This is a genomic window from Streptomyces sp. NPDC041124 (genome assembly GCF_055592385.1).
This window is the reverse complement of record NZ_JBVIYR010000004.1, coordinates 339,409-570,094: the sequence shown is the minus strand read 5'-3', so window position 1 is coordinate 570,094 and position 230,686 is coordinate 339,409. Positions and strand designations below refer to the sequence as shown.

The window sequence follows — 230,686 nt, the reverse complement described above, 5'->3', positions numbered from 1 at the left end:
CACGCGATCCTCTTCGAGGGCGACACCACGGAGAGCGGAAGCAACCGCGCCGGGTAATGAGCCGGTGTGCCGGTGCCGGGCTCTCACTCATCGCGACCTGCCCATACGGGCCATGGACGCGGTGGTCCTGGAGGCCGAGGAGGTGCCTCGCGGCTGCTCCGGTCCGACCGCCGAGGAGATCCAGGGCCATCCACTCCAAGACGTCGACGAAGATCCCCGTCGGGACCGAGCGGGTAGCGGGCTGCTCTGATGAGCCGAAGACCAATCGGTGCAGGATTTCGCCGATCGCGGCCGAGGCTCCAGAGACGCCGAGAGTGCCGGTCGGCCCCTCGGAACACCTTCCTCGAGGATGAGCGCCTTGACCGGGCGAGTCGCTGCGAAGGCCTGGGCGTCGGGGCCAGGGTGACGATCGCACGGGCCGGTCTCCCGCACATCACCGTTCGCCGGTAGCTCGGCACCGGTGATCTTGACGAGTCCACGGACAAGCTCGCCGGCTCGTTCGACCCGTTTTTCGTCTGTTCACTCGTACTTGATGGGGAGCGGGTGTTACGAAACCAGCGATGGACGCTGCGCGACAGGCGAGACCGGCTGGTCTTCGACGGTCCGCTCCGCCCGGTTGATCTCGGCCCAGACGGCGTCGAGAGACAGGCCGAGGGTGTCGGCGATCGCCGCGATGGTCGGGAAGGCGGGGGTGGCCACACGGCCGGATTCGATCTTCCGCAAGGTTTCCGGCGAGATGCGCGAAGCGAGCGCCACGTCCAGCATCGAGCGGCAGCCCCGGGCTCGGCGGAGCAGGGCGCCGAGGCGCTGTCCGCGTTCTACCTCGGCGGGAGTGAGTGGCAACCTGACCATGAACCCATTCTAATACCGGTACAGTTAGGTCGGGATAATTATTGGACGCAAAGGGGAGGCCCCCATGATCGAGATCCTGAACTCCGCGCGGCTTGAGCGGGCGAGAGACACCGGCGCTCTCGTCGGAGGCATCCTGCACACACTGAAGACGCGCACCACGGTCGGGACGAACCTGCTGGACATCGACCAGTGGGCCAAAGAGATGATCACCGAGGCGGGAGCGCAGTCCTGCTACGTCGATTACGCACCTTCCTTCGGGCGCGGCCCGTTCGGGCACTACATCTGCACGGCCGTCAACGACGCAGTGCTCCACGGGTTGCCCCACCACTACACGCTGGCAGACGGGGATCTGCTGACTCTCGACCTCGCTGTGGCCAGGGGCGGGGTGGCCGCGGACGCCGCGATCAGCTTTCTGGTGGGCGCAGCCAGGCCGGCGGAGAGCGTCGCGATGATCGAGACGACCGAACGCGCACTCGCCGCCGGCATCGCCGCCGCCAAGCCCGGGGCGCGCATCGGTGATCTCTCACACGCCATCGGCACGGTCCTCAGTGAGGCGGGCTACCCGGTCAACACCGAGTTCGGAGGCCACGGCATCGGCTCGACCATGCACCAGGACCCCCACATCGCGAACACCGGACGGCCGGGCCGCGGATACAAGCTGCGCCCCGGACTGCTGCTCGCCCTGGAGCCCTGGGTCATGGCCGACACCGCCGCACTCGTCACCGATGCCGACGGTTGGACGCTGCGCAGTGCGACAGGCTGCCGGACCGCACACAGCGAGCACACCATCGCCATCACCGACGACGGAGCCGAAATCCTCACCCTGCCCACGCAGGCACGTCCCTGAGGGGGCGCTGCAACGAGTGGCCCGGCGGGCAGGGTGCGCCGCCGTCGATCCTCGTCGTCCTCGACAACCTCCGGGGTCCCGGTAGGAGCGCAGGCCCCGACCGGGTCCGACCGGCCTTGATGTCGAACAGGCAGCGGCGGGCCCCGACCGGGTCCGCCGGCCTTGATATCGAACAGGCAGCGGCCCACGCGCCGGGGCGCCGCGCCCCGGGCCTGGTTCTCGCGCGGACCGCGCGGCGATGCCTTTTCGCCGTGAGCGACGTCCGGACAGCAACAAGCGCGGGCAGTACCTCTTGCAGGGCGCTACGCTCGCTTTCCCCGGTGGCGGCGCCCGAGGGCACCGCTACACCGGCGGAAGGCTCAGGTAGCCCCTGGCAGTCCGCCGCCCTCGACGCCGTCGTCCACAGGGCTGACGAGAGCAGGAAGAGCGCTTTCCCCTCCCCGTGGCGGTCCCGGGCCGTCCGGTAGAGCGCGTCGCCCGCTCGCCGGCCAAGGAGAGCGGCCTCAAGGTCGTCTCCGTCGGCTGTCGCCCGGCACCCGAGGCGGCCTTCCCGGCCGGCCTCGACGACTGCTGAGTGATCGTGCGCTGGGCCGCCCAGGACGGCAACGGGCTGGACTGGGACGGCACGATCCTGGCCGTCGCCGGCGATTGCTCCGGCGGCACCTTCGCCGCGGCCGTCACCGCCCGGGCCCACGACGACGGCTTCGACCGGATCACCCACCAGATCCTCTCCTACCCCTCGCTCGACCTGGACTTCGACGTCGAGCGCTACGCCTCCCTCCGGGAGAACGCCGTGGGCTACGGCCTGGAGACCGCGGGCCTGGAGCCGTTCAACGCGTTCTGCCTCGACAGCGGTGCCGATCCCGCCGACCCGCTCGTGTCGCCGGTCAAGCGGGCCGACCTCACCGGCCTGCCGCCGGCCCTGGTCGTCACCGCCGAGCACGACCTGATGCGCGACGAGGGCGAACTCTACGGCGAGCGGCTGCGCGACGCCGGTGTGCCGACGACGGTCAGCCGGTACGAGGGCGCGGGCCACGGCTTCGTCCAGCACTTCTCCAGGCGCCGCAGGGTGACGGTGGTCCCAGCGGCGGTCACTCCGGCAGCGCCGCGAGCCGGCCGACGACGGTGTACCGGGAGGGCGTCGACGGTGCGGATGACGCTCGGATGACCGGCGGATCATGGTTGCCTGCTGCGATGGCCGCCGCGATGGTGGTCATGCTGTCTCAGGCCGGTGCGCTGCGGCTGTCGCGCACGCGTACCGGCTGCGGAGAGCGACGCGGCATATCGGGGCCGGACGGGTGGCGTGACGCATGGTCGAGGACATGGGTGAATCGGGTGGCTGGTCAGCGGGTCGATTAGTCTGGTGCAGGGTTGTGTGGCCGCTGTCCGTCTGCCGGGACAAGGGCCTATGACTGTCTTCCGAAGGCGTCTGGAGGAGCTGTGACCGCCGAACTGCCCGACTGGATGATTCCGCCCAGGCCGAGCGGCTGGGAGGCCGACGACCTCGACCACCTTCCCCAGGCTCCCCGTCACACCGAACTCATCGACGGGGCATTGATCTTCATGATGTCGCCGCAGCGCTCCTGGCACGCCAGGCTCGTGGAGAACCTGACGTTCGCGCTGAGGCATGGAGCACCTGCCGGGTTGGAGACGGAGCGGGAGATGACCGTCCGTCTCGACCGCAAGAGCCGACCCGAACCCGACATCCTGGTCTCCACCGCCGTCTATGACCCCGACCGCACCTGGTACGCGCCTGAAGACGTCACGCTGGTTGTCGAGGTCGTCTCGGAGGAGTCCGCGGACCGCGACCGGTCGCTCAAGCCCTTCAAGTACGCGCAGGCCGGGATCGCGCACTTCTGGCGTGTCGAGGACGAAGCCGGGGCTCCCGCCGTCCATACGTATGAACTGGACGGTATGACTCGCACGTACGTTCCGACTGGCATTCACCGTGGTCGGTTGAAGGTATCGGTCCCCTTCCTGCTGGACATCGATCTCGACACGCTCGTGCCCTGACCGGCATCCGAACGCGGATCGGACCGCGTAAGGACCTGGGAGAGGCGACCGATCGAAGGAGAGCGGCAGCCGGACCGGCCGGCTGTTCACCGCTCTCCTCCATTCCCGCAGGGGCGGCGTCGGTGGTTCTCTCCAGACCGTGACAAGGCTCTCGCGCCCTCATCCCGCGGTCTGTGGCCGCAGACGCGAGTGCTTGTTGCGCCTGGTCGGCTCACCTCCCATCCGCGCGCTCCACCTTGGTGACAGGGTTGGTCCTCCTGTTTGTGTTGTGGGGGCGTCCAGGGGCGCCGGGAGTGTTTGTCAGGCCGCTGCGAGCGCGGCGCGGGCGTCGACGCGCTGGTGACAGCGACGCATGACCTGCCGGGCGACCGGCTGGGCGAGCAGCGCCTCGACGAGGAAGGCGATGGTGCAGTTCCGCGGCCACAGGTGTGCGAACTGCTCGAGGGGCTCGGTGGAGACCTGCCGTGTGCCGATCCAGGTGCCGACCACCGTCATCACGAGGGAGATCAGCAGGACGCTGCACAGGGCGTTCAGGACCATGTGGGCGCGGAAGCTGTCGCCCGGGCGCACGAGTCGTGAGGTGAGCAGTTGGGCGGGCTTCATCGTCAGCAGGACGACGGCCACGACCGCGACCAGGAGGGCCGGCATCACCCGCAGCAGGCCGGTCCACATGGCCAGGGTGAAGCCGGAGGTCAGGCCGCCGATCACCACCGGGATGGTGTTCACCGAGATGACGGCGATGACCAGCATGAAGATGACGGCTTCCTTCGGGTTGCGCGGCAGGTGGGTGTGAAAGGGGTTGTTGCTCACTGTGTGGTTCCTCGTTGCTCGTTACGGGGACCGGCAATAAAAAACAGCGCCCGTCTCCCGAGTCAGCTCGGGAGACGGGCGCTGTTTCGAAGTGCTTGTACGCGCCGGATCTCGCAGCAAAGAATACAGGCCCGCAGCGTTTGTCGCTGACGTGGACGGTGACGTGCGGCCTCTCCTCACCTCGAACGCTGATTGCGTAGGCGGCCCTGGTGGCGGGGCCGTGCCGTGATCGACCTCCGGCTGGGTGCCTTCGACTACCGGGCCGCACGCGACTTCTGGCGGATCGACGATCCGCTGACCGCCCTGCAGGTCCACGCCGTCCTGGGCGGAGCCCCCGGCTACCGGCCGGTGGCCGCCCGCCCCCACCCGAAGGACGGCTTCGCCGCCTGGTTGACCCGCACGCTCCTGGACCCCGGCCGGGCCGTCTACTCGCGCACAGAGACCGAGTACCTGCTGCGGGAGGACCCACGCATCACCCAGCACACCCTGTACTACGACATCCTCACCGCGATCGCCCAGGGTGCCTCGACCCCGACGAAGATCGGGGCAGCCCTGGAGCGTCAACGCCAAGCCGTCACGCACCCGTTGGACGTTCTGGAGTCCACCGGTTACATCCAGCGCGAGCACGACATTCTGCGCCCGCGCCACCCGGTCATCACGCTCGCCGACCCCGTCATCCGCTTCAACCAACTGATCACGCTGCCGCAGGCCGCCGCCGTCGAGCAGGGCTTCGCGGAACAGGCGTGGCAGGCCGCTACGACGACCTTCAACTCCAAGATCCTGGGACCGCACTTCGAGGATCTCGCCCGTAGCTTCACCCGTCGCTACGCCCATACCCTCCTTCCCGGCGGCCTGCCGGGCCCCGTCGGCACCACCGAGGTCGCCGACCCGGCGGCCCGCACGAAGCACGAGGTCGACGTGCTCGCCCTCGCCCTGGGTGAGCGTCCGCAGGCGCCGCGCGCCCGGATCGCCCTGATCGGTGAGGCCAAGGCCACCGCCGCCCGCCGCGGTACCGGCGACCTGCAACGCCTCGAGCACATCCGGGGCTTGCTCACCGGCCAGGGCTACGACACCACAGGCGCCACGCTGGCCCTGTTCTCCCTGCACGGTTTCAACCCGGACCTGGTCGAATCGGCGGCCAGACGTGATGATCTCCTCCTGGTCGACCTGCCGGGCCTCTACGGGGGCGGTTGACCTCAGCGGGGATTTTGCCCGTCAAGTCGATGAACGGCGTAGAGAGGAAGAGATCAGACCCTGACACTGTCTCCGACCGAACCCGTGACGGGAGCACGGGACCGCGCATGAGGGGGACCATGAGCCGGGTTGTCGTGGTGCACGGGGTGGGGCGTCAACTTGATACCGCTGAGACCATGTCGGCGGAAGTCGCGCCGGCGTTGCGCAGCGGAGTCGGACTCGCCTTACGCCGCGACCCCACGCTCGGGCGGCTGTCGGACGACGACATTGCTTGCGCCGGATATGGGGACCCCTACAGGCAGACCGGCACGCGCGGCGAGCCCTACTACCGGGCGCAGGATGTGGAGCCCGGGTTCGAGGCCGAGTTGCTGGAGACCTGGTGGCGGGAGGCCGCTCGGCTGGATCCCGGTATCCCCGGCCCGGACACTGGGGGGCCGGACGGTACGGGCGCTGGCCCCGCTGCCCGTGGTGCCCTCGGCCATCTTGCCAGTCGCCCCCTTTCTGTGGACCGGGTTCGCCGCGCCCTGCACGCCCTCACCCGCACTCGATTCTTTGGTGCTGTCTCCGACCGGCTACTCATCTCGAACCTCAAGCAGGTACGTCGCTACTTCACAGAGCCCGAGCTGCGTGACGCCGTACGGGCTCGGACTGCGGAGCTGATCACGTCGGACACCCGGGTGGTTGTGGGGGACTCGCTGGGCTCGGTGGTTGCCTACGAAATACGATGTGCCGTGTACATAGCAGGCGGCGAGGGCCGCCTGGTCAACCCCGTTGTAGGTCCCGTGCGTCACGTTCGGAGCGGTTCCAGCTGAAGACGACTGTCCGCTGGGGACGCCCTGTTTGAGGCCGGCCGCATCGTCGGCCGCTCGCAGCGTTGTCGGTCCCGGCTTGGCCACGGCAAGCTGCGGGAAGGTGGTGCTGTCGGTCAGCTTCATGTCGAAGCAGTAGGTACCGCACCCGGTTGGTGATCTGCGGAATCGGTGAGGTTCTGAGGGCCCATTACTTCCAGGCCGATGTCATGAGCCGAGAGCACGGTCCCCGGCGACGCGCTCATCCTGGCCTCAGGTTGATCGGGGACAATGAGCGGCAAGAGCATCGACTGGAAGGGGGCGGCCGGGTGCGGATCATGATCGCGGATGACGAAGCGGCCATCCGTGAGTCTCTGGAGCGCGTGCTCCAGGTCGAGGGTTACGACACCAGCACCGTCGCCAACGGTCTCGCCGTGCTCGACGGCGTCGCTGGGGCCGGCGGTGACACGCTGGATCTGCTGATCCTCGACGTGATGATGCCCCGCCTCGGCGGGTTGGAGACCTGCCGGCGGTTGCGGGCCGCGGGCCGGGATCTGCCGGTGCTGATGCTGACCGCCCGTGACCAGGTCTCCGACCGGGTCACGGGGCTGGACGCGGGCGCCGACGACTACCTGCCCAAGCCGTTCGCCACCGAGGAGTTGCTGGCCCGGGTGCGGGCCCTGCTGCGCCGGCGCACACCGGCCGACGGGGAGTCGCAGATCCTGTCGTTCGCCGACGTCCGGCTCGATCCCGACAGGTTCGAGGCACGGCGGGGCGAGCGGCCGCTGCGCCTGACCCGGACGGAGTTCTCCCTCCTGCAGGTCCTCATGCGCAACGCGACCCGGGTCTTGACCCGCGAGGCGCTGTTCGAGGCGATCTGGGGCTTCGACATGAGCGCCACCGCCAACAACCTCCAGGTGTACGTGAGCTACCTGCGCCGCAAGATGGAGGCCGAGGGCGAGCCGCGATTGATCTACACACTGCGCGGCCTGGGATACACGCTGCGGGAGACCCCTCCGTGAGCAGGCCCGCCGGCCGGCGACCACGCCGGCTGACCCGATGGTGGCGCCGGCGGTCCCTGCGGACCAGGCTGACGGTGATCGCGGCGACGGCCATCGCGGTGAGCGTGTTCATGGCCTTCCAGGTGGCCAGCGAGCTCCTGGACTGGGAGCTGCGGGACACCGCCGAGGAGCAGCTGCGCGCCGACTCCCGCGTCCTGGCGACAACCGCGCAGCGCGCCGGTCTGGCGCAGGTCCGGCTACCGCCGTATCCCGGATCCGGTCGGCTGGTGCGGGTCATCCTGCCCGACGGCTCGACCCGGACGCCGGCCGGCCAACCCGCGCTGCCCCCGGTCAGCGAGCACGCCGGGCGCGTGGCGCAGGGCGCGTCGGCCGACCTGATGGAGTCGGGCGACAGCGACGACGACGGCTATCTCATCTACACGCTGCGGGCGGGCGACGGCGCGGTCCAGGTGGCACGCGTCGCCGACGACAGCCCGATCAACCAATTCGGGTTCGGCATGCTGCTGATCGGGCTGCTCTGCGTGGTCGGCGGCGCCCTTGTCGGGCGGACCGTGGCGCGGACCGGGCTGGCACCGATCGACCGGCTGACCGCCGCCGCGGTACGTGTCGCGCACACCCGGGAGCTCGACGCCGACATCCCGGACGAGGGCGGTGGGGAGATCCGGCGGCTGATCCAGTCGATCAACGACATGCTCGCCGCGCTCCGGGACTCGCGGCTGGCCCAGCGGCTGCTCGCCGAGGACGCCGCCCACGAGCTCAAGACACCGCTCACCAGCCTGCGCCTCAACGTCGAGCTGCTGATCCGGCTCGATCGGCGCGGCACCCTGGACAGCGCACTGCCGGCGGAGAGCCGGACCCGGCTGCTCAACGATCTCGGCGCCCAGGTGGCCGAGTTGAGCACCCTTGCCGCCGAGCTGACCGACCTGGCGCGCGGTGACGTCAGCGACGAGAACACCGAGCTGCTCGACCTCGCCGACGTGGTGGGGGCCGCCGCGACCCGGGCCCGTTCCCGCGTGCCCGACGTCGAGGTCGCGCTCGACGTGACCTCCGTGTGGGTGAGCGGGCGTCCCGCTGCGCTCCAGCGGGCGGTGCTCAACCTCGTCGACAACGCCGGCAAGTGGTCCCCCGCGGACCAGCCGGTCCAGGTCCGGCTCCGTGCCGAGGGCGCGTCGGCGGTGCTGGAGGTCGACGATGCCGGGCCGGGCATCGACGCCGCGGACGTACCGCGGGTGTTCGACCGGTTCTACCGCGCCGACAGCGCCCGGGCGTTGCCGGGATCCGGTCTGGGGCTGTCGATCGTCCAGCGGGTCGTCGACGCCCACGGCGGCCGGGTCGCCGTCGCCCGCTCCGCACGCGGTGGCGCGCTGCTCCGGGTCGACCTTCCGGCCGCGGCCCCGCCCGCCCCGGTATCGCGGCTCACCGACGGGGAGGACACCGCGGTGCGCTGACCCGCCGGCGCCGCGCACGACAAGGGACGGCGGCCCTCGGGCACGGCCCCGCGCGGCTCACCGTCGGGCAGGACACCGCGGTGCGCCGACCCCGGCCCCGGCGCGCGGCGCAGGACCGAGGGGCGGCGCGTGTCGGGCCCATGAAAAGATCCGGGACGGGTTCGGTTCCCCGTCCCGGATCTCGTCCGTTCCGTCGCGTTCACGGTCGCAGCGCGGGCTCCTCACCGTCGGCGAGCGGCTGTGGACCGTCCGGCAGCTCCGCCGCCGGACGGGACAGCCGGCTCGGCCACCAGAACCGCCGGTCGATCAGCAGGGTGAGGGCGGGCACCAGGACCGACCGCACCAGCAGGGCGTCGAGCAGCACGCCGAAGGCGACCAGGAACCCGACCTCGATCAGCATCACCAGCGGAAGTGTGACGAGGACCGCGAACGTGGCCGCCAGGACCAGGCCGGCCGAGGTGATGACGCCACCGGTGGCCGAGAGGGCTCTGAGCATGCCCCCTCCGGTACCGAGACGCACGGTCTCCTCCCGGGCCCGGCTGGACAGGAAGATGTTGTAGTCGATGCCGAGCGCCACCAGGAACAGGAAGGCCAGCAGCGGCACCGAATGGTCGATGCCCTTGAAGCCGAGGATCGTGTCGAAGACGAACACGCTGCCGCCGAAGGCCGCGGCGAACGAGACGATCACGGTGGCCATCAGCACCAGCGGGGCCACGATCGCTCGGAGCAGCAGCCCGAGGACGATCAGGACGACGACGAGCATCAGCGGGATCACCAGCTTCTCGTCGCGGCCGGTGGTCACCTCGGTGTCGAGGTTCTCCGCACTCGGCCCGCCGACGATCGCCTCCGCCCCGCTCACCGCGTGCACGGCGGTGCGCACCCGCTTGATCGTGTCGTACTCCGCGACGGTGTCCGGCGCGTCCTTCGGGAACACGGAGATGTCGGCCCAGTCACCGCTGGTCTGCTCCGGGACGGCAAGGGCCACACCGGGAGTGTCCTTGACGACGTCGAGCACCCGCTCCTGGTGCGCCGGCCGCGTGAAGACTGTCATCGGCTGGCCGCCGAGTTCCGGGAAGTGCTGGCGGAGAACGGTGAAGCCGGTGACCGACTCCGGCGCGGACAGGAACTGGTCCTGCTCCCGCAGGGCGCCGGTGTTGCCCGCCAGCCCGAGGGCGAGCACGCCGAGGACTCCCAGCGAGCCGAGCGTCGCCACCCACCGGCGGCGGCTGATGGCGGTGCCGAGCCGTCCCCACAACCCTGGCTTCTCCTCCACGGCCATGCTGAACCGCGGGATGGCCGGCCAGAAGATCCGCCTGCCGAGCACCACGAGCACCGCCGGGAACAGCGTCAGCATGGCCACCAGCGCGCACAGGATGCCGGCCGCACCGATCGGGCCCAACCCGCTGGTGCTGTTCAGGTCCGCGACGAGCAGGCAGAGCAGGCCGGCGACCACGGTGGCCGCGGACGCGACGATGGCCGGCGCCGCGCCCCGTAGCGCGTGGACCATCGCGACCCGGACGTCCTCATGGTGGTGCAGCGCCTCCCGGTACCGAGCGATGAGCAACAGCGCGTAGTCCGTGCCGACGCCGAACACCAGAATCGTCAGCAGCGCCGAGTTCTGGTCGTTGACCACGATGCCGAAGCCCTTGACGAGCAGGTAGACGGTCCCCATCGAGGTCAGTGCGGCCGCGCCGACGGCCACCAGCGGGATGATCCACAACACCGGGCTGCGGTAGGTGAGGATGAGCAGGAGCGTGACGACGGCGATGGTGGTGAGGAGGACCTGCTCGTCGATGCCGTCGAAGACGGCATCCATGTCGCCGTCGATCGCGCCCGGGCCGGTCACGTGGAGTTCCAGGCCGGAGGGGCGGTCCTTCGCGGCGTCACGCAACGGGCCGACGATTTCCTCCGGTGGGCCGTGGGCCGTGCTCACCTCGAGGGTGAACACCATCGCCTCGCGGTCGGTGGAGAGGCTCGTCGGTGAGCCCTCGTCGTCCTCGCCGGCCGCCGTCGCCTTCGGCGGGTACCGCTGGGCAAGGGTGTCGTAGTGGCGCTCGACCGTCGCGCGGTCGGTGTCGGTCATGCCGCCGGCGCGGTGGTACACGAAGACGAACGTGTTGTCGTCACCGTCGGGGAGACTGTCCTCCAGTACCGCGACCTTGGTGGACTCGGCACTGGCCGGCAGGGTGTCCACGGCGCTGTCGGTGGTGACCGAGCTCAACTTCCCGCTCAGCGGCACCATGCCCGCCGCCAGCACCAGCCACAAGCCGATCACCAGCCACGGCACCCACCGGCCTGCCAACCGGCCGGCCGGCGCTCTCCCGGACGGTGCTGCGTCGACTGCCATCACTAGCCTCCTGCATACGGGTCGTATCGCTTGTCTGATGCCTACTTCCTAACGAGGGAGCCTTAGACGACCGTTAGAGCGGTGAAGCAACCGACGTCCGCCGCAGACGGTGGTGTTGACCATCGATGCCTTGTGGGTGGGTGCGCCATCCGCGGCCGGCCGCGGCGACATCCTCCTGGCCGACCCGACCGGCCTCCAAGGGATCGGTTGACCCCGACAGGATCCTGTCTGCCGAGCCAGATGAAAGGCGCGACAGGGCGCTGGGCGTCGAGTCCGTCGATGACGCGGGGATCCCAGTACGCCGTCGTCCGGGCCGAGTCGCCTGTAGAGGAAGGTCACTCCAGGCACGGACACGGAGCGGTTCCTGGTTCGACGTGTTCCATGGCCTGGAGGGTTTCTTCGAACGGGAGGACGCGGTCGACCACGGGGCGGATCTCCCCGGTGTCGATGAGGGGGGTGAGCGCGCGCAGTTGGTCGCCGCCGGCCTTCATGAGGGCGGTCATGGCCAGGCGGAGGATCGGGTTCGCGCCCGGTTCGCGGGCGAGGGCCGGGTAGGGCGGGCCCGCGACGCTGATGCGGTGCTGGGGACGCGCGCACGCAGCCGGGAGGCCCGACACCCTGGAACCTGGGTACGTCCGATGCGCGGTGCTCCCGTCGACGACGGCCCCGGAACGTTGTGCTCCCGCTGGATCAATATCTGTGCCCGCGGGCTGAGATTTCAACGGAACTTGCGGACAGATTCTCTGCCGCAATAAGCGAACTCGAATTCTTCACCGCACGCAGGACGCCGCGGCGTGCTACTGTCGATCCCAGTTGCAGTTGTGGTTCCCGAAAACTTCAAGTGCCTCCGGCCCGGCTCCTGTGCCGCTGGAAGCGCTTTTTTGTATCCGGTCTTCTTCCGGGCGGGGTGATCATCGCGGCGACACGGGGTCCGCGCAGTGTGGGCCCCGAGGCACTGCCCCAAGGGAGAAATGACATGGCTGCTGGTACCGTGAAGTGGTTCAACGCGGAAAAGGGTTTCGGCTTCATCGAGCAGGACGGTGGCGGCGCTGACGTGTTCGCCCACTACTCGAACATCGCCGCCCAGGGCTTCCGTGAGCTGCTCGAGGGCCAGAAGGTGACCTTCGACATCGCGCAGGGTCAGAAGGGCCCGACGGCCGAGAACATCGTTCTCGCCTGACACTGACGCGCATTTCGTAGCTGGGACCCGCATCCTTTGGGGTGCGGGTCCCAGCTGCTTGCGTTTTCCGCAGCCGTTTTTCCTGTGGACGGCAACCAGGGAACTCGTGTGCTCACCGCATACGAAGCATCCTCAGGGATGCGCGCACCCCGTCACGGCTTCACCGCGGTGGACGTCCGAACATTTCGAACGTCTCGTCCACTTCGCGTCACTCATTTCAGCGCCTGTGCGCGTACGGATTTCCGTCGGCCAGACGCGCTGTCGTATTCCACCGGCCCGTTCTTGCAATTCTCCGTGCTGCTCATCGCTGCGGGAATTCCTTGATATGTGCCGCATCGAGGAAGGTTCCGCATGAACCGCACACGTACGAACGACCGCTCCGCCCGTACCCGTAAGGGCAGTGCCGGCTCCGGAAGGGGCGGCAGCCGTTTCGGCTCGTCGGCCCCGAACCGGTCGGGCGGCCCGAAGCGTTCCGGCGGTTACGGCCGTCGGCCCGCCGCGGTCCAGGGAGAGTTCGCCCTCCCCGAGACGGTCACTCCCGCGCTTCCCGCCGTGGAGGGCTTCGCCGATCTCGACATGCCCAGGGAGTTGTTGGCCGCGCTGGGTTCGCAAGGCGTGACCGTGCCGTTCCCGATCCAGGCCGCGACCCTGCCGAACTCCCTCGCCGGCCGGGACGTCCTCGGCCGTGGCCGCACCGGCTCCGGCAAGACCCTCGCCTTCGGGCTGGCGCTGCTGGCTCGTACGGCCGGGCAGCGCGCCGAGGCCGGGCAGCCGCTGGGACTGATCCTCGTCCCCACGCGTGAGCTGGCGCAACAGGTCACCGACGCGCTCACCCCGTACGCCCGCTCCGTGAAGCTGCGGCTGGCCACCGTGGTGGGCGGCATGCCGATCGGCAGGCAGGCGAGCGCGCTGCGCGGTGGCGCCGAGATCGTCGTCGCCACACCGGGACGCCTCAAGGACCTCATCGAACGCGGCGACTGCCGGCTGGACCAGGTGTGCGCCACCGTCCTCGACGAGGCCGACCAGATGGCCGACATGGGCTTCATGCCGCAGGTCACCGCCCTTCTCGACCAGGTCCGCCCCGAGGGCCAGCGCATGCTGTTCTCCGCCACCCTCGACCGCAACGTCGACCTGCTCGTGCGCCGCTACCTCAGCGACCCGGTCGTGCACTCCGTCGACCCCTCGGCCGGCGCCGTCACGACGATGGAGCACCACGTGCTGCACGTCCACGGCGCCGACAAGCACACGGCCACCACCGAGATCGCCGCGCGCGACGGCCGCGTGATCATGTTCCTCGACACCAAGCACGCCGTCGACCGCCTCACCGAGCACCTCCTGAACAGCGGGGTGAGGGCCGCCGCCCTGCACGGCGGGAAGTCGCAGCCGCAGCGCACCCGCACGCTGACGCACTTCAAGACCGGGCACGTCAACGTACTGGTGGCGACCAACGTCGCGGCGCGCGGCATCCACGTCGACAGCCTCGACCTCGTCGTCAACGTCGATCCGCCCACCGACCACAAGGACTACCTCCACCGTGGCGGCCGCACGGCCCGCGCCGGCGAGTCCGGCAGCGTCGTCACCCTCGTCACTCCGAGCCAGCGCCGCGCCATGACCCGCCTCATGGCAGCGGCCGGCATCGTCCCGCAGACCACCCAGGTCCGCGTCGGCGGGGGAGCCCTGCACCGCATCACCGGCGCCCAGGCACCCTCCGGCGTCCCGGTCGTCATCACCGCGCCGGTGGCCGAACGCCCCAAGAAGCGCGGCGCGACCTCACGCGGCCGACGCCGCCCCGCTTCGGCGGCCCGCCGCGCGCCCGTACGGCAGTCGACCGTCGGTGCGGCGGCATAGAACCTCCTTGACAGCAAGCCCGGCCCATCTCCGCAGGAGGCACCCTTTGACGCTGGTCCAGACGCAGTTCCGCCCGCAGAGTGCCCACCGCGTGCACGGCACGGTGGCCGACACCATGGAAGCGGCCGGACCGCAGGTCTGGGGGGACATGACCGTGGAGGTGGCACTGTCCGTGATGGCCGCCGCCCGCACGGGTCATCTGATCGTCTGCGACGACGACGGCCTGTGTACGGGTCTGGTCACCCGGGCCCGGCTCATGGCCGTCCGTGACGACTCCGGGTACACGGACCGGATCTGTCTGCGTGACATCGCCGACGTCGTCGCTCCCTTCGTCTCACCACTGACCACGAGGGCCGAAGCCGAGCGTGCGATGCGGCACCGCCGGCTCCTGGCCCTGCCCGTGGTCGACGAACGGGGCAACGCTCTGGGCGTCCTCGCCCTCTCCCGCTGAACCGCTTCACGGCGGTCGGCCCCGTCTCTCCTTCTCCCCGTGAGGCATCATGCGCTGTGTCATCGCCCGCTTCCCGTTCGAACTGACCAAGGGCGGCGTACTGGAATCGATGAAGGGCATCACGCCCGAACCGGTCACCGGCGAGTCCGTGATCATCGGACGACGCCACTACCCCGCCAAGCAGGTCGGCGAGGTCGTCACCCGCCAGGACCGCCGCGATTTCAGCGCCGGCGAGGTCATGCGGGCCATGGTCCGGCTCGGCTTCACCTGCCGCGCCGCCCTTCCCGGGGCAGCCGCGCCCGCGCGTGTGGACAGTCCGGTGCAGCGGGCTTCCGCACTGCTCGGCACCCCCTTGCCCGGCTGACCGACGGGACGAACAGGAACCGAACACCGCAGTGAGGGCCCTGCCGGCACACGCCGGCAGGGCCCTCACTGCGTGACGCGCCGCTCGCGGAGCGGTGGTGCGTCAGTGGTCGGAGTAGCTGAAGTCGCCCACGGTCCAGGCGCTGACGTCCTCGATCGCTATGCGGTACATCCCGCCCGTCTCCGGGATCCCCACCGTGCCCTGCAGGATCCGCGCGACGTGGAAGTGCAGATGCGTGGGCGGCCCGTCCCTCTTCGCCGGGCTGTCGAAGACGGCGGAGAAACCGCCCAGGTGCGCGGAGTCCGTCAGCACCTCCGACACCCTCTGCCGCCACACGGCTTCGGGCGCCAGGCGGCCGGTGATGACAGCGCCACCGGTGACCACGGTCAGGGACATCTGGTTGCTCCGCCCGGACTCCACGAGGGCAGCGATGGCAACGATCAGATCGTCAGACTTCGGCATGAGAGCCAAGTCTATGCGTCGGCCCGTCCGGGCGGGTCGGGCGGTGGCACCACCGGCCGAGACAGGCGCACACGGCTCGCCCAGGGCTTTGTGGGCGGCTGCCGTTCGCTGCCCCAGCCGCACGGATCGGCTCACCAGGAGACCTCACTGTCCGGTTGCAGCAAATCTGTAGTTGCGGCGATAGACATTCGGCTTCCTCGTGGTTATGGTTTCTCTCGTAGTCGAGATCCAGCAGGACCCCGGCAGGCACGAACTGCCGGGACAGCCCCCGTAAGACGGTGCGGTGGTGGAGCTCCGAAGCCAGGTTGTCGTACGACGGTGACGGGACTGACGACCGGACCGGGTGGCCCGAAGTGATGAGGGGCCGCCGCGAGCAGGACCGCGGTTGACGCGGTTGCGGTACCAGCAGTGTTGTATCGAGTGGTGCCCCGGTGAAGGCGTCGGACTGCGGACGCGCGCGCCGGGGAGCCCGGCGGCGGGGTTCCGAGCCGGAGCAGACGCAGGACGGGCGACGGGGCCGACTGCCGGAGGGTGGCTGCGTACGAGGTCACCAGCAGATCGGGTGACTGGGCGGAAACAGTGGGCCGGCGCGGTACCAGGGCCGGCAGATGGTGTTGCAGTTCCTCCGGGGCCTTGGTGCCGTACGGCACCAAGGCCCCTCCACGCGTTCCGCAGAGAGTGAGGTGACCCCGGACGAGTCGCTGAGCCGTCTCGACGGCGACGGCTGCCCCGCCGACCGGGGGTGCCCGCGCAGCGCGAAACCGGCCGTCCGGACGTGAAGCGTGTCGCGGGCACCGCCGTCCTCGCGGCGGCCCACTCGATGGCCGCGCAGCCATCGGAGTGGGTCGATCGGGTCGACGGCTCGGGGCGGTCACCCGGAAGGTGCGGACGAATCCGGACATGCCCGGACCACCGGGAAGAAGAGATCGCACAGGCGATGGATCATGCCGTCCCACTCTCCGGGTACCGTGAAGGCATGAGCCATCCGCACCCCGATCTGAAAGCCGCACCGCCTCTCCCCGAGGGAGGGCTGCGGGTCGTCGCCCTGGGCGGCCTGGGTGAGATCGGCCGCAACATGACCGTCTTCGAGCACGCCGGCAAGCTGCTCATCGTCGACTGCGGCGTGCTGTTCCCCGAGGAGACCCAGCCCGGCGTGGACGTGATCCTGCCGGACTTCACCTCGATCCGGGACCGGCTGGACGACATCGTGGCCGTGGTACTGACCCACGGGCACGAGGACCACATCGGCGGTGTGCCCTATCTGCTGCGCGAGCGGAGGGACATCCCGGTCGTCGGCTCGAAGCTGACGTTGGCGTTCCTGGAGGCCAAGCTCAAGGAACACGGCATCCGTCCGCGCACGGTGCGGGTGCGGGAGGGCGACCGGCGCGGCTTCGGCCCGTTCGACTGCGAGTTCGTGGCGGTCAACCACTCCATCCCGGACAGCCTCGCGGTCGCGATCCGCACCGGCGCCGGGATGGTGCTGCACACCGGCGACTTCAAGATGGACCAGTTCCCCCTCGACGACCGCATCACCGACCTGCGCGCTTTCGCCCGCCTCGGCGAGGAGGGCGTGGACCTGTTCCTCACCGACTCCACCAACGCCGAGGTGCCCGGCTTCACCACCTCCGAGCGTGAGCTGAACCCGGCGATCGAGCAGGTGATGCGCACCGCGCCGCGGCGGGTCATTGTCTCCAGCTTCGCCAGCCATGTGCACCGCATCCAGCAGGTCCTGGACGCCGCCCACCAGCACGGCCGCAAGGTCGCCTTCGTCGGCCGGTCCATGGTCCGCAACATGGGCATCGCCCGTGACCTGGGCTATCTGAAGGTCCCGTCCGGTCTGGTCGTGAGCACGAAGGAGCTGGAGAAGCTCCCCGACCACAAGATCACTCTGGTGTGCACCGGCTCCCAGGGCGAACCGATGGCCGCGCTGTCACGGATGGCCAACCGCGACCACCAGATCCGCATCGGCAAGGGCGACACCGTCCTGCTCGCCAGCTCCCTCATCCCCGGCAATGAGAACGCCATCTACCGGGTGATCAACGGACTCACCCGGTGGGGCGCGCACGTGGTCCACAAGGGCAACGCCAAGGTGCACGTCTCCGGGCACGCCAGCGCCGGCGAACTCGTCTACTGCTACAACATCGTCAAACCCCGCAACGTCATGCCGGTGCACGGCGAGTGGCGCCACCTGCGGGCCAACGGCGACCTCGCCATCCGTACCGGCGTCGACCCCGAGCGGGTCGTCATCGCCGAGGACGGCGTCGTCGTCGACCTCGTCGACGGGCGCGCGTCCATCACCGGCAAGGTTCCCGCCGGCAACGTCTACGTGGACGGCATGGAAGTCGGCGGCGCCACCGAAGCGTCCCTCAAGGACCGCCTCACCCTCGCAGAGGAGGGCGTGGTCACGGTCGTGGCGATCGTCGACGCGGACACCGGCGCTCTCGCCGAGGCTCCCGACTTCCTGGCCCGCGGGTTCGTCCACGACGAAGCCACCTTCGAGCCGGTCGTCCCCGTCATCGAGAAGACCCTGGCCACCGCGGCCGAGGAAGGCGTCGGGGACGCGCGCCAGCTGGAACAGCTCATCGCCCGCGCCGTGGCGAACTGGGCGTTCCGCACCTACCGCCGCAAGCCCCTCATCATCCCCGTCATCATCGACGCCTGAGTCACAGCCCGGCAGGCGTCCGAGGCCACCGGCCTGCCGGGTCGCACCGTACGCACCACCGCGCGCACTGCCGCACACCGGCCGCGTCCTGCACGTCGGCCACGCCGGCCCAGTTCTGGGGCACCCTGGGTGCCCCACCGCGCAGGCTTGTCGACCTCGCCGGACTCCGGCCCTTGGACGACCAGGCTCCGCAGAAGCCACACCGCTGAAACCGGCGGCGGTGTGGCGAAGGTCCTCGGTCGTTCGAAAGTTTCGCACTGTCCGCACATCTTTTCGCAGCCTCCCTTTCTTGTCTCCTTCCACCCCTCGCAACGGTTCGCGGGAGGGGTGGTTTGAGCAGCCAAGATTCACTCGCCAAGACCTCCTCTGGTGGAAGGGGTGTTTCCGAAAGGCTGTCGAAAGTGTTGACAGGGTCATGGCGCCGTACGAAAACTGTGGCCACCGAACGACAGGAGACCGTCGTTCCCCCGCGTCATGTGAGCGGGAGGGCGGTCGGTCTTCGCGGCACGACGGCGGGCAACCCCGCCGTGGTCCACGCAAGGCCGCGGGCAGCCGAGGCCGCCCGCCCCCCACCAGCCTTCATCGGGAGGACGCATGCGCCAGAACCGGATCCAGCAGAACCCCCCTGCCTTCAGCGGCTTGAGCCGACGAGGCTTCCTCGGCGGCGCCGGCACCGTCGCGCTCGCCACCGCGTCCGGACTGCTGCTGCCCGGCACCGCCCACGCCGCCACCACCATCACCACCAACCAGACCGGCTACGACGGCATGTACTACTCGTTCTGGACCGACGGCGGCGGCTCCGTATCCATGACGCTCAACGGCGGCGGCAGCTACAGCACCCGGTGGACCAACTGCGGCAACTTCGTCGCCGGCAAGGGCTGGAACACCGGCGGGCGCAGGACGGTCCGCTACACCGGCTACTTCAACCCGTCGGGCAACGGCTACGGCTGCCTCTACGGCTGGACATCGAACCCGCTGGTGGAGTACTACATCGTCGACAACTGGGGCAGCTACCGGCCCACCGGCGAGTACAGGGGCACCGTCCACAGCGACGGCGGCACGTACGACATCTACAAGACGACGCGGTACAACGCCCCCTCCGTCGAGGGCACCCGCACCTTCGACCAGTACTGGAGCGTCCGGCAGTCGAAGGTGACCAGCGGCTCCGGCACCATCACCACCGGCAACCACTTCGACGCCTGGTCGCGCGCGGGCATGAACATGGGCCAGTTCAGGTACTACATGATCATGGCCACCGAGGGTTACCAGAGCAGCGGAAGCTCGAACATCACGGTCAGCGGCTGACCTCCGTCCGGCGCACAACCGGCTGCGGGTTCCGTCCTCGTGGCGGGTCCCGCAGCCGTGGGACACCCCCGTCCGCCGATCGACGCGCTGCCCGCGCTCGCCGCCCGGCACGCGCCACTGCCCGACCGCACTGCGCGATCCGCGGAAGCGGACAGCGCACCCCCGCACGGCGCCCGCCGTCGGCGGGGTCGAGGGCGAGACCCCCGAGCCCCACGTGCGGGTGATGATGCGCGCGATGGGTGATCACTCCGGTAGCCGCGCGAGTAGGGTGGAGTGGCCTTTTCGGATGTGTTTGGGGGATGTCGATGTCGTTCGAGCTGGAATGGGGCGAAGTGCGCGCGGTGGCGGCCGAGCGGGCTGCCCTGCAGATCAACGGCATTCCGGTAGATGACGGCAGAGGTGGCGGTGGCGGTGGCGGGAAAGACCTGGTGGTCAGCCGGGACGACCTCGGCGCCATCGGCAATGACGCGTTCGACCTGCTGGGCCGGCTGGCGAAGGAGGGCGACATCGCCCGCCCCGCCACGTTCGACGCGGCGACGGCGCTGACCAACGGCAACTTCGTCAGCGGTGCGGCCGTGCTGAAGGTGCACGACTTCTGGCAGACCCACCTGAGGACGCTGCTGGACGCCTGCGCGCAGATCTCGAACCACCTCGACTACAGCAAGGCCCAACACGACAAGAACGAGGCGAAGATCGAGGGAGAGCTGACGCGCATTTCCCGGCTCACGGAATACATGGACTAGGGCTCGGGGGAGCGCTCGGCATGCTGACGTACCAAGACGTGATCGACGCCCCGGTGGCGAAGCTGAAGACCGCCGTCGACGACTGGTCGGAGATGGCGGGGAAGCTGGACAGACTCGCCACCGAGGCCGCCGACGGGATGAAGACCAAGGCGGACCGCGCGGACTGGGAAGGCGTCAACGCGGGGGTCACCAAGGCGTTCATCGGCAAGACGGCCAAGGAGTTCACGGACGCCGCGGCCGAGGCCAAGGGCGTGGAACGGATCCTGGAAGAGGGCTACGCGGCCATCAAGAAGGCCAGGGACGACCTGGTCGACATCCGGGACCACGAGGGGCCCGCGGCCGGCATCCGCGTCGACGGCAACGGCAAGGTCACCGCGCGGGACCCGTTGTCCGAGAACGAGGCGGCGTTGCTCGACCCCGACTACAACGAGATGCTGCGCAAGGAGAAGCGGACCATCGAGTCGTGGCAGAAGAGGATCGACATCATCGTCGACAACTGCAACGACACCGATCTCGCCCTCAAGAACGTCCTCGAGGTCAACGTCACCGACCGCAAGGACTTCAGCGCCCCGACGTACACCGGGCTGGACCAGGAGGAGGCCGCCCGCGCCGCCGCCCTCGCGGCCAAGGGTCGGGACCTCACGCACGCCGAGCTTCAGCAGCTCAACGACCTGCTGAAGGACAACAGCGCGTCGGTGGAGTTCTCCAAGGGCTTCTACGAGAAGCTCGGCCCCGAGAAAGCACTGGCGTTCTTCGGCCAGCTCTCCACGGACACGCACGAGTTCGGCAAGGTCGACCCGGAGCGGCTCAAGGACGTCCAGGAACTCCAGAGGAACCTGGGCCTCACCCTGGCCCGCGCCTCCCACGACGAGAAGTTCACGGACACCTGGGGTCCGGAGCTCCGCAAGCTGGGTACGGAGCACATTCCGCTGGCCCGGCACGAACACGGCGGGCCCTTCGGATACCAACTGCTCGGCGGGATCATGCGGTACGGGAACTACGACGCGGAGTTCCTCAACCCGATCGCCGAACACGTGGCGCAACTGCACCAGAAGGACCCGGACATGTTCGCCGGCAACAGGGTGGGGAAAAACCCGTTCAACCCCTCCGGCGTGAACGGGGCCGGCTACGACCCGGCCACCGCCATGCTGGAAGCGCTCGGCAACAGCCCGGAAGCGGCGAAGAAGTTCTTCGCCGACCCCCCGACCGCGTACCACGAGGACGGCACCGTCGACCACGGCGCCACGGCCGACCTCGGCAAGAACAAGTACGGCGAGACGATCGACAACTACCTCGACTTCTTCGGCAACGAGAAGTGGGAGTCCTTCTCCGACATCAACTCGCTCGACCAGAAGGAGATCGAGGCGTCCCACGGCTACATGCCCGACGCCCTCGGTCACGCCCTGGAGGCGGCGACCCTCGGTTACCCGGCCGGGCATCCGGACGCCGCCGTCGTGCGGGACGCCGACAACGCCGCGGTCATGCAGAAGGTCATGGAGAAGTACGGCGCGGACCCGGAACTGCTCAAGAAGCACGAGGTGATGGCCGACAGTCTGGGCGTCATGGGCGCCGGCTACATCGACGACATCAACTGGGCCTTGGCGAAGAACGAACCGGGAAGCGTGTTCGCCCCGGGCGACAACCCGGACGGGCACGTCGACTTCGCACACACCGCGGACGGGAACGGCCGCAGTGTCGTCCGGGGCTTCCTCAGTACCCTGGGCCAGCACTCGGAGGCCTACGCGACGGTGTCGGCCGCGGAGCAGGTCTACACCCGCAGCGTTCTGGAAGGGACAGTGGGCCCGGACGGGAAGATCAGCGAGGGCGCTGCCAGGGCGACCGTGCGGGTGGGCGCCGAGGTGCAGGGGATGCTCGACCAGTCCCGGGCCGACCAGGTGGAAGCGACGAACCTCAAGACCCACGCGGAGTACGAGGCCGCGGTCGCGGCGCGGGCGGGCTGGGTCGAGTTCGGGGCCACGGCGGGCATCGCGGCGGGTGTCGCCTTCCTGCCCGCCACCGCGGCCGTGGGCACGGCCGCGGTGCTCGTCCCCCTGGCGACCGACACCGTCAGCGGCGCCGCCGAACAGGTCGTGGGCCAGATGATCGGAGACATCTCCGGCAACTCGGTGGATGAGCACAAGGAGAAGATGGAGGATCTGAGCGATGAGGAGAGACAGATGATCTTCACCGCCGGTGAAGGCCTTGTCGAGGCTCCCATGGAGGATTTCCTGGAGCATCAAGGTCTGGACTCTGACAGAGACGTGTTCGGGCAGGTCCTGCGCGAATCGATGCTGATCGGTTACGGGGTCGGCAACGACAGGCAGAGGCAGCAGGGCAACGCTCCGCAGACCGGCTGACACCGGTCGGCGGCCGAGGACACCTGAGGATGCGGACAGTGATCAGGCGTAAGTTGATAGGAATAGGACTCCTCGCCGCGGCCCTGGCCGGCTCGTTGCTTCTCGGAGCCACGGGCTGTCGCGGGGACGGAGAGGTGGATGGAACCCCGAAGACTCCGAAGGACTACAAGGTCGTCGCGGGGACGCAACTGTGCGGTGGCAGGGCGGTGTCCGCCGACGCTTCCGAGGCACTGAAGGCGATTACGGGGACATCGCGGTTCGAGGCGTCGGCAGATAGGTACACCGTCGTGCAGGCTGGGGTGGACCTCGTTGAGGCGTTCCCGGTTCCCACCGTTGGTAGAGAGGACCTCTGCCGTATCTATACGCCTATTGGTACGCCGGATTTCGACCTCAGAATTACCTGGAGGCTGCTAGACGGCGCTCCGCCGGATAAGCCGGCGGCCCCGAAGTTCACCGTGCTGAAGATGGGAGAGGAGACCCTCGCCGCGGCGGACATGGCGTACGTCCAGTTCGCGTGCCGGAGCGAGAGGTTGCTCAACTCGTCAAGGGTGGGCCACATTCGAATCGGCGTGGAACATTGGGCCATGCCAAGGGAACCCGAAGGTGACGTGGAGGCGTTGAAGGACGCGTACGCGACCGTGGCCCACTCCGTCTCGCTGGCCATGGCCAAGGAGCTGCGCTGCGAGAAGAACGGCGGGCTCCCCGCAGAGCCGGTGCTGGATCCCGTGTAGCCGCCGGTGTCCGAGGGAACTGACTGCGAGCGGTGCGCTGTCCCCGCCTCCATGGGGCGCGGTGGGGTGGCAACCACCCCCGTCAGGTATCGGGGAGCGTGAAGCGGAGCGAGCGGCCGGACCATGTGGCGCAGAAGCGGCCGGCCCCGGGCACGGGTACGGCTAAGGGCACTCCGAGCGGGTCATGGGCGAAGGGCGGGGCCGCCAGGGTGGGGGCGGTCGGCGTGTCGGAGACCGGCGCCGGCCAGGTCCAGTTGCTGTGCGTGCTCGCCCGCTCCGGGCAGGGAGAGCACGGTCTCGAACTCCCGCCGGGCCTCGGTGCGACGGCCCAGCGCGGTGTAGGTGGCGCCGAGAGCGATGCGCACGTGCATCTCCAGCCACGTACTGGTGTACCGGGTGAGTGTGTCCAGGGCCTCGTGCTGGGCGTCGACGGCGGCATGCAGGTGGCCCCGTGCGTGCTCCGCCTCGCCCAGACGCGACAGGGCCACCGTACGCAGGTGCAGGTCTCCCGCCTCGCGGGCCAGTTCGGCGGCCCGGCGCAGCAGGTCGACGGCCTTGTCGTAACGGCCGAGGGACAGGTGGGCGTCGGCGGCGAAGCGCAGCGCGGTGCTGATCGTCCGGGGCCGGCCGCTCTTCTCGGCCATGGTGACGGCGGTGGCGTAGTGGTCGAGCGCCTGCTCGGGCCGCCCCTGCCGGGAGCGGACGGCGCCCAGGTTGTAGGCCGCCGTTCCGGTCAGCCAGTCGTCGCCGAGCCGGGCCGCCTGCTCCACCGCCTCACCGAGGTGGGCGACCGCCGTCTCGGTGTCGCCCAGCCATCCCGCCGCCGTCCCCAGTCCTGCGGTCGCGCGGGCCCGGTTCTGCGCGTCGCCGTGATCGCGGGCGTGGCGCAGCGCCTCGGTGTACCAGGCGTGTGCCCCCTGGAACCGTCCCTGGCAGATGTCGATCATGCCCAGGAAGTTGCGCAGCGCGGATGCCATCCGCCCGTCGGAGGCCACGTCGGCGCAGGGCAGCGCGAGTTCGAGAGCGGTCCGGCATTCGTCGTAGTGCCCCTGGTGGAGCAGGGGGTCGACCAGGGCTTCGGCGATCCAGCAGGCGTGGTCGAACTGGCCGGCGGCGGCCGCGTAGGCCACCACGTCGACCAGTTCTCCGCCCGCCGCCCTCAGCCAGGCCGAGGCTTCCCGCCAGTCGGGGAACGGGGAACCGCTGACATCGGGGCCGGTGGGGAACGCCTCGGGACCCCAGTCGCTCGCGACGCGGCCGGCGGCCGTGTAGAGGTGGAGCACGGCGGCGCGGTCCGCGGCCGCCTCCTCCGGAGCGTCGGACGCCCGGAGGCGTGCGTGCGCCCGCACCAGATCGTGCATCCGGTAGCGCCCGGGATGCGGCTGCTCCAGCAGACTCGCGTCGACCAGTTCTTCCAGCAAGTCCTCGGCGTTCTCCCGGTGTCCACCCAGCATGGCGGCCAGGGTGAGCCCGTCGAAGCGGGCGGTCGGGGACTGGCCCGAGGCGCGGAAGGCGCGGCGCAGCCCGGGGGCGAGCTGCTCGTACGACATCCGGAAGGCGGCCTCCACACTGCGGTCCCCGGCCCGCAGTTCACCGAGGCCGCGCACGTCGTCGGACATCCGGCCGGTCAGGAAGGACAGGCTCCAGGAGGGACGGTGCTGCAGCCGGGCGCTCGCGATGCGCAGCGCCAGCGGCAGACCGCCGCAGCGGCGGGCGAGTTCGAGCGCCGCCCCGGGTTCATCGTCAGCGCGGGACTCCCCGAGGAGCTCACGGAGCAGGGTGACGGCGTCGCCCGTGCCCAGTGGCTCCACGGTGATCCGCAGATCGGCGTCCAGACCGGACAGACGGTGCCGGCCGGTCACCAGGACCCTGCTGCCCGGCCCGGCGGGCAGCAGGGGACGCACCTGGTCGGCGCCGAGGGCGTCGTCGACGACCAGGAGGAGCCTGAGGCCGCTCGTGGCCGCGCGCCATGCCGCGACCAGATCCGTCAGGTCGTCCGTGCCGTCCGTGCCGTTTGTTCCGTTCGTGCTGCCCGTGCTGTCCGTGCTGTCCGGATCGTGCCTGTGGTCGGAGTAGCGCGTGCCGTCCAGGCCGTCCGGGAAGTCGTCGTTGCCGCGGACCGCGCGCAGCAGCCGGCGAAGGGCCCGCTGCGGGGTGACGCTCTCGTGGATGGCGCCGTGCGTGTGCAGGTCGACGAACAGACAACCCTCGGGGTGGGAGGCGCGCAGAGCCCAGGCGGCCCGCACGACCAGAGTGGTCTTGCCGACACCGGCCGTCCCGTCGACGGTGACGACGGACACGGCCTTCGTGGACATGGGCGCCGTGAGCAGGGCGAGTTCACGCTCACGGCCGACCAGGCAGGCGGTGTCGCCGGGGAGGTCGTTGCGGCCGGGGCGGGGGAGGGGACGGCCGGATCCGCCGGGCGTACGGTGCTCGGGCGAGGGGTTTCGGGGCGGGGCAGCCTGGGAGCGAGGCGCGGGCCGATCGGCGTCGGGGGCGGCAACTCCGCTACCGGCGGTGCCGGATGCGGTGGCGCCGGCCCCGTACCGGTCCCTCGCCGGGCCGGGCAGCAGCCGGTCGTCCCGGCGCAGGACCGCCTGGTGCACGCGGCGCAGTTCCTCGCCGGGCTCCACACCCAGGTCGTCGCGCAGGAGACGCCGTGTCCCCTGGTAGACGGCCAGCGCATCGGCCTGTCGGCCGCTGCCGTACAGGGCCCGCATCCGCAGCGCGGCAATCGACTCGTCGTGCGGATCGGCCAGGGGCACCGCCATGAGCCCGTCCAGGGCGTCGGACCAGCGTCCGAGCAGCACCAGACACTCCACCCGCTGCTGGTGCAGCGCGCGCCGCTGCCCGAGGAGGCGGCGCCGTTCGGTGTCGGCGAGCGGTCCGGGCAGGCCCGGCAGGGGTTCGCCGCGGAACAACTCCAGTGCGCGACCGACGTGGTGGAGCGAGGCGTCCGGATCGCCGTCGGCCCTCGCCCGCTGTGCGCGGGCGGTCTCCGCGGCGAGCTCGACAAGGTCGGTCGTCGTTCCGTCGGACACGAGACCGTAGCTCCCCTGTCCGCCGCGGATCACCGACCGGTCCGGTCCCGCGTCCGCCGGGTCGAGCGTCTTGCGCAGGGCGTACACGTAACTCGGCAGCACCTGCCCGCCCGTCGCCGGGGGATCGGCGCCCCACACATCGTCGAGGAGCTGCCGACGGGTCACGAAGGCCGGTGCGCGCAGGACCAGGGCGGCGAGTACCGCCTGGCGCCGTACCGGGCCGAGCGTGAGGGGCGCGTCGCCGCGACGGGCCCGGACCGGCCCGAGCAGGTCCACGCGCAGTGTCCCGCCCGTGTCATCCCGGCGCACACCCTCATCCCCTGGAACTGCGCCCACCGTCACCTCCCGGTGTTTCCCGTGCGTGCAGCGGCTTCTCGACCCCTCGGACGCCATGTCATCAGAATTTCATGGGCATTGCAGCGGGTCGGGAGAGAGTCGGGCGGTGGCACCGAGGTCCTCGACAGCCGGAGGGCGGTCCTCGGGGCGAGCCGACTCACCGCTGAGAGAGGGATTGGTGCAATGCCGCAGACCCACGGAGCCCCCAGCAGGGGGTACACCCGGATCGGTGCGCGATGGGAACGCTACCGGGTCACCCACCCGTTCTCCGCCCAGGACCAGGCGGGCCTGTGGGGATCCATCGTGGGCGTGGTGGCACTCGCCGCGCTCCTCGGCTGGGCCCTCGAGATGAAGGGCGGTGTGGTGGTCGTCGCGGCCCTCCCCGTCATCATCGGGTGGTTCGAGCGCCGCCGTACGGCCTTCCAGTTCGACGCGGTCGGGGCACGGTTCGGTGAGGTGCTGCTGCCGTGGTCCGACGTCACCCAGTTCGTCGTCGCCACACCGCCGGACAGCCCGCACGCGCTGATCGGTGCCCGACTGCGGCCCGGCGCGCGGCTGCCGGCGGGCGTGAGTACCCCGCCGCACCACCCGGCCATGCCCGCTCCCGTCCATGTTGCCGTCGAGCGGGGCAAGTTCGACCTGGCGAAGATGGTGCGCAAGGCACGCGCGTACGCGCCGCCGCACCTTCAGATCGTGGTCGCCGAACCGTCCGGCGAACGGGTCGCGACCTGACGCGGCCCGCTCCGGCAGGGGCAACCGCTCGCGCGGAGCTGCGTCGACACCAGGGGAGTGGCGCCGACACGGGGGAGCGGCGCCGGTCCGACGGGGGGAACGGCCCCGCGCCCGGCGGGCGCGGGGCCGCGGTCGCCGATGGTCCCGCACGCAACGGGGCGGCTCCGGTCCGGGACCGGAGCCGCCCCGTCCGTCACGGGCGGGTCAGTTGGCGTCCACCATGTGGTGCGGGGGGACCGTCACCGTACGCGCGCCCTTCTCACCGCCCAGGACGACCTTCCGCAGCGCGCTGTTGTTGCTGTGGTCGGTCTCCTTGAGCCGGTTCTCCGGGTTGGCGAGGACCTGGATGTAGTACGTGCCGTTCGGCAGGTCCGTGATGTCGAAGGACTGGCCGGGCAGGTCCTGGGTGTAGGTGTCACCGGATCCGACGTCGAGCACCTCGCGCACGGAGATGGAGTTCTCGTAGCCGCACGCGGTGGACAGGTCCGTGTTGCCCGGGTGCCAAGAGGCGTTCTTCACGGTGTAGTCGACGGCGTCGGTGTTGGCCAGGCAGAACGCCTCCTTGCCGCTGCGTACCGTCTCCTTCTGGTCGGCCGTCAGCAGCCGGTAACTGGCGAAGTCCAGGAAGTGCCAGTGCTCGTGGCCGGGACGCGGGTCCCACTCCATGCCGCCGGTCGGGGTGTATCCGACCTGCTTGCCGTCGGCGTCGTAGAAGTACTGGTAGGCGTCCATCACCTCCTTGCCCGGGGAACGGAAGCCGTCCACGACCAGTTTGGCCGGGCCCGCGTTCCACACGTTGGCGCTGAAGGCGAGGTAGTCCTTGCCGGGTACCTCCTCGTAGCCGTCGCTGACGGTGATGCCGAACGCGGGCAGCGAACGCAGGTCGGGCTTCGGGACGTCGGGCACGGCCGCCTTGCCGGTGGGCCGCTTCGCGTTGGGCTGGGCGCCCGGTGCCTGGCGCGAACCGTCGGTCTGCCCGGGACCGTCACCGGCCTCGGCGGCGGCGACGGCCTGACGCCCCAGGGACTTCCTCTTCATCGCCCATGGCAGGGCGGGCGGAGCCGACGGGTAGGGGCCGTGGCCGGCGTTGTACGAGGGCCCGGCGCCGCTCGTCACGGCTCCGGGGGCCGGGGTGTCCGCCGTGGCCCCGTGCCCTGCGTGTGCCCCGTGCCCCGCATGCGCGCCGTGCTCCGTGTGCGCGCCGTGACCGGAGGCGGCCGTCTTCGCCGCGCTGCGGGAGGCGACCCCCGCGGAGTCCTCCCAGCTGCGCTCGCGTACGACCACCTTGACGGTCTGCGGCTTGTCGGCGATGCCGAAGAGATCGCGGTACTTCTCGGTCACGTTGATCTCGGCGGTGTAGGTGCCGGGCTCCAGCTGGACCGGCGCGCCGTAGAACGCGGAGTAGGTGTTGGACGCCCAGCCGTTCTCGACCCCCCACACCGAACCGAGGGTGAACGGGTTCGTCGGGCAGCTCTCCGGATACTTCGAGTTGGCGGGAGCGTCCGGCCGGACCCGCCCGGAGGCGTTGTTGGGGCAGAACGCCTCGGTCCTCTCCAGCACCGTCGAACCGGCCGCGTCGGTGAGGGTGATCTGCGTGAAGTCCGGCAGCCCGGAGAAGTCGTTCACGAGCCCGGCGGGGAGCGCCTTGGTCCGGGTCTTCTTCCCGTTTCGGAGGACCTGTTGGGTGACGACGGGGTCCTTGTAGGACTTGCGGGTCACCTTGAGTTCGAAGGCGCCGTTCTCGGAGGTGAGGTACGTGCCGAGGTCGAGATAGACGCCGGGATCCTCCGTCCACGAGTCGAGCGTGACCGAGGTGGATGCGGCGATCAGGCTGAGTTTCGGTGTCGGCTCCGCGGTCTTCGCGTCGGGTGCGGCAGCGACGACGCCCGCCGCCACGGCGATGGCCGCGGCGATGGCGAGGGAGGGGCGGGCCAGGCGGTTGGGGCGGCCCTGCTGGAGTCTGGTCATCGGTCCTCGTGCTTCCGGCTGTGGAGTGCGTCATGGAGTCTGGATGAGCAGTGCGGCCCCAATTGACTTCTGGGGCTGCTGTGTTCGGACCGTGAGAGGGAACCGGGCACCCTCCGGGTTGGCTCCGCTTCCGCTGCCGCGCCGAGTTGTCCGAAAAGCGTTTACCGGTAGCCGGACCTGTCTCATGTCCGTGCGGCAGCCGCCGGGCACGTCACGCTCGGGCGGAGTGGGCGGGGCCTTTCGCCGCGCACGTTCCCGCGAGTGCATCTAGTTGCACTTTTGGAAACTAGGTGCATGTTCTGGCGACGCAACGCAATGGATGGAGGTCGACCATGGGACAGGAACCGGATTCCGCAGAGCAGTTGCGGGTCATCGACGAGGCTCCGGCACTGACGAAGGCCGCAGCGCCGGGCGAGCGGGCGCTCGGGGTGCTGTCGGCGGTCGCACTCTTCTCGGTGCTCGCGGGGCGGGCGCGAACAGTGTTCCCGTACTGCTCGGCTGCGTCGTCCTCGTGGGGGCGCTCGCACTCGTGCTGCGCTGGCGGTGGTTGCATCTCCGGGCGCCCGGCCGGAGGCCGCACACGAAGGCCGAGGAGGCCGTGTTCCTGTTCGCTCCGGTGACGCTGGCGATTCCCGGGCTCAAGGTGCTGTGGGACAACCCCGCGGATCCGGCCGCCGCGTGCGTGTCGGCGGCGGTGCCGGCGGTCTACCTCGTCCTGCGCTGGAGGCGCTAGTGCCGTATCAGGCAATGTTCGCCCTGTTCACGACCTTGCGGAGGCGTTCGTCGGTTGCGTGCTTGTTCCGCCAGATGATGTAGCGGCGAATCATGCTGCCCTGCTCCTTGTGGCTGGCATGATCGGTGGCGTCCAGCGTGAAGTAGCGCAGGGCGGTGAACTGTGCCTCGATGCGGTTCAGCCAGGAGCTGTTGGTCGGTGTGTAGGCGAGCTCGACGTTGTTGGCTGCGGCCCAGTCGCCGACCCGAGTGTCATTCTTCGTGGTGAGGTGCGGGGAGAAGTTGTCGAGCACGATCGCGATGCGGAGCTTGGGCGGGTAGAGGCTGCGCAGGTAACGGCAGAACTCCAGGAACCTCGTGCGGTTCTTCCTCGGCTTGATGTGGCCGTAGAGCTTGTCCCGGGCAAGGTCGTAGGCGGCGAACAGGTGCCGGACCCCATGAGGCCGGGTGTAGGTCGAGCGGCGGCGGGGCCTGGGCTCGCGGGCTGGGTCCTTGTGCTTCCCGCCGCGCTCGGCCCATTGCCGCCCCGGGTGGGGCTGGAGATTCAGCGGCCCGAACTCGTCCAGGCACAAAACAACTTCCGGCTCGTCGTCCTCGGGTATCACCTCCCCGTCGGCGATCGCATAGAGATGCTCGACCCGCGCCTTTCTGGCCGCGTAGTCCGGATCTCGGGAGGTCTTCCAGGTCTTTACACGTTGAAACGAGATGCCCTCCTCGCGGAGCAGGACCCGAAGGCCCTCGTGGCTGATGTCGTCGACCACCCCCTCGGCGACCAGGAAGTCGGCCAGCTTGGCAAGGCTCCAGGTCGAAAACGGCAGGCCGTGCTCGGCTGGCTTGGACTTGGCGATCTTCTTGATCTCCCGGCGTTCCGGGAGGGTGAAGGTTCTGGGCCGGCCACCCTTGTATTTCGGGTATAGCGAGTCGAAGCCGTCCGCGTTGAAGTTGTGAATCACATCCCGGACCCGGTCCGCGCTCGTGAACGTCACCTCGGCGATCTTCGCCACGGGCATGCCCTCGCGGACAGCAGCACCATCTGGGCCCGCCGCCAGGTCACCACTGACCCCGTGCCTCTGCGGATGATCCGCAGCAACCGCCTGCCCTCGTCGTCATCAATCTCCCGGACCTGCACGCGTTCAGCCACCCGCACAGCTTGACGCAGATCGCTGTCCGGCACGTGCACGCCTCGCGCCCCCGGCACGGCGACGAACTGATCGTCTACTGGCCGGTGATGGTCTTTTCAAGGAGGCATGTGAGGATCGACTCGGCATGAGTCCACAGCAGGGCACCGCCGATCCCCGGCACGACGTGATGACGAGCACCGGGCACACGGGCAGCAAGCAGTGCTCCGTTATCGGGCGAGTGGCTGCTGTCCTGCTCGCCGTACCAGATATCGACGGGGACAGCGATCTCATCGAGGGCGAACGGCCACCGCCCCATCGCCAGGACCGTGTCACGGGCGTAGCCAGCGGCACCTTGAGCAAATCCCTCGTCCAAGGCCCTGCGGTAACCAGCCGCGAAATCAGGATCCTGGTACACGGCAAGGTCACACCCTGGGCTCCCGGTCATGACCATGTCCCACATCGCATCCGCAGTGAAGCCAGCGAAAAACTCCTCGGCGCCAGCCGGATCGCACTCAGTCCGCTCGACGAGACCACGCAGGTCCGCGTTCAGAACTGCAGCGAACTCCGGCCTGGCGACCTCGTCCGCACCGGAGACGACAGCCAGTGCCGAGGCGACCCCCTCCGCAGCGCAGGCAAGAGCGAATGGTGCACCTTGCGAATTCCCGACCACAACAGGTTGCCCCAGCCCCCGCCGCAGACAGAGTTGGCGCATATCTCCAGCGAAGTCAGAGAAGGTCCGCCCAGGGGCGGGCGTCGAGACACCAAGACCCGGACGATCCACGGAGACAAGACGCACTCCGAGCGCCTCAACAACGCCTGCGCCGAATCCGAGCCACCGGCTCGTAGCCGCACCAGGACACAACAGAACAGGCGCCCCGTCCAAGGGCCCCCACTCTGCCCAGCCAAGCACCCGCCCATCAGACAGAGCACTCTCACCCAGCCGGGCAGGAACATCGGTGTATCGAGTCATGATCAACATCATGGCCATAGATTTGACGTCCTGCACGCGACTTTCACCATGGCCTCGAACAGGGCAAACGTTGTCTGATGCGGCACTAGCGTGACGCCGCAACCGCGTACCCGCCTGTCGACGGTGATGCATTCACCGAACAGGCTCGCCATCCTCGGCGCGCTCCGCCATGTGCAGCAGGTCAACTTCTCCGCATTGCAGGAGGCGTTGGAGCTGACGACCTCGGAGCTCTCCCGCCAGCTGGGGATTCTGGAGAAGGAGGGGCTCGTGGAGATCGCCAAGTTCCGGGAGCGCCGGCACGCCGTCACAAGGGTCCGGCTCTCGTCCTCGGGGCGCGAGCGGTTCCAGGAGTACCTCGAAGAACTGCGCAAGGTCGTGCAGTCGGACCTCGGCCAGTAATCCCGCTTGCGTGGGGCGGGGAACCGGCAGCGCGCACGGACGGGTGGACCGAAGTCCGCTTCGGTCCACCCGTTCACCGTCTCGGAGCAGGCCCTGCCGGTGACGGTTCAGCGCGGTCGGCCCGAAGGGCTCACGCCCAGGGCGTGGCGCACCAGATGCCGCTGGCCGCAAGCGTGGCGGCCAGGCCGACGACCCCGCCCTTCACGGCTGTCTTGACGCCGCGCTTGGCGGCCTCCTTGGTGATCAGACGTGCCGCGTCCGACCACTTCTTCTCGGACAGCTTGTTCATGATGGCCGAGGCGACCCCGCCGAGGCCGCAGAGGCGGTCGGCACCGACGGCCTTGAGCAGGCACTTGCCGTAGCTGTCCTTGCTCTTGGCGGCTGTCACGGTCACGGAGGAAGCCGAGGAAGCGGGCCTCGGGCCCGTACGACTGGTGTCCGCCCCGGGTGAGCGGCCCTTCCGCGGGCTCGCCGAGGGGTCGCTGGCGCGAGCCGTCGCGGAAGGGCCCGGGGTCTCCTCGTCGTCGAGCAGTTGGGGGAGTACTTCACGCTCTGCTCCGATGAGGGCCACCGCGATCGGTTCGAAGCCGAGCCCGTATCTGCCCAGGTGAGGTGTGCGGGAGACCTGCCGCCCGGGGGCGGGTCTCTCGCTTCACGCGTGGCCGTCAGGCCTCCCTGACGAACCCCGCCCACGCTTCACGTGACACGCGGAGGACGGGGCCGGCCACGGCCTTGGAGTCCCGGATGTGTACAACTTTCTCACCGGCCGCGACCTCGATGCACTGGCCGCCCTCGGTGTCGCTGTAGCTGCTCTTGAACCAGGTGAGTTCGGACTCGGCGGTGTTCATAGCTCTCCCAGCAACATCTCGATGAACTGCGAGGACTCCCGCGGACTGAGAGCCTGTGATCGGATGATCCCATAGCGTGCGGAGGCGAGAGCCGTCTGTTCCGGGTCGGCTTCGAGTGAGCTGACCGCGTGTGCCTCGGAGTAGACGAACTTGTTGCCGTCCTTCCGAGTGACGACGGTGAACGGCCCGTTCACGCCCGCGTTGTCCTCGCAGTTCAGCGGCATGATCTGGATCTCGACGTTCCGCTTCTGTCCGATCAGAAGGAGGTACTCCAGCTGGCCGCGTAGTACGCCCCTGCCGCCGTAGCATTGCCGCAGCACCGCCTCGGTCATGACGAACCCCAGTAGTGGTGCGGGCTGCCGGTCGAAGATGTCCCGTCGGGCCAGCCGCGCGGTCACCCGCTGATCGATCGTTTCTTGGGGCAGGGGCGGACGCCTCATACCAAGCAGGGCACGCATGTACTCCTCGGTCTGGAGCAGGCCGTTGACGATCAGCGCGTCGTACATGAGCAGCTCGATGCACTCCTTCTCCAGCTTTGCCATCCCCTGGAAACGGACCGGATACTGAGCCCGCTCCACCTGCTCCTTCCACACGGTCAGCAATCCGCCCGCGTCCAGGACCTCGTCCGCCCGCTCGATGGTCCTGGGTGACGGGATCCGCCGCCCCTGCTCGTACGACGCGATCGTGGACGCCGAGTATCCGATCCGCCGCCCGAATTCCTCGCGCTCCAGACCCGCCCGCACCCGCAGCGTCTTCATCGTCTGCCCGAACGCGACGACGACGGCCTGGCCGGACGTGTCCGCCGTCGCCCCTTCCGCGTCGCCCGCCATCACGGCTCCGGCCCTCTCGCCCACATCTTCGGTCATCGCCATCGCCTCCCTGGCTCAACGCCGCCCCGGCGGCCTCGTCACGCAGCGCGCCTCGTACCGGTACCGCCGCCGCGCGTACAACGGACCGCGTCGCTGAGTCACCACTGGTCACGCTGCGCGACCGAGAGCACCGTTGGCGGCATGACGAACCAACTCCCCAGCCCCGTCAGCACCTCCCCACCCACGGCTCCCGCCGGTGACTCGGGCCGCACCTTCGAGATGCGTTTCACCTCCACCCCACGTGGCGCCCGCCTCGCCCGCCGGCTGGCCGCGTACCGGCTGGCCACCTGGGGCCTTCCGTACGGCACCGGTCCGCACGAGGAGATCGTGCTGGTCCTCGGCGAGCTGACCGCCAACGCCGTACGGCACGGTCAGGTCCCCGGCCGGGACTTCCACCTGCTCCTGCACGTGTGCGCACTCACGCGTACGGCCAGGATCGAGGTCACCGACACCCGTACCGAACGCACGCCACCCGACCCCGCGGAGCTGCACGCCCCCGGTGCGGAGGACACCGGCGGTCGAGGGCTGCTCCTCGTCGCGGGGCTCGCCACCCGCTGGGGTTGGCACCTACGCTCCGACGGTCCCGGTAAGACGGTGTGGGCGGTGTGCGCGACTCCCACATGAACTCGCGAACGACGTGCGGTGATTCCATGCCGTACGGACGACGTCAGACCTGAGCATCCTTCAGCCGGAGCCGTGTTGTGTTCTGCTGCCGACGATCATCGGTGACCGCGACCTGGCGACCGGGCGGCGCACCAGAGAGTCGCGAAGGCCGCCGACCTGCAGCCGGTGAAGCCTGATCACCTTGCGCGAGGAGTGATGGCCGATTGGCGCCCTTTCCGGCCCTTGCCGGGGGTTTCACCCTGGGGGGAAGCACCGCGCACGGGCAGCGCCGAGGGGGAACGCCATGTCCGTACCGCCGTACGTCCCCGTCCTTCCGGCCAGACCGCACGCGGCCGCTGCCTACCGCGGCCTGCCCGGAGCCCTACGACGCGGGGTCGTCCCGCTCTGGACGCTGTCCCCTCACCCCGGCATGCTGCCCGGACCACTGGCGGGGCGGATCGCGAAGGAGGCCGGGGAGGCCACTCGTGCGCAGCCCCGCACACCGGCCTGGCTGGATGCCCCCTTCGTGGACGACTCCGAGGCCGCCGTGCTGGCCGACACCTTGGGCCCGCAGTGGTGGGAGGACCGCTTCCTCCGGCCGGTCACCGGCCCCGGGCGTCCCGACGCGCAGCAGTCGCTCGCCCTCACCGTGGCCCGACGGCAGGCCATCCCCCTGGGCCTCAGGGTTCGGCTGCTCGGCGGCTGGAACGACAGCACGGTGTCGTGGGCGGACGAGGTCACCGCGCTGCTCGGCCGTCTGCCCGCCGGTCACCCCGTCGACCTCCTCCTCGACCTCGGCACGGTCCTGTCGGACCGCCCCGACGCCGGGAAGGAGGCCGTGCGCACACTGGACGCGTTGCTCCCTCTCACTTCCTGGGGCACGGTGACCGTGGTGGCCGGGGGTTTCCCCGATCCGCCGGACGAGTTCCGGGAGGGCGCGCGGTACGAGGCGCCGCGCACGGACTGGGACACCTGGCACGAGATCCGGCACGCCGACCGTCCCTATGTCTCCCGGCTCGGCTACGGCGACTACGGCGTCCACCCCGCGACGTACGTCACCCGGCCGTCGGTGTCAGGCGGCGGCGGCCCGCCGTGGGGCGTCCTCCGCTACACGACCGCCCGCTCCTACCACCTCGTCAAGGTGCCCTACGGCAGGCAGTACGACGACGCGAACCGAGCGGCCGCCAGGATCCTCACCGGTCTCGCCGACTTCCGGGGAGCGGCGGCGAGCGCGGGGGAGGCGTGGCTGTGCGACCGGGCCCGGGGCGTGGGGACCCCGGGCAACCACTCCACCTGGAACAGAGCCGGGAACATCCAGCACATGGCGTTCGTGGCTCGAAGTTCCGGAGGGTGAGGTGCGTGCCCGTGCTCCTACCTGGTTGCGGCATGGCGGGAGTGGGCCGAGGCCATGCCCAGCCAGGTATGCGGGTTTCCTTCCCAGCACCAGCCAAGTTTCGGAGCGTGCCGGCTGATCCAGATCGCCGGGACCCGCCGGTCGCCGGAGCGTGAACCGCCCAGCGAGAAGCACTTGTTCTTGACCAGCAGCTCGGGGAAGAGGGTGATCAGCGCGACCCCTTCCTCGATGGTGAGTGGGGAGCGTCCCCGGGCGGCGATGGTGTCCATGGCGTCCTTGGGCACGGCACCGCAGAACTCCTCCCCACGCTCGACGTCGAACAGCAGGTAGGCGCGCGGGTCGGGAAGGCGGGTCCCCTCGACGGCGACGAACCGCTCGAGGGCGCCGGGCTCGAAGGACCGGTCCACGAATCCCGGCACGTTCCTTCCGCGGAGGGTGGTGCGCGCCATCGTCTGCTCGATCGGGACGACGTCCCGCGTGACCACGAGCAGGAAGGGGACGCGCCCCGTCTCCGGTGCCCACGCGCCGTCGGTGATGTCGGTGACGAGGCCGCGCAGGGGCGCGACCAGGGTGGTGAAGCGTTCCGGAGACAGGTGGGCCGTCGCAGGCCAGTCCCGTTCGACGAGGGTGCGGACCTGCCGGTCGAATTCGGTGCCGGGGTCGGTGGTGGTGTGTGTCATGGGGTCCTTTCGCGCTGGGGTGTGCGGGCCGGGCTCAAAGATCACTTCCACGGGGTGCTCGGCGGGCCGGTGACATCGGGGCCGTGGCCGCCGTGTCCCTCATCGGCCTCGTCGTCAAGCGGCCGGTGCCGGGGCGATACGGGCGAGGGAACCGGTTTCCAGTGCCGTCCACACGGCGTCGTCGGGGCCGAGGGTGATGCCGTGCGGCTCCGAGCCGGGCGTGGGCAGGTCGTGTGTCCCGATCACGCCTTCGGTGGTGACGGAGCCGACCCGGTTGCCGCCCCACTCCGTGAACCACAGGGCTCCGTCGGCGCCCGCGGTGATGGCGTGCGGCCGGCCGGCGCGGTCGGGCAGCGGGAACTCGGTGACCTCGCCCTCGGTGGTGATGCGGCCGATGTGACCGGCGGCGATCGCGACGTACCAGAGGGCACCGTCCGGTCCGAGGGTGATGCCGACCGGTGCCGAGCCCGTGGTGGGCAGCGGGTGGACGGTGATCGTGCCGTCGGTGCCGATCCGCCCGACGGCGTCGGCCTGGTTCATGGTGAACCACATTCCGCCGTCCGGACCCGCGGTGATCGCGGAGGGGAACGCGCCGGTGACCGGGAGCGGGAACTCGGTGACCTCACCGTCGGTGGTGATGCGGCCGATGCGGTCGGCGGTGGTCTCGGTGAACCACAGCGCCCCGTCGGGGCCCGCCGCGATGCCGAACGGCCCGCACTCGGCGGTGGGCAGGGGATGTTCGGTGACGTCGCCCCCGGTGGTGATGCGGCCGATGCGGTGGGCGCGGTACTCGGTGAACCACAGGGCGCCGTCCGGACCGGGGGTGATGACCGTCGGCCCGCAGTCCTGGTCGAGCGGGTGGCTCTCCGGTTCGCCGCCGGGTACGAGCCGGCCGATCCGGCCACCGTGGACCAGCGTGTACCACAGCGCCCCGTCGGGTCCGGTGGTGATCGCGTACGGTCCGCCGCCGACGTCCACCGGGTGTTCCTCGATCGACACGTTCGTCATCCCGTCTCCAGTCCGTGGTCGGCGGCGATGCGGGCGATGTCGGACGGGGTGCCCGCCATGATGGTGCGGGTGTGTGCGGTGACCAGCTCGGCCGGCCAGTTCCACCAGGCGGCCCTCAGCAGCCGGTCGACGTCGGCGTCGTCGAACCGCTGCCGGATCCGGCGGGCCGGGTTGCCGCCGACGATCGTGTACGGCGGGACGTCCGCGGTGACGACAGCCCCGGCGGCGACGACGGCGCCGTCGCCGATGCGCACGCCTGGCAGGACGGTGGCCCCGTGGCCGAGCCAGACGTCGTTGCCGACCACGGTGTCGCCCCGGCTCGGCATACCGGTGACGATGTCGAGGGTCCGCTCGGCCCACTCCCCGCCGAACATGGTGAACGGGAAGGTGGACACGCCCATCGTCGGGTGTTCGGCACCGGCCATCAGGAACCGGGTGCCCGTGGCGATGGCGCAGTACCTGCCGATGACGAGCCGCTCCGGTCCGTAGGCGTAGAGCACGTTGCGGTGCTCGAAGTCGGTGGCGGCTTCCGGGTCGTCGTAGTACGTGTACTCGCCGACGACGATCTTCGGGGAGCGGACCAGCGGTTTGAGGAACACCACCCTGTCGTGGGCCGGCAGCGGGTGGAGGGTCAGGGGATCAGGTGTCAACGTCCGGCTCCTGGTGAGGTGGAATCCGCTCGGTGACCATGACCGGGAGGGCCCGGCCGGCTCGTCGCGGCCGGGCCGGGTGGAACGCCCTTCACTGTCATGATCCTTCGTCAGCACCCTAGGACCGGGCACCGGCGGGCGTCATGTGCATAACGACGGGCGGCGTCGGTGACGTACGATCGCCCGGCCGGAGCCGGCCCGCGTGCCGGGCCGGTCGAATGGAGCCGCATACGGGGGAGTCATGAGGGCCACGGCAGGGGACCGGCGGTGCGGGACGGGGTGTCCGCCTCGGCCGGCGGCCGCCGTGCAGGCCATGCACCGGGGGCGTCCGACGGCCGAAGGGCGTGTGGTGGCGGGGTGACCGGCCGGTCGGGGCGGGAGGCGTTGCTCCCGTCGCTGCGAGGATGGCCGGGGTGGTGCGCGGTGCTCGCCGCGCTCGTGGTCGTCGTGCTCGGCACCCTGTACGCGGGTGACGGCGAACCCGGCGCGGTGGACGCGCGGGTGTCGGCGGCGGTGGAGGGTGTGGGGCCGTCGTGGCGGAAGGCCGCCCTGGCCACCGACTTCCTGGGCGAGCCGGTGGGGGCGGCGGTGCTGGTCGTGGCCGCCGTGACGGGGTGCCTGCTGCTGCGGTCTCCTCGGGCGGCGGTGCTCGTCGTGGTCGGCACCGGGGTGGCCGTGGGGGTGACGAAGCTGCTCAAGCCGCTGGTGGGGCGCACCATCCACGGCGACGCGAACCTGTCCTACCCCAGTGGGCACACCGCCTTCCTCACCGCGTTCGCCCTCGTGGTGGCGTTGCTCGTGGCCGGCCGGCTCGGCCTCGGCAGGACGGCCGGCACGGCACTCGTGCTCGGTGCGGCGCTGGTCGCCGGGGGAGCCATGGGCTGGGCGCAGGTGGCCCTCGGCGCCCACTACCCGAGCGACGTCCTCGGCGGGTGGTGCACCGCGCTGGCGGTGGTGCCGGCGATCGCCCGGCTGGTCGACCGGACGGCCGCCGGACAGGGCGGCCGTCCGGTCCTGAACGGCACCGGCCGATCACGTATCTGACGGCTGGTCAGGCGCGCGCCCGGAACACCGGTTTCACCGGCCGTCCCCCCAGCCAGGGTGTCGGGTCGCCCGCGTCCAGGGCCTTCCGGTACACCGCGCAGGCCTGGGCCACCACGTCGACGGTGTGGTCGATGTCGGCGTCGGTGAGTGCGGCGCTCACCACGAACGAGGGCGCCAGTACCCCGCCCGTGAGGAGGTGGCGCAGGAACAGTGTGCGGTACTCCTGGGACGGCTGCCGCTTCTCGTCGAGGGTGGCGAAGACCAGGTTGCTGGCCCGGCCCCGGACGACGACGTGGTCGCCGACGCCCATGGCGGCCGCCGCGTCGCGGACCCCGGTGGCCAGCCGCTCGCCGAGGGCGTGCAGCCGCGCGGTGACGCCCTCCTCGACGTAGGTGGCCTGCACGGCCATCGCGGCGGCCAGGGAGTGCGTCTCGGCCCCGTGCGTGGTGGACAGCAGGAACACCCGCTCGCCGGAGTGGCGCAGCCCGCCCCGTTCCATCAATTCGCGGCGCCCGGCCAGCGCGGAGACGGCGAACCCGTTGCCCAGCGCCTTGCCGAACGTGGAGAGGTCGGGGACGACGCCGTACAGGCCCTGGGCGCCGGCCTCGGACCAGCGGAATCCGGTGATCATCTCGTCGAAGACCAGGACGCAGCCGTGCCGGTCGGCCAGGGCGCGCAGGCCGGCGAGGTAGCCGGGCGGAGGCTCGGTGTGGGTGGCGGGTTCGAGGATCAGGCAGGCGATCTCGCCCTCGTACCGGGTGAGCAGCGCCTCCGTGGCGGCCAGGTCGCCGTAGGGGAAGCCCACGGTGAGGTCGGTGGTCGCCGCCGGGATGCCGGCGGACATCGGGGTGGTGCCGATGAACCAGTCGTCGACGGAGAAGAACGGATGGTCGGCGCAGAGGGCCACCCGGGGGCGTCCGGTGGCGGCGCGGGCCAGGCGCACCGCGGCGGTGGTGGCGTCGGAGCCGTTCTTGGCGAACTTCACCATCTCGGCGGTCGGCACGGTGGCAAGGAAGCGCTCCGCCGCCTCGGCCTCCACCAGCGACGGGCGGACGAAGTTGCTGCCCCGGTCCAGTTCGCGCCGCACCGCCTCCAGCACGCGCGGGTGGGCGTGGCCGAGGCTGACCGACCGCAGGCCGGAGCCGTACTCGACGTAGCGGTTGCCGTCGACATCCCACACGTGGGCGCCGTGGCCGTGGCTGATGACCGGGGCCAGGTGGTCGGGGTACTGGTCGTCGCCCTTGGCGTAGGTGTGCGCGCCCCCGGGGATCAGGGCGTGCAGGCGTTCGTTCGCCTCCCGTGAGCGGGGCAGGCGGAATTCCTCGGTGGTCACGCCTCAGTTCTCCCTCTGCTTCAGCACCTCGGCGAGGCTCGGCGCCCGACGGTCCCGGGCGGACACCGACGTGACCGGCAGGGGCCAGTCGATGGCGAGGTCCGGGTCGTCGAAGGCGATCGTCACGTCCTCGGCCGGGTCGTGCGGGCGGTCGATGCGGTACGAGGTGTCGGCGGTGTCCGTCAGTGCCTGGAAGCCGTGCGCGCAGCCCGCCGGGATGTACAGCGTCGCCTGTGTCTCGCCGGACAGTTCGAAGGTGGCCCGGCCGAGGTAGGTGGGGGAGTCGGGCCGCAGGTCCACGACGACGTCGAAGATCCTCCCGTACGAGCACCGCACCAGCTTCGCCTCGCCGTCGCCGGAGCGCAGGTGCAGCCCGCGCAGGACGCCCCGGACCGAGCGGGACAGGCTGTCCTGGACGAAGGCGTCCGGGTCGAGGCCCACGGAGCGGACCACGTCGGCGTCGAAGGTGCGGCAGAAGAAGCCGCGTTCGTCGGCGTACGGTGTCGGTTCGAACAGGTACGCGCCGGCGATCGCCGGGACGTCGGTCGCTTTCATGCGGTCTCCTGCGGGGCGTGGGAGGGTGCGGTCGCGGGGAAGAGGGCCGCCGTCAACGCGGCGAAATGAAGGTCGAGTTGTTCGGTGACGTCCCGGTTCCGCCCGGTCAGGATCCGCCGCAGCTCCGCGGACCGCTCCTCCAGCGACCGGAACTGTGCGAGGAGCCGGTCGGCGTCGACCTCGCGGGCCGGGTGGCAGTAGGCGTCCAGGCCCATGCGGGCCATGAGCGCGTCGCTCTTGGCCGCGTAACTGAGCGCCAGCGTCGGGGTACCGGCCTTCAGGGCGCAGACCAGGTTGTGGTAGCGGATCGCCACCACGGAGTCGGCGGCCGCCGTCTCCCGCATCAGGTCCGCCAGCGAGGTGGCTCGGGCGGCCGTGACCAGCGGTGAGTCCACCGCGTCGCGGATCGCCTCGACCACCCGTGCGTCGCACGCGTCGCCGGTGAGCAGCCGCACCGGCCTGCCCTCCTCGACCAGCGCGCGCACGAACCGGGTCGTTCCCTCGAGATAGCGCCGGTGGATCTCCACGGCCCGGTCGCGGTCGTCGTCGCCGCCGTGGAAGTCCATGACGCCGACGCAGACCAGGCCCGGCCGCCGGTCCTCGCCGGGCGGCGGTGCGGGCAGGGCGAAGGCGAGGTCCGGGTGGACCGCGTCGCGGGTGGTGTCCACGCCCATCGCCCGCATCGCGTCCCGGGAGAGGGTGTCCCGGTACGAACGGTGGGCGGCGAGCCGCGCCGACCAGCGCACCAGGGCCCGGGTGGGCCGGCTGCCGATGGGGGCGGCGCCGACACCGACCAGCGCCACCTTCGTGCCCAGCAGCCTGCCGCTCGCGCAGAGCAGGAACAGCGCGTACGGGAAGCCCCACGGCCGCAGCGGCAGTGTCGCCTCCAGGACGCCCATGCCCGGCACGATCACCACGTCGTGGCGGCGCACCCAGGCGGCGGTGCGGACGGCGTCGACGAGCTTGCCCAGCCCTTTGCCCGCGATCGCGCCCGCCCGCGACGCGGTCCGGTACTCCCCGCCGTACCAGTGCAGCCGCGTCGCGGGGATGCCGTACCGGGCAGTGACGGCCTCGGGTCCGCCGCAGAGCGCGTCCACGACGGCCTCCGGGCGCGTGCGCCGCAGGTACCCGAGTACGGCCTCCAGCGAGCCGTCGTTGCCGAGGTTGCCGGAGCCGAGCAGGCCGAACAGCCCGACGCGCACCTGCTTCACGGCTGCCGTCCTTCCCGGCCGGCGACGAGGGCGTCGACGGAGACGGTGAGCCGATCCGGGTCGACGGGGGCGCGGTCCTCCACCCGTTCGCCGGCGCCCGGCCGGACCCGGGACGTCATCCACGCGGCCAGGTGGCGGTAGCAGGCGCGCCGGTCGGCAGCGGAGAGCGGTGCCCGCCGGATCGCGGAGACGAAGCCCCACACGTACTCGGCGAGCAGCCGGGGCGTCGGGTGCAGCGGCCCGGCCCGGCGCGGGTCCAGGTTGACGCACCGGGAGCGCTTGGAGGGGTTCGCCCGCTCGGCGCGGGTGGGGTGGTCGCGGCGGAAGTACAGCAGTTCCGGCACCTGGTGGAACGGGCCGTGCAGGGTGATCTCGGCGACGAAGGTGCGGTCCGCGTGGTGGTAGCTGTCGTGCGGTTTCACCCGGCGCAGCACGTCGGCCCGCATCACGCCGTAGAAGTCGTCGCCGCCGGGTTCGAACAGCAGGCTGCGGAAGCGTTCCGGCGCGTGCGGGGAGTCGGTGGCGAGCCCGTACGCGTAGGGGACCTTCACCTTGCCGTCGCCGTCGATGACGGCCTGGCCGCTGTGCGCGAGGATCACCTCCGGCCGCTCGTCCAGCGCCTCGACGCAGGCCCGCAGCAGGTCCCGGGCGTACAGGTCGTCGTGCGAGGCCCACTTGAACAGCTCGCCCCGGCACTCGGTGAACACGTGGTTGTGGTTCGGGGCGGCGCCGATGTTCCGGGGCAGCCGGATGTAGCGGATGCGGGAGTCCTTCGCCGCGTACGTCCGGCAGATGTCCTGGGTGCCGTCGGTCGAGGCGTTGTCGGAGACGACCAGCTCGAAGTCCTCGTAGGTCTGTCCGAGCAGCGCCTCGAACGCCTCGGCGAGGTACTCCTCGCCGTTGTAGACGGGCAGGCCGATGCTCAGCCTGGGGTGCGCGGTCATGGGGTCCTCACTTCACGGATGGTGTTCTGGTGGTGCTCGCGCAGGGCGGACCGCAGGTGCAGCCACCACACGGCCGAAGCGCACGCGGTGGCGGCGGCGACGCCCCAGGCGGAGCCGGCCGTGCCGGCCACGACCGCCCCGCCGAGCCCGCCGGTGACGTAACAGGCGGAGGCGAACAGCTGGCTGCGCAGGCTGCGCCGGGCGGCGCCCAGCGCGCGCAGCCCGGCCGCCGCGCCGGTGCCCAGGCCGGCACCCGCGACACCGAGCGTGACCGGCACGACGAGCGCCGCGGCGGAACTCCAGACGCCGCCGAGCACGAGTGCGCCGAGCCGGTCGGGCACCAGCAGCAGGGCCCCGCCCCACAGCAGCGCGGCGACGGCCTGACCGCCGCCGAGGACGAGGCAGAACGTGCCCAGGCGGTGCGGGGCCCGCCGCAGCACCCGCGCCGCCTCCGCCACAGTGACCAGCGACAGCCCCATCAGCAGCGCGAGGAACGGGCCGAGCAGCAGCTCCGCCCCCCGGATCACGCCCACCGCGCCCACCCCGACGATCGCGCCGAGCCCGTACGCCCGCAGCTGGCTCGCGCCGCTGTTGCTGACGTTCTCGACCAGATAGCGGTAGCCGAGGTCGCGGTGCTCGCGCACCCACGCCCGGGCGCCGGACGGGCGGGGCCGGATACCGGACTGGACGCAGCCGTACACCGCGGCCACCGCGGCGGACCCGCCCCAGGCGACCACGAAGGCGGACACGCTGCCCACCCGGGCCGCCACCAGCAGGGCCGGGACGAGCGCGACGCCCCACACGACGTCGTTGACGAACGCCTTGCGCCCGGCACCGGCGGCGAAGAACGCGAACCGCCACGCGTCCTGCAGCAGCAGCCCCGGCAGGACGACGCCGAGGCAGGCGAACGCGGTGCCCACCGGGCCGCCGACGGCGAGACCGGCCGCCACGGACACCGCGCCGAGGGCGGCGCCGACACCGAGCGCGGCACCCGACGACCGGGCCACCGCCCCGCGCCAGGAAGCCTCCGGCACGCCGCTGAAGCGCACCATGAGCGGGTCGGTGGCCACCCCCCGGGAGACGTTGAGCACCACGCCGTAGGTCACCCAGGCGAGGCTGAACACGCCGAACGCGGTCACCCCGAGCGAGCGGGCCACGTAGACGCCCACCACGAAGTTGCTCACGCTGGAGGCCGCCTGGTCGGCCAGTCCCCAGGACAGCCGCCCGAGGACGCCCCGCCTCGCGGACGCCGACGCCGGCCTCGTCCTCTCCTCCTCGGTGGTCATCGGAGTCAGGCCTTGAGCAGTCCGGCGGCGTGCAGGGCGTCGGCCGCCGCCGCGACGGTGTCGAACGGCAGCCCGGACCGCTCGGCGACGTCCAGCAGACCGTGCTCCCCGTCGGAGAGGCTCAGCACCCACAGCATCGCCATCTGGGCCTGCTGGGCGTCACTGCGGCCCCCGAGGGAGTCGTACAGCCCGCGCCGGCCCAACTGCGGCTCGCCGTAGGGGCTGAGGTTGACGTAGCGCCGGTTGCGGTCGAGGACGCCGAACGCCTCCCGGCAGACCGCGAGGGTGTCCGCCATCGCCGCCGGGGAGACGAAGTCCGGGTTGTCCGCCGAGGTGTGGTACTCGGGGTACCCGGCGTACGGGGTCCGGCTGAGCGACCCCACCCCGAGGTCGAACCCAGGTGAGCAGTACTGCCGTTCGTCGTAGCCGTACGGGGTGAACCCGGTGACGCGGTGCGGGCGCCCGGAGGCGGCCAGCACGTGCCGCAGCACCCGGTCGATCTCCGCGTCGCCGCGCCGGCTCCGCTTGTACGTCAGGTCGCCCGGGTCGCCGGCGCAGGCCAGCACCAGGCCGTGCCTGACCCGTGCCACCCGCTCGGCGTTGCGGGCCAGCCAGGTGATCGCCCCGATGGTGCCGGGAGCGAAGATGAACCGGTAGGTGTAGTAGGGACGTCGCTCCGCCAGGGCCCGGGCCAGGAAGACCGCCACCGCGACGCCGGCCAGGTTGTCGTTGGCCAGCGACGGGTGGCAGACGTGGCAGGAGACGATCACCTCGTCGGGGACCTGGCCGGGAATCACGTGCTCGGCGTAGGTGAGGTGGCCGTCGGCGAGGGTGGAGTCGATCCGCACCTCGTAGTCGCCGTCCGGCATCGCGTCCAGCGTCTCCTGCGCCAGGCAGAACCCCCACTCCGGCTTGTAGTAGCTGGTGCGGTACGGCACCCAGGACGGGTGGTCCGGCAGGGTGTGCAGGTGAGGGCGGAGTTCGGCGAGCGGCATGGTCGCCGACACCGGCACGCTGTAGCCGAGGACGTGCAGGCTGGACGCGGCGAAGTCGACGACGCGGCGGCCGGAGGCGTCGGCGATGTACGCCTCGCGGATGTTCCACTCCTGCGGCACCGTCCAGTCCAGGACCCGCGTCCCGGTTGGCACCTCGTGAACCTCCAGCGGGACGTACGCGCCGACGATGTCCAGGGTGGCGCGCACCCCGTCGCCGGTGATGCTCCGGCACAGCGGGTACAACCGCCGCACCAGGGCGTGCATCTCCTCGCCGACCTCGGTCACCGGCGCCACCGCAGGGTGTCGTCGACGGCGCCCGCGCCGGAGGCCGCCCGCAGCACCGCGAGGCGGGTGAAGCGCTCCTCGAAGTCCTCCCGGGTCAGCCCGTGCGTGCGGTAGGCGTCGGCGAGGTCGAGCGCGCCCCGCTTCACCGTCCACGCGCAGTCGAAGCCGGGCACGGCGGCACGGAAGCGGGAGAAGTCCACCCGGTAGGACCGCGGGTCGGCGCCGGTCTCCCCGGTGATCACCACCTTGGAGCCGGACACCGCCTCGGCGACCTGTCCGGCGATCTCCGCGACCGTGACGTTGTTGGTCTCGGTGCCGATGTTGAACGCCCGGTCGTGCACCGCCACCCGCGGCGCGGTCAGCGCGGCGGTGAAGGCGCGTGCGATGTCGGCGGCGTGCACCAGCGGACGCCAGGGGGTGCCGTCGGAGAGCACCAGCACCTCACCGGAGAGCAGCGCGTGGCCCACCAGGTTGTTCAGCACGATGTCGGCGCGCAGCCGGGGGGAGAACCCGAACGCGGTGGCGTTGCGCATGTACACGGGGCTGAAGTCGCCGTCGGCCAGTGCGTGCAGGTCGTCCTCCACCCGCACCTTGGACTCCGCGTACGGTGTCACCGGGCGCAGCGGGGCGTCCTCGCCCACCAAGTCGTCGCCGCCGGCGGCACCGTAGACCGAGCAGGTCGACGCGTACAGGAAACGCTGGACCCCCGCGTCGCGGGCCAAGCGGGCCAGCCGCACCGAGGCGTGGTGGTTGATGTCGTAGGTGAGTTCCGGAGCCAGCGAGCCCAGCGGGTCGTTGGACAGCGCGGCCAGGTGGATCACGGCGTCCACCCCGGCCACGTGCTCGGCGGTGACGTCCCGCAGGTCCACACGGTGCCCCGGCGGATCGGCGGGTGCCGGGCCGAGGACGCAGTCGGCGAACAGGCCGGAGTCCAGACCGACGACCTCGTGGCCCGCGGCCGTGAGGACCGGGGCCATCACGGTGCCCAGGTAGCCCTGGTGTCCGGTCAGCAGTACGCGCACGTTCATTCCCCCAGGTCGAGAGTGAGTTTGGTGACGGTGAACGCCTCGGCGTAGCGCGCGTGGCATTCGATGCCGCGGATCCGGGCCAGACCGAGGAAGGCCTCCCGGTCGTACCAGGGCCGGTGCCGCTGCGAGGGGTAGTGCTCCTGCAGCAGCCGCACCTTGCGCTCGGCGGTCTCCGGCGACAGCGGCTGGTACGCCGTCATCCGGCCGAGGTCGCCGTCCCACTTGACGATCTCGTAGCCGAGCACCAGGTGGTCCCGGAACGCGGTGGTCATCAGCCGCGCCAGGCCGCGGTGGTCCTGGTGAGCGTCCTCGGTGCGCGGGGCCAGCACGAGATCCGGCTCGGTGCGGGCGCGCAGCTCCTCGACCGCGGCCTTGGCCTCCTCCCAGTGCGCCGGTATCCGGCCGTCCGGCAGTTTGAGCACGGTCGGCCGCAGGTCGGCACCGGGGCAGAAGGCGGCGAGCGCGGCCCGCTCCTCCTGCTCCCGCTCACCGCCGCCGCCGGACAGCACCAGCGCGTCGACGCGGATGCCGGGCCGGGCGAGGCACAGGGCCAGCAGAGTGCCGCCGGCGCCGATGGCGATGTCGTCGCAGTGCGCGCCCACCGCGACGACCCGGTCCAGGCGGCCGGTCCCGAGGCGGATCACGCCCGCGTCCCGGCGCCCGCACCGTCCCGTTCCCACACCGCCCACGGGCGGTCGCCCCGCGCGTACGCCTCGTCGAGCGCGGCCCGCTCCTTCACGGTGTCGGTCGGCTTCCAGAAGCCGCGGTGCCGGTACGCCACCAGTCGCCCCTGCTTGGCGAGCCCGGCACAGCCGTCCGCGACCAGGTCACCGCCCTCGGGGATGTGGTCGAGGACCTCGCGGCGGAGCACGAAGTAGCCGCCGTTCTCCCACAGCGGCAGCTCACTCACCGGGGTGATGCCCCCCACCAGGCCGTCCTCGCCCAGGTCCACGCAGTGGAACGAGGACTGCGGCGGCACCACCATCATCGACGCGCCGGCGTCGCGCCGCGCGAACCGGTCGATCATCTCCGGCAGCGGCGCGTCGGTGAGCACGTCGGCGTAGTTGGCGAGGAACATCTCGTCGCCGTCCAGGTGGTGCCGCACCCGGCGCAGCCGCTCCCCGATCGGGGACTCGATGCCGGTCTGCGCGAACGTGATCGTCCAGTCCGCGATGTCGGTGGACAGCAACTCGGTGCGCCCGCCCCGCAGTACGAAGTCGTTGGACGTCGTCTCCTCGTAGTTGAGGAAGAAGTCCTTGATGTGGTGCGCCCCGTAGCCCAGGCACAGGATGAACTCGGTGTGCCCGTAGTACGCGTAGTAGCGCATGACGTGCCAGATCAGCGGGCGCGGCCCGACCATCGCCATCGGCTTGGGCACGTCGTCGGAGGTTCCGCTGCGCATCCGCAGCCCGTAACCGCCGCAGAACAGTACGACCTTCATCGCTCGACCTCGACAATGCTCAGTTCCGGTATGGGGAAGACCAGCCGTCCGCCCCACTCGTGCACGAAGGACAGCTGCTCGGTCAGCTCGGCCCGCAGGTTCCACGGGAGCACCAGGACGTAGTCCGGCCGGTCGGCGGCGATCCGCTCCGGCGGCAGGACCGGGATGCGGGTGCCGGGGGTGAACCTGCCGTGCTTGTAGGGGTTGCGGTCGACCGTGTACGGCAGCAGGTCGGGCCGGATGCCGCAGTGGTTGAGCAGGGTGTTGCCCTTGCCCGGCGCGCCGTAGCCGACGACCGTCTCACCGCGCTCCGCCGCCTCGATGAGGAACCGCAGCAGGTCCCGGCGCACCTTGGCCACCCGGGCGGCGAACTCGGCGTACCCGGACAGCTCCCGCAGTCCGGCGGCCTTCTCCCGGTCCAGCACGTCCGCCACCCGCCGGGACGGCTCGCCGGCCACCCCCTCGGGCCGGGCCCACAGCCGGATCGAGCCGCCGTGCGTCGGCAGCAGCTCCACGTCCACCAGGGTCAGTCCGCCGCTGGCCAGCGCCCGGGCCGCCGCCGCGACCGTGTAGTACTGGAAGTGCTCGTGGTAGATCGTGTCGTACTGGTTCTCCTCGATCAGGGTCAGCAGGTGCTGCACCTCGAGGGAGACCCAGCCGTCGTCGGCGACCAGGGCGCGCAGCCCCCGGGTGAAGCCGACCACGTCGGGGATGTGCGCGTACACGTTGTTCGCCACGACCAGGTCCGCCGGGCCGTGCTCGGCCCGCACGTCCGCGCCGGTGGCCGGGTCGAGGAACGCCGTCAGCGTGGGCACTCCCGCGTCACGTGCCGCGGCGCCCACGTTCACCGACGGCTCGATGCCCAGGCAGCGGATCCCGCGGTCCACCACGTGCCTCAGCAGGTACCCGTCGTTGCTCGCCACCTCGACCACGAAGGAGTCCGCGCCGAGGCCCAGCCGGGACGCCGCGCCGGCGACGAAGGTGCGCGCGTGCTCCACCCAGGAGGTCGAGTAGGAGGAGAAGTACGCGTACTGGGTGAACGTCTCCTCCGGAGTGATCAGCGGAGGGATCTGCGCGAGCCAGCACTCCGTGCACACCCGCAGGTGCAGCGGGTACGCCGGTTCCGGCCGGTCCAGTTGGTCCGCGGCGAGGAAGCTCTCGCACGGCGGAGTCGCCCCCAGGTCGACGACGCTCGCGAGCGCCTCCGCACCGCAGAGTCGGCATCGTGTCATCTACTGCCCCCATCCCGCCCGCGCGGGTGACCCCGCCGCGAGCCACTGCTTGCGTCCCCCGGCGGCGGGCCCACCCCGCCGCCGGACCGCCCCGCGACCGCGGTGCGGTACCCCTCCAGCAGGCGCTCCAGCCCGACGGCCGGGCTGAAGTCCCGTTCGTACCGGCGCCGGGCCGCCCGCCCCATCTCCCGGTTGCGGGCCCCCTCGGCGGTGATCCGGCGCAGACAGGCCGCGAGGGAGGCGGCGTCGCCCGGCCGGTGCAGCAGCCCCGTCCTGCCGTCCTCGACGAGCTCGGTGAAGGCGCCGTGCCCGGCGGCGACGGCCGGGACCCCCGCCGCCATCGCCTCGACGACCACCAGGCCGAACGTCTCCAGCCACGTCGAGGGAGCCACCACGGCGACCGACCGCGCGACGGCCTGACGGCACCGATCGGTGTCGTACAGGCCGGCGTACCGCACGTCGTCCCGGCCCGCCGCCCAGGCGGCCACCTCCCGCTCCAGCGGCCCCGCCCCGGCGATCACCAGCGGTACGCCCGCACCGCCGCCGGCGGCGATCTCGTCCCACGCGGCCATCAGCAGCCGCACGCCCTTGGTCTCCGCGAGGCGGCCGAGGAAGAGCAGGTGCTCACCGTCGCCCGCCCGGCGGACCTCCGGATCGGGCACGAAGTTGTGCTTCACCGCCAGCCGCTCCGCCGGCAGCCCGGCCCCGACCAGCACGTCGCGCTGCGCGGCGGAGATGCAGAAGAACCGCTCCACGCCGGACCACCAGCGCCGCCGGTTCACCGACAGACTGACCGCCAGCGGCACCGTGGCCAGCCGGGAGCCCCGGTAGCAGCCGTGCCGCACGGCGGGCAGCGGTGATCCCCCGACGCACTCGGTGCACGGCCGGCCGTCCCGCTGGAGCGTGCCGGGCGGACAGACCTGGGTGTAGTTGTGCAGCGTGGCGACGGCGGGCACCCCCGCGTCGGCGCAGGCGGCCAGCACCGCCGGCGACAGCAGCGGGAAGACGTTGTGGACGTGCACCACGTCCGGCCGTTCGGCGCGCAGCCGCGCGGCGAGCTCCCTGCGGACCGCCGGGTTCCACGGCACCAGCAGCGGCAGCGCGGCCTTGCCGGGCAGGGACCGGCCGGCGATGTCGTCGCTGCGCCGCTCGAACAGCCCGACCCGGTGGCCGGCCCCGCGCAGCAGCGCCACCTCCTGGTCGACGACCTTGTTCTCCCCGCTCGGCTGCGCCGAGGCGTAGCGGTTGTGCACCACGAGGACGTGCATGGTCAGGTCACCTCCGATTGCCGGGCCCACCGCGGAACGCGCCGCCGGGGGACCTCGGGCGGCGGGAGGGACGGGGCCGCGGCGGGCGCCGCCAACAGGGAGGCGGCCACCGTCAGATGCAGCAGGTACGGCGAGGCGTCGCCCAGCCCGGCCTCGGTGTACGAGGCGATCGCGCAGTAGCTGATCAGGAACAGGGCGCAGGCCCTCGACAGCGACGGCGGCCGCAGCAGCGCGACAGCGCCCAGCACGGCGATCATCGCCGCGACCAGGGTCACCCCGGTCACCCCCTGCTCGTGGTAGACGGCCAGCCAGCTGTTGTCGATGGGCAGCCCGCCGAACGACTTGTCACCCAGGCCCGCGCCGAACACGTACTCCGTGGTCGTCCGGGGCGCCGCCAGCAGCGCGTCCCACACCTTGGCCCGGCCGGTGAGGCTGGTGAAGTTCTCCTGGCTCTGCCCGCGCAGGAACCACGCCTGCAGCGCGGAGCCGAATCCCACCGCGGCCACGGCGGCCACCAGCACGGCCCAGGTGAAGAACCGGCGGGCGGCGGCGCTGGTCAGCACGAGCGAGCCGATCGCCACCGTCAGCCCGGCGATCAGGCCGAGCGTGGCCGTACGGGTGTGGGTCAGGGCGAGCAGGGCCAGGGCCGGCACGACGACCAGGGCCGCGCTGCCCCGGTCGGTGCGGCGGCCCAGCAGGAGCAGCACGCTGAGCCCGGTGATCACCGCGGCGTACTGGCCGATCTGCGGCGGGGTGAGCGGCCACAGCGCGCCGACCAGCCGCCCGCCGTAGAGGTCGGGCAGGGCGGCGCCCGGGGAGACGGCCAGCCCGGCGGCCACCGAGCACAGCACCAGGAAGTACATCCGGATGTGGTGCCGCACGAAGCCGGTGCCGCCGTCCCACCAGCGGCTGAGCAGCCACAGGGTGGCGACGAAGAGGGTCAGCCGGGCGCAGCGGAACAGCGCGCCGAAGCCCGACTCCAGGCTCGCGCTGGCGATCACGCTGGGCACCAGCAGCAGGGTGAGCAGGAACAGGAAGGCGCTCGGCCGCACGCGCAGCCGGAGGTCGACCGCGAGCGCCAGCGTGAACGCGGCGACCAGGGCGCCCATGGTGACCATCTGGATGAGGGAGCGGGGCAGCGGCACGATGGTCTTCGCCCCGGCGGAGCCGAGCGTGTTGAGGACCAGCAGCCCCCAGGCGGTCCCGACGGCCCGCGGCGTGCGCCCGGCACCCATGTCAACCACCGTCCCGGGTACGGAAGGTGCTGTTCGCGTCCTGCCGGTAGGGCGCGCCCTGCCACTGCCCGCGGTCCAGCACCCGGCTCGGGTCGTGGGCGACGAACGTCCACGCTCCGACGTAGACGTTGTCGTGCCAGCGGTTGTCCTGCTCGTGGGTGATCGCCTCGGCGACCCCCTCGCCCTGGTACGGCGACCAGTCCGGGTAGGTGCCGTAGTTGGCCAGCACCGCCATGCGGGCGCACGTGTCCGCGCAGTCGACGACGGACGTGTCCAGCAGGAAGCGGTTGTGGTGGATGTCCACCCGCTGGGTCTTCCACCGGCAGTCGGAGCGCAGGGGCGCGGTGGCGATCGCCGGCCGCGCGCAGCGGGCGGTGTCCTCCACCAGCAGCGTGCAGTCGCCGGAGGAGGTGTTGGCGGGGCTGTTGCAGAACCGGTCGGCGTTCTCCCACAGGGTGATGCCGGACCAGTTGTCCTCCAGCACGTTCCGGTGGATCTCGATCCGGTCCGTGCGGGCCCGCACCCGCGGTTCGCCGCCGGACTCGGAGACGTAGACGGTCGCGAACGGGAAGGTGTCGCCGCGGTCGGCGTACCGGCGGCCCTCGACCCAGTTGTTCCGCCGGATCGTGTTCCCCCGGACCACCGCGTTGTAGCTGGTCTCGTAGATCAGCGCGGCACCGTCGTTGGCCTCCAGAACGTTGTCCTCGATGCGGAAGTCGTTGTTGTTGGTGTCCGCCCACAGGCCGCTGCCGCGGTTGTCGTGCACCCAGTTGCCGCGTACGTCGGCGCCGTCGACGGCCCAGAACTTGATGCCGCCGGTGCAGCCGCAGCCCGGCCGCTTCCGCTCCCAGTCGCCGGTGTTGTTGCCGGTGATCTCGTTGCCCTCCACCACCAGGCCGGTGATGCGGCCACCGGCCTTGTAGGCGTTCATGCCGTACTGGCCGTTGTCGCGCAGGCAGTTGGCGCGGACCCGCTGGCGGGCCCCGGCCATCAGCCCGGCACCGGTGTTGTCCCGGATCGTCGAGTGCTCGATCACCCACCCGTCGGCCGAGTCGTGATTGACCACGCCCTCGTCGTGCGGCGCGACGAAGCCCCGCACGGTCAGGTGACGGACGGTGACGTCCCGGGCGGCGCCGCCGAAGGCGTACTGGTTGGTGCTGCGGCCGTCGAGCACCGCGCCCGGCGCCCCGAGGTAGGTGTTGCCCTCCTTGGGGACGACCTGGGCGTAGCGGTCCGGTCCGAGCCGGTGCGTGCCCGGCCGGAGCCAGAAGGTGGTGCGCGGGGGACTGTTCCTGGTCTTTGCGGCGAGGTCGCCGGTGACCGCGGGGTCGACGCTCACCGCGCCCGCCGGCGCCTTCGCCGGTCCGGGCTCGGGCCGGTCGCACACCCGGGCCACGGGGGCGGACGGCGCGGCGGTCGGCTCCGGCCGCGCGTCCGGCGCGCTGTCACAGCCGGTCCCCGCCAGCAGGACCAGTACCAGCGGTACCGCCGCCGGCGTCCGGCGCCGCCATGTGCTCCGCACCTGCCCTCCTCCCCCCTTCAGCCCGTGAACCCGAGCACGGTGGTGAAGCCCGCCGTGCCGCCGGTGAAGCCGGTGCCGACCAGGGTGGTGGCGGGTTCCCTGCGGCCGAAACCGGGGGAGTACCAGCCGAGCGGCGGGTCGCTCTCGCCGCGGTGCGCCCGCCAGTGAAGCCCCGCGGGCAGGTCCAGCACCGCGGTGCGGTCCTCGCCGTCCCGGGACCAGGCGAGCACCGCCCGGCCGCCCGCCAGGTCCGCGGTGACCTTGGGGCCGAGGTGGAACGCCAGGCGTACGGACCGGCGCGGGCCGCGCACCTCGTCGAGGATCCTCACCTCGCGCGTGGCGTGCGTCAGTTCCACCGTCCGCCGGTGCACGGACGTCCCGTACCCGTCGTGCTCGGCGCACCAGCGGGCCACCTCGCCGGCGGTGTCCGCGGACAGGACGCGGCTGTGGGCGTGCCGGGTCCACAGGAACGGGCCACCGGAGAGCGACTGGTCGGCGCCGTCCAGTTCCAGGGTGTTGTGGCCGAGCGTCGACCGGAAGTACCGCCGCCACTCGGGCTGACCGTGGTAGCAGTAGGTCCCCGGGTCGGCGAGCACGTCGACGCCGTCGTGCCGGACCTCCACGGACAGCGCGTCCGCGTGGGCGTGCGCGGCGATGGACAGGAACCCGTGCGGGCCGCCGTCGCAGCGGCACCAGATCCCTCCCGGCCCGCGCAGGACGGTGAGCCCCGCGTCGGCGAAGTGGTCCGGCCGGCTCGCCGGGCGGGGCACGGACGCGGCGGCGCCCGCCGGACGGTTCCCGCCGGCGGCGGGCGCTGTGAGGTCCGGTGCCTGCCCGCGCCGGGCGGTGCCGCCGGCCCCGGGAAGCGGCCCCCCGTCCGGCGGAGCCGCCCGGCGGGTCCGGACGGCCGGGCGCAGCCACCGCTCCGGCGGCGTCGTACGGCCGGCGCCCGCCGAGGCGCGGCCGACCGCACCGGCGCGGGCGCCGGGCGCGGGAGCGCGGCCGGGGAGCGGCGGGACGCCGGGGCGGATCAGCGCGGCCAGCAGCGGGGTGCGTACGTCCGTGCCGGTCACCTCCGGCCACCACGGGAGCCGGCCGAACACGGCGTCCCCGGTGGCCAGCAGCGAGCCCCAGCGGTCGGTGCCCGCACCGTCCACGACCAGGCCGTGCCCGTCGTCGGCGTCCCCCTGGCGGGGAGGCCGCAGCCGGTCGTCCACGACGGCCGCGAGCGCGTCCGTCATCCGCAGCAGCACCAGCCGCACGGTCGCGGGCACCGGCACGCCCGCGGCGTCGGCCTCGGCGACGGCGGCCAGGCCGAGTTCCAGCACCAGCCCGTGGTACTCGGTGGCCAGCTCGCGGTTGAGGCCGGAGCGGAAGGTGTTGCCGCGCAGGTGCCGCTCCAGCGACCGCAGCGCGTCGGCCCGCAGCCGCGCCGACTCGGGGAACCAGCCGAACGCGCAGGCCGCGGCGAGCTGCCCGGCCGCCTCGGCGACCGCGTGGTTGTTGGCCGAGGACCCCCGGCTGGGGAACGCGGCCAGCCAGCGCTGGTGGTGCCAGATCTGGTTCCGTGCCACCGGGTCGTCCTCGAACAGCCCGGCCGCGCCCGGCCAGCCGTCGAGCAGCCGGCGGATCCACACCCAGGACAGCAGCCGGATGCCCAGCTCGATGCCGCTGGTCCAGTGCACCCCGCGCAGCGGCGGGTTGACCGTCCACCACGACCGCAGGTGTCCGGCGACACGCTCGGCGTACCGTTCGTCCCCGGTGACCGCGTACGCGGCCGCGAGCACGGTGAGGTACTGGTGCCGGGACGGCTCCCAGATCTGCTTGACGTCACCGACCGCGTCCTCGTCCCGGTACGGCACGTCGAAGGCGTAGCCCCCCGGTGCGCGCCGACCGGTCTTCGGGTCGAACCACCAGTCCGGGTCGGTCAGGTCCTCGCGCTCCACCCCGAAGAACGCGGCGTGCCCGGCCATCAGCCGGTCCGCCTCGGCGACGAGGTGTTTCGCCGCGTCCGGCGGCACCGAGACGATCGTCCCGGCGGGCAGGACGGCGGTGAACCGGGCGCCGGTCACGCCCGGGCAGGCCGGCGGCGGCGCCGACCGCCACCGCCGTCTGCGCACGGCGTCGCCCACCCGGCCGCCGACCTCCCGCGGCCCCATCCGGGACAGCCGGCGCAGGTACCAGCCCGGACTCCCCGCGCTCACGGTCATCGCGCCCCCGCCAGCGTCACCGGCACGCCTGCGGCCAGGCCGGCCGGGACGGCGAGGGTCGCCGCCGTGGTGGCGGCCAGCGACTCCAGCGGCACCGGCATCGGACCGCCGGTCCGCACCGCCCTGACGAAGGCCGCCAGCTGGGCGGACTGGCCCTTGTCCCGGGCCTTGGGCAGCCGCGAACTGACCCAGCGCTTGCGGCCGTCGTAGACCGAGGCGCGGACGAAGTCGTCCAGGCGCAGCGCGCGCCCGTCCGCGACCAGGTCCAGGGTCTCCTTGGGGAAACCGGACGGGCCGGTGGTGACGTAGCTGATGGTGGCGGTGGACCCGTCCGGGTAGCGCAGCACGACCTGGAGGTCGTCACCGCCGGGGGTGGCGAGCGCGTACACCGAGACCGGGTCGGCCCCGAGCAGCCGGCTCGCCGTGTCGACGAAGTGTCCGCCCTCGCCGACGAACCGCGAGCCCTCCGTGCCCTGCTGGAGGTACCAGCTGCCGTGGTCGAGACGGCCGGCGTTGACCAGGTAACGGACGTGTCCCGGCCCGGTGCGGGCGCCGAACCTCTCCCGGGCCTCCCGCAGCAGCGGCGCGAACCCGCGGTTGAAGCCCACCTGGAGCCGGTCGTTGCCGGACTCCTCCACCGCCGCCAGCACGCCCGCCAGTTCGTCCCCGGTGAGCGCCAGCGGCTTCTCCACGAACACCGCCTTGCCGGCCAGCAGCGCCTTCCGGGTCAGTTCGGCGTGCGAACTGTGCCGGGTGACCACGAACACCGCGTCGACGGACGTGTCGCCGAGCACGGCGTCGAGGTCGGTGGTCGCCCCGGCGAAGCCGAACCTGTGCTGCGCGTTGGCCGCGGACAGCGCCGTCGTGGTGACGACCGTGGACAGCTCGACACCCTCGCGCCCCACCAGGTGCGGCAGCAGCATCGACGACGCGTAGGTGCCCGCGCCGACGAACGCCAGCCGCACCGGCGTCCCGGAGGCCCGGGCCGGGGCGGGCACCCGGCCGCCGCGCCGCACCGCGGGCACCACCACCTGCGGAGCCGGCGCCTTCCCCGGCTCCGGCTGCCCGGGGTAGCGGAACAGCACGGCCACGGCCTTGAGGCCGCCGTCCTGAAGACTCCGGTACGTCTGAACGGCGTCGTCGAAGCCGGCCGTGTGGGAGACCAGCGGCTCCACGTCCACGCGGCCCCGGGCGGCGAGGTCGAGGAAGCACGCCAGGTTGCGGCGCTCGGTCCAGCGCACGTAGCCGACCGGGTAGTCCCGGCCCTGGAGCTCGTACTCGGGGTCATAGCGCCCGGGACCGTAGCTGCGGGAGAAGCGGACGTCGAGTTCCTTCTCGTAGTACGCGTTCCACGGCAGGTCGAGACGGCACTTGCCGATGTCGATCACCCGGCCCCGGTCGCGGGAGAGCCGTGCCGCCAGCTCGACGGGCTGGTTGCTGTCCCCGCCGGCGGCCAGGTACACCTGGTCCACGCCCAGCCCGCCGGTGAGTTCGGCGACGGCCTGTTCCACGGCCGGCGAGCCGGGGTCGCCGCAGGCCGCCGCGCCCAGCCGTTCGGCGAGCTCGCAGCGCACCGGGTCGGGGTCGGCCCCGACGACCCGCACCCCCGAGGCGGCGAGCAGCTGCACCACCAGCTGGCCGATCAGCCCCAGGCCGATGACCAGGGCCACGTCACCGAGCTGCGGCTCGCCCCGGCGCACCCCCTGCAGCGCGATCGACCCGACGGTGCCGAACGCCGCGTGCCGCGGCGCGAGACCGTCCGGCACCGGGGAGTAGAGGTTCTTCGGCACCCAGTTCAGCTCGGCGTGCAGCGCGTGCTCGTTCCCGGCGCAGGCCACCAGGTCGCCGGCCTTCACGTCGTCGATCCCGGCGCCGACCTGCTCCACCACCCCGCACAGCGAGTAGCCGAGCGGCGTCCAGGAGTCCAGCTTGCCCATCACCTTGCGGTAGGTGGCGGGCACGCCGTTGACGGCCACGCTCTGCATCACCTTGGCCACCTGGTCGGGCCGGGAGCGCGCCTTGCCCAGCATCGACATGCCGGCCTCGGACACCTTCATCAGCTCGGTGCCGGTGGAGATCAGCGAGTAGGAGGTGCGGACCAGCACCCCGCCCGGCTTGCACCCCGGCACCGGCACGTCGAGCAGGGCCAGTTCGCCGGTCTTGTAGTTCTGTACGACCTGTTTCACCGAAGTCCTCTTGTTCTCTACGCCGTCGGGGAGTTCTGGCCGGACCCGGAGGTCGCGCCGCGGTACCAGTACTCGAGGGTCAGCACGTGCCACAGATGCTTGGAGAAGTCCTGCTGCCCGGCGGCGTCCTCGGCGACGAGCCGTCGGAGCGCGTCACGGCGCAGGAAGCCGGAGCGGACGAGCTCGCCGTCGTTGACCACCTCGCGCACCAGTGGCGCCAGGTCCCGGCTCATCCACGCCCGCAGCGGGGCGCTGAACAGGCCCTTGGGCCGGTGGACGATCTCCCGGGGCAGGACGGAGAGGGCCGCTTCCTTGAGCACGGCCTTCCCCTGCCGCCCGGCGATCTTGCGGCGGCCGGGCACGGCGAACGCCGCCTTCACCACCTCCACGTCCACGTAGGGAACCCGCACCTCGGTCGAGGCGGCCATGCTGGAGCGGTCCGTGTAGGCGAGGTTCAGGCCCGGCAGGAACATGCGGGCGTCGGCCAGGCACATGCGGTTGACGAAGTCGTCGAGGCCGTTGTCCGCGTAGACGTCCGCGTGCTCGGTCAGCACGTCGTCGACCGTCCCGGCGAGGTCCGGATCGACGAGGGCGAGCAGCTCCTGCCGGTCGTACAGGGTGTAGCTGCGCCGGAACGCGGTCTCCTCCGGCAGGTCGGCGAAGGACAGGAACCGCTTCGCGAAGCGCACCGACCGGTACCCCCGGCGGGCCGTGGCCACCGGCAGCCGGTCCACGGCGCCGGACACGCCGCGCCGCAGGGGTCCCGGGACGCGCTGGTAGCGCAGGGCGAGCAGGTTGGCCAGGTGCTTGCGGTACCCGGCGAACAGCTCGTCGGCGCCCATCCCCGAGAGCATCACCTTCACCCCGGCCTCCCGGGCGGCCGAGCAGATCAGGAACGTGTTGATCGCGGCGGGGTCGCCGATCGGCTCGTCCAGGTGGTACGTCATCCGCGGCAGCAGGTCGAGCACGTCCGGCGCGATCTCGATCTCGCGCAGGTCGACCCCGAACCGCCCGGCCACCTGCCGGGCGTAGCGCAGGTCGTCCGGCATCGCTTCGAAGCGGGCGTCCTCGGCGCGGAACCCGATCGTGTACGCCGAGATCCCGGGCCGGTCCCGGGCCGCCAGCGCCGTCAGGTAGCTGGAGTCCAGGCCGCCGGAGAGGAAGGTCGCGACGGGGACGTCGGAGAGCAGGTGACGCCGGGTCGACTCCTCCACGACGGCGGCGACGTCCGGCACCTCGCCGGCCAGGGCCCGCTCCGCGGCCTCGGCGGCGACGTCCCTGAGGTTCCAGTAGCGGCCGCGCTCCACCCGGCCGTCGGGCCGGCACCTCAGCCAGCTCCCCGGCGGCAGCTTCTCCGCCTCGCGGAACGCGCACCGCGAGTCCGGCACCCAGTAGTACAGCAGCGAGGCCACCAGCGCCGCGTGGTCCACCTCCAGCGACCCGCCGGTCACGGCGGCGAGCGCCTTGAGTTCGGAGGCGAAGACCAGTGACTCGCCGCGGCGCAGCAGGAACAGCGGCTTGATGCCGAGCTGGTCGCGGGCGAGCACCAGCTCCCCGGTCCGCTCGTCGAAGACGCCGAAGGCGAACATGCCGCGCAGCCGGGGGAGGCAGTCCGTGCCCCAGCGCCGCCACGCCTCCAGCAGCACCTCGGTGTCGGAGGTCCCGCGGAAGCGCACCCCGGCGGACTCCAGTTCGGCGCGCAGCTCGGGCGCGTTGTACAGCTCGCCGTTGTACGTCAGGGCGAGGCCGCCGGAGACCATCGGCTGGGCGCCGGTCCCGGACAGGTCGACCACGGCCAGCCGGCGGTGCCCGAGGTGCACCTCGCCGTCACCCACCGAGTGGCTGTACCGTCCGGCCCCGTCCGGGCCGCGGTGGGCGAGGGTGTCGGTGAGCCGGTCGGTGACGGCCTTGCCGTCCGGCCACCGGTACGTGCCTGCGATGCCACACATGTACTACCGCGCCTCCTGGTCACTGTCCAAGGCCCGTGCCGCCGCCGTCGGCTGCCGCTCGGTCCGCCGCGGGCCGTCCCCCACTGCCTGGACGGCGTGGGAGGTACCCCCGCCGTTCCACCGGGCCGGCCGCTCGCCGTGGCCGGGCGGGCCGGCCTGAGGGCCGGTGCGCCGGCCGGTGTGCTGACCGGTAGCCCGGCCGGTGGGCGGGCCGTCCCACAGCGTGCCGTCGGTCCGGTCCCGGGGATCGGGGTCGATCAGCACCACACCGATGACCGCGACGCGCTGCTCCGCGAGCTGCCGTGCCACGGTGTGCAGCCACGCCGTGCCGGCGTGTCCGGCCCGCACGACCAGCACGGTCCGGGTGCCGAGGTGGCGCAGGTCGGTCCACGCCGTGCCCGGCGCCACCGAGCCGACGCCCAGCCCGCGCCCCCCGGCCGGCACGTCCGCCGCCCGCCCGCCGTCGACCACGGCCGGGTCACCGGGCTTCGGGCGGCGGTCCGAGAGCTGGGGGCCCGGCAGACCGTCGACGACGACCACGGGCTGCTCCGCCGCCAGCGCGCGGGCGAGGTCCAGGGCGAGGTCGCTCGCGGCGCGCGCGCAGCCCAGCTCCAGCAGCGACACCGGCTCCGCGGAGCCGCGCACGCTGCGGGTCAGGGACGTGGTGAGCCGGGCGCGTGCCGCCCGGGTCCGGCGGCGCCGCCACGGCGCGGCCGTCCGGCGGGGCAGTTCGGCGATCACCGAGGCGCCGAGGTGCGCCGCGATGTCCCGGCGCAGTACGGGGCGGTCCGCCACCACCGAGGTGACCGCCGCCACCGCCAGGCCGAGGGCGAGCCCGAGGACGAGCCCGATCGCGGCATTGGTGGCGGCCGTCCTCGGCAGCGAGTGCCGCACCACGCGCGGCGCGTCCACGATCCGGGTGCCGGCCACCAGCCGGGGCGTGCCGACGCGCGCCTCCGCGGCGCGCTGCCCGAAGTCGGTGATGCGGGAGGTGAGTTCGGCCCGGCGGGCGAACAGCGACTCCATGTCCGCCGCATCCTGCGGCCTGCCCTGCGGCGGTCCGTCCCCGATCGCCTCGTTGACCCGGTCGAGCTCCTCCCGCATGCGGCCCTGCTGTTCGAGCAGGGTCTCGGCCTCGGCGTTCGCGGCCTCCCGGATCCGCCGCACGTGGTCCCCGACGAACGCGTCGGCCAGCGCCCCGGCGCGGGTCACCGCTTCCGCGTCGCTGTCACCGGTGACCGTGATCTGCAGCAGGTTGTTGGTCAGGCCGAGGCCCTCGTAGTCCTCCATGAAGTCCTCTGGTTCCTCCGCGGACTTCATGGCCTTCAGGGCCTCACCGGCGATCCGCGTGGTGTGCAGCAGGGCGGCGTCGGTGCGGATGAGCGTCCCGGGGTCGTTCGGCTGGTCCTGCTGGTGGGCGACCAGCACCTTGGTCACCGCGGTCGGTGGCGGCGGCAGGAGGACCGCCACCGCCGCGCCGGCGAACAGCCCCAGCAGGGCCAGGGCGGACCACAGGCGGCGCCGTCCGCGCACCGCGACGACCAGGGAGTGCAGGTCCAGCAGCGGGGCGGAGGCCGGCGCGTCCGGTGTCGCGGGCGTCGTCATGCCGAACCCCCTGTCGTCGCCTCGCCCACCGCGAGTGCCGGCACCGCGGTGTCCCGGGCACGGCCGGCGGTCCCTGCCCGAGCGGCGGGCACCGGGTCGGCGAGGACGACGCCGACGACCTCGTGCCCCGCCTCCGCGCACGCCTCGGCGAGGCCGGTGAGCTCCTCCGCGGTCCACTCGCCCGCGCCGAGCACGACGACGGCGCCGGACGCGTCGTCGCGGTCCGGCACCACAGGCCGGGACACCGGTACCTCCACCACCCGCAGGCCCGGATCGTCACCGGCCTCGGCGGCGAGCCGCTCGGCGGCCCGCAGGGCGATCCCGTCGCCGTCGGGGACCAGGACCAGCAGCCGTCGGGGGGCGGGCAGCCGGTCCCGGAGACGGGCGCACACCCGCCGGTAGCGGAGCCGGCGGCCGGCCTCGTCGCCGGATGCCCGCGGGGTCGGCGCGTCCCACCGGGTGCCGGTGCCGAGCAGCCGGCCGATCCGGGCCCGCGGGCCCGGCTCCCCGGGCCGGTGCGCGGGCCGTCCACCGGGTACGTCGACGGTCCCCAGCGGCGTCGAGCGGAGCGCCGCGGCGATCTCCGGTGCGGTGCGCGGCCGGCGGTTCATCCGGGCGGCGGTGAGGTGCCCGACGACCGCGAGGAGGAGGAACGACAGCGCCCCGGCGGCGACGAGGTGCAGCCTGGTGGGCGGTGCCTCGCCGTCCGGGCGGGCGGCCGGCCCCATGACGACCATGCCGGCCCGGGCCCTCGCGGGGTCGGACTGGTCCAGCTTGGTGACGGCCTCCTGGAGCGCGGTGCGCAGCTTCGCCAGCTCGGTGCGGGTCTGCACGCTCTCCACGGTCCGCCCCGGGTCGGCCGCGTCGGCCAGTTCGGTGATGCGGCGGCTGGTCCGCAGCACCAGCTGCCGGAGCTCCTCCGGCCGCGCCGCCGTCTCGGGGGCGCCGGCGTCGCCGACGACCCGCGCGGCGAAGGCGACGTAACTCTCGACCATCCCGTCCGCGAGCCGCTGCGCGCGTCCGGGGGTGTCGGCGGTGCCCGAGATCTCGATGATGTTCCCCTCGGCGGCCCTGGCGGCCACCCGGTCCCGCAGGTCGCCGCCCCCGACCCCGTCCCGGTCGAGTTCTGCGGCGGCGCGGTCCACCACCACCGAACTGGTCGCGATCTCCACCTGGGTCAGCAGTTCACGCTCCTCCCACGCACCCGGCAGCAGGACCGAAGCCGACGCCGTGTACCGCGGCGGGAACACCAGGGAGGCGCCGTAGCCGACGAGCGCGCCCAGCACGGTGAGTACGGCGAGCAGTCGCCGTCGCCGGCGGATCAGCCGCCCGATCGTGACCAGGCGTATCGTGTCCTCGCTCAACGGCGCGGCCTCTTCCCTGCCCGGCGCGGGCCGCGTGCCGGGGACCGGTCACGGCAGGCGGCGGCGTACGCGGCGAGCAGCGACGCCTGCGAGTTGCGCCAGGCCAGCGGCCCGTTGATCCGCTCCTGGCCGATCTTGCCCATCCGGGACCGTGTCTCCGGCTCGTCCAGCAGCCGCGCGACGAGCCGGGCGAACGCCCCCTCGTCGTTCGCGGGCGCGTAGAGGGCGGCGTCACCGGCGGAGACGCGCGCCTCACGGAGGTCGAAGGAGACGACCGGCCGGCCCATCACCATGTACTCCAGGACCTTGTTCATGGTCGACACGTCGTTGAGCGGGTTGTGCGGGTCGGGGGAGAGGCACACGTCCGCGGTGGACAGGTAGCGCACCAGGTCGGCGTCCGGGACGCGCCCGGTGAACTGCACCTGGTCCGAGAGCCCGAGCCGTCCGGACAGCTCCACCATCGCGTCGAAGGTGTCGCCGCCGCCGACGAACACCGCGTGCCAGTCGCTCCGTCCGACCTCGTCGCGCAGCTTCGCCAGCGCTCGCAGGGCGTAGTCGACGCCGTCCTGCGGCCCCATCACGCCGAGGTAGCAGAGCAGATGGGGCTTGCCGCGCTTCAACTCCGGCTCGGGAGCCACCGGGTGGAACCGTTCGGTGTCCGGGGCGCTGCGCACCACGAACACGTCCTCGGGCCGCCGCCCGCCGCGGCGCACCGCGACGTCCCGGTAGCTCTCGTTGGTGGCGAGCACGACGTCCGCCGCCCGGTAGGTCATCCGCTCCAGCGCGCACACGCCGCGGTACAGCAGGTCCTTGCCGCGGCCGAACCGGGACAGGTACAGCTCGGGCACCAAGTCGTGCTGGTCGAAGACGAACCGCGCGCCGTGCCGCTTCATCCACAGCGCCGGAAGGAACAGCAGGTCCGGCGGGTTGCAGGCGTGGACGACGTCGACCGGGCCGACCTTCCGGGCCAGCCGCACGGTGTGCCACAGCGCCGATCCGTACTCCCGCAGGTAGCCGGCCGGGCCCCCGGTGGCCGCGCGCAGCGGGTAGCGGTGGATCCGCACCCCGTCGATCACGGCCTCCGGCTCCGTGTCCCGCTTGGCTCCCCGGGGGCAGATGACGTGGACCTCCCAGCCCGCGTCGCGCAGCGTGGTGCACTCCTGCCACACCCGCCGGTCGAACGGCACCGACAGGTTCTCCACGAGGATCAGCGCGCGCCGGTCCGTGCGGCCGTCGCCGGCCGCGTCGTCGAACGATGTGTCACCAGGCAAGGCCCACGTACCCCGGTTCGGTCCGGCGCGCCTCGGCGTCGGGAAGGCGGACGAGATCGACGATCAGCGGGCCGCCGCCACGGGGCAGCGCCGCCACCACGGCCGGGTCCCTGGTCCCGACCAGGCACACCTCGGCGTGTTCGAGCACCTCCTCGACGGAGTCCGCGAGGAGCTGCGCGAGGTGCGGCAGCCGGGTCTCGATGTACTCGCGGTTCGCGCCGAGCAGCCGGGACAGGCTCACGTTGGCGTCGTGGATCCTGAGGTCGTACCCCTTGCCGAAGAGCCGTTCCGCCAGTTCCACGAGCGGGCTCTCGCGGAGGTCGTCGGTGCCGGGTTTGAAGGACAGCCCGAACATCCCCACCCGGCGCCTGCCGGTGCGCTCCACCAGCTCCACCGCCCGTTGCAGGTGGTCGGAGTTGGAGGGCAGCACATGGGCGAGGATGGGCACCGAGACGTCGGCGCGGCGCGCCGCGTGGACCAGGCTGCGCAGGTCCTTGGGCAGGCAGGAGCCGCCGAAGGCGAAGCCGGGGCGCAGGTAGGCGGGGCTGATGTTCAGCTTGCGGTCGGCCAGGAACACGTCCATGACCTGGTGCGAGTCCACCCCGAGGGCCTGGCACACCGCGCCCAGCTCGTTCGCGAAGCCGATCTTGAGGCCGTGGAAGGCGTTGTCCGCGTACTTGATCGCCTCGGCCGTCGGGATCGGCACCCGGAACACATCGCCGGGCAGACCCTCGTACAGTGCCGCCACGACGTCGCCGCTGGCCGGGTCGAGTTCCCCGATGACGGTCTTGGGCGGGTCGAAGAAGTCCCGCACACTGGTGCCCTCGCGCAGGAACTCCGGGTTGACCGCGACCCCGATGTCCACGCCGGCCGTGCCGCCGACGTACTTCTCCAGGATCGGCACCAGCAGGTCGAGGCAGGTGCCGGGGAGCATGGTGCTGCGGAACACCACGGTGTGCCGCCCGCCCCGCTCGGCGAGCGCCGCGCCGATCTGCTCGGTGACCCGTTCCAGATAGGTGGTGCACAGGCTGCCGTTGGGTTCCGAGGGGGTGCCCACGCAGACCAGCGACACCTCGCTGTCCATGATCGCCTCGCGGACGTCGCCCGTGGCGCGTAACGCCCCGCTCCGCACGACCCCTTCGGTCAGCTCGCCGATCCGCTCCTCGACCACCGGGGCCTTGCCGTCGTTGACCAGGTCGACCTTCACCTGGTTGACGTCCACCCCGACGACCCGGTGCCCCATGTCGGCCAGGCACGCGGCCGACACACAGCCCACGTAGCCGAGCCCGAACACGCTGATTCTCATGACCCGTTCCTCCCCCCAGGCAGGCCCTCACGGCCTGCGGTCCGCGCGCCGGCCGGTCCTCGGCCGTCCCGCATCAGTAGGCCCCCTGCCCGTGGATCACCGCGCGCAGCGTCTTCCACAGGATCACCGTGTCCAGGGCGAGCGACCAGTCCTCCACGTACCGCAGGTCCAGGCGGACCGTCTCCTCCCACGACAGGTCGCTGCGTCCGCTGATCTGCCACAGGCCGGTGAGTCCGGGCTTGACCAGCAGCCGCCGCCGGATGTCCGGGCCGTAGGCCGCGGACTCCTCCGGTAACGGGGGCCGCGGGCCGACGAGGGACATCGAACCGGTGAGCACGTTGAACAGCTGCGGCAGTTCGTCGAGCGAGTACCGGCGCAGCACCGTCCCGACCCGGGTCACCCGCGGATCCCTGCGGAGCTTGAACAGCAGCCCCGCGCCCTCGTTGCGGTGGATCAGCTCGGCGCGGGCCCGGTCGGCCCCGGGGACCATGGTGCGGAACTTGAGCATGGTGAACTCGCGGCCGTCCTTGCCCACGCGGCGCTGGCGGTAGAACACCCCGCCCCGGCTGTCCGTCGCCACGAGCAGCCCCACGCACACCATCAGCGGCGCGAACAGGATCAGCAGCAGCGCCGCGCCCAGCCGGTCGACGACCCCCTTGACCGCGCGGCGGCCGCCGCTGAAGGTCGGCATGCTGACCCGCAGCAGCGGGATCCCGAGCACCGCGTCGATGTGCAGCCGGGGACCGGCCACCTCCATCAGCACGGGGGCCACGACCATCTCGGTGTCGCTGCCCTCCAGGCTCCAGGCCAGCCGCTGGAGCCGCTCGGGTGACCAGTGCGGGTCCGGTGTGACCGCGACGACGCGGTAGCCGTCGCGGTGGACGTGACCCGCGACGTCCGTCAGCCGGCCGACGACCGGCACTCCGTCGAGCCGGTCACCGTCGGCCCCCGCGCCCTGCGTGGTGCACACGGCGTCCACCCGCCAGCCGAGGTGCGGGAACTTGCGGGTCCGGGTGATCAGGTCGCGCACGGTGGCCGGGCTGCCGGCCGCCAGCACCGGTCTCAGACACCGGCCTTCCTTGCGCTCCTTGTGCAGCCAGAGGCGCAGCAGATACCGCTCGGTCATGGTGACGATCGCGATCGCGGGAATCGCCACGAAGATCCATAACTTGATGTTGCGCGAGGTGAGCGCGATTCCGCCGAGCGCCAGGACGACGGTCGCCATGAACAGCGAGCGTCCGAGCCGGCGGAATTCCTCCGCTCCCTGGCCGAGAACGGCCGGAGCCCATGACCGGCTCACCGCCAGCGCCCCCAGCACCAGCAGCCAGGTGCCGAATGCGAGAATCCCCCATTTCTCGTGCCAGTCGGCCGCGTCCCGCGCCCCGAAGAAATTGCCGATTCCCGCCACTACGAAGGCCGTGGCCACGGTGTCGCCGGTGATCACCGTACGGCGGTACCGCTGCTCCCAGTCGATCGCGGGCCCGCTGATCGTCCCGTCCGCCGGACGCCCGCGCGTCGACGGAAACGGGCTGAGTAATCCCCCTTGCCGCACAGAACCCCCCAGGTCCCCAGTGGTTCGACGTGTTCGCCCAACACTGTTCCTCCCACCCCCGGGAGGCCCCCGCCCCCCGTGCCGCGCTGTTCCTCCCCGCGTGAGGCCCCCGCCTCCGCGCATGACGTGCCGGCTGTCGCAGAACTGCGTGAACGACCCACCCCGGCGGCAGCGACGCGAGCCGCCCTGCCGAACTCTCGAGGTGTGCGTGAAAACCCTTCGGGACCCCGGCTGCTCCCCGCACCCGAAGCCGCTTGCGGGCTACAGGAATTGATCACCCCCACGTCCGGCGTCGGAATGTGACCTCGTGCTTTCCGCAACGCCGGACCCATAGATCATTTGGTCGCCTCGTGCCCGAACATCTGAAGCACGGTCAATCTAGACCATGCGGGGCCGATATGAAGAGGGGTTGTGTGCAAATTGTGTTCACGCGTGGGGAGTTGATGCGCCGAGCGGTGTCCGGCCCGGTGGGACGGCCTCAGTCCCGCGGGACCGGTGCGGGGGGCTTCCAGGCGGTGACGTATCCCTTGTACGTCGGGAGGCCGTCGGCGCCCTCGCCCGGGACGATCTCGGTGATCTCCGCCTCCGCGACGTTGTCGTTGCTGGTCACGGCGCACAGGACGGTGCCGGTCCGCACCTGCCGGCCCAGGCGCAGTTCGGCGGCGGGCAGCGGGTGGGGCAGGACGGCTGTCTGCTGTTCCTCCGTGCAGACGGTCTTCCGTTCCCCGACCACCACGAGGATGCTGCCCAGCCAGCCGTCGGAGGTGTAGACGAGTTCCGCCGGTCCCGGGAGGGCTCCCCGGTCCAGGTAGGTGGACCGGGGGACGTCGAGGTCCAGGTGGTTGGCCTGGTCGTCCCCCGGGGGCGGGGTGAAGGTGAACGGTTTGTCGGCGAAGAGCAGCCGGTAGCCCGGAGGGGCCTTGGGAACGGGGCGCGCGCCCTGCTCGCCGCCCGCCGACGGCTGCTGCTGGGAGTCGTGCGGCCGGGCGGTCGACGGGGTGCCGCCGCCGCTGTCCGTGGCGCCCTCCCTCCCCTTCGTTCCCTCCGGCCACCACACGGCGGCGGCGGCGGTCGCGGCCACCACGGCGAGAACGGTGAGGGCGGCGGTCAGCGCCCGCCCGCGGCGGCGCACCGGCTCCCCGCGGCCGGGCACCGTAGGCATGGGCATGGGCGGGGGCGGCCCGAAACCGGCGGGCGCGGGAGGCGGCGCCGGGGGTGGGGGAGGGCCCGGCGTGCGCGCCCGCAGCAGCGCGGACACCTCCGACTCCGCTGACGCCACGGCCGGGGCGACGGGTCCCGGCAGCCAGTCGTCGAAGTCGGTCAGCGGCCGTCCGGCCGCCTCCTCGCACAGGGCCGCCAGCCCGGCCGCGTCAGGCCGCCGGCCGGGGTCGGCGGCGAGAGCGGAGCGCAGGACGTGGAGCACGGCTTCCGGGTAGTCGTCGAGGACGGGCGGGCTGGTGTCCGTGGCGGCGATCGAGGCGGCGATGCCCATGCCGTCGCCGTCCCCGTAGGGGTGGCGCCCGGTCGCGGTGACCGCGGCCAGCAACCCGAGGGAGAACACGTCGCTGGGCGGCCCCGGCTCCCTGCCGCGCGCGTGCTCCGGTGACATGAAGCGCAGCGTGCCCACCAGCCCGCCGGTGGCCGTCAGGTCGGTGGAGCCGGCCGAACGGGCGATGCCGAAGTCGATCAGCCAGGGTCCGTCCGCCCCGATCAGCACGTTGCCCGGCTTGACGTCCCGGTGCACGTATCCGGCGGTGTGCACGGCGTGCAGCGCCCGTGCCACGCACCCGGTGATCTGCAGGGCGGTCGTGAGGGGGAGCGGGCCGTGCGAGTCGAGGACGGAGCCCAGGGGCAGGCCCGGCTGGTACGCGGTGGCGATCCAGGGCTGCTCGGCCTCGGTGTCGAAGTCGAGCACCGGAACCAGGTGGTATCCGGCGACCTTCCGTGCGGCCTGCGCCTCCCGTGCGAAACGCCGGCGGTACTGCGGATCCTCGGCGTGCTCCCGGCGGATGACCTTGAGCGCGACCGGGCGGTTCCCGCGGGTGCGTGACAGGTACACCGTGCCCATGCCGCCCTCACCGAGACGGGCGTACAACGGATAGCCGCTGATCTCCCGGGGATCGCCTCCCCTGAGCGGCTCCGGGCCACCCTCAACGCCGACCGGCCGCATGCCTTCCCCCGCCTCCCGTGTCCATCCCGTGCGGCGGCAGCCTAATCACCGCACCGGGCGCGGCACATGGGTACGGAAACTCATGTCGTGCGCCCGCTCGTGAGCGGCGTGCCGGACGTACGAGGTGATCACCATGACCGAGACGACCGCGCCCGGGGCACGGGGCTCGCCCACCGCGCCGGGACGGCGGAGGGCCGCGAATGGCCGGATGCCGCCTATTGTTGGGCGGGTGCATGCCAATAATGTGTGCGGCCTTCGCGCTCTGGGGGGCCAGTGAACGGACTTCGCGCACTCATCGTGTGTCTGGTGATCGCCTGCGCCGCGGCGGCCGTGCCACCGACTGCCGCTGCTACGACGAAGACGAACTGGTCGGTGCTGGAGGTGCCGGCGGCGGGGCCGTCGGTGCGGGTGGCCGACCTCGCGGCCCGGGGGCCCGCGGAGGCATGGGCCACCGGGAACGAGGACGTCGACGGTCTCATGCGCCCCGTGCTGTACCGGTGGGACGGCACCGCGTGGAGCAGGGACACGTCCTTCCCCGGCTCCGGTGAGTCCGGCTGGCTCGGCAAGGCGCAGTTCGTCGGTGACGAGGTGTGGATCCTCCACGGCCGGGACGGGGCGGGAGAGATCCTGCGCCGGTCGGCGGACGGGTGGAGCACCGTCCCGCTGCCCCGGACCCTGTGGACGTACCAGGACTTCGCCGCGGTACCGGGCGCGGCCTGGGTGGTCGGCGAGGACGACACCGGGCTGAAGGTGCTGCACCACGACGGCTCCGGCTGGACCGAACAGTCCGTCCCGGACGGCGTGTACTACCTGATGGGGATCACCGCGCGCACGGCCACCGACGTCTGGGCCTGGGCGGACACCACCACCGGGGCCGGCGTCCTGCGCTGGGACGGCACGGCGTGGCGCGACGCCGGGGTGCCGCTGCCGCCGGACAGCAACGTGCACACGATCCTGCCCGAACCGTCCGGCCGGGTCACGATCGGCGGCAGCCGGTACACCGACGGCGTGGCCCGTACGTACCTGACGACCGGCAACGGCTCCACCTGGCGCACCACGTACCCACCCCTGGGCGACACCTCCACCGAGGCCCTGACGCGCGGCCCCGACGGCGCGCTGTGGCTGCCGGTCGTCAGCGACCGGGCCTTCCAGTCGAAGTACGCGACGGTGAACGGCGCCCGCACCACCTTCTCCTACGGTCCCGAGCGCCCGAACGCGATCGAGGTCAGGCCGCAGGCCCTGGCGGCCGCCGGGTCCGCACTGCTGTCCTTCGGGACCGCCGAGATCTACGGCTCGAAACCGAACCTGATGAGCGAGCGCCTGGGAGGCCGGTCGTGACCCGCAGACTTCTCGTCGCGCTCCTCGCCGCCCTCCTGGCCGTCACGGCCCTCATGACACCGGCCACCGCCGGCACCGCGTCCTGGCAGCACGTCCCCGTCCCGGACCAGGTGCGCCCGCAGGCCAGGCTCACCGGCGCGGCGGCCCTCGGGCCGTACCGGGCCTGGGCGGTCGGCGCCGACGCGGTCGGCCGCACGGCGCCGGGCTTCCCGCTGCTCCTGCGCTGGGACGGAACCTCGTGGCAGCGGCAGAGCCTGCCCGGGAAGGTCTGGCAGGGAGAGCTGCTCTCCGTCGCCGCGGCCTCACCGGACGAGGTGTGGGCGGTGGGCCGGGACACGGCGGGCGCCGCCCGGCTGCTCCGCTTCGACGGAACGGCCTGGCGGGAGAGCCGGCCGCCGGGCGGCGTCGCGCTGACCAAGGTCGTCACCGGCGGCGGGGAGACCTGGCTGACCGGTTCCCGCGACGGCGCACAGGCGCTGCTGCGCCGGACGGGGAACGGCTGGAGGGACGTCCCGGTACCGGAACAGTCCGTGTACGGGCTGCACGTCCTGGGACCCGACGACGTCTGGGCGGCGGGCGCCGGCGCCTCGGGCGCGGCCGTGTCGCACTGGGACGGGCAGGAGTGGACACTCACCGTCGTGGACGGGTTCCCGCGCTCGGCCGTCGGCAGCGTGCTCGCCGTCTCGCCGACGGAGGTCTGGGCGGGCGGCACGGCCGGGTTCGTCGGCGGCCCGGTGGGCAAACCGATCCCGCCCCTGCTGGCACGCTGGGACGGTGAACAGTGGACCAGGGTGAGCGTGCCCACCGACTTCGGCTCCGTCAGCGCGCTGGCACCCGCACCCTCCGGGGAGCTGGGCTGGGTCGCGGTGGGCTCCTCGATGAGATGGGGACCGCCGGGCAGCTATCCGCCGCTGGTCCCCGGCCCGGACTTCCTCGCCTGGGACGGAGGGTCCTTCACCGAGTACGCCGAACCGTCCGTGGCCGGGGAGGGCGAGTCCCGCACCCTGGCGCTGGCACCCGTACCCGGCACGGGCACGGTGTGGTCGGTCGGCCAGGCCGACGGCCCCGAGGGCACGTTCGCCCCGCGCATCCTGCGGTTCGGCTGAGCGGCCGTACGGCACACGCCCGCCGTACGGCACACGTCAGAAGGGCGGCGGACGGGGAGCCCGGCTCCCCGTCCGCCGTGACCTCCGTCCGCCGAAGGGACGCTCGCCGTGACCGCACCTTCCGTACCCGAAGACCTGCCGGCCGGTGACTGGCACCTCGCGCCCCACGCCCGGGTCGCCCCGGCCGCACCCCGCTCGCTGGGCCTCACGGCCCGCCTGGTGCTGCGCGTCATCCGGTGGCGCGCCCGGGCCCCGCACGACTACAACGTCTTCCGCACCCTGGCCCGGCTGGGCGGCATCTTCCCCGCGCACGCCGTGTTCCTCTCCCAGATCCTCCTCAAGGGCCGCCTCCCGGTGGCCGAGAAGGAACTCGTCATCCTCCGAGTGGCCTGGCGGCGGGGCTGCGTCTACGAATGGTCCCTGCACAGCCCCATGGCCACGGCCGCCGGAGTGCCCGAGCACCACAAGCAGGCCGCGGCGACCGAGTCACCGCGGTTCGACGACCCCCGCCTGGACGCCCTGGTCCGGGCCACCGACGAGATCCTCGCCACCGGAACCCTGACCGACGCCTCCTGGTCCGCCCTGTGCGACCACTGCACCCACGACGAGGCGCTCGAACTGTGCATGCTCATCGGTCACTACGTCATGATCGCCCTCACCCTGAACACGGTCGGTGTCCAGGTCGACCGGCGTCCCGCGCGGGGAACGACCACCTGACAGGAACTCACTCCCCGGAGGGCCGCAGACGCAGTCTGCGTAACGCGATCTGCATCTCGAACTGTGCCGTGGGATCACGCAGTTGCTCACCGAAGACCTCCTCCAGCTGGCGCAGCCGATAGCGGACGGTCTGCGGGTGCACGGCGAGGCGCTGGGCGACCTCGCTGGCGTTGCGGGCGCAGCTCAGCCAGCACAGCAGGGTCTCGGCGAGCCGCTCGCGCTGGGGCGGGCGCACGGCGTCGAGCGGAGCGAGGCGCTGCCGGGCGAGCGCGTCGACGAGCTCCTCGTCCCGGAAGAGCAGCAGGGTGGCCAGGTGGTCGGTGCACCGGACCAGCCCGGTACCGGGCAGGACCCCGCGCCGTGCGAGGCCCAGGGCGTCGAGGGCCCAGCGCAGCGAGCGGGCGCCCGCGTCGAGCGGGACGGTGGGTCCGAGCGCCGCACGCAGGCCGCGCAACGCCCCCGCGACGGCCCGCTCCCGGCCGGGGCCCTCCGGGTCGGGCACCACGACGATGCCCGGCTGTCCGTCGAACCGGGCGAGGAACTCCGGCGGCACGATGGGGCGCACGGAGTCCGCCTCCCCGGTGTGATCGGTGACGGCGACGGCGAGGTCACGCGGCAGTGGCCACCGCGCGGTCCGCGCGAGGTCGGCGATCGCCTCGGGCGAGACCGGGGGGTCGGCGGTGAGCAGGTCGATCAGCCGGCTGCGGCGCTGCTGCAGTTCGCCCGCCGCGTGCAGCCGGGCCTCGGTGTAGCCGCTGGTGGTGGCCGCCGCCATCTCGTCGAGGTGCAGGAACATGGTCTCGCCGAACGCCATCAGCAGGTGCGGGGGCAGCCGGTGGACCTCGGCGAGCTCGCTCACCTTCCGCCAGGTCACGCGGGCGCCGAGCCGCAGCGCCGCCTGGAACGAGTCGAGGCTGCGGCCCTCTTCGGCCTCGCCCCTGCCGATGCGCTGATACGTGGCCCTGACGTCCTCCCAGTCGACACCCGAGCCGGACAGCCGGGCGAGGAAGCCCTCGAGCGCCTGCTCGACCCCCCGGTTCACCACGTGCATGTACGTCTCGTCCATCGGGCGGGCGTACTCGGCGATCTCGGTGCGGATGGCCCGTACGACCTCCTCGGTGACCTCCGCGAGGAACGGCCGCAGGCGGTCCAGGACTTCGGCCGGCAGGTCCTTGAGTGGGGCGTCGTCCCGGGGAGGCCCGGGCCTGGTGCGGGCGCTGTCGGCCATGGGGCTTCCTCGGCATGGGGACATCAGGGGCCCGCAGACCGTACCGCCCAGTCGGTGTGACGGCCCGTCAGCGGACTACGGATCGCGCGACGGCGCTTGTCAGTGAAGTGACAACGGGGTGACGTGCCCTGTGCGTACGGACACAAGTGGTCACAGGACGCGATGCGTCACCATCCGGCACATGACGGATCTGTTCGAGCGTCGCCCCGCCGACGAACCCGGGCTGCGCTTCTACCCCACCGGCGTGCCCTGGCACCTGTCCGTGCCCCGGGGCACCCTCCCCGACCTGCTCGACACCGCCGCCCGCCGGTACGGGAGCCGCACGGCCCTCGCCACCGACGGAACCCGGACCGGCTTCCGTGCCCTGTCGCGGACGGCCGCGCGGATCGCCCCGGCGCTCTCCCGGCTGGGGCTGCGGCGCGGCGACCACCTCGCGGTGCTGCTGCCCGACTGCCCGGAGGCGGTGGTGCTGTGCCACGCCGCGTGGCGGCTCGGCGCGGTGGTCGTGCCGGGCGACCTCACCCGCCGCCGGCCGGCGCTGGCGAACGCCGTGATCGCCGCCGTGCCCGAGGACCGGCTGCCGGAGATCGCGGCGAGCGGGGACCGCGCGTCGCTGCGGGCGGTGGTGACCGTGCGGGCGGCGCCGGACCGGCGCGGCGGCTCCCACCGCGGCGGTACCGGCGGGCAGGCCCCGGACCCGGCGCGACCGGAGGGGGCGCCCGGCCCGGCCAGGACCGTCGCGGCGCGCCGGCCGGATCCCGGCTCGCGGACCGTACCCGGGCAGCGGTCCGGCCCGGGCTCGTCGTACCTGACGGATGCCGGGGACGCCCGGCCGCGGCGCCTCCCCGTGGACATCGTGGCCTACCGGGATCTGGAACGGCGGCCGGCCGGGCGGCCGGACGACCTGAGGGACTGGGACTGGTCGGGCGGGACGGATCCCGAGGACGTCGCCGTCGTCCTGCACCGGCGGGACGGCACCGACGTCTCCCTGCGGCACCGGCACATCGTGGCGGCGGCGCACCAGATCGTCGCCTGGCACACCGGCCCGGTGCCGCGCCGGCCACGGCTGCTGTCGCTGGTCCCGCTGTCGGGCGCCCGGGGGATCGCGCTGGTCACGGCGGGGCTCCTGGCCGGGGCGCGCACCGTGCTGGTGCCCGACGGCGACCCGTTCAGCGCGCTGCGGGCGGCCCGCCGCCACGCGCCGACCGTCCTGTTCGCCTCACCCGCGGACCTGCGCCGCCTCCTGGAGCGTCCCGCTCACGAACGGGAGGCCCTGGCCACGGTGCGGACGGTCGTCACGACCCCGCTGGACGTCTCCACCGGCGAGCTGATCCGGACGGCGCTCGGCGCCCACGTCGTCGAGACGTACGGTCCCGCTGCGGCGGCGGGCGTCGCGCTGGCCAACCCGCTGACCGCCGACGCCCGTCCGGGCACGGCGGGGCTGGCGGTGCCGCGCGCCCGGGCGCGGATCGCCGTCGAGGGGTTCCCCGAGGTCGACGTGCTGCCGGGCCATGCCGGTGAACTCCTGCTGCGCGGACCGCAGATCGGCGACCAGCACGGACGTCCGGCCGGTGGCTGGCTGCGCACCGGCCGGCTCGCGGTGCGCGGCCCCGACGGTTTCGTCACGCTGCTCGGCGACGGCGACGGCGGGCACGGCCGGGACGGCGCAGCGCCACCACGCTGACGGCCCGACGGTGACGGCCGGGGCGGCGCAGCGCCACGACACTGACGACGGCCCCCAGCAGGACACAGCCGGCAGCCAGGCGCAGCCCCGTGTCGTAGCCGTCGATGAACGCGGTGTGCGGGGCCGCCCCGTCCCGCAGCGCCTCGCGCTCGGTGCGGGTGAGCACGATGCCGACCAGCACCACACCGAACACGCCGCTGATCTCCCGTGCCGCGCTCACCAGGCCCGACGCCATGCCGGTCCGGGTGTCGGGGACGCCGGCGATGGACCGCACCGTCAACGGCGTGGTCAGGGCCGAACCGACCCCGATGAGCAGCAGTCCCGGCTGCAGGTCGGCGTAGGAGGCGTCCGCGCCCGTGCCGGAGACCAGCAGCAGCCCCGCGGCGACCAGGGCGAGCCCGGCGGCGATGGAGCGGTGGGCGCCGACGAGCCGGGCGGCCCGCTCGGCGAACGGCGTGCACACCAGCAGGGCACCCGCCAGCGGCAGGAACACCAGACCGGCCTCCACCGGGGAGAAGGCGAGGATCTGCTGGAGGTAGAGGGCGGTGAAGAAGAACACGCCGTTCACCCCGACGCCCCAGAGCACCTGCGCCGCGACACCCCCGACGAGGATCCGGTCGCGCAGCAGGCGCAGATCGACGAGCGGCAGGAAGGCGCGCGCCTCCACCAGCAGGAACGCGGCGCCGACCGCGGCCGACAGCCACAGGCACAGCGGTACCGGCGGCGTGCTGAAGGCGTGCTCGCCGCCCTTCACGAGCCCGTAGGTGAGCAGGAACAGCGCCACGGCGGAGAGGACGACACCCGGTACGTCCAGCAGCGAGGCCCGCAGCCGGCCGCGCCGGGCGGCCGCCGGCACCGCGGGCACCAGCAGCAGGGCGAGCACCCCGAAGGGCACGTTGAGCAGGAAGATCCAGGTCCAGCCCCAGTGCTCGGTGACGAACCCGCCGATGACCGGCCCGAGCGCCAGGGCCAGGGCGAGGGACGCCGTCCACAGCCCGATGGCGGTGGCGCGGCGCCGCGCCGGCAGGTCCATGGTGACGATCGCGAGGGACGCGGGGATGATGAGCGCCGCCCCGGCACCCTGCACGGCCCGGGCCGCCATGAGCGCCGCCCCGCTGCCGGACAGCGCGGCGGTGCCGGAGGAGACGGTGAACACGACCACCCCGACGGCCATGACGGAGCGCCGTCCGGCGAGGTCGGCGACCCGTCCGCCGGCGAGCAGCAGCGCCCCGAACGACAGGACGTAACTGGCCGCGACCCACTCCAGGTCCGCCACGTCCAGCCCCAGCTCCTCCTGGACGGTGGGCAGGGCCACGTTGATGACGGTGTTGTCCAGCGTGGTCAGGAAGCCGGTCAGGGACAGCAGGACCAGTAACGCCGACAGTCTTCCGCGATGCATGACCCCGCCCTCTCCACCGGATGCGTCCCCCCGGATTGTGCGGGCGGGGGCGGGGCGGCCTCTGCTAGGCGGGCTGTTGATTGCCGGGACGGACGTTGTCAGTGCGCTGACAGTTGCCCGTTGACGAACTGTCAGTACCCCGTCTTCTACCACCGCCGCACGGAAGCGGAACCTGGGGGGCCTCAGCCGACCGTCCTTCCCAGTGGAGCCGAGATGACCGAGACGTCCGAACCCGCGCCGCCGCTGCTGACCGACCGGCTGCGGCACTGGGTGGCAGTCAGTCCCCACCGTCCCGCCGTCACGCACGTCGCGTTCCCCGGCCCGGAATCCCCCGGGGTGCACCGGACACTCAGCTGGCAGGGCCTCGACGAACGGGCCCGCGCGGTCGCCGGGCAGCTCCGCCGGACGGTGCCGGCCGGCGACCGGGTGGCGCTGTTACTCCCGCAGGGCCTCGACTACGCGGCGGCCTTCCTCGGCTGCCTGTACGCGGGCGTGATCGCCGTCCCCCTGTTCACGCCCGACCTCCCCGGCCACGGAGGGCGCCTGGCCTCCGTGCTCGACGACTGCGAACCCGCCCACCTGCTCACGGACGGGCCGTCCCGGGAGGCGGTGGAGCGGGCGACCGGGGGCCGCCTCCCCGTCACCGAGGTGGACGGCACGCTGCCGGAGGGCCCCCTCGCGGCGCTGCTGCCCCGGCCCGCACCGGACGACGTCGCCTACCTCCAGTACACCTCCGGCTCCACCCGCACCCCGGCCGGGGTGATGGTGACCCACGCCAACGTCGTCGCCAACGCCCGGCAGGCCGTCGCCGCCTTCGACGCCGCGCCCGGACGCAGCACCACCGTGGGATGGCTGCCGCTCTTCCACGACATGGGCCTGGTGCTGAGCGTGGCCGCCCCCGTCCACGCCGGCTTCGGGTCCGTACTGCTCGACCCCGTGGCGTTCCTGGAGAACCCGGTGCGCTGGCTGCGCCTGCTCGGCAGCTACCCCGGGACGGTCAGCGCCGCCCCCAACTTCGCCTACGACTACTGCGCGTCCCGCGTCGACGCCGACGAGGCCGCCGGTCTGCGGCTCGACCGGGTGGCGGCGCTGCTCAACGGCAGTGAGCCGGTGCGGCCCGCCACCCTGGACCGGTTCCTCACCGCGTTCGCCCCGGCCGGACTCGCCGCCGAGGCGCTGTGCCCCGCGTACGGGCTCGCCGAGGCCACCGTGTTCGTCACGGCGGACCGGCCCGACGGACCACCCCTGACCGTGGAGTGCGACGCCGGGGCCCTCGCGGCGGGCCGGATCGAGGAGCGGCCCGGCGGGACGGCACGGCTCACCACGTGCGGCAGGCCGGTCGGACAGGAGGTGCGCGTGGCCGACCCGGAGTCGGGGAGCGTGCTCGGCGAGGGGCGGGTCGGCGAGATCCACGTGCGCGGGCCCAACGTGGGCGCCGGCTACTGGAAGCAGTCCGAGCGCACCGCCGAGACCTTCCGCGACGGCTGGCTGCACACGGGCGACCTGGGCGCGCTGCACGACGGGAGGCTGCTGGTGACCGGACGACTGAAGGACCTGATCGTCGTCGACGGCCGCAACCACTACCCGCAGGACGTCGAGGAGACCGTGCAGTCGGCGGTGGACGCGGTGCGCCGGGACCGGCTGGCCGCCTTCACCGTCCCGCGCGGGAACGACCCCGGCCACGGCTCCGGGGACGATCCCGGGGAGGACCTCGTGGTGGTGGCCGAGCTACGACGGGACACCGGACGCGACGGCGCGCGGAACCGTGAGCGACTGGCCCGCGCACGGGCCGCGGTCGCGGAGCGGCACGGACTGCGGCTGGCGGACCTGGTTCTGGTCGAGGCGGGCGCGGTGCCGCGCACCTCGAGCGGAAAGGTCGCCCGGGCAGCCTGCCGGGACCGGTACCTCTCCGGCGCGCTCGGGGCGGAGTCGTGAACGGCACGGCACGGCTCGTCCGGGACGTGCTGGAGACGCGCCTTCACGAGTGGTACGGCGTTCCGCCCGAGGACGTCACCGACGACCGGCCGTTCGCCGAGTACGGGCTCACCTCACGGGACAGCGTCGCCCTCACCGCGCTCCTCGGCCAGGCCGTCGGCCGGCGGCTGCCCGCGACACTGCTGTGGGAGACGCCGACCCCGGCGGCCCTCGTCGCCGCGCTCACGGCGGAGGAGCATGAGTCCCCGGCCGGTGACATCACGGCCGACGTCACCCCTGCCGTCCCCCTCCCGGCCGACGGGGCGCCGGTCGCTGTGGTCGGGGTCGGCTGCCGCTTCCCGGGCGGAGCGGACTCGCCGACGGCGTACTGGCAGGTGCTGACCGACGGCCGGGACGCCGTGGGAACGGTGCCCGGGGGACGCTGGGAAGGGTTTGTGCCGGCCGGGTCCGTGCCGCCCGGGGACCTCGTGCCGCACGGCGGGTTCCTCGACCGGCTCGCGGATTTCGACGCCGAGTTCTTCGGCATCGCCGCCGACGAGGCCGTGGCCCTCGACCCGCAGCAGCGGATGCTGCTCGAAGTGACCCGTGAGGCCCTCGACCACGCCGCGATCCCGGCGCCCTCGCTCGCCGGGACCCGCACCGGGGTGTTCGTCGGGATCAGTGGCACCGAGTACGCCCATCTCACCGCGGCGCGACCCGAGTCGGTGACGCCGTGGACGGCGACGGGCGCCGCCCTGAGCGTGGCCGCGGGCCGCGTCTCCTACGCGCTGGACCTGCGCGGCCCGAGCCTGGCGGTCGACACGGCCTGCTCGTCGTCGCTGGTGGCCGTGGACCACGCGGTGCGCAGCCTGGCCGCCGGCACCTGCGACACGGCGCTCGCGGCCGGCGTCAACGTGCTGCTGTCCCCGGCCGTGACGCTCGGACTCCAGCGGGCGGGCGCGCTCTCCGCCGACGGGCGGTGCAAGGCCTTCGACGCGGCGGCCGACGGCATGGTCCGGGGTGAGGGGTGCGGCGTCGTCGTCCTCAAACGCCTCGCCGACGCGGAACGCGACGGCGACCGGATCCTCGCCGTGATCACCGCCACCGGCGTCAACTCCGACGGCCGCTCCAACGGCCTGACCGCCCCGAACGCATCCGCGCAGCGCGCCCTGCTGGACCGTGCGCACGGCCCGGACGGACCGCTGGTCGACTACGTGGAGGCCCACGGCACCGGCACCCCGCTCGGCGACCCGGTCGAGGCCGGCGCCCTCGGAGCCGTCCTCGGCCGGGGCCGCCCCGCCGAACAGCCCCTGCTGATCGGCTCGGTGAAGACCAACATCGGCCACCTGGAGGCGGCCGCCGGCATCGCCGGACTCATCAAGACCGTCCTCGCCCTCCACCACGACGAACTGCCCGGACAACTGCACTTCGCCCGCCCCAACCCGCACATCGACCTGGACGCGCTGCGCCTGCGCGTGCTCACCTCGCCCGAACCGTGGCCGCGCTACTCCGGCACGGCGACCGCGGGCGTGTCCTCCTTCGGCTTCAGCGGCACGAACGCCCACGTCGTGCTTCGGGAGCACCGGGCGCGTCGATCCGGCGGACCCGCCTTCGTGCCGGCCCTGCCCGCCGTCGTCCTGCTCGACGCACCCACCGACGACCGCCTCCGCACCCAGGCGGGCGAGCTGGCACGGTGGCTCGACTCGCCCGCCGGCCGCGGCGCGCGCCCGGCCGACCTCGCCCGCACCCTGGCGGGACGCACCGGGCGCGGCGCGCGGCGCGCGGCCGTCGTCGCCCGCGACCGGGCCGCCGTCACGACCGCCCTGCACCGCCTCGCAGCGGGCGAACCGGACGCCCACCTCGTCACGCCCGACCGCGCGCCGCTCACCGCCGACGACCCGGGTCCCGTGTGGGTCTTCTCCGGCTACGGGTCCCAGTGGCCCGGCATGGGGCGTGAACTGCTCGCCGCGGAACCGGCGTTCGCCGCGGCCGTCGAACGGCTCGAACCCGTGCTGCGGGAACACACCGGCATCTCCCTGCTCGGCGCGACGGAACCCGACGCCGACCTGTCCTCACTCACCGTCGTCATGCCGGCCCTCTACGGCCTCCAGCTCGCCCTCGCCGACCTGTGGCGCTCCTACGGCACGCAGCCCTCGGCGGTGATCGGCCACTCGCTCGGCGAGATCGCCGCCGCGGTCACGGCCGGAGCCCTCGACGCGGAGACCGGCGCGCGGATCGTCGCCTCCCGCTCCCGCCTCCTGACCACCGTGCGCGGCGGCACCATGGCCGTCGTCGACCTGCCCCCGCCGGACATCGACCGGATGATGGCAGACCTTCCGACCCTGCACGTCGCGGTGTACGCCTCGCCGGAGCAGTGCGTGGTCACCGGTTCCGCGCGGGACGTCGAGGCGCTCGTCGCCCGGGCCGGCGCCGAGGGCGCCTTCGCGAAGACCGTGCCGGTCCCGGTCGCCGGCCACTCGCCCGACGTCGACCCGCTGCTGGGTCCGTTCGCACGCGAACTCGGCCCGGTCCCGCACCGGGCACCCGGCTGCCGCCGCTACTCCACCGTCCTGGAGGACCCCAGGGCCGACGCCCCCTACGACACCGCCTACTGGCTGGCCAACCTGCGCCGCCCCGTGCGCTTCGAGCAGGCGGTGCGCGCCGCGGCCCGGGACGGCCACCGCGTGTTCGTGGAGGTCGCGCCGCACCCCGTCCAGGCGCACCCGCTCACCCGGACCCTGGAGGAGGCCGGAGCACACCAGGCGCTGATCGTGCCGACGCTGCGCCGCGGCACCGACGACGCCGTCTCCTTCCGCACCTCTCTCGCCACGCTCCTGGTGCACGGCGCGCGTCTCCCCTCGACGCGGGAGACGCTGCACCCGGGCGCCCGGATCACCGACGTGCCCTCACCCCGCTGGCAGCACCGCCGGTACTGGGCCGGCGAGACACCGCAGACCCCACTCACGCCCGAACCCGAGGCACGGCCGGTCACGGCCACCCGCCTCGACCGGCTGCGCACACTCGTCGCACGCGTCATGGGCTTCGCGCCCGACCGGCTCGACCCGGACGTCCCCCTCACCGACCTCGGCCTCGACTCCCTCACCACCGTCCGCATCCGCACCACCGTCGAAGGGGAGTTCGGCTCGGCGCCCGACACCGCCGTGCTCCTGCGCCAGGGCACGCTGCGCGCCGTGGCGGCACTGCTCGACGACGTACCCGACTCGACCCCGCCCCCTCTCGCCCATCCCGAGGAACCCACCCTCGGCACACCCGGCGTCCTCCGCTCCTTCCCCGGCGACGGTCCGCACCCCCCGCTGTTCCTGGCGCACGCCGCCGGCGGGTCCTCCGACGTGTACGGACGCCTGGCCGCACGCCTGGACGGACGGCGGCCGGTGTACGGCTTCGACCGCCTGGAACACCCGGGCGACGTGGCGGGCCGCGCCGCCGAGTTCGCCCGCCGGATCCGCGCGCTGCGGCCCGAGGGCCCCTGGACCCTGGGCGGCTGGTCCTACGGCGGGGTCGTCGCCCAGGAGACGGCCCGCCTGATGAGCCGGGACGGCGAGGTCACCGCCCTCGTCCTCATCGACTCGATCCTGCCCCTCCCGGCTCCGCCCGTGGCGACACCGGCCGACGAGGCCCGGCGCCGCTACGCCGGCTTCGCCGCGTACGTCCGCACCGTGTACGGAGCCGAACTGGACCTTCCCTACTCCGAGTTGGCCCTCATGGACGACATCGCACAGGTGGACCTCGTCCTCGGCCTGCTGGAGAAGGCCGTCGACCTGCCCGCCGCCGTCCTGGCGCACCAGCGCGCCTCGTACCTGGACCTGCGCAGCGCCGAACGCCACACACCCGGTCCGTACCCGGGCCGTACCCTCCTCTACCGGGCGACACGGCCGGCACCCCACACCGTCCGCGACGCCCGCTACGAACGCACCGACGCCACGCTCGGCTGGGACGCCCACTGCCCCGACCTCACCGTGACCGACCTGCCCGGCCACCACCTGGCGCTGCTCGACCCACCGGCGGTGGACACCCTCGCCGAGGAGCTGACCCGCACCCTCGCCCCCCTGGAGCCCTGATGCGACGCCACCACCGCAGACCACGCCACCGCCTCGCCGCCCTCGCCGCCACCGCCGCGCTCCTCGCCACCGGCGGCGCGCTCGCCGCGTCCACGGCCCAGGGCACCCAGACGGCCCCGTCGACCGCACCCGCCGACAGCGCGCACATCGTCGAACGCCGGTGGGTCGACGACCGGACCGTCGACCTGACCGTCCGCTCCCCGGCCGTGGGCGCCGACGTCCCCGTACGGGTCCTGCTCCCGGACTCCTACGCCGACGCACCCGACCGCGAACGGCCCGTCCTCTACCTCCTCCACGGCGCCCACGACGACTACACGTCCTGGACCCGGGAGACGGACGTCGAGGAGTTCCTGGCCGGCCAGGACGTCATCACCGTCATGCCGTCGGCCGGCCCCACCGGCATCCCCACCGACTGGTGGAACAACGGCCGCCGCACACCCGACTACGAGAGCTTCCAGATCGACGAGGTCATGGCACTCCTGCGGGACGAGTTCCACGCGGGCACGGTCCGGGCGGTGGCCGGGGTGTCCACCGGCGGCTACGGAGCCCTCGCCTTCGCCGCCCGCCGCCCCGGCGCCTTCACGGCCGCCGCCTCCTACAGTGGCGTTCTCGACACCACGGCCACCGGCATGCGCACCGTAGTGGCCGCGATCGTCGCCCGCGAGGGACAGGCACCGGGCACCCTGTGGGGCAACTCCGTGCTCCAGTGGCGGAACTGGGCGGCCCACAACCCCCACGGGCTCGCGGCGAAGCTCAAGGGCACCCGTCTGTACATCTCCCAGGGCAGCGGCATCCCCAACGACGACTTCGGCAACCTCGACGGCGCCCTCCTGGAGGGCACCCTGTGGTGGCAGGCCCGCGGCTTCGTCGCCCGCCTCACCGACCTCGGCGTACCGGTCCGCGCCCACCTCTACCGGGGCGGCACGCATGCGTGGTCGGCGTGGCGGGGGGAGTTCGAGGCGTCCTGGCCGGTACTGGCGGAGGGGCTGGGGCTGGGGCCTGACGTGTAGCCGGCCCGGCGGGCGGGCCGCCGGAGGGCGTATTCACGAAGGGGCAACGTGTGGTCCGAAGTCTCCCGGTCTGTCATCGGCGCGCCTAAGGTGCTGTCCCATTGAGGAATCACCATCCGGGGGGATCGTGTCCGACGCGTCCAAGTCCAAGCCCGCGCTCAAGCGTTGCGCCGTCTGCCGCAATTCGGTGGCCAGGAAGAAGCTCGTCCTCACCGCGAGCGGACAGCCGGTTCACCGTGCCTGTCGACCGGCCGCGGACCGCACGCCGGGGCGCTCGACGACACCGCCCGGTATCACCAGGGCGCCGAAGGACATCAGCCGCGACGAGATGTTGCGGAGGATCGCGGCGTTGCGGAAGGGCGACGCGAAAGCGAAACCGAAGCCCCGTGCCGTGACGAAACCGGGCGCCCCGAAGAAGCAGGGCGCGGCGAAGGTTCCGCCCGCCCGCCGCCCCGAGCCGCCGGTGACGCCGCACCGTGGTACGCGGTCGTCCCGCCCACCCCAGCCGTACTACGGCGTCGAGATGAAGTTCATCGACGGCCGATGGGTGCAGATGCACCCCGACTCCGAATAGCGCGCGCTGGACACGCCCAAGAAGCGGTTCGTCTCCTGCCCCGAGGCCGGGGGCAGGAGGGCCGCACGGGTGCGGCCCTCGTCCCCGCTGCCACGGCGGGCCGGTCAGGACATGGTGATCGGGCGCATGGCGAGGCCCTCGGTGCCGGCCCAGTGGGTGACGCGCTGGCCGTCGTCGGCCGGGAACGACTCGACCGGCATGGTCAGGTCGACGGGCGGTTCGGCCTCGGCCTCGCCGCCGGGACTGCCGAGGGTGACGGTCATCGACGCCACGTCGTAGGTGTCCATGTTCCCGCCGGTGGCGCGCAGACCGGCGTACGCCTTCTCGCCCGGGGCGAGGGTGACCGGTTCGCCGGGGGAGGTGCCGTCCAGGACCGGGGCCGGGCCCTGGGCGTCGCCGAGCGTGACCTCGGGAGCGTTCTGGACGTCGCACGTCTTGTCGCTGGTGTTGGTGGCGACGAGGAGGAGGTGACGGGTCGGCTCGTCCTTCGCGCCGTACTTCGTGGCGGAGATCGACACGTCCCCCAGGGTGCACAGGGGGACGCCGGCGTCGTCCTCGGCGCCCTCGCCGCCGCCGGGCGGTGTCGCCGGCGCCGACGCGCTGGGCTGCTGCGTGGACTCGGCTGCGTCCGCGGCGTCGTCGGTGGGCTGGCACGCGGTGGTCGCCAGCAGCGCGGCGACCGCCACGGCGCCCAGGGCGCCGGCCCGGCGGGCACGGGCGGTGCGGCGGTGTCTGTAGGAAGCGGCGTTCATGATGTCCCCCTGTGATCGGCCGTGTGCGTCCGGTGTCCCATCGGATGCAGGATGATTCTGCTCCGGAAACCGTCCCCGGAAAGCCGGCGCCACGGCTTCGTTACCCATCGCGTACATGGCTGACGGAGGGTCACAGTCGTGGGCCCGGTTCACCGCGACCCGTCGTCACATCTTCTCGGCCCCCGCCCTGATCGCCGCCCGGATGCGCGGGTACGTGCCGCAGCGGCAGATGTTGCGGATGCCGTCGAGGTCGGCCTCGGTGATGTCGCGGCCCTCCTCGGTGACGCGGCGGACCAGGGCGACTGCGGCCATGATCTGGCCGGGCTGGCAGTAGCCGCACTGGGCCACGTCCAGGTCGAGCCAGGCCTGTTGCATGGGGTGCAGGTCGGCGTCGACGGTGTCGGCGAGGCCCTCGATGGTGGTGATCTCGTCGGTGGGCTTCAGGGCGCTCACCGGGACCGAGCAGGGGTTGACGGCCTTGCCGTTGAGGTGGCTGGTGCAGGCCTTGCAGACGTTGATGCCGCATCCGTACTTGGGTCCGGTGACGCCCAGGACGTCCCGGAGCACCCACAACAGCCGTTCCTGGTCCGCGACGTCGACGGTGACCTGTTCGCCGTTGAGGCGGAAAGTGTGCTTCGGCACGGGTTCTCCCGGGAGTTCAGCGGACGTGGTCCAGGCCGTCGGTGGGGGAGGCGGGGATGGGCGGGACGGTCGGTTTGGGGGTGAAGGAGAGCGTGCCGTGGTTGATCGGGAAGCTGGTGGGCAGGGTGCCGGTGGCGCGGCCGTAGGCGCAGGCGACCGCGGCCATGGACGCGGCGACGCCCAGTTCCCCGGCCCCGCCCGGTGTCCCGATGGTGTCCGGCATGACGATGATCTCCAGCTCGCGTGGGGTGTTCCACTGCCGGGTGTAGAAGTAGTTGTCCCAGCTCGCCTCGAGGAAGTGGCCGTCGCGCAGGTGGAGGCCGGAGGTCAGGGTCAGGGCGATGCCGTCCATGAGGCAGCCCATCATCTGGGCCTCCAGACCGCGCGGGTTGACGGTGAGGCCGACGTCCACGGCGACGACCGCCCTGGTGACGCGCGGGCCGGTCACCCCGTCGCGGACGGGCCGGTTCACGGTCCCGGGGCGGCAGTCGATCTCCACCAGCACCGCGTTGACCGCGTGGTACTCCGTGTGCAGCGCGATGCCCTGGGCCGTGCCGGCCGGCATGGACCGGCCCCAGTTCCCGGCATCGGCGACCTTTTCCAGGGCCGCCCGGGCGCGGTCGTCACGGAGGGAGCGGCGGCGCAGCTCGTACGGGTCACGGCCGGTCTTCGCGGCGAGGCGGTCCACCATCAACTCCCGGGCGCAGGTGACGTCGGGGGAGTAGACGTTGCGCATGCTGCCGGTGTTGAAGCCCTTGTCGGTCTCGTTCAGCAGGCGGCTGTGGGCGCCGAAGTCGTAGGGCATCGACTGGGAGAGCTGGAAGAACGTCTGGGAGAAGGTGGCGTCTGCGACCGGTAGTCGGGCGGCCATGGCGGTGAACAGCTCGCCGAGTCCGTGGCCGAGGTCGGTGGCGACGCTGGTGTGCCGCTGCTTGTAGCCGAGGACGGTGTCGCCGGCGTAGGCGATGCGTACGCGGGAGCGGGCCATGGGGTGGGTGCGGCCCTGGCGGGAGTCGTCGGCGCGGTGCCACATCAGCTTGACGGGCTTGCCCGCCTTCTGGGAGATCTCCGCCGCCTCCAGCGCGGCGTCGAAGAACAGCTTGCGGCCGAACGAGCCGCCGCCCTCGGTGACATGGACGGTGACCGCGCCGACCGGCAGCCGCAGCCTGGCGGCGATCGTCTGCCGGGCGACGATCGGTGACTTCAGGGACGACCAGATCTCGGCCCGGTCCCTGCGTACGTCGGCGATGGCGCAGTTGGGTTCCAGCGCGCTGTTGCTGCGGAACGCGAAGGTGAACTCGCCCTCCACGCTCGGGGTCAGCGGCGGCAGACCCATGGGGAGTTCCGCGGCGCGCAACTGTTTCTGGACGGAGGCGTCGGACGTGCCCTCCGCGGTTCCGGGTCGCCAGGCCACGCGCAGGGCGCGGACGGCGTCGATGCACTGTCCGAAGGTCCCGGCCCGCACCGCCACCCCGGTGGAGATCACCACCACGTCGGTGACCCCCGGCATGGTGCGCACCTCGTCGAGGTTGGCCACCTCTCCGGGCGTGCCGTTGATGGTCGGCGGGCGGCACACCATGGCCGGCCGGGCGTCCGGGACGTCGAGGTCCAGGGTGAACTTCTTGCGTCCGGTGACCGCGGCGAGCGCGTCGACGCGGCTGTGCGGGCGGCCGATGACGGTGAACCGTTCGCGCGGTTTGAGGTCCACGGACGCCTGCTCGGTCCGCGCCGCCGCGGCCTTCCGTGCCAGTGCCCCGATGCCTGCGGTGCGTCCGGTGGGGGCGGTGACGACACCCGCCTCCAGGGTCAGCTCGCCCTCGGCGGCGCCGAGTTCGAGGGACGCGGCACGCAGCAGCCGCTGCCGGGCGACGGCGGCGGCGACCCGGACGGGAGTGTAGGTGGAGATGGTGGTGTTGGACGCGCCGGTGAGCTGGTTGAACAGCAGCTCCGGCCGGGCGTCGGCCAGGGTGACCCGTACCCGCTCCACCGGGACGTCGAGCTCCTCGGCGATCAGCATGGCGGTCGAGGTGGTGATGCCCTGCCCGACCTCGGCGCGGGGGAGCGCGAAGGACACGGTGCCGTCCTCGTGCACCTCGACCCTGATCAGGCCGGAGGTCGGCAGGGCGGCGGCGGTCATCACGTCGTTGAGGTCCAGCAGTGCCGTGATCTCCTGGGAGGGGATGCCGGCGGCCGCCGCCCGGGACGCGGGAGCGAGTTCGGCGGCCGCCACCAGGGTCGGGGCGGCCAGCACGTATCCGAGGAAACGGCGTCTTCCGGGGCCGTCGGCCGGTCCGGGTTCCTGCCGGGGTGCCGTTCCTTCACTGCGCATGCTCGTCACGTGTCCCTCTCGGCGTATCGGTTCGGGGCGCACACCCTTCCGCGCGTCCGCTCGGACGGCAACGGGGCGGTCCGCCCCGGCCCGCGGCGGTGACGGGACGCGGGCCCCGCATCGTGGGGAGGCGGGGCCACGCGCCCCTGAGGCGCCGGGTGCGCTCAGAACGGGCGGTTCGCGTCGGGGATCTCCAGGTGGATGGGCCTGCCCTCGGACATGAAGAGCAGCACGAACTTGCGCAGCGCCTCCTCCAGGACCCACGCGATCGACGGGACCCCCGGCAGCGGGATCAGGCCCTCGCGGAAGGCCACCACCAGGGGCCAGGCACTGCTGATGATCGGCTTCAGGACCGGCTCCCGGTCCAGTCCGATCAGGTCGCCGACCCGGTCGCCGACGATGTACCGGGAGAAGGCGTTGATCAGCGGCTCGGTGAGGCCCGCGTCGACCTCGGCGATGATGCCGAGGAGCGCGTCGGTCAGTGCGGCGCCCTCGGGGGTGTGGTCGACGATCGGGTCGAGGACCTGCCGGGACTGGGCGTTCGCCTCGTCCCAGGTGGCGGGGATGTACTCGTCGCGGATGCCGAGCATGTGCGCGCTCACCTGCCACACGTGCAGGAAGCCCTCCGACTCGGTGGCGGTGATCGGTACCCGCCAGTCCCGCAGCTTGCCCATGACGTAGGTGGGCAGGCTGTGCCAGGTGACCATCATGTCGGCCTGGCTGATCGGGATGGTCTGGCCGCCGCTGGTGCGGGACCAGCCGGGGGACTGCGGCAACAGGTGCCGTACGGCCGCGTGCACCAGCCGGGTCCGCACCGAGGTCGCGATCATCCCGCCCTGCGGCTGGTAGGCGTACCGGTCGCCGACGTCGTAGCCGAGCTGGGCGGTCTTGGCGACGCGGTCCTTCATGTCCGCGCCGCCCTTGGAGTAGTACACGGCGCGCGCTTCCCGGGGGATGGCGGTGCTCAGCAGGCCGCTGCCCAGGCCGTAGAGGACGCCGGTGTACAGGCCCTTCTTCCTGGTGAAGTCGACGGCGGCCTGGAGCTTCCTCGCGTCCGCCCAGGAGGGCAGTCGGCGGGCCTCCTCCATCCAGGCACGCAGGTCCCCGGGGAGTCCGTCCGGCAGCGGCTGGTCGTTGCGGACCCAGCCGCGCAGCAGGTCGTTGACCCGCGGCACCTGTCCCCGCTCGATCACCTGGGCGATGATCGCGTCGATGTCGTCGTCCCACACCCACTCCGGGTCGAGTCCCGCGCCCTTGCCCGCCACCGAGCCGGCCGGCGACCACGTCCACAGGGAGCGGGCGCGCGCCGGAGAGGCGAGGCCCAGGGCCCCGAACGTGCCCAGTGCGCCGCCGGCGACCAGTAATCTGCGCCGGTTGATGTCTGCCATGGTGTGCACTCCTTCTCGCTTGTCATCGTCGATCGTCCGAGCGAGCGGCGGTACCGGCGGAAGCGGGATCGGCTTCGCGCGGAACGCCACGAGTGTCGGCCGGGCGGTCGCGATGGCCCGAGGGCGTTGCACAGGGGGCGGTCGCACACGGAACGCGCCCGGGCGGCCGGCGATGCAGCGCCCACCGCGCCGAACGCGCCCAGTGCGCCGCCCGCGGCCACCGTCCTGCGCCTGCCGACCTCCATGACCCCGAACTCCTCCTCGAGTTCCGCTGTCGCGTCCACGACGTTTGGTACGGTGAAACAGATTGAGTATCGCTGTTTCTCCGCTGAGTCCCCAGGGGAGCACAGACGGGGCATGAACGCCAGAGGCGTGACGGAACAAGGGAGAGGCCCGTGGACATGGGGAGGGTGAACGAGGAGGCGGTGCGGGCGGCCCCCGGGGAGCCCTCCGCCGCTCCGTCGCTGCTGGAGATCGCGTTCACCGAGGCGGTCGAGGGCGCGGATCCGGACGACGCGATCGCCGCGCGCCTGCTCGACGCCGCCCACGAGCAGTTCTGCCGCATGGGCATCAAGCGTTCCACCATGGCGGACGTGGCACGGCTGGCGGGCGTCTCCCGCATCACCGTCTACCGCCGGTTCGCCACCAAGGACGTGCTGGTCGAGCAGGTCGTACGGCGTGAGTTCCGGCGGTACTTCGACCGGTTCATCCTCGACATCCAGGACGCCGGGACCGTCGCCGACCGGGTCGTCCTCGGCTTCGTAAGCTCCCTGCGCGCCATCCGCCGCAACCCCCTCATCGGGGGCCTGATGACGGCCGAACCGGACGTCGTCGTCCCGTCCATGACCAGTGACGGCGGCCGCACCCTGGCCACCGTGCGGCGGTTCCTCGCGGGCAGGCTGCGCCGGGAACAGCACGCGGGCACCGTCTCGGCGGACGTCGACGTGGACCTCGTGGCCGAGATGATGGTGCGCGTCTCCGCGTCGTTCCTGGTCATCCCCAGCCATGTCGTCGACCTCGACGACGACGAGCAGATGCGCGCGGTGGCCCGGCAGTTCCTCGTGCCGATGCTCGAACCGCCCCGTCCCGGGCCCTCGGGACACCCGCCCTCCCGTGACCGGGACGGCGCGGGGCCGCCGCGCACCTATTGACACTCAGTCAACAACGGGTCCACTGTGTGCCGCCCGAGGAGTCCGAGGACCCCGAGGCATCCGCTCGTGGTTCGCGATGGAGGGAGCCCCGCCCGTGGAGTCGCCAGAGCAACTGCACCGTTCCATCGAGGGATCGACCATTCCCCGGCTGCTGCGCCGCAACGCCCGGCAGTGCGCGGACCGGCCCGCGCTCACCACCGGCATCGGCCCCGGCGACGGGACCCTGACCTGGTTCCAGCTGCGCGCCGAGGTCGCCGCCCTCACCCGCGGTCTCGCCACCGTCGGCCTGGACCAGGGCGAGCGCATGCTCATCGCGATGTCCAAGCGGGCGGAGCACTGGGTCGCCACCCTGGCCGCGATCCACCTCGGCGCCCTGCCCTGCAGCACCTACGACACGCTCAGCACCGAGCAGATCCGCTTCGTCGCCCGGCACAGCGCGGCCACCGTCCTCGTCCTGGAGGGCGCGGAACAACTGCGGCGCTGGCAGCCGGTCCTGGACGACCTGCCACACCTGCGTGCCGTGGTCCTCCTCGACTGGGACGCCGCGCCCGAGGGCGACGCCCGGTTCGTCAGCTACCCGGCCGTGCGCGCCGCGGGACCGCCCGACGACGCCGCCTTCGACGCCCTCACCGACGAGGCCACCACCGACCAGCCGCTGGCCGTCGTGTACACCTCGGGCACCACAGGCGACCCCAAGGGCGTGGTGCTCACCCACCGCAACGTCATCCACCAGTCGCTGATGCGGGACCAGCTCGTCGCCGTCCCCGAGCATCCGCGGACGGTGGCCTACCTGCCGATGGCACACATCGCCGAGCAGGTGCTCGGCATCCACATGCCGATCTGCGACGCCGGCCACGTCACCCTCTGCCCCGACCCCGCCCACCTGCTGCCCACGCTGCTCCAGGTGCGCCCGCACGGCTTCTTCGGCGTGCCCAGGGTGTGGGAGAAACTCGCGGCCGGTCTGCGGGGGCAGCTCGACACGCTGACCGGGGAGCCGGCCGACACGGTCGCGCGGGCGCGCGGGCTCGCACGGGAGGCGTTCCGCCTGCGCTCCGCCGGTAAGGACGTCCCGGAAGACCTCGCCGCACGGCTGGAGCGGCTCGACGAGCAGGTGCTGCGGCCGATCCGGGCCGCCGTCGGGCTCGACCAGTGCCACCGTGCCTTCAGCGGAGCCGCGCCGATCCCCACCGCGGTCCTGGAGACCTTGGCGAGCGTGGGACTTCCCGTCCACGAGGTGTGGGGTCTGAGCGAGACCACCGGGGCGGCCACGGTCGGCACCCCCGCGGCGTTCGCCCTCGGCGCGGTCGGCCGCCCCGGCCCGGGCATCGAGGTCAGGGCCGCCGAGGACGGGGAACTGTTCGTGCGCGGCCCGGTGGTCGTCCCCGGATACCTGCGGGCCGACGGCGGCATCGAGCCCGCTGCCGACGCCGACGGGTGGCTGCCCACCGGCGACATCGGCACGGTCGACGCGCGGGGCATCGTCTCCGTCACCGACCGCAAGAAGGAGATCATCATCACCGACGGGGGCAAGAACATCGCCCCGACCAGGATCGAGTCGCTGCTGCGGGCACATCCGCTGATCGCCCACGCCGTCGCGATCGGCGACCGGCGCCCGTACGTCACCGCGCTGCTGGTGCTCGACGAGGAGGCGGCCCCGCTCTGGGCGAAAGCCCACGGACTCGGCGACGGCGGATTGGAGGAACTGGCCCGCAGCCCCGAGGTGCTCGCGGCCCTCGACACCGCCGTCGAGGAGACCAACGCGGCGCTTTCCCGCCCCGAGCAGGTGAAGCAGTACCGCGTCCTGGCCGGTCCCTGGACCCCGGAGTCGGGCGAACTGACCCCGAAACTGAGCCTGCGGCGCAAGGCCATCGACCGACTGCACGCCGCCACCGTCGAGTCGATGTACCCCTGACGCCGGTCTAGCGGGGCGGGACCGGTGTGTCGTGGGTCCGGTACATGGCCTGTACGTCGAGGGCGAGCTGGACCGTCGGGCCGACGACGGCGATGCCGCGGGCCAGCATGGAACGCCAGTTGAGGGTGAAGTCCTCGCGGTGCAGTTCGGCCTTGGCGAGGGCGGCGCAGCGCAACTCCTGTTCGTAGCCGCCGTTGACGGTGCCGAGGTACTCGGTGTCCAGGCCCACCGAACGCGTGGTGCCGTGCATGGTGAGGGTGCCGTGCACGGTCCACTTGGAGCCGCCGCGGTAGGCGAACCGGGTGCTGACGAAGTCGATGTACGGGTAGTTCTCGACGTCCAGGAAGTCGGCGGACCGCAGGTGGTTGTCCCGGGTCTGGTTGCCCGTGTTGATGCTGGAGGCGTCGATGCGCACCGAGACCTGTGAGTCGCCCATGTCCGGCGCGACCCGGATGCCGCCGTCGAAGCGGGTGAAGCGGCCGTGGACGTGTGCCATGCCGACGTGCTTGGCGATGAACCGGATCGCGGTGTGCGGAGGGTCGAACACCCAGGTGCCGGAGGGGGGCAGCTCCAGCCGGCGTCCGGGTTCCAGTACGACGCGTGCGGGTGCGGGCGCCGTCCCGGCGGCGATGCCGACGGTCTCGCGGACGGGTGACAGGCCCTCCGCCGCCACCATCACGCTGTACGTGTCCGGGGGCAGGACCGCCATGAAGTAGCCGTACGGGTCGGTGGTGCCGCGTGCCGCGACGCGGTGGCTGTCCAGCGCGGTCACCGTGACCTCGGCTCCGCCCAGCGGCTGCCCCAGGGCGTCGACGGCCTCGCAGGCGAACGCCCCCGCGCCGGGCGGCAGGGGGAACGAGAGGCCGGACGCGGCGTCGGAGTCGCCGTGCGGACGCATGCGCCGCAGCAGTCCGAGGACCATGGTGTTCACCTTTCTTCACGCAGGTCTCCGCATGGCTCGACCGGCACGTCGCGTTCGCGGCTGCCAAGAGCACAGGGAGTGGGGCATCGGGACGAGAGGACGGCCCGCCCTTTGATCCTAAAGCCGCCGGGAGGAGAGATCCGCAGCTCCCGAGGCCGGCGTGAAGGGTGGAAGTGCCGGGTGAGTCCTCGCCGATGCGGCGTTACGGGGGATATGTGCCGATGTGGGGGGCGCATGTTTGCAGTGCCGCTCCGGCAAACGGCATGAGGTGGATCACCCTGTCCATGGGTCCCGCGCGGTCTCGGCGCACATCGCACACGTTTCACCCACATGTCCCCGCCCCGGGCCGGGCACGGAGGGAAAGCCGCCTCGGGCGCGGCAGCCCCGGATGGCTAGACTGCACCGGCAGGGCCGAACTGCGGCGCCGACCGTCCAGGAGTGTCCCGTGACCCGCCGCCCCTCCTCGTGAGTCAGGTACTCCGCATGGCAACGAACCGCACGGCCAAGAGCGTCGCCACCCGCCGGCGCTTCGTGGCGGAGGCGCTGCGCCTCTTCCACGAGCAGGGGTACGAGAGCACGTCGATGGCCCAGATCGCTGCCGCGGCCGGCAGCAGCCGGGCCAATCTGTACCTGTACTTCAGCAGCAAGTCGCAGATCATCAGGGTGCGCATGGCCGAGATCGAGGCCGAGGTGGCCGAGCTCTACGCGCTCCTGGACGCCCTGCCGGGGCACACGCCCGAGACCCTGCGTCAGTGGCTGGGCACGGCCCGCGAGATGTGGCTGCGCTACGCGACCGAGTTCGAGGCCGTCAACCAGGCGATGGCCATCGACCCGGACGTGCTGGAGGAATGGCTGGGCCTGATCCGGCGTGTCTCCTCGGCCCACGCGGCGCACCACCTGGCCGGCGCGACGGACGACGAGCGGAGGGAACGCGAGGTGCACATGGCCACGCTGATGATGGGCCTGGAGCGCACCTTCTACTTCCTGTACCTCCGGGGCCACAAGGAGCGGGAGGATCTGGTCCTCACCGCGCTGGCCCGGCAGTGGGCCCGGCTGTTCGGCGAATGACCCGGTTCGCGCGGGTGCCGTACGCGCGACTCCGCAGGGAGGCCCGGTGCACGGGCCTCCCTGCGGAGCAGGGGAGCGGGTGAACGGTCCGGTGTCAGCCGCCCAGCACCAGTCGCGGGCACCCGGCCGCCGCCCGGGACACGCAGATCAGCATGGTCCTGTCGGCCTCCTGCTCCGCCGGGCTGAGGATCGAGTCCCGGTGATCGGCCCGGCCGGCGACGATGGGCGTCTCGCAGGTGCCGCACGTACCGGTCTTGCACGAGGAGACCACCGCGAGTCCGGCCTTCTCCGCGGCCTCCAGGATCGTCTCGTCCGCGCCGACGTCGACGACCGTCCCGGACTCCGCGAACTCCACCTGGAACGGTGTGTCGGGCACGGTCCGCACCACCGGCTTCGGGGCGAACCGCTCCAGGCGCAGGGAGTTCTTCGGCCAGTGGGCCGTGTTCTCCTCCACCGCCCGCAGCAGCGGCTCGGGACCGCACGCGTAGACGAGCGTGTCCTCGCGCACCTCGCCGAGCAGACCGGGCAGGTCGATCAGCCCGTGCTCGTCCTGGGGGACCAGGGTGACACGCGTTCCGTACGCGGCCAGTTCGTCGCGGAAGGCCATCGACGCCTGCGTGCGCCCGCCGTAGACGAGGTCCCACTCGGCTCCGGCCCGCTCGGCCTCCCGGATCATGGGCAGGATCGGGGTGACGCCGATGCCGCCCGCGATGAACAGGTAGCGGGGCGAGGGCAGGAGCCGGAAGTTGTTGCGCGGCCAGGACACGGTGACCCGGGACCCCACCGTGAGCGTGTCGTGCACCGCGGCCGAGCCGCCCCGGCCGGCCTGCTCCCGCAGCACGCCGATGCGGTAGGAGGCGCGGTTCTCCGGGTCGCAGGAGAGGGAGTACTGGCGCACCCACGGCTCCCCGTCCCCGCCCGGCACGTGGACGTCGATGTGGGCCCCGGCCTTCCACGGCGGGAGTTCCCCGCCGTCCGGGTGGCTCAGGGTCAGGGCGACGACGCCGTCCGACGCCTCGGTGCGCTCCGTCACCTCCAGGCTGAGCGTGCGCACCGTCCGCGTCCGGGAGCGTTCGACGTCCGCGACGTCCCAGTGGACCTGCAGCGAGCGGCGCACCGGGAGCAGCGCCATGCGCAGGAAGTCGAGCTGGTCGGTGTCGTCCGGGCGCAGCGACGGCAGCCGCTCGAAGAGCACCCGCAGTCCCGTGGCGCCCTGGACCCGGGCCAGGGGGTTGCCCAGGCAGGTGTGCCGGCCGGCCGTGAAGGCCAGGTGATCGGTGGGGTCGGGCCGGTGGATGTCGAACGCGAAGGGCCTCTCGACGTGTTCGGGATCGGTGTTGGCCGAGGCCAGCGCGACCCACACCATGTCACCGGCCGAGATGCGCACACCGGACAGTTCCACGTCCCGCGTCACCCGGCGGGAGGTGAACGTGGAGGACGGGCGCCGCCGCACCGTCTCCTCGAACACCCGCGGCCACAGCTCCGGTTCGGCGAGCGCGTCCTTGAGCGCCTCGGGGTTCTGGGACAGGAAGAGGACGGCGTTGGTCATCGCCTGGGCCGTGGTGTCCGTGCCGGCCGCGGCGAACTCGGAGACGTGCAGGGCGATCTGGGGCGTGGGCAGCGCGTACGAGCCGTCCTTGGCCCGGGCCGACGCCATCACGGAGATGATGTCGTCGGCGTCGGAGTCGCGCCGCTCCTCGACGATGGCGCGCAGCTTCAGGTTGGCCTCGACGAAACGGTCCCACACCTGCGACCGTGCCGGCTCGGGCAGCGGCTCGTGCGCGGACGACAGCACGGCGAACAGGTCGTCGCGCAACTGCCTCATCATCGGCTCGTGTTCGTAGCCGAGACCCAGCAGCGCCATGATGGTTTGGGTGGTCAGCTCCAGCGAGTACTCCTCGAGCAGGTTCGCCGAACCGTTGTTCTCGAACCGGTCGATGATGCGGTGCGCCCGGGCCTCGATCTCGGGCTGCAGCCGGTCCATGCGCTCCTTGACGAAGCCCCGCTGCGCCACGGACCGCGTCTCGGTGTGCCCGGGCGGATCCTGCCCCACGATCATCTTGGAGACGAGGTCCGGCGGGTAGACCTCCCGGTGCTTGCGCGGCACGTCCGCCGCCGAGTTGGCGGCCGAGGAGTAGGTCTGCCAGTCCGACAGGACGGTGAGGCAGTCCTCGCGCCGGGTGACGATCCACGCGTTCAGGTGCGGGTACCAGAACACCGGCGAGGTGTCCCGGACGGTGGCCAGATGGGTGGCCGGGTCCCGGTAGTAGTCGTCCCCCATCGCGTCGAATCCGTGGGCGACGGGACAGCGGCCCACGGGACGGGCCTCATCCTGCGGTGACGTCATGGCCTGGTCCTTTCGCGGGTCAGACGCTCGTCGCCGCGGAGGCGACGATGGAGGAGAGCTTCTGGAAGCGGGCGACGTTGTCGCCCTCGTCCATCACTCCGGAGGACAGGAAGCAGAAGGACATGCCCGAGACGGGGTCCACCCACAGCAGGGACGAGCCGGCGCCGTAGGAGCCGAAGGTGCGCGGCGAGACGAACGGGCCGAAGAAGCGGGCGTGCGTCCCCGTGCCGGCGAGGGCCATGCCCAGGCCCATGTTGCCCGGCGGGAGGTCCCACTTGCGGGCGGCGGCGACCATGCCGTAGAGGTCGTTGATCTGGTCGCCGGTCTGGTTGGTCGTGGCGAAGTCCAGCACCGACTCGCCGATGAGCTGCTCCCCGGAGCCGGTGCGGCCCTTGTTCCGCAGCATCTCCGTGAACGCGAAGACGTCGTCGATGGTCGAGACGGCGCCGACCCAGGGCATCTCGGCGTCCTCGCGGTCGATGACGTCGTTGAGGCACTCGATGTCCTCGGGCTTGAGCCAGGAGTCGTTGGCGACGATGACCTTCAGCGGCACGCCCCGCTCACGCCATGCGGCGGGCATCCCGAACCTGGTGTGCGTCATGCCGGCCGGGCCGAAGACCTTCTCCCGCATGAGCTCTCGGAAGGAGTCGGCCCCGTAGGCACGGCGGGCCATCTCGCCCATCAGGGCGTGGTTGATGGCCGCCGAGTAGTTGAGGTTCGTGCCCGGCTCGTGCACGACGTCGACGCCGCCCAGGGCCTCGATGACGTCGGCGAGCACCGCGAAACCCTCCGGGCCCAGGCCCGGGTTGGGCGTGGCGGGCATGCCGGCGCGGTGGGTCAGCAGGTGGGCGAGGTTGATCCGGTCCTTGCGGGCCGCGCGGAACGGCTCGGTGCCGAAGAACTCGGGGATCAGGTCGACGACGCGGGTCGACAGCATCAGCCTGCCCTCACTGAGGGCCCGGAAGACGAGGGCGTTGGTGAAGCCCTTGGACATGGACAGGATGCGGTAGACGTCGTCGCGCCGGGTCGGGCGGCCGGTGGCGACGTCGGCCAGTCCGTAGCTGCCGCGCAGGGCGATCTCGCCGTGGCGGGCCACGACGACGTTCGCCCCGTGGTACGCGCCGCTCGCGATGTCCGCGCGGATGGTGTCGTCCAGGATGTCGAGGAAGCGGCGTTCGACGCCGGGCGTCTCGGTCAGGGCGACGGTGGGCTCCGGGGCCTCGGTGTGCTGCACTGGTTCTTCTCCGTCCGGGTGTGCTGAAGGCGTCAGAGCATGAGGGCGCCGCCGGAGGGCGCCAGCGTCTGACCGGTGTAGTGACCCGCCGCGTCCGAGGCGAGGAAGAGGACCGTCCGGCCGATCTCGTCGGGCTCGGCGAGGCGCTTCAGCGGCTGCAGGGCCAGCAGGGCCTGCACGTGGTCGTCGCCGGACGCCGTGAGCATGGCCGTCCTGATGCCGGCCGGGGCCAGGGCGTTGACCCGGATGCCGAAGGGGGCGAGCTCCGCCGCCACCGCCTTGGTGAGGCCCACGACGGCGGCCTTCGACGCCGGGTAGTAGGCGGGCATCGGCAGACCGATGAGACCGGCGACGGAGGCGAAGTTGATGATCGAACCGCTGCCGGCGGCCTTCATCAGCGGCGCGGCGGCACGGATCGTGTAGAAGGTGCCGTTGAGGTTGATCGCTACGACACGGTTGAAGTCCTCGTCGGAGACGCCGTCCAGGAACTCCGGGTGGTAGGTCTCGCCGCTCTTGAACGACTCGGTCATCCGCTGGTTGATGCCGTCCACCCACGCCTGTTTCGCTTTGCTCGGCGTCGCGACACCGGCGGCGTTCACGAGGACGTGCAGGCGGCCCTGTTCCTCCCGGACCCGCTCGAAGACACGGTTCACGGCCGCGGAGTCGGAGACGTCGGCCGCATGGCCCCGGACCCGTTCCAGGCCGGCGAACTCGCGGTCGAGGTCCTCCTGCCGCAGATCCATGCCGTACACCGTGGCGCCGGCTTCCGTCAGGGCTTTCACGGCGGCCAGGCCCATGCCCGAAGCCGCTCCGGTGACGACCGCGGTCCTGCCGTCGAGTTCCATGGTTGATCCCCTCGTCGTTGAGGTGTGACCCGCCGCTCCCGGGCACGTCCGGCCCGCTCGGCGGTGAAGTCCGGTCAACGTAACCAAGAACTTGACACCTGTCTAGGTTTGATTTCCGGTGACGCGCCGGGGCGGCGGCCTGCAGCCCGCCCGCCTCCCGGAACGGGGTGACCCGGACCACCTCCCGCAGCGGGGCGGACCGCCGGACGGAGGGGCCCGAAAACGCCCCCGCCGGGCCGTCGCGGTGACGGCCCGGCGGGGGCGGAGGCGGGGGGGCGGGGAGCGGCGGTCAGCGGTCCAGCAGGAAGTCCAGCTGGATCCGGTCGAAGGTCTCGGTCTGCTCGTACTGCGGCCAGTGACCCGCGTTCTCGATCACCGCGAGCCGGCCGCGCGGGATCAGGTCCGCGATCCGGCGTCCCTCGTCCACCGGTCCGGACGGGTCCTTGGTCGTCCACACGACCAGCGCCTCCGCCTCGATGGCGCGCAGGTCGTCGTCGGTGAGCATGTTGCGCCGCCGGATCTCCGGGTCCTGCAACGCCATGTTCATCCGGCAGGCCGTCTTCCAGTCCGGCTGCTCGAAGATCGCCTGCCGGGTCCTGATCAGGTCGTCGGTGACCATCGACGGATCGGCCATCAGCCACTCCAGACGCGCCTTGACCCGCTCCCAGGAGGGGTCCTCGGCGGCCTGTGTGGACAGCGTCAACAACCGTTCCATCACCTGGGGGTTGGCCATCGTGCCGCCCATGGTGTTGAGCACGATCCGCTCGGTGCGCTCCGGGTGCAACTGGGCGAACCGCGCGGTCACCCAGCCGCCCAGCGACTCCCCGCTGAAGTACGCGCGCTCGTGTCCCAGCGCGTCCAGCACCCGCTGCACCTGGTCGAGGTAGTGCGGTATCTCCAGCGGGTGTTCGGGCTTGCTGGAGTAGCCGTGCCCGATGAAGTCGATCGCGTAGCAGTCGAAGTGTTCCGCGTGCGCGGCCAGGTTCCGCACGTACGCCTCGGCGTGCCCGGTGATGCCGTGCAGCATCAGCAGCAGCGGCTTGTCCGGGCTGCCCGACTGCAGGAACCGGGTCCGGTACGGCCCGGTCTCCAGGTACCCCTGCCGGAACTCGACCTGCGCCAGGTCGGACCACACGCTCGTGTACGACATTGCATCTCCTTGCGATTCGGGCCGGGCGGCCCCAGGCGGGGGCGGCTCAGGGGGACGGCACGGCGGGGCGGTCGGCGAGGAACCCGAGCACCAGCCGGGTGAACTCCCCGGCGCGCTCGTGCGGCACCCACAGGCCGGTCCGCTTGAACAGGTGCAGTCGGGCGTCCGGGATCTGCCGGAGCAGGAAGAGGGCGTTGTCGAAGCCCTGCACCCGGTTCTCGGTCCCCCAGACGATCAGGGCCGGCGCGGTGATCCGGCCCAGCTCCTGCCGCAGCGGTTCGGCCGGTGCGCCCGCCGACTCGGCACCCGCCCGGCGCCCGTCACCGCCGGCGACCGACTCCAGGTACCGCTCCTCGACGAGGTCGTCGGTGACCAGCGCCGGGTCGAACATCATCATCCGCAGGTAGGCGCGCATCTTCTCGCGCGAGGGGCCCTCGCCCGCGTAGTAGGAGCGGATGGCCTTCTGGCCCTCGGACGGCGTCGTGCTGAACAGCGGGACCCCGCCCGCGCTGGAGACCAGCACCAGCCGGTCCACCCGCTCCGCGTGGTGCAGGGCCATCGCGAGGGCGACCGCGCCGCCGGTGGCCAGGCCCACCACGGTCGCCCGCTCGACCCCCAGTTCGGTGAGCATCGCCGCGAACACATCCGCGTACGGGCGGTACTTGCCACCGGCCAGGTCGATCGTGTCGGACCGGCCGTACCCGGGCAGGTCGACGACCAACACCCGTGCGTGCTTGGACAGTTCGGCCATGTTGGTGCCGAAGTTGCCCCAGCCGGAGGCCCCGGGTGCTCCCCCGTGGACACACAGCAGGACCTCCGGTCCGGTGCCGGCCTCGTGGTAGTGCAGACGAGTGCCGCCGACGGTGACGAACCGGGAGGTGGACTCCCGGGTGGGCTGCTGCGGGGCGGACATCAGACCTTCACCGCCGCCGGCATCTCGCCGCCGAAATAGTCCATGCCGTAGGCCTGGTAGAGCGGGCCCGCGTAGTTCTGCACGTGGTGCAGGGCGCTCTGGCAGTCCCGCCACATGCGCTGCATCGGGTTCCTCGCGTGCAGCTGGGAGCCGCCGCTGACCTTGAAGACCTCGTCGGCTGCCGTGGCCGCGCGGTGCGAGGCGGAGACCTGGTTGCGGCGGATCTCCGCCCGCTCGGAGAGGGTGAGCGGGCGGCCGGAGGAGACGATGTCGAACGCCCGGTCCATGTCGTGCAGGACGTGACCGAAACTGGCCTCGATGTCGGCGGCGGCCGGGGCCAGCGCGGACAGCTGGAACGGGTCGCGGCTGGCGGAGCCGAAGCGGCTGCTGCGCTCCCGGGTCCAGGACACGTACGCGTCCAGGGTGCCCTGGGCCAGCGCGATCGTGGCCGTGGTGATCGCGCCGGAGAAGATCACGTTGCGCGGCATCGAGTACAGCGCCGCGTCCCGGCCCGCGATCGGCCCGGCGCTGCCGTCGGTGACCGGGTCGGTCCTGATCAGCCGGTGCGCGGGGACGAAGGCGTCCTTGACGACGATGTCCTTGCTGCCGGTGCCGCGCAGCCCGACGACGTCCCAGGAGTCGTGCAGGATCTCGTAGTCGGCCCGCGGGAGGACGAAGTGGATCGTCTCCCGGTCGGTGACGTTGCCCTCCTGGTCGGTGATCAGACCGCCGATCATCACCCACCGGCAGTGGTCGGTGCCCGAGGAGAACGGCCAGCGCCCGTTGAAGACGTATCCGCCCTCCACCGGACGCGCCCGGCCCATCGGGGCGTACGGCGAGGCGACCCACGTGTCGGGGTCCTCGGCCCAGATCTCGCGCTGCATCCGCAGGTCGCCCTGGGCGAGTTCGTGCGGGTGGACGCCCACCACACCGGCGATCCAGCCGGCCGCGCCGTTGCGCCGGCCGATCTCGTGGACGGTACGCAGGAAGTCGCTCGGGTGGGACTCCAGGCCGCCGAAGTCGCGGGGCTGGAGCATCCGGATCACCCCCGACTCGCGCAGTGCGGCGGCGACTTCGTCGCTGACCCGGCCGAGTTCCTCGGACACGGGCCCGTCGCTCTCCAGCAGCTCGGCGTGCTCCAGCACGCGGTCCAGCACGGGGTTCATGGCGCCTTCCTCTCTGGTGGGGCGGTGGGGTCGGGGGTGCCCGGCCGGTCAGTGGTGGTCGACGGAGTGGTGGCCCCACAGGTGCGCGGTGTCGTAGCGCGTGGGGGTCCAGGTCGCGTCGTCGATCTTGATGCCGCCGGTGCCGAACTCCAGCCCCACCTCGGACGGGGTCAGCAGGTAGAAGCTGGTCATCCGGTCGTTGCTGTGCCGGCCGAACGTCTTCAGCAGCCGGTGCGGCTCGTCCTCGACGTGCTCGATGGCCCGGCCGATCACGTCCAGGTCGGTGACCTCGAGCATGAAGTGGCCCACGCCCAGCGGACGGCCCTCCACCTTCGGGGTGAAGGCGAAGGAGTGGTGGCGGGGGTTGCAGTGGGTGAACGTCGCCGTGAGGCCCGGGGCGAGGTCGATGTGGTCGGACAGCCGGAAGCCCAGCACGTCGAGGAAGAGCGACTCGTAGCGGGCCCGGTCGGAGACGACCTGGAGCACGTGCCCCACACCCTCGGCGCCGGCGACGAACTCCGCACCGATCGGGGAGGCGAACCGCTGCGCGGAGGTGCTCAGACCCCAGAAGATCTCGTGGTCGTAGCAGTCGTCCGGGTCGCGGAAGCGGATCAGGTCCGAGACCATCCGCTCCCGGGCGACGGCCTCGCCCGGACGGGTGACCTCGTACCCGGCGGCGACCAGCCGTTCCTCGAGTTCGGCCAGCTCGGCGGGGCCCCTGGTCTCCCAGCCGACCGCGCTGACCCCGCCCCGCCCACCGGGGCGCACCTCGAGCCGGTAGGCCTTCTCGTCGATGCGGAACAGCAGGCGGTCGTCACCGCGACGGTCGGCCATCAGCCCCAGCACGCGCTGCCCGAACTCCTCCCACTGGTCGAGGTCGGTGGCCGTGAACTGCAGGTATCCCAGGGCGGTGACGCGGGCGGTCATGTCTCTCCTTCGTAACGTCGTGCGGTGCGGCCCGGCTCAGCCGAGCACGCGGTCCTGGCCGAAGCGGATCTGGATCAGGTCGGCGACCTCGGCCGCCCGGTCGCGCACCTGCGCGGTCCACCGTTCGACGGTCGCGCCGTCGGCCCCGGCCGGCGGGAACGACATCCGGACCGCCATCCGCGGCGTGCCGGTCATCGGCACCGCCACGGTGATCGAACGGACGTCGTAGGTGCCGTCCGGGCGCAGGTCCGGCTCGTAGCAGTCGAGGTGGTCCAGGTGCATGGTGAGCACCTGACGCCGGCGCCGCGGGGTCGGATCCCCGTGGATGTAGCGGGTGACGTCCTGCCAGGTGTCGGGGTCCGGGGTGTGGCCGACCAGGCAGAGCGAGTGGCCCTGGGCGGCGACCCGCTCCGCGATCTCCAGGCAGCGCCTGCGCGCGTCCTCGTCCTTGCGGGGCAGCCGGTCGAGCCAGCGGGCCAGGCCCGCCCCGTCGTCGGGGTCGAGGTGCACCGCGCCGATGGGCGGCAGGTGCGGCAGCCGCAGACCGATCTCGAAGTAGGTGGGCGTCGCCGAGCCCCGCTCGGTGCCGATCACCACGTCGTGGTCGCCGATCGACGCCAGCAGCGACACATCGGCCGACTCCTCGGCGGCCAGCGCGGCCAGCGGCTCCATCGCCACCTCGCTGAGCCGGGCGGCCCTGATCAGGTCGTGCTCGCCGGGCACCAGGAACGACGACGGCGCGAAGCCGCCGAAGCCGCCCTGGAAGAACAGCAGCGGAGAGGTCGGCCGCTGCACCTCGAGCGCGCGGACCTCGCCGAGCGCGATGTAGTGGTCACCGGCGTCGACCAGCTGGTGGTAGGCGCAGTCGACCCAGGCGACCGAGTCCCGCAGGATCGGCGCACCGGACGGCGACGGCCGCCACTCCACGCCGGCGAAGGACTCCGGGCCGCGCCAGCCCGTGACGAGGTCCGCCTGGTCGGCGGCGAGGACGTTGACGCAGAAGGTGTCCGCCTCCCGCAGCCGGGCGAAGGTGCCGGAGGTGCGGTCCGGCATGAACGAGACGAGCGGCGGGTCGAGCGACACGGAGTTGAAGGTGCCGACCACCATCCCGATGTGCTCGCCGCTGTCGAGGGTCGCGGTCACCAGGGCCACCCCGGTCGGGTGGTGCCCCAGCGCCTCGCGGAACGTGTGCGGGTCGATCGCGGTCAAGGCCGCGCCCGTGGTCGTCTCAGACATCGCGAATCAACCTGTAGACCTGGCTGCGCAGTTCGGCGAACCGCGGCAGCGCCTTGGTGGCGACCTGCTCGCGCGGGGCGGGCAGGTCGACCGTGAGCAGACTGCGGATACCGGCGGGCTTGCCGCCGAGGGCCAGCACCCGGTCGGAGAGGTAGACGGCCTCGTCGATGTCGTGGGTGACCAGCAGCACCGTGATGCCGAGGTGCTCGCGCACCCGCAGCAGCAGGTCCTCCAGGTCCGCCCGCGTCTGGGCGTCCACCGAGGCGAACGGCTCGTCCATGACCACCACGGCCGGCCGGTAGGCCAGCGCCCGCGCGATCGCGACCCGCTGCTGCATGCCGCCGGAGAGCTGCCAGGGGTAGTGGCCGGTGAAGTCCGACAGACCCACCTCCGCCAGCGCCTCCCGGGCGGTCGTCTCCCGCTCCGCCTTGCCCACGCCCGCCGAACGCAGCGGCAGCACCACGTTGTCCAGGACGCTCAGCCACGGCATCAGCGAGCGGCTGTAGTCCTGGAAGACGATGGCCAGCCCGCGCGGCGGCGCCTCGATCCGCTCGCCGTCGAACAGCACCTCGCCCTCGCTGGGGCGGCGCAGCCCGGTCAGGCACTCCAGGAGCGTGGTCTTGCCGACGCCCGAGGGGCCCACGATGCACATCAGCTCGCCGCGGCCGACCTCGAAGTCGAGGCCCTTCAGAACCTGGCGTTCGCCGTAGCTGTGGCCCAGGCCTGTGATCCGCATGATCGGGTCGGAGGCACCGCCGTCCGGCCGTCCCTTGTCCAGGGTGGTCTGCGTCTTCAACGCTGGTCCTCCTTCTGCTTGGTGTAGCCGCGGTGCCAGGCCAGCACCCGGGCCTCGACGAGGCCGAACGCCTTGTTCGCCGCGTAACCGATCAGGCCCAGGACGATCAGGCCGGTCCACATCGCGACGATGTCGAACGTGCGCTGCGCGTTCAGGACGAAGTAGCCCAGTCCGCCGGGGTTGCCGACCATCTCGGTGAGCACCATCGCCACGACCGACATCGACAGCGCCACCCGGGCACCGGCGAAGACCTGGGGCAGGGCGGCCGGGACGACGAGGTAGCGGATCCGGTGCCAGGTGCTCAGCCGGTAGCCGGCCGCGACCTGGCGCAGGACCGGGTCGACGGAGCGGACGCCCTCGACGGTGTTGAGCAGGATCGGCCAGGTGGAGACGAAGGCGATGGTGATCACCTTCATGTCGTCGTCGGTGCCGAGCAGCAGCATCATGATCGGCAGCAGCGCCACGCTGGGCAGTGCCCGCATGAACTCCACCAGCGGCCGGGTCGCGTCCTCCAGCGCGGGCAGCGACCCGAGCAGCAGGCCGAGCGCCACGGCGGCGACGAACCCGATCCCGAACCCGGAGACCAGCCGGATCAGGCTCGGCAGCGCGTCCTCGCCGAGGTGGTCGAAGAACCACAGGTCGGCGAAGCGGTCGGTGATCTCCGACAGCGCCGGCCAGTAGATCGAGGTGCTGCCGGCACTGAGCCACCACCAGGCGGCGACCAGCAGCACCGGGAGCCACAGTTCCCGTGCGACGGCCGTGGCGAACCTCAGTGTCCCCTTCACGCGGCACCTCCCTTGCGGACCGAGGGGTGCCACCACAGCACGCGGCGCTGGAGCAGCACGAAGACCAGGTTCAGCACCAGGCCGAGGATCGCCGCGGTGAACGCGTAGACGAACGCCCGGTGGGTGTCGTTGATCTGCATCGCCTGCAGCAGTACGTAGCCGAGACCGTCGGAGCCGCCGAGGAACTCCGAACTGATCGCCATCAGCAGCGAGATCGTCGCGGCGATCCGCAGGCCGACGAAGACGAAGGGGAGCATCGACGGCGCGATCAGGTAGCGCAGCCGGTGCCACCGGGAGAGGTGGTACGCCCGTCCCACCCGGCGCAGCTGGGGCGAGATCTCGCCGACCGCGTAGGAGGTCTGGATGATGACCGGCCAGACGGCCGACACCAGGATCAGGACCAGGCCGAGATCGCGGGTCGCGCCGAACAGCAGCAGGAACAGGGGCAGCAGCGCGATCGCGGGCACCGTCCGGCCGAAGTCGAGGACCAGCTGGGTGCTGCGCCGGACGTGCTCGTTGGCGCCGATCAGCAGGCCTACGGGCAGGCCGACCAGGACGGCCAGGGCCAGGCCCAGCAGGGCGGTCTCGACCGACGTGGCGATGTTCGACCAGTAGGCGCCGGTACGACCTCCTCGGCCATCGAACAGGTCGGCGGTGCGGCCCGGGGCAAGGCCATCATCGTCCTCAACCCGGCCGAGCCCCCGCTGATCATGCGGGACACGGTGCACTGCCTGGTCGGCGACTGCGACGATGCCGCGGTCACCGCCTCCGTCGAGGAGATGGCCGCCCGCGTCCAGGCCTACGTGCCCGGCTACCGCCTCAAGCAGAAGGTGCAGTTCGACCGCGTCACCACCGACGACCCGCTGCGCACCCTGCTGCCCGCGGCATCGCGGACCGGTGAGGCGGCGAAGGTGTCCGTCTTCCTGGAGGTGGAGGGCGCCGCCCACTACCTGCCGGCCTACGCCGGCAACCTCGACATCATGACCTCGGCCGCCCTGCGCACCGCCGAACGCATGGCCGCACACCGCGCCACGGAGGTGGCATCCCGATGACCTCTCTCTACGTCCAGGACGTGACCCTGCGGGACGGCATGCACGCCGTCCGCCACCGCTACACCGTGGAGCAGGCCCGCACCATCGCCGCCGCCCTCGACGCCGCCGGGGTCGCCGCGATCGAGATCGCCCACGGTGACGGCCTGTCCGGTTCCAGCATCACCTACGGTGTCGGCGCCCACACCGACTGGGAATGGATCGAAGCCGTCGTCGACGCCGTCACCCACGCCGTCCCCACCACGCTCCTGCTTCCCGGCATCGGCACCCTGCACGATCTGCGGCAGGCCCACGCCCTCGGCATCCGCTCCGTCCGGGTGGCCACCCACTGCACCGAGGCCGACATCTCCGCCCAGCACATCGCCGCCGCCCGCGACCTGGGCATGGACGTGGCCGGGTTCCTGATGATGTCCCACATGGCCGAACCCGCCGAACTCGCCCGCCAGGCCAAGCTGATGGAGTCCTACGGCGCCGGGTGCGTCTACGTCACCGACTCCGGCGGCCGCCTCACCATGGACGGCGTCCGCGACCGCGTCCGCGCCTACCGCGACGTCCTCGATCCGGCCACGGAACTCGGCATCCACGCCCACCACAACCTCGCCCTCGGCGTCGCCAACTCGGTCGTCGCCGTCGAACACGGCGTCACCCGCGTCGACGCCTCCCTCGCCGGCCAGGGCGCCGGAGCGGGCAACTGCCCCCTGGAAGCCTTCATCGCGGTCGCCGACCTCATGGACTGGGACCACGGCTGCGACCTGTTCCCCCTCATGGACGCCGCCGACGGCCTGGTCCGCCCCCTCCAGGACCGCGAGGTCCGCGTCGACCGCGAAACCCTCACCCTCGGCTACGCCGGCGTCTACTCCAGCTTCCTGCGCCACGCCGAAGCCGCGGCGACCCGCCACGGCCTGGACACCCGCGCGATCCTCGTCGAGGTCGGCCGCCGCAAAATGGTCGGCGGCCAGGAGGACATGATCACCGACATCGCCCTCGATCTCGCCGCGGCCCGCACCACCTGACCGGCACGAAGCCCTCCGCCCCCCGTCCTCCGCACTGGCCGGGGGGCGCGGGTCTGCCACTCGGAGGCCGCATCCGAGGGCACCGCCGGCGGCAGCCCGCCCAGTTGGGAGGCCGACGGGGAGATCACCCGCGCCGCCCATGTGTCCCACCCGGAGGGCGACGACCGGGGGCAGCCCGGCGCCCTGGTGCGCGAGGTGGTGGACGACGCGGCCCGCGACCGCCTGGCCGGGAACGTCGTGGGGCACCTGCTCAACGGTGTCACCGAACCCGTCCTCGAGCGGGCCTTCACCTACTGGTCCACCATCGACGAGAACATCGGCAAGCGCATCACCGACGGGGTGCGGGCCAAGGCCCACGAGGGACCTTGCCGTCCGTGCCGAAGCCGGTGACCAGGGTGAGGACCTCGGCCCTGGGGTGCTCCGGGCCGGCCGCGAGGACCGGCCGGCCGTAGGCGCCCCGCCCCGGCGCCGCGGTTTTGGGATCGCCCGCGGTGCGTGCGCCCGGGCGGATCGCCGCGCGGGGCCGTCGGTCCCCGGGCCCGCTCCGGAATGTACGAACGTACGCTCCAGGGGTAGGCTCCCGGCATGACGATCGACGTAGTGCGGCGGCCGACCCGGGCCGACCGGCAGGCCCGCGCGGCCGTGGCGGTGCTGTTCCTCACCAACGGCGCCCTGTTCGCCAACCTGCTGCCGCGCTACCCGCAGATCAAGGACGACCTCGGCATCGGCAACGCCGCCTACGGCCTCGCCGTCGCGGCGTTCCCGACCGGCGCCATCGTCGCCGGCCTCGCCGCGGGGGTCCTGGTGCGCAGACTGGGGTCGGCGCGCGTGGCCGTCCTCGGCACCCTGCTGACGGGCGCCGCGGTACTGGCGGCGGGTCTCGCCGGCTCGGTGGCCCTGTTCGCGGCGGCGCTCTTCCTGGCCGGCGCCATGGACGCGATCACGGACGTCGCGCAGAACGCCCACGCCCTGCGGGTGCAGCGCCGCTACGGGCGCAGCATCATCAACTCCCTCCACGCCGTCTGGTCCATCGGTGCCGTCACCGGCGGCGCCATGGCCGCGGGGGCCATCGCCCTCGACCTCCCCCGGGGACAGCACCTGCTCATCTCCGGCGTGCTGTTCGGCGTCGCCGCCTGCGTGGCGCTGCGCTCCTGCCTGCCCGGCCCCGAGAGCGAGCCGGCCGCGGAGCAGGAGGGCGGCGAGGAGGTCGGCCCGGGACGGCGCGGGGAGACGGGGACGGGGTCCCGGCGCACCGCGTACGTGCTGGCCGCCCTCGTCCTCATCGCCACCGCGGGCACCCTCGTCGAGGACGCGGGCAACTCCTGGGCCACGCTGTACCTTTCCGAGTCGCTGGACGCCTCGGTGACGCTGGCGGCCTGCGGGTTCATCGCCCTGGTCGGGGCGCAGTTCGTCGGCCGCCTGATGGGCGACCGGCTCGTCGACCGGTTCGGGCAGCGGCGGGTGGCGCGCGCCGGCGGGTTCATCGTGCTGGCCGGCATGGGCCTGGCGCTGGCCGTGCCGACGGTCCCGGGCACGATCCTCGGCTTCGCCGCCGCCGGGTTCGGCGTGGCCACCCTCGTACCGGCGGCGATGCACGAAGCCGACGAACTGCCCGGCCTCAAGCCGGGATCGGGGCTCACCATCGTCTCCTGGCTGATGCGCCTGGGCTTCCTGTGCTCCCCGCCGGTCGTCGGTCTCGTCGCCGATGCCACGAGTCTGCGCGCGGGCCTGCTCGTGGTGCCCCTCGCCGGGCTCCTCGTCATCCTGCTCGTCCCCGTCCTGCGGCCCCGGCGGGCCTGAACGGCACGGCTGGGAGGACAGCTCACGCCGGCAGTGCGTGCCGGTGCCCACCGCCACCGGCACCAGCACCAGACGCCGACCACCTCCTGGCTGCGGGAGTCGCGGGAAGAGACCCCGGTCAGGGGGTCGGGCGGGTCAGGGTCGCCGTGAACTTGTAGCGGGAGCCGCGGTACACGGAGCGGACCCACTCCACCGGGGTCCCCGTCTCGTCCCGCGCGTGGCGGGACAGCAGCAGCATCGGCAGTCCCACGTCCGTGCCGAGCAGTCCGGCCTCCCGTGGGGTCGCCGGCGAGGTCTCGATCGTCTCCTCGGCCTCCGCCGGCCGCACCCCGTACACCTCGGCGAGGGTGGTGTACAGCGAGGTGCAGCGGGAGAGGTTGCGGCGCAGACGGGGGAAGCGGCGGGCGGACAGGTGGGTCGCCTCGATCGCCATCGGCTCCCCGCCGGCCAGCCGCAGCCGCTCGATGCGCAGCACCCTGTCCTGGGGCGCCACCTCCAGCAGGGCCGCCAGTTCCGCGTCGGCGGGGACGTAACCGATGTCCAGCACCCGCGAGGCCGGGTTGAGTCCCTGCGCCCGCATGTCCTCGGTGTACGAGGTGAGCTGGAGCGTCCGGTAGACCTTCGGGCGGGCGACGAAGGTGCCCCGGCCCTGGATGCGGTCCAGCCGGCCCTCGCTCACCAGTTCCTGCAGCGCCCTGCGGACCGTGGTGCGGGAGGTGCGGAACTCCACGGCGAGCAGGCGTTCGGCCGGCATCGGGGCGCCCGGCGCGCGCTCGTCGGTCATCTGCAGTAACCGCTGCTTGATGCGGTAGTACTTCGGAACGCGGCCGATAGGGTCCTGTGCCCCCGTTCCGGCCCGGGCGCTGATGACGTCGGTGCTCATGACCTGCCTTCCGGCTGCGGTGTCCGGCCCGCGGACGGCGGGGAGCCGACCGCGGTGCACGTCGGCGGACGGCCGGGTTCGGCGCCGCACGCTCGGCGGTCCCGTTATAACGGTGAGCTCTCGCTTTGGTCTAGTCCAAACCTCAACCCGTACCCGTTTGGGTGGAGTTCTACGGCCCGCCAGGGGTTGCCGAGCCGTTATCCAGGCGTGAATCCACGACCCTTGACAGAGCCATAGGTCTAGGCCAAGCTCCCCTTGCTGGTCTAAACCATTTAGAGGAAGCCGGGTCCCAGCCCCCCGAGCCGTTGCGCCGTTGTCAGGGTCACCGCCGAGGGCGTGGGTGTGGAAGGCATTCCTGAGGAGGGGTGGCGCGTGAAGCGCAAGCTGATAGCCGCGATCGGGGTCGCGGGCATGATGTTCTCCGTCGCAGCGTGCGGCGGCGACAGCGGCGACGGCGACAAGAAGGCCGGAGCGGACGGGTACGCCGGCGAGACGCTCACCGTGTGGGTGATGGACGGCTCGTCGCCGGACCAGTGGCAGAAGGACCTCACCGCCGAGTTCGAGAAGAAGACCAAGGCGAAGGTCACGTTCGAGGTCCAGCAGTGGAACGGCATCCAGCAGAAGCTGACCACCGCGCTGTCCGAGGAGAACCCGCCGGACGTCTTCGAGATCGGCAACACCCAGACCCCGGCCTACGCCAAGACCGGCGGCCTCGCCGACCTCGCCGACCTCAAGTCCGAGATCGGCGGCGAGTGGACCGAGTCGCTCAACGAGTCGTCCGTCTTCGAGGGCAAGCAGTACGCCGCACCCTGGTACTTCGCCAACCGCGTCGTCCTCTACAACAAGAAGGTCTGGGCGGACGCCGGCCTCAAGGACACCCCCAAGACCCGCGACGAGTTCTACACCGCACTCAAGACCATCGGTGACAAGACCGACGCCGAGCCGATCTACCTGCCCGGGCAGAACTGGTACCACTTCGTCGGCCTGGTGATCGGCGAGGGCGGTGAACTCGTCAAGAAGGACGGCGACAAGCACGTCTCCAACCTCGACGACCCGAAGGTCGCCGCCGCCACGGAGACGTACAAGAAGTTCCAGGCCCTCTCCAAGGCCCCCAAGGACAAGGACGAGGCCACCCCGCAGCAGGGCGAGGTCTTCGCCAAGGGCGACGTCGGCGCGTTCATCGGCATGGGCTGGGAAGCCGGCATCGCGATCAAGGCCAACCCGAAGATCGAGCAGGACATCGGCTACTTCACCATCCCCGGTGCCGCGGCCGACAAGCCCGAGGGCGTCTTCCTCGGCGGCTCCAACCTCGCCGTCGCCGCGGGCAGCAAGAAGCAGGAACTCGCCAAGGAGTTCCTGAAGATCGCCCTCTCCGACCGGTTCGAGGGCCAGCTGGCCAAGCTCAACGGCGTCATCCCCAACAAGGAGTCGCTGCAGAGCAACCTGAAGGGCAACGCCCCCGCCGAGGCCGCCGCACCGGCCGCCGCCGTCGGTGGCACCACGCCGCTGATCCCGGAGTGGGCCGCGGTCGAGAACGCGCCCAACCCGATCAAGACGTACCTGACCGCCGTGCTGAACGGCAAGTCCCCGGCCGACGCCGCCAAGCAGGTCGAGGGCGAGTTCAACAAGCGCCTGGCGCAGCAGCAGTAGTAGCGCACGCGCTCCGACCGGGGCGGGGGCCGACCGACGCGACGGCCCCCGCCCCGCGTTGAGCACGCCGAGAAGAGAGATCGCGAGCATGACCGTGCAGACCGAACGGCCGCCCTCCGGCCCGGCTGACGTCCGCAAGGCGGACGACACCGGACCCGGCAGGCCGAAACCGAGAGCCGCGTCGCGCGCCGGCGCACTCGCCCCGTACCTCCTGCTGCTGCCCGCCTGCGCGGCCACCGTGCTGCTGCTGGGCTGGCCGCTGCTCAAGGACGTACTGCTGTCGTTCCAGAACCTCAACATGGCGCAGCTGATCCAGCACGTCACCGAGTGGAACGGCATCGACAACTACAAGGAGGTCCTCACCGGCGAGGACTTCTGGCGGGTCACCCTCCGCTCCATCCTGTTCACGGCGGTCAACGTCGCCCTGACCATGGTCCTGGGCGCCCTGACCGGTCTCCTGCTCGCCCGCCTCGGCAAACGGATGAGGTTCACCCTCATGATCGGCCTGGTGCTGGCCTGGGCGATGCCCGTGGTCGCCGCCACCACCGTCTACCAGTGGCTGTTCGCGCAGCGCTTCGGCGTCGTCAACTGGGTCCTGGACAAGCTCGGCTGGCACTCGATGGCCGACTACAGCTGGACCAGCAGCCAGATGTCCACGTTCTTCGTCGTCACCCTGCTGATCGTCTGGATGTCCGTCCCGTTCGTCGCGATCAACCTCTACGCCGCGACCACCACCATCCCCGGCGAACTGTACGAGGCCGCCGCCCTCGACGGCGCCGGCGCCTGGCGCAGCTTCACCACGGTCACCCTGCCGTTCCTGCGGCCGTTCCTCTACGCCACGACGTTCCTGGAGATCATCTGGATCTTCAAGGCGTTCGTCCAGGTCTTCACCTTCAACGGCGGCGGCCCCGACCGGCTCACCGAGATCCTGCCCGTCTACGCCTACGTCGAGGGCGTCGGCAACCAGCACTACGGCATGGGCGCGGCGATCGCCGTACTGACCATCCTGATCATGCTCGGCCTGACCGCCTACTACCTCAGGATCGTGCTCAAGCAAGAGGAGGACGCGCTGTGAAGCGCCCGCTCTTCGGCCGCGTGTGGCTCAACGCCACGGCCGTCGTCGTGTTCGTCGTCTGCGTCTTCCCCGTGTACTGGATGTTCGCCACCGCGCTGAAGCCGACCGGCGACATCATCTCCGAGAGCCCGGTCTGGTTCCCCACGAACATCACGTTCGAGCACTTCCGGACCGCCACCGACGCCGATCACTTCTGGACCTACGTCCGCAACTCGCTGACCGTCACCTGCCTGGCCGTCCTCTTCTCCCTGGTCATCGCGCTGGCCGGATCCTTCGCCCTGGCCCGGATGCGGTTCAGGGGACGGCGCGGCTTCGTCATCGGCTTCATGCTGGCCCAGATGGCGCCCTGGGAAGTCATGGTCATCGCGATCTACATGATCGTGCGGGACGGATCGATGCTGAACAGCCTGGTGCCGCTCACCGCCTTCTACATGATGATGATCCTGCCCTTCACCATCCTCACGCTGCGCGGCTTCGTCGCCGCCGTGCCGAAGGAACTGGAGGAGTCGGCGATGGTCGACGGCTGCACCCGCGCCCAGGCGTTCCGCCGGGTCATCCTGCCGCTGCTCGCCCCCGGACTGATGTCCACCTCCATGTTCGGCTTCATCACCGCCTGGAACGAGTTCCCGCTCGTGCTGGTCCTCAACAAGGACGCCGGGGCGCAGACCCTGCCCCTGTGGCTGTCCAGCTTCCAGACCCAGTTCGGCAACGACTGGGGTGCCACGATGGCCGCCTCGTCGCTCTTCGCCGTCCCGATCCTGATCCTCTTCGTCTTCCTGCAGCGCAGGGCCGTCAGCGGTCTCACCGCGGGCGCCGTGAAGGGATAACGCCACCCGATGACGACATTCACCACCGGCACCGACACCCTCACCCGGGACGCGCTCGCCGTGCTCCAGCCGGGCTTCGCCGGCACCACCGCGCCCGACTGGGTACGCCGCCGACTGGGCGAGGGCCTCGCCTCCGTCGCCCTCTTCGGCCGCAACGTCACCACCGCCGAGCAGGTCACCGCCCTCACCGCGCAGCTGCGGACCGAACGCGACGACCTGCTGGTCGCCATCGACGAGGAGAGCGGCGACGTCACCCGGCTGGAGGTGCGCACCGGTTCCTCCTTCCCCGGCAACCACGCCCTCGGCGCGGTCGACGACACCGGCCTGACCCGGGACGTCGCCCGCGAACTGGGCCGCAGGCTCGCCGCGTGCGGGGTCAACCTCAACTGGGCCCCCTCCGCCGACGTCAACGCCGACCCCGACAACCCGGTGATCGGCGTGCGCTCCTTCGGCCGGGACACCGCCCTGGTCACCCGGCACACCGCCGCGTACGTGGAGGGACTGCAGTCCACCGGCGTCGCCGCCTGCACCAAGCACTTCCCCGGCCACGGCGACACCAGCGTCGACTCCCACCACGCGCTCCCGCAGATCGACCTCGACGCCACCACGCTGCACGAGCGCGAACTCCAGCCGTTCCGGGCCGCGATCGCGGCCGGCACCCGGGCCGTCATGAGCGCCCACATCCGGGTGCCGGTCCTCGACCCGGACCACCCGGCCACGCTCTCCCGGCGCATCCTCACCGACCTGCTGCGCGGCGAACTCGGCTACGAGGGCCTGATCGTCACCGACGGCATGGAGATGCGCGCCGTCTCCGCCACCTACGGCCTCGAACACGGTGTCGTCCTCGCCATCGCCGCCGGAGCCGACGCGATCTGCGTGGGCGGCGGACTGTGCGACGAGGACACCGTGCGGAACCTGCAGAACGCACTGGTGAGCGCCGTACGCTCCGGTGAACTCCCGGAGGAGCGGCTCGCCGACGCGGCCGCCCGGGTGCGCGCGCTGGCCGCGTGGACCGCCGGCGTACGGCGCTCCCCGGCGGCGACCGCCGACCCCCGGCCGGAGATCGGCCTGGCGGCGGCCCGCCGCGCGGTGACCGTCACCCGTGCCGCGGGTGCCGCCCCGGTCACCGGGCCGGTGTACGTGGCCACCTTCAGCCCGGCCCCGAACATCGCCGTGGGCGACGAGACCCCGTGGGGCGTCGGCGCGGAACTGGAGCGACTGCTGCCCGGCACCACCACCGGCCACTTCACCGGCCCCGCAGCCGGCGACGCGGCGCTGAAGGAGGCGGCCGGGCGGCGCGTCGTCGCCGTGGTCCGCGACGAGCACCGGCACCCCTGGATGCGCACGGCCGTCGACACCCTGCTCGCCGCCGACCCGCGGACCGTGGTGGTCGAGATGGGCGTGCCGCAGTCCGCCCCGCGCGGCGCCCCGCACATCGCCACCCACGGCGCCGCACGCGTCTGCGGTGTCGCGGCGGCCGAGGCGGTCGTCGCGGGCTGATCCGCACGACGTCAGGGATGGATCTTCCTGCCCTCGGCGAGCATCGCGACGAACTTCTCGATCCGGGCCGCGCGGGTCCCCGGCCGCTTCGCCTCCTCGATCCGGTGCAGGATCGCGTACCGGTTGCGGCTGTCGAGGGTGCCGAAGAAGTCGGCGGCGCCGGGCACCGCGTCCAGCGCGGCCCGCAGATCGTCCGGCACCGTCGCCCTGCTCTGGCTCGCGTACGCGGCCTCCCAGCGGCCGTCCGCCTGCGCCCTCTCCACCTCCCGCAGGCCGGGCGGCCGCATCCGCCCCCGGGCGATCAGGTCCAGGGCCTTCTGCCGGTTGACCGCCGACCACCTGCTGCGCGGGCGGCGCGGAGTGAAGCGCTGGATCCAGTGGGTGTCGTCCAGCCCCTTCTTGTGCCCGTCGATCCAGCCGTAGCACAGCGCGGACTCCAGCGCCGTCGCGTAGTCGACACCGGCGATCCCCGAACCCTTCCGCGGGATCTTCACCCACACCCCGCCGGCGTCCTCGTAGTGCTCCTCGAGCCACGCCTCCCAGTCCTCCTGCGTCGCGAAGGCACGCACCGGCCCCGTCACACCCTTCACCTCACCAGCCATGCGCTCATGCAACAGGCCCGGGACGACCGGGTCAACGCGGGCGCACCGTACGGCAGTCGGGTCTCCTCCCAGGAGGGCGGGAGCGGGCGCGGTGCGATGGCGGAGCGTGTCGTATTCGGCCGATCGGGTGACCATGAGTAAGAATTGCCCGATGCAGACAGCCAGCGCGACAGGGGATGGAGCATGCCGGTGAGCAGCCACGACGTCACCGACGAGCAGTGGGAAGGGCTCGCCCAGGTCGTTCCGCTGCGGGGCCGCGACGCGTGGCCGTCCGCGGTGGGCCACCGCGCGCTGCCCGAAGCCGAGACGGAGGCGCGGCGCCGCTTCGTCGTCCTGCGCGTGAACGTGTTCGCGGACGCCCGCGACGTCGCCGAGACCCTGATGTCCGGCATACCCGTCCTGCTCGACCTGACCAGCGCGGAGCCCGAGGTCGCCAAACGCGTCCTGGACTTCAGCACGGGAGTCGTCTTCGGCCTGGCCAGCGGAATGCACCGCGTCGACCGCAACGTCTTCCTGCTGACCCCGTCCGGCACGGAGGTCACGGGCCTGATGGAGGGAATGGGCCTTCCCGGCGGCTGACCGTCCGCGGGCCCCGGGTGGGTGCTCGGCGCCCGGGGGCGGAGGCGCGCGACCGGGTGCCGTGGTCTGCCCCCCCAGCCCGGCGGGGCGGGGGTGCGGCCGCGGGCACGTCCGCCCGACCGGCGCGGTGAACGACGGCTCCTCGGCCGCCGGAGGCCCCGGCGTGACAGTGGTACACCTGGACCGTGACCGATCCGCACGACGACGACACCCCGCGCCCGCCCGGCCTGACGGAACTCCGGCGTCGGCTCGCCGAGTTCGCGGCCGCCCGCGACTGGCAGCCGTACCACACCCCGAAGAACCTCGTCGCGGCGCTCAGCGTGGAGGCCGCCGAACTCCTCGAGATCTTCCAGTGGTTGACGCCCGAGGAGTCCGCCCGTGTCATGGACGACCCGGACACCGCGCACCGCGTCACCGACGAGGTGGCCGACGTCCTCGCCTACCTCCTCCAGTTCTGCGAGGTCCTCGGCGTCGACCCGCTGGCCGCCCTGGCCGCGAAGATCGAACGGAACGAGCTCAGGTTCCCGGCCGGGAAGCCGCCCCACGCGTAGGGAGCCACCGACTCCGTTCTCACTCTCCGTGTTCGAAAAGTGGGTCGCGATCGAATTGTTGTCCGCAGATTTCGGTCTTCCTCTGGCTTTTTGTCTCACGTCCCCTCACTCTGGGTAGTGAACAGGCGAGTGCAACGGATGCGGACGCGTGGGCAGCGCGTCGGACAGACGGGGGCAGCGCATGGACGCTGTGCGGCTCATCGCGACGAGCAGAAGGGCGCTGGCCGCGAGCGGCGGCGTGCCGGAGAAGCTGGCCGAGGTATGGCAGGCGCAGGCCCTGGCCCAGGCGATGGGCAGCCGGCTCGCGGTCCTCGGCCCACCCGAACTGCGCGGAGAAGCACTGGGGCTGACCGAGCTCGCGGGGCGCGGCTGCGGCGTGCTGGACTCCCCGGAGTTCGCCCCGGGAGAACTGCGCGCGGCCCAGCTGACCGAACTGGGCGACGCGCGCCAGGCCTTGATGTGCCTCGGCGGACTGCTCGGCGAGGTCGGCATCGCCCTGGTCGCCATCGCCTGCTCCGTGGACGACGAGGCGATGTACTGGCAGTGCATGGAGGCCATCGACGCCGCGGACGAGTCCCGGGACCGCGTCCTGGAGATGCTCCGCAGGCTGGCGGACCGGGACGCGGCCTTACCGGTGCGGGAGGCCGGCTGAGCACACCCGCCTCCCGCCCGAACACCGACGCACCCGCGCGCCGACGTGCCGCATCCCCCGGCCGGTGCATCCGCGCACCCACGTGCCGCATCCACCGGTCGATGCACCCGCGCAGCGACGTGACGCACCCACCGACCGATGCGCGCACGCCCCCCGGCACCGGGGCACCCACACCTCCAGCGCTCACTCCCGGGTACCACCCGTGTCAGTGATCCGCGTGCTTCTGAGCCGCCCCGTCGCCGCCGTCACGCTCACGCTCCGGCCCCGTCGCCGACAGCCCCGTGTCCCGGGCCGACAGCCCCGCGTCAGCAACGCCGTCCGCTGCGCCGGCCCCGCGGCCACCCGCCCCGCCGCCGCACGCCCTCCTCCGACCTCGCCGCCGCCTCCCCGGCCCATGCCCCCAGGGCCGGTACGACCACGCCCGGCGCACGCACCCCGGCCGGCACGGGTGCAAGGTGCTCCGGCTCCGCGCGAGCCGACTATCCCCGTCGTGACCGCTCACCGGCCCGGCGGTACCGCACCACCGGACGCCGCCCGATGTCACCCGCCCGCGGCCCGGGCACGCCGTGGCGCGGGCGCGCCGGGGGCCGGGCGGAGCCGTCCCCGGCCGGGAACGTGCAGGATGGAGCCATGGATCTTCGCATCTTCACCGAGCCCCAGCAGGGGGCCACCTACGACACCTTGCTCACCGTCGCCAAGGCCACCGAGGACCTGGGCTTCGACGCGTTCTTCCGCTCGGACCACTACCTCAGCATGGGCTCCGGCGACGGCCTGCCCGGCCCGACCGACGCCTGGATCACCCTCGCCGGGCTCGCCCGCGAGACCAAGCGCATCCGGCTCGGCACGCTGATGACCGCCGGCACCTTCCGCCTCCCCGGCGTCCTCGCCATCCAGGTCGCCCAGGTGGACCAGATGTCCGGCGGGCGCGTCGAACTCGGCCTGGGCGCCGGCTGGTTCGAAGAGGAGCACAAGGCGTACGGCATTCCCTTCCCGAAGGAGAAGTTCGCCCGCCTCGAGGAACAACTGCAGATCGTCACCGGACTGTGGGCCACCGAGCCCGGCAAGACCTTCGACCACCACGGCACCTACTACGACCTCACCAAGTCCCCCGCGCTGCCCAAGCCCGCCCAGGCCAAGGTGCCGGTGCTCATCGGCGGCCACGGAGCGACCCGCACCCCCCGCCTCGCCGCGCGCTACGCCGACGAGTTCAACATGCCCTTCGCCTCCGTCGAGGACACCGCCCGCCAGTTCGGCCGGGTCCGCGACGCCGCCCGGGAGGCCGGCCGTGACCCGGGCGACCTCGTCTACTCCAACGCCCTCGTCGTCTGCGTCGGCAAGGACGACCAGGAGGTCGCCCGCCGCGCCGCCGCGATCGGCCGCGAGGTCGACGAGCTCAAGGCCAACGGCCTGGCCGGCTCCCCGGCCGAGGTCGTCGACAAGATCGGCCGTTACGCCGAGACCGGCTCCCGGCGCATCTACCTCCAGCTCCTCGACCTGTCCGACCTCGACCACCTGGAACTGATCTCCACCCAGGTCCGCCCCCAGCTGTCGTAGCGCCCCGCCCGGCGAACGGGTCCGCCCACACCCGGCGGCGGACCCGCCCACCGGCCCTCGAAATTCCGTGCGACCTCGCGACACCTTCCCTGTACGTTGAGCGCACCCGCCGGAATCCCGGCGCGCACCCGCAGTTCAGAAGGTGTCCGAGGGGTAACCACCGTGTTCCTGACGATCAGTACCACCGGCTCCGCCGAGAGCCCCGCGACCGACCTCGGTTTCCTGCTGCACAAGCATCCCGAGAAGGCGCAGGCGTTCCCCACCTCCTACGGCACGGCACACGTCCTCTACCCCGAGGCCGACGCCGAGCGCTGCACCGCCGCGCTGCTGCTGGAGGTCGACGCGGTGGCACTGGTCCGGCGCGGCAAGGGCAAGGGCCGCGGCGGCGCACCCGACGCCGCGCTCGCGCAGTACGTCAACGACCGGCCCTACGCGGCCTCCTCGCTGCTCGCCGTCGCGCTGAGCGGCGTCTTCTCCAGCGCCATGCGCGGTGTGTGCAACGCCCGCCCGCACCTCCCGGGCCGGCCGCGCCCGCTGCGTGTCGAGATACCCGCGCTGCCCGCGCGCGGCGGCCCCGGACTCGTCGGCCGGCTCTTCGAACCCCTCGGCTGGACGGTCACCGCCGACCCCGTGCCGCTGGACGTCGCGTTCCCCGAGTGGGGCGACTCGCGTTACGTGCGCCTGGTGCTGGAAGCGGACACGCTCACGCTCGCCGAGGCCCTGCGCCACCTCTACGTCCTGCTCCCCGTCCTCGACGACGCCAAGCACTACTGGGTCGCCCCCGACGAGGTCGACAAACTGCTGCGGGCCGGCGAGGGCTGGCTGCCCGGACACCCGGAGCAGCAGCTGATCACCAGCCGCTACCTCTCCCGCCGCTGGTCCCTGACCCGGCAGGCCAGGGAGCGCCTGGAGCTGGTCCGGCTGGCCGAGGCGGACGACAGCGACGTCGAGACCATCGACAACGCCGTCGAGGCCGAGACCGAGGAGCAGGAGCGGCCGACCCCGCTCGCCGTGCAGCGCCGCGAGGCGATCCTCGCCGCGCTCCACGCCTGTGGCGCCGCCCGGGTGCTCGACCTCGGCTGCGGCCAGGGGCAGCTCGTGCAGCAGCTCCTCAAGGACCCGTCGTTCACCGAGATCGTCGGCGTCGACGTGTCGGTGCGGGCCCTCACCATCGCCTCCCGGCGGCTGAAACTGGACCGCTTGGGGGAGCGGCAGTCCGCGCGCGTGACCCTCTTGCAGGGTTCCCTCGCCTACACCGACAAGCGGCTGGGGGGCTACGACGCCGCCGTGCTCAGTGAGGTGATCGAACACCTCGACCTGCCCAGGCTGCCCGCCCTGGAGTACGCGGTGTTCGGCTCCGCCCGCCCCGGCACGGTCCTCGTGACCACCCCGAACGTCGAGTACAACGTGCGCTGGGAGAGCCTCCCGGCCGGCCACGTCCGGCACGGCGACCACCGCTTCGAGTGGACCCGCGCCGAGTTCCGCGCCTGGGCGCGGAAGGTTGCCGAACGGCACGGCTACACCGTGGAGTTCGCACCCGTGGGACCCGACGACCCCGAGGTCGGGCCGCCCACCCAGATGGCCGTGTTCCGCACCGGGACCGTGAAGGAGGAGAAGGCCGCATGACCAGTACCGGCACCACCACCGACACCACCGCGGGCGCCCGCGTCCTGCCCGTCACCGACCTCTCCCTCGTCGTGCTGATCGGCGCCTCCGGCTCCGGCAAGTCCACCTTCGCCCGGCGGCACTTCACGCCCACCGAGGTCATCTCCTCCGACTTCTGCCGCGGCCTGGTCGCCGACGACGAGAACGACCAGAGCGCCTCCCGCGACGCCTTCGACGTGCTGCACTACATCGCGGGCAAGCGACTCGCCGCCGGCCGCCGCACCGTCGTCGACGCCACCAGCGTCCAGCAGGACGCCCGACGGCAGCTCGTCGACCTGGCCAGGAAGTACGACGTGCTGCCCATCGCCATCGTCCTCGACGTGCCCGAGCAGGTGTGCGCCGAGCGCAACGCGGCCCGCACCGACCGCGCCGACATGCCGCGCCGCGTCATCCAGCGGCACACCCGCGAACTGCGCCGCTCCCTGCGCCACCTGGAGCGCGAGGGCTTCCGCAAGGTGCACGTGCTGCGCGGCCCGGAGGAGATCGAACGGGCCACCGTCGTCACCGAGAAGCGCTACAACGACCTCACCCACCTCACCGGGCCCTTCGACATCATCGGCGACATCCACGGCTGCTCCGCCGAACTGGAGTCCCTGCTCGGCAAGCTGGGGTACGCCGACGGCGTCCACCCCGGCGGCCGCACCGCCGTCTTCGTCGGCGACCTCGTCGACCGCGGCCCGGACAGCCCCGCAGTGCTGCGCCGCGTGATGGCCATGGTGAAATCGGGCAACGCCCTCTGCGTGCCCGGCAACCACGAGAACAAGTTCGGCCGGTACCTCAAGGGCCGGGGCGTCCAGCACACCCACGGACTCGCCGAGACCATCGCCCAGATGGACACGGAGAGCGAGGAGTTCCGCGCCGAGGTACGGCAGTTCATCGACGGCCTCGTCAGCCACTACGTCCTCGACGGAGGCAGGCTCGTGGTCTGCCACGCCGGACTGCCGGAGAAGTACCACGGCCGCACCTCCGGCCGGGTCCGCAGCCACGCCCTGTACGGCGACACCACCGGCGAGACCGACGAGTTCGGCCTGCCCGTGCGCTACCCCTGGGCCGAGGACTACCGCGGCCGGGCCGCCGTCGTCTACGGCCACACCCCCGTCCCCGAGGCCACCTGGCTCAACAACACCATCTGCCTGGACACCGGCGCCGTCTTCGGCGGCAAGCTCACCGCGCTGCGCTGGCCGGAGCGGGAACTGGTCGACGTACCGGCCGAGCGGGTCTGGTACGAGCCGGCCCGCCCGCTGCGCACCGAGGCCCCCGGCGGTCACGAGGGGCGCCCGCTGGACCTGGCGGACGTGCACGGCCGTCGCGTCGTGGAGACCCGGCACGCCGGCCGGGTGTCCGTCCGCGAGGAGAACGCGGCGGCGGCCCTGGAGGTGATGAGCCGCTTCGCCATCGACCCGCGCCTGCTGCCGTACCTCCCGCCGACCATGGCGCCCACCGCCACCTCGCACCTCGACGGCCACCTGGAGCACCCGGTGGAGGCCTTCGCCCAGTACGAGCGGGACGGTGTCGCCCGCGTGGTGTGCGAGGAGAAGCACATGGGCTCGCGCGCGGTCGCCCTGGTCTGCCGGGACGCGGCCGTCGCCGCCCGGCGCTTCGGCACCTCCGGGGGCGAGACCGGCTCCCTCTACACCCGTACCGGCCGCCCCTTCTTCGACGACGCGTCCGTCACCGAGGAGATCCTCGCCCGGCTGCGCACCGCCGTCACCGACGCCGGCCTGTGGGACGAACTCGCCGCATCCGACAGCGCCTCCGGCGCGGGCGACTGGCTGCTGCTGGACGCCGAACTGATGCCGTGGTCGCTGAAGGCGTCCGGCCTGCTGCGCTCGCAGTACGCCGCGGTCGGCGCCGCCTCCGGCGCGGTCTTCCCGGGCGCGCTGGCGGCCCTGGAGAGCGCGGCGGCCCGCGGTGTCGAGGTGCGGGACCTGCTGGACCGCCAGCGCGAACGCGCCCAGGCCGCCTCGGCGTTCACCGACGCTTACCGCCGCTACTGCTGGACCACCGACGGCCTGGACGGCGTGCGCCTGGCACCGTTCCAGATCCTCGCCGTCCAGGGCCGCAGCCTGGCCGCCCTGCCCCACGACCGGCAGCTCGCCCTCATCGACCGCATGGTCGAACACGACACCACCGGCCTGCTCCACACCACCCGCCGCCTCTACGTCGACACCGCCGACCCCGAGTCGGTGCGGGCCGGCGTCGACTGGTGGCTGGAGATGACCGGACGCGGCGGCGAGGGCATGGTCGTCAAGCCGGTCGACGCCCTGGTCCGCGACAGCGCGGGCCGCCTGGTGCAGCCCGGCATCAAGTGCCGGGGCCGCGAGTACCTGCGCATCATCTACGGCCCCGAGTACACCCGCTCGGAGAACCTGGCCCGCCTGCGCGGCCGCTTCCTCAACCACAAGCGCTCCCTCGCGATCCGTGAGTACGCGCTCGGCCTGGAGGCCCTGGACCGCCTCGCCGAGGGCGAACCCCTGTGGCGCGTCCACGAGCCGGTCTTCGCCGTCCTGGCCCTGGAGTCGGAACCGGTCGACCCGCGTTTGTAGTTGGGCTTGCTGTTCCCTTCCAGTGATGCGAGAGAGTGACCTTGCCTCGTGTGATCACCTGTAAACGTCGCGATGATCACACGTCCGTCCGGACATCAGTTCGTCAATGTCTTTTATGTAACGATGACTTGACGCTCCGTCATGGCATTGGCTACTTGCGACCTTGTGTGATCGTTGTGGGTGAGGTGTGACGGGAATGTGGACCCGGTTGCGGAGCGGGGGACCTGGCGTGTTCGGGCAGGGCGGTCGCGCCGCACGAGCGGGCGGCGGACGTGGCCGGGGTGAGAGAGCAGGGATGGTCGCGCTGCTCTGTGCTGCTGTGACCGTTGCCTTGGTGCCGGGCCCGGGGGCCTGGGCGACCGATGTGCAGCCGGGTGAGCCCATGTCGCTGGGGCAGAAGGCATTGCGGGAGGCGGAGGCGTCCGGCCAGCCGGTGGAAGTGCCGGAGGAACGCACGGAACGCACCACGGTGTTCGCCAACCCGGACGGTTACACCTTCACGCTGGAGGAGTCGGCTGTTCCTGTCCGTGTGGCCGCGCCGGGGGGAGGCTGGCAGGAGCCGGACGCGACTCTGGAGACACGAGCGGACGGCACGGTCGGTCCGAGGGCCCCCGCTGTAGAAGTGACGTTCTCCGGTGGTGGTGACGACGGCCCGCTGGCGCGGATCGAGGACAAAGGCAGAGCGCTCGCCCTGGACTGGCCGGGTACGCTACCCACGCCGCGCCTGGACGGCTCCAGCGCCGTATACCCCGAAGTGCTGCCGGACATCGATCTGAAGGTGACGGCTACCCCGGAGAGTTTCCAGCACGTCCTGGTGGTCAAGACCCCCGAAGCGGCGGCGAGCGAGGAACTGAGAAAGCTCACCTTTGGTCTGAAGACCGAAAACCTTAGGGTCGAGGAAGGAGCGGCCGGCAATCTGGCTGCGGTCGACGGTAACGGCACCACCGTGTTCAAGGCGCCGCCGGCCCAGATGTGGGACTCAGCCGGTCAGGACGTGTCCAGCGGGACACAGCCGCAGCTGATGACCGCCGTGCCCGCCCTCACCGGGGACGACGCGCGGACGGGCGAGCCGGCAGACCCGGCCGAGACGGCACAGTCCGGCTCAGGCATGGAGCCGGGACAGGGTGACAGGGTGGTGCGTATCGATGTCGAGGTCAGCGACGACTCGCTGTCGGTCACTCCGGACAGGAGCATGCTTACGTCCACCGACGAGTCGGCGTTTCGGTGTTCATCGACCCGACGGTGACCTGGGGGGAATCGGAGCGCACCCTGCTGCGCAGCGACGGCTATGAGTCCTACAACTGGGGCAACGGCTCGGATGACCTGGGCAAAGGCGTGGGCAAGTGCGGCACATGGAACGGCTACTCCTGCGGTCCCGGCTATGTGCAGCGCCTGTACTTCGAGTTCTCTCCCGCCAGCCTGAAGGGTAAGAAGGTCCTGGACGCCACCTTCCGGGTGACGGAGCCGTGGGCGTTCCAGTGCGACCCGCGCTGGGTGGATCTGGTCCGCACCAACAACATCTCCTCTTCCACGACGTGGTCGTCGCGACCAAAGGAACTGGACTTGATGGGGGACCGGCACGTGTCGGCCGGTCGTGGGTCATTGTGCGATCCCGATTCGCCCGACGCGCCGATCGAGTTCAATGACAACCCTGAGGAGACGAACGAGAACCTCACCCCCACGGTGCGTGACTTCGCCGCAGGCAAGTTCTCCCGGCTGACACTGCTCATCAAGGCGCACGATGAGTCGGACACCGCTGCCTGGAAGCGGTTCAAGAACGACGCTGTTCTGGCCGTGAAGTACGTGGCTATGCCAGCCATCCCCGCTGAGGTGGGCATGGTCTCCGGCTCCGGCTTCGTCTGTTCCACGGACGCGGCCAACCCGAGCATCGTGTCCGACCCGACCCCACAGGTCCAGGGCCGTCCCCGTACCGCGGCCGGTGGTGAGACAGGCGCGAACCTGCGCATTCGGTGGTGCACGGAGCAGTACAGTGGCTCGTCCTGGACGGTGGCCCACACCGACGTGGACGGTCCAACCACCGGCTACGTAGGAAACCTGGTCAAACAGACACGCAGTCTGCCCACGTTGCAGGAGGGCGTGAAGTACCGGTTGAAGGCACTGACCCTGTCCTACTACGAAGACGGAGGCCATCGGCAGAACACCGGCTACACCAGCCCGTGCCATTTCACTGTTGACTCCAGCGCGCCCAAAGCCCCGCAGGTCACCGTCGGCGGTCCGTACACCGTTTGTGCGGACAATGCCTGCGTGGCAGGAGGCGGCCCGGGTGTGAAGGGCACGTTCACTTTCACACCCGCCACCGGTGACACGAACACCGCGTACCAGTACAAGCTGTCCTCGCAGGCCGCATGGTCGGCCGAACTGCAAGGTGCGACTGCCACCGCCACCATCACTCCCACTCGTGGTGGCCTGCACCGCTTGTACGTACGGGCCAAAGACACCCTTGGCTGGGGCGCGCAGTCCGTGACCGACTTCCTGGTCGACGCCGGTGAGGGCCCGGTCGGGCAGTGGCATTTCACCGAGGCGGACGGAGTCGCACAGGATTCCGCCACCGCCGACGGACGCGACGACGCGACCCTGACGGGAGGAGCGGAGCGGGATGACCGCGGTCGCCGTGGCGTGATCACCCATACGGCCGAGGACAGCGTGCTGGGCTCCCAAGTCACGGACAGAGGCCTGGTGTTGGACGGTGACACCGGTCACGCGGGTACCAGCACGCCGGTGGTCGACACCCGAGCCTCCTATACCGTCTCCGGCTGGGCCCTGCTCGAACCCGGCATGGCGCACAACCAGACGGTGCTGGGGCAGAGCGGCGTCTATTACAGCGGCTTCTACCTCTCCTATCAGGAGTCACGTAAGACCTGGACGCTGCGTACCTCACCTGCCGACGGGTCGGGCGGCAACCTCAGCGATCAGATGGTGGTGGCCAAGCAGCCCGCCCCTCAGGGGGTGTGGACGCATCTGGCCGCGGTGTACGACGCGGAGAACAAGCAGATCCGCCTGTACGTCAACGGCGCTCTCCAGGGAAGTGACGCCGTGTCCGGGTCCTGGGCCGCAGAGGGACCGCTGCAGATAGGGCGCGCTTTGTGGCAAGGGGTGTACACCGACTACTTCGCCGGGTCCATCGACGAGGTCACCGTGTGGCAGCAGGCTCTCACGGACAATCAGGTTGCTGATACGGCCGACCTGATGAACTCACCGCAGCACGCGGCCGTTGAGCTGGTCGCGGACTGGTCGGCTGCCCGTGGTAGCGGCACCACCATTGCGGACACCACTTCTGGCTACGGCCGCTCGATGGTCCTGACCGGCGGCGCGGCGCTGCAAGAAGAGACGATCGTGCTCGACGGCAGCGATGACGCGGTCACCACCTCGGGACCGGTGGTCGACGACACCGGATCATTCACGGTCACCACCTTGACTGCCCTTGATGCGGACAAGCTCACCGCCAAGGCCGTCGGCTACACCGGCCAGGTCGTGGGCCAGCGCACCGCGGACGGCTCGGCCTGGGGCCTCTGGTACGAACGAACCGGCAGTACGACCGTGATCGACGAGGAGACTTTCGAGGAGAAGACCCTCCCAGAGGGCTCCTGGCACTTCGGCCGCCTCAACCACGATGGCACCTTCAGCGCGGTGGCCTCCGATGAGAGTGCCGCCATGGACGGCATGGTCCGCCTCACTGGTGTCTTCAATGCCTCCACGGGCACGATCAGCCTCTACCTGAGCAACATGCAGAACGGGGGGAGTCAGATCTTCACGGCGAAGGCCGGCTCCGGTGATTTGGTTATCGGCAAGGGCTTCACCAACAGCGTGTGGCGGCATCATCTGCCGGCCAGTGTGGCCGAGGTACGGGTGTGGGCCGGTGCCATGGCGACTTCTGAGCAGGTCAGCGAGACTGTGGGCGACTGAAGCGGTGACAGGTGGGGACAGAAACGGCGCCGTTCGTCCTCACCGCACCGGGATGGTTCACAGGCGCATCAACGATCCCTGTTCGGCGTGCAGAAACTTCATTTCTGAAAAATAAGGTGGGGCGAAGCGATGGCTTTTGGCATAGGCACCTCAAGGCGACTTGAGGTGGTCCGGCGGCGCTCGAGTCGGCTCCTGGGCCAATCACTGGCTCTTGCCCTGATCGTGCCGACCGGACTGGCTCAGGTCGCCCAAGCTGCGGAACCTGGCGGTCTCGGGCGCCCAGACGTTCCGAAGTCACCGGTGACCAAGGTCAAGGCGTTCGCAGGGCCCAGTGCGGAAAAGGCGCGGGCCAAGGTCACCCAGGACCGTAAGGCCAACGAGGCGCAGGCCCGGCAGGCCAGCGGGGAGCGATATGCCGCCTGGCCCGTGCACGGCACCGCGTCGCTCACCCTCAGACCGGGCGCGGACCGTACCGCCGAACCGGGCGGCACGTCCGTGACGCTGAAGCCGGAAACCCCCTCTTCGAAGGCCTCCGCTGCGGCATCAGGCGAGGCGCAGGTCACCGTCCTGGACCAGAAGGCGTCCCGCGAAGCGGGTGTCACCGGCATCCTCCTGACCGCCACGGCCGACACACCGGGCGCGGCGAGCGTGAGCATCGACTATTCCGGCTTCGCCTCGGCCATCGGCGGCGGCTGGTCCCAACGGCTGCGCCTGGTGCAGCTGCCTGCGTGCGCGCTGACGACCCCGGACAAGGCAGAGTGCCGCGAGCAGACGCCGCTGCCCTCGGACAACGACCCGAACAACCAGATGGTCTCGGCGAAGGTCCACCTGGGCAAGGCGGCCGATGGGCCGTCCACCCAGTTGCTGGAGGCCGGCAGTGCTGCCTCCAGTGCGACCGTGTTCGCGGTCACGGCTGCTTCGGCCGGTTCCGGTCAGTCGCCGAACGGCGCGGGCGACCACTCGGCGACGAAGCTGTCCGAGTCCTCTTCCTGGCAGGCGGGCGGCAGCTCGGGCTCTTTCACCTGGTCCCACGCCTTCGCCCTGCCGCCCGCAGCAGCGGGCCCGGTGCCGCCGCTGTCCCTGTCCTACGACTCGGGCAGCGTCGACGGCCGCACAGCGACCACGAACAATCAGACCACTACCGTGGGCGAGGGCTTCAGCCTCACCGAGTCCTACATCACCCGCACCTACGCTAGCTGCGACGACGACGGCCACGACGACGTTTTCGACCAGTGCTGGAAGTACGACAACGCCAGCCTGGTCCTCGACGGCAAGTCAACCAGGCTGATCAAGGAAGACGGCAGCGGTCAGTGGAGGCTGGAGGACGACGACGCCTCGAAGGTGACTCGCTCCACCGGCGCGGACAACGGCGACAACGACGGAGAGTACTGGACGGTCGTCACCGGCGACGGCACCAAGTACGTGTTCGGCCTGAACAAGCTGGACGGCGCGGCAGACCAGCGGACGAACTCCACCTGGACCGTTCCCGTGTTCGGCGACGACTCCGGCGAGCCTGGCTACTCCGGCGGTGACGCGTTCGCCGACCGGGCGCTGACGCAGGCCTGGCGGTGGAATCTCGACTATGTCGAGGACACCCACGGCAACGCGATCACGTACTGGTACGCCAAGGAGACGAATCACTACAAGAAGAACAAGGCCAACACGGCCGGTGCCTCCTACATCCGCGGCGGCTACCTGAACCGGATCGAGTATGGGCTGCGCAGAGGTGCCCTGTTGACCGACAAGGCCGACGCCAAGGTCACCTTCTCCTACGCCGAGCGCTGCACCGCCTCGGACTGCTCCAGCCTGACGAAGGACACCGCCAAGGACTGGCCCGACGTTCCGTTCGACGCGATCTGCTCCAAGGACGACGACGAGTGCAACGCGGCCGGCCCCTCCTTCTTCACCCGCAAGCGGCTGACAGGCGTCGACGCCTTCTCCTACAACGCCACCAGCGCTGGGTACGATCCGGTGGACTCCTGGGACTTGACCGGGGAGTACTTGGACGGCGGGGACATCGGTGACAGCTCCGACCAGGTGCTGACGCTGAAGTCGCTCAAGCGCACCGGCAAAGCCGGCGAGACGCCCCTCACCGTGAACCCGATTTCCTTCACCTACCAGATGCGGCCCAACCGCGTCGACGCCACCGACGATATTCTTCCCTTGACCCGGCCGCGCATCTCCACCATCACCTCCGAAGCCGGCGCGATCACCGCTATTACCCTGTCGCCACCGGAATGCACGCGCAGCGAGGTAGGAGGCGCGGCACCGGACAGCAACACCCGCTCTTGTTTCCCTCAGTACTGGAACATCAACGGTGCTGAGAACGCCTCCATCGACTGGTTCCACAAGTACCGCGTTCTGGCTCTGGGTGTGCACGACCAAGCCGCCGGCAACCCGGCCGTGGAGTACGCCTACGACTACAGCGGCGCGGCCTGGCACCACAACGACGACGCATTCACTCCGAAAAGCGAGCGGACCTGGTCCGAGTGGCGCGGCTACCGCCAGGTCACCGCTCACACTGGTGCCGTCGGTGAGACCCGGTCGAGGACCGTCTCGCTCTACATGCAGGGGATGCACGGCGACAAGAACAAGAACGGCACCACCAAATCCGTGACAGTGGCTCCGCTGCTCGACACGGATGTCGACTTCACCAACGCGTACGACAGCGACCACTTGAAGGGCCAACTGCGCCAGCAGGTCGTCTACAACGGCAGCCAGCCCACCACCAGCGTCTTTCACGACTACACCTACAAGAACACCGCCAGCCAGACCGTTCCGGATGCCACCGACCACGTCGCCCGGTGGGTCCGTGACACCTCGACATACACCAGCACCTACCTCACCGCTTCCAGCAAGTGGCGCACTCACGTCGCCACCAATCGCTATGACGACCTCGGCATGGTGAACGCCGTCGACGACTACGGCCAGAAGGGCGCAGACGGAGACGAGACCTGCACCCGCACCTGGTACGCCCGCAACCTCGATCTCGGCATCACCAGCCTGGTCTCCCGCACCAGAACCGTCGCCGGGGAATGTTCGGTCGCCGACGCCAGCCTGAACCTGCCCGCCAGCAGCAACACATCCGGCGACGTCCTGGCCGACACCGCGACCGTCTACGACAAGGCCGACGCCACCACCTGGCTGGCCACGCAAAAGCCCACCAAGGGCGAGGCCACCTGGACCGGGCGGGCCGTCGGCTACAGCGCGACCGCCGGCAGTGACGGTCAGCGTCTGCCCTCCGGTTGGCAGACGATCGCCACCACCACTTACGACACCCTGGGCCGCCCGCTGACCGTCACTGACGCCACGGGCGAGAACACCGCCGCCACTACCTACACCCCCGCCGACGCCGGCCCTCTGACCCGAACCCTGGTCACCAACCCCATGGGCCACCGCACGATCAGCTTCCTCGACCCCCGCCGTGGCCAGGCCCTTCGCACTTACGACGCCAACAACAAAAAGACAGAGCAGAAATACGATGCCCTCGGGCGACTCACCGACGTCTGGCTGCCCAACCGGTCCACCAGCCAGAACCCGAACACCAAGTTCGCCTACCACCTGAACAACACGAAGCCGTCCTGGGTGTCCACCTCGTCGCTGACCAACGCCAGCACGTACAACATCAGCTACGCCCTTTACGACTCCCTGCTCCGGCCACTGCAAACCCAGTCACCCACCCCTGATGGTGGCCGACTGCTCACCGACACCCGTTACGACACACGCGGCCTGGCCTACGAGACGTTCACCGACATCTTCGACACCACCAGCACCCCCAGCGGCACCTACACCCGGGCCGAGTACGGACGCGCCCCGGTCCAGACCGAAACCGTCTTCGACGGCGCCGCCCGGCCGACCACCAGCGCCCTCTACGTCAACGGCATCAAGAAGTGGGCCACCACCACCAGCTACACCGGTGACACCACCGCCACCACCGCCGTCCAAGGCGGCGAGGCGCAGCGCACCATCACCGACATCCGCGGCCGCACCGTCGAAATCCGCAACTATGCCGGGGCGAGCCCTGCTGACGCCGACTTCGGCACCGGTCCGGGCGAGAAGTACGCAGCCGTGAAGTTCACCTACGGCCTGGACGGCCGGCAGAAAACCATCACCGGGCCGGACGGGGCCACCTGGTCCTACAGTCACGACCTCTTCGGCCGCCAGAGCAGCACCGACGACCCGGACAAGGGCAGGACAACCACCGAGTACAACGCGCTCGATCAGGTCGTCAAGACCCTCGACTCACGCGGCAAGTCCATTCTGAGCGCCTACGACGCACTCGGCCGCCCCACCGCAACCTGGACCGGCTCGAAAGTCGACGCCAACCAGCTCACCGGCTACACCTACGACACTGTCCTCAAGGGTCTGCCCGCTACCTCGACCCGTTACATCGGCGGCAAGAACGGAGCCGCTTACACCCAGGCTGCCACCGTCTACGACAGTATGAGTCGGGCCACCAACACGGAGATCCGGCTGCCGGCCAGTGACCCGTTCGTCAAGGCCGGAACGCCCACCACACTGCGGTTCGAGACGCACTACAACGTCAACGGGACGGTCAAGCAGACCGAGGCCCCGGCACTCGGCGGCCTGGAAGACGAAATCACCGACTACGGATACAACGGCCTGGGCGGCCTCACCTCGATCGGTGTCTACCTGACCGGCATCGACTACTCGGCCCTTTCCCAGCCGAATCAGCTTACGTTCGGCACCGACAAACGCCTCTATGTCGGCAATGACTTCGAAGAAGGCACGGGCCGTCTGACCCGCAGCTACGTCCAGGACGAAACGCATCCCTACCAGCTGCAGAGTCTCAACTACACCTACGATCAGGCCGGCAACGTCACCTCCCTCAAGGACCCCACCACCCTGGGGGGCACAAGTGATGCAGACACCCAGTGCTTCAGCTACGACGGCCACCGCCGCCTGAGTGAAGCCTGGACCCCCAAATCCCAGAACTGCACCGATGTACCCAGCGCCAGCGCACTGGCGGGTCCGGCCCCGTACTGGACCAGTTACACCTACAACACTGCCGGTCAGCGCACCACCGAAACCCAGCACACCCCCAACGCCACCACCCAGACCTCCTACTGCTACACCAATACCGAGCAACCCCACACCCTGACCGGAACCACCACCGGGAACGACTGCGCTACTCCTGAACGTACCTACGCCTACGACCCGACAGGCAACACCACCGACCGCCCCGGTCGGACCATGGGCAGCACACAGGAGCTGACCTGGTCCGAAGAAGGCAAGCTGACCCGCCTCGCCGAGGAAGAGCAGTCCACCGACTACCTCTACTCCGCTGATGGCAACCTGCTCATCCGAGCCACCGAAAACGGCGAACGCGTCCTCTACGCCGGCGCGACGGAACTCCACCTCCGCACCGATGGCACCGTCTGGGCCCAGCGTTACTACGCCGGCGGCGGTATCACCGCCGCCATGCGCACCAACCAGTCGGGCAGCCACGAGGTCACCTTCCTCATCAGCGACCATCACGGCACCGCCCACCTGGCCGTCAACCGGAGCGACCAGGCCTTCACCAAGCGTTACACAACCCCCTTCGGCGCCGACCGCGGCAAGCCCGCCTACGGCCCCTGGCCCGACGACAAGGGCTTCCTTGGCAAGACCAGGGATGGAACCACCGGCCTGACTCACATCGGTGCCCGCGAATACGACCCGAGCATCGGCCAGTTCATCAGTGTCGACCCGATCCTCAACACAGCAGACACTCTGTCCCTCAACGGCTACAGCTACGGCAATAACAACCCGCTCACCGTCAGCGACCCGACAGGGCTCATCAACGCCCTGCCCCGAGGCGGCGGCTGCGATCCCATCATCTGTCCGAATGCCAACTGGGGAACGAAAAAGGAGAAAAAGAGCCTCACGAAGGCGTTCACGAAGCACTACCAGAGAACATCCGGCTGGGCGCCGCCCGAATCGCGCGGGTATGACAAGAACGGCGATGGGAAGGTGGCGATCAATCCAGGCCTGTCCGTGCCGGCGTCTTGGGACAACCTTCCGCAACTGGCGAAGGTGTTCAATCAGCATCTGGTCGACGGCTGCTATACGAAGAATCTCGGCTGCTACAGCGACTTGTCGCAGACAGTTGTCAGTTCATACCTCTATAAGGCGAAGAACTACGCGTGCCGCGAGGTGTATGGGGGAGCCTGCCCCGACGGCTACAGTATCGGCAAGGAAATGGCGGCAGCATTTCTTATAGCTGCGCAAGAATATACAGGGGGGCGCGGAGCTGGAGGTCGATCCCCGAGTGGCTGCAACTGCTTCCTCGCCGACACTGATGTCCTCATGGCCGATGGAACGACCAAGGACATCGAAGACGTCGACCTGGGTGACGAAGTAATCGCGACCGACCCGGCAACGGGGAAATCGGGGCCACGAGAAGTCACTCGTCTGATCCGCACGGAAGACGACAAGCACTTCAACGAGCTCTCCATAGCTACTGACCGGGGCGTCGAAAGGCTCACGGCAACGTACGAACATCCCTTCTGGTCCCCCTCCGAGGGTGACTGGGTCGAAGCCGCCGCCCTCACGCCCGGAATGACCCTGCTCACCGACGACGGCGACACCGTCATCGTCACAGCGAACCGCGCGTACACCAAGCACGCCCGCACCTACAACCTCACCATCGACGACTTCCACACGTACTATGTGCTGGCGGGGCAGACTCCGGTCCTTGTTCACAACAGCAACTGCGGCCCGTCCCTGAAGGATTTGCAGAAGGACTACCCGCGGCGCACTGTGGGAATTCTTGATGTCGGGGGCGATCAGCTGCCGATGATCAGTGGTCCAGGCGGTCAGTCTGGACTCCTCAAGAACCTCCCAGGTCGTACGAAGGCCAACGGGGAGCACGTGGAGACTCACGCAGCAGCTTTCTTGCGTATGAACCCGGGTGTCAGAAAGGCCGTGCTCTACATCGACTACCCGACGGGGGCCTGCGGAACATGCAGAAGTACATTGCCTGACATGCTGCCCGAAGGTGCTCAGCTGTGGGTGATCTCACCGCGTAGGACTGAAAAATTCACGGGACTTCCTGACTGAGTTAGGAAAGGAATCGGCGGCCCATCCAGGTGGATCGGCCGCCGATTCGTGTTTCCCTGTCTACCAGGGCAGTGGTTCATCGGTTGTGTGGTCCTGAGCGCCGGAGTATGAGCGCCACTTGACTCCTGGCATATTCTCCGCCCAGGAGAGATCGCCTGGCGCCCTCGCCGCCAGGGTGACGTCATGACCTTCGTCGGGATCATCGCTCGGGTGGACGAGCGCCAGCCAGCTCTCGCCGAAGAGGATGCGCGAATCGTTGGCTGGCCAGTTCCACGCAGGGAAGGGGAGCTCATGACTTCCTTCCCGAGACCAGAGCCAATCTGCCGGGACTCCTTGCGCTACTTTCGTCGCAGGAGCCCCCAGGATTGCCTCTAGGATCGTGGCATGAATCAAGAAATCTGAGAGCTGCTCGTCAGTCCGTCGCCATGGGGTCGGTTCGTCGGACGGCTCTCGCTCGTACACAGAGCGATCTTCACTGGCCGGGTCGAATGCCCAGACCCAAGTTCCTTGGTTCTCAACCCAGAACGGAATCTTTCCGTCTTCCACCGCGAGTTTCGAAAGGGGGATGGCGTAGTTGTGCGAGGTGATCTCCCCGCCCCACTGGGCAGAGATTTCATGCCACTCGACAAGCTCCCTGGGCGCTTCAGGTGATTCTCCCAGTCTCACATTGGGTGATTGCGGGGCGCCGTACCACCTCCGCAGAAATCGCAGCAGGCCCGGGTTGTCCGTGGGAGCGAGAGAGTTCATGTGAGACATTATGCGCTACATGCCGGGTGTCGACGTGAGTTGACCTGTGCATCGCTAAAGCAAAACGGGAGCCCCGTAGGTGGGGCTCCCGTGGGCCATGACGGCAGTAGTTGACGGCAACGTCAGCGGACGAGGGCGGCGCAGGGCGGCGGTTCGTCGCCGTCGCCGCTTGCCGTCTCGGCGGTCTCCGGGCTGCCGAGTGCGGTGCTGAGGGTGTTGATGGCGTCGCGCTGGAGGCGGAGTCGGACGTGGGCGTAGACGGTGGCGGTGACGCCGATGTGGGCGTGGCCGAGGAGTTCCTTGATCACGACGAGTTCGACGCCCTGTTCCAGGAGCAGGGTGGCGGTCGAGTGGCGGAGGTCGTGGAAGCGAATGCGGCGGAGGCCGGCCTTGTGGAGGAGCGTGATGAAGGCGCGGGTGAGGTTGGTCGGGTCGATCGGTCGACCCTGCGCTGTGGTGAACACGTGCCCGTCGTGCTGCCATGTGGTGCCCGCGGCCTCACGCTCGCGCTTCTGCTGTTCGTGGTGGAGCTTCAACGACTGGACGCAGCGGGTGGGGAGGGCGATGCGGCGCTCGGAGGCCCGCGTCTTGGTGGGCAGCGTGGTGAGCCCGCCTGCGGCGGTTCGCTGCAGGGTGCGGCGAATGGCGGCGGTGCCCGCGTCGAGGTCGAGGTCCTCCCAGCGCAGGCCAAGGAGCTCGCCCTTGCGGAGTCCGGTGTGGAGGGCGAGTTCGAACAGCGCGTGCAGCCGGTGGCCCTGGGCGGCGGCGAGCAACTGCCGGGCTTCTCCGGCGGTGAGGGGTTCGAAGCGTCGGGGCCGGGGTGTGCCGATGCGGACGTTGCGGGCGACGTTGCGCGGGATCTCCTCCTCTCGTACCGCGTGCTCCAGGGCGGACTTGAGGACGGAGTGGACGTAGGCCAGGGTCAGGGGCGAGAGCCGCTTGGAACAGCAGTTTCCGGCGGCGCAGCAGCGGGGCTTATCTCGGCCGGCGTCGAGGCGGCGAGTGCAGCACTGGCAGGTGGTGCGGAGCTGGTTGAGCCAGGTGCGGACGTCTTTGGCGGTGAGCTTTGCGACCTTCTTCCGTCCGAGGCCGGGGATGAGGTAGAGCCCGGCGACTGCGGTGTAGTGGGTGTACGTGTTCTCTCGCAGGTGGTGGATGGCGACGTTCTCCAGCCAGTACGTCAGGTACGCGGCCACGCTGCCCTGCGCGGACGGTACGGGGAGGCCGCGGTTGCTGGCCGCGATCTTCTCGGTGAGCTTGGCCAGGGCTTCCTTGCGGGTGGTGTCGTAGACGCGGACGCGGCGACGGGTATTGCCCGGCGCGAGGACGTATCCGGCGGCCTCCCAACGGCCGTCCTTGCGCTGGTAGATCGTGCCGTCTCCGTTGGCTCGGGTACGGCGGGAGACGGGGGTGTCGCGGGGCGTGGTCATCAGGCGGCTTCCTGTTCGAGGCGAGCGTGGATGAAGTCGGTGAGGGCGTGGGTGGGGATGCGACGGGAGCGGCCGAGGGTGATCGAGGCGAGCTGGCCGGTGCGGAGAAGGTCGTAGACGGCGGAGCGGCCGAGCTGGAGGCGGGCCATGACCTGGGGAACCGTCAGCAACTCCGGAGCCCGGCCCGCATCCGCGTGGAGGACGGCGGGCGGGAGCGAGGCCATCAGCAGCCCCCTTCGGCCGTGAACTGCCGGTCCAGTTCCCTGCGGTGCCATACAGCGGCGGCGAGGAGGTTCGCGCCGGGGCTGTAGCCCGAGCCGAGGTAGTCCCAGTGGCCGATGACGAGAGTGGTCGTCGGGTCGGGTTCGGGAAGGCCGGCGTGGGCGCGGGCCTGTTCGGTACGCCAGGCGCGGCGGGCGTCGCGCAGCGCGCCGAGCGTGACGGAGTAGGAACGGGACTTGGTGGAGAAGTGACCCCGGAAGCCGAGCATGTGCGCCCACTTCCAGAGCTTGAGATCGGCGAACTCCGGCAGGCGGCCCAGCTCCCAGCAGGTGCGGATCATCTGCCGGACGTGCCGGGCGACGACGAGGCGGGGCAACGGCCGGGCCTGCCCGGTGCCGTCGCACGCGCTGCACGGAAGCGGGGTCCCGTGGGGCAGGAGGGTGGCGCCGCGTCCCTGGCAGGGGCGGCAGAACAGGGCGCGGTCGAGGGTGCCGGAGGCGTCGGCGGACTTGGTGGCGTACTTCGCCACGTAGGCGGCCACGGCCTGATCGCTGAATTCGGTGTCGGTGCCGAAGGCGGCGATCTCGCGCACGTCGAGCTGCTGGCCCCAGCCAAGTTCGCGTTCCCCGACCGCGTCGGAGTCGACGGAGATGCGGGCGCGTGGCGCGGCGGCGCGGATGGCGTCCGTGAGCACGGCGACGGTGGCGTACGGGGGCGGGGACTGGGTGCTGCCGTCGGGGCCGTCGAGTCGGATCACGGCGTGGAAGTGGACCAGGCCGCGCTTCTGGTACTCGGCGACCTTGGCGAAGGACACCCGCAGTACGGCGCGGGCGGCCTTCTGGGTGAGGCCGAGCCGGGCGGCGAGCTCGCGGCGCAGGTAGGTGGTGAAGCGGGCCCACAGGGCGGAGGCGTCGGCGTTGAAGAGGACTGCGCCCGTGTAGTCGTACGTCGCCGGATTGAGCGGCGTACCGAGCAGCGGATCCGTTGAGTCGTGGCGGGTGCCGCAGCGGCAGGGCCGTGCGTCGGGGCGGTTGTGGACGGGGCCGAAGGAGGGTGCGGTGAGGGTGGCGAAGACGCGGGGGTGGGTGCGGACGGTGTCGGGGACAGTCTTGCCGCCGGAGAGGCCGGCGCGGATGAGGTGGTAGGTGTCGGCGGCGTAGAGGCGGGAGCAGGCCGGGCAGCGCGAGGAGCGGCGATTGCCGCACGGGGTGAGCAGACTGCCCGTGGGCTCCTCGGCGGAGCTGTAGGAGCGCAGCACCTCCCCGGTCGTCGTGTTGAGGGTGGTGGTGTGGCCGTTCAGGCGGACGGGTTCGGTGCAGCCGCCGAGGCGTTCGATCTGCTGCCGTGTCCGGTCGAAGTCGGGTTGGTTGACTAGCTGAAGCAGGTCCCGTACGGCGGGGCTTGCCACGTGGCGCAGGTCCAGGGTGACCATTCGGGGCGTGTCCCTTCAGTTCGGGTGGGCGGCCCCGAGCAGCAACCAGCCAGGTGCGGAGGTGTGTTGGTGCTGCTTGGGGCATGACGAACCAGGCCCATGGACGGGCGTGGGGCTGAGCGAGGGGGTGCCGCTGGTGAGGGCCGGGCTCAGAGCTGAGCGAGGGCGGCGGTGGCCACCGGCAGGGCGACGCCCATGCGAGTCCCCAACTGGGCTGCTGTGATCGGCGCTTCGTGCTCGGTGCGGTGGGTATCTGCGATGCGCCGGGCCGCGTCCAGCAGGGCAGTCGGCAGGGCCGGGCCAGAGGCGGGTCGAGCCGTCTTCGCGACGGTGACGGGCAGAGCCGCGGCCGGAGCCGGGGCGGGCTGCGATTCCTCGGCCGGGGCGGTAACGACGTCCGGGATGAGAGTCGGGGGTGCCGATTCGGGGGCGGGTGCCTCGTCGGGCACCGGCTTGGGGACAGTGGTGGGTACGGCCTCCAGCTGCGGGACGGGGTGGGTGGGGGTGTGGAACTGGGCGAGGAAGGCGGGGCCGACGTGGCCCCAGCCGAGGAGCAGGAGCGGGGCGACGGTGTCCAGGCAAGCCCGGCCGTACCCGCACCCGGGACGCCGGCCACCGTCACTCCGGGCACGTTGGCCAGGGACACGCACACCCGGGCGGCGTACTCGTCCACTCCCAGCTCCCAGCGCGTCAGGTCCGTGAGTGGTCGGCCGGTGGGCCGGTGGGTGGTCGGCGTGGTCAGCGGGTCGGAGCGCACGCCCCGGATCACCACCTTGCCGGGGCCGTCCGGCAGCACGGACACCCGCGTGCACCGCCAGGCATCGGCAAGGAACCGCGCCGACTTCTGGTACTCCTCCAGCCCGACCTGCGGCAGCGTCCGGGCCCGCACGATCACCCCGAACTGGTCGGGCTTGACCTTGATCTTCGGAGTCAGCACCCGGGGAGCGGGCGGGGGACTGTCCTTCTGGGCGGTGATCTGCGTGAGCAGGCTCGGTGTCTTGTCGGTGACCGTCAGTCCCGCCATCCGCGCGAGCCGTACCCAGCCCCAGCGGACCCGGACGGCCTGCCGCATGCTGACCCGCGTGCCCCGGTCGGCCCGTACGTAGCGCACCACCGTCCACACCAGCCACACACCGATGAGCGCCGTAGCGATCGGCAGCACGTACGACGCGTATCCCGTGACGGCTTCCACGTCAGGCCCCCTCTTCGCGTATCAGGCGCAGGGCGTGGGCCAGGTCGAGGTGGGCCGCCTGTTCCGGGTCCAGGCCGAGCAGATCGAGCACGGCAGCCGAGACGGCGAAGGTGGCCTTGCCCTCGGTCCCCGGCAGGGGCCGGAGCGGGGACAACTCCCGCTCCGGCAAGTGGCGTTCGAAGCGGGTCACTGGTCCGCCTCCACCGTCACCAGCTCCAGGCGAGCAGCACGGTAGGCGACACCGTCGGAGAGCTGACCATTGAAGATCCGCGCCCACGGGGTGGCGAACAGCTCCACAGGCCGCACCATCGCCCCCGGCTTGAGCCCGGCCGGCAGGCCCGTCTCCGGAACGGTGATCTTCAGGACTTCGGCGCGGCCGTCCTCCATGAGCATCACGGTCACCGTGTACAGCGACGCGCCGGTCTCCCGGTCGGTGGCGACCTCCCCGGTCTGCTGGTCCTTGATCTTCAGCACCGGCTCGGTGCCCGCGATGCACACCGCCGACGGCAGCAGGGCAACACGGATTCGAGTCATGGCCATGCCATCACATCCTCGTTCGATGGAGTCGCTTGATCGACTCGCCATGACCATAGCGGCACACTCGCTACACCCGCAGTACTCGATTCGTATCGCTACAGCGATACGGCTGGAACGCCGAGGACGCCCGGGTGTGCCGCGAGTGCCGACGCCGCTACCCTCGTGCCATGAAGCTGCCCCTGGGAGAGGACCCCCGGCCGCCGTACGTCCAGGCCGCCGACGTCCTGCGCACCGCCATCCACGACGGCGAGCTGCGCCCAGGTGAACGGCTCCCCGCCGCGCGCGAGCTGCAACGACGCTTCGGCATCGCCAGCTCCACGGTCCAAAACGCCCTGCGGGTCCTCAAGGAGGAGGGGCTGATCTACTCCGTCCTCGGCCGGGGCAGCTACGTACGCGCGCCGAAGCCGATGGTGACCACCGAAGCAGAGGTGGCCGCAGCAGAGGAAGACGAAGTCGATCTGGGCGAGTCCGATCCTGAGTACACCGGTCTCGGTGACCTCCGGCGCGGTTGGCAGACCGCCGACAGCCCCGCTGACGATCCCCGCCCCCCGTACGTGCGGACCGCGGACGCGCTCCGCAAGCAGATCCAGGACGGCCGGCTCGCACCTGGGGCCAAGCTCCCCTCCGCCCGCGACCTGCAAGCCCAGTACGGCATCGCTAACTCCACCGCGCAGAACGCCCTGCGGGTCCTCAAGGAGGAAGGGCTGATCTACTCCGTGCAGGGCCGGGGCGTCTTCGTCCGACAGCTCAGCCCGCGCGATCAGTTCCTCAAGCGCTACAACGAGGGGCTGGAGGAAATGGCGGCGCAGCGTCGAGCGGACGAGGAAGCGGTACGACTCAGCGGCAAGACCGATGACGAGGTAGCCGCCGAACTCGCCGCCGCCGAGGAGCGGTTCACCAAGGCCAGCACCGAGTTCGAAGCCGCCACCGCCCACCGTGACGCCATGCGCGCCGTCATGGAGCAACGCAAGCGCCTCAGTGGCAACTACACGCCTGAAGAACGGGCCGCCAGCGTCCAGCGCCTGCACGACCGGCTGAACGAAGGCAGACGCCGGCGCTGAACCAGCCGCACCAGACGGAGCAGCAGGAGACGCAGCGCAGGGTTGTCGGGTCCCAGGTGATGCCTGACGATCTGGTCCCAGGTGATGGTTGACGCTGGGCCTAGACAACATCGGAAACCTTGTGGGGCTTGTTGGCTTTCACGTTACGGACCGGGGCGTCGGTGGTGCGGCGGATGACGCGGATCTGGCCGTCCAGGTCGACGGTGATCGTCGTGTCCGTGACGTGCACGGTTACGGTCTGGCCTGCGTAGGGGCGGCCGAGGGACACGGTCTGGCGGCAGACCATGACCGTGCCGACCGCGCTGACCCGCCGCTGCACCCGCACCGGCTCGACACGGGACCGTGGTGGCGGTCCGGCCGGCCGCAGGCCCCGCAGCCTGCGGACTTCCTCGCTGGTCAGCGGGTTGGTTCTCACTCTCAGCAGTTCCCGTGATGACGGGTCGAAGAACGACAGGGTCTCGTCGTCGATGCGGATGCCCACCTGGCGGCCGCCGAGGATCTCCGCCGCCAGCACCTGGTGCCCGCCCCGCTCGCCGTCGGCCCCGCCGGTCCGGGCGCGCAACAGCCAGCACAGCGAACCACTTCCGGGGCTCCGCCCCAGACCCTGGCCCTCCCTCCGAGGGGGTAGGGGGACCGCGTGCGAGTGCGGCTTCGTCGTGGTGTGGGGCTTGAGGGCGCGGGAGGGGGTCCCTCGCTGCTCGGTCACCGGAGGCGTACCAGGAACCCCCGGGGGCCGCCAAGGCCGAGCGCACGCGTCACGAAGTGAGCCTTGGCGGCCCCCGGGGAACCCTGGCACGGCGAAGCTGCCCGACCGACGAGGGACCCCCTCCCGCTCAGGCCCCGATTCTGCTGGCGCTCCGGCTCGCCACGTGGTCGGGCACTCATGAGGGTTGGTGTCTGCCGGATCGCCTCCGGCTGATGTGCCGACTGGGCGTACCGTGGAGTGGGAGGTGGTGAGTTGATGATTACGGAGCTGGCCGACAACGTCCGCAAGTACCGGCGTCGTGCGGGGATGAGCCAGGAGGAACTGGCCCATGCCGCAGGCGTATCGCCGGGCACGGTACGCAAGGCCGAGCAGGGCGGCACCATCCGCATGGAGACCTTGCACACGCTCGCCCGCGCGCTGGGGGTGACCACAGCCGCCTTGATGGCGTCCGATGCCCCGGAGCCCGTCGGGCGGAGCGAGGAGCCGAACCGCGTCAACCTGATCCAGCTCCGCGCCGCCCTCACCCCAGCCGTCGGACTTGTGGACCAGGACGCCGAAGCCGTGGCCGAGGAACCGAACCTGCGCACCTTCCGGCGGACGCTGCAAGACGCACGGGTGTTGTACTTCTCCGACAGCTACAAGAGCGTCGCGGCTCAACTGCCGTGCCTGCTGCGCGATGCCGCACAGGCCGTTGCCTACTACGACAGCGGGGACGAGCACCGGCAGGCTCTGCTGGCCCGTGCCGAGGCGCTGCGTCTGGCCGGCACCTACCTCACCCAGGTACGGCAGTACGACATCGCGTATGCCGCTGTACGCGGCGCCATCATGGACGCCCGTCAGGCCGGAGACATGCTTGCGGCGGGCTCGGGCGTCGGCTGCATGTGCTGGCTGCTGGTGCGCCAGGGCCGGTTGGACGAGGCGGAACAGGTCGCCGCCCGGAGCATGGACGCGGTGGAGCCGAAGATCACCGGGGCCGAGCCGGACCACTACGCGGTGTGGGGCGGCCTCGCGATGGAGGCCGCCGCCGCAGCCGCGAGGAACAACCGTCCCGACGAGGCGAAGGAGTACCGTCAGGCAGCCCGGGTCGCGGCAACCGCTGTAGGGACGGCGCATCGCAACGTCTCCCGGCACTGGTCCGTCTTCGGGCCGGTCACCGTCGCTGTCAAGGCACTCGAAGACGACATGGTCGTCGGCGACTCCCGCGCGGTGGTGCGCAAGGCAGGCGAGCAGGAGGAGCTGTCGCCCAAGGCGTGGAAACGCCTGGGCAGGCCCAGCACCAACGACGGGAACCGCTTCACCCTCGATGTGGCGCGTGCCCACACCCGGACCGGCGACTTGTCCGCCGCCATGGACGAGTTGACCCGCGCCAGGGAAGCCGCCCCGCAGTGGCTGCGGCACCAGAACGGGGCCGCCGAGACCATGCAGGAGATCCTGGGCAAGCGCAAGCGCACCCTCACGACAGAGATGCGCGAAATGGCCGACTACCTGGGCGTTGTCGGGTAACTGCCACGCAGCGTGGCAGTTCGTGAACCAAGAGTCGCGAACTGGCATGGCTACAGCCTGGGGTGGCGATCAGTCAGTGCCTACGGTCACTGTGTCCACGATCAGTGACCCAGGCCGGGGGTGCCCAGTGAGCCAGCCCAGGAGCGATGCCGACCGCATGCGTCGCAGAGAGCTGTACGACACCGCGTCGGGTGCGGGAGGACCCCGCTTACTGCCGTGGACCAGCCCGGAGGGGAAGCCCTGCTACCTGAGCACCGACGGCCGGGGCTACCTCTCCGCCCTCGCCGACAGCATCGAGACGGTACAGCTCAGCATGGGCCAGGAAGTGTTGGAGTACGCCCGCGACGCCACGATGCCCGGCGCGAAAACCCTGTCGGCGACCGAATACCGCTGGCTGGCCTGCCGGTTGACGGAGGCCCTGGCGGACGCGCTCAGGGTCGCGGACTCGCGCGGACAGCGCATTCCGGATCAGGAAGAGGCGACCGAGGATGCCTGACTCTCCGAACGCGGGCGCACCAGTACGCAATGTCTCTCGGGGGCGCTACCGCTTCCGCGAGTACCACGTGACCACCGTCCCCGACCCCCTGGCGCTGCCAAAGTTCGAGGCGGTCTGCGTCACCGGCGAAGAGCACAACTGCGGCGCCACCTCAGGCACACTGCATACCCCGGACGACCTGACCCGCTGGATCGCCGAACACTGCGCTCAGAGCGGCCACGAGTTCTACGAGCAGACCGTCCGCGCTCTCGTCCGCGCCGAACCCGGCGCGTGGCAGTAGAGTCCCCCTGCGCCGACAGCCGCCAGCGGCAACGCGACCGTGCCGCCTGAGCCCTTGACGGCAGTAGCGACGGCAACACCCACGGATTCCCCCGTACAACCACGGACACCAGCGGAACCCGAAACCGCCGCTGATCTGCGAATACGCAGATAGAGAGGGGTCGCGTAGCACACGTACTATGTACTCGCAGGTTCGACACCAATTCTCGTGCACAATTCCAATGGGGCGGCCTGTGGACTGGTTCCGCATGGCAGTACGGAATTGAGCAGGGCGACTGTATTCCAGCGACTGCTGGACAGCAATAAGGGGAATAATTACGGTGCCGCGCGCCTAGAGGACGGGACGATCCTGGTTGGTCGATCCAGTGCGGGTGTCCACGCGGAAGAAGACCTGATCAGGCAAGCTGGCGACAGGAAGATCGTGGAACTATACTCCGAGCGTCAGCCATGCGCGAATAAGTGTGAGGGTCTGACCGCGGGAATAAATACCAGTTGGTCCTGGCAGTGGAATGGTGTTGATCGTGGAGTGGTCAACGCGGAAATCAAGGCCGCGATCAACGGTCTATTCAAGTAGTTTGGTGGAAGCGGCACCCCATCCACCGGATAGGGTGCCGCCTCTATAGGTGGCGTTCGGATGAAGGTGTCCAATAGTGGATCTGACTGAAGATAACTGGCCGTCCTTTGCTATGGTGCAGATCCATGGTTCAAGTACCAGGAATCCCGACTGGAACGGCCCGGATCTAACGCTTGAGGTGCCAAAGGCGATGGTCGGGGCAACGTATAGGGCTGCGGGTACCCTAACGAGGGACCGTGGAAGCCTCGTTAGGTTTGGTTCGACCGGACTCTTTGGCAGTATTCTGCTGGATACCGTAACGGGTGCGGTGTTTAAGCGTGAACGAGAAGTGAATCATGTGAGTCTTGTGAACTCCTCGCTCCCCGACTTCATTGCGACAGTGAGAGCCGTTATTGGGCGGTTTCCCTTCTATGGCTCGGATAGCGATGATAGCGAGTGGGCGGCGGTTGCAAGAGACGTGGAAGGAATCGTTCGGGCTGTCGATCCGGGAGCCTTCATCCAGGATGGATTCTGGGAAACGCTTGTCAATGATATTGAGATCGGGGACTTTCCTACAGAGGAAATCCTTGGATAGTGGGTAGGGTGTTCGATATCCTTTCTCTTGGCTAGCCGAAAATCTTTGTGAGGGCTGGAGTCTACTGGACCGCAAGTCCGGATGGAATACCTCTTGTAAGGGGTTTCTGAAAAGCGATATAGTGGCGCCTTCGATATTCGGAAGCCTTCCGCCAGATTGGTCTGGCGGAAGGCTTCCGGGGTGTCTGACAGCAGTAGTTGACGGCAACGTCAGCGGACGGGTGCCGCACAAAGCGGTGGTTTGTCGCCGTCGTTGGGCCGGGTGGAGGGCCCGACAGGGATGCGGAGGTCGATGGCGCCGCGCTGGAGGCGGAGTCGGAGGCGGCGTGGGCGTACACGGTGGTGGTGACGCCGATGTGGGCGTGGTCGAGGAGTTTTTTGATCCGACGCCCTGTTCCAGGAGCAGGGTGGCGGTCGAGTGGCGGAGGTCGTGGAAGCGGGTGCGGCGGATGAACTGGTCGGTGGACCGGTCCAGGCGGTTGAGGCCGGGGCGGGTCGGGGCGTAGAGCTCCAGCTCGAGGGGGAGCAGCACATGTCTGCGGATCTCGTCTCGGACCTTGGTATCTGAGGGAAGCGTCCAGTGCCGGTACATGGTGTTGATCCGGGTCCGGGGGTCCCACGCCTGCCGGATGGTGACGGTGACGCATCCCCCGTGGGTGCCCACCGGGGTGGTCGGCTCGGTCCGGCCGGTCGGGGTTATGGGAGCGCAGCACGAGCAGTACACCGGGCTGGGTGTGGGCCGCGAACCTGCGCGCGTTGTTCGCCGAAGGGGTGCGACCGTATCCGAGGCCACTGCCCCGCGCCCCGGTCGGGGCCGTTGGCCCGTCGTCGGCCGGTGGGTGGCGGATGTGCCGAAACGGGGATGAAGGGGCGGCCTGGTGGTCAGGATGGAGGCATGACCTACCACGTCGACTCCGAGGCCGGGCGGCTGCGCCGCGTCATCCTGCACCGGCCCGATCTCGAGCTCAAGAGGCTCACCCCCAGCAACAAGGACGCCCTGCTCTTCGACGACGTGCTCTGGGTGCGCCGGGCGCGCGCTGAGCACGACGGGTTCGCCGACGTCCTGCGCGACCGCGGTGTCACCGTCCACCTCTTCGGTGACCTGCTCTCCGAGACGCTGGCGATCCCGGCGGCCCGCTCACTCGTCCTGGACCGGGTGTTCGACGAGAAGGAGTACGGTCCGCTGGCCACCGACCACCTCCGTGCCGCGTTCGAGACGCTGCCGGCGCCGGACCTGGCCGAGGTGCTGGTCGGCGGGACCACCAAGCGGGAGTTCCTGGACGCCCACCCGGAGCCGACCTCCGTGCGCTTCCACGCGATGGAGCTCGACGACTTCCTGCTGGGCCCGCTGCCCAACCACCTCTTCACCCGTGACACCTCCGCATGGATCTACGACGGTGTGTCCATCAACGCGATGCGCTGGCCGGCCCGGCAGCGCGAGACCGTGCACTTCGAGGCGATCTACCGGCACCATCCGCTGTTCCGCGGGGAGTCCTTCCACCTGTGGTCCGAGGGGCAGGCCGACTACCCGTCCACCATCGAGGGCGGGGACGTGCTGGTGATCGGCAACGGTGCGGTGCTGATCGGGATGAGCGAGCGCACCACCCCGCAGGCCGTGGAGATGCTCGCGCACAAGCTGTTCGCGGCCGGCTCGGCCCGGACGATCGTCGCCCTCGACATGCCGAAGAGACGCGCCCTGATGCACCTCGACACCGTGATGACGATGGTCGACGGGGACACCTTCACCCAGTACGCGGGCCTCGGCATGCTCCGGTCGTACACGATCGAGCCGGGCTCGGACGAGAAGGAGCTGAAGGTCACCGACCATCCGCCGGAGCACATGCACCGCGCGATCGCCGCCGCGCTCGGGCTGAGCGAGATCCGGGTGCTCACCGCCACCCAGGACGTGCACGCGGCCGAGCGCGAGCAGTGGGACGACGGCTGCAACGTCCTCGCCGTCGAGCCGGGTGTCGTCGTCGCCTACGAGCGCAACTCGACCACCAACACCCACCTGCGCAAGCAGGGCATCGAAGTGATAGAGATCCCGGGCAGCGAGCTGGGCAGGGGGAGGGGCGGGCCGCGCTGCATGAGCTGTCCCGTAGAACGAGACGCCGTATAGAAATACAATTCTTCGTATACACTTCCAAGGGTCCGTGTCCCCGTCCCTGGAGAGCCCCATGGCGACTGTCCCGACCGCCCTCGCCGGCCGCCACTTCCTCAAGGAGGTGGACTTCACCGCGCGGGAGTTCTGCGGCCTGCTGGAGCTGGCCGCCGAACTGAAGGCCGCCAAGCGGGCCGGGACCGAGCACCGGTACCTGCGGGGCAGGAACATCGCGCTGATCTTCGAGAAGACCTCGACGCGGACGCGCTGCGCGTTCGAGGTCGCGGCCGCCGACCAGGGCGCCTCGACGACCTACCTCGACCCGTCGGGCTCGCAGATGGGCCACAAGGAGTCCGTGAAGGACACCGCCCGGGTGCTGGGCCGGATGTACGACGCGATCGAGTACCGGGGGGACAGCCAGGCGAAGGTGGAGGAGCTGGCGCGGCACGCGGGCGTGCCCGTCTACAACGGTCTCACCGACGACTGGCACCCCACGCAGATGCTCGCCGACGTGCTCACGATGACCGAGCACAGCCCCAAGCCGCTCACCGGCATCGCCTTCGCCTACCTGGGCGACGCCCGCTTCAACATGGGCAACTCCTACCTCGTCACCGCCGCCCTGCTGGGCATGGACGTGCGCATCGTCGCCCCCAAGTCCTACTGGCCCGCCCACGAGGTCGTCGAGCGGGCCCGTGAGCTCGCCGTGTCCAGCGGGGCCCGCATCACGCTCACCGAGGAGATCGCCGAGGGTGTCGCGGGCGCCGACTTCGTCGCCACGGACGTCTGGGTCTCCATGGGCGAGCCCAAGGAGGTGTGGGCCGAGCGGATCGCCGCCCTCGCGCCGTACGCGGTGACGATGGACGTGCTGCGCGCCACCGGCAACCCCGACGTGAAGTTCCTGCACTGCCTGCCCGCCTTCCACGACCTCGGGACCGAGGTCGGCCGCGAGGTGTACGAGGCGCACGGCCTGGAGTCGCTGGAGGTGACCGACGAGGTGTTCGAGTCGGCGCACTCGGTGGTCTTCGACGAGGCGGAGAACCGTATGCACACGATCAAGGCGGTCCTGGTCGCCACCCTCGCCTGAAAGGCCTTCCCGTTCAGACGGGGCGCCGCTGGCCCGGCAGCCGGAACCACACCGCCTTGCCGGACTCGGTGGGGCGGTGACCGCAGGACGAGCTCAGCGTGCGGATCAGCAGCAGCCCGCGCCCGTGTTCCTGCCACGGGTCGGGCGCACCGAGCGCCGGACGGGTGAGGTCGCCGGGCGGCGCCGGGTCCGCGTCGTGCACCTCGACCTGGAAACCGGCCGGCAGCAGCCGCAGCACCAGCTCGATCGGGGTGCTTCCCGCGGTGTGTTCCACGGCGTTGGCCACCAGCTCCGCCGTCAGCAGCTCCGCCGTGTCGCAGTCGGCCGTGTGCTCCCGCTCGGCCAGGGCCGTCCGGACCAGCGCACGGGCCACGGGCACTGCCGCGGTGGAGTGCGGCAGCGCGACGCGCCAGGAGGAGGGAGCGGCGGAGTTCTCGTGCACAACGGGTCCGTTCATGGAGCGGGTGCTCCTGCATTCAACCGTCAATGGTACGGCGCACCCGGTGCCGCCCCGCTCGGGGGCGGTACCGGAGTCCTGCCCGGGCGCCGTCCGGGGCGCGCGCCCCGGCATCGGGCGGCGTACCCGCGCGCCGGGCCCGCCGCGCACGTCCGGCCCCACTGTTACCGGCGTGTCGAGGAGTCGTGACGGACGCGCCGCCCCCCAGGCCCCGGCTCGTTCTCCAGTCGCCGGCCCACACCGTATATCGCGTGACCGTGACGACAGTCACCGATCGGTGATAGCTTCGTGAGGCAGAGCTCAGTGAGCAGCGCAGTGCCCGCCCGAGGAGGCCGCCCTCATGAGTCCCTTCACCGGTTCCGCCGCCCGTACCGCCCGCTGGGAGCATCTGCGCGTCGATGTCACCGACGGCGTCGCCACCGTCACCCTCGCCCGCCCCGACCGGCTCAACGCGCTCACCTTCGGCGCCTACGCCGACCTGCGCGACCTGCTCGCCGAGCTGTCCCGGGAGCGGGCCGTACGGGCCATGGTGCTGGCCGGCGAGGGACGCGGCTTCTGCTCCGGCGGTGACGTGGACGAGATCATCGGCGCGACGCTCTCCATGGACACCGCCCAGCTCCTCGACTTCAACCGGATGACCGGCCAGGTGGTGCGGGCGGTACGCGAGTGCCCGTTCCCGGTGATCGCCGCGATCCACGGAGTGGCGGCGGGCGCCGGCGCGGTCCTCGCCCTGGCCGCCGACTTCCGGGTCGCCGACGCGGGCGCCCGCTTCGCCTTCCTCTTCACCCGGGTCGGCCTCTCCGGCGGTGACATGGGCGCGGCCTATCTGCTGCCCCGGGTGGTGGGCCTCGGCCACGCGACCCGGCTGCTCATGCTGGGGGAGTCGGTCCGCGCGCCGGAGGCCGAGCGCATCGGCCTGATCAGCGTGCTGACGGACGAGGGCCAGGCCGACGAGGCCGCCCGGTCCCTGGCCCGCCGCCTCGCCGACGGCCCCGCCCTGGCCCACGCCCAGACCAAGGCCCTCCTCACCGCCGAACTGGACATGCCCCTGGCGGCAGCGGTCGAACTGGACGCCTCCACCCAGGCCCTCCTCATGAACGGCGAGGACTACGCGGAGTTCCACGCGGCCTTCACCGAGAAGCGCCCCCCGAAGTGGCGGGGGAGGTAGCCGATGCTTCCGGCCGAGGGAACCGCTGCGGCCTCAGGGGCGCCGGACCGCACCGCGTCCGCGGCTGCCGCCGCGGGGGCGCGAGCGGCCACGGACGGCCCGCGCCGGCCCGGCGGGCGGACCCGCCCCCTGCGCGTGGCGGTCATCGGCGGAGGCCCCGCCGGTCTCTACACCGCCGTGTTGCTCAAACGCCTCGACCCCGCCCGGCACATCACCCTCTGGGAACGCAATCCGCCCGACGAGACCTTCGGTTTCGGCGTCGTCCTCTCCGACGAGACCCTCGGCGGCATCGAACACGCCGACCCCGTCGTCCACGCGGCCCTGCGGGAGGACTTCACCCGCTGGGACGCCATCGACATCGTCCACCGGGGCGTCCTGCACACCTCGGGCGGACACGGTTTCGCCGCGCTGGGCAGGCACCGCCTGCTGGAGATCCTGCACGAGCGCTGCCGCTCCCTCGGCGTGGAGCTCCGTTTCCGCACCGAGGCCCCGGACCCCGCCCGGCTGGCCCGGACGCACGACCTCGTCGTCGCCGCCGACGGAGTCCACAGCACCACCCGGGACGCCTTCGCGGACGTGTTCCGGCCCCGGATCACCGAGCACCGGTGCCGCTACATCTGGCTGGCCGCAGACTTCGCCTTCGACGCCTTCCGCTTCGAGATCGTCGAGACCGGGCACGGCGTGATGCAGCTCCACGGCTACCCCTATTCCGCCGACGCCTCCACCGTGATCGTCGAGATGCGCGAAGAGGTGTGGCGCGCGGCCGGGTTCGACGAGGCGGGCGAGACGGAGTCGGTCGGACGCTGCGCCAAGATCTTCGCCGACGCCCTCGGCGGACGCCCGCTGAAGTCCAACAACTCGGCGTGGACCACCTTCCGTACGGTGGTCAGCGAACGCTGGTCGCACGGCAACGTCGTGCTCCTCGGCGACGCCGCCCACACCGCCCACTTCTCCATCGGCTCCGGCACCAAGCTCGCCGTCGAGGACGCCCTCGCGCTCGCCGCCAGCCTGCGCGAACAACCGGACGTCGAAGCCGCGTTGACCGCCTACGAGGAGGAGCGCCGGCCGGTGGTCGCCTCCACCCAGCGCGCGGCGCGGGCCAGCCTGGAGTGGTTCGAGGAACTGCCCCGCCATCTCACCCAGCCGCCCCGGCAGTTCGCCTTCAACCTGCTCACCCGCAGCCGCCGCGTCACCCACGGCAACCTGCGGCTGCGGGACGCCCGCTTCACCGGGGCGGTGGAGCGCGGGTTCGGCTGTCCGCCCGGCACGCCCCCGATGTTCACCCCGTTCCGGCTGCGCGGACTGACCCTGCGCAACCGGGTCGTCGTCTCGCCCATGGACATGTACTCGGCGGCCGACGGAGTCCCCGGCGACTTCCACCTCGTCCACCTCGGCTCCCGCGCCCTCGGCGGCGCCGGGCTGGTGATGACCGAGATGGTGTGCGTCAGCCCCGAGGGCCGCATCACCCCCGGCTGCACGGGCCTCTACACCGGCCGGCAGGCCGAGGCGTGGCGGCGGATCACCGACTTCGTGCACACGCGGGCACCCGGCACCGCGATCGGCGTGCAGCTCGGCCACAGCGGCCGCAAGGGCTCGACCAAGCCGATGTGGGAGGGCATGGACGAACCCCTCGACGAGGGCAACTGGCCCCTCGTCGCGGCCTCCCCGCTGCCGTACAAGCCGGGCGGCCAGGTCCCCCGGGAACTGTCCCGTGCCCAGCTCACCGACCTGAGGGAACAGTTCGCGGCCGCCGCCCACCGGGCCGCCCGGGCCGGTTTCGACCTCCTCGAACTGCACTGCGCCCACGGCTACCTGCTCTCCGGCTTCCTCTCGCCGCTGACCAACCACCGCACCGACGCCTACGGAGGCTCACGGGAGAAGCGGCTGCGCTTCCCGCTGGAGGTCTTCGACGCGGTGCGCGCGGTGTGGCCCGGGGACCGGCCGATGACCGTCCGCATCTCCGCCACCGACTGGGCGGAGGGCGGCACCACGGCCGAGGACGCGGTCGCCGTCGCCCGCGCCTTCGCCGCGCACGGTGCCGACGCGATCGACGTGTCGACCGGGCAGGTCGTCGCCGAGGAGGAACCGGAGTTCGGCCGCTCGTACCAGACGCCGTTCGCCGACCGGGTGCGCAACGAGGCCGGTGTGCCGGTGATCGCGGTGGGCGCCATCTCCTCCTGGGACGACGTCAACTCCCTGATCCTCGCCGGGCGCACGGACCTGTGCGCGCTGGCCCGCCCGCATCTCTACGACCCGCACTGGACCCTGCACGCGGCCGCCGAACAGGGCTACGAGGGCCCGGGCGTCGTCTGGCCCGCCCCCTACCGGGCGGGCAGCCGCCGGCCGCAGACCGGTCGCACCGACGCTCCCAGACCCCGGCTCACGCTGGACGACTGACCGCGCGGGCCGGGCGCCGGAGTCAGCCGGCCGTCCCCGGGTCCGCGTAGGCCGCTCCCGCGTCACGGAGCCGTTCGTGGAGCGCGCCGAAGACGGCCGCGGAGCGCGTACCGGGCCAGTCGGCGGGCAGCAGCGCGGCGGGCAGGCCGGGATCGGCGTAGGGCAGGTGGCGCCAGGAGTCGAGGGCGAGGAGGTAGTCGCGGTAGGCCTCCTCCGGCGGGGTGTCCGTGCGCTCCTCCCAGGAGCGCAGCACCGGCGCGTGCCGCCGGAGGAAGGCCTCGTGCTGCCCGGCGATCCCCGCCAGGTCCCACCAGCGGGCCACCGCACGGGAGGTCGGCGCGAAGCCGAGGTGCTCGCCGCGGAACAGGTCGACGTAGCCGTCGAGGTCCAGACGCTCCAGGGTGTGCCGGGTCTCCTCGTACAGCCGCGCGGGCGCGATCCACACACCGGGCGCCGCCGTGCCGAAGCCCAGGCCGGACAGGCGGGAGCGCAGGAGGTGCCGCTTCTGCCGCTCGGACTCGGGCACGGAGAACACGGCGAGGACCCAGCCCTCGTCCCCGGTCGGCGGGGCGGTGTAGATGCGCCGGTCGCCGTCCTCCAGCAACTGACGTGCGCCGGGCGACAGTTCGTAACCCGCCGCGCCCCGCGTGGTGCGGGCCGGTAGGAGCAGCCCGCGCCGCTTCAGCCGGGACACCGAGGAGCGCACGGACGGGGCGTCCACGCCGACCGCGGCCAGCAGCCGGATCAGCTCGGCGACGGGCACCGGGCCCGGCGCGAAGCGGCCGTACGCGCCGTAGAAGGTGACGATCAGGGACCGTGGAGCATGCTGGTCGGACACGTTGATCATCTTAGGTCGTGCCGGCGGGCGCCGTTCCCCGGCATCAGTGCTGGTCATCTCCCGTACCGGCGGGGGCGCGCAGCCGGAACCGCTGGAGCTTGCCGGTGGCCGTGCGGGGCAGCGCGTCCAGGAACACGATCTCGCGCGGGCATTTGTACGGCGCCAGCTCCGACTTCACGAAGGCCCGCAGGGCTTCCGCGTCGCGCCGGGCACCCTCCCTGAGGACCGTGTACGCCACCACGACCTGCCCGCGCGCCTCGTCGTCCCGCCCCACCACGGCCGCCTCCACGACGTCCGGGTGGCGCAGCAGCGCGTCCTCCACCTCCGGGCCCGCGATGTTGTACCCCGCCGAGATGATCATGTCGTCGGCGCGGGCCACGTACCGGAAGTAGCCGTCCGGGTCGCGGACGTAGGTGTCACCGGTGATGTTCCAGCCGCCTCGCACGTACTCCCGCTGGCGCGGGTCGGCGAGGTAGCGGCAGCCGACGGGGCCGCGCACCGCGAGCAGTCCCGGCTCCCCGTCCGGCACGGGGACGCCGTCCGCGTCCTGCACGCGCGCCTGCCAGCCGGGCACCGGGACCCCGGTGGTCCCGGGTCTGATGTGCTCGTCGGCGGCGGAGACGAAGATGTGCAGCAGTTCGGTGGCGCCGATGCCGTTGATGACGCGCAGCCCGGTGCGTTCGTGCCAGGCGTGCCAGGTGGCGGCGGGCAGGTTCTCGCCCGCGGAGACACAGCGGCGCAGCGAGGAGAGGTCGTGGCCGTCCGCCTCGCCGAGCATCGCCCGGTAGGCGGTGGGCGCGGTGAACAGCACCGACACCCGGTGCTCGGCGATCGCCGCCAACAGGTCCCGCGGGTGCGCCTGTTCGAGCAGCAGCGCGCTCGCTCCGGCACGCAGCGGGAACACCACGAGCCCGCCGAGGCCGAAGGTGAAGCCGAGCGGCGGACTGCCCGCGAACACGTCGTCCGCCACCGGTCTCAGGACGTGCCGGGAGAAGGTGTCCGCGATCGCCAGCACGTCCCGGTGGAGGTGCATGCAGCCCTTGGGCCGTCCGGTGGTGCCGGAGGTGAACGCGATCAGCGCGACGTCGTCCGCGGCGGTCGGCACCGCCTCGTACGGAGTGCCGGGCGCGGGACGGTTCAGCAGGTCGTCGGGGGAGTCGCCACCGTAGGTGGCGATGCGCAGGCCCGCCACCTCGGCCTTGGCGAGGTCGTCGACGCACCGCACGTCGCACAGGGCGTGCCCGACCCGGGCGATCCGGCAGATCGTGCTCAGCTCGTGCGGACGCTGCTGGGCCAGCACGGTGACGGCGACCGCGCCCGCCTTCAGCACCGCCAGCCAGCACGCGGCCAGCCACGGCGTGGTGGGGCCGCGCAGCAGCACCCGGTTGCCCGGCACGACCCCCAGGTCCCGGTCGAGCAGGTGCGCGAGCCGGTCGACCCGGGCCCGCAGCTCGTCGTACGTCCACGCAGGGCCGTCGGGCGTGCGGAAGACGGGGCGGTCGCCGGGCGGGCCGTGCAGCAGCTCGGCGGCGCAGTTCAGCCGCTCGGGGTAGTCCAGCTCCGGCAGGTCGAAGCGGAGCTCGGGCCACTGGTCCGGTGGTGGGAGGTGGTCGCGGGCGAAGGTGTCGACGTGCGCGGTGGCCCGTGGATTCATGACGGTTCGCCCCCTTGGCGTGGTGGGCTCGCACCAGGAGCGTATCGCGTTGGTGACGGCAGTCAACGGTCCGCGATAACCTCGGGAGTGGCCCAGCGGCGAGGAAAGGGACCGGCGATGACCGCATTCTCGCTCGAACCGGAACAACTCGCCTGGTGCGCGGAGCTGCGCACGCTGGCGGAGCACCGGCTGCGACCGCTCGCCGAGAAGGGCGAACCAGGCCGCGTCAACCGCGCCCTGGTCGCCGAGCTCGGCACGCTCGGACTGCTGTCCCGCCTGTTCACCTCCGGCGCGCTCGACCTGTGCCTGATGCGCGAGTCCCTCGCCCGTGCCTGCACCGAGGCGGAGACAGCGCTCGCCCTCCAGGGCCTGGGCGCCCACCCGGTGCACGCCCACGGCACCCCCGCACAGCGCGACCGCTGGCTCCCCCGGGTGAGTGACGGCAGCACGGTCGCGGCGTTCGCGCTCAGCGAGCCGGGCGCGGGGTCGGACGCGGCGGCGCTGTCCCTCACCGCCCACCCGGACGGCACCTCCGGCTGGCGGCTCACCGGGGAGAAGTGCTGGATCTCCAACGCCCCCGACGCCGACTTCTGCACCGTCTTCGCCCGCACCACCCCCGGCGCCGGCGCCCGGGGCGTGACCGCCTTCCTCGTCCCCGCCGACCGCCCCGGCCTCACCGGCAGCCGCCTCGACATGCTCTCCCCGCACCCCATCGGCACCCTCCGCTTCGACGCGGTACCGGTGACCGCCGACGACGTCCTCGGCGAGCCGGACGGCGGCTTCCGCGTCGCCATGGACACCCTCAACCTGTTCCGGCCCAGCGTCGGCGCCTTCGCCGTCGGCATGGCCCAGGCCGCCCTGGACGCGACCCTCGGCCACACCGCCCGCCGGCAGGCGTTCGGCGGCCCGCTGAAGGACCTGCAGTCCGTCGCCCACCAGGTCGCCGAGATGGCCCTGCGCACGGAGGCCGCCCGGCTGATGGTGTACGCGGCGGCCGCGGCGTACGACGCGGGCACCGGTGACGTCCCCCGGCGCGCCGCGATGGCGAAACTGCTGGCCACCGAGACCGCCCAGTACGTCGTCGACCGCGCCGTCCAGCTGCACGGCGCACACGCCCTGCGACGCGGGCACCTGCTGGAACACCTCTACCGGGAGGTCCGCGCGCCCCGGATCTACGAGGGGGCGAGCGAAGTGCAACGGGGCATCATCGCCAAGGAGTTGTACAAGACACTGGAGGACCGGTGACCGCCGAGCGCGTCAACCCGCCCGACCTCTCCCCGCCGGCCGGCTTCTCGCACGCCGTCGTCGCCACCGGCTCCCGGCTGGTGTTCCTCGCCGGCCAGACCGCCCTCGACACCGACGGCAAGGTGGTCGGTGACACCCTGCCCGAGCAGTTCACCCGGGCCCTCGCCAACCTCCTCACCGCCCTGCGCGCCGCCGGCGGCACCCCCGCCGACCTGGCCCGCGTCACCGTCTACGCCACCGACGTCGCCGACTACCGCGCCCACGCCCGCGAAGTCGGCCGCCGCTGGCGGGAGCTGGCCGGCCGCGACTACCCGGCGATGGCGGTCGTCCAGGTGGTCCGTCTGTGGGACGAACGCGCCCTGGTCGAGCTCGACGGCTTCGCCCTGCTGCCCTGACGTGCGGCGCGCCACCGGACGCCCTGACGTGCGGCGCGCCACCGGACGCCATGACGCGCGGGCGAGCGCCGGACACGCCTAGCCTGGCCGCATGCCGGAGATCGAGCTGAGCGCGGGCACCGTCGAGTACGAGGACACCGGAGGCGAGGGGCCGGTCCTCGTGCTGCTGCACGGGCTGGTGCACGACGCGTCGGTCTGGCGGAAGGTCATCGCCGCACTGCGGGACGGTCACCGGCTCCTCGCGCCGACCCTGCCCTACGGATCGCACCGCAGGGCGATGACCCGGCCACCGACGCCCGACCTGGTCAACGAGCTGATCGTGGAGTTCCTGGACCGGCTGGACCTCCGGGACGTCACCCTCGTCGAGAGCGACTGCGGACGCGCCCAGACGGTCGCGGCCCGGCACCCCGAGCGGCTGGCACGGCTGGTGCTGATCTCCTGCGAGGCCTTCGACAACTACCCGCCGGGCCTGCCCGGCAGGATGATCGACGCGGCCTGCCGGGTCCCCGGCGGCATCCCGCTCATGGTCCGCGCGCTGGGCTGGAAGCCGTTGCGCAGACTGCCGGTGGGCCTCGGCGCGCTCACCAAGCGTCCCGTGCCGGACGAGATCGTCGACCGCTGGCTGCGTCCCCTGCGCACCGACCCGGCGATCCGGCGGGACTTCCGGCACTACGGGACCCATGTCCGGCGCACCGAACTGCTCGAAGCCGCTCAGGGCCTGCGGTACTTCGACCGGCCGGCGCTGGTCGTCTGGGCCGTGGAGGACCGGATGATGCCCCGCGAGCACGGGCGCCGGCTGGCCGAACTGCTCCCGCGGGGCCGGCTGGCGGAGATCCGGGGCACCCGGACGCTGATCGCCGAGGACCGTCCGGAGCGGCTCGCCTCCCTGCTGCGGTGGTTCGTCGCGGAAGGCTGAGCGCGGCGGCGGAAGGGGTCAGGCGGCGGCCGCGAGGCGGTCGGCGGGCGTCCGGCGCGGGGCCACCACCCGGCCGTCGGGCAGCAGGGCGCCGGTGTCGTCGAAGACGATCACGCCGTCGCACAGCAGGCTCCAGCCCTGCACGCTGCGCGACCACCTCGGCCTCCCGGAACAGCTCGGTCTGGACCCGCGTCTCACGTGAGTTCTATCCGGTGCGGCGTGGCGACACCAAGGCGGGTGCCGCCGCTCGGCGTTGATACCGGGGTCAGGGCCGACGCCGCCGACGGGTGAGATCGGGGACGCAGGACTGGGCGGCCACCTGCTGCTCCAGGGTCGCGTTGACCTCCCTGAGCTTGCTGTTCTCGATCTCCAGGACGTGGACGATCCGGGCCAGGAGCTGTGCCTGTCCGCGTAGATCGTCGCGCTCCGCGCGAACGCGTGCCAGGTCCTTCTGTTGCTTGGCCGCGCGGGCCCTCGCCGAGTCGGGCAGCGCGTCGGGTACGGGGGTGCGGGCCTTGACCAGGGCGTAGAACAGGTCCTTGAGGCCGGTGTGCTTGTGGGTGAGCTTGTTGCGGCGCAGTCCGGCCTCCATGGCCAGGGAGACGACGGTCAGCTTGCCGTCGGAGTGCAGCGGGGCGCCGATCAGCAGGCGCACCATGGCGTCGGTGATCGCTCTGACCTCCGCGGCGTCCTCGGTGTCGACGTGGCCCTGAGCGTGGGCGAGGGCCTCGCCGACGAGCTGAGCCAGCGCCGCGCCGTCACGAGGGCCGGGCGCGGCCGCGGCGGGGGTATTCATCGTCGCTCCGTGGGTTTGTTGTCGGCCGGCTGTTGGGCGTCGTGACGGCGGATGATGGCGGTGAGGTGGTCCTTGCGCTGCTGTTCGCGGGCGGCGATGGGGTAGGGGTCGAGGCCGGCGTCGGCGTCCGCGTCGATCCGCGCGACCTCGATGCGCAGGAGGGTGATCTGGCTGTCGGTGCGGCTGATGTTCGCGCACGTCGGGTGGCAGCGGGAGTGGTCGGGGGTGCTGCGGCCGCCGTCGCCCGGCCGGTCGCGGTCGGGGTTGCACAGCGCGGTGAACGCGTCGTGGTTGCAGGTCAGGAACGCTTTCGAGTCTTCGCAGACTTGGAGGTGGGGGTTGGCGACCAGCGCGCGCAGTTCGCGTCGTCCGAGGTAGGTTCCGGCGTAGCGGTCGGAGAACTCGGTGGCCGCGGCGCGGTAGCGGTCGGCGGCCGGGCCGCTGACCTTCTCGCCGGCGGCGAGGCGTTCGCTGGCGTCGGTGAGGGTCTCGGCCAGGGCCAGGCCCTTCTCCTGGCCCAGCACTTCGAGCATGTCGGCCTTCGAACGGCCAGCGTAGGACTCCGACATGGCGGTGGCCGCGTGGCCGTACTGCACCGCGAGCGCGATCCGGCCGCCGGGCTGGCGGTAGATGAACCAGGCGATGGTGCGGCGAAAGCGCCGCAGGGCGACGGCGCCGTCGGGGTCGGGCTGGACCAGCTCGTGGGGCCGGTTGTGTGCGGCGGCGAGCTGGTTGGCCCAGGCGGTGAAGGCCCGGATCCGTTCCACGGCAGTGTCGGAGGACAGGCCGGTGCGCGGCATGCAGGTGCCCTTGGCGTACCGGTAGAGGGTGCGGGTGAACAGCTGCTCGCCGTCTTCGAGTTCCTCTACGACGGCGATGGCGCGCGCGACGGGCTCCAGCACGATCCACGGGTCCGCTCGCTGTTCGCCTTCACCGATCGCGTTGCCGTCCTCGTCGAGCACGCCCTTGAAGTGCCGGCCGCGGATCTCGAACCGTACGGTGCCGTCGTCGCGCTCCACGCGGGTGCAGCAGCCGCGGCGCAGAGCCAGGACCTCCTCGGGCCGCATGCCGGAGAGGTAGGCGCAGCAGATCAGGGCGGCGGTGGACAGGTGGAGCACCAGCACATCGACGTCGTCGAAGCCGATCGGCTCTCGCCACGGGGCGGCGCCGATCCGGGCTGTGAACTGAACGTCGAGGAGTGGTGCGGGGCCGAAGTCGGCCGGGGTGAACTCGTCGGTCAGGAGGCCGCGGGCGCGGGCGACCTGGGAGGTGGTGACGCCGAGGGTGCCGGCCAGGAAGGTGTTGGCCATCGGCGGCAGCGACTCGCGGTAGCGGGCGCGCACGGCGGTGGCGCCTGGCGCGCCGCTGGAGGGCAGCTTCTTCCCGGCCGCGAGCAGGCCGCGCAGGTGGGCCACCGCGGTCTCGGTGCCGCCGCGCGGGGCGCGGTCGGGGATGGCGGCGAGCAGCCGGCGGTGCTCGCGGGCGGCGGCCAGGATGTCCGGGGACAGGTCCAGGACCGTGCGCAGCGCCCACACCAGCAGTGGGGCCATGACGGCCGGGTGCACGATCGCGACGCTGTTCTCGCCGCCTGGGGTGTCGTCGTTGGTGCCGAGGAAGTCGGTCATGACCGCGGCCGGGTCCTCCCACGGCGGCATGACCAGCCGGTCGTGCTCGGGCAGGTAGGGGGCGTAGGCCCACAGCCGCGAGATCACCCACAGGGCCTTGGCGTCGGTGCGCCACTGGCGGCCGAGCGGGCGCAGGTGCTCGGCGTACGCCTCCAGGTCGCCGGTGGTGACCTGGGAGAGCTCGGTGATGCCGCGGCCGCCGAGCCAGACGGCGAAGCGGATCCAGACCTGGAAGTTGTGGCGCAGGGTGCCCGGTTGGGTGGTGGAGCGCGAGGCCCGCTGCTGGAGCAGCACCGACGGGGTCGGGACGTGGAGCTCGGCGAAGGCCGCGCGCATCACGCCGGGCCGCAGCCCGGCGGGGCAGCGGCTCCAGTCGATGACCAACGAGCGGTTCGACTCCCTGGGGCTGATCAGCGCCAGGCGCCAAGCCAGATCGCGAAATCGCGGCAGCTGCTCGGGGTCGAAGCCGGGCCGCAGCCGGTTGAACGGCAGGACGAAGGCGTCCGGGGCCGGGTCGACGATCTCCGGGCCGGCGGGCAGGGGCGAGGTCGTACTCACGGGTCGAGCCTCCTCTCCAGCATCGCGTGGATCAGCTCCCGCTCGCTGTCGGCGACGGCGGCGAGCAGCTGGGGCCGCGCGTCGGTGGTGGTGTAGGTGGTGAGGAAGTGCCGTGTCCCGGCCGGCCGAACGGCCGCGCCACGCCTCGTCCTCCAGGCCGCTCGGCAGCATGCCGCCGAGCCCGACGTTGCGCCACAGCCGAAACGCCCTAGGTGACAGCCACTTCACGTCCGAGGTCTTCACGTCCGACGGCGAGGACGAGCGTCACCGGGTTTGCCGGTACGAGGCCGCGCTTGGCCGCGATGCCGTACAACAGCTTCAACGCCGCCTGCTCCTTCGCCCACGTACCGCCATCGACCGGTGCCGGGTTCGTCGCCCCGCGCCGACGCCAGTCCTCCCAGTCCTCAACGTCGTCCTCCGACGCCTCGCTCCAGTTCAGTCCGCGCTGCCACAAGAAGGTGAAGAACAGCCGGTAGAGCGGGGCGTACGTGACCTGCGTGCCCTGCGCCTTGGCCGAGAACGCCGAGCGTCGCAGGCACTCGCTCAGCCGAGGATCGACCCGGCCATCCGGCGCAACGAGGATCGGCTGCCGCTCACGCAGCCCGAGCGCCCGTTCTCGATCCTCCAAGTCCTCCCAGCCGGGGACAGGTCGTCCTCTGACGGGATCACCCCCGTCACCAACCCAGAACAGCCGCCACTCGTACGCCACTTGACTCCCTCAGCCGCAACACGACATGAGGCAACACAGCGTATGTCTACAGAATTTAGGAACGGCCCGCCGCGGAACGTGACAGCTCCCGTACATTCCCGGGACGGCTCCCCGACGGCCGGTACCGCCCGGCCACCGAAGGGTGACGCCGAGTGGCACCTGGCCCGCGCGCCGGGTACTGCTGGAGAGCCCCATCCCGCTCGTTCCCGGAGGTTCCCCATGCTCGTACGACCGCTTCTCGGCGCGGCGGCCGGTGCCGCGCTCCTGCTGCTCGGGACCGCCGCGGTGACCCCTTCGGCCGCCGCGCCGGCCGACCCCGGGGAGGCCGTGACGGTGGACAAGGAGGGACGCGTCGCCGACGACGGCTCGATCACCCTCTCCGGCACCTACCGCTGCCGCGGCGCCGAAGGAACGGTCTTCATCGGCTCCTCGCTGAGCCGCACCGCCACGGACACCGTCCGCCACGGCATCGGCGGCACCCTCGCGGTGTGCGACGGGAAGGAGCGCCGCTGGAAGAACACCGGGCGGGTGTCCGGCGACGAGCTGAAGGCCGGGCCGGCCCACGTCGAGGCCACGATCATGGAACTGCGCCCCAGCGGCATCCTCCTGCTGCCCGTGCCCCACGCCGTCGGGAAGCGGAACATGACCCTGGTCCGGGACTGAGCGGCCCCGCGCCCTGCCGGGTACCGGAAACGCACCGGCGCCGGTGCTGCCGCGCACGGGCATGGAACCGCCCCGGACGGGTCCGTCACGCTGACCCCATGGTCGCTCTCCGCCACACGCTGGTGCTCGCCCCCGTCCCCGGCCCCTGGCTCGTCGACGCCCTCGCCGTCCTGCTGGACCTGGCGGAGGACAGCCGCGCGGAGACGGGACGGGTACTGCTGCCGGACGGGCGCGAGGTGCCGGACGTGCGCCTCGCCGAGGGCCGCCATCTCCGCCCGGGGGCCGTCTACGACGTCTGCGAAAGCACGGAGGAGGAGACGGCGGAGACCGTACGGGTCACCGTGGAGCAGTGGAACCGCCGGCGGGCGCTGCGGCTCGCGGCGGACGTGCGGTCCCCCGACGGGGCCGTCACGGTGCGGGGCGCGCTGCACCGCCCGGACCGGCCGCGCCGCTTCGAAGCCGAGGGGAGCGCCCGGATCGCGCACGTGTGGCCGGCGCTGTCCCGGGTGAAGGGCAGCGTCCGGCTGCTGTGCGGCGACTGGTGGGCGGCCGGCGAGGGACGGAGCGTGCGCGGCGCGCCGTTGCGGGCGAGTGTGGAGTGCGGGGCGGCGCGAGCGGAGCTGAGGGCCGTACCGGCACCCGACGGCGTCGACGGTGCCTGGGCGGTGAGGGTCACCGTACGCGTGCGGGGCCGGCGTCTGTTCCGCCCGCCGGCAGCCGTCGCCCTCCTCCTGGGCCGGCGGCGGCTGCGTCGGTGTCTGGCCGAGGCCCTGGACCGTTTCGCCGAGCGGTGGAACGCCGAGGTCCCGGCCCTGCTGGCCATGGGGCCCGGTGAACTGCGCCGGGAGGTCCTGACGGCCGGCGGCTGACGGCGGGGCCGGGGCAGGTCACCGGGTCACGGCTCGCCGTCCGGCCAGTCCAGCAGACGCGCCCCGATCACCGCCGTCTGGAGCATGTAACGGTGCGCCGGGTCAGAGGGGTTGGCGCCGGTGAGTTTGTGGATGCGCTCCAGCCGGTAGGTCAGCGCCCGCACACTGAGGGAGAGCCGCCGCGCCGCCTCCGCGGCGACACAGCCGGAGTCGAAGTAGGCGGCGAGCGTGTCGAGGAGAGGCTCGGCACCGCCACGGGCCGTGGTCAGCGGGCCGAGGGTGTTGTGGACCAGGTCGGCCATGGCCTGCCGGTCGCGGGCCAGCACCGGGTAGACGAGCAGATCGGACGCGCGCAGCACCGGGTCGTCCATCCCCAGTCGCCCGGCGATCTCCAGGAAGCTCAGCGCCTCCTCGTACGACTGCACGACCCCGCCGGGGCCGGACTGCGCACGGCCGATGGCGACCTGCCCGCCGTCGGTGGCGGCGTGCGCCTGCTTGGCGAAGTGGGTGAGCACCTCACCCTGGTGGCCGGGCGCGATGCACAGCAGCCGGCCGTCCTTGGTGGTGATCAGGATGCTGCGGTCACCGAAGCGCGCTATCAGGGCGCGCTCCACCTGCCGCGGCACCGGGTCGCCCTCGTCGTAGGCGGCCGGCCCCTGCGCGACGGCGACCGCGTGCTCGTGGGACAGCCGCAGACCGAAGCGCTCCGCGCGTTCCGCGAGCCGGCCCAGATCGCTGCGGCCGTACAGCAGGTCGTCGATGAACTCGCGTCGCGCCGCTTCCTCTTGACGTACCGCCAGCCGCTGCGCCCGCTCGTAGCCCTCGGCGAACGCGTCCACGACCTGCTGTACGGCCGCGAGCGCGCCCTCGGCGGAGTCCGCGGCGCGCGGCCACGTCCCGCGGGCGGCCGACAGATGGGCGCTGACGAGCGAGCGCAGTCCGAACCCCGCCTCCGCGGCCCGTTCCCCCAGGGCACGGCGCGAGGCGATCTCGTCCCGGGTGAGACGCCTGCCCGTGGCCGCCACCTCGACGAGCATCTGGGCGCAGCCCTCGAGATACTCCTCCGGAATCTCTCGTTCCGTCACGCGGTCCCCCCAAGTCTTGACGCGCCCCTGATGCGCTCATGTTGACGCACCGGCATGCAGACCTTAATGAACCTTGCCGGAATCCGGCAATGCGCGTACGCGCCTGCCCGGGGCATCATGGCCCGCGGGGAGCACCACGGAAGGTTCCGGTGCCGGGCACCGGCAGGCGTCTCGCACCGGAACCGGGGCCGGCGCTGTCCGGCGACGTCGAGGGCCGAACGGGGAGGGAGCGCGGATGAACACCCATGCGGGCCCCGCCCCCCGTTTCGTACGGCCGCTGCACCACCCCTGCCCGGACGAACCCGTCCCGTCCCGGTCCCCGCGCAGGCGCGGTGCGGACCGGGACGGGACGCGGGGGCCCGCGCGCGTGGAGCACCGTGCGGCGGACGGCATCCGTCCGCACGCGGCGCAGAACCACAGCGCCGGCTGAACCGTCTCCCCTTCCACCGGACCTTCACCCGCCTCGCCGACGAGGCGCCCTTTCACCTGACTTCTGCCCCTGTTCCAGCCCAGAAGGACGTGTCCCATGGATGCCGCCACCGTGGGCATCGCCGTACTCGCCGGCGTCGCCCTGTTGCTCGTGCTCATCGGTCTGCTGCTCGTCACCAAGCTGTTCCGCAAGGTGGAACAGGGCAAGGCGCTGATCGTCTCCAAGGTCCGCAGGGTCGACGTGACGTTCACCGGGTCGGTCGTGCTGCCGGTGCTGCACAAGGCCGAGGTGATGGACATCTCGGTGAAGACCATCGAGATCACCCGGGCCGGCAAGGAAGGCCTGATCTGCCGGGACAACATCCGCGCGGACATCCGCATCACGTTCTTCGTCAAGGTCAACAAGACCGTCGAGGACGTCATCAAGGTCGCCCAGGCCGTCGGCACCGCGCGGGCCAGCGACCGCAACACGCTCCAGGAGCTGTTCCACGCGAAGTTCTCCGAGGCGCTGAAGACCGTCGGGAAGCAGATGGACTTCACCGACCTCTACACCAAACGCGAGGAGCTGCGGTACCGCATCATCGAGGTCATCGGGGTCGACCTCAGCGGCTACCACCTCGAGGACGCCGCGATCGACTACCTGGAGCAGACGCCGCTGACGCAGCTCGACCCGGGCAACGTCCTCGACGCGCAGGGCATCCGCAAGATCACCGAGCTGACGGCCGTGGAGCACATCCGCACCAACGAGGCCCAGCGCAACGAGCAGAAGGAGATCACCCGGCAGGACGTCGACGCGCGCGAGGCGATCCTGGAGCTGGAACGCCGCCAGGCGGACGCCGAGATCAAGCAGCGGCGGGAGATAGAGACGGTGCGGGCCCGCGAGGAGGCGGAGACCGCCCGGGTGGTGGAGGAGGAGCGGCTGCGCGCGCAGAGCGCCTTCCTGCGCACGGAGGAACAGCTCGGCGTGCAGCGGGAGAACCAGGCCCGTGAGGTCGCCGTCGCCGCGAAGAACCGCGAGCGGGTCATCGCCGTCGAGAGCGAGCGCATCGAGAAGGACCGCCTGCTGGAGGTCATCGCCCGGGAGCGGGAGACCCAGCTGACCAGGATCGCCGCCGACAAGGAGGTCGAGGCGGAGAAGCGGGAGATCGCCGAGGTCGTCCGGGAGCGGGTCGCGGTGGACCGCACGGTCGCCGAGCAGGAGGAGTCCATCAAGAAGCTGCGCGCCGTCGAGGAGGCGGAGCGGCAGCGCCAGGCCGTCGTCATCGCGGCGGAGGCCGAGGCGCAGGAGAAGCTGGTCAAGGACATCAAGGCCGCGGAGGCCGCCGAACAGGCCGCCACCCACCGCGCCGCCGAGGAACTCACGCTGGCCGAGGCCCGGTTGAAGACGGCCGACCTGGACGCCCAGGCCAAGCTGCGCCTCGCCGAGGGGGTCCAGGCGGAGGCCGCGGCCGAAGGACTGGCCGCCGTGCGGGTGCGCGACAAGGAGGCCGAGGTCATCGAGAAGGCGGGCCGCGCCGAGGCCGGGGCCACCGAGGCCCGGATGCGCGCGGAGGCCGAGGGCGCACGGGCCCAGGCCCTCGCCGACGCGGAGGCCATCAGCGGCAGGCTCCGCGCGGAGGCGGCCGGCCTCACCGAGAAGGCGGCGGCCATGGCCGCCCTCGACGAGGCGTCCCGCGGCCACGAGGAGTACCGGCTGCGGCTGGAGGCCGAGAAGGACATCCGGCTCGCCGGGCTGGACGTCCAGCGGCAGGTCGCCGAGGCGCAGGCGACCGTCCTGGCGACCGGACTGGAGAACGCGGACATCAGCATCGTCGGCGGGGAGTCGGTGTTCCTCGACCGGCTGGTGTCCTCCATCGCGCTCGGCAAGAGCGTGGACGGCTTCGTCCGCAGCTCCGAGACCGCGCAGGCACTCGCCGGACCCTGGCTGGACGGCTCCGCGAGCTTCACCGACGACCTGAGCCGCGTCCTCGGCTCCGTCTCGACCGCCGACGTGCAGAACCTCACGGTCTCCGCCCTGCTGATGCGTCTGATGCGGCAGGGCGGCGAGAACACCGGTCGGTTCCAGGAACTGATCGACAAAGCAGGTGAGTTGGGCCTCTCGGACACACCGCTGGCCGAGCTGAACGGCCACGCCAGGGCCTGACCACCACCGGACCGGGAGCCGCCGCACAGGGGACGGCGGCTCCCGGACCTCCCTTCCCGAGAGGCAGTCATGACCAGCAGCACCCGTGAGTCCGCCGCCCGTCACCACACCTCCGACGCGGCGGGCCCCGCGCCGGACGCCACCGCGGCGGTCGACGGCGGCGCCTACCAGGTACTGCGTGACCGCCTCACCGCGCGGGCCGCCGAACTCGCCCGCCGCGCCGAGGCGCTGAACCACCGGCGCGCCGAGGAGTTCGGCGCCCCGGAACTGCGCCTGACCGGCACCGGGCGGCTGCGCACCGAGGGGACCGCCGTCCCCCGCGACATCGTCGCCGTCGGCGACGTGCTCCTCTTCGGCTACGAGGCACGGCCCCGGCCCGACCGGGACACCACGGTCGGCGACGTCCTCGCCCCGCACGACCGCGACCTGGGCCGCCTGCCCGACGACGCCGTACCCGGACTGCTCGACGACCCGGCGTTCGTCCGCGAGTTCGCCGCCCTGCACCGCTACTACCGCCAGGCACGCCTGCTGCGGCTGCGCCGCGTCACCGGCAAGCTGCTCGCCGTCTTCCAGACCGGGGAGAAGCCCGGCGACATCCGCGTCCTGCGCTGGTCGGTCGCCGACGACGGCCGCGTCGCCTTCCTCGACGCCCGCGGCGACCGCGACCACGCGCTCACCGAGCCCGGCGGCATCGACTGGACCCCCACCACCCGCGAGGACCACGTCCTCGGCCGCCACCCGCACGTCGCCGTCCGCGGCGAGGTCTTCGTCGACACCCTCGGCGGCACCCTCACCGTCAAGACCGCCGACGACACCGACACGCCCGGCGGCATCCACACCGAGCCGGTCGAGGAGCCCCTGCAGTCCCTCGCCGACGCCGAGATCTCCCACGCCCGCGTCGGCCCCCTGATCCTGCTGCGGATCCTCCCCTACAAGGAGACCGCGCCCCGCCACCTGGTCTTCAACACCCTCACCCGCACCGTCGTCCGCCTCGACGGCATCGGACAGGGCTGCCGCCGGCTGCCCGAGGACCAGGGCATCGTGTTCCCCGGCGGCTACTGCCTCGCCGCGGGCCCCCACAAGACCTACGAACTCGACACCGACGGAATGGAGTTCGAACGCGAGGTGCGCTCGCCCTACGGGGAGGACGTGCTGTACGCCTTCCACGCCCCCGGGCGCGGACGCGGCCTGCTGCTGTCGTACAACCAGATCCACGAGTCCGTCGCCGCCCCGATGGCCTGCCACGGCTGGGCCCTCTTCGACGACGGACGCCTCGTCCTGCTGCGCCCCGAGGGCGACGAACCCGCCCGCGTCCACCCCGTCCAGCTCTGGGACTCGCCCTACGCCTCGGACACCTTCGCCGCCGCCCGGCCCACCGGCGAAGGACCGCTGGCCCGGGTCGGCAACGCCGACCTCGTACGCGGCATCTCCGACTGCCTGTCGCTGGCCCGCTCCGCCGCCGAGACCACCCCGACGGCGGAGATCTACACCACCCTGGCGGCCGCCTGCGCCCGCGCCCTGGACACCCACCACTGGCTCGGCGACCCGGAGACCGGCGACCTGCGCACCCCGCTGGACGAGGTGCGGGCCACCGCCGAGCAGGTCCTCGCCGAGTTCGAGTCCGTGCGCGACCTCACCCGCCGGGCCGCGGGCGCGCTCGACGAGGCGGCGGACCGGATCGCCTCGGTGGTGCGCAGGCTGCGCGGGGAGCAGCCCCGCGAGGCCGCCGCCTGGGTCGCCGGCCTCACCGAACTCCGCAACGCCCAGGGCCACCTGCTGACCCTGAAGGACATGCGGTACGCGGACCGGGACCGCATCGACGCCCTGGCCGAGGAGGCGGGGGCGGACCTCGCCTCCTTCGGGCAGCGCGCGATCGCCTTCCTGGCCCGTCAGGACGCCTTCGCCACCCACCACACCGAACTCGAACGGCTGCACGCCGGCATCGAGACGGTCACCACCACCGCCGAGGCCGCCCCCCTCGCCGCCCGTCTCGACGAACTGGCCCACGGGCTGCGCACGGTGACCGAGGTGGTCGCCGGGCTCGACATCACCGACGCCACCGTCCGCACGGCCGTCCTGGAACGGGTCGCCGAGGCCCTGGGCGGCGTCAACCGCGCCCGCGCCACCCTCGACAGCCGCCGCCGCGACCTCCTGGACCGGGAGGCGCGCGCCGGCTTCGCCGCCGAACTCGCCCTGCTCGGACAGACCGTGACCGGCGCCCTCGCCGCGGCCGGCGACCCCGAGAGCTGCGACGACCAACTGACCAACGTCCTGACCCAGTTGGAGGCTCTGGAGTCCCGGTTCGCGGAGTTCGACGACGTGCTCGGCGAGCTCGCCGCCCGGCGCACCGAGATCTACGAGGCGTTCTCCGCCCGCAAGCAGAGCCTCACCGACGCCCGCGCCCGCCGCGCCGAACAGCTCGCCTCCGCCGCCGGGCGCGTCCTGGAAACCATCGCCCGCCGGTCCGCGGCGCTCGCCGACACCGACGCGGTGAGCACCTATTTCGCCTCCGACCCGCTCGTCGCCAAGGTCCGCCGCACCGCCGGTGACCTGCGCACGCTGGGCGACCGGGTCCGGGCCGAGGAACTCGAGGGCAGGCTGCGCTCGGCCCACGAGGAGGCCGCCCGCGCCCTGCGCGACCGCACCGACCTCTACGCGGACGGCGGACGCGCCATCCGCCTCGGCGGCCACCGCTTCGCCGTCGCCACCGAGCCCTTCGACCTCACCGTCGTCCCGCACGGCGACGGCCTCGCCCTCGCCCTCACCGGCACCGACTACCGGGCCCCCGTCACCGACCCCGCCCTGCTCGCCGACCGACCCCTGTGGGACCGGCACCTGCCGTCGGAGTCGCCGGCGGTCTGCCGGGCCGAACACCTCGCCGCCCGCCTGCTGCACGAGCACGGCCCCGCCGCCCTCACCGCCGCCGACGACCTCGCCGCCCTCGTCCGGGGCGCCGCCGAGGAGGCGTACGACGAGGGCCACGAGCGGGGCGTCCACGACCACGACGCCACCCTGCTCCTCACCGCCCTGCTGCCCCTGTACGACGGCGCCGGAACCCTGCGCCACGCCTCGGCGGCCCGCGCCCACGCCCTGCTGTACTGGGCGCACGGCACCACGGACCGGGAGCGCGAGGACCTCACCCGCCGGGCCCGCTCCCTGGCCCGGGTCCGCGACGCCTTCGGCCCGCCGCCCGCGCTGGACGCGCTGAGGACCGAACTCGCCGGCGCCGTACGGGACTGGGACCCGGACGCCACCGTCCGCCCCGAGGCCTGCGCGGCGTACCTGTTCGACGAACTGACCACCGGCCCCGACGGCTTCGTCATCAGCGCCCGCGCCCGCACCCTCCTCGACGGGTTCCGCCGCACGGTCGCCGGCGACGCCTACGACGCGGACCTGCCCGCCCTCTCCGGCCTGGCCGCCCGCCGCCAGCTTGTCGAGGCCTGGCTGACCGCCTACACCGCCGCCACCGGGGAGCAGGTCACCCCGGGCGACCTCGCGGAGGCCGTGGCCGCCGAACTCTGCCCCGAGCTGCCCCGCCACGAGTCGGACGCGCCGTTGACCGTCACGGTGGAGGGACTGGTCGCCACCCACCCCCGGATCACCGACCGCCGTCTCACCCTGCGCCTCGACGAGTTCCTCGCCCGCACCGAGGAGTTCCGGGCACACGACGTACCCGCCTTCCGGGCCTTCCAGCGCCGTCGCACCGCCCTGGTGGCAGCCGAGCGCGCCCGGCTGCGCCTGGACGACCACCGGCCGCGCGTGATGGCGTCGTTCGTCCGCAACCGGCTGGTCGACGAGGTCTACCTGCCGCTGATCGGCGACAGCCTCGCCAAACAGCTCGGCACCACGGGGGAGTCCGCCCGCACCGGCACCGGCGGACTGCTGCTGCTCGTCTCCCCGCCCGGCTACGGCAAGACGACCCTCATGGAGTACGTCGCCCACCGTCTCGGTCTGGTCCTGGTCCGGGTGAGCGGCCCGGCGCTCGGCCACGCGGTCACCTCCCTGGACCCGGCCGAGGCACCGAACGCCACCGCCCGCCAGGAGGTCGAGAAGGTCAACTTCGCGCTGGCCGCCGGGAACAACACCCTGCTCTACCTGGACGACATCCAGCACACCTCGCCCGAACTGCTGCAGAAGTTCATCCCGCTGTGCGACGCCACCCGCCGGATCGAGGGCGTGTGGGAGGGCGATCCGCGCACCTACGACCTGCGCGGCAAGCGGTTCGCCGTCTGCATGTCCGGCAACCCCTACACCGAGTCCGGCGAGGTCTTCCGCGTCCCGGACATGCTGGCCAACCGGGCCGACGTGTGGAACCTGGGGGACGTCCTCACCGGCAAGGAGGACGTCTTCGCGCTCAGCTTCGTGGAGAACGCCCTCACCGCCAACGCGGTGCTCGCCCCGCTCGCCGGACGTGACCGCGCCGACCTGGACCTGCTGATCCGCCTCGCGGACGACGACCCCACCGCCCGCCCCGACCGCCTCACCCACCCGTACGCGCCCGCCGAACTCGACGCGATCCTCGCCGTGCTGCGCCATCTGCTCACCGCCCGCCGCACGGTCCTCGCGGTCAACGCCGCCTACATCGCCTCCGCCGGGCAGTCCGACGACGCGCGCACCGAGCCGCCGTTCCGTCTCCAGGGCTCCTACCGCAACATGAACAAGATCGCCCAGCGGATCCAGCCCGTCATGAACGACACCGAGCTGGACGCCGTCATCGACGACCACTACACCGCCGAGGCCCAGACCCTCACCACCGGCGCCGAGGCGAGCCTGCTCCGGCTCGCCGGGCTGCGCGGCACGCTCACCCCGGAACAGTCGCAGCGCTGGGCCGAGTTGAAGGCCGCGCACGTCCGCACCGTCACCCTGGGCGGCTCCGGCGACGACGCCCTGGCCCGCGCGGTGGCCGCCCTCGCCCTCCTCGGTGACCGCATCGCCGCCGTCGAGTCCGCCATCACCCGCGCCGCCGGTCCCCGACGCCTCCCGGCAGGACGACCGTCGCGGCCCGGGAACACCGGTCCTGCGGACGACGGCCGAGCCGGTTCACGGGGGCGGGACAAGGCACCGGGGGACGCCGGGAATTCGCCGTCAGGACGGTGATCCGGGGGTTTATCTACGCGCGGAGCAGGATCGGTGACATCAGTATTCGGGTCATTCCGGAAGACTTACTGCGCGGGAGTTACTGAGCGGTATGGAAGCCTGCTACAACCCTTCTTGCTTCCTCAACCACCTCTGTGCGTTTCGTTCGTGAAGGGCGGAAACACGTGTCAACGCGTTCCCTCGGAGCAACTCTCGCCACCCTCATCCTGGGTGCCGCGACCGTACTCGGCCTGGCGCAACCCGCCGCGGCCGCCGGCCACAACTACGTGGCGCTCGGCGACTCCTACTCCTCCGGCGTGGGCGCCGGGAGTTACACGTCCGAGAGCGGTGACTGCAAGCGCAGTACCGCCGCCTACCCCCACCTGTGGAAGAACGCCAACGCCCCGGCGTCGTTCAAGTTCGTCGCCTGCTCGGGCGCGACGACGACGAGCGTGGCCGGCACCCAGCTGGGCGCGCTGTCCTCCTCCACCACCCTGGTCAGCGTCACGGCGGGCGGGAACGACGTCGGCTTCGCGGACGTCATGCAGACCTGCGTGCTGCAGAGCGAGGCCACCTGTGTCTCCCGGGTCAACACCGCGGTCTCCCAGATGCAGAACACCCTGCCGGGCAGGCTCGACTCGCTGTACTCCGGCATCCGCTCCCGCTCCCCGCAGGCGCGCGTGGTGGTCCTCGGCTACCCGCGCTTCTACAAGCTGTCGGGCAGCTGCATCGCCGGCCTCAGCGAGACCGAGCGCGGCGCCATCAACAACGCGGCCGACGTGCTGAACGGTGTGATCGCCAAGCGGGCGGCCAACGCCGGGTTCGCCTACTCCAGCGTGGTGGACGAGTTCACCGGTCATGAGCTCTGCTCGGGCGCCGCATGGCTGCACAGCGTGACCTTCCCGATCGGCAACTCCTACCACCCGAAGGCCGTCGGCCAGTCGAGCGGCTACCTGCCCGCCTTCCGCTCGGCCGTCTAGGACTCCGGCCCCTGGCGGTCCGAGGCCGAAAGGGCGGCCAGGGCCGCCAGCTCCTCCGGGGTGCGGGGACCGGCGGCCGCGTCGGCCGGCAGTCCCCGCGCCCGCAGGAGCAGACCGGCCGCCACACCCCACGGCAGCCGCAGACCGGCGGCCCGCAGCAGATCGGTACGGGCCAGCACTTCCGCGACGGGGCCCTGGCTGACCCCCGCCGGGGTCAGCAGGGCCGCGTCGTCGGCCCAGCGCAGGGCGAGGTCCACGTCGTGGGTGGCCATCACCACCGTGGTGCCGCCCTCGCGCAGCCCGTCCAGGCCGGCGAGCAGGCGTTCCTGGCCGTCCGGGTCGAGGCCGGCCGTCGGCTCGTCCAGGATCAGGACGCGCGGCCGCATGGCGATCGCGCCCGCGATCGCCGTCCGCTTGCGCTGGCCGTAGGACAGCAGGTGCGTGGGGCGGTCGGCCAGGGCGGTGATGTCCAGCGCGGCCAGCGCCTGAGCCACCCGGGCGCGCACCTCCCCGTCGGACAGGCCGAGGTTCAGCGGCCCGAACGACACGTCCTGCCCGACCGACGCGGCGAACAACTGGTCGTCCGGATCCTGCACCACCAGTTGCACGGTGGTCCGCAGCGCCGTCAGTCCCTTCCGGTCATAGCGCACCGCCCGGCCCCCGACGGCCAACTCACCGCCGTCCGGCCGCAGTCCGCCGCTCAGCAGGCGCATCAGCGTTGTCTTGCCGCTGCCGTTGCGCCCCAGCAGGGCGAGCGCCCGGCCCGCGTGCACCTCGAAGTCGAGGCCGCGGAACACGGGCGGGCCGTCCTCGTAGGCGAACGACGCGTCCCGCAGCGCCACCAGCACGGTCTCGCTCACGACAAGAGCCTTTCCAGTACGAGGGTGAGGGCGGCCAGCGCCGCGAGGAGCGCCACGCTCAGCGCCGTGAACCGCACCGACACCCGGGCCTCGGGCACCAGCACGCGCAGGGTGCCGTCGTAGCCGCGTCCGGCGAGCCCGGACTGCAGCCGCGCCGCCCGGTCGAAGGACCGCACGAACGCGGTGGCGCCGAGCCCGCCGAGCGAGCGCCACGTCGCCGCCCGGGTGGTGTGCCCCAGGCGGGCCGCCTGGGCCTGGCGGACCCGGCGCACCGAGTCCAGCAGCAGGAAGCTCATCCGGTACGTCACCAGCGCCACGTCCACGAGCGGCGCGGGCACACCCGCGCGCACCAGACGGGGCAGCAGGTCCGACAGGGGTGTGGTGAACGCGAACAGCAGCACCCCGAGGGACGCCGCCGACGTGCGGAGCAGCAACTCCGCGGCGCGCAGCGGCCCGTCGTCGGCCGGCGACACGAAGCCGCCCGGTCCGCCCACCCGCACCAGCAGGGGGAGCGCCCCGGTGACGCAGAAGCCCAGCGGCACCCGGTACGCCCGCCACAGCCGGCGCCCGGGCACCCCGGCCGGGCCGAGCAGCACCACGAGCGCGGTCACCAGCACCAGGGCCGCGCCCGGCCACGGCGGCAGCGAGACCGCCAGCACGGTGAGGCCGAGTCCCAGTACGGCCTTGTCCACGGGATGGCGGCGGCGCCAGCGACTGCTGTGCGCCGCCGCGTCGATCGGCAGCACGGGCCGTCAGACCGTCCGCTCTGCGGCTGCGTCGTCCCCCGCGCCGGCCTCGGCGCCGGTGCCCGCCGCGGCCCGCTCCCGCGCCCGTTCAGCGCCCTGCCGCCGCCCGCGCCGCAGTCCGAAGTAGTACGCGAGGACGCCCGCGCCGATCGCCGCCTGGAGGGCGAACAGCGCCGACTCGACCTCCCCGGACGGCGGTTCGTACAGGGGGGAGAACCACGGTTCGTAGTCCGGGTCGATCTCGGTGATCGCCGTCTCCGCCTCGGCGTCCGCACCGGTGAACGGCTCCTCCTTGTGGTCGCCGAGCCCGAGCGCCAGCGGCAGCACCGCGAGCGCGGCCACCAGGAGCAGCAGCAGAGCGTTGATCTTCGCGTCGCGGCTCATCGGGCCACCCCCTCCGCCGACTTCGCCGGCTTCCCTCCGGCCACCGAGGTGACCAGTACGCCGAGCCGGGTCAGCTCGCCCCTGCTCGACCGCACCAGCATGCGCATCACCAGCACGGTCAGCAGGCCCTCGCTCACCGCCAGCGGGATCTGCGTCACCGCGAAGATGGCCCCGAACTTGGCCAGCGCGCCCGGGAATCCACTGCCCGGGTCGGGGAAGGCGAGCGCCAGCTGCACGCTCGTCACGCAGTACGTCGACAGGTCGGCGGCGAACGCGCCGGAGAACACGGCCGCCATCAGCGGCGCACCCGACCGGCGCAGCAGCCGGTAGACGCCGTACCCGGCCCACGGGCCGACGACGGCCATCGAGAAGACGTTGGCGCCCAGCGTGGTCAGCCCGCCGTGGGCGAGCAGCAGCGCCTGGAACAGCAGCGTGATGGTGCCCAGCACCGCCATGACCGGCGGCCGGAACAGGATCGCGCCGAGTCCCGTACCGGTGGGGTGGGAGCAACTGCCCGTCACCGAGGGAAGTTTCAGCGCGGACAGGACGAAGGTGAACGCTCCCGAGGCGCCCAGCAGCAGTGTGCTCTCGGGATGTTCCCTCACTTCACGGACGAGCGACCGGGCTCCGTGGACGACGAACGGCGCCGACGCGACGCCCCAGGCGACCGCGTGCGCCGGTGGCAGAAAACCCTCGGCTATGTGCATGGCTCAGCAGACCCTCTCCAGCACCTCGTGGATGGTTGACGCGCCTTGGCCGGTCTCCTGGCTGACGGGTACCACCGCCCGTGCTCCGCCTTCCCGGGTTCCGAAGAACCCAGTGGCTGCCCGTGAGGGCCGGAGCCGGACTTCCCGATCACAGTGGCGAGGGCCGCACCGGTATCGCACCGATTTCCCGTCACCAAGGCGTGGTGACAGTAGTGCCCGTTCCGGTCCGGTGACAAGCCGCCACCGGGGGCGCGCGGACGGTGAGGCGTCCACCGGTCCGTGCGTCCTCCCGTGCCGCGCGGCGTTCAGGGTGTCGGACGGCGCGGCGTGCGGAGCGCCGGAGAGCGGGCGTTCGGAGCGCCGGAGGGGAACATTCACATTGTTCGGGGGGTGACATTAGTGTGCGGCACACAGTATCGTGTGGGTTGTGTCCGTAGAAGAACTGACCCTGAGCCAGGCGCAGGAACTGCGCCGCGGGACGGTGGTGCTCGCCTGTCTGGCGCTGCTCCGGAAACCGCAGTACGGCTATGCGCTCCTGGAGACGCTCGACGACGCGGGGGTCACCGTCGACGGAAACACGCTGTACCCACTGCTGCGGCGCCTGGAGAAACAAGGGCTGCTGACCAGCGAGTGGAACACCGACGAGTCCCGGCCGCGCAAGTTCTACCGCGTCAGCCCCGACGGATCCCGCGTCCGGGAGGGCCTGGTGCGCGAATGGCAGGAACTCGTCGCCTCGATCTCACGACTCACCAAGGAGAACGAATGAGTACGGGGGTGCTCACCGAGCGCTACGTCCACGAGGTCGTCCGGCGGCTTCCGGCCGACCAGCGTGACGACGTGGCCCAAGAGCTCCGCGCCACCATCGCCGACACCATCGACGGCCGGGGCGGCGACCACCGGACGGCCGAGCGGGAGGTGCTCGGCGAACTGGGGGACCCGGTGCGGTACGCGGCCCAGTACACCGAACGGCCGTTGGTCCTCATCGGCCCGGACCTGTATCCCGCCTATGTTCGCGTGCTGGTCACCCTGCTGGCCGGCGTGCTGCCGGCCCTCTCCCTGGGGCTCGCCCTGCTGGAGGTGGCCGACGGCGGCGGCCTCGGCGCGGCCCTGCGCGTCGGCGCCGGCACGCTGATAGGCGTCGGCGCCCAGCTGGTCGCCGCCATCACGGTGGTGTTCGCCGTGACCGAGCGGATCAGGTACCGCCGCGGTACCACCGGCGACCGCTGGACGCCGGACGAACTGCCCGACGTCCCGCAGCAGGACCGGGGCGGTGTCGCGGCCCTGGCCGCCGTGGCGTGGGACGTGCTGCTGTTCGCGCTGATCGTCTGGCAGCACACCGCCGAGCCGTACCGGGCGGACGACGGGCGGCAGGTGGAGGTGCTGAACCCGGACCTGTGGTCGGGTTGGCTGTGGCCGGTTCTGGCCGGTCTCGCCGGTCTCGCGGTGGTCGGGGTCGCACGGGTGGCCGGACAGGGCTGGACCGTCCGGCTGGCCGGCTGGTACGCGCTCGCCCACGCGGCGTTCACCCTGCCGCTGGCCTGGGTGCTGTACCAGCAGGAGCTGTTCAACCCCGACTTCCTCGCCGACGCCAAGACCCTCTGGGAGTCGCAGGAATCGGCCTACGGCGGGGCGGCGCTCATCGTGCTCGCCATCGGCGTCACCTCGGTGGCCAAGGCCTACCGCACGGCGCTGCGCTGACCGCGGTCAACGACCGCGAAGGGGGGGGGCTGCCCGGTCTCGACCGGGCAGCCCCCCCTTCGCACTCGCGTCACGCCGTGCTCAGCGCGTCCCGGATCCGGTTGCGGTCGACCTTCCCCGTGGACGTCCTCGGCAACGGCTCGGACACCATCTCGAACACGCTCGGCACCGCCGCCCGCACCGACCGCTCCGCGCAGTACTGACGCAGCGCCAGGACCCCCACGGAGCCGGGCGCGACCGGCCGCACGGTGGCGTGCAGGCGGTGGCCGGCGACCGGGTCCGGGAGTGCGACGACGGCCGCCTCGGCCACCGCGGTGTGCTCCAGCAGGATGCTCTCGACGTGCTGGGTGCTGACCTGGGTGCCGCGCACCTTGACCATGTAGTCGGTGCGCCCGAGCACGCTCAGCGAGCCGTCCTCGTGCCACCGGGCGACGTCGCCGCTGCGGTAGTACACCACCCCGGGCACGCCGTCGCGGTGCGGGGCGAACTTCCGCCCGCCGGGGACGTTGACGTAACCCGCGCTCTGGAACGGAGTGCTGACGAGCAGCTCCCCCTGGCCGGGACCGGTCAGGGCGCGCCCGTCGTCCCCGGTGATCAGCCAGTGCACGCCCGGCAGCGGGCGGCCGATCGGCAGCGGAGCGGTGACCGGTTTGCCGCGGTCCACCTCGTGGAGGAAGCTGTTGTTCGTCTCGGTGCAGCCGTAGTTGTTGAACCAGCGGGCGTGCGGGAACACCGGGGGCAGGCCCGCCAGCACCCGGGCCGGCATCGCCTCGCCGGCGAAGACGAGGTGCCGCGCGGTGGTCAGCGGGCCCCTCTCCGCCGCGGCCCGGGTGAGCAGCTCGAACAGCAGGGGGACGCCCTGGACCAGGGTCACGTGGTGGCCGGTGACCAGACCGTGCAGATAGTGCGCCGAGGTGCCCCGCTCGGGGTCGGCCAGCACGACCGTGCCGCCGTGCGCGAGGGTGCTCCACACGTCCAGCAGGCACAGGTCGAAGTTGAGCGGCGCGTAGTTGAGGACCGTCGAGCCCGGTCCGAGCGGGAAGGCGTCCGCCGCCCAGGCGGTGAAGCGGGCCACCGCCCCCTGCGACAGCGGCACGATCTTCGGCAGGCCCGTCGAACCGGACGTGGTCAGCAGGAAGCCGGTGTCGCCCTCGGCGACCTCGGCGGGCGGGCGCGGCGCCCCGCCGCCGTCGTCGTCAGCGGCTGCGGACGGGTCCACCACGACGTCCACCAGGGGACCGTCGGCCAGACCGAGGACCACCGCGCATCCGGCCTGCCCGTACAGCTCCTTGAGCGGCAGGTCGGGCAGCTCGTGGGAGGGCAGCAGGAAGCCGCGGCCGGCCATCAGGCAGCCCAGGACGAGGGCCACCGCCTCCGGTGACTTCCGCAGCCGCAGGCCCACCGGGCGGCCGGGGTGCGGTGCCGCGGCCGCCTCCACCTGGGCGCGGGCCCGGCAGGCCATGGCATGCAGCTCGCCGTACGTGGTCGTCCGGTCCTCCCAGACGAGTGCCGGGGCATGCGGCTGCTCGGCGGCCCGGGCGGTGAACGCCGCGGCGAGGGGCGCGGGGGCGGTCATGAGCGCCCCTTCCCCGCCACCGCCCGCCCGGCCGTGGCCCGGATGGCGCGCACGGTGCGGAAGTTGCGTCCGACGAGCTCCTCGTCGGGCAGGTCGACGCCGTGCTCGTCCGTCAGCCAGGCCGCGATGTGCAGGACCGCGAGGCTGTCGATCACCGCGGTGGCGAGCAGGTCGTACTCCGGGTCGAGTTCGCAGGCGTCCAGACCGGGCAGGAAACGTTCGACGACGAAGCCGGCGATGTCCGCCTCGGAGGGGGCGGGAGGCATCACCGGCGCGGAGGGGGGATCGGCGGCCATGTCGGGTACGTCCTTTCGCAGGTGCTGACGTGCTGGGCGCGCCGGTTCACACTTCGACGAGCGTGCAGAACCAGTGCATCCCGGGGGACGCGACGCCCGTGAGGGCCACCAGGTCCCCGAGTGCGAGTTCACCGGCCTCGATGTGCCGCCAGAGGCAGACGAGTTGGTCGGCGCAGCCCATGTGGCCCAGGGAGCGGGCCAGTTCGGCGTTGGTGCGGGTGAGGGGGAGGCCGACGGCGTCGGCCACCGCCCGGAACGTCTGCCGGTTGTCGTTGATGTGGATCAGCCGGGCCAGTTCGGACCGGTCCCGCCCCGCGCGGGCCAGGGCCTCGTCGACGACGTCCGCGACCCGGCCCGTGGTCTCCTTCAGGAACGCCTGGAAGCGTTCCGGGTCCCGGTCGAAGTGCCGGTAGACGGAGGCCATCGGGCTGACGTCCTTCAGTCCGCTTCCCGGTGGCGGCAGCGGCACGGCCGCCCCGCCGTACTCGATGCGGAACAGGTCCGCGTACTCGGGGTTGGTGAACTGTGCCGAGGACAGCCGGCGCAGCCGCGGATGCCCGCGGCGGACGACGGCGGCGACGGCTCCGTCACTGGCGACGCAGCCGTTGAAGTCCATGCGGTTGCCGTGCGCCTCGCTCATCACGTTGACCAGCACCACCAGCGCGGTCCCGACGCCGGGGGAGAGGGCCATCGCACCGGCGGCGTGGTCCAGCGCGGGCGCCCACGCCGCGCACGCCTGCGTGAACAGCGTGGTGGGCGTGGAGTGCGCGCCCAGGGCACGCGCCACGGCCGCCGAGGGGTCCCAGCCCAGGTAGTCCGGCACGTCGGAGTTGCCGACGACGATCAGGTCGAGGTCGGCGGGGGCGACGTCGGCGTTCTCCAGGGCCTCCCGCGCGGCCTCGGCGGCCAGGTCGACGGCGGTGACGCCGGGCGCCGCACGGTGGTAGGTCCGGTAGCCGAGGGCCGTGACCGCCTCGGGATCGGGAACGTAGTCGGCCGCCGTCGCCGCCACGTCGCACCGCTCACCGAAGGCCATGCCCATGGCGACGATGCCCAACTCCGGTGACGTGCCCATGCGTGCTTCCTTCCCTGCCGGCCGGGGTGGATCAGCCCGTCCGGTCCTTCGACGATCGGATCAGAACGGCGCCGTCCGCGGCGGTCTCCCCGGGCCCGGCGTCATCGGTCGAGAGCTCCTGGACCTCCTCCAGCGGAACGTCCAGGAGGGCGAGGTGGCGCCGGCCCAGGTGCAGGGCGAGCGCCAGGACGGCCATGGCGGCGGCCAGGACCAGCACGGCCCACTCCACACCCAGCGAGTCTGCGAGCACACCGGCCACCAGCGGTCCGGTCCACTGCACGGCCTGGAAGCCGAACTGCCCGGTGGCGGCGACCCGTCCCAGGTACGCGTCCGGGACCAGCCGGACCTCGTAGGACTCGGTGACGACGTTCATCGGGATCATGCTCGTCATGCCGACCATCATCACCAGGCCGATCTGCCAGGGCCTGGGTGCGACCGCGACCGCGGCGAAGGAGGCCGTGAACAGCCAGGCGGACAGCAGCAGTACGCGGCGGGCGCCGATGCGCCGCATCAGCCACGGACCCAGCACGGCGCCGATCACGCCGCCCGCGACCGCCAGGGAGGTCACCGCGCCGATGGTGGTCGGTCCGCCGCCCCGGTGCGTCACGATGACCACGAAGAGCAGGGTGAAGCCCTGCGCCACCGCGTTGAGCACGGCGCCCCAGGCGAGCGTGAACACCAGGTAGTCGCTGCGCCGGATCATGCGCAGCCCGTCCTTGACGTCCGCGGCCAGACCTGGCCGGCGCTCTCCGTCGTCCTGCCGGTCCGGGCCCAGCGGCCGGCGGATGAGGAACGAGCTGAGGGTGATGAACAGGAAGGAGATGGCGTCGAACAGGAACGGCACCCAGCGCGCCATCGAGTACAGCAGGCCGCCCAGCGGGGCGCCGAGGAGCTGGGCCAGCATGTCGCGGCCCATGCCCTGCGCCGTGGCGTCGGCGATCCGCTCCTTCGGCACGAGCCGGCGCAGTACCGGTGAGGTGACGCCGGACCTCAGTCCGGCCCCGAGCCCGCTGACCAGCGCCAGCGCGTCGAGCCCCAGGACCGACGGGTCGCCCCGGTACACCAGCCAGGCGACGGCCCCCATCGACAGCGCCTCGACCAGCGCGGCCAGGCCCAGCAGCAGGCGCCGTGACACCCGGTCCGACAGGGCACCGCCGAGCATGAGCGTGGCGAGCCGGCCCAGCATGTGCAGCACCGTGATGGTGCCCGCCTGTGCCGCCGACCCGGTCACGTGCAGCATGAGCAGGGGGAAGGCGAGCGTCGAGACGCTGTTGCCGAGCGCCGACAGGCCTTCGCCCGACCACCAGACGGCATAGTCCCGATCGCGCCACAGCGACGGCGGTTTCCCGCCCCGTTCGGTCTCCCCGCCGGCCTGACCGGAGTCCTCGGTGGGCTCCCCGGCGTCCTCGGTCTGTTCGGCGTCCTCGGGACGTGACCGCACCATCGTCGTCCGTTCCCCGTCCGTTCGCGCGTTCGCTGGTCCGGGCCGGTGCCGCGGATCCGACCTGCATGCTGGTCGAAGCGGCACCGGCCCGGCCAGGCAGCGCACCGGCAATTACGGCGGAGGAAATGTTGCCGCCGCCCCGGCAGCGTCAGATCCAGCCGCGTTTCGCCGCCTGGTACCCCGCTTCGAACCTGCTGGCCGCCTTCAGCCGTACACACAGTTCGGCGACGATCCTGCGCACGGTGCGCAGCGAGACGCCGAGACGTCTGCGGATCGCCTCGTCGTTGAGGCCGCGGGCCATCAGGCGCAGCAGTTCCTTCTCGCGCGGGCTGAGCCCGTGCTCGTCGAGGCCCGGCCCGCTGGAGTCGAGCGGTACCGCCTCCTCCCAGGACCGTTCGAACAGGGAGGTGAGCGCCTCGACCACCCCCGGCACGCTGATCTGCACGACCTTGTGCCACGGGTCGCGCGGATCGGTGGGCAGCAGCGCCAGACAGTGGTCGACGAGCAGCAGGTGGACGGGCAGTGACGGGAGCGTGCGCACCTGGCAGTCCGGTTCGGCCTCCCACACGGTGCGCAGGGCGAGGCGGGTGTCACCGCGGACGCTGTCCGTGGTGACCGCGCGGCTCGCCACGCCGCGGGCCACGACCTTCCGGTGCGTCTCCTGCACGGGTTCCAGCCAGCTCGCGGAGGGTGGCCCGTCCGGCAGGAGAGCCAGCCACTCGGTGTCCGCCGCGTCGGACAGCTCGTGCAGCCGGTCGGTGACGGCCGCCCGGCCGTTGACGTACTCGAAACCGGGCTCGAGGCCGCCCGGCCGCGCTTCGGCGTACCGGTCGATGAGGGCCGTGACCGCGGCCCGGTCCTCCTCGAACTCCCGCAGCCGGTCCTCGATTCCGGACATCTGCCGCAGCAGCAGGGTCTTGAGGGCGAGGCGGGGATCCACCAGCTCGCCGACGTCCTCGCCGGTCGGCCGCAGCAGCTCCAGTTCCGCCAGCCGCTCCAGCGCCGTGCGTACCTCGTCGGCCGGGACGCTCAGATGGGCGGCGAGCTCGTCCGCTTCCCGGCGCCGTCCCGCGATGAGCTGCAGGTACACCACGTAGGTGAGGCGATCCAGCCCTAACCGCTGCAACATGGAGTCACATCCCCGTGTCGCCGTCATCCGTCACTCCTCGGGCCGCCCGTGATCTCTACACGTCGTTCGCATACGTGAGGGAGTATCTTCGGCGCCGACCGTATCAACCGACGATCTTTCCTGCGGGGGACGTGGTGCTCGATCGTTTGGTTCCCGAGGGTGTCGAACTGTGCGAGGTCTACGGCGACATGGCGCCCGAAGCGGCGGCTGCCTGCCTGTTTCCCACCGAACGGGCCGTGGTGCGGCACCTGTCGGAGGAACGGCGGCGTGAGTTCGCCACGGTGCGCGGCTGTGCGCGCACGGCGCTGGCCCGGCTGGGTATCCCGCCGGAGCCACTCGTTCCGGATGTGTCGGGCGCCCCGCGGTGGCCCCGGGGCGCGGTCGGCAGCCTGACCCACTGTCCCGGCTACCGGGCCGCCGTCGTGGCCCCGGCCGGGGAGTACGTCGCCCTCGGGATCGACGCCGAACCCGCCGAACCGCTCCCCGCCGTCGTCGCCGCGCACCTCCTGCCGGACACCGAGCGACGGTCGGCGGACGAGCTGCGCACGGCCCTCGGCCTGCCGGCGGACCGGCTGGCGTTCTGCGCGAAGGAAGCGTCCTACAAGGCGTTTTCCCCCTGGTTCGGGCGCCGTTACGGCATCCGCGACTTTGCGGTGCGCTTGACCGGCGATGGCTCGTTCCGGGGTACGGTGCCCGGACAGCGGCACCGGTTCGAGGGGCGCTGGGCGGTGCGTTCCGGCTACCTGGTGACCGTCGTCTGCCTGGCCGCAGCGGATTGGTCCGGACCGCTGACGGCGGGTTTCCGGCCTGACCGTGGGTGGCAGCAAGCGGCCATGTGACGCTTTCCTGCCGAGAGGGGAACTCCCGCTCGTTCTTTTGGTCGAGTAGGGTCCGGTCTTGGCCAAAACAACAATGTGTTGCAGTTGACTTCGCGGGGATCCGGTCCATCGTTCCGAGCCGGCCCGCCGGTCGAAAAGGGGACGCAGCCTGCCGTTGTGCGAGATGTCCACGGGGATGGACGCGGGGGTTGCGCAAGTTTGGTTTTCAAGGGGGATTCTGTCAATGGTGATTCACGCCGAATTTTTCTCCTTCGGCAGAATGGACGTGCATCAACTACGTGAATTCCTGGTGAACCAGCGGCGGGTCTCCGGCTGGACCCAGGAAGAACTCGCGGAGCGTTCCGGGGTCAGTGTGCGCACGATCCGGAATCTGGAGACCGGCTCCAACACCAACCCCCGCCGGAGCTCCGTCGAGCTGCTGCTCAACGCCCTCGGCGGCGCCCCCGCCGCGCCCGCCGGCCCGACCGTCTGGCACTCCGGGGACGTGTCCCTCGTCCCCACGCAGCGGTCACGGCACGAGCAGGACCGGGCGCAGCCCGTGCCCTGGCGCGGACCCCGGCCCCTCGGCGATCCACTGGTGGGCCGCGAGGCCGACATGCGGCACATCCTGGCGTCCGCGCAGCGCAGCCGGCTGATGGTCCTCACCGGACCCGGCGGCGTGGGCAAGACCCGGCTCGCTCTCGCGGCGGCGTACCGGCTGCGCCCGCTCTTTCCCGACGGCGTCGCGGTCGCCGAACTGCGCGACTGCACGCCGGAACACCTGGAGCCGGTGCGCAGCCGCGCCGAACTGGACCGTCTCACGCAGGGTCTGACCGGCGACCTCGGCGGCACCGGCCGACGGCTGCTCGTCCTGGACGGCGCCGAACGCGTCGTCCGGCAGACCGCCCGCCTCGCCCGCCGGCTCCTCGACGAGCACCCCGGGCTGCATCTGCTGGTCACCTCGCGCCGGGCCCTGGCCGCCGGCGCGGCCGAGGGCTGGGAGGTCGAACCACTGCGCGTGGACGGCCCCGAGGGCGGCGACGACGCGGTACCGAGCGCGGTGGAGCTGCTGCTGCGCCGGGTCCGCTCCAGCCTGCCGACGCTGGACCTCGCCCCGCACATGCCGCAGGTCACCACGCTGTGCCGACTGCTGGACGGCATGCCGCTGGCCATCGAGATCGCCGCGCAGCGTCTGCGGTCCCTCCCGCTCAGCTCGCTGCTGCGGGAGGAGACCCTGTTCCACCTGCTCGACCAGGTCGACGCGGGTGCGCTGAGCGCCCACCGCACCCTCTCCGACAGCGTTCGCTGGAGCTACGACCTGCTGCCCGCGCCGCACCGGGACCTGCTGCACGACCTGGTCACGCTGCCGGACCCGTTCGCACTGGACGACGTCCTCGCCGGGCACCACGGCTCCACCGGATCGGCACCCCAGCTGTCCCACCGGCTGGCCGAACTCGTCGACGCGTCGCTGGTCCAGACGCTGCGCCAGGGGCAGTACCAGTACCGGGTGCACGCCCTCGTCCGGCACGTCGTGGCACGCGCGCGGCAGCAGCCCGTCGCCCCGGGCGGAGCGGACGTGGAGGAGTACCGGTCCCGCGCCGTGTCCGCCGCGCACTCCGCCGCCTGACGTCACGTCCGCAAAGCGGCCGGTCCCGCGTCCGGGCGGGCCCGGCCCTCCCGGACGTTCCGGGCCGGTCGGACGGCCGTCCGGAGCGGCGGGGGCGGATGGCCCGGTGCGGTCACCCGGGCGGGAGCGCCGGTGGTGCGGGTCCCGGGCCGGGGCGGGCCGGATTCCGGAGCGCTCCGGCCCGGCCCGACGCCGGGCCGACCCGGAGCGGGTGGCCCGGTGCCGTCTCCCGGACGGGGGGCTTGGCACGGGCCCCCCGTCCGGGTGGCCGGCCTCGCCGGAGCGCCCCGGGTCAGGCCGTCCGGCAGGCCGCCCGGATCGCCCGGAGCGAGAAGTGCTCGGGGCCGTCCAGGCACGCGAGCATCAGCTCCTCCACGGGCTTCAGCAGATCCTCGTCCGGCTCCGTGGCGTGCCCCAGGCGGGACAGCAGCCGCTGGAGCACCAGCACCAGCCAGGCGGTACCGGCCGGCGCGGTGCGCTCCTGCTCGAACGAGTACAGCCAGGTGTACAGGCAGGAAGCCGCCGCGTGGTACAGGCAGTGCTCGGCGGCGGCGTCCTGCGCCTCGGCCGTGGTCGCGTCCAGGGTGCCCGCGGCGATCCGGGCGTAGAACCCGCTCCGCAGCAGGGAGAGCCGGTCCAGGACCTTGGTGAGGGCGCCCGCCTCGGCCGGCGGCAGCTCCCGTTCGGCGATCAGCCGCGCCCGCGCCACGGCCGGTTCCCAGCCGCGCGTGATCTCGTCCTCGGCGGCGTTGGTGAGCCGCAGCGCGCGTCCCGAGGGCTGCCAGACGGGAGCCTCCCGGGCATCGTCGAACAGGTCCCGCAGCAGGGTGTTCCCCTCGCGCGCCGGGCGGTCGGCGATCCGCGCCACCGTGGGCAACTGCGAGGCGATGGCGTGCAGGTTGACGTGCGTGGTGCCCTCGAAGATGCTCGCGATCGCGTGGTCGCGCTGGAGCTTCTGGAAGACACCGGAGGCGACCTCCTCGCGCAGGTAGCTCCGCGCGCCCAGCACCCGCCCGGCCTCCGCCACGACCTCCTCGGCGAGGGTCGGCACCAGGTACTTCACCACCGACGACCACAGGCTCAGCCGGGAGGGCGCCACCGACAGCGAGCGCGTCACCGGCAGCGCCGTGCACTCGGCGATCAGCAGGTCCAGGTGGGCGCGGACGAGGTGCCGGCGGATCACCGGGATCCGGTAGATCTCCTCGCCGTACAGCTCCCGCTCGCGGGCGTAGCGCAGGGTGATCCGCAGCACCGAGTCCATGGTGCCCACCGACAGCGCGCCGATCGCCGTCCGCGTGATCTGGAGCACCTGGAGGATCCCGGCCAGCCCGCTGCCCGGACGGCCGAGCAGACAGCCGCCCGGAACCGGTGTGTCCTGGAAGGAGATGCCGCTCAGGTCGTGGCCCCGCAACCCGACCGTGCGGACGAAGGGACGGTTGCTCCAACTCCCCTCTTCGAGCTGCGACTTGTCGAGCAGCAGCAGGGACGAGCCGACGCCCTCGACGTTCGCGTACACGGTGACGAAACGGCCCCGGGTCGCATTGCCCACCGGCCACTTGTCGCCGTTGAGGAGATAGCCGTCACCGTCGCGCACCGCGACCGTCTCGTTGGTGCCCAGGTCGCTGCCGTGGTCGGGCTCGGAGACCGCGAAGCACGCCAGGTCCCCGTCGAGCAGGCCCTGCGCGACCCGCTTGCGCTGCTCCTCGTCGCCCCACAGCCACACCGGGTTGACGCCGAGCAGCGCCGAGCCGAACATCACCGAGACGGTGAGGTTGCGCCGGGCCAGCACCCGGGTCAGCAGGAACAGCTGCTCCAGATTGCGCAGCCCGCCGCCGAACGCCTCCGGCACCAGGTACCGGGCGAAGCCCCAGGAGCGCAGGAGGTCCACGGCTCCCGGCGGCAGCGCGTCGCGCTCCTCGTGCGCCACGATCTCCGCGAAGCTGAACGGGCCGCTCCCCGCGCCGGGATCGCCCAGGACCCGGTCCAGGTCCGCGGCGAGCGCGTGGGACGGCCGGTCGACGTCCTGACCGGTCATGCCGTGGGGCCGCCGATGTCGTAACGGGCGAGGAGCAGCTCGACCTCGTCGTCGGTGGGCAGCGTGGCGTGGCCCGCCGCCACCTCCGAGACGACGAAGTCGACGACGTCGCCTACCCGCTCCAGCTTCATCGCCTCCTCGGGGGTCAGCGACCGCAGACCGTACAGGTCCTCCAGGTTGTAGCCGAGTTCGGCGAGGACCAGCGAGTGGAAGCCCAGGTCGCCGATCAGGTGGTGTTCCGCGGTGACCTCGGGGAGTTTGCGCGGGGCGATCAGCCGGGCCATCCCGAGCACCACGGGGGCCACGGCCTCGGTGGCGGTTGCGGCAGGGGTGTGAGTCATGGTGCCGACGCTAGGACGGGCCGGCGCCCCGCCCCAGGTAACGGCCCCGGCAGGCTCTCGGCAACTCCTCTGACACCGAACGGCGTTGCTACCGCGCAAACTGCCGCCGTACTGCCTGTCCGGGCCGCGCCGGCGGCGGTAAGGCTGGTCGGCATGAGCACACTTGACCCCGTGGCGCCGGCAACACCGTGGATCGCCGGGCGGTACGCCGCCGGGCGGCCCCGCCTCCGGCTGTTCTGCCTGCCGCCCGCCGGAGGCAGCGCGGCCTCCTTCGCCGTCTGGCGTCCCCACCTGCCCCCGGGCGTCGAACTCGCCCCGGTGGAACTCCCGGGCCGCGGCTCACGCATCGACGAACCGGTTCCGTACGCCCTGGAGCCCCTGGTGGACGCCCTCCTGGAGGGGCTGCGCGGCGAACTCGACCTTCCGTACGTGCTGTTCGGGCACAGCTTCGGCGCCGTCGTCGCCTACGAGCTGACGCGGCGCATCGAGGGCCGGGGCGGCCTGCCGGCCCCCGCCGCGCTGGTGGTGTCGGCCCACCGGGCCCCGCACGTACCGCTCGCCCGGGAGCTCCTCACCAAAAGCAGCGACCGGGCGCTGGCCGCCTGGCTGCACCAACACGGCGGACTGCCCGGGGAACTGCTGGAGCACCCCGACTTCCTGAGCGACCTGCTGCGTGCGGTGCGGGCCGATCTGGAGATCGCCGAACGCTACCTCCTGCCCCGACCGGCCCCGGTGCGCTGCCCGCTCGCCGTCCTGGCGGGCGCCGACGACGGCGTCGCCGCCCCCGCGGCGGTCGAACCGTGGGACGGATACGGCACGCCGCCGCCCCGGATGCGGCTGGTCCCCGGTGGGCACTCCTACCCGCGGACGCATCCGGAGGCGACGCTGACGGCCGTGACCGGGGAACTGCGCCGGCTCGGCCTACAGGGTCTCGGCGCGGAGGGTGACCGGCAGGGATGACAGACCGCTGAGGAAGTTGGAGTAGACGTACTCCGGCTCCCCGGCGGGCTCCGCCTCGGCCACCAGGTCCCGCAGGCTCTCCAGCAGGGCCGACAGTTCCGCGCGGGCGAGGAACGCGCCCAGGCAGAAGTGCGGCCCGTACGCGAAGGACAGGTGCTTGTTGGGGGACCGGGACAGGTCGAAGACGTCCGGCCGGTCGAAGACCCGCTCGTCCCGGTTGGCCGAGGCCATCCAGACGGTGACGATGTCGCCCTCCTCGACGAACCGGTCGCCCAGCAGCACGTCCTGCGCGGCGGTACGGCCGCTGTGCAGCGCCGGGGTGGTCCAGCGCAGCACCTCCTCCACGGCCGACGAGGTGTCCGCGGCGCCGGACTTCAGCGCCCGCCACTGCTCCGGCCGCTCCATCAGCGCGTGCACGGCCCCCACCATGGCGAAGCGGGTCGTCTCGTGACCGCCCATGATGATGCTGTAGCAGTTGAAGACGATCTCCTCGTGCGTCAGCGGACGCCCGTCGATCTCCCGGTTGACCAGCAGGCCGACCACGTCGTCGTAGGGCTTCTTGCGCCGCTCGGCGGCCAGCTCCGAGAAGTACAGCAGCAGGCCGTTGCGGGAGGACCAGGTGGCCTCCTGGTCGGGCACGCCGTCCGCGGACGACAGCGCCGAGGACGTCAGGGAGATGATGTGGCCCCGGTCGGAGGCCGGTACGCCCAGCAGGTCGCAGATGGCGGCCAGCGGGATGTGCGCGGCGACGTCGGCGGCGAAGTCCGCCGTGCCCCGCTCGACGGCCTCCGCGACCAGCCGGCGGGTGCCGCGCCGCACGCTGTCCACGACCACTTCCAGGGACCGCGGGGAGAACGGCTTGAGCAGCGCGCTGCGCAGCCCCCGGTGCGGGCGCCCGTCGGTGACGGCCAGCATCTTCCCGGCCGCGGAGTCGCCGCCCGCCAGCAGGGTGTCGAGCACGTTGCCCCGCTCGGAGGTGAACGTCCCGCTGTCGCCCAGCACGGCGGCCGCGTCCGCGTGGCCGCTCACCACCCAGAACCCCGGGCCGTGGGCGCCCTCCGGCTGCCAGTGCACCGGGTCCTCGGCGCGCAGCCGGCGCCACAGCGGCCCCAGGTCGTGGCGGGCGTGCAGCAGCGGATCGGCGAGGTCCACCTCGTCGAGCGCCACCGGGGCGAGCACGGGCCGGGTCTTCATGGTCATCTTCCTGGGTCCCTCGGGCTCGGTCGGACGGCTTCCCGGCGGCGCCGGGTCAGCACGGGGGTTCGGTCGGTCCGGGGAAGAACGCCGTGGTCGCCCCGGCGGTCTCGGCCCCGTCCACCGTGAACTGCTGGCCCGACACGAAGCCCGCCCCGGGCGAGGCGAGGAAGTGGAAGACCTCCGCGATCTCCTCGGGCAGCGCGTGCCGCCGGGCCGGGATGCGGGCGTTCACCTCGTCGAGCATGGCGTCGGTGTACTCGGCGCGCTGCATCGGCGTGAGCACCGCCCCCGGCGCCACGCACGCCGTGCGGATCAGCGGGGCCAGCTCGACCGCGAAGGTCTGGCACAGCGACGCCACACCGGCCTTGCTGGCGTTGTAGTCGGCGTACAGCGGGTAGCCGCGGGAGCCGTTGACGGACGCCGTCGCCAGCAGCACCCCCTCGCCGCGGCGCAGCATGTGCGGCACGGCGTGCCGCCACAGCGCGAGGACACCCATGAGGTTGACGTCGAGGGTGCGCCGGGCGTCGGCCTCGGTGATCTCCAGGATGCCGTGCCGGACGCTGATGCCGGCGTTGGCGACGACGACGTCCAGCCGCCCCCGTTCGCCGGCCACCCGGTCGACGGCGTCCCGGACGGCGTCCCAGTCGGCCACGTCCACCTTGACCCAGTGGATCTCGCCGCCGCCCTCCCGGGGCCCGTCCGGGAGGCCGGCTGTCGGGGGCTGCACGTCCAGGTTGACGACGTGGTCGCCGGCCCGGGCGAAGCGTTCGGCGGTGGCCTGCCCGATGCCGCTGGAGGCGCCGGACACGATGACGGTGCGCATGACGATGCTGCCTTTCGTGTACGTGGGGAACCGGCCGGTCAGACGATGACGCGCGGGTGCTCGAGGGCGTAACCGCTGAGATTGCGGCGCAGGTTGCGGCTGACGGTGAGCTTCTTCAGCCAGCGGTCGGTGCCGTCGTAGCGGGCGGTGAAGGGCCTGCGGCCGTGCACCGCACGGTAGTTGTCGACGATCAGCAGCGAGCCCGGGCCGACCGCGACGTCCCGCTGGACGCGGTTCAGCTCGTCCATCAGCCGGTCCAGTGCCGCCTCGGCCTCCGTGTCGCCGGGCAGCGTGTCCATGAACGGGCGGTCGATGCGCAGGTAGGGGCTCAGCCGGTCGCCGAACAGCACCGCCGTCGGCACCGGACGGTCGGCCATCGCGCGCAGCCGGGGCAGCGCCGGGTGGCCGGGCACGTACGTCTCCAGCTGCCGGATGTGCTCGGTGTCCGGGCGGATGAGGAACCGCTCCTCGGCGAGCACCGCCCGGTCGGCGTCGTCGAGCCGGACATCGCGCACGGAGGCGACGATGGTCGGCACCGCGTCGGGGTTGCGCAGCCCCATCAGCAGCAGGTAGTCGCAGCGGTTGGGGTGGAAGCCGTCCTCGGTGTGGAACTCCAGCAGCGCCTCGCTGCCGTACCCGCTCTGCCGGTCCTCGTCACCGTGGATCGGCAGGATGTTCTGGATGATGCGCCCTTCCTGGAGGGTCACCCAGCCGAACGGGTCACCGAGCAGCAGGCCGCACAGCGCCAGCCACACCTCCTGGTCGCGGGCCGTGTCCCCGTGGATCGCCTCCCGCCAGTGACCGGGTGTGGGACCGAGCGCGTCGCCGTCCACCGGGAAGCCGTGCACCAGGCAGGAGGCGCTGCGCTCGCTGCGCCGGTACGACAGCAGGAACGTGCGCAGCCCCGCCGGCAGCGACTCCTCGGCGGCGAGCGCGCGGTCGTAGAACTCGGGCAGCGACGGCGCGCCGTACACCTCGCCGAGCTTCTCGGCGGCGCTGCGCAGCTCGGCGACCTCGTCGGCGTCCAGGACGTACTCGGCGGGGGCGTCCGGGCCGTCCGGGGTGCCCGGTGCGCGGGCGGTGTCCCGGAGGGACGGGGCGACGGTCGGGTTCGTGATTGTCATGTCGGTGTCCTCACCGGGTCGTGACCGCTCGGGGTCGTCCGTCGTTCGGTCCTGTGCGATCCGCGCCGCGAGGTGTGGCGGCCGGATCGCGTGGTGGAGCGCACCGGACCGGCCGAGCAGGGTCCCGGCCGTGTCGTGGTCCAGTGGTCGTGCGGTGGTGCTGGTGCGGTGGTGCGGTGGTGCGGTGGTGCGGTCGGGGTGGTGCTCCTATCGCCAGTCCTCGGCGAACCGGTCGAGCTCCGCCTGGTCCAGCGTGATCAGCGGCTCCTCGTCCTCCTCCCCGGCCGCCGCGGCGGCCGGCGGCGGGGCGAGCTCCTTGACCGCCGAGGCGATCGAGGCCACCGTCTTGTGGGCGAACACGTCCCGGGGAGCGACGTCCAGGCCCGCCTCACGCGCCAGGGTGACCAGCTTGATCGAGACGATGGAGTCGCCGCCGAGGTCGAAGAAGCTGTCGTCGACCCCGACCCGCTCCACGCCGAGGGCCTCGGCGAACAGGGAGCACAGCAACTCCTCGCGCGGGGTGCGCGGCGCGCGCCCCTGCGCCCCCGCGGAGAACTCCGGCGCGGGCAGCGCGTTCAGGTCGAGCTTGCCGCTCGCGGTCCTCGGCAGCCGGTCCAGCACGACGACCGCCGCGGGCACCATGTGCTCGGGCAGGGCCTCGGCGGCCCGCCCGCGCAGCAGGACCGGATCGGGCACCGCACCGGCGGCCGGGGCGGCGTACGCCACCAGCTGCCGGTGGCCGGGCCGGTCCTCGCGGACGACGACCACGGCCTGCGCGACCGCCGGGTCCTCGGCCAGCACGGCCTCGATCTCGCCGGGCTCGATACGGAAGCCGCGCACCTTCACCTGCTGGTCCACCCGGCCGAGGAACTCCAGTTCCCCGTCGGGCCCCCGGCGGGCCAGGTCGCCGGTGCGGTACATGCGCGCCCCGGGCGGGCCGAAGGGGTCGGCGACGAAACGCTCGGCGGTCTGCCCGGGGCGGCCCAGGTACCCGCGCGCCAGGCCCTCGCCGGCCACGTACAGCTCACCGGGCACGCCCGCCGGCACCGGCTGGAGCGTGCCGTCCAGCAGGTACACGCGGGCCCCGGCGACGGGCTCGCCGAGCGGCGGGCGGACCCGGCCGCCCAGCGGGCGGCTCATCGTCGCCATGACGGTCGCCTCGGTCGGGCCGTAGGCGTTCACCATCCGGCGCCCGGACGACCAGCGTTCCACCAGGTCGGGCGGGCAGGCCTCGGCCCCCACCACCAGGGTCGTGCCCGGCGGCAGCGCGTCCTCGGGCAGCACGGCCAGGGAGGACGGCGGCAGCAGCAGCGCCGTCACGCCGTGCCGGGCCACCGTGGCCGCCAGCGCCGGACCGGGCAGCAGCTCGTCCGCCGGCGCGGTGACCGCGCACGCCCCCGTCAGCAGGGCCGTCGCCAGCTCCCACACCGAGGCGTCGAAGCTCGGCGAGGCGAACAGCAGCACCCGCTCGTCCGGGCGCAGCTCCAGACCGGCGCGCTGCTGGGCGACCAGGGCCGCGATCCCCAGGTGCGGCACCTGCACGCCCTTGGGGCGGCCCGTCGACCCGGAGGTGTAGATCACGTACGCGGTGTGCGCGGGCCGGAGCGGCGCCACCCGGTCGGCGTCCGTCAGGTCGGTGCCGGGCAGGCCGCCGTCCACCGGAGTCGTACCGAGGCAGCGGGTCCGCGCCGCGTCCGCCCAGGCCGGCAGGTCCGCCGTCCCCGGCGCGGTCAGCACCAGCGCCGGCCGGGCGTCGCCGACGATGTGCCGCAGCCTCTCCGGGGGATAGCCGGGGTCCAGCGGCAGGTGGGCGGCGCCCGCCTTGAGCACGGCGAGGACCGCCGTCACCGACTGCGCCGACCGCGGCAGCGCCACGCCGACCACGTCCTCCGGGCCGATGCCCTCGGCCACCAGCTCCCGCGCCAGCCGGTTGGCCCGCTCGTTCAGCTCGCCGTACGACAGGGCGTGCTCCCCGTCGATCACGGCGAGGGCGTCGGGCCGCTCCCGCACCCGCTCCTCGAACAGCGCCGGGAAGGTGTCAGGACCCGGGTGGGCGGGCCCCTCCGCGGCGGCGCGCAGCGCGGTCCGCTCCCCGGCCGAGAGCAGGTCCAGCCGGCCCAGCGGGGCCGACGGGTCGGCGAGGAAACCGTCCAGGACCGCCCGGACCCGGGTGAGCAGGGCGGCGCCCTCCTCCGCGGTGAACAGGTCGGCGCGGTAGCTGAGTTCGAGGCTCAGCCGCTCGCCCGGCACCACCACCAGGTTCAGCGGGTAGTGCGAGGCGCCCGGCACCGGGTTTTCGTCCACCGTCATGCGCAGCCCCGGCACCTGCTGCTGGACGGCCTCGCCGTCGAACGGCGCGCTGGCGAAGTCCAGGACGGTGTCGAAGAGTTCGCCCACCCCCAGGGACCGCTGCACCTCGGTCAGCCCGAGGTGCTGGTAGGGCCGCAGCCCGGCCTGCTGCTCCTGGAGGCCGGCCAGCAGCGCGCCGAACGGCCGGGCCGCGTCGAGGCGGACGCGCACCGGCACGGTGTTCATCAGCAGGCCCACGATGTCCTCGGAGCCGGGCAGGTCCGCCGGGCGGGCGGCGGTGGTGGCACCGAACACCACGTCGTCGCGGCCCAGCAGCCGGCCCACGACGAGCGCCCAGGCCCCCTGCATCAGGGTGTTGAGGGTCAGTCCGGCGCCGCGGGCGCCGGCGAGGAGCTCGGCGGTGCGTCCGGCGTCGACGGTGTGCGTCACCAGGTGCGGCACGCCGGCCGTGGCGGCCTCCGCCTCCGGGGCCACCAGCGTGGGCTCCTCGAACCCGGCCAGCGCCTCGCTCCAGGCCCGGACCGCCGCGTCCTCGTCCTGCCCGCCGAGCCAGCGCACGAAGTCGGTGAACTGCGCCGGCGCCGGCGCCGGGTGGGCACCGCCGCGGGCGTAGGCGGCGAACAGGTCGCGGAAGAACAGGGGCAGCGACCAGCCGTCGAGCAGCGCGTGGTGGTGCGACACCACCAGCAGGTGGTCGTCGTCCGCGAACCGCACCAGCGTGACCCGCAGCAGCGGAGGCTCGGACAGGTCGAAGCGGCGCGTCCGCTCGTCGGCCAGCAGTTCGGCCACCCGGGCCCGCCGCCGCTCCTCGTCCAGTCCGCCCAGGTCGACCTCGCGCCACGGCGTGCGGACGTCCTCGTGCACCAGCTGCACCAGGCGGCCCGAGCCGAGCAGCCGGAAGGAGACCCGCAGCGCGGTGTGCCGGGCCAGCACGGCGTCGCAGGCCGCGCGCAGCACCGCCGGGGAGAGTGTGCCGGTGAGCCGTACGGGCGCCTGGGCGGTGTAGACGTCGACACCGTCCGAGGCCAGCATCGCGTGGAAGTGCATGCCCTGCTGCAGCGGTGTCGGCGGCAGCGCCTCGGCGTACGGGCGCCCCGACGCCTCCAGTTCGGCCAGCTCGGCCCCGGTCAGGGTGATCGGGGGACCGGCGGGCGCGGCCGGCGCGTCCGGCTCGGGGCCGGTCTCCCGCGCCGCCCCGGCGAGGCCGGCCACGGTCTTGTGGACGAACACGTCCCGGGCGTTGACCGCGAGACCGGCCCGGTGCGCGCGGGCGGCGAGCCGCATGGCGGTGATGGAGTCGCCGCCGAGGTCGAAGAAGCTGTCGTCGACACCGACCCGTTCCCGGCCCAGCACCTCGGCGAACACGTCGTGCAGGATCCGCTCCCGCTCCGTGGTGGGCGGCCGGTAGGCGCTCGCGGCCTCGAACCGCGGCTCGGGCAGCGCCCGCAGGTCCACCTTGCCGTTGGCCGTGAGCGGGAAGGCGTCGACGGCCACGACCAGCGCCGGGACCATGTACGCGGGCAGCCGCTCCGCGACGGCCGCGCGCAGCACGTCGGGACGCACCTCCGCGCCTGTCACGGGACGCACGTAGCCCACGAGCCGGCGCACACCGGCCGCGTCCTCACGGACCGTCGCGACCGCACGGTCCACCGACGCGTCGGCCGCGAGGGCCGCCTCGACCTCGCCCAGCTCGACCCGGTGCCCGCGGATCTTCACCTGGAAGTCGGACCGGCCGCGGTACTCCACCACCCCGTCAGGGCGGCGCAGCCCCAGGTCACCGGTGCGGTACATGCGCGCCCCCGGTTCCCCGAGCACGTCGGCGACGAAGCGCTCGGCCGTCGCCGCCGGGCGGCCCAGGTAGCCGCGGGCCACCCCGTCGCCGGCGATGTACAGCTCGCCGACCACCCCGTCCGGGACCGGGCGCAGGAAGGTGTCCAGGACGTAGACGCGCGTGTTGTCGGCCGGGGTGCCGATGGCCGGGCCGGCCGCGGCGCCACCGTGCCACAGCATGGCGTCCACGGTGCACTCGGCGGGGCCGTACAGGTTGTACACCGACAGGTCCGGCACCGTGTGCAGCGCCTCCCACAGGTCGGCGCCGACCTCCTCGCCGCCGAGGGCCAGGACACGCACCCGGTGTCCGGGCCCGGACGCGTCGAACAGGCCGGCCGCGAGCAGCTGGCGGGCGACCGACGGCGTGGTGTCGACGACGTCGACGGCCTCGCGGGCCGTGAGCGCGGCCAGGGCGACGGCGTCCTTGCGGACGTCGTCGTCGACCAGCAGCAGCTCGTGCCCGCCGACCATCCACAGCAGCTGGCTCCAGGAGGCGTCGAAGCCCAGCGAGTTGGTCAGGGCCGCCCGCAGGGCCCGGCCCCCGGCACGCCGCTGCTCCGGTTCGAAGAAGTTGGCCCGGTGGCTGTGGAACATGTTGACCAGATTCCGGTGCTCGACCGCGACCCCCTTGGGCCGGCCGGTCGAACCCGAGGTGTGGATCACGTACGCCAGGTGCCCGGGCCGCAGCGGCGCGGCACGGTCGGCGTCCGTGAGGTCCGCGGCGTCCTCGGGCGGCACGGCCACGTCGGTGCGCAGGGTCCGGCCGGGTACGTCCGGCGCGGTCGCCGCGTCGGTCAGCACCAGTACCGGCCGGGCCTCGGCGCAGATCGCCGCGATCCGCTCGGCCGGGTGAGTCGTGTCGACCGGCAGATAGCCGGCGCCCGACTTCAGCACCGCCAGGATCGCCACCACCGCGTCCACCGTGCGCGGCAGCGCCACGCCGACCAGCAGGCCGGGACCCGCCCCCTCGGCGACCAGCAGCCGCGCCAGCCGGTTGGCCGCGGCGTTGAGGGCGGCGAAGGTCAGGCTGGTGGAGCCGTCACCGACGGCCACCGCGTCCGGGGTGGCCCGGACCTGCTCCTCGAACACCTCGGGCAGCGTCCGCTCCGGGCGGGCCACGACCCGCCCGGAGCACCCGCGCAGCAGCTCCTCCCGCTGGGCGGGGAAGCACAACGGCAGCCGGCCCGCCGGGAGATCGGGTCCCTCGGCGATGTCGCGCAGCAGCCCGCACAGCCGGTCCAGCAGCCCGGAAGCGGCGTCCGCGGAGTACACGTCCTCGCGGTGGTTGAGCTCCAGCCGCAGCCCCTCGCCGGGGTGCACGGCGAGGCTCAGCGGGTAGTGCGTGCCCTCGAAGGCGTCGTCGACGACGTCCCGCAGCAGCGTCACCGCGAGGCCGGGCACCTCGGCGCCGCTGACCGCGCTGTCCACGGGCACGTTCTCGAAGGCGACGGTGGTGTCGAACAGTTCCGTCACGCCCGCCGCACGGTGGATGTCGGCCAGGCCCAGGTACTCGTGCCGGGTCAGCGCCGTCTGCTCGTCCTGGAGCCGGGCGAGCAGCGCGGCCACCGGCTCGGCCGGGTCGATCCGCACCCGAGCCGGCACGGTGTTCATCGTCAGGCCCACCATCCGCTCGGCTCCCGGCAGTTCGGGCGGCCGGCCGGCGACCGTACTGCCGTGGACCACGTCCCGGCTGCCCGTCAGCACCGACAGCAGCAGCGCCCAGGCGCCCTGCACCACGGTGTTGAGGGTGAGCCCGCGGGAGCGCGCGGTCTCCGTCAGCCGTGCCGTGTCCGCCGGGGACAGCTCCGCGACGGCGCGCCGCTGCGCCCGCACCGGCCCGCCGTGCCCGGACGGGCCCGCGACCAGCGTCGGCCCGTCCAGCCCGGCCAGCGCCGACCGCCACGCCCGCTCGGCCTCCTCGCGGTCCTGCGCGGCGAGCCAGCCGAGGTAGTCCCCGAACGGCACCGCGGGCTCCAGCGCCGCGTCCGAGCCGCCGTCCCGGTAGATCCGGAACAGGTCGGCCAGCAGCAGCGGCAGCGACCACCCGTCCAGCAGGATGTGGTGGTGCGTCAGCAGCAGCACGTGCCGTTCGGCGGCGAGCCGGACGAGGGTGAAGCGCAGCAGCGGCGGCCGGGCCATGTCGAAGCGCCGGGCCCGGTCGTCCGCCAGCAGCCGCGTCAGCCGCAGCCGCTGCTCGTCCGCGCCGAAGCCGGAGAAGTCGACCTCCTCCCACGCCGGTTCCACGGACCGCGCGACGGCCTGGACGGCCTCACCCGAGCGGCGCCGCAGGAACCCCGCCCGCAGACTCGCGTGCCGGCCGGCCAGGGCGGCGGTGGAGCGGCGCAGCGCCGCGGTGTCGAGCGCGCCGGTCAGCTCCAGGGGGGTCTGCACGGTGTAGAAGTCGACGGAGGACGCCGGGCCGTCCCCCTCGTCGAACAGGGCGTGGAAGAGCATGCCCTGCTGCAACGGGGTCAGCGGCAGCACCGCTTCCAAGGAAGTCTGTTTCACAGTGTCGTCCCCCACTGGGCTTCGAGCTCGTCGAGTTCGTCCGCGTCGAGCCGCACCAGGCTCTCGGCGCGCGGCGCCGCGGACCCGGGACCGGTGTCCCGGGCCACCTCGGCGAGCCGCGCGATGGTCTTGTGGCCGAAGATGTCCCTGGCGGTGAGCGTCAGCCCCGCCCGGTGGGCCCGGGCCGCCAGACGGGTGGCGGTGACGGAGTCGCCGCCGAGGTCGAAGAAGCTGTCGTCGACACCGATCCGCTCGCGGCCCAGCACCTCGGTGAACACGTCGTGCAGGATCCGCTCCCGCTCCGAGGAGGGCGGCCGGTAGGTGCTCGCCGTCTCGAACCGCGGCTCGGGCAGCGCCTTGACGTCGACCTTGCCGCCGGGGGTGCGCGGGAAGGCGTCCAGCACCGTCACCGCCGCCGGGACCATGTACGCGGGCAGCCGCTCCCCGGCGTGGGCGCGCAACGCCACCGGCTCCGGCCGCGTCCGGGCACCGGCGGCCGGCACCACGTACGCGACCAGCTGCCGTACGCCCGACCCGCTCTCGCGGGCGACGACCACGGCCCCGCCGACGCCCGGCGCCGCGGTGAGGACGCCCTCCACCTCGCCGGGCTCGATGCGGAATCCGCGCACCTTCACCTGGCTGTCGGCGCGGCCCAGGTAGTTCAGCTCGCCGTCGGCCGCCCAGCGGGCCAGGTCGCCGGTGCGGTACATGCGGGTGCCGGGCGGCCCGAACGGGTCGGCGACGAAACGCTCCGCCGTCGTGCCGGGGCGGGCCAGATAGCCGCGGGCGAGGCCGTCACCGCTCAGGTACACCTCGCCGGGAACCCCCGGCGGCACCGGGCGCAGCGCCGCGTCCAGCAGCCGCACCCGGGTGCCGGGCACCGGGCGGCCCATCGGCGGCACGGTCCGGCCGGAGAGCCGGCCCGTCTGGGTGGCGATGACCGTCGACTCGGTGGGCCCGTAGGCGTTGACCATGTGCCGGCCGGGCGACCAGCGGGCCACCAGCTCCGGGGAGCACGCCTCGGCGCCCACCACCAGGTCGGTCCCCTCCGGCAGCGCGTCCTCGGGCAGCGCCGCCAGCACGGACGGGGCCAGCAGCAGGCAGGTGACGCCCAGTTCGGCCACCAGCTCCGCCAGCGGGGGGCCGGGTACGAGCCGCTCGTCCGGCGCGACGACGGCGGCGGCTCCGGTCAGCAGGGCCGTCGTCAGTTCCCACACCGACGCGTCGAAGCTCGGCGAGGCGAACTGGAGCACCCGGGTGCCCGGTCGCAGACGCAGCTGGTTGCGCTGGTGCCGGACCAGGGAGGCCAGACCGGTGTGCGTGACCACGACGCCCTTGGGACGGCCGGTCGAACCCGAGGTGTAGATGACGTACGCCGGGTGCCCGGGGGCGAGCGGCGCACGGCGGTCCGCGTCGGTCGGGTCGGCTGCCGCCGGGTCCGCATCCGTGGCGGCTGCCGGGTTCGCGTCGGCCGGGTGGGTGATGGAGGCCGGGTTCGCGTCGGCCGGGTGGGTGATGGAGGCCGGGTCCGTGTCGGGCGGACCGGTGACGGCCTCCTCGTCCACGTACAGCCGGGGCACCCCGGGCGCGAGCGTCGGGTCGTCCGCCGCGCGGGTCGTCAGGACCAGCAGGGGAGCCGTGTCGTCGAGCATCGCGGTCAGGCGGGCCCGCGGATAGCCGAGGTCGACCGGCAGATACGCCGCGCCCGACTTCAGCACCGCCACCACGGCGGTCAGGGCGTCGGCGCCGCGTGGCACGGCGACCGCCACCAGGTCCTCGGGCCCCGCGCCGCGGGCCATCAGCGTCCGGGCCAGCCGGTTGGCGCGGGCGTTGAGCCCGGCGTAGTCCAGGCGGCCGTCGGGGGAGAGCACCGCGAGGGCGCGCGGGTCACGGCGCACCTGCTCCTCGAACAGCTCCGGGAAGGTGCGCGGCCCCGCGCCGCGGTCGCCTTCCCCCGCCGCGAGCACCGTGGTGCGCTCCGCCGCGGTCAGCACCTCGGTCCGGGCCGGCGGAAGGTCCTGCGGGGCGGCCAGGAACCGGGACAGGAACGCGGTGAACCGGTCCCGGTGCAGGCCCAGTTCGGCGGGGGAGTAGCGATCGGGGTTCGCATCGAAGGACACCCGGGCGCCGGTGCCGTCCGGATGCGGATGGCAGGTGATGTTCAGGTCGGTCACCGGTCCGCCGGACAGCGTGGTCAGCGTCGCCTCGCGTCCCGTGAACGCCGTCTCCGAACCGGCGGGCATGATGTTGACGAGCACGCCGTACAACTGCTCGCCGCTGCCCAGCAGTTTCAGGTCGCGCCGCAGTTCGTCGTAGGGGTAGCGCTGGTGGGTCAGCAGTTCGCCGAGCCGGCCGGCGACCTGCCGGATCAGGGCGGTGCGGCTCTCGGACGGGCGGACGCGCAGGCGCAGCGGCAGCGTGTTCGACAGCATCCCGGGCGCGTTGCGGGAGCGGGCGCCCAGCCGGGCGGTGACCGGCACGCCGATCGTCAGGTCCTCGGCGCCCGTCATCCCGTGGAGGTAGGCGGCGACCGCCGACAGCAGCGCCACCGTCCACGGCGCGCGGGCGGCCCGGCCGGCCGCGTGCAGCGCCGCCAGCTCGGCCGGGGACAGCTCCGCCGAGGCGGACAGGGCGCCGGGCGCGGCGCCCGTGGGCACACCGGGGGCGAGACTCGCGGTCTCCGGGCGGTCGGCGAACGCGTCGTTCCAGTACTGCCGGTCGGCCGTGTACTCCGGTGAGGCGCGGTAGTCCGCCTCCTCGGTGAGCAGCGCCCGCAGCGTGTCCAGCGGCTCTCCGGCCGGGGCCGTGCCGGTGGCCAGCGCCTCGTAGTGGGTGGCGATGCGGCGCGAGTGCAGCACCGACCCGAACGCGTCGGACAGCACGTGGTGGCTGCGCTGGTACCACAGGTGGTGGTCGGGGCCGACCCGCATCAGCACGTGGGCGGACAGGGCGTCCTTCGTCAGGTCCAGTGCGGTGGTCCGGTCGCCGTCCACCAGCGCCCGCGCCGCGGCGAACGGGTCCGGCTCACCGGTGAGGTCGAGCTCGCGCCAGGTGGAGCAGCCCGGTGCCACCGGGCGCTGGAACACACCGTCCGGCCGCTCGACGAACTCCACGTCGAAGGTGCCGCTCTCCGCCTCCGACCGGCGGACGGCGCGTCGCAGCAGGTCCCCCTCCAGCGGGCCGCGGACCTCCATGACGGCCACCGTGTTGTAGGCGGGATTGCCGGGATCGAGGCCCTGGGCGTGGAAGACCCCCGACTGGGCCGCGGTGAGCGGGAGCAGGCCGGGGTCGGCGGGCAGGTCGCCGTCGCGTGGTGTCATCTGGTTCGTAACCGCTCTCGTGGACTTCCGGGAACCGCCGGGCGCCGCCTGTGGTTTCCGGGCCTTCCGGAGGGATGCCGGTGGACGGTGCGCGTCCCCGCGCGAGCGCCCTTCTCGTCCGCGGCGCAGGGTGGGTCGGCACCCCGCTCGATGCTGCACGGGCCGTCCGCCGGTCGCCAGGCAACCGACCGGCAACCGCTATTGCTGTGTAACTGCCGCTCCGCTCTCACGAGTTACCGGGCTCCTGCCTGGCGCCGCCACCTGGGGAGCGCCGAGGCTGGCGGTCACCGCACGCGGCGCCCGCCCCCGTGCGGGCCGGCCGTGCCGCGGGCATCCCGTACCGGCACCACATCCCGGAGAGGACGAGCACGTTGGGAATCGGGGACCGAGGACTGCTCGACTGGCTGGACGACGCGTCCGCCGAGCGCGGCCTGTACTACGCGCAGCGCGGCGACGGCTGGGACTTCCGGTCCTACCGCGAGCTGCGGGACCTGGTGCTGCGCACCGCCGCGGCCCTGCGGGCGCGGGGTGTGGGCGACGGTGACGTGGTGGCGCTGGTGCAGCGCTCCGGTCCCGGCTTCGTCGCGACCTTCTTCGGCGCGCTGGCCGCGGGCGCCACGCCCTGCACCATCGCCCCGCCGTTCGCCTTCCAGCGGGCCGACGACTACGAGCGGCACGCCGCCCACCTGCTCACCACCGTGCGGCCCCGGATCACCGTCTGCGACGAGGAGTCCCTGGAGCGCGTCCGCAAGGTCGCCGCCGTGACCGACCTGGCGGAACCGGTGGTCTTCGACGAACTCGTCGCCGGGGCACAGCCGTTGGATGGCCCGTTGCCCCTGGCGGAGACGGCGCTGGTGCAGTTCACGTCGGGTTCCAGCGGATTCTCCCGGGGTGTGCGGATCTCCGCGGACGCCCTGCGCACCAACCTGACGGGGATGCGCGGCTGGCTGGGCTGCGCCCCGGAGCTCCCGGCGATCAGCTGGCTGCCGGTCCACCACGACATGGGCCTGGTCGGCTTCCTGCTCAACGTCGTCGTCACCGGGTTCGACGGGCACATGCTCCAGCCGGACGACTTCATCCGCTCGCCGCAGCGCTACCTGCGGCGGATCAGCGAGCAGCGGATCGCGATGACGGCCATGCCCAACTTCGGCCTCTCCTACATCCTGCGCCGCGTCCGCCCGGCCGACCTCGAGGGTCTGCGGTTCGACTCGCTGCGCTGCGTCATCATCGGCGCCGAGCGCGTCGACCCGAAGGTTCTGGACGACGTCCACGCCCTGCTCGGCCCGCACGGTCTCGACCGCGGCGCCCTGCTGCCCGCCTACGGCAGCGCGGAGGCGACCCTCGCCGTGACCGGGCTGGCCCCCGGCGAGGGCTGGTCGACGCGCGAGCCGGACGCGGGCGACGCGGGCTCCCTCGCCGGCACGGCGGTGGTCGGCTGCGGCCGGCCGCTGGAGGACCGTACGGTGACCATCGTCTCCGAGGACGGGGACGTGCTGCCGGACGGGCAGGTGGGCGAGATCGTGGTCAGCGGCGTGTCCATCGCGGACGGTTACGTCGGCGACGCGGGCACCGCCTCCGGCACCAGCATCGGCGACCACCTGCGGACCGGGGACGCGGGATTCCTGCGCGACGGGCAGCTGTTCGTGATCGGCCGGCTCGGTGACGGGCTGAAGGTCAACGGCAAGATGGTGTTCGCCGAGAGCCTGGAGACGCTGCTGCACCAGCACGGCATCCCCGAGCGCCGGGTCGCGGTGCTGCTCGGCGTCCGCGACGGCACGCCGACCGGCGTGGCCGTCTTCGCGGGTGTCCAGGACGGCTGGCGGCGCACCGCCCACGAGGTGCTGGCCGAGTGGCTGGGCGACGCCGAACTCCTCGCCGTCGAGGTCCCGCGCGGCGGCATCGCCGTCACCTCCAGCGGCAAGCCCCGGCGGCGGGTGATCTGGAAGGCGCTGTGCGCCGGGACGTACGACGACACCGTCCGGCCGCTGACGGCCGAGGACGCCTGACGAGGGAACGCGGCGGCCGGCGGTGGCCCCTGCCGTCGCGGGACAGCTCCGTTCCTTCGGCACCACCGGCTCTCCGCGCGGGTGCCTCAGGCCCGCTCGTCCTCCGCGTGCCTGAGGCTCTCGGCGTGACGGCCGTTCGCGGTACCGGCCCTGAGGAGCCCGGGGGTTCGCGGTGGCGTGCAGCTCCGCGGCCGTGACCCTCGCGGGTCCGCCCCGCGGAGCACGGCCCGCGGGGCACCGCCCCTGACGCCGACGACCGCCCCGGCACGGTCCGGGGCGGTCGTCGGCGTCGCTCGGCGGGCCGGCGGTTCAGCGGACCGCGGCCATCGTCTCCACCCGCACCAGGTTCTCCGCGATGAGGAGTTCCTTCACCCTCTCCGACAGCATGCCCAGCTGCCGCAGCACATGGATGACCTGCTGGAACAGCAGCTGCCGGTAGGTGGCCATCATCGGGTTGGTCTTGGCGAAGCGCACGCCCAGCTCCACGTCCAGGTCCATGCGCTCCCACAGCTCCCGCAGCATGAACCGGCGCGACATCAACTGGATCGCCTCCAGCAGGAAGTCCTCCCGTTCGCGCAGCTCCGCCGAGGTCACCTGCTGGTACATGCCGGTGAGCGCGGTGACGCCGAAGGCGATGTGCCGGGCCTCGTCGCTGGCCACCATCCGGGTGATCTGCCGGATCAGCGGGTCGCCGAAGCCGCTGCTGGCCAGCCGCAGCCCGGTGATGGCCAGGCCCTCCATGACCACCTGCATGCCGAGGTAGACGATGTCCCAGCGCGACTCCGACAACACGTCGTGCAGCAGCGTTCCCAGGCCCGGGTTGACCGGGTAGACCACGCCCAGCTTCTCGTCGATGTAGCGGGCGAACGCCTCCACGTGCCGCGCCTCGTCGGCGACCTGGGAGGCGGCGTAGGTCTTCGCGTCCATGTCGGGCACGGTCTCGACGAGCCGGGCCGTCGTCACCAGCGCGCCCTGTTCCCCGTGGAGGAACTGGCTGCACATCCACGCCTGGTACTCCCACCGGAACCGGGTCAGCAGCTCCCGGGGCACCGGGCTGCCCTCGCCGATCACGAACGAGGCGAGTTTCGCGCCGTTCTCCTCAGCCAGTTCGGAGCCGAAACGGACGTCGTGGTCCCAGTCGATGTCGGTGGTGGCGTTCCACTGGGAGGCCTTGTTCTTCTCGTACAGGCTCCACACACGGCTGTCGCGCTTGCCGTAGTCCCAGTTCAGGCAGGCCCGGGTGAGGCTCTCCACCTCCATGAGCTCCGCCTTGACGGATTCCAGGGTGAAGAACGTCGGGTCGGCTGCCTCGTCAGGAAGGGCGGTCATCGTGAAGGAGATCCCCTCGGGGCACAAAAGCAGGACTGTTCCGTCGATCCTCGCCACCGGGTGTCCGCGCGGGCCAGGCAGACGCCGGGCAACTGGGCGGCAGAGGTGTTGCCGGTGGGTGTGCCTGGCCCCCTCGTGGCCGGCCGCCCACCATCGTCCCCGCGGGCCATCGCCCGAAGAACGACCGGCCGACGAAGGAGCGGGATGCGAACCGACGCCGCCGCACGACCCTCCCACCCCGCGCACACCCCGACGCGCGGCGTGGGCAGTCCGTGGATCGTCGGCCGGGTGACGGCACCGGACGCCCGCCTGAGGCTGATCTGCCTGCCGCAGGCGGGCGGAAGTGCCGCGTCGTTCGCGCCCTGGCGGCTCACCCCGCCGCCGGGCATCGAGCTGGCCACGGTGGAACTGCCCGGCCGGGGCGTCCGCAGCGCCGAACCGGTGCCGGACACCCTGGAGGAGCTCGCCGACGCCGTGCTCGACGGCATAGCGGGGGAACTCCGCGCGCCGTACGCGCTGTTCGGCCACAGTTTCGGCGCACTGGTCGGATACGAGCTGGCCGTCCGCATCCGCCGCCGCGGCCTCACCCCGCCCGCCGCGCTGCTCGTCTCCGCCTCCCGCGCCCCGCACGCCCCGGTGCTCCGCCGGGTCACCGACCGCGACGACGAGGGCCTGCTCAGCTGGCTGGACGGGTTCGGCGGCTTCCCGCCCGAGCTGCGCCGCTACCCGGCGTACCTGCGCTACGCCGTGCGCACGGTCCGCCGCGACCTGGCGCTGGCCGAGGCGTACACGGCCCCCGGTCCCGCACCCGCCGGCTGCCCCCTGCACGTGTTCGGCGGCGCCGACGACACGCTGGTCAGCCCGCAACGGCTGGAAGGCTGGCGGGACTGCGCCGACGACGGGTTCTCGCTGCGGCTGCTGCCCGGCGGCCACGACTGCCCGTTCACCCATTCCGGGGAGATGCTCGACGCCCTCGCAGGGGTTCTCGGCCCGCTCGCCGGACCGGCTCCCCGTCCCTGACCCACCGGCCTGACCCCGCCCGGGCGAGCGCGTCGCCGTACGCGCCGCCGACCGCTTCCGGGAAGACCTCACAGTGAAGACCAACGCCGCCCCGCAGGACCCTCGGCCGTCGCAGCCGGCACCGCCCTCGCGGCCGACGCCGCAGAGCACCGTCCCGTCCCCGATCGAGGCCGCGCTGCCCGTCACCCCGTTGCAGGAGGGCATGCTCTTCCACGCCCTGTACGACCCCGACGGCGCGGACGTCTACACCGTGCAGGCGCCCTTCGAACTGACCGGCCGGCTCGACGCCGACGCGCTCAGGGCGGCCTGCGCGGACACGCTCGCCCGGCACACCGCGCTGCGGGCCGGTTTCCGTGAGCGGGCCGGCGGACAGCCCGTACAGCTGGTCCGCCGCACCGCGACCACGTCCTGGACCGTGCTCGACCTCGCGGGCGAGGAGGAGTCCGTCCGCGCCGGGAAACTGGTCGCCTTCCTGGAGGAGGAGCGGCGCCGGCGCTTCGACATGGCGGACCCGCCGCTGATCCGGTTCGCGCTCGTCCGGCTCGCCGCGGACCGGCACGCGTTCGTGCTGACGTACCACCACATCCTGCTCGACGGCTGGTCGGTACCGCTGGTGCTGGAGGACCTGTTCACCCGGTACCACCACCACGCCGCGGGCGGGGGCACCGTCACCGGCGTCCCCGTCACCCCGTTCACCGACTACCTGCGCTGGCTGGCCCGGCAGGACCGGGCCGCCGCCGAACGGGCCTGGGGCGAGGCGCTGGCCGGACTGGCCCGGCCGACGCTCGTCGCACCGGGCGCCGCCGAGGTCGGCGAGGGAGCACTGCCCGGACTCGTCCGCGTCACCCTGCCCGAGGACACCAGCCGCGCGCTGGAGCGTGCCGCGCGCCGGCACGGCCTCACCCTCAACTCGGTCGTCCAGGGCACCTGGGCGCTGCTGCTGGCGCTGCTCACGGGGTCCGACGACGTGGTGTTCGGGCAGACCGTGCACGGCCGCCCGGCCGACCTCCCCGGCGCGGACCGGATCGTGGGTCTGCTGATGAACACCGTCCCCGTACGGGTGCGGATCGACCCCGCGGAACCGGCGGCCGCGCTCTTCGCGCGCATCCAGGACGAGCAGCTCGCCCTCGCCCCGCACCAGCACCTCGGTCTGACCGCCGTGCGGCGCCTGGCCGGCCACGGCCCGCTGTTCGACACCGCGGCCAGCTTCGGCGACGCCCCCCTGGGCTGGGACGCCCTGCGCGACGCCGTCCCCGGCCTGCGCGTCGCCCCCCTGCGGGCCGAGGAGGAGACCCGGGAGACCGCAGCCGCCGACGCTCCCGGCGGGCAGGAGATCACCGGCGCGACGCACTACCCGCTGAGCGTCGTCGCCCTCGCCGGCCCCCGGCTGAGCCTCCACCTCAGCTACCGCCGGGACCTGTTCGACGACGAGCGCATGGAACTGATCGGTTCCCGCCTGCGGCTGCTGCTCGACGGCTTCGCACAGGACCCCACGACCCCCGTCGCCCGGCTGCCCCTGCTGACCGCCGGGGAACGCCACACGCTGGACGAGTGGGGCCGCGGCTCCGGAGCGCTCCCCGAACCCGAGCCGCTGACCCGGCGGTTCGCGGCGCAGGTGCGCGCCACCCCCGACGCCCCGGCCGTCACCGACGCCGAACGCACCCTCTCCTACCGTCAGTTGGATGACGCCGCCGGACGGCTGGCCCGGCTCCTGACCGAACGGGGCGTCACCCGCGGGGACCTGGTGGCCGTCGTCCTGCCCCGCGGCACCGACCTGATCGTGGCGCTGCTCGCCGCGCTGAAGGCCGGCGCCGGGTACGTGCCGGTCGACCCCGGCCACCCTGCGGAACGCATCGCCTTCCTGCTCGACGACTCCGCGCCCGCCGCCGTCGTCTGCGCCGACGCCGGCCACCCCGCCCTCGCGGGCCGTCCGTCGACGCTCCCGCTCGGCGACCCGGCCGTACGGGCGGCCCTGGCGGCGTTCGACGGGCCCGCCGAGGACGCCGACGTGCGGCCCGGGGACACCGCCTACGTGATCTACACCTCCGGCTCGACCGGACGCCCCAAGGGCGTGGTCGTCGAGCACCGCACGGTCGACGGCTACCTCGCTTTCGCCCGCGCCGCCTATCCCGGACTGGCCGGCCGGGCGCTGGTGCACTCTCCGCCGTCGTTCGACCTCACCGTCACCGGCATCCTCGGCCCCCTGACCGCGGGCGGCCTGGTCCACGTCGTCGACCTGGACGACGTCGATGCCCCGGCCGGCGCCGGGACCCGGCCGCCCGCCTTCGTCAAGGCCACCCCCAGTCACCTCCCGGTGCTCGTGGCCTCCTCCGACTGGTACTCGCCCACCGGACAACTCGTCCTCGGCGGCGAACAGCTGACCGGCGAGGCGCTCGCCGAGTGGCGTGCGGGCCACCCCGACGTGACGGTCGTCAACGAGTACGGCCCCACCGAGGCGACCGTCGGCTGCATGGAGTACCGCCTGGAGCCCAACGATCCGCTGCCCCGGGGCGCCGTGCCCATCGGCGGCCCCGTGCCCGCCGCGCGGCTCTACGTCCTCGACCCCTGGCTGCGCCCGGTACCGCCGGGCGTCCCCGGCGAGCTGTACATCGGGGGCGAGGTCCTGGCCCGCGGCTACGCCCACCGCCCGGGACTCACCGCGGCCCGCTTCGTCGCCGACCCCTTCGGTGCGCCCGGCGCCCGGATGTACCGCACCGGCGACCTCGCCTGGTGGCGGCCCGACGGCGTCATGGTCTACGGCGGCCGTACCGACGACCAGGTGAAGATCCGCGGCCACCGGATCGAGCTCGGCGAGGTCGAGGCCGTGATCGGCACCGACCCCGCGGTCGCCCGGGTGGCCGCGGCCGTGCGCGAGGACCGGCGCGGCACCCCCCGCCTGGTGGCGTACGTGGTGCCCGGCCCCGAGGGCGGCCTCTCCGGCCTGGCGGACCGCGTCGCCGCACTGCTGCCCGCCTACATGGTGCCCTCGGCCTTCGTCCCGCTGACCGAGCTTCCGCTCACCCCCAACGGCAAGGTCGACCGCGCCGCACTGCCCGCGCCCGAGCACACCCGGCAGGCCGAGCACCCCCGGCAGGCCGGACGAGCCGAGCAGCCCGCGTCCGCGAGCACCGGGCCGGAGGCGGTCTCGGTGCCCGTTGCGGACGGTGGTGGTGCGGCGTCGTCGCTGGCGGGTCTGTTCGCTCAGGTGCTGGGGCTGGAGGCGGTGGGGGTCGAGGACGACTTCTTCGGTCTCGGCGGTGATTCGATCACGGTGATCCAGCTGGTGGCGCGGGCGCGTGAGGCGGGGGTGCGGCTGACGCCGAAGCAGGTGTTCACGCACCGCACGTCCGCCGCCCTGGCCGCCGCCCTGGGAGATGCCGCGTCCGCGAGGACCGGGCCGGAGACGGCTTCGGTGCCCGTTGCGGACGGTGGTGGTGCGGCGTCGTCGCTGGCGGGTCTGTTCGCTCAGGTGCTGGGGCTGGAGGCGGTGGGGGTCGAGGACGACTTCTTCGGTCTCGGCGGTGATTCGATCACGGTGATCCAGCTGGTGGCGCGGGCGCGTGAGGCGGGGGTGCGGCTGACGCCGAAGCAGGTGTTCACGCACCGCACGTCCGCCGCCCTGGCCGCCGCCCTGGCGGACACCGCGCCCGCGAGGACCGGACCGGAGCCCAGGACCGCCGGCCCGCGGCCCGCCCCGGTCACCGACACCGCGGCGCCCACCGCCCCGGCGCCCACCGCCCCGGTCCCCGCCGCCCCGCGCTCCGACACGGTCACCGTCGTCCCCGCCACGCCCCTCATGCGACGCCTGCTCGCGCACGGCGGCGGTTACGACGCCTTCCACCAGTCCACCCTGCTGCGCGTACCGCCCGCCCTCGGCATCGACCGGCTGCGCACCGCCGTGGACGCCGTCCTCGCCCGCCACCAGGCACTGCGCGGACGGCTGCGCGAGGACGGTTCCCTCGCCGTGGACCCCGCCCCGGGCACCGCGCCCCCGGGCACCGTGCGGCGGATCGACGTCACCGCCCCGGCCGCCGACGGCGAGGAACTGAACGAACGGATCGCCGCCCGCGCCGCGGAGGACGCCGACGCCCTCGCCCCGCGCGACGGCGCCATGCTGCGGGTCACCTGGTTCGACGCGGGGGAGCGGCCCGGCCGGCTCCTCGTCACCGTCCACCACCTCGCCGTCGACGCGGTGTCCTGGCACACCGTGCTCATGGACCTCTACACCGCATGGAACGCCGCCGGATCCGGCGCCCCCGTACGGCTCGCCCCCGTGCCGCTGCCGCTCGCCGAATGGAGCGACGCCCTGCACCGGGCGGCGCACACACCGGACGTGATGGCCGAACTCCCGCACTGGCAACGGACCCTGGACGCCGGCGGACTGCTCCTCACCGACACGCCGCTGTCGCCCTCCCGGGACATCCAGGCCACCGCCGGCGAGCTGCGCCGCACCCTGCCCGAGAACCTGACCGGCGAGCTCCTCGCCACGGTGCCCACCGCGCTCGGCTCCCGTACGCACGAGGTGCTGCTCACCGCCCTCGCCCTCGCCGTGGCCTCCCGGCACCGCCCGGACCCCGGCACCACCTCCGTCGTGGTGGACGTCGAGGGCCACGGCCGCGAGGACCTCGAACAGGAAGCCGACCTGTCGGAAACCGTCGGCTGGCTCACCTCCCTGTACCCCGTCCGCCTCGACCCGGGAATCCCCGGCTGGAACCCCGAGAGCGCCGACCCCGCGTCCGACGACCGCCTCGGCGAGGCCGTGCGCCGGGTCACGGCCCAGCTCGGCCGGGTACCGCGGCACGGCTCCGGCTACGGCCTGCTGCGCCACCTCAACGCCGGGACGGCGGCCCGCCTGGCCACCCTCCCGACACCCCAGCTGTGCTTCAACTACCTGGGCCGGCACAACGGTTCGGCGTCCGGGGACGAGGAGTGGGGCGTCGCGCCCGAGTCCGGCGTGCTGCCGCTCGGTGCCGACCCGCGGATGCCGCTGACCCATGTCGTCGAGGTCAACGCCGCGGTCGAGGACGGTCCGGACGGCCCCCGCCTCGTCGCCCACTGGCGGTGGGCACGGCGCCTGCTGACCGAGTCCGAGGCCGGGGAGCTGGCGGACCTGTGGTTCGCGGCCCTGCGCGCCCTCGTCGCCCACGGCAGCGCGCGGTCGGCCCGCGCCGCGCAGGAGGACGCCGCCGAACGCTCCCGGCTGGCCGCCCGCGTCGGACACCCCGTCGAGCGGCTGCTGCCGATGACGCCCACCCAGGAGGGGCTGCTCTTCCACGCCCGCTACGACAGCGAGGACCTCGACGTCTACACCGTGCAGATCGCGATGGAGACCCAGGGCCCGCTGGACACCGAACGGTTCCGGCACGCCTGCGACGCTCTGCTGCGCCGCCACCCCGTGCTCCGTTCCGCCTTCCTCCAGCGGCGCTCCGGCGAGCCGGTACAGGCCGTCGCGGAACACCTCCGGATGCCCTGGCAGGTCCACGACCTGACCGGTCTTGACGGCCCGGAGCGGGACGCCCGCCGCGCCGAACTGCTGGAAGCCGACCGGCACCGCCGCTTCGACCCGGCCGTGCCGCCGCTGATGCGCTGCACCGTGCTCGCGCTCGCCGAGGACCGGCACCAGCTGGTGCTGAGCATGCACCACCTGCTCGCCGACGGCTGGTCCACCTCGCTGCTGCTGCGGGACCTGCTGGCGCTCTTCGACGGGAACGGCGACACCGGCGACCTGCCCGCTCCCGGCCACTACCGCGATCACCTCGACTGGCTCGCCGCGCAGGACCGGGACGCCGCACGCACCGCCTGGAGCACGGCCCTGGCCGGCCTGCCCACACCCACCCTGGTGAGCCCCGGCCGCGACACCGCCCGCGTACGGGCCCTGCCGGCGACCCTCACCGTCGAGCTGTCCGAGACGGACACCGCCACCCTGCTCGACGCGGCCCGCGGCCACGGCGTCACGCCCAACACCCTGGTCCGCGCGGTGTGGGCGCTGTGCCTGCACGACCTGACCGGGCAGCGGGACCTGCTCTTCGGCGCCGTGGTCTCGGGGCGGGAGGCCGACCTGCCGGACGTCGCCGAGACCGTCGGGATGTTCGTCAACACCGTGCCGGTCCGGGTGCGCCTGGACGCCGACGAGCCGGTGACGGACCTGCTGCGCCGCATGCAGGGCGAGCAGGCGGTCCTGCTGCCCCACCACCACCTCGCCCTGGCCGAGGTGCAGCGGGCCGTGGGGCGGGGCCCGCTGTTCGACAGCTGCGTGGTCTTCGAGAACTTCCCCCTGGCCCAGGACCTCCCGAGCCCCGAGGAGGGTCTGCGCCTGGTCGGTCTGGCGGGCCACGACCCGTACCACTACCCGCTGAAGCTCATGGTCGCCCCCGGCAGCCGCCTCCGGCTGGAGATCGGCCACCGCGCCGACCTCCTGGAGGAGGGGACCGGGGAGCGGGTCGCCGCCCGGCTGCGCGAACTGCTGACCGCCCTGCCGGCGGCGCTCACGGACCCGACCGGGCGCTTCCTGCGCCACCACGCCCCGTCCGCCGCCTCGCCGGACGCCGACGTCCGGCGCCTGTGCGACCTGGTGGCCGGCGTCCTCGGGCGCGCCGCCGGCGCCGACGACGACGTGTTCGACCTCGGCTGCGACTCACTGACCGCCCTGCGCCTGGCCGGACGCATCGAGGCCGAACTGGATGTCGCCCTCGACGTCTCGGCCGTCTTCCGCCACCGCACACCCAGAGCCCTCGCCGCCGCGCTCACCGCACGACGCGGCGCCGGGACCGCACCCACCGGGAGAACGACATGACCAACCCCTTCGACAACGAGGACGGCACCTTCCACGTGCTCGTCAACGGCGAGCGCCAGCACTGCCTCTGGCCCGCCTTCGCCCTGGTGCCGCCCGGCTGGGACGTCGTCCTCGCCGACAGCGACCGGCGGACCTGCCTGGACCACATCGAGCAGCACTGGACCGACATGCGCCCGGCGAGCCTCGCCGGCGCCTGACCCGCCCCCGTCCCGCCGCCGCACAACCCGCACAGCACCGCCCTCACAGACAGGTGGCCGCACCCATGCAGAACGACTCCGTGGTCGTCAACTCCTGGAATGAATGGGACCCCCTCGAGGAGATGGTCGTCGGCTCGGCCGACAACGCCTGCTTCGAGCCCACCGAGCCGGGAAGCCGGCCCGCCATCCGCAACGCCCCCGACACGCCCTTCCCGACCGGCCCGAAGTCCAAGGAAGCGGTCGACCTCGCCAACGAGGAGCTCGACGGGCTCGTCCGCCTCCTGGAGTCCCAGGGCGTCACGGTCCGCCGCCCCGCCCCGTACGACTTCACCCGCCCGCTCACCACTCCCGACTTCGAGGTCGGGAACCAGTACTGCGCGGTCTGCCCCCGCGACGTGATGATCACCCTCGGCAACGAGATCGTCGAGGCCACCATGTCGCGCCGGGCCCGCTACTTCGAGTACCAGCCGTACCGCAAACTGGTCTACGAGTACTGGAACGCCGACCCGCGCGTGACGTGGACCGCCGCCCCCAAGCCCTCGATGGCGGACGGCATGTACCGCGAGGACTTCTGGCAGTGGCCGCTCGAGGAGCGGCACGAGCGCATGCACGCCTTCGAGTTCTGCGTCACGCAGGACGAGGTCGTCTTCGACGCCGCCGACATGAGCCGGCTCGGCCGGGACATCCTCGTCCAGGAGTCGATGACCACCAACCGCGCGGGCATCCGCTGGCTCAGGCAGCACCTGGAGCCGCGCGGTTTCCGCGTCCACACCGTGCACTTCCCGCTGGACTTCTTCCCCTCCCACATCGACTGCACCTTCGTGCCGCTGCGTCCCGGCCTGATCCTCACCAACCCCGAGCGCCCGCTGAAGGAGGGCGAGGAGAAGATGTTCCTCGCCAACGACTGGGAACTGGTCGAGGCCCCGCAGCCGGTGCTGACCAACGAGGAGATGCCGCAGTACTGCCAGTCCTCCAAGTGGCTGTCCATGAACGTGCTCAGCATCTCCCCGACCAAGGTCGTCTGCGAGGAGAACGAGAAGCCCCTCCAGGACCTGCTGGCCGGCCGGGGCTTCGATGTGTTCACGGTGCCCTTCCGGCACGTCTTCGAGTACGGCGGCTCCCTGCACTGCGCCACCTGGGACGTCCGCCGCACCGGCACCCGCGAGGACTACTTCCCCCACCTCGACTACACGCCTCTCGTCTGACCCACCGGGGCCGTCGTGTCCGGGCACCCCAGCGTCCGCCCGGACCCGGCGGCCCCCGCACGTCCGCCCCGGACCGCCGTCGCGCGGGGCGGCAGCCCGGCGCCCGCGACCGTCCCGCACGGCCCCTGCCGCCCAGGGGCGCCGCCCCTCGGCACGGAGTCCTGCGCGGGGCGAGGCCGGGCCGGACGGCACGGGCGACGACGCGCGCAGACGGTCCCGGCTCCGCCCCGGAGACCGGCGATCATCCGCGGTGCGCCCGGCAGGTCCCCACGCACACCATTGCCGCCCGCCGGGACGGGGAGTGAAGGGCCCCCGTCCCGGGCAGGACCTTGCTGCAACTAATATGCAACAGCGATGTCCGGGCAAGATGGATGTGAGGTTCGATGACGACCCGACGAATACGGGGGGCAGCCGCCGCGGCGGCGATGGCCGCAGCGGTCACCGCGTGCTCGGCGCCCGGCAACGGCGGCGCGGACGGCGGCGGGGCCGAGTCCGTGGTGATCGGGGTCTCCACCGAACCGGACACCCTCAGCCCGCTGCTCGGCTACGGCAAGGACGGCAACTCCAAGATCTTCGACGGACTCCTCGCCCGCGACGCCGACCTGAACCTGAAGCCCGCGCTCGCGAAGGCACTCCCCGAGATCACCGACGGCGGCCGCACCTACACGTACACCCTCCGCGACGGCGTGAAGTTCAGCGACGGCGAGCCGCTGACCGCGGACGACGTGGTGTTCACGTACCGCACCGTCCTGGACGACAGGACCAACAACACCGCCAAGAGTGAACTGGACGCGATCAAGGAGGTCAAGGCGGTGGGCGACGACAAGGTCGTCTTCACCCTCGACTACCCCTACGCCGCCTTCGCCGCCCGCACGGTGCTGCCGGTCGTCCCCGAGCACGTCGCCGGCAAGCAGGACCCCAACACCGGCGCCTTCAACACCGAGCCCATCGGCACGGGCCCCTACGTCCTCACCGGCTGGAGCAAGGGCGAGAAGCTCACCTTCAAGGCCAACCAGGACTACTGGGGCGGCGCGCCGAAGGTGAAGAAGCTCACCATGGCGATCATCGCCGACGACGACGTCCGCGCCACCCGGCTGCGCTCCGGCGACCTGGACGGCGCGACCCTCCCGCCGAACCTCGCCGCCACCTTCAAGGGCGACGCCGGCAAGAAGACGCACCGGGCGACGTCGTACGACTTCCGCGCGGTCAGCCTGCCCACCGGCAACCCGGTCACCGGCGACACCGCGATCCGCCGCGCCCTCGACCTCGCCGTGGACCGCGAGGCCATGGTCGACAAGATCCTCGACGGCGCCGGCCGCCCCGCCTACGGCCCCCTCCCGGTCGACGACGCCTGGTTCGCGAAGGACGTCGAACGCCCCCAGGACCTCGCCGAGGCCGGGCGTCTCCTGGACGAGGCCGGCTGGAAGCCCGGCAAGGACGGCGTCCGAGCCAAGGACGGCCGCCCCGCCCGCTTCACCCTCTACTACCCCTCCGGCGACAAGGTCCGCCAGGACCACGCCCTCGCCTACGCCTCCGACGCCAAGAGGACCGGCATCGACGTCCGGGTGGAGAGCGCCACCTGGGAGGTCATCGAACCCCGGATGAAGCAGGACGCCGTGCTCGCCGGCTTCGGCTCCACCGGCGACCCCGACTTCGGGCTCTACACCCTGCTGCACTCCTCCCTCGCCGGGGACGGCTTCAACAACATGGCCCTCTACGACAACCCGGCCGTGGACGAGGCCCTCGACACCGGCCGCCGCAGCCAGGACACCAAGGCCCGCGAGGCCGCCTACGACGACCTCCAGCGCGCACTCGTCAAGAACCCCGGCTACACCTTCCTCACCCACATCGACCACCTGTACGTCCTCGACGACCGCTGGAAGGACCTCACCACCCAGACCGAACCGCACGAGCACGGCTTCGCCAGCGGACCCTGGTGGAACGTCGAGGACTGGCAGCCCACGGCATGACACGCGCCCCCTGGGGAGCCATGGCACGGCTCACGGCACGGCGCGCCCTGTACGCCGTGCCGGTGCTCCTGATCGTCACCTTCGGCGTGTTCGCGGTCGCCGCCGCCTCCCCCTTCGACCCCGTCAAGGCGTACGCGGGCACCGCCGCGCTCGGCGCCGACCAGGAGACCCTGGACCGGCTGCGGGAGAACCTCGGCGTGGACCGGCCCTTCACCGCCCGCTGGTGGGACTGGCTGACCTCCGCGCTCGGCGGCGACTTCGGCCAGTCCACCGTCATGCGCCAGCCGGTGGCCGAGGTCATCGGCGAACGCCTGGTCTGGTCGGCGCTGCTGTGCACAGCAGCGTTCGCCGTCGCCGTGCTGCTCGGCACCGTCCTCGGCGTGCTCGCCGCCCGCCGCCCCGGCTCCCTCCTCGACCGTACGGTCACCTCCCTCGCGTACTCCCTGGAGGCGGCCCCCGTCTTCTGGATCGCGCTGCTCGCCGTCTGGCTGTTCGCCCTGGAACTGGACGTCCTGCCGGCCGGCGGCCTCACCGACACCGGCACCGACCAGGTCACCTTCGGGCAGGTCACCAGCCACCTGATCCTGCCCGCCGGGGTGCTTGCCGTCTCCCAGCTGCCCTGGTTCACCCTGTACGTCCGTCAGGGCGTCGGCGACGCCCTCGCCGAGGACCCCGTCCGCGGGGCCAGGGCCCGGGGCCTGAACGAGCGCACCGTCCTGCTCGGCCACGCCCTGCGCTCCGGACTGCTCCCCGTGCTCACCCTGATCGGCTCCCGCGTCCCCGAGCTCATCACCGGCGCCCTGCTGGTCGAGAGCGTCTTCAGCTGGCCCGGTATCGCCGCGGCCACCGTGGAGGCGGCCACCGCCGTCGACTTCCCGCTGCTGGCCGCGCTCACCACCCTCGCCACCGCCGCCGTCCTCGCCGGAAACCTCCTCGCCGACCTGCTCTACGGACTGATCGACCCGAGGGTGAAGCTGAATGAGATGTGACTCCCGTGGCTGACCCCACCGTCAAGAAGACGGACCCCACCGTCGAGAAGACGGACGCTTCCGCGACGACGGACACCGCCTTCGCGACGACGGACACCGCCTCCGCGACGACGGACACCGCCGGGCGCGCGGCCCCCACGGTGTGGCGCGCGCACGGCACCGCGCGCCGCTCCACCCACACCCTCCGCCTGCGCGTCTCCGCCGCCCTGGTCGCCGTCACGGCCCTCGCGGTCCTGCTCGTACCGCCCCTGGTCCAGCTCGACCAGCAGGCCGTCGACCTGGCCGCCAAACTCCTGCCCCCGAGCTGGGCCCATCCCTTCGGCACCGACGACGTGGGCCGCGACCTGCTGCTGCGCTGCGTCTACGGACTCAGGGTGTCGCTGCTGGTGGGTGTGGTCGCCGCGCTCACCGCGACCGTGATCGGCACCGCCGTCGGCGCCGCCGCCGGCGCGCTCGGCGGCTGGGCCGACCGGCTGATCATGCGCCTGGTCGACACCCTGTCCTCCGTCCCGCACCTGCTGCTCGGCATCTTCATCATCGCGATGTTCCGGCCGGGCGTCTGGCCGGTGGTCGTCTCCGTCGCCCTCACCCACTGGCTGTCCACCGCCCGCATCGTGCGCGCCGAGGTCCTCTCCCTGCGTTCCCGCCCCTACATCGACGCGGCCGTCTCCGGCGGCGCGTCCCGGTGGCGGGTCACGGTCCGCCACCTCCTGCCCGGCGTGCTGCCGCAGGCCGGACTCGCCGCCGTCCTGATGGTCCCGCACGCCATGTGGCACGAGTCGGCCCTGTCCTTCCTCGGCCTCGGCCTGCCCGCCCACACCGCCAGCCTGGGCACCCTCATCCAGGGCGCCCGCGGCTCCCTGCTCGCCGGACAGTGGTGGCCCACCCTCTTCCCCGGCCTGTTCCTGATCATCCCCACCCTCGCCATCGCCGGCCTCGCCGGAGTCTGGCGCGAGCGGATCAACCCCCGCCGCCGATCGGAGCTGATGCTGTGACCGAGCGACCTCCCACGCCCACGTCCGGTGCCGTGACCGGTCAGCGTTCCGCGCCTGCGGCTGGTACCGCGGCCGAGCGGCCACCCGCGCCGGTGGCGGATGCGGTCACGTCCGGTGCCGTGACCGGTCAGCGTTCCGCGCCTGCGGCTGGCACCGCGGCCGATCAGCGTCCTGCGCCTGCGGCCGGTGCCGCGAAGACGGGTACCGCGATCGGTCAGCCTCCCGCGCCGGGCTCGGAGGCCCCGGGACCAGGCACCGCGACGGAGCGGTCCACCGCGCCCGCGGCGGACGCCGCGCCGGCCGGGCGGCCTCCCGTGCTGTCGGTCCGCGGCCTGTCCGTCCGCTTCCTGCTGCCCGGCGGACGCCGGATCGCCGCCGTCACCGACGCCCACTTCGACGTGGCGCCGGGGGAGTGCCTCGCCCTGATCGGCGAGAGCGGCTGCGGCAAGTCCGTCCTGGCCTCGGCGCTGCTCGGCCTCCTCCCGGCCAACGCCCAGACCGCGGGCAGCGCCCACCTCGGCGACCTCGACCTGCTCACCGCCGGTGAACGCACCCTCGCCCGCACCGTACGCGGCCGCCGCATCGGCCTCATCCCGCAGTCCCCCGCCGCCCACCTCACCCCCGTCCGCACCATCCGCTCCCAGATGGAGGAGACGGTCGCGCAGCTCACCGGCGAGCGGGACCGCTCCGCCGTGCGCGCCGCTGCCGAACAGGCGGCCCGGCGCGCCGAGTTCCCCCCGGACCACCTCGACCGCCACCCGCACGAACTCTCCGGCGGTCTGGCCCAGCGGGCCGCCACGGCCCTCGCCCTGATCGGCGACGCCCCCCTGCTCCTGGCGGACGAACCCACCACCGGCCTGGACCGCGACCTCGTGGACCGCACCGTCGACGAACTGCGCCGCCACGTCGACGCCGACCGCGCCCTGCTGATCATCACCCACGACCTGGCGGCGGCGGAACGCGTCGCCGACCGGGTGGCCGTCATGTACGCGGGCCGCATCGTCGAACTCGCCGACGCGGAAGCCTTCTTCGGCGGCCCGGGCCCCCGCCACCCCTACAGCCGGGGCCTGTTGGAGGCCCTCCCCGACAGGTCCTTCACGCCCATCCCCGGACTGCCCCCCGAACTCGGCAACCTCCCTGACGGCTGCGCCTTCGCCCCCCGCTGCGACCGTGCCACGACCCTCTGCACGACCCTCCCGCCCTTCACGACTCCGGTCGCCTGCCACCACCCGGTTCCGGTCCCGGCCCCGGCCCGCACTCCGGAGGACATCCGTGCTTGAACTGCACGCCGTCACCGCCGGCTACGACCGCCGCACCCCCGTCGTACGCGACGCGTGCCTCACCGTCACCTCCGGCGAGGCCGTGGGCCTGCTGGGCCCCAGCGGTTGCGGAAAGTCCACCCTCGCCAGGGTCGCCGCCCTCCTGCACCGCCCCGACTCCGGGACGGTCGTCCTCGACGGCACCCCCGTGCACCGCTACCGCCACCGGGCGCCCCGCGCGCTACGCACCGCCGTCGGAGTCGTCTTCCAGCAGCCCCGTCTCTCGGCCGACCCCCGCCTGCGCCTCAGCGACCTGATCGCGGAACCCCTGCGCGCCACCGGCCGGCGTGCGTCGGCCCCGGACCGCGTGGCCGAACTCGCCGACACCGTCGGCCTGACCCCGGACCTGCTCACCCGCCGCCCCCACGAGGTCAGCGACGGCCAGCTCCAGCGCGCCTGCGTCGCCCGCGCGCTCGTCCTGCGTCCCCGCTGGCTCATCTGCGACGAGATGACCGCGATGCTCGACGCGTCGACCACGGCCGCGCTGGTCCGCGTGGTGGAGGACTACCGCTCCGCCACCGGAGCCGGCCTCCTCGCGGTGGGCCACGACCACACCCTCCTCGACCGCTGGTGCGACCGCACGGTCCACTGGGACACGGTGGCACCCCCGGCCGAAGACGTCCCCCGCGCGGCCATGGCGAAGTGACGCCTTCCCCCGGCGGAGACCCGGATCGGGCTTCTCGTGTGCGGGGCCCGATTCCGGGTACGTGGCGGAAAAGGCCGATTTGCGAGGTGAGAGCAATGCTCCTGTTGCCGCTCCTGCTGGTGCTGGCCACCGCCGCCTTCGCGGCCATCGTCGTGGTGGAGAACTTCTCCGGGGGGCCCGAGTACGCGGTGGAGGTCTTCGGTAACCAGATCGCCACACTCAGTGCTCCGGGTCTCTTCCTCTCCGGTGTGGCTCTGACGCTGATCTTCTGTCTGGGGCTCGCCGCGCTCGCGGGCGGACTCGCACGGCGGCGGCACCACAAGCGCCGGGTCCGCGCGACCGAGCCCGCGGCGGCCACGAGGGAGGAGCAGGATGGCCGGCGCTCCCGGCCGGCTCACGGCCACCGGCGCATCTTCGGACACTGACCGACGCGCAGACGCCCGGCGGCCACTCCCCGGAGGGAGTGGCCGCCGGGCGTCACCATGCCGGGCCCGCCCGCGGTGTCCCCGCGTCAGCGTCAGCCCTGAGCGTCCTCGAGGAGCGCGTCCTCGCCGAACCCTTCCTCGCCGAACCCTTCCTCGCCGAACCCTTCCTCGTCGAGCGCCCCCTCCGCGAAGCCGCCGAAGATGCCCTCCATGATCTCGTCCATCCGCACTTCGGTGGCGCCCGCCGGAGCCACGGCCTTCTCACCCTTGCCCACGCGCAGCACCAGGGCGAACTTCTTGACCTTCGCCGTCTCCGCCAGCTTCGCCAGGTCCACGGACATCTCGGTCAGCTCGCCGTTCTTCAGCGTGAAGTCGGCGGTGACCTTCTCGTTCGGCGCGTCCGCGAAGTCCTTCGTCGTCGGCAGTTCGGCCCCGCCCGGCAGCTCCTTCTGCAGCGGCCGGAGTTCGTCGAACAGCTCGGTCATCAGCGTGCGGAAGGGCGCCGTGGCCTTGATGTGCTCGGTGCCGTCCGACCCGCCGGAGGTCTTGAAGTCGACCTCGTTGGCGATGACCTGGCGCAGCGCCTTCGTGATCTTCTTCTGCGTTTTGGCGTCGAGCGTCGGCTCCGCCGAGGGCTCGGTGCCCCCGGGGCCCTCGGCCCCGGACATCTGCTCGCCGGTCTCCTCCAGTTCCTTCGTGGAGACCTTGAGCCACTCACCCGCGAGCAGCTTCTTGAAAGCGCCCGCGCTGTCGGGCAGTTCGTCGGCGGACGGCATGGGCGCGCCGGACATTTTCCCGAGCGCCTCGGCGTCGACGCGGGCGTAGGTGTAGTCGCCGACCAGCCGGTACTCGAACAGGTCGCCGTCCGCGTTGCTGAACTTCACCGCCATCGCGCTGAAGTCCTTCTCGCCGGACTTCTCCAGCGGCTTCTTCGACTGCACGGAGACGGAGATCTTGGCCCCGCTGAGCAGTTCGGCGACCTCGTCGGTCATCTTGTCGCCCGGCTCCGCCATCTCGGCGTCCAGCGCCTTCAGCGACGCGACATCGGTGTCGAGGTCGAACTCGAAGGAGAGCGAGCGCTCCTCGCCGAGCTTCTCGAAGGCGTTGTCCAGCTTCTGTCCGGCGGACAGGTTCTCCACGGTGCCGCAAGCGGCGGAACCGGCCAGCACCGCGGTGGCTACGGCGGTGGCGGTCAGGGTTTTGCGTATGGCGGTAATGACGGTCTCCTCGTACATGCGACCAGGGCGGTCACAGGAGAAGACGGACCACCACCTCGAACGGTTGTACGTAGAACAGAAATCGGGGTCCGCGGGGTGGACGGAGCCCACATCGGAGGCGTCCGTGACGGGCATATCTGAAGACATGTCTCCACATGCCACGGCGTCGACCGGAGTGCAGGTCTGCTCCCTGAAGCGGGACACGCCGCAGACGATCCCGGCCAACAGCCCCTACACGGTCATCCGGTTCCCCTTCGGGACCGCGGAGTCCTCCGACGCGTTCACCATGCACCAGGTCAACCAGCCGGACGGCTACACCGTCACCAGTTGGGACACGGACGCCCGCTCCGGGCTGATATGGCCCAGCACCGCCGGATGGGGCGACCTCTACGCGATGATCCAGTGGGAGGCGGGAAGCTACGACGAACTGCGCGACCAGTTCGTCCGTGACCCCCTCGGTCTCACCTCCACCCCCAACGACACGACGGCGACGGAACACCGGCCGCCCAGCGTCGGCATGCAGTGCTGGACGAAGCAGTGGGGCATCTTCGTCGACCCGGCCGTCCCGCTCGCCCTGCGCGCCACCCATGACGACAGCGTGGCGCGGAAGATCGTCCTGGCGGAGTTCAAGCTCGTCATCCACCAGTCCGCCTGACGCCCCGGCAGCCGGTGGAGGAGCCGCGGAGCGCGCCCGCCGTCAGCCGGCGTCGGCCGCCGCGGCCAGGATCCGGGCCAGCTCGACCGGTTCGGTGACCATGGGCCAGTGGCCGGACTCGATGTCGACGAACTCGACGTGCCGCGCCCGGGACAGCTCCGGAACGTCCCCGGCGGTGACGCACTCCCGCGCCTGCGCGGCAGTGAACTCGGGGCATACCACGACCACGGGGACGTCGTACCGCCGTTCGTCCGCCAGCCGCACCACACCCCTGGCCACGCCCGCGGGCACGGGGATCGCGGCGTCCGCCAGCTCCCGCCTGGCCTCGTCATCGAGGTCGGCGGCGTCCGGCCCCTCGAAGGGCTCCCACCCCGGGAACGGCATGACGCCGTCGCGCACCTCGAAGAAGTCGGCGTACGGCCGTCCGTCGTCGGCGGGGAAGCCGCCGACGAGGGCGACCTTGGCCACCGCTTCGGGGCGCCGGTCGGCGGCCATCCAGGCCAGCGAACAGGCGGCGGAATGCCCCACGACCATGGGCTTGCCGGATGCCCCATCCACTGCGGCGAGTACCGCCTCCACCTGGTCGTCGAGCGTGGCGGAGACCGGACCGGCGCCCTGCCCCGGAAGAGTGAGCGGCACGGGGTGGTGGCCGAGGGTTTCCAGCGCGGACGCGACACGGCCCCACACGGATCCGCTCAGCCACAGGCCGCCGACAAGCACGATGTCCATGGTCAGTTTCCCCTTCTCCGACTGCGTGGAACGTCACCGTAGGAGCAGATCCGGACGAACCACTGCCGGATCTGCCGCGGACCTCAGGACCGGAGCCGACGGGGCTTTCGCGCAGGCCCTAGCCTGCTCCCGTGCCGAATGACCTCAACCCCACCGCGCGAGCCCTGCGCGCCCTGGAGATCCTCCGGGCCCGCCCCGGTACGACGGCCGGCGAACTCGCCGTGCGCCTGGGCGTCACGGAGCGGGCCGCCCGCCGGTACGTCGGAATCCTCCGAGAGGCCGGTGTCCCCGTGGAGTCGGCCCGGGGGCCGCACGGCGGGTACCGGCTGGGACGCGGGACACGGCTGCCGCCCGTGCAGTTCACGCAGGCCGAGGCGGTCGGTCTGGTGATGGCGGTGCTCGGCGGCCAACCGGCCGCGGCTGACGCCGACGACCTGGTCGGCACGGCCCTGGACAAGGTGGTCAAGGCGCTGCCGGAGCGCGTCGGCCGGCAGGCGGCACTGCTGCGCTCGTACGCGTCGGCCGCCCCCGACCCCCACTCGGCCCGCCCGGATCCGGCCGTCACCAGCGCACTCGTCGAGGCCGTCGCCGCCCGGAGCCGCGTCTCGATCACCTACCGCAGCGAGGCCGGCAACGAGTGGGAGGCGGAGGCGGATCCCTGGTCCGTCGTCGTCCGCTACGGCCGCTGGTACCTGCTGTGCCACTCCCATCGCGCGGACGCGATCCGCACCTACCGGATCGACCGGGTCCGCGCCGTACGGCCGACCGGGCACGGGTTCGCACCGCCCAAGGGCCTCGACCCCATCGCGGTCCTGGAGGAAAACCTGGGCCTCGGCTGGGAGTTCCCCACCCGCGTGGTCTTCGACGCGCCCCTCACCGACGTCGCCCCGTGGATCCGGCCCCCCATGGGACGGCTCGAACCCTTCGGGGCGGGATGCGTGCTGGAGGGCAGCACCCGCAACCCGGACATGTACGCGCACGAGTGGCTGGCCGCCGTGCCGTTCCCCTTCCGCGTCGACGGCGGGGAAGAACTCCGCGCCGCCGTCGCCGCCCTGGGGGCACGCTTCACGGCCGCGGCGACGGACCGGCCCTGATCGACGGGCAGCCGTCGTCATCCGACGCGGACGGTCGCGTACGCGCCGCACCGGGCTGAGCATCAGGCGACGTGCTCCGACCGCGTTGGCGGTAGGAGTCGCTCTCCAGCTGCCCGAAGGCACCACGGACGACCTGCGCCGTCAGGGACCGGTCACGGTTTCGGTCACTGAGCGGGATCCGGTCGTTGTGCTCGCGTTGCCTGTGCCGCCCCGCTGCGTCGGGAGGTGGTCGATGTGGATCGAGTGACACACGGTGCCGTGATTCGGCTATACCGTTCTGCTGGGACGTCAGACGCAGGCTGACGTGGGGATGAGTTGGGGGGACGATGATCGACTATCGCAAGGCGCCGAACGTTCCGGTCTGGACGCTGGCGACACGTGATGTCCAAGTGCCGGCGGTGATCGGGAGCGGGCCGATGACGGCCGAGCGGCTGGTCGAACTGCGTGGCGTGCTGGCCGCGTTGGCCGACCAGCCGATCGCCACGCTCGAGGCGCACCCGCTGCCGGACAAGCTCGACAGGGGCCGGGGCATCTCGCTCGATGCCACGAGTCCGCTGGCGCAGCACCTGTCGCAGCTGATCACGCAGTCGGCTCGCGGTTCCGCCGCGGCGGCCAAGGCGACGGCTGCCGGCGAGGGGCTGTACCGCATGGTGGTTCCGGCGAAGGTCGCCAAGCAGCTGGGGCAGGGCACCCTGAGCCTGATGCGGTCGAAGGGTGTGGCCGGTGGTGCCCGTGCCTCCGTCGTGAACCCGGTGACTGGCAAGATCGTCGCCGGGGTGACGTACGTGCCGGTCGGTAAAACGGCAACGGCGGGCGCAGCCGGTGGAGCCGGTGCGACAGCCGGCGTCGCGGCCGCCGGCAGTGCGGCGCTCACCGTGGCCGCTCCGCTCGTGCTCATGGCGGTGGCGGTCGGGGTGAGCGCGCACGCCGACGCCAAGCGGCAGCAGGCCATCGAGCACATCACGGACCTTCTGGAGCAGCTTCAGGCGGACAAGCTCGACGACGAGCACAGCGCGCTCAACGGCTGCCGGCCCGCCATCGACAAGGCCACGGCCATCCTGCTCGACCAGGGCAAGCTCGGTGTCTCGCTGGGCCTCGACTCGGCGGTGCACGCCATCGACACCGCGCTGAGCAAGGCCGACATCCGCCTGGCCCGGTGGACGAGCGCACTCGACAAGCTTCCCGACGGTGAGCCCGTAGAGATCGGCACGCTGACCGAGTCGTTCCCCGGTGTGGACGACCAGGGTGGCACGTTCCGTACCCACCTCGAATTGGCGGCCCTGGCCATCGCGTTGAAGCGGCGTGTCAACGTCCTCCAGGCAGTCGAGCAGGCCCAGAGCGACCCCGACAACCTGTTCGAGAACTTCACCCGCGCGCTGAGGAGCGACGAGCAGCGCCTCGACGAGCTGGAGAAGGGCCTTGCCGGTGTACTGCTGCGCCTGTCGGCGTTGCGGCTGGCCCGTCCGAAGAGTGTGCGTCCCGTCCTGACGACCGGTGAGGTCGACCGGCTGATGCGTACGGCGTACCAGATCCGTGGGCTGGGCGACGGCGTCGCGGTGGGCGGCCGCCCGACGGACGTGGCGATCGAGATGGCCCGCGACAAGGACGGCTCGGTGGTCGTCTTCCCCGCGCTGGCCGCGGCAGGGTAGGCGCGGGGGATTCGGCTCGGCTCGGGCGACGCGGTCACGTGCCGGTCGGTGTCGTCAGCACCGCCCGGACGGTCTTGCCGCTGGGCGGGTAGGGGACGCAGTCCCAGCGGTCGGCGAGTGCGGTGACGAGGGTCAGACCGCGTCCGGTGGTGCTGAGTGGGTCGGACGCGGTGTCCGTGGGGCGGGGGAGCGGGCGGAGGTCTCCGCGGGCGTCGCTGACCTCGATGCGGAGGCGGTCGGCGGCCGGGTCGAGGACGAGCGTGAGCCGGAAACAGCGGCCGGGCACGCGCCCGTGCAGGACGGCGTTGGCGGCGAGCTCCGCGACGACGAGTTCGGCACGCTCCGTGAGGTCCTGCGAGGCGCCCCGGGAGCGCAGTTCGGTCACCGCGAGGAGCCGGGCGAGACGGGCGCCGCGCCGCGTGGACGACAGCAGCTGGGTGAAGGTGCCGACGCGGGCGCCCACTTGGGGTGTTGCGTGGTTCATGGCGCCAGAGTGACGGCCGGACGCGGGCGGGGGCGAGTGCCGCGCCCCGTACGGAGAGCAGGCGTACGGACGGGGAGGCGGGCGGTACGCCGGATTCCTGCGACGCTGTGTGAGGAACGCGGGGAGGCGGCAGAGGGTTCCCGTGCGGTGAGTGGGGCATCGCGGTCGGTTGAGCGTGAACGCCGATCGAGGCGGCGGGGGACTGTCGGTGGCGGGTGACAGGACCACCGGCATGGGTTTTGTCCGTATGACTTCGCCGCGGCCCGTCGAGGTCACCGCGGTCTTTCCCGAACTGGCTCGTCCGGCGCGTCCCGCGATACGGCTGCACCTTCGTCCAGGGCCGCAGGCGGTTGGGGGACTTGAGCAGACGGCAGGCAGCCGGTGTGGACGTGGACAGCTCGTACGCGGAGTGTCCGGCGGAGTTCTACGAAGGCGGCGATCTGGCGGACGCTCCCGGCTGGAAGGTCGGTGGCTGGCCGCCGTGGGGCCGCACCGACCCGCGCCGCCGGTACTGCGCCGTCTGCGATGCCAGATGGTCCCGCTGCTGACCATCGCCTCCGTCCGGTGTGGCCGATACCGGCCCGCGGGGTCGTCCCGGGGTGTATATCTGTGCCTTCACCCGGGATGCCTTCACTCGGGCGGTCAAACGGGGAGACGCCCGCCGCCACCGTTCCGCGTGAGACGTGCGAGGTGAGACGTGCGAGGGGGAGGGCGGGGGATCTCGTGGAAGAGCTGTATGACAGCGGCTACTGGGAGGCGGAGGAGAGGCGGCGGGCCGCGACGGCCGCGGAGACGCTGACCTCCTACGACGCGGCGCTGGGCCGTCTGTCCCGTGCGCCGGAGGAGGTTCCCCTCACCCGTGCGACGATCGGCACGCCGAAGACCGATCCCTCGTGGCACGAGTTCCTCGTCACCATCCTCGTGTGCCTCCCCGTCGTGGGTGGCCTCTACTCGGCCTTCGGTGTGAGCCGTGCCTTCCCGGACGGTCCGCGGACGGCCGTCACGATCGGCGCGCCGGCCACTGCCGCGGTGGTCGTCCTGCTGCTCATGGTGGCGGTCTTGTGGCTGGCGGACAGACTGGACCGGGCCGGGCGGCGGGACGAGCTGCTCCGCACGGGCACGGCCATGGTGCTCGCCTGCGTCCGCGCCCTGGAGGCACCGGACGCCGACCGCGCCGGGCACCTTCGCCGGCTCGACGATCTGTACCGCCGGACCGAGCGCCTCGTCCTGCGTGCCCACCGTGTCCGCGGCACCATCGGCGGCTCCTCGCCGCGGCGGGCCGCCGCCCGGCAGCACGCCGAGCTGGTGGCGGGCGCGCTGCGCCGGGAGCTGTGCCGGGTGGACGCCGAGCCGGAGGAGGCGCTGCGGGACCTCGCCGGGAGGCTGGTGACGGTGTGCGAGCGCTATGCCGAGGGCCGGATCGGCGGGCTGCTGCCCGAGGCGGATCTCGTGGACGTGGAGCCGGTGACGGTGGCCCGTCAGGCGCTGCGGGAGTCGGCGCTCATGACGGCGGTGGTCTTCGTCGCGTTCTGCGGGGCCCTGGGGGCGTGGCTGGGCTGCCGGGCGGCCGGTGTGCCGGACGGCATCCTGCCACTGGCCGCGGTCGCGGGCCTGCTGCTCGGCGGGACCCTCGCCGGCGGCTGGCGGCGGACGGTGCGGTTGGTGGAGCTGCTGCCGGGCTTTTAGCGTTCCCGGGCCGCTGGTCCGGTCCGGATCCCGCGCGCGGGGTGAGGCGTCGCGGGACGGTACGGGGAGGTCCCGGCCGCTTCCGACTACGCGCACGGACAGCCCAGTTGAGGGAGCGCGCGGTTCGGCGAGCAGGTCACCACGGCCAGGGAGAGGTACGAGGGGCGTTCGAGGTAGCAGCCGTACGACACGTCGGCGCCCGAGCGCAGGCGTTCGGCGGCGGCGTCCACCAGCCGGGCCAGGCGCGCGGTGTCCCGGTCGGCCTCCGTCGCGAACCGGGGGGTGTATTCGGCCAGCCGCTCGCCGAGCCAGGCCGCCGCCTCCTTCGCCTCGTCCCAGGTGCCCCGGACCAGCGGGCGGGGCTTGACGAGCCAGTACGCCGTCTCCAGGGGCGGGAGGTCCGACGTGCGGAACTCGGCGGCGACCTGGCGGTAGCGGTCGATCAGTTCCGGTCTGCTCCCGGCCGGGGGCGGATCGGGGTGCGGGGGCCGCCGCAGGGCCTCGTCGTCGAAGCGTGTCTTCGGGCCGGTCCAGAGATAGGCGTGGTGGTGCACGAGCTGCTCCCGTTTCGAGGAGCGCCGGCCGGACGCGGGGAGGTGCCCGGTCCGGCCGGCGGCGGGGAGGGGAGGAGGGTCAGGCGCCGAGGCCGAAGCGGGCCGGGTCGATACCGGCGGCGTCCAGTTCCCCGGTGGTGAACCGCAACGGCTGCGCATCCGGCCGCTTGCTGTCGCCCAGCGCCCAGGCGTCCTCACCGATCCGGGCGAGGGTCACGCACCCCTCGGTACAGGGGCCGCCGCACGCCTTCGTGAACGAGGCCGCGCTGATGTCGAGGGCGTAGAGGTTGGTTCCGTCTGCATGACTGCACCTTCCAGCTCGTCTGACGCGGCCGGGTCCGGCCGCCGCCGCCCGTGGCGGGCGGGAGTGCACGAAGGGGGCGTGCGGCCTGGGTGTTTCCGCAGGTGAGCGGTGGACACGGACGGCTTGTCCCGGATCTCCGTGACCTCAGGGTGGCGGTCGGACGGGGGCGGGGACGAGTGTGGCACCCCGTACGGTGAGTCAGCGTACGGACACGAAGAGTGGACGGTACGTCTGATGATCCGTCAGGCCGCGTGGCGGCGGCGCGGCGCGGCGCGAGAAGGAAACGCCCCCTCGCCTATGCCGGGACAGGGTCCTCGAGCATGTTCAGGGCCTGGCGGGAGAGCAGGCGCTCCGCGGCGTCGTAGCTCCAGCCGCAGTCGACGACAAGCGATCGCCATGCCGACAGCCCCAAGCACAGCCACAGACGGTCCGCCGTACCGTTCACGTCAAGACGCGGAGCCACTGCGCCGATGGAGACCAGGTGCTCCGCGGCTTCGCGAAGCGCCTGGCGGTACTGCGTGACGACGTAGTCCCACACCTCCCGCGCTTTGGCGTCGCTCGCCATGGAGGAGTAGAGCAGGTCGATGGACGGAGCGAAGCGTTCGGTGTTGTCGCGGATGCCGTGCGCCAGGCATGCGACCGCCGAGGCGAGGTCCTCGCTCCGGAACACCTCCTCAAGGAGCCCGGTGGTCCGGGAGTCCGCCACGTCCGTGGCCAGGAGGGCATGCAGGAGCTCCGTCTTGGTCCCCACGCTCGCGTACAGCGTCTTGGTCGCGACGCCGGCCGCGCGAGCGATGTGCCCCATCGTCACCTGGGCATAGCCCTGCGCGATGAAGAGCTCACGCGCCGCCGCCAGGATGTCCTGCCGGGTCTGAGCCGCGCCCCGCTCACGCCGTGGCGATCGATAGCTCCGGGTCGGTGTGGACATGTCTCCACCTTACCCTGGGGTAAGGGTAAGCGTATTCATTGCAGATGCTGTAACTTCAAAATGGGATTTCCCTTCCGGACGGGAAGACCCTGCACCATGCACCCCTCAACCCGAAGGTTTCGCACCCCATGGACATGAACGCCGGGCGTGACTCACAAGCCGTCGTGGAAACGCGGCTCACCCATGAGACACACAGACTGGCCACCGGGCTGCTCGTGGACGCCGCCGACCACCCCTCCGTTCCTCGCCAAGCGCTCGCGCAGTTACGGGACTTCCTCATGGTGAACCTGCGTCACCACCACGAGACCGAGGACGAATGGCTGTGGCCGCTCATCCTGACCGCGGCGCCCGACGCGAAGCGCGCACTCGACGACCTGAGCGAAGAACACGAACGTCTGGACGCCGCGCTCGACCGCCTCGCCGACATCGGCCTCACCGGCGCGAAGGACCATGACGGCGACGATCTGAACGAA

At 72.2% G+C, this 230,686-nt stretch carries 179 protein-coding genes, 8 pseudogenes and 1 riboswitch (1 of these 188 cut by a window edge); of the genes and pseudogenes, 89 read left to right on the top strand and 98 right to left on the bottom strand.

All coding sequences use genetic code 11. From position 1 onward, the window contains the following. Positions 1-546: 546 nt before the first annotated feature. A complete protein-coding gene (locus ACZ6A9_RS14150; RefSeq protein WP_468984266.1) occupies positions 547-852 on the bottom strand; it encodes a helix-turn-helix domain-containing protein in 306 nt (101 codons plus the stop codon). 64 nt (positions 853-916) lie between these two features. On the opposite strand from ACZ6A9_RS14150, the gene map reads away from it, so the two are divergent. The 3 genes from map (at position 917) to ACZ6A9_RS14135 (ending at position 3,712) form a co-directional block, all read left to right on the top strand. Further along, positions 917-1,699: a type I methionyl aminopeptidase gene (gene map, locus ACZ6A9_RS14145; protein ID WP_468984263.1), complete on the top strand. Its 783-nt coding sequence runs from the start codon at positions 917-919 to the stop codon at positions 1,697-1,699. 574 nt (positions 1,700-2,273) lie between these two features. Then, positions 2,274-2,867 (top strand): alpha/beta hydrolase, encoded by a 594-nt coding sequence (locus tag ACZ6A9_RS14140; protein ID WP_468984260.1) that lies wholly within the window; start codon positions 2,274-2,276, stop codon positions 2,865-2,867. Positions 2,868-3,163: 296 nt separating this feature from the next. Then, a complete protein-coding gene (locus tag ACZ6A9_RS14135) occupies positions 3,164-3,712 on the top strand; it encodes a Uma2 family endonuclease (protein WP_468984607.1) in 549 nt (182 codons plus the stop codon). Between the two features lie 300 nt (positions 3,713-4,012). Here ACZ6A9_RS14135 and ACZ6A9_RS14130 read toward each other — a convergent pair whose 3' ends face one another. Then, positions 4,013-4,522 (bottom strand): DUF2798 domain-containing protein, encoded by a 510-nt coding sequence (locus ACZ6A9_RS14130; protein WP_468984257.1) that lies wholly within the window; start codon positions 4,520-4,522, stop codon positions 4,013-4,015. Between the two features lie 213 nt (positions 4,523-4,735). Here ACZ6A9_RS14130 and ACZ6A9_RS14125 point away from each other — a divergent pair. Continuing rightward, positions 4,736-5,716: pseudogene (locus ACZ6A9_RS14125) on the top strand (AAA family ATPase); the annotation flags it as partial. Between the two features lie 572 nt (positions 5,717-6,288). On the opposite strand, the gene ACZ6A9_RS14120 reads toward ACZ6A9_RS14125, so the two are convergent. Further along, on the bottom strand, positions 6,289-6,651 hold the full coding sequence (locus ACZ6A9_RS14120; RefSeq protein WP_468984255.1) for a hypothetical protein: 363 nt from the start codon (positions 6,649-6,651) through the stop codon (positions 6,289-6,291). Positions 6,652-6,833: 182 nt separating this feature from the next. Between ACZ6A9_RS14120 and ACZ6A9_RS14115 the strand changes: the two genes are divergently transcribed. Together ACZ6A9_RS14115 and ACZ6A9_RS14110 are read left to right on the top strand one after the other, a co-directional pair. Continuing rightward, entirely contained in the window at positions 6,834-7,526 is a 693-nt protein-coding gene (locus tag ACZ6A9_RS14115; RefSeq protein WP_468984253.1) for a response regulator transcription factor, read from the top strand. Beyond that, positions 7,523-8,974: a HAMP domain-containing sensor histidine kinase gene (locus ACZ6A9_RS14110; protein WP_468984249.1), complete on the top strand. Its 1,452-nt coding sequence runs from the start codon at positions 7,523-7,525 to the stop codon at positions 8,972-8,974. The genes ACZ6A9_RS14115 and ACZ6A9_RS14110 overlap by 4 nt, the downstream gene beginning before the upstream one ends. A 199-nt stretch (positions 8,975-9,173) precedes the next feature. Here the strand turns inward: ACZ6A9_RS14110 and ACZ6A9_RS14105 are convergent, their stop codons facing one another. Together ACZ6A9_RS14105 and ACZ6A9_RS14100 are read right to left on the bottom strand one after the other, a co-directional pair. Then, the gene (locus ACZ6A9_RS14105; RefSeq protein ID WP_468984247.1) at positions 9,174-11,321 is read right to left on the bottom strand and encodes an MMPL family transporter; all 2,148 of its coding nucleotides are present in this window, start codon (positions 11,319-11,321) and stop codon (positions 9,174-9,176) included. A gap of 335 nt (positions 11,322-11,656) precedes the next feature. Beyond that, positions 11,657-11,896, bottom strand: a pseudogene (locus ACZ6A9_RS14100) (zinc-binding dehydrogenase); the annotation flags it as partial. Positions 11,897-12,297: 401 nt separating this feature from the next. Between ACZ6A9_RS14100 and ACZ6A9_RS14095 the strand changes: the two are divergent. The 4 genes from ACZ6A9_RS14095 (at position 12,298) to ACZ6A9_RS14080 (ending at position 15,164) form a co-directional block, all read left to right on the top strand. Beyond that, positions 12,298-12,501 (top strand): cold-shock protein, encoded by a 204-nt coding sequence (locus ACZ6A9_RS14095; protein WP_014145516.1) that lies wholly within the window; start codon positions 12,298-12,300, stop codon positions 12,499-12,501. A 351-nt stretch (positions 12,502-12,852) separates the two neighbouring features. Then, positions 12,853-14,349: a DEAD/DEAH box helicase gene (locus tag ACZ6A9_RS14090; protein WP_468984245.1), complete on the top strand. Its 1,497-nt coding sequence runs from the start codon at positions 12,853-12,855 to the stop codon at positions 14,347-14,349. 46 nt (positions 14,350-14,395) lie between these two features. After that, entirely contained in the window at positions 14,396-14,800 is a 405-nt protein-coding gene (locus ACZ6A9_RS14085) for a CBS domain-containing protein (protein ID WP_468984243.1), read from the top strand. A 49-nt stretch (positions 14,801-14,849) separates the two neighbouring features. Further along, complete coding sequence (locus ACZ6A9_RS14080) at positions 14,850-15,164, top strand: SCO5918 family protein (protein WP_468984240.1); 315 nt, start codon at positions 14,850-14,852, stop codon at positions 15,162-15,164. A 102-nt stretch (positions 15,165-15,266) separates the two neighbouring features. Here ACZ6A9_RS14080 and ACZ6A9_RS14075 read toward each other — a convergent pair whose 3' ends face one another. Then, positions 15,267-15,626, bottom strand: coding sequence for a hypothetical protein (locus tag ACZ6A9_RS14075; protein ID WP_468984236.1), 360 nt, complete (start codon positions 15,624-15,626; stop codon positions 15,267-15,269). Positions 15,627-16,602: 976 nt separating this feature from the next. On the opposite strand from ACZ6A9_RS14075, the gene ACZ6A9_RS14070 reads away from it, so the two are divergent. The 5 genes from ACZ6A9_RS14070 (at position 16,603) to ACZ6A9_RS14050 (ending at position 23,424) form a co-directional block, all read left to right on the top strand. Continuing rightward, positions 16,603-18,288: a ribonuclease J gene (locus ACZ6A9_RS14070; protein WP_468984233.1), complete on the top strand. Its 1,686-nt coding sequence runs from the start codon at positions 16,603-16,605 to the stop codon at positions 18,286-18,288. Between the two features lie 594 nt (positions 18,289-18,882). Continuing rightward, positions 18,883-19,593, top strand: coding sequence for a glycoside hydrolase family 11 protein (locus tag ACZ6A9_RS14065; protein ID WP_468984231.1), 711 nt, complete (start codon positions 18,883-18,885; stop codon positions 19,591-19,593). A gap of 305 nt (positions 19,594-19,898) precedes the next feature. Beyond that, positions 19,899-20,336 (top strand): hypothetical protein, encoded by a 438-nt coding sequence (locus ACZ6A9_RS14060; RefSeq protein ID WP_468984229.1) that lies wholly within the window; start codon positions 19,899-19,901, stop codon positions 20,334-20,336. A gap of 20 nt (positions 20,337-20,356) precedes the next feature. Next, the gene (locus tag ACZ6A9_RS14055) at positions 20,357-22,693 is read left to right on the top strand and encodes a hypothetical protein (RefSeq protein WP_468984226.1); all 2,337 of its coding nucleotides are present in this window, start codon (positions 20,357-20,359) and stop codon (positions 22,691-22,693) included. 29 nt (positions 22,694-22,722) lie between these two features. Further along, positions 22,723-23,424, top strand: a complete 702-nt coding sequence (locus ACZ6A9_RS14050; protein ID WP_468984224.1) for a hypothetical protein — start codon at positions 22,723-22,725, stop codon at positions 23,422-23,424. Between the two features lie 182 nt (positions 23,425-23,606). On the opposite strand, the gene ACZ6A9_RS14045 is transcribed toward ACZ6A9_RS14050, so the two are convergent. Beyond that, positions 23,607-26,774: an AfsR/SARP family transcriptional regulator gene (locus ACZ6A9_RS14045; protein ID WP_468984222.1), complete on the bottom strand. Its 3,168-nt coding sequence runs from the start codon at positions 26,772-26,774 to the stop codon at positions 23,607-23,609. A gap of 210 nt (positions 26,775-26,984) precedes the next feature. Between ACZ6A9_RS14045 and ACZ6A9_RS14040 the strand changes: the two genes are divergently transcribed. After that, positions 26,985-27,533, top strand: a complete 549-nt coding sequence (locus ACZ6A9_RS14040; RefSeq protein ID WP_468984220.1) for a hypothetical protein — start codon at positions 26,985-26,987, stop codon at positions 27,531-27,533. A 204-nt stretch (positions 27,534-27,737) separates the two neighbouring features. Here the strand turns inward: ACZ6A9_RS14040 and ACZ6A9_RS14035 are convergent, their stop codons facing one another. Further along, positions 27,738-29,501, bottom strand: coding sequence for a lysyl oxidase family protein (locus ACZ6A9_RS14035; RefSeq protein WP_468984217.1), 1,764 nt, complete (start codon positions 29,499-29,501; stop codon positions 27,738-27,740). A 598-nt stretch (positions 29,502-30,099) separates the two neighbouring features. On the opposite strand from ACZ6A9_RS14035, the gene ACZ6A9_RS14030 reads away from it, so the two are divergent. Next, the gene (locus ACZ6A9_RS14030; protein ID WP_468984215.1) at positions 30,100-30,234 is read left to right on the top strand and encodes a hypothetical protein; all 135 of its coding nucleotides are present in this window, start codon (positions 30,100-30,102) and stop codon (positions 30,232-30,234) included. Positions 30,235-30,241: 7 nt separating this feature from the next. On the opposite strand, the pseudogene ACZ6A9_RS14025 reads toward ACZ6A9_RS14030, so the two are convergent. Both ACZ6A9_RS14025 and ACZ6A9_RS14020 read right to left on the bottom strand, forming a co-directional pair. After that, a pseudogene (locus tag ACZ6A9_RS14025) lies at positions 30,242-31,374 on the bottom strand (IS630 family transposase). A gap of 74 nt (positions 31,375-31,448) precedes the next feature. After that, a complete protein-coding gene (locus ACZ6A9_RS14020; protein ID WP_360692349.1) occupies positions 31,449-32,324 on the bottom strand; it encodes an alpha/beta fold hydrolase in 876 nt (291 codons plus the stop codon). Positions 32,325-32,450: 126 nt separating this feature from the next. On the opposite strand from ACZ6A9_RS14020, the gene ACZ6A9_RS14015 reads away from it, so the two are divergent. After that, positions 32,451-32,723: a transcriptional regulator gene (locus ACZ6A9_RS14015; RefSeq protein WP_468984603.1), complete on the top strand. Its 273-nt coding sequence runs from the start codon at positions 32,451-32,453 to the stop codon at positions 32,721-32,723. A 130-nt stretch (positions 32,724-32,853) separates the two neighbouring features. Here the strand turns inward: ACZ6A9_RS14015 and ACZ6A9_RS14010 are convergent, their stop codons facing one another. The 3 genes from ACZ6A9_RS14010 to ACZ6A9_RS14000 form a co-directional block, all read right to left on the bottom strand. Then, positions 32,854-33,117, bottom strand: coding sequence for a hypothetical protein (locus tag ACZ6A9_RS14010; RefSeq protein WP_468984213.1), 264 nt, complete (start codon positions 33,115-33,117; stop codon positions 32,854-32,856). A 271-nt stretch (positions 33,118-33,388) separates the two neighbouring features. After that, positions 33,389-33,571: a DUF397 domain-containing protein gene (locus tag ACZ6A9_RS14005; protein ID WP_468984210.1), complete on the bottom strand. Its 183-nt coding sequence runs from the start codon at positions 33,569-33,571 to the stop codon at positions 33,389-33,391. After that, positions 33,568-34,443, bottom strand: coding sequence for a helix-turn-helix domain-containing protein (locus ACZ6A9_RS14000; RefSeq protein WP_468984208.1), 876 nt, complete (start codon positions 34,441-34,443; stop codon positions 33,568-33,570). Before ACZ6A9_RS14000 ends, ACZ6A9_RS14005 begins: the two co-directional genes overlap by 4 nt. Positions 34,444-34,581: 138 nt before the next feature. Here ACZ6A9_RS14000 and ACZ6A9_RS13995 point away from each other — a divergent pair, with 138 nt between their 5' ends. Next, complete coding sequence (locus ACZ6A9_RS13995; RefSeq protein WP_468984206.1) at positions 34,582-35,064, top strand: ATP-binding protein; 483 nt, start codon at positions 34,582-34,584, stop codon at positions 35,062-35,064. A 283-nt stretch (positions 35,065-35,347) separates the two neighbouring features. Continuing rightward, a complete protein-coding gene (locus tag ACZ6A9_RS13990; RefSeq protein WP_468984204.1) occupies positions 35,348-36,397 on the top strand; it encodes a beta family protein in 1,050 nt (349 codons plus the stop codon). A 17-nt stretch (positions 36,398-36,414) separates the two neighbouring features. Here ACZ6A9_RS13990 and ACZ6A9_RS13985 read toward each other — a convergent pair whose 3' ends face one another. From ACZ6A9_RS13985 to ACZ6A9_RS13975, 3 genes are all read right to left on the bottom strand, one after another. After that, positions 36,415-37,077, bottom strand: coding sequence for a DUF5701 family protein (locus ACZ6A9_RS13985; protein WP_468984201.1), 663 nt, complete (start codon positions 37,075-37,077; stop codon positions 36,415-36,417). Between the two features lie 114 nt (positions 37,078-37,191). Next, entirely contained in the window at positions 37,192-38,085 is an 894-nt protein-coding gene (locus tag ACZ6A9_RS13980; RefSeq protein ID WP_468984199.1) for a Vgb family protein, read from the bottom strand. Next, positions 38,082-38,735, bottom strand: coding sequence for a CatB-related O-acetyltransferase (locus tag ACZ6A9_RS13975; RefSeq protein ID WP_468984197.1), 654 nt, complete (start codon positions 38,733-38,735; stop codon positions 38,082-38,084). The genes ACZ6A9_RS13980 and ACZ6A9_RS13975 overlap by 4 nt, the downstream gene beginning before the upstream one ends. Before the next feature lie 357 nt (positions 38,736-39,092). Here ACZ6A9_RS13975 and ACZ6A9_RS13970 point away from each other — a divergent pair, with 357 nt between their 5' ends. Next, a complete protein-coding gene (locus ACZ6A9_RS13970; RefSeq protein WP_468984194.1) occupies positions 39,093-39,779 on the top strand; it encodes a phosphatase PAP2 family protein in 687 nt (228 codons plus the stop codon). A 7-nt stretch (positions 39,780-39,786) separates the two neighbouring features. Here ACZ6A9_RS13970 and ACZ6A9_RS13965 read toward each other — a convergent pair whose 3' ends face one another. The 22 genes from ACZ6A9_RS13965 to ACZ6A9_RS13860 form a co-directional block, all read right to left on the bottom strand. Continuing rightward, positions 39,787-41,112: a glutamate-1-semialdehyde 2,1-aminomutase gene (locus ACZ6A9_RS13965; RefSeq protein ID WP_468984192.1), complete on the bottom strand. Its 1,326-nt coding sequence runs from the start codon at positions 41,110-41,112 to the stop codon at positions 39,787-39,789. A 3-nt stretch (positions 41,113-41,115) separates the two neighbouring features. Next, entirely contained in the window at positions 41,116-41,667 is a 552-nt protein-coding gene (gene rfbC, locus ACZ6A9_RS13960) for a dTDP-4-dehydrorhamnose 3,5-epimerase (RefSeq protein ID WP_468984189.1), read from the bottom strand. Further along, on the bottom strand, positions 41,664-42,878 hold the full coding sequence (locus ACZ6A9_RS13955) for a polysaccharide pyruvyl transferase family protein (protein ID WP_468984186.1): 1,215 nt from the start codon (positions 42,876-42,878) through the stop codon (positions 41,664-41,666). Before ACZ6A9_RS13955 ends, rfbC begins: the two co-directional genes overlap by 4 nt. Next, positions 42,875-43,822, bottom strand: coding sequence for a glycosyltransferase family 2 protein (locus ACZ6A9_RS13950; protein WP_468984182.1), 948 nt, complete (start codon positions 43,820-43,822; stop codon positions 42,875-42,877). The genes ACZ6A9_RS13955 and ACZ6A9_RS13950 overlap by 4 nt, the downstream gene beginning before the upstream one ends. After that, a complete protein-coding gene (locus ACZ6A9_RS13945) occupies positions 43,819-45,108 on the bottom strand; it encodes a hypothetical protein (RefSeq protein ID WP_468984179.1) in 1,290 nt (429 codons plus the stop codon). Before ACZ6A9_RS13945 ends, ACZ6A9_RS13950 begins: the two co-directional genes overlap by 4 nt. A 5-nt stretch (positions 45,109-45,113) precedes the next feature. After that, positions 45,114-46,397 (bottom strand): DUF4910 domain-containing protein, encoded by a 1,284-nt coding sequence (locus tag ACZ6A9_RS13940; protein ID WP_468984177.1) that lies wholly within the window; start codon positions 46,395-46,397, stop codon positions 45,114-45,116. After that, positions 46,385-47,410 (bottom strand): NAD-dependent epimerase/dehydratase family protein, encoded by a 1,026-nt coding sequence (locus ACZ6A9_RS13935; protein WP_468984174.1) that lies wholly within the window; start codon positions 47,408-47,410, stop codon positions 46,385-46,387. Before ACZ6A9_RS13935 ends, ACZ6A9_RS13940 begins: the two co-directional genes overlap by 13 nt. Before the next feature lie 2 nt (positions 47,411-47,412). Continuing rightward, on the bottom strand, positions 47,413-48,060 hold the full coding sequence (locus ACZ6A9_RS13930; protein ID WP_468984171.1) for a PIG-L deacetylase family protein: 648 nt from the start codon (positions 48,058-48,060) through the stop codon (positions 47,413-47,415). Continuing rightward, a complete protein-coding gene (locus ACZ6A9_RS13925) occupies positions 48,057-48,857 on the bottom strand; it encodes a glycosyltransferase family protein (protein WP_468984169.1) in 801 nt (266 codons plus the stop codon). Before ACZ6A9_RS13925 ends, ACZ6A9_RS13930 begins: the two co-directional genes overlap by 4 nt. Continuing rightward, positions 48,854-50,089 carry a class I SAM-dependent methyltransferase gene (locus ACZ6A9_RS13920; protein WP_468984164.1) on the bottom strand — a complete coding sequence of 412 codons (1,236 nt, stop codon included), beginning with the start codon at positions 50,087-50,089 and terminating at the stop codon, positions 48,854-48,856. Before ACZ6A9_RS13920 ends, ACZ6A9_RS13925 begins: the two co-directional genes overlap by 4 nt. Continuing rightward, positions 50,086-51,357: a glycosyltransferase gene (locus tag ACZ6A9_RS13915; RefSeq protein ID WP_468984162.1), complete on the bottom strand. Its 1,272-nt coding sequence runs from the start codon at positions 51,355-51,357 to the stop codon at positions 50,086-50,088. The genes ACZ6A9_RS13920 and ACZ6A9_RS13915 overlap by 4 nt, the downstream gene beginning before the upstream one ends. 2 nt (positions 51,358-51,359) lie before the next feature. Then, the gene (locus tag ACZ6A9_RS13910) at positions 51,360-52,592 is read right to left on the bottom strand and encodes an O-antigen ligase domain-containing protein (RefSeq protein ID WP_468984159.1); all 1,233 of its coding nucleotides are present in this window, start codon (positions 52,590-52,592) and stop codon (positions 51,360-51,362) included. 1 nt (position 52,593) lies between these two features. Further along, positions 52,594-54,114 (bottom strand): right-handed parallel beta-helix repeat-containing protein, encoded by a 1,521-nt coding sequence (locus ACZ6A9_RS13905; protein ID WP_468984156.1) that lies wholly within the window; start codon positions 54,112-54,114, stop codon positions 52,594-52,596. 17 nt (positions 54,115-54,131) lie between these two features. Next, complete coding sequence (locus ACZ6A9_RS13900; protein WP_468984153.1) at positions 54,132-56,324, bottom strand: heparinase II/III family protein; 2,193 nt, start codon at positions 56,322-56,324, stop codon at positions 54,132-54,134. After that, positions 56,321-58,510: a bi-domain-containing oxidoreductase gene (locus ACZ6A9_RS13895; protein ID WP_468984151.1), complete on the bottom strand. Its 2,190-nt coding sequence runs from the start codon at positions 58,508-58,510 to the stop codon at positions 56,321-56,323. The genes ACZ6A9_RS13900 and ACZ6A9_RS13895 overlap by 4 nt, the downstream gene beginning before the upstream one ends. A gap of 17 nt (positions 58,511-58,527) precedes the next feature. Continuing rightward, positions 58,528-60,459, bottom strand: a complete 1,932-nt coding sequence (gene asnB, locus ACZ6A9_RS13890) for an asparagine synthase (glutamine-hydrolyzing) (RefSeq protein ID WP_468984148.1) — start codon at positions 60,457-60,459, stop codon at positions 58,528-58,530. Between the two features lie 3 nt (positions 60,460-60,462). Continuing rightward, on the bottom strand, positions 60,463-62,064 hold the full coding sequence (locus ACZ6A9_RS13885; protein ID WP_468984145.1) for a Wzz/FepE/Etk N-terminal domain-containing protein: 1,602 nt from the start codon (positions 62,062-62,064) through the stop codon (positions 60,463-60,465). After that, positions 62,061-63,428: a Wzz/FepE/Etk N-terminal domain-containing protein gene (locus tag ACZ6A9_RS13880; RefSeq protein ID WP_468984143.1), complete on the bottom strand. Its 1,368-nt coding sequence runs from the start codon at positions 63,426-63,428 to the stop codon at positions 62,061-62,063. The genes ACZ6A9_RS13885 and ACZ6A9_RS13880 overlap by 4 nt, the downstream gene beginning before the upstream one ends. Then, positions 63,425-64,699 (bottom strand): glycosyltransferase family 4 protein, encoded by a 1,275-nt coding sequence (locus ACZ6A9_RS13875; protein WP_468984140.1) that lies wholly within the window; start codon positions 64,697-64,699, stop codon positions 63,425-63,427. The genes ACZ6A9_RS13880 and ACZ6A9_RS13875 overlap by 4 nt, the downstream gene beginning before the upstream one ends. Beyond that, complete coding sequence (locus ACZ6A9_RS13870) at positions 64,689-66,005, bottom strand: nucleotide sugar dehydrogenase (RefSeq protein WP_468984138.1); 1,317 nt, start codon at positions 66,003-66,005, stop codon at positions 64,689-64,691. Before ACZ6A9_RS13870 ends, ACZ6A9_RS13875 begins: the two co-directional genes overlap by 11 nt. Before the next feature lie 73 nt (positions 66,006-66,078). Next, positions 66,079-67,557, bottom strand: a complete 1,479-nt coding sequence (locus ACZ6A9_RS13865) for a sugar transferase (RefSeq protein WP_468984135.1) — start codon at positions 67,555-67,557, stop codon at positions 66,079-66,081. Positions 67,558-68,035: 478 nt separating this feature from the next. Beyond that, complete coding sequence (locus ACZ6A9_RS13860) at positions 68,036-69,727, bottom strand: serine/threonine-protein kinase (protein WP_468984133.1); 1,692 nt, start codon at positions 69,725-69,727, stop codon at positions 68,036-68,038. Positions 69,728-70,000: 273 nt separating this feature from the next. On the opposite strand from ACZ6A9_RS13860, the gene ACZ6A9_RS13855 reads away from it, so the two are divergent. The 3 genes from ACZ6A9_RS13855 (at position 70,001) to ACZ6A9_RS13845 (ending at position 72,888) form a co-directional block, all read left to right on the top strand. Further along, a complete protein-coding gene (locus ACZ6A9_RS13855) occupies positions 70,001-71,065 on the top strand; it encodes a beta propeller repeat protein (protein ID WP_468984128.1) in 1,065 nt (354 codons plus the stop codon). Then, a complete protein-coding gene (locus ACZ6A9_RS13850; protein WP_468984127.1) occupies positions 71,062-72,171 on the top strand; it encodes a hypothetical protein in 1,110 nt (369 codons plus the stop codon). The genes ACZ6A9_RS13855 and ACZ6A9_RS13850 overlap by 4 nt, the downstream gene beginning before the upstream one ends. Positions 72,172-72,279: 108 nt before the next feature. Continuing rightward, positions 72,280-72,888, top strand: a complete 609-nt coding sequence (locus ACZ6A9_RS13845) for a carboxymuconolactone decarboxylase family protein (RefSeq protein WP_468984125.1) — start codon at positions 72,280-72,282, stop codon at positions 72,886-72,888. 7 nt (positions 72,889-72,895) lie between these two features. Here ACZ6A9_RS13845 and ACZ6A9_RS13840 read toward each other — a convergent pair whose 3' ends face one another. After that, positions 72,896-74,116 carry a PucR family transcriptional regulator gene (locus tag ACZ6A9_RS13840; RefSeq protein ID WP_468984123.1) on the bottom strand — a complete coding sequence of 407 codons (1,221 nt, stop codon included), beginning with the start codon at positions 74,114-74,116 and terminating at the stop codon, positions 72,896-72,898. Between the two features lie 181 nt (positions 74,117-74,297). Between ACZ6A9_RS13840 and ACZ6A9_RS13835 the strand changes: the two genes are divergently transcribed. Beyond that, positions 74,298-75,800 (top strand): AMP-binding protein, encoded by a 1,503-nt coding sequence (locus tag ACZ6A9_RS13835; RefSeq protein WP_468984120.1) that lies wholly within the window; start codon positions 74,298-74,300, stop codon positions 75,798-75,800. Here ACZ6A9_RS13835 and ACZ6A9_RS13830 read toward each other — a convergent pair. Next, complete coding sequence (locus tag ACZ6A9_RS13830) at positions 75,739-77,199, bottom strand: MFS transporter (protein ID WP_468984117.1); 1,461 nt, start codon at positions 77,197-77,199, stop codon at positions 75,739-75,741. The genes ACZ6A9_RS13835 and ACZ6A9_RS13830 overlap by 62 nt on opposite strands. Positions 77,200-77,412: 213 nt before the next feature. Here ACZ6A9_RS13830 and ACZ6A9_RS13825 point away from each other — a divergent pair, with 213 nt between their 5' ends. The 4 genes from ACZ6A9_RS13825 (at position 77,413) to ACZ6A9_RS13810 (ending at position 84,776) form a co-directional block, all read left to right on the top strand. Continuing rightward, complete coding sequence (locus ACZ6A9_RS13825; RefSeq protein WP_468984114.1) at positions 77,413-79,134, top strand: fatty acyl-AMP ligase; 1,722 nt, start codon at positions 77,413-77,415, stop codon at positions 79,132-79,134. Next, positions 79,131-83,192, top strand: a complete 4,062-nt coding sequence (locus ACZ6A9_RS13820) for a beta-ketoacyl synthase N-terminal-like domain-containing protein (protein WP_468984111.1) — start codon at positions 79,131-79,133, stop codon at positions 83,190-83,192. The genes ACZ6A9_RS13825 and ACZ6A9_RS13820 overlap by 4 nt, the downstream gene beginning before the upstream one ends. Next, the gene (locus ACZ6A9_RS13815) at positions 83,192-84,202 is read left to right on the top strand and encodes an alpha/beta hydrolase (RefSeq protein WP_468984109.1); all 1,011 of its coding nucleotides are present in this window, start codon (positions 83,192-83,194) and stop codon (positions 84,200-84,202) included. Before ACZ6A9_RS13820 ends, ACZ6A9_RS13815 begins: the two co-directional genes overlap by 1 nt. A 127-nt stretch (positions 84,203-84,329) precedes the next feature. Then, a complete protein-coding gene (locus tag ACZ6A9_RS13810; protein WP_468984106.1) occupies positions 84,330-84,776 on the top strand; it encodes a hypothetical protein in 447 nt (148 codons plus the stop codon). Between the two features lie 104 nt (positions 84,777-84,880). Here ACZ6A9_RS13810 and ACZ6A9_RS13805 read toward each other — a convergent pair whose 3' ends face one another. From ACZ6A9_RS13805 to ACZ6A9_RS13790, 4 genes are all read right to left on the bottom strand, one after another. Beyond that, complete coding sequence (locus ACZ6A9_RS13805; RefSeq protein WP_468984105.1) at positions 84,881-85,528, bottom strand: DUF4232 domain-containing protein; 648 nt, start codon at positions 85,526-85,528, stop codon at positions 84,881-84,883. Between the two features lie 165 nt (positions 85,529-85,693). Then, positions 85,694-86,170 carry a (2Fe-2S)-binding protein gene (locus tag ACZ6A9_RS13800; RefSeq protein WP_468984102.1) on the bottom strand — a complete coding sequence of 159 codons (477 nt, stop codon included), beginning with the start codon at positions 86,168-86,170 and terminating at the stop codon, positions 85,694-85,696. Between the two features lie 16 nt (positions 86,171-86,186). Then, on the bottom strand, positions 86,187-88,499 hold the full coding sequence (locus ACZ6A9_RS13795) for a molybdopterin cofactor-binding domain-containing protein (RefSeq protein WP_468984099.1): 2,313 nt from the start codon (positions 88,497-88,499) through the stop codon (positions 86,187-86,189). A gap of 164 nt (positions 88,500-88,663) precedes the next feature. Further along, positions 88,664-89,887, bottom strand: a complete 1,224-nt coding sequence (locus ACZ6A9_RS13790) for an oxygenase MpaB family protein (protein ID WP_468984097.1) — start codon at positions 89,885-89,887, stop codon at positions 88,664-88,666. 401 nt (positions 89,888-90,288) lie between these two features. Here ACZ6A9_RS13790 and ACZ6A9_RS13785 point away from each other — a divergent pair, with 401 nt between their 5' ends. Continuing rightward, on the top strand, positions 90,289-91,038 hold the full coding sequence (locus ACZ6A9_RS13785) for a TetR/AcrR family transcriptional regulator (protein WP_468984600.1): 750 nt from the start codon (positions 90,289-90,291) through the stop codon (positions 91,036-91,038). Between the two features lie 94 nt (positions 91,039-91,132). After that, on the top strand, positions 91,133-92,950 hold the full coding sequence (locus ACZ6A9_RS13780) for an AMP-dependent synthetase/ligase (protein WP_468984094.1): 1,818 nt from the start codon (positions 91,133-91,135) through the stop codon (positions 92,948-92,950). A gap of 7 nt (positions 92,951-92,957) precedes the next feature. Here the strand turns inward: ACZ6A9_RS13780 and ACZ6A9_RS13775 are convergent, their stop codons facing one another. Beyond that, entirely contained in the window at positions 92,958-93,872 is a 915-nt protein-coding gene (locus ACZ6A9_RS13775) for a YceI family protein (protein ID WP_468984091.1), read from the bottom strand. 483 nt (positions 93,873-94,355) lie between these two features. Here ACZ6A9_RS13775 and ACZ6A9_RS13770 point away from each other — a divergent pair, with 483 nt between their 5' ends. After that, the gene (locus tag ACZ6A9_RS13770) at positions 94,356-94,940 is read left to right on the top strand and encodes a TetR/AcrR family transcriptional regulator (protein ID WP_468984088.1); all 585 of its coding nucleotides are present in this window, start codon (positions 94,356-94,358) and stop codon (positions 94,938-94,940) included. A gap of 94 nt (positions 94,941-95,034) precedes the next feature. Here the strand turns inward: ACZ6A9_RS13770 and ACZ6A9_RS13765 are convergent, their stop codons facing one another. From ACZ6A9_RS13765 to ACZ6A9_RS13715, 11 genes are all read right to left on the bottom strand, one after another. Next, positions 95,035-97,287, bottom strand: a complete 2,253-nt coding sequence (locus ACZ6A9_RS13765) for a cytochrome P450 (protein ID WP_468984086.1) — start codon at positions 97,285-97,287, stop codon at positions 95,035-95,037. Positions 97,288-97,306: 19 nt separating this feature from the next. Next, positions 97,307-98,521, bottom strand: a complete 1,215-nt coding sequence (locus ACZ6A9_RS13760) for a serine hydrolase domain-containing protein (protein ID WP_468984083.1) — start codon at positions 98,519-98,521, stop codon at positions 97,307-97,309. Positions 98,522-98,553: 32 nt separating this feature from the next. Beyond that, positions 98,554-99,366 carry an SDR family NAD(P)-dependent oxidoreductase gene (locus ACZ6A9_RS13755; protein WP_468984080.1) on the bottom strand — a complete coding sequence of 271 codons (813 nt, stop codon included), beginning with the start codon at positions 99,364-99,366 and terminating at the stop codon, positions 98,554-98,556. A 289-nt stretch (positions 99,367-99,655) separates the two neighbouring features. After that, the gene (locus tag ACZ6A9_RS13750; protein WP_468984077.1) at positions 99,656-100,516 is read right to left on the bottom strand and encodes an alpha/beta fold hydrolase; all 861 of its coding nucleotides are present in this window, start codon (positions 100,514-100,516) and stop codon (positions 99,656-99,658) included. 46 nt (positions 100,517-100,562) lie between these two features. Continuing rightward, a complete protein-coding gene (locus ACZ6A9_RS13745) occupies positions 100,563-101,429 on the bottom strand; it encodes an alpha/beta fold hydrolase (protein WP_468984071.1) in 867 nt (288 codons plus the stop codon). Then, positions 101,429-102,595 carry an acyl-CoA dehydrogenase family protein gene (locus ACZ6A9_RS13740; RefSeq protein WP_468984068.1) on the bottom strand — a complete coding sequence of 389 codons (1,167 nt, stop codon included), beginning with the start codon at positions 102,593-102,595 and terminating at the stop codon, positions 101,429-101,431. The genes ACZ6A9_RS13745 and ACZ6A9_RS13740 overlap by 1 nt, the downstream gene beginning before the upstream one ends. Before the next feature lie 48 nt (positions 102,596-102,643). Further along, positions 102,644-103,522, bottom strand: coding sequence for a VOC family protein (locus tag ACZ6A9_RS13735; RefSeq protein ID WP_468984066.1), 879 nt, complete (start codon positions 103,520-103,522; stop codon positions 102,644-102,646). A 36-nt stretch (positions 103,523-103,558) separates the two neighbouring features. Further along, positions 103,559-104,758 carry a flavin reductase family protein gene (locus ACZ6A9_RS13730; protein ID WP_468984064.1) on the bottom strand — a complete coding sequence of 400 codons (1,200 nt, stop codon included), beginning with the start codon at positions 104,756-104,758 and terminating at the stop codon, positions 103,559-103,561. Further along, complete coding sequence (locus tag ACZ6A9_RS13725) at positions 104,751-105,554, bottom strand: ABC transporter ATP-binding protein (RefSeq protein ID WP_468984061.1); 804 nt, start codon at positions 105,552-105,554, stop codon at positions 104,751-104,753. Before ACZ6A9_RS13725 ends, ACZ6A9_RS13730 begins: the two co-directional genes overlap by 8 nt. Then, positions 105,551-106,339 (bottom strand): ABC transporter permease, encoded by a 789-nt coding sequence (locus ACZ6A9_RS13720; RefSeq protein WP_468984059.1) that lies wholly within the window; start codon positions 106,337-106,339, stop codon positions 105,551-105,553. Before ACZ6A9_RS13720 ends, ACZ6A9_RS13725 begins: the two co-directional genes overlap by 4 nt. Continuing rightward, positions 106,336-107,067: an ABC transporter permease gene (locus ACZ6A9_RS13715; RefSeq protein WP_468984056.1), complete on the bottom strand. Its 732-nt coding sequence runs from the start codon at positions 107,065-107,067 to the stop codon at positions 106,336-106,338. Before ACZ6A9_RS13715 ends, ACZ6A9_RS13720 begins: the two co-directional genes overlap by 4 nt. On the opposite strand from ACZ6A9_RS13715, the pseudogene ACZ6A9_RS13710 reads away from it, so the two are divergent. The 4 genes and pseudogenes from ACZ6A9_RS13710 to ACZ6A9_RS13695 form a co-directional block, all read left to right on the top strand. Then, positions 106,963-107,391: pseudogene (locus tag ACZ6A9_RS13710) on the top strand (acetaldehyde dehydrogenase (acetylating)); the annotation flags it as partial. The gene ACZ6A9_RS13715 and the pseudogene ACZ6A9_RS13710 sit on opposite strands and share 105 nt — an antisense overlap. Beyond that, the gene (gene dmpG, locus ACZ6A9_RS13705) at positions 107,388-108,401 is read left to right on the top strand and encodes a 4-hydroxy-2-oxovalerate aldolase (RefSeq protein WP_468984054.1); all 1,014 of its coding nucleotides are present in this window, start codon (positions 107,388-107,390) and stop codon (positions 108,399-108,401) included. The pseudogene ACZ6A9_RS13710 and the gene dmpG, both read left to right, overlap by 4 nt. Before the next feature lie 90 nt (positions 108,402-108,491). Further along, positions 108,492-108,791, top strand: a pseudogene (locus ACZ6A9_RS13700) (catalase-related domain-containing protein); the annotation flags it as partial. 195 nt (positions 108,792-108,986) lie between these two features. Further along, positions 108,987-110,201: an MFS transporter gene (locus ACZ6A9_RS13695; RefSeq protein ID WP_468984051.1), complete on the top strand. Its 1,215-nt coding sequence runs from the start codon at positions 108,987-108,989 to the stop codon at positions 110,199-110,201. A gap of 118 nt (positions 110,202-110,319) precedes the next feature. Here the strand turns inward: ACZ6A9_RS13695 and ACZ6A9_RS13690 are convergent, their stop codons facing one another. Continuing rightward, entirely contained in the window at positions 110,320-111,084 is a 765-nt protein-coding gene (locus ACZ6A9_RS13690) for a GntR family transcriptional regulator (RefSeq protein WP_468984049.1), read from the bottom strand. Between the two features lie 372 nt (positions 111,085-111,456). Between ACZ6A9_RS13690 and ACZ6A9_RS13685 the strand changes: the two genes are divergently transcribed. The 4 genes from ACZ6A9_RS13685 (at position 111,457) to ACZ6A9_RS13670 (ending at position 116,136) form a co-directional block, all read left to right on the top strand. Continuing rightward, positions 111,457-112,734, top strand: a complete 1,278-nt coding sequence (locus ACZ6A9_RS13685; protein WP_468984046.1) for an extracellular solute-binding protein — start codon at positions 111,457-111,459, stop codon at positions 112,732-112,734. 88 nt (positions 112,735-112,822) lie between these two features. Continuing rightward, the gene (locus tag ACZ6A9_RS13680) at positions 112,823-113,809 is read left to right on the top strand and encodes a carbohydrate ABC transporter permease (protein WP_468984044.1); all 987 of its coding nucleotides are present in this window, start codon (positions 112,823-112,825) and stop codon (positions 113,807-113,809) included. Beyond that, positions 113,806-114,636, top strand: a complete 831-nt coding sequence (locus ACZ6A9_RS13675; RefSeq protein ID WP_468984041.1) for a carbohydrate ABC transporter permease — start codon at positions 113,806-113,808, stop codon at positions 114,634-114,636. Before ACZ6A9_RS13680 ends, ACZ6A9_RS13675 begins: the two co-directional genes overlap by 4 nt. 9 nt (positions 114,637-114,645) lie before the next feature. Next, positions 114,646-116,136, top strand: a complete 1,491-nt coding sequence (locus tag ACZ6A9_RS13670; protein ID WP_468984038.1) for a glycoside hydrolase family 3 protein — start codon at positions 114,646-114,648, stop codon at positions 116,134-116,136. Between the two features lie 11 nt (positions 116,137-116,147). Here ACZ6A9_RS13670 and ACZ6A9_RS13665 read toward each other — a convergent pair whose 3' ends face one another. Beyond that, positions 116,148-116,738, bottom strand: coding sequence for a YdeI/OmpD-associated family protein (locus tag ACZ6A9_RS13665; RefSeq protein WP_468984035.1), 591 nt, complete (start codon positions 116,736-116,738; stop codon positions 116,148-116,150). 183 nt (positions 116,739-116,921) lie between these two features. Between ACZ6A9_RS13665 and ACZ6A9_RS13660 the strand changes: the two genes are divergently transcribed. The 8 genes and pseudogenes from ACZ6A9_RS13660 (at position 116,922) to ACZ6A9_RS13625 (ending at position 135,271) form a co-directional block, all read left to right on the top strand. Then, complete coding sequence (locus ACZ6A9_RS13660; protein WP_468984033.1) at positions 116,922-117,317, top strand: cell division protein SepF; 396 nt, start codon at positions 116,922-116,924, stop codon at positions 117,315-117,317. A 185-nt stretch (positions 117,318-117,502) separates the two neighbouring features. Continuing rightward, a complete protein-coding gene (locus ACZ6A9_RS13655; protein WP_468984030.1) occupies positions 117,503-117,868 on the top strand; it encodes a nucleotide pyrophosphohydrolase in 366 nt (121 codons plus the stop codon). A gap of 181 nt (positions 117,869-118,049) precedes the next feature. Beyond that, positions 118,050-118,520 carry a DUF6099 family protein gene (locus ACZ6A9_RS13650; RefSeq protein ID WP_468984028.1) on the top strand — a complete coding sequence of 157 codons (471 nt, stop codon included), beginning with the start codon at positions 118,050-118,052 and terminating at the stop codon, positions 118,518-118,520. Positions 118,521-119,150: 630 nt separating this feature from the next. Beyond that, positions 119,151-120,074: an LLM class F420-dependent oxidoreductase gene (locus tag ACZ6A9_RS13645; RefSeq protein WP_468984025.1), complete on the top strand. Its 924-nt coding sequence runs from the start codon at positions 119,151-119,153 to the stop codon at positions 120,072-120,074. Positions 120,075-120,236: 162 nt separating this feature from the next. Beyond that, positions 120,237-121,700, top strand: coding sequence for a 3' terminal RNA ribose 2'-O-methyltransferase Hen1 (locus ACZ6A9_RS13640; protein ID WP_468984022.1), 1,464 nt, complete (start codon positions 120,237-120,239; stop codon positions 121,698-121,700). Continuing rightward, a complete protein-coding gene (locus tag ACZ6A9_RS13635; RefSeq protein WP_468984019.1) occupies positions 121,697-124,285 on the top strand; it encodes a polynucleotide kinase-phosphatase in 2,589 nt (862 codons plus the stop codon). The genes ACZ6A9_RS13640 and ACZ6A9_RS13635 overlap by 4 nt, the downstream gene beginning before the upstream one ends. 295 nt (positions 124,286-124,580) lie before the next feature. Next, positions 124,581-128,209, top strand: a pseudogene (locus tag ACZ6A9_RS13630) (LamG domain-containing protein). A gap of 129 nt (positions 128,210-128,338) precedes the next feature. Next, entirely contained in the window at positions 128,339-135,271 is a 6,933-nt protein-coding gene (locus tag ACZ6A9_RS13625) for a polymorphic toxin-type HINT domain-containing protein (protein ID WP_468984017.1), read from the top strand. 60 nt (positions 135,272-135,331) lie between these two features. Here ACZ6A9_RS13625 and ACZ6A9_RS13620 read toward each other — a convergent pair whose 3' ends face one another. The 7 genes from ACZ6A9_RS13620 to ACZ6A9_RS13590 form a co-directional block, all read right to left on the bottom strand. After that, positions 135,332-136,018: a hypothetical protein gene (locus ACZ6A9_RS13620; protein WP_307670302.1), complete on the bottom strand. Its 687-nt coding sequence runs from the start codon at positions 136,016-136,018 to the stop codon at positions 135,332-135,334. A 122-nt stretch (positions 136,019-136,140) separates the two neighbouring features. Then, positions 136,141-137,448: a tyrosine-type recombinase/integrase gene (locus ACZ6A9_RS13615; RefSeq protein ID WP_468984014.1), complete on the bottom strand. Its 1,308-nt coding sequence runs from the start codon at positions 137,446-137,448 to the stop codon at positions 136,141-136,143. Continuing rightward, positions 137,448-137,672, bottom strand: a complete 225-nt coding sequence (locus tag ACZ6A9_RS13610; RefSeq protein WP_468984012.1) for a helix-turn-helix domain-containing protein — start codon at positions 137,670-137,672, stop codon at positions 137,448-137,450. The genes ACZ6A9_RS13615 and ACZ6A9_RS13610 overlap by 1 nt, the downstream gene beginning before the upstream one ends. Beyond that, positions 137,672-139,102, bottom strand: a complete 1,431-nt coding sequence (locus tag ACZ6A9_RS13605; protein ID WP_468984009.1) for a replication initiator — start codon at positions 139,100-139,102, stop codon at positions 137,672-137,674. The genes ACZ6A9_RS13610 and ACZ6A9_RS13605 overlap by 1 nt, the downstream gene beginning before the upstream one ends. 149 nt (positions 139,103-139,251) lie before the next feature. Further along, the gene (locus tag ACZ6A9_RS13600; RefSeq protein ID WP_468984007.1) at positions 139,252-139,752 is read right to left on the bottom strand and encodes a hypothetical protein; all 501 of its coding nucleotides are present in this window, start codon (positions 139,750-139,752) and stop codon (positions 139,252-139,254) included. Between the two features lie 543 nt (positions 139,753-140,295). Then, on the bottom strand, positions 140,296-140,484 hold the full coding sequence (locus ACZ6A9_RS13595; protein ID WP_468984005.1) for a hypothetical protein: 189 nt from the start codon (positions 140,482-140,484) through the stop codon (positions 140,296-140,298). Beyond that, positions 140,481-140,834 carry an SCO3933 family regulatory protein gene (locus ACZ6A9_RS13590; protein WP_468984002.1) on the bottom strand — a complete coding sequence of 118 codons (354 nt, stop codon included), beginning with the start codon at positions 140,832-140,834 and terminating at the stop codon, positions 140,481-140,483. The genes ACZ6A9_RS13595 and ACZ6A9_RS13590 overlap by 4 nt, the downstream gene beginning before the upstream one ends. A gap of 164 nt (positions 140,835-140,998) precedes the next feature. Here ACZ6A9_RS13590 and ACZ6A9_RS13585 point away from each other — a divergent pair, with 164 nt between their 5' ends. Then, on the top strand, positions 140,999-141,892 hold the full coding sequence (locus ACZ6A9_RS13585) for a GntR family transcriptional regulator (protein WP_468984000.1): 894 nt from the start codon (positions 140,999-141,001) through the stop codon (positions 141,890-141,892). 100 nt (positions 141,893-141,992) lie between these two features. Here the strand turns inward: ACZ6A9_RS13585 and ACZ6A9_RS13580 are convergent. Next, positions 141,993-142,418, bottom strand: a pseudogene (locus ACZ6A9_RS13580) (IS481 family transposase); the annotation flags it as partial. A 435-nt stretch (positions 142,419-142,853) separates the two neighbouring features. Between ACZ6A9_RS13580 and ACZ6A9_RS13575 the strand changes: the two are divergent. The 5 genes from ACZ6A9_RS13575 to ACZ6A9_RS13555 all read left to right on the top strand — a co-directional run bounded on the left by ACZ6A9_RS13575 (position 142,854) and on the right by ACZ6A9_RS13555 (position 146,024). After that, positions 142,854-144,101, top strand: a complete 1,248-nt coding sequence (locus tag ACZ6A9_RS13575; protein ID WP_468983997.1) for a helix-turn-helix domain-containing protein — start codon at positions 142,854-142,856, stop codon at positions 144,099-144,101. Positions 144,102-144,258: 157 nt separating this feature from the next. After that, on the top strand, positions 144,259-144,597 hold the full coding sequence (locus tag ACZ6A9_RS13570) for a hypothetical protein (RefSeq protein WP_468983994.1): 339 nt from the start codon (positions 144,259-144,261) through the stop codon (positions 144,595-144,597). Next, positions 144,590-144,877, top strand: a complete 288-nt coding sequence (locus ACZ6A9_RS13565) for a DUF7848 domain-containing protein (protein WP_468983992.1) — start codon at positions 144,590-144,592, stop codon at positions 144,875-144,877. The genes ACZ6A9_RS13570 and ACZ6A9_RS13565 overlap by 8 nt, the downstream gene beginning before the upstream one ends. A 207-nt stretch (positions 144,878-145,084) precedes the next feature. Continuing rightward, entirely contained in the window at positions 145,085-145,450 is a 366-nt protein-coding gene (locus tag ACZ6A9_RS13560; protein ID WP_468983990.1) for a nucleic acid/nucleotide deaminase domain-containing protein, read from the top strand. A 76-nt stretch (positions 145,451-145,526) separates the two neighbouring features. Continuing rightward, entirely contained in the window at positions 145,527-146,024 is a 498-nt protein-coding gene (locus tag ACZ6A9_RS13555) for an SUKH-4 family immunity protein (RefSeq protein WP_468983987.1), read from the top strand. A 209-nt stretch (positions 146,025-146,233) separates the two neighbouring features. On the opposite strand, the pseudogene ACZ6A9_RS13550 reads toward ACZ6A9_RS13555, so the two are convergent. Further along, positions 146,234-146,474, bottom strand: a pseudogene (locus tag ACZ6A9_RS13550) (tyrosine-type recombinase/integrase); the annotation flags it as partial. Between the two features lie 444 nt (positions 146,475-146,918). Here ACZ6A9_RS13550 and ACZ6A9_RS13545 point away from each other — a divergent pair. Next, positions 146,919-148,142, top strand: coding sequence for an arginine deiminase (locus ACZ6A9_RS13545; protein WP_190097532.1), 1,224 nt, complete (start codon positions 146,919-146,921; stop codon positions 148,140-148,142). 58 nt (positions 148,143-148,200) lie between these two features. Then, a complete protein-coding gene (gene argF / locus ACZ6A9_RS13540; protein WP_468983982.1) occupies positions 148,201-149,208 on the top strand; it encodes an ornithine carbamoyltransferase in 1,008 nt (335 codons plus the stop codon). A 13-nt stretch (positions 149,209-149,221) separates the two neighbouring features. Here the strand turns inward: argF and ACZ6A9_RS13535 are convergent, their stop codons facing one another. Beyond that, on the bottom strand, positions 149,222-149,665 hold the full coding sequence (locus tag ACZ6A9_RS13535) for an ATP-binding protein (RefSeq protein ID WP_468983979.1): 444 nt from the start codon (positions 149,663-149,665) through the stop codon (positions 149,222-149,224). A gap of 340 nt (positions 149,666-150,005) precedes the next feature. Here ACZ6A9_RS13535 and ACZ6A9_RS13530 point away from each other — a divergent pair, with 340 nt between their 5' ends. Further along, complete coding sequence (locus ACZ6A9_RS13530) at positions 150,006-150,833, top strand: enoyl-CoA hydratase family protein (RefSeq protein ID WP_468983976.1); 828 nt, start codon at positions 150,006-150,008, stop codon at positions 150,831-150,833. 3 nt (positions 150,834-150,836) lie between these two features. Continuing rightward, positions 150,837-153,230, top strand: a complete 2,394-nt coding sequence (locus tag ACZ6A9_RS13525; RefSeq protein ID WP_468983973.1) for a bifunctional salicylyl-CoA 5-hydroxylase/oxidoreductase — start codon at positions 150,837-150,839, stop codon at positions 153,228-153,230. A gap of 22 nt (positions 153,231-153,252) precedes the next feature. Here the strand turns inward: ACZ6A9_RS13525 and ACZ6A9_RS13520 are convergent, their stop codons facing one another. Beyond that, a complete protein-coding gene (locus ACZ6A9_RS13520; RefSeq protein ID WP_468983969.1) occupies positions 153,253-154,077 on the bottom strand; it encodes a PaaX family transcriptional regulator in 825 nt (274 codons plus the stop codon). A gap of 34 nt (positions 154,078-154,111) precedes the next feature. Next, complete coding sequence (locus tag ACZ6A9_RS13515) at positions 154,112-155,722, bottom strand: AMP-binding protein (protein WP_468983967.1); 1,611 nt, start codon at positions 155,720-155,722, stop codon at positions 154,112-154,114. A 117-nt stretch (positions 155,723-155,839) separates the two neighbouring features. Between ACZ6A9_RS13515 and ACZ6A9_RS13510 the strand changes: the two genes are divergently transcribed. The 3 genes from ACZ6A9_RS13510 (at position 155,840) to ACZ6A9_RS13500 (ending at position 158,278) form a co-directional block, all read left to right on the top strand. After that, the gene (locus tag ACZ6A9_RS13510; protein WP_468983964.1) at positions 155,840-156,967 is read left to right on the top strand and encodes an acyl-CoA dehydrogenase family protein; all 1,128 of its coding nucleotides are present in this window, start codon (positions 155,840-155,842) and stop codon (positions 156,965-156,967) included. Continuing rightward, positions 156,964-157,362 carry a RidA family protein gene (locus tag ACZ6A9_RS13505; protein WP_468983962.1) on the top strand — a complete coding sequence of 133 codons (399 nt, stop codon included), beginning with the start codon at positions 156,964-156,966 and terminating at the stop codon, positions 157,360-157,362. Before ACZ6A9_RS13510 ends, ACZ6A9_RS13505 begins: the two co-directional genes overlap by 4 nt. Before the next feature lie 91 nt (positions 157,363-157,453). Next, a complete protein-coding gene (locus tag ACZ6A9_RS13500; RefSeq protein ID WP_468983960.1) occupies positions 157,454-158,278 on the top strand; it encodes an alpha/beta fold hydrolase in 825 nt (274 codons plus the stop codon). An 18-nt stretch (positions 158,279-158,296) separates the two neighbouring features. Here the strand turns inward: ACZ6A9_RS13500 and ACZ6A9_RS13495 are convergent, their stop codons facing one another. The 4 genes from ACZ6A9_RS13495 to ACZ6A9_RS13480 all read right to left on the bottom strand — a co-directional run bounded on the left by ACZ6A9_RS13495 (position 158,297) and on the right by ACZ6A9_RS13480 (position 161,966). Continuing rightward, positions 158,297-158,476: a DUF5999 family protein gene (locus ACZ6A9_RS13495; protein ID WP_468983958.1), complete on the bottom strand. Its 180-nt coding sequence runs from the start codon at positions 158,474-158,476 to the stop codon at positions 158,297-158,299. 67 nt (positions 158,477-158,543) lie between these two features. Continuing rightward, positions 158,544-159,074 (bottom strand): hypothetical protein, encoded by a 531-nt coding sequence (locus tag ACZ6A9_RS13490; protein WP_468983955.1) that lies wholly within the window; start codon positions 159,072-159,074, stop codon positions 158,544-158,546. Further along, positions 159,071-161,257 (bottom strand): site-specific integrase, encoded by a 2,187-nt coding sequence (locus ACZ6A9_RS13485; protein WP_468983952.1) that lies wholly within the window; start codon positions 161,255-161,257, stop codon positions 159,071-159,073. Before ACZ6A9_RS13485 ends, ACZ6A9_RS13490 begins: the two co-directional genes overlap by 4 nt. A gap of 208 nt (positions 161,258-161,465) precedes the next feature. Further along, positions 161,466-161,966, bottom strand: a complete 501-nt coding sequence (locus tag ACZ6A9_RS13480; RefSeq protein ID WP_468983950.1) for a hypothetical protein — start codon at positions 161,964-161,966, stop codon at positions 161,466-161,468. Positions 161,967-162,185: 219 nt separating this feature from the next. Between ACZ6A9_RS13480 and ACZ6A9_RS13475 the strand changes: the two genes are divergently transcribed. Further along, a complete protein-coding gene (locus ACZ6A9_RS13475; RefSeq protein WP_468983947.1) occupies positions 162,186-162,629 on the top strand; it encodes a DUF6299 family protein in 444 nt (147 codons plus the stop codon). 98 nt (positions 162,630-162,727) lie between these two features. Next, positions 162,728-163,498, top strand: a complete 771-nt coding sequence (locus ACZ6A9_RS13470; RefSeq protein ID WP_468983945.1) for a hypothetical protein — start codon at positions 162,728-162,730, stop codon at positions 163,496-163,498. Between the two features lie 26 nt (positions 163,499-163,524). On the opposite strand, the gene ACZ6A9_RS13465 is transcribed toward ACZ6A9_RS13470, so the two are convergent. Then, positions 163,525-164,583, bottom strand: coding sequence for a PucR family transcriptional regulator (locus ACZ6A9_RS13465; protein ID WP_468983943.1), 1,059 nt, complete (start codon positions 164,581-164,583; stop codon positions 163,525-163,527). A 235-nt stretch (positions 164,584-164,818) separates the two neighbouring features. On the opposite strand from ACZ6A9_RS13465, the gene ACZ6A9_RS13460 reads away from it, so the two are divergent. The 4 genes from ACZ6A9_RS13460 (at position 164,819) to ACZ6A9_RS13445 (ending at position 173,211) form a co-directional block, all read left to right on the top strand. After that, positions 164,819-165,013 (top strand): hypothetical protein, encoded by a 195-nt coding sequence (locus ACZ6A9_RS13460; RefSeq protein ID WP_468983940.1) that lies wholly within the window; start codon positions 164,819-164,821, stop codon positions 165,011-165,013. Between the two features lie 96 nt (positions 165,014-165,109). Further along, positions 165,110-167,155, top strand: coding sequence for a flotillin family protein (locus ACZ6A9_RS13455; RefSeq protein WP_468983938.1), 2,046 nt, complete (start codon positions 165,110-165,112; stop codon positions 167,153-167,155). Positions 167,156-167,224: 69 nt separating this feature from the next. Next, positions 167,225-172,252 (top strand): DNA repair ATPase, encoded by a 5,028-nt coding sequence (locus ACZ6A9_RS13450; protein WP_468983934.1) that lies wholly within the window; start codon positions 167,225-167,227, stop codon positions 172,250-172,252. A 164-nt stretch (positions 172,253-172,416) separates the two neighbouring features. Next, positions 172,417-173,211 carry an SGNH/GDSL hydrolase family protein gene (locus ACZ6A9_RS13445; RefSeq protein ID WP_468983930.1) on the top strand — a complete coding sequence of 265 codons (795 nt, stop codon included), beginning with the start codon at positions 172,417-172,419 and terminating at the stop codon, positions 173,209-173,211. Here ACZ6A9_RS13445 and ACZ6A9_RS13440 read toward each other — a convergent pair. The 4 genes from ACZ6A9_RS13440 to ACZ6A9_RS13425 are packed head-to-tail and all read right to left on the bottom strand — an operon-like array spanning position 173,208 to position 175,908. Then, positions 173,208-174,071: an energy-coupling factor ABC transporter ATP-binding protein gene (locus ACZ6A9_RS13440; protein WP_468983927.1), complete on the bottom strand. Its 864-nt coding sequence runs from the start codon at positions 174,069-174,071 to the stop codon at positions 173,208-173,210. The genes ACZ6A9_RS13445 and ACZ6A9_RS13440 overlap by 4 nt on opposite strands. After that, positions 174,068-174,817, bottom strand: a complete 750-nt coding sequence (gene cbiQ / locus ACZ6A9_RS13435; protein WP_468983925.1) for a cobalt ECF transporter T component CbiQ — start codon at positions 174,815-174,817, stop codon at positions 174,068-174,070. Before cbiQ ends, ACZ6A9_RS13440 begins: the two co-directional genes overlap by 4 nt. 6 nt (positions 174,818-174,823) lie before the next feature. After that, positions 174,824-175,201: an energy-coupling factor ABC transporter substrate-binding protein gene (locus tag ACZ6A9_RS13430; protein WP_468983923.1), complete on the bottom strand. Its 378-nt coding sequence runs from the start codon at positions 175,199-175,201 to the stop codon at positions 174,824-174,826. Then, positions 175,198-175,908 (bottom strand): energy-coupling factor ABC transporter permease, encoded by a 711-nt coding sequence (locus tag ACZ6A9_RS13425; protein WP_468983920.1) that lies wholly within the window; start codon positions 175,906-175,908, stop codon positions 175,198-175,200. The genes ACZ6A9_RS13430 and ACZ6A9_RS13425 overlap by 4 nt, the downstream gene beginning before the upstream one ends. A gap of 30 nt (positions 175,909-175,938) precedes the next feature. Next, positions 175,939-176,121: riboswitch (cobalamin riboswitch) on the bottom strand. A gap of 214 nt (positions 176,122-176,335) precedes the next feature. Between ACZ6A9_RS13425 and ACZ6A9_RS13420 the strand changes: the two genes are divergently transcribed. After that, on the top strand, positions 176,336-176,674 hold the full coding sequence (locus tag ACZ6A9_RS13420; RefSeq protein ID WP_468983917.1) for a PadR family transcriptional regulator: 339 nt from the start codon (positions 176,336-176,338) through the stop codon (positions 176,672-176,674). Further along, positions 176,671-177,606, top strand: coding sequence for an HAAS signaling domain-containing protein (locus ACZ6A9_RS13415; protein WP_468983914.1), 936 nt, complete (start codon positions 176,671-176,673; stop codon positions 177,604-177,606). The genes ACZ6A9_RS13420 and ACZ6A9_RS13415 overlap by 4 nt, the downstream gene beginning before the upstream one ends. A 70-nt stretch (positions 177,607-177,676) precedes the next feature. Here ACZ6A9_RS13415 and ACZ6A9_RS13410 read toward each other — a convergent pair whose 3' ends face one another. The 5 genes from ACZ6A9_RS13410 to ACZ6A9_RS13390 all read right to left on the bottom strand — a co-directional run bounded on the left by ACZ6A9_RS13410 (position 177,677) and on the right by ACZ6A9_RS13390 (position 183,126). Beyond that, positions 177,677-179,182, bottom strand: a complete 1,506-nt coding sequence (locus tag ACZ6A9_RS13410; RefSeq protein WP_468983911.1) for an AMP-binding protein — start codon at positions 179,180-179,182, stop codon at positions 177,677-177,679. Next, entirely contained in the window at positions 179,179-179,478 is a 300-nt protein-coding gene (locus ACZ6A9_RS13405) for an acyl carrier protein (RefSeq protein WP_468983909.1), read from the bottom strand. The genes ACZ6A9_RS13410 and ACZ6A9_RS13405 overlap by 4 nt, the downstream gene beginning before the upstream one ends. 46 nt (positions 179,479-179,524) lie before the next feature. Next, on the bottom strand, positions 179,525-180,553 hold the full coding sequence (locus tag ACZ6A9_RS13400) for a 3-oxoacyl-ACP synthase III family protein (RefSeq protein ID WP_468983906.1): 1,029 nt from the start codon (positions 180,551-180,553) through the stop codon (positions 179,525-179,527). Between the two features lie 31 nt (positions 180,554-180,584). Next, on the bottom strand, positions 180,585-181,997 hold the full coding sequence (locus tag ACZ6A9_RS13395) for an MFS transporter (RefSeq protein WP_468983903.1): 1,413 nt from the start codon (positions 181,995-181,997) through the stop codon (positions 180,585-180,587). Positions 181,998-182,145: 148 nt separating this feature from the next. Beyond that, entirely contained in the window at positions 182,146-183,126 is a 981-nt protein-coding gene (locus ACZ6A9_RS13390; RefSeq protein ID WP_468983901.1) for a helix-turn-helix transcriptional regulator, read from the bottom strand. A gap of 131 nt (positions 183,127-183,257) precedes the next feature. On the opposite strand from ACZ6A9_RS13390, the gene ACZ6A9_RS13385 reads away from it, so the two are divergent. Together ACZ6A9_RS13385 and ACZ6A9_RS13380 are read left to right on the top strand one after the other, a co-directional pair. Continuing rightward, the gene (locus ACZ6A9_RS13385) at positions 183,258-183,965 is read left to right on the top strand and encodes a 4'-phosphopantetheinyl transferase family protein (RefSeq protein ID WP_468983898.1); all 708 of its coding nucleotides are present in this window, start codon (positions 183,258-183,260) and stop codon (positions 183,963-183,965) included. Between the two features lie 259 nt (positions 183,966-184,224). Next, positions 184,225-185,571 carry a helix-turn-helix domain-containing protein gene (locus tag ACZ6A9_RS13380; protein WP_468983895.1) on the top strand — a complete coding sequence of 449 codons (1,347 nt, stop codon included), beginning with the start codon at positions 184,225-184,227 and terminating at the stop codon, positions 185,569-185,571. A 292-nt stretch (positions 185,572-185,863) separates the two neighbouring features. Here the strand turns inward: ACZ6A9_RS13380 and ACZ6A9_RS13375 are convergent, their stop codons facing one another. Together ACZ6A9_RS13375 and ACZ6A9_RS13370 are read right to left on the bottom strand one after the other, a co-directional pair. Further along, positions 185,864-187,606 (bottom strand): acyl-CoA dehydrogenase family protein, encoded by a 1,743-nt coding sequence (locus ACZ6A9_RS13375; protein ID WP_468983892.1) that lies wholly within the window; start codon positions 187,604-187,606, stop codon positions 185,864-185,866. After that, positions 187,603-187,947 carry an acyl carrier protein gene (locus ACZ6A9_RS13370; RefSeq protein ID WP_228965191.1) on the bottom strand — a complete coding sequence of 115 codons (345 nt, stop codon included), beginning with the start codon at positions 187,945-187,947 and terminating at the stop codon, positions 187,603-187,605. The genes ACZ6A9_RS13375 and ACZ6A9_RS13370 overlap by 4 nt, the downstream gene beginning before the upstream one ends. Before the next feature lie 153 nt (positions 187,948-188,100). Between ACZ6A9_RS13370 and ACZ6A9_RS13365 the strand changes: the two genes are divergently transcribed. After that, complete coding sequence (locus tag ACZ6A9_RS13365; RefSeq protein ID WP_468983889.1) at positions 188,101-188,907, top strand: thioesterase II family protein; 807 nt, start codon at positions 188,101-188,103, stop codon at positions 188,905-188,907. Here the strand turns inward: ACZ6A9_RS13365 and ACZ6A9_RS13360 are convergent. The 5 genes from ACZ6A9_RS13360 to ACZ6A9_RS13340 form a co-directional block, all read right to left on the bottom strand. After that, positions 188,869-190,107 carry a cytochrome P450 gene (locus ACZ6A9_RS13360; RefSeq protein ID WP_468983887.1) on the bottom strand — a complete coding sequence of 413 codons (1,239 nt, stop codon included), beginning with the start codon at positions 190,105-190,107 and terminating at the stop codon, positions 188,869-188,871. The two genes, ACZ6A9_RS13365 and ACZ6A9_RS13360, sit on opposite strands and share 39 nt — an antisense overlap. Positions 190,108-190,156: 49 nt before the next feature. Next, positions 190,157-190,927 carry an SDR family NAD(P)-dependent oxidoreductase gene (locus tag ACZ6A9_RS13355; protein WP_468983884.1) on the bottom strand — a complete coding sequence of 257 codons (771 nt, stop codon included), beginning with the start codon at positions 190,925-190,927 and terminating at the stop codon, positions 190,157-190,159. Between the two features lie 38 nt (positions 190,928-190,965). After that, complete coding sequence (gntD, locus tag ACZ6A9_RS13350) at positions 190,966-192,051, bottom strand: guanitoxin biosynthesis L-enduracididine beta-hydroxylase GntD (RefSeq protein WP_468983882.1); 1,086 nt, start codon at positions 192,049-192,051, stop codon at positions 190,966-190,968. A gap of 207 nt (positions 192,052-192,258) precedes the next feature. Next, the gene (locus tag ACZ6A9_RS13345) at positions 192,259-198,699 is read right to left on the bottom strand and encodes an amino acid adenylation domain-containing protein (protein WP_468983879.1); all 6,441 of its coding nucleotides are present in this window, start codon (positions 198,697-198,699) and stop codon (positions 192,259-192,261) included. Beyond that, positions 198,696-202,019, bottom strand: coding sequence for an amino acid adenylation domain-containing protein (locus tag ACZ6A9_RS13340; RefSeq protein ID WP_468983877.1), 3,324 nt, complete (start codon positions 202,017-202,019; stop codon positions 198,696-198,698). Before ACZ6A9_RS13340 ends, ACZ6A9_RS13345 begins: the two co-directional genes overlap by 4 nt. A gap of 371 nt (positions 202,020-202,390) precedes the next feature. On the opposite strand from ACZ6A9_RS13340, the gene ACZ6A9_RS13335 reads away from it, so the two are divergent. Continuing rightward, positions 202,391-204,025 carry an AMP-binding protein gene (locus ACZ6A9_RS13335; protein ID WP_468983875.1) on the top strand — a complete coding sequence of 545 codons (1,635 nt, stop codon included), beginning with the start codon at positions 202,391-202,393 and terminating at the stop codon, positions 204,023-204,025. Between the two features lie 309 nt (positions 204,026-204,334). Here ACZ6A9_RS13335 and ACZ6A9_RS13330 read toward each other — a convergent pair whose 3' ends face one another. Beyond that, positions 204,335-205,354, bottom strand: a complete 1,020-nt coding sequence (locus ACZ6A9_RS13330; RefSeq protein ID WP_228965198.1) for a ferritin-like domain-containing protein — start codon at positions 205,352-205,354, stop codon at positions 204,335-204,337. Positions 205,355-205,558: 204 nt separating this feature from the next. Between ACZ6A9_RS13330 and ACZ6A9_RS13325 the strand changes: the two genes are divergently transcribed. The 10 genes from ACZ6A9_RS13325 (at position 205,559) to ACZ6A9_RS13280 (ending at position 220,913) form a co-directional block, all read left to right on the top strand. Further along, entirely contained in the window at positions 205,559-206,374 is an 816-nt protein-coding gene (locus ACZ6A9_RS13325; RefSeq protein ID WP_468983871.1) for a thioesterase II family protein, read from the top strand. A gap of 73 nt (positions 206,375-206,447) precedes the next feature. Further along, the gene (locus ACZ6A9_RS13320; protein ID WP_468983869.1) at positions 206,448-213,167 is read left to right on the top strand and encodes an amino acid adenylation domain-containing protein; all 6,720 of its coding nucleotides are present in this window, start codon (positions 206,448-206,450) and stop codon (positions 213,165-213,167) included. Then, on the top strand, positions 213,164-213,364 hold the full coding sequence (locus tag ACZ6A9_RS13315; RefSeq protein ID WP_468983866.1) for an MbtH family protein: 201 nt from the start codon (positions 213,164-213,166) through the stop codon (positions 213,362-213,364). Before ACZ6A9_RS13320 ends, ACZ6A9_RS13315 begins: the two co-directional genes overlap by 4 nt. Positions 213,365-213,429: 65 nt before the next feature. Next, the gene (locus ACZ6A9_RS13310) at positions 213,430-214,569 is read left to right on the top strand and encodes a glycine amidinotransferase (RefSeq protein ID WP_468983863.1); all 1,140 of its coding nucleotides are present in this window, start codon (positions 213,430-213,432) and stop codon (positions 214,567-214,569) included. Between the two features lie 383 nt (positions 214,570-214,952). Continuing rightward, entirely contained in the window at positions 214,953-216,539 is a 1,587-nt protein-coding gene (locus ACZ6A9_RS13305; protein WP_468983859.1) for an ABC transporter substrate-binding protein, read from the top strand. A 20-nt stretch (positions 216,540-216,559) separates the two neighbouring features. After that, a complete protein-coding gene (locus ACZ6A9_RS13300; RefSeq protein ID WP_468983857.1) occupies positions 216,560-217,528 on the top strand; it encodes an ABC transporter permease in 969 nt (322 codons plus the stop codon). A gap of 140 nt (positions 217,529-217,668) precedes the next feature. Further along, the gene (locus ACZ6A9_RS13295) at positions 217,669-218,523 is read left to right on the top strand and encodes an ABC transporter permease (RefSeq protein WP_228965525.1); all 855 of its coding nucleotides are present in this window, start codon (positions 217,669-217,671) and stop codon (positions 218,521-218,523) included. A gap of 314 nt (positions 218,524-218,837) precedes the next feature. Then, positions 218,838-219,803 (top strand): ABC transporter ATP-binding protein, encoded by a 966-nt coding sequence (locus tag ACZ6A9_RS13290; RefSeq protein WP_468983854.1) that lies wholly within the window; start codon positions 218,838-218,840, stop codon positions 219,801-219,803. After that, entirely contained in the window at positions 219,796-220,488 is a 693-nt protein-coding gene (locus tag ACZ6A9_RS13285) for an ABC transporter ATP-binding protein (RefSeq protein WP_468983853.1), read from the top strand. The genes ACZ6A9_RS13290 and ACZ6A9_RS13285 overlap by 8 nt, the downstream gene beginning before the upstream one ends. Positions 220,489-220,583: 95 nt before the next feature. Further along, the gene (locus ACZ6A9_RS13280) at positions 220,584-220,913 is read left to right on the top strand and encodes a hypothetical protein (RefSeq protein ID WP_468983850.1); all 330 of its coding nucleotides are present in this window, start codon (positions 220,584-220,586) and stop codon (positions 220,911-220,913) included. A 92-nt stretch (positions 220,914-221,005) separates the two neighbouring features. Here ACZ6A9_RS13280 and ACZ6A9_RS13275 read toward each other — a convergent pair whose 3' ends face one another. Beyond that, positions 221,006-222,148 carry a hypothetical protein gene (locus tag ACZ6A9_RS13275; protein ID WP_468983847.1) on the bottom strand — a complete coding sequence of 381 codons (1,143 nt, stop codon included), beginning with the start codon at positions 222,146-222,148 and terminating at the stop codon, positions 221,006-221,008. Between the two features lie 127 nt (positions 222,149-222,275). Here ACZ6A9_RS13275 and ACZ6A9_RS13270 point away from each other — a divergent pair, with 127 nt between their 5' ends. Beyond that, entirely contained in the window at positions 222,276-222,785 is a 510-nt protein-coding gene (locus ACZ6A9_RS13270) for a hypothetical protein (protein WP_468983846.1), read from the top strand. A gap of 42 nt (positions 222,786-222,827) precedes the next feature. On the opposite strand, the gene ACZ6A9_RS13265 is transcribed toward ACZ6A9_RS13270, so the two are convergent. Then, positions 222,828-223,514 (bottom strand): alpha/beta fold hydrolase, encoded by a 687-nt coding sequence (locus ACZ6A9_RS13265; protein ID WP_468983843.1) that lies wholly within the window; start codon positions 223,512-223,514, stop codon positions 222,828-222,830. A 131-nt stretch (positions 223,515-223,645) separates the two neighbouring features. Between ACZ6A9_RS13265 and ACZ6A9_RS13260 the strand changes: the two genes are divergently transcribed. After that, positions 223,646-224,608 (top strand): helix-turn-helix transcriptional regulator, encoded by a 963-nt coding sequence (locus ACZ6A9_RS13260; protein ID WP_468983840.1) that lies wholly within the window; start codon positions 223,646-223,648, stop codon positions 224,606-224,608. A 326-nt stretch (positions 224,609-224,934) separates the two neighbouring features. Beyond that, positions 224,935-226,257, top strand: coding sequence for a hypothetical protein (locus ACZ6A9_RS13255; protein ID WP_468983838.1), 1,323 nt, complete (start codon positions 224,935-224,937; stop codon positions 226,255-226,257). Between the two features lie 34 nt (positions 226,258-226,291). Here ACZ6A9_RS13255 and ACZ6A9_RS13250 read toward each other — a convergent pair whose 3' ends face one another. Continuing rightward, entirely contained in the window at positions 226,292-226,741 is a 450-nt protein-coding gene (locus ACZ6A9_RS13250; RefSeq protein WP_468983835.1) for an ATP-binding protein, read from the bottom strand. Positions 226,742-227,100: 359 nt separating this feature from the next. Between ACZ6A9_RS13250 and ACZ6A9_RS13245 the strand changes: the two genes are divergently transcribed. After that, positions 227,101-227,289 (top strand): hypothetical protein, encoded by a 189-nt coding sequence (locus tag ACZ6A9_RS13245; protein WP_468983832.1) that lies wholly within the window; start codon positions 227,101-227,103, stop codon positions 227,287-227,289. Positions 227,290-227,464: 175 nt separating this feature from the next. Then, positions 227,465-228,427 (top strand): hypothetical protein, encoded by a 963-nt coding sequence (locus ACZ6A9_RS13240; protein WP_468983829.1) that lies wholly within the window; start codon positions 227,465-227,467, stop codon positions 228,425-228,427. 86 nt (positions 228,428-228,513) lie between these two features. Here the strand turns inward: ACZ6A9_RS13240 and ACZ6A9_RS13235 are convergent, their stop codons facing one another. The 3 genes from ACZ6A9_RS13235 to ACZ6A9_RS13225 form a co-directional block, all read right to left on the bottom strand. Continuing rightward, the gene (locus ACZ6A9_RS13235) at positions 228,514-228,981 is read right to left on the bottom strand and encodes a hypothetical protein (RefSeq protein WP_468983827.1); all 468 of its coding nucleotides are present in this window, start codon (positions 228,979-228,981) and stop codon (positions 228,514-228,516) included. Between the two features lie 79 nt (positions 228,982-229,060). Then, a complete protein-coding gene (locus ACZ6A9_RS13230; protein WP_468984597.1) occupies positions 229,061-229,252 on the bottom strand; it encodes a DUF397 domain-containing protein in 192 nt (63 codons plus the stop codon). A gap of 328 nt (positions 229,253-229,580) precedes the next feature. Further along, on the bottom strand, positions 229,581-230,213 hold the full coding sequence (locus tag ACZ6A9_RS13225) for a TetR/AcrR family transcriptional regulator (protein ID WP_468983824.1): 633 nt from the start codon (positions 230,211-230,213) through the stop codon (positions 229,581-229,583). 128 nt (positions 230,214-230,341) lie between these two features. Between ACZ6A9_RS13225 and ACZ6A9_RS13220 the strand changes: the two genes are divergently transcribed. Continuing rightward, a protein-coding gene (locus tag ACZ6A9_RS13220) for a hemerythrin domain-containing protein (protein WP_468983821.1) crosses the window boundary here: on the top strand, positions 230,342-230,686 show its 5' portion. 324 nt of this gene lie beyond the right edge of the window; only the first 345 of its 669 coding nucleotides appear in the window; its start codon is at positions 230,342-230,344; its stop codon lies beyond the right edge, outside the window.

Coding starts and splice junctions, on each gene's coding strand:
- ACZ6A9_RS13670 (WP_468984038.1), top strand. CDS start 114,646: ATGACGACATTCACCACCGGCACCGACACCCTCACCCGGGACGCGCTC.
- ACZ6A9_RS13770 (WP_468984088.1), top strand. CDS start 94,356: ATGGCAACGAACCGCACGGCCAAGAGCGTCGCCACCCGCCGGCGCTTC.
- ACZ6A9_RS13750 (WP_468984077.1), bottom strand. CDS start 100,516: ATGTCGTACACGAGCGTGTGGTCCGACCTGGCGCAGGTCGAGTTCCGG.
- ACZ6A9_RS13860 (WP_468984133.1), bottom strand. CDS start 69,727: ATGCGGCCGGTCGGCGTTGAGGGTGGCCCGGAGCCGCTCAGGGGAGGC.
- ACZ6A9_RS13795 (WP_468984099.1), bottom strand. CDS start 88,499: ATGCGCAGTGAAGGAACGGCACCCCGGCAGGAACCCGGACCGGCCGAC.
- ACZ6A9_RS14015 (WP_468984603.1), top strand. CDS start 32,451: ATGCATTCACCGAACAGGCTCGCCATCCTCGGCGCGCTCCGCCATGTG.
- ACZ6A9_RS13525 (WP_468983973.1), top strand. CDS start 150,837: ATGCTTCCGGCCGAGGGAACCGCTGCGGCCTCAGGGGCGCCGGACCGC.
- ACZ6A9_RS13365 (WP_468983889.1), top strand. CDS start 188,101: ATGAGCACACTTGACCCCGTGGCGCCGGCAACACCGTGGATCGCCGGG.
- ACZ6A9_RS13270 (WP_468983846.1), top strand. CDS start 222,276: ATGTCTCCACATGCCACGGCGTCGACCGGAGTGCAGGTCTGCTCCCTG.
- ACZ6A9_RS13840 (WP_468984123.1), bottom strand. CDS start 74,116: ATGGCCGACAGCGCCCGCACCAGGCCCGGGCCTCCCCGGGACGACGCC.
- ACZ6A9_RS13660 (WP_468984033.1), top strand. CDS start 116,922: ATGCCGGTGAGCAGCCACGACGTCACCGACGAGCAGTGGGAAGGGCTC.
- ACZ6A9_RS13250 (WP_468983835.1), bottom strand. CDS start 226,741: ATGAACCACGCAACACCCCAAGTGGGCGCCCGCGTCGGCACCTTCACC.
- ACZ6A9_RS13225 (WP_468983824.1), bottom strand. CDS start 230,213: ATGTCCACACCGACCCGGAGCTATCGATCGCCACGGCGTGAGCGGGGC.
- ACZ6A9_RS14050 (WP_468984224.1), top strand. CDS start 22,723: ATGCGGACAGTGATCAGGCGTAAGTTGATAGGAATAGGACTCCTCGCC.
- ACZ6A9_RS14120 (WP_468984255.1), bottom strand. CDS start 6,651: ATGAAGCTGACCGACAGCACCACCTTCCCGCAGCTTGCCGTGGCCAAG.
- ACZ6A9_RS13390 (WP_468983901.1), bottom strand. CDS start 183,126: ATGTTGCAGCGGTTAGGGCTGGATCGCCTCACCTACGTGGTGTACCTG.
- ACZ6A9_RS13590 (WP_468984002.1), bottom strand. CDS start 140,834: ATGGCCATGACTCGAATCCGTGTTGCCCTGCTGCCGTCGGCGGTGTGC.
- ACZ6A9_RS13790 (WP_468984097.1), bottom strand. CDS start 89,887: ATGGCAGACATCAACCGGCGCAGATTACTGGTCGCCGGCGGCGCACTG.
- ACZ6A9_RS13775 (WP_468984091.1), bottom strand. CDS start 93,872: ATGGTCCTCGGACTGCTGCGGCGCATGCGTCCGCACGGCGACTCCGAC.
- ACZ6A9_RS13535 (WP_468983979.1), bottom strand. CDS start 149,665: ATGAACGGACCCGTTGTGCACGAGAACTCCGCCGCTCCCTCCTCCTGG.
- ACZ6A9_RS13395 (WP_468983903.1), bottom strand. CDS start 181,997: ATGGTGCGGTCACGTCCCGAGGACGCCGAACAGACCGAGGACGCCGGG.
- ACZ6A9_RS13765 (WP_468984086.1), bottom strand. CDS start 97,287: ATGACGTCACCGCAGGATGAGGCCCGTCCCGTGGGCCGCTGTCCCGTC.
- ACZ6A9_RS13450 (WP_468983934.1), top strand. CDS start 167,225: ATGACCAGCAGCACCCGTGAGTCCGCCGCCCGTCACCACACCTCCGAC.
- ACZ6A9_RS13355 (WP_468983884.1), bottom strand. CDS start 190,927: ATGCGCACCGTCATCGTGTCCGGCGCCTCCAGCGGCATCGGGCAGGCC.
- ACZ6A9_RS13430 (WP_468983923.1), bottom strand. CDS start 175,201: ATGAGCCGCGACGCGAAGATCAACGCTCTGCTGCTGCTCCTGGTGGCC.
- ACZ6A9_RS13520 (WP_468983969.1), bottom strand. CDS start 154,077: ATGATCAACGTGTCCGACCAGCATGCTCCACGGTCCCTGATCGTCACC.
- ACZ6A9_RS13900 (WP_468984153.1), bottom strand. CDS start 56,324: ATGACCGTGAGCGCGGGGAGTCCGGGCTGGTACCTGCGCCGGCTGTCC.
- ACZ6A9_RS13945 (WP_468984179.1), bottom strand. CDS start 45,108: ATGACCACCGAGGAGGAGAGGACGAGGCCGGCGTCGGCGTCCGCGAGG.
- ACZ6A9_RS14005 (WP_468984210.1), bottom strand. CDS start 33,571: ATGAACACCGCCGAGTCCGAACTCACCTGGTTCAAGAGCAGCTACAGC.
- ACZ6A9_RS13825 (WP_468984114.1), top strand. CDS start 77,413: ATGACCGAGACGTCCGAACCCGCGCCGCCGCTGCTGACCGACCGGCTG.
- ACZ6A9_RS14080 (WP_468984240.1), top strand. CDS start 14,850: ATGCGCTGTGTCATCGCCCGCTTCCCGTTCGAACTGACCAAGGGCGGC.
- ACZ6A9_RS13530 (WP_468983976.1), top strand. CDS start 150,006: ATGAGTCCCTTCACCGGTTCCGCCGCCCGTACCGCCCGCTGGGAGCAT.
- ACZ6A9_RS13605 (WP_468984009.1), bottom strand. CDS start 139,102: ATGGTCACCCTGGACCTGCGCCACGTGGCAAGCCCCGCCGTACGGGAC.
- ACZ6A9_RS13635 (WP_468984019.1), top strand. CDS start 121,697: ATGACCAGTACCGGCACCACCACCGACACCACCGCGGGCGCCCGCGTC.
- ACZ6A9_RS13755 (WP_468984080.1), bottom strand. CDS start 99,366: ATGGAACTCGACGGCAGGACCGCGGTCGTCACCGGAGCGGCTTCGGGC.
- ACZ6A9_RS13985 (WP_468984201.1), bottom strand. CDS start 37,077: ATGACACACACCACCACCGACCCCGGCACCGAATTCGACCGGCAGGTC.
- ACZ6A9_RS13650 (WP_468984028.1), top strand. CDS start 118,050: ATGGACGCTGTGCGGCTCATCGCGACGAGCAGAAGGGCGCTGGCCGCG.
- ACZ6A9_RS13915 (WP_468984162.1), bottom strand. CDS start 51,357: ATGCACGTCCTCGTGGTGCACAACCGCTACGCCTCGGCGCAGCCGAGC.
- ACZ6A9_RS14020 (WP_360692349.1), bottom strand. CDS start 32,324: ATGACTCGATACACCGATGTTCCTGCCCGGCTGGGTGAGAGTGCTCTG.
- ACZ6A9_RS14090 (WP_468984245.1), top strand. CDS start 12,853: ATGAACCGCACACGTACGAACGACCGCTCCGCCCGTACCCGTAAGGGC.
- ACZ6A9_RS13835 (WP_468984120.1), top strand. CDS start 74,298: ATGACGGATCTGTTCGAGCGTCGCCCCGCCGACGAACCCGGGCTGCGC.
- ACZ6A9_RS13375 (WP_468983892.1), bottom strand. CDS start 187,606: ATGACCGGTCAGGACGTCGACCGGCCGTCCCACGCGCTCGCCGCGGAC.
- asnB (WP_468984148.1), bottom strand. CDS start 60,459: ATGTGTGGCATCGCAGGCACGTACCGGTGGCCGGACGGCAAGGCCGTC.
- ACZ6A9_RS13870 (WP_468984138.1), bottom strand. CDS start 66,005: ATGAGAATCAGCGTGTTCGGGCTCGGCTACGTGGGCTGTGTGTCGGCC.
- ACZ6A9_RS13280 (WP_468983850.1), top strand. CDS start 220,584: ATGCTCCTGTTGCCGCTCCTGCTGGTGCTGGCCACCGCCGCCTTCGCG.
- ACZ6A9_RS13360 (WP_468983887.1), bottom strand. CDS start 190,107: ATGACCATGAAGACCCGGCCCGTGCTCGCCCCGGTGGCGCTCGACGAG.
- ACZ6A9_RS13610 (WP_468984012.1), bottom strand. CDS start 137,672: ATGGCCTCGCTCCCGCCCGCCGTCCTCCACGCGGATGCGGGCCGGGCT.
- ACZ6A9_RS13980 (WP_468984199.1), bottom strand. CDS start 38,085: ATGACGAACGTGTCGATCGAGGAACACCCGGTGGACGTCGGCGGCGGA.
- ACZ6A9_RS13920 (WP_468984164.1), bottom strand. CDS start 50,089: ATGACACGATGCCGACTCTGCGGTGCGGAGGCGCTCGCGAGCGTCGTC.
- ACZ6A9_RS13305 (WP_468983859.1), top strand. CDS start 214,953: ATGACGACCCGACGAATACGGGGGGCAGCCGCCGCGGCGGCGATGGCC.
- ACZ6A9_RS13500 (WP_468983960.1), top strand. CDS start 157,454: ATGCCGGAGATCGAGCTGAGCGCGGGCACCGTCGAGTACGAGGACACC.
- ACZ6A9_RS13370 (WP_228965191.1), bottom strand. CDS start 187,947: ATGACTCACACCCCTGCCGCAACCGCCACCGAGGCCGTGGCCCCCGTG.
- ACZ6A9_RS13925 (WP_468984169.1), bottom strand. CDS start 48,857: ATGAAGGTCGTACTGTTCTGCGGCGGTTACGGGCTGCGGATGCGCAGC.
- ACZ6A9_RS13330 (WP_228965198.1), bottom strand. CDS start 205,354: ATGACCGCCCTTCCTGACGAGGCAGCCGACCCGACGTTCTTCACCCTG.
- ACZ6A9_RS14040 (WP_468984220.1), top strand. CDS start 26,985: ATGCCGCAGACCCACGGAGCCCCCAGCAGGGGGTACACCCGGATCGGT.
- ACZ6A9_RS13565 (WP_468983992.1), top strand. CDS start 144,590: ATGCCTGACTCTCCGAACGCGGGCGCACCAGTACGCAATGTCTCTCGG.
- argF (WP_468983982.1), top strand. CDS start 148,201: ATGGCGACTGTCCCGACCGCCCTCGCCGGCCGCCACTTCCTCAAGGAG.
- dmpG (WP_468984054.1), top strand. CDS start 107,388: ATGACCTCTCTCTACGTCCAGGACGTGACCCTGCGGGACGGCATGCAC.
- rfbC (WP_468984189.1), bottom strand. CDS start 41,667: ATGAAAGCGACCGACGTCCCGGCGATCGCCGGCGCGTACCTGTTCGAA.
- ACZ6A9_RS13830 (WP_468984117.1), bottom strand. CDS start 77,199: ATGCATCGCGGAAGACTGTCGGCGTTACTGGTCCTGCTGTCCCTGACC.
- ACZ6A9_RS14105 (WP_468984247.1), bottom strand. CDS start 11,321: ATGGCAGTCGACGCAGCACCGTCCGGGAGAGCGCCGGCCGGCCGGTTG.
- ACZ6A9_RS13315 (WP_468983866.1), top strand. CDS start 213,164: ATGACCAACCCCTTCGACAACGAGGACGGCACCTTCCACGTGCTCGTC.
- ACZ6A9_RS13730 (WP_468984064.1), bottom strand. CDS start 104,758: ATGTCTGAGACGACCACGGGCGCGGCCTTGACCGCGATCGACCCGCAC.
- ACZ6A9_RS13400 (WP_468983906.1), bottom strand. CDS start 180,553: ATGGGCACGTCACCGGAGTTGGGCATCGTCGCCATGGGCATGGCCTTC.
- gntD (WP_468983882.1), bottom strand. CDS start 192,051: ATGACAATCACGAACCCGACCGTCGCCCCGTCCCTCCGGGACACCGCC.
- ACZ6A9_RS13910 (WP_468984159.1), bottom strand. CDS start 52,592: ATGGGTGCCGGGCGCACGCCGCGGGCCGTCGGGACCGCCTGGGGGCTG.
- ACZ6A9_RS13515 (WP_468983967.1), bottom strand. CDS start 155,722: ATGAATCCACGGGCCACCGCGCACGTCGACACCTTCGCCCGCGACCAC.
- ACZ6A9_RS13325 (WP_468983871.1), top strand. CDS start 205,559: ATGCGAACCGACGCCGCCGCACGACCCTCCCACCCCGCGCACACCCCG.
- ACZ6A9_RS13815 (WP_468984109.1), top strand. CDS start 83,192: ATGCGACGCCACCACCGCAGACCACGCCACCGCCTCGCCGCCCTCGCC.
- ACZ6A9_RS14135 (WP_468984607.1), top strand. CDS start 3,164: ATGATTCCGCCCAGGCCGAGCGGCTGGGAGGCCGACGACCTCGACCAC.
- ACZ6A9_RS13490 (WP_468983955.1), bottom strand. CDS start 159,074: ATGAATACCCCCGCCGCGGCCGCGCCCGGCCCTCGTGACGGCGCGGCG.
- ACZ6A9_RS14065 (WP_468984231.1), top strand. CDS start 18,883: ATGCGCCAGAACCGGATCCAGCAGAACCCCCCTGCCTTCAGCGGCTTG.
- ACZ6A9_RS13405 (WP_468983909.1), bottom strand. CDS start 179,478: ATGGCCGCCGATCCCCCCTCCGCGCCGGTGATGCCTCCCGCCCCCTCC.
- ACZ6A9_RS13785 (WP_468984600.1), top strand. CDS start 90,289: ATGGGGAGGGTGAACGAGGAGGCGGTGCGGGCGGCCCCCGGGGAGCCC.
- ACZ6A9_RS13300 (WP_468983857.1), top strand. CDS start 216,560: ATGGCACGGCTCACGGCACGGCGCGCCCTGTACGCCGTGCCGGTGCTC.
- ACZ6A9_RS13410 (WP_468983911.1), bottom strand. CDS start 179,182: ATGACCGCCCCCGCGCCCCTCGCCGCGGCGTTCACCGCCCGGGCCGCC.
- ACZ6A9_RS13310 (WP_468983863.1), top strand. CDS start 213,430: ATGCAGAACGACTCCGTGGTCGTCAACTCCTGGAATGAATGGGACCCC.
- ACZ6A9_RS13460 (WP_468983940.1), top strand. CDS start 164,819: ATGAACACCCATGCGGGCCCCGCCCCCCGTTTCGTACGGCCGCTGCAC.
- ACZ6A9_RS14000 (WP_468984208.1), bottom strand. CDS start 34,443: ATGGCGATGACCGAAGATGTGGGCGAGAGGGCCGGAGCCGTGATGGCG.
- ACZ6A9_RS13625 (WP_468984017.1), top strand. CDS start 128,339: ATGGCTTTTGGCATAGGCACCTCAAGGCGACTTGAGGTGGTCCGGCGG.
- map (WP_468984263.1), top strand. CDS start 917: ATGATCGAGATCCTGAACTCCGCGCGGCTTGAGCGGGCGAGAGACACC.
- ACZ6A9_RS14070 (WP_468984233.1), top strand. CDS start 16,603: ATGAGCCATCCGCACCCCGATCTGAAAGCCGCACCGCCTCTCCCCGAG.
- ACZ6A9_RS13570 (WP_468983994.1), top strand. CDS start 144,259: ATGCGTCGCAGAGAGCTGTACGACACCGCGTCGGGTGCGGGAGGACCC.
- ACZ6A9_RS13620 (WP_307670302.1), bottom strand. CDS start 136,018: ATGAACTCTCTCGCTCCCACGGACAACCCGGGCCTGCTGCGATTTCTG.
- ACZ6A9_RS14060 (WP_468984229.1), top strand. CDS start 19,899: ATGTCGTTCGAGCTGGAATGGGGCGAAGTGCGCGCGGTGGCGGCCGAG.
- ACZ6A9_RS13885 (WP_468984145.1), bottom strand. CDS start 62,064: ATGACGACGCCCGCGACACCGGACGCGCCGGCCTCCGCCCCGCTGCTG.
- ACZ6A9_RS13665 (WP_468984035.1), bottom strand. CDS start 116,738: ATGGCTGGTGAGGTGAAGGGTGTGACGGGGCCGGTGCGTGCCTTCGCG.
- ACZ6A9_RS13740 (WP_468984068.1), bottom strand. CDS start 102,595: ATGAACCCCGTGCTGGACCGCGTGCTGGAGCACGCCGAGCTGCTGGAG.
- ACZ6A9_RS13645 (WP_468984025.1), top strand. CDS start 119,151: ATGGATCTTCGCATCTTCACCGAGCCCCAGCAGGGGGCCACCTACGAC.
- ACZ6A9_RS13425 (WP_468983920.1), bottom strand. CDS start 175,908: ATGCACATAGCCGAGGGTTTTCTGCCACCGGCGCACGCGGTCGCCTGG.
- ACZ6A9_RS13735 (WP_468984066.1), bottom strand. CDS start 103,522: ATGACCGCCCGCGTCACCGCCCTGGGATACCTGCAGTTCACGGCCACC.
- ACZ6A9_RS13470 (WP_468983945.1), top strand. CDS start 162,728: ATGGTCGCTCTCCGCCACACGCTGGTGCTCGCCCCCGTCCCCGGCCCC.
- ACZ6A9_RS13265 (WP_468983843.1), bottom strand. CDS start 223,514: ATGGACATCGTGCTTGTCGGCGGCCTGTGGCTGAGCGGATCCGTGTGG.
- ACZ6A9_RS13615 (WP_468984014.1), bottom strand. CDS start 137,448: ATGACCACGCCCCGCGACACCCCCGTCTCCCGCCGTACCCGAGCCAAC.
- ACZ6A9_RS13545 (WP_190097532.1), top strand. CDS start 146,919: ATGACCTACCACGTCGACTCCGAGGCCGGGCGGCTGCGCCGCGTCATC.
- ACZ6A9_RS13475 (WP_468983947.1), top strand. CDS start 162,186: ATGCTCGTACGACCGCTTCTCGGCGCGGCGGCCGGTGCCGCGCTCCTG.
- ACZ6A9_RS13510 (WP_468983964.1), top strand. CDS start 155,840: ATGACCGCATTCTCGCTCGAACCGGAACAACTCGCCTGGTGCGCGGAG.
- ACZ6A9_RS14035 (WP_468984217.1), bottom strand. CDS start 29,501: ATGACCAGACTCCAGCAGGGCCGCCCCAACCGCCTGGCCCGCCCCTCC.
- ACZ6A9_RS13255 (WP_468983838.1), top strand. CDS start 224,935: ATGATCGACTATCGCAAGGCGCCGAACGTTCCGGTCTGGACGCTGGCG.
- ACZ6A9_RS13585 (WP_468984000.1), top strand. CDS start 140,999: ATGAAGCTGCCCCTGGGAGAGGACCCCCGGCCGCCGTACGTCCAGGCC.
- ACZ6A9_RS14150 (WP_468984266.1), bottom strand. CDS start 852: ATGGTCAGGTTGCCACTCACTCCCGCCGAGGTAGAACGCGGACAGCGC.
- ACZ6A9_RS13995 (WP_468984206.1), top strand. CDS start 34,582: ATGACGAACCAACTCCCCAGCCCCGTCAGCACCTCCCCACCCACGGCT.
- ACZ6A9_RS13690 (WP_468984049.1), bottom strand. CDS start 111,084: ATGAGCACCGACGTCATCAGCGCCCGGGCCGGAACGGGGGCACAGGAC.
- ACZ6A9_RS14075 (WP_468984236.1), bottom strand. CDS start 15,626: ATGCCGAAGTCTGACGATCTGATCGTTGCCATCGCTGCCCTCGTGGAG.
- ACZ6A9_RS13695 (WP_468984051.1), top strand. CDS start 108,987: ATGACGATCGACGTAGTGCGGCGGCCGACCCGGGCCGACCGGCAGGCC.
- ACZ6A9_RS13805 (WP_468984105.1), bottom strand. CDS start 85,528: ATGAACGCCGCTTCCTACAGACACCGCCGCACCGCCCGTGCCCGCCGG.
- ACZ6A9_RS13575 (WP_468983997.1), top strand. CDS start 142,854: ATGATTACGGAGCTGGCCGACAACGTCCGCAAGTACCGGCGTCGTGCG.
- ACZ6A9_RS13340 (WP_468983877.1), bottom strand. CDS start 202,019: ATGACACCACGCGACGGCGACCTGCCCGCCGACCCCGGCCTGCTCCCG.
- ACZ6A9_RS13990 (WP_468984204.1), top strand. CDS start 35,348: ATGTCCGTACCGCCGTACGTCCCCGTCCTTCCGGCCAGACCGCACGCG.
- ACZ6A9_RS13380 (WP_468983895.1), top strand. CDS start 184,225: ATGGACGTGCATCAACTACGTGAATTCCTGGTGAACCAGCGGCGGGTC.
- ACZ6A9_RS13275 (WP_468983847.1), bottom strand. CDS start 222,148: ATGTACGAGGAGACCGTCATTACCGCCATACGCAAAACCCTGACCGCC.
- ACZ6A9_RS13745 (WP_468984071.1), bottom strand. CDS start 101,429: ATGTCCGCCCCGCAGCAGCCCACCCGGGAGTCCACCTCCCGGTTCGTC.
- ACZ6A9_RS13455 (WP_468983938.1), top strand. CDS start 165,110: ATGGATGCCGCCACCGTGGGCATCGCCGTACTCGCCGGCGTCGCCCTG.
- ACZ6A9_RS14095 (WP_014145516.1), top strand. CDS start 12,298: ATGGCTGCTGGTACCGTGAAGTGGTTCAACGCGGAAAAGGGTTTCGGC.
- ACZ6A9_RS13950 (WP_468984182.1), bottom strand. CDS start 43,822: ATGACCGCGCACCCCAGGCTGAGCATCGGCCTGCCCGTCTACAACGGC.
- ACZ6A9_RS14055 (WP_468984226.1), top strand. CDS start 20,357: ATGCTGACGTACCAAGACGTGATCGACGCCCCGGTGGCGAAGCTGAAG.
- ACZ6A9_RS13415 (WP_468983914.1), top strand. CDS start 176,671: ATGAGTACGGGGGTGCTCACCGAGCGCTACGTCCACGAGGTCGTCCGG.
- ACZ6A9_RS13680 (WP_468984044.1), top strand. CDS start 112,823: ATGACCGTGCAGACCGAACGGCCGCCCTCCGGCCCGGCTGACGTCCGC.